This window comes from Acinetobacter portensis (assembly GCF_023158935.1).
GTDB classification, from domain to species: Bacteria; Pseudomonadota; Gammaproteobacteria; order Pseudomonadales; family Moraxellaceae; genus Acinetobacter; species Acinetobacter faecalis.
The window spans coordinates 115,343-346,028 of sequence record NZ_CP096120.1; the positions used below are offsets into that span (position 1 = coordinate 115,343).

At 36.7% G+C, this 230,686-nt stretch carries 211 protein-coding genes, 5 tRNA genes, 7 pseudogenes, 1 riboswitch and 1 other annotated feature (2 of these 225 cut by a window edge); of the genes and pseudogenes, 139 read left to right on the forward strand and 84 right to left on the reverse strand.

Annotated features, from left to right (window positions below; translation table 11 throughout):
- Together MZO21_RS00575 and MZO21_RS00580 are read right to left on the reverse strand one after the other, a co-directional pair.
- Nucleotides 1-303, reverse strand: partial view of an IS1 family transposase gene (locus MZO21_RS00575; RefSeq protein ID WP_152874006.1) — the beginning only. Its footprint begins 399 nt before the window's first position; 303 of the gene's 702 nt are visible here — the first part of the coding sequence; its start codon is at nucleotides 301-303; its stop codon lies off the left edge, out of view.
- A 112-nt stretch (nucleotides 304-415) separates the two neighbouring features.
- Complete coding sequence (locus tag MZO21_RS00580; protein ID WP_248102412.1) at nucleotides 416-613, reverse strand: DUF3565 domain-containing protein; 198 nt, start codon at nucleotides 611-613, stop codon at nucleotides 416-418.
- Between the two features lie 108 nt (nucleotides 614-721).
- Here MZO21_RS00580 and gshB point away from each other — a divergent pair, with 108 nt between their 5' ends.
- Nucleotides 722-1,666 carry a glutathione synthase gene (gshB, locus tag MZO21_RS00585; protein ID WP_248102409.1) on the forward strand — a complete coding sequence of 315 codons (945 nt, stop codon included), beginning with the start codon at nucleotides 722-724 and terminating at the stop codon, nucleotides 1,664-1,666.
- A gap of 40 nt (nucleotides 1,667-1,706) precedes the next feature.
- Here the strand turns inward: gshB and MZO21_RS00590 are convergent, their stop codons facing one another.
- A complete protein-coding gene (locus MZO21_RS00590; RefSeq protein ID WP_248102406.1) occupies nucleotides 1,707-2,903 on the reverse strand; it encodes an MFS transporter in 1,197 nt (398 codons plus the stop codon).
- A gap of 423 nt (nucleotides 2,904-3,326) precedes the next feature.
- Here MZO21_RS00590 and murG point away from each other — a divergent pair, with 423 nt between their 5' ends.
- The 7 genes from murG (at nucleotide 3,327) to lpxC (ending at nucleotide 11,435) form a co-directional block, all read left to right on the forward strand.
- A complete protein-coding gene (gene murG / locus MZO21_RS00595; protein WP_248102403.1) occupies nucleotides 3,327-4,424 on the forward strand; it encodes an undecaprenyldiphospho-muramoylpentapeptide beta-N-acetylglucosaminyltransferase in 1,098 nt (365 codons plus the stop codon).
- Nucleotides 4,425-4,436: 12 nt separating this feature from the next.
- Nucleotides 4,437-5,885, forward strand: a complete 1,449-nt coding sequence (gene murC, locus MZO21_RS00600) for a UDP-N-acetylmuramate--L-alanine ligase (protein ID WP_248102401.1) — start codon at nucleotides 4,437-4,439, stop codon at nucleotides 5,883-5,885.
- 56 nt (nucleotides 5,886-5,941) lie between these two features.
- On the forward strand, nucleotides 5,942-6,871 hold the full coding sequence (locus MZO21_RS00605; protein WP_248102399.1) for a D-alanine--D-alanine ligase: 930 nt from the start codon (nucleotides 5,942-5,944) through the stop codon (nucleotides 6,869-6,871).
- Between the two features lie 3 nt (nucleotides 6,872-6,874).
- Nucleotides 6,875-7,729: a cell division protein FtsQ/DivIB gene (locus MZO21_RS00610; protein WP_248102396.1), complete on the forward strand. Its 855-nt coding sequence runs from the start codon at nucleotides 6,875-6,877 to the stop codon at nucleotides 7,727-7,729.
- Between the two features lie 69 nt (nucleotides 7,730-7,798).
- The gene (ftsA, locus tag MZO21_RS00615) at nucleotides 7,799-9,061 is read left to right on the forward strand and encodes a cell division protein FtsA (RefSeq protein WP_248102394.1); all 1,263 of its coding nucleotides are present in this window, start codon (nucleotides 7,799-7,801) and stop codon (nucleotides 9,059-9,061) included.
- A 158-nt stretch (nucleotides 9,062-9,219) separates the two neighbouring features.
- On the forward strand, nucleotides 9,220-10,407 hold the full coding sequence (ftsZ, locus tag MZO21_RS00620; RefSeq protein ID WP_248102391.1) for a cell division protein FtsZ: 1,188 nt from the start codon (nucleotides 9,220-9,222) through the stop codon (nucleotides 10,405-10,407).
- 125 nt (nucleotides 10,408-10,532) lie between these two features.
- Nucleotides 10,533-11,435, forward strand: coding sequence for a UDP-3-O-acyl-N-acetylglucosamine deacetylase (lpxC, locus tag MZO21_RS00625; RefSeq protein WP_248102388.1), 903 nt, complete (start codon nucleotides 10,533-10,535; stop codon nucleotides 11,433-11,435).
- Between the two features lie 96 nt (nucleotides 11,436-11,531).
- Here the strand turns inward: lpxC and MZO21_RS00630 are convergent, their stop codons facing one another.
- Nucleotides 11,532-11,972: a DUF721 domain-containing protein gene (locus MZO21_RS00630; RefSeq protein ID WP_248102385.1), complete on the reverse strand. Its 441-nt coding sequence runs from the start codon at nucleotides 11,970-11,972 to the stop codon at nucleotides 11,532-11,534.
- A 104-nt stretch (nucleotides 11,973-12,076) separates the two neighbouring features.
- Between MZO21_RS00630 and MZO21_RS00635 the strand changes: the two genes are divergently transcribed.
- The 9 genes from MZO21_RS00635 to recJ all read left to right on the forward strand — a co-directional run bounded on the left by MZO21_RS00635 (nucleotide 12,077) and on the right by recJ (nucleotide 25,232).
- Nucleotides 12,077-12,757, forward strand: coding sequence for a M23 family metallopeptidase (locus tag MZO21_RS00635; protein ID WP_248102382.1), 681 nt, complete (start codon nucleotides 12,077-12,079; stop codon nucleotides 12,755-12,757).
- Between the two features lie 261 nt (nucleotides 12,758-13,018).
- A complete protein-coding gene (gene aceE, locus MZO21_RS00640; RefSeq protein ID WP_248102379.1) occupies nucleotides 13,019-15,721 on the forward strand; it encodes a pyruvate dehydrogenase (acetyl-transferring), homodimeric type in 2,703 nt (900 codons plus the stop codon).
- Nucleotides 15,722-15,723: 2 nt separating this feature from the next.
- A complete protein-coding gene (locus tag MZO21_RS00645; RefSeq protein ID WP_248102377.1) occupies nucleotides 15,724-17,652 on the forward strand; it encodes a 2-oxo acid dehydrogenase subunit E2 in 1,929 nt (642 codons plus the stop codon).
- Between the two features lie 108 nt (nucleotides 17,653-17,760).
- Nucleotides 17,761-17,962: riboswitch (yybP-ykoY riboswitch) on the forward strand.
- A gap of 17 nt (nucleotides 17,963-17,979) precedes the next feature.
- A complete protein-coding gene (locus MZO21_RS00650; protein WP_154772631.1) occupies nucleotides 17,980-18,558 on the forward strand; it encodes a TMEM165/GDT1 family protein in 579 nt (192 codons plus the stop codon).
- A 180-nt stretch (nucleotides 18,559-18,738) separates the two neighbouring features.
- Nucleotides 18,739-19,539 carry an MBL fold metallo-hydrolase gene (locus tag MZO21_RS00655; protein WP_154772630.1) on the forward strand — a complete coding sequence of 267 codons (801 nt, stop codon included), beginning with the start codon at nucleotides 18,739-18,741 and terminating at the stop codon, nucleotides 19,537-19,539.
- Between the two features lie 406 nt (nucleotides 19,540-19,945).
- Nucleotides 19,946-21,412 carry an IMP dehydrogenase gene (gene guaB / locus MZO21_RS00660; protein ID WP_154772629.1) on the forward strand — a complete coding sequence of 489 codons (1,467 nt, stop codon included), beginning with the start codon at nucleotides 19,946-19,948 and terminating at the stop codon, nucleotides 21,410-21,412.
- Between the two features lie 117 nt (nucleotides 21,413-21,529).
- Nucleotides 21,530-22,861, forward strand: coding sequence for a phosphoglucosamine mutase (glmM, locus tag MZO21_RS00665; RefSeq protein ID WP_154772628.1), 1,332 nt, complete (start codon nucleotides 21,530-21,532; stop codon nucleotides 22,859-22,861).
- 10 nt (nucleotides 22,862-22,871) lie between these two features.
- Nucleotides 22,872-23,528: a pyridoxamine 5'-phosphate oxidase gene (pdxH, locus tag MZO21_RS00670; protein WP_154772627.1), complete on the forward strand. Its 657-nt coding sequence runs from the start codon at nucleotides 22,872-22,874 to the stop codon at nucleotides 23,526-23,528.
- Nucleotides 23,529-25,232 (forward strand): single-stranded-DNA-specific exonuclease RecJ, encoded by a 1,704-nt coding sequence (gene recJ, locus MZO21_RS00675; RefSeq protein WP_154772626.1) that lies wholly within the window; start codon nucleotides 23,529-23,531, stop codon nucleotides 25,230-25,232.
- 74 nt (nucleotides 25,233-25,306) lie between these two features.
- Here recJ and MZO21_RS00680 read toward each other — a convergent pair whose 3' ends face one another.
- Entirely contained in the window at nucleotides 25,307-26,083 is a 777-nt protein-coding gene (locus tag MZO21_RS00680; protein ID WP_248102374.1) for a putative porin, read from the reverse strand.
- A gap of 418 nt (nucleotides 26,084-26,501) precedes the next feature.
- On the opposite strand from MZO21_RS00680, the gene prfB reads away from it, so the two are divergent.
- The 5 genes from prfB (at nucleotide 26,502) to MZO21_RS00705 (ending at nucleotide 31,209) form a co-directional block, all read left to right on the forward strand.
- Nucleotides 26,502-27,597 (forward strand): peptide chain release factor 2 gene (gene prfB, locus MZO21_RS00685; RefSeq protein ID WP_171501263.1). Its coding sequence is split into 2 segments (ribosomal slippage): nucleotides 26,502-26,573 and nucleotides 26,575-27,597, totalling 1,095 coding nucleotides; the frame shifts between segments, so codons are not numbered across the junction.
- A 136-nt stretch (nucleotides 27,598-27,733) separates the two neighbouring features.
- Nucleotides 27,734-28,033 (forward strand): ArsR/SmtB family transcription factor, encoded by a 300-nt coding sequence (locus tag MZO21_RS00690; protein WP_154772623.1) that lies wholly within the window; start codon nucleotides 27,734-27,736, stop codon nucleotides 28,031-28,033.
- Between the two features lie 22 nt (nucleotides 28,034-28,055).
- Entirely contained in the window at nucleotides 28,056-29,120 is a 1,065-nt protein-coding gene (locus tag MZO21_RS00695) for an alkene reductase (protein ID WP_154772622.1), read from the forward strand.
- Nucleotides 29,121-29,218: 98 nt separating this feature from the next.
- A complete protein-coding gene (locus MZO21_RS00700; RefSeq protein ID WP_248102371.1) occupies nucleotides 29,219-30,499 on the forward strand; it encodes a 3-deoxy-D-manno-octulosonic acid transferase in 1,281 nt (426 codons plus the stop codon).
- Nucleotides 30,496-31,209 (forward strand): 16S rRNA (uracil(1498)-N(3))-methyltransferase, encoded by a 714-nt coding sequence (locus MZO21_RS00705; RefSeq protein WP_248102368.1) that lies wholly within the window; start codon nucleotides 30,496-30,498, stop codon nucleotides 31,207-31,209. The genes MZO21_RS00700 and MZO21_RS00705 overlap by 4 nt, the downstream gene beginning before the upstream one ends.
- On the opposite strand, the gene MZO21_RS00710 is transcribed toward MZO21_RS00705, so the two are convergent.
- Nucleotides 31,192-32,163, reverse strand: coding sequence for a mechanosensitive ion channel family protein (locus MZO21_RS00710; RefSeq protein WP_171501262.1), 972 nt, complete (start codon nucleotides 32,161-32,163; stop codon nucleotides 31,192-31,194). The two genes, MZO21_RS00705 and MZO21_RS00710, sit on opposite strands and share 18 nt — an antisense overlap.
- Before the next feature lie 110 nt (nucleotides 32,164-32,273).
- Nucleotides 32,274-32,855: a DUF805 domain-containing protein gene (locus tag MZO21_RS00715; RefSeq protein WP_154772619.1), complete on the reverse strand. Its 582-nt coding sequence runs from the start codon at nucleotides 32,853-32,855 to the stop codon at nucleotides 32,274-32,276.
- 280 nt (nucleotides 32,856-33,135) lie between these two features.
- Here MZO21_RS00715 and acs point away from each other — a divergent pair, with 280 nt between their 5' ends.
- On the forward strand, nucleotides 33,136-35,082 hold the full coding sequence (gene acs / locus MZO21_RS00720) for an acetate--CoA ligase (protein ID WP_154772618.1): 1,947 nt from the start codon (nucleotides 33,136-33,138) through the stop codon (nucleotides 35,080-35,082).
- A gap of 138 nt (nucleotides 35,083-35,220) precedes the next feature.
- Nucleotides 35,221-36,399 carry an acyl-CoA dehydrogenase family protein gene (locus MZO21_RS00725; protein WP_248102415.1) on the forward strand — a complete coding sequence of 393 codons (1,179 nt, stop codon included), beginning with the start codon at nucleotides 35,221-35,223 and terminating at the stop codon, nucleotides 36,397-36,399.
- 63 nt (nucleotides 36,400-36,462) lie between these two features.
- Here MZO21_RS00725 and MZO21_RS00730 read toward each other — a convergent pair whose 3' ends face one another.
- From MZO21_RS00730 to msuE, 3 genes are all read right to left on the reverse strand, one after another.
- Complete coding sequence (locus tag MZO21_RS00730; RefSeq protein WP_248102365.1) at nucleotides 36,463-37,077, reverse strand: riboflavin synthase subunit alpha; 615 nt, start codon at nucleotides 37,075-37,077, stop codon at nucleotides 36,463-36,465.
- 175 nt (nucleotides 37,078-37,252) lie between these two features.
- On the reverse strand, nucleotides 37,253-38,362 hold the full coding sequence (gene sfnG / locus MZO21_RS00735; protein ID WP_248102362.1) for a dimethylsulfone monooxygenase SfnG: 1,110 nt from the start codon (nucleotides 38,360-38,362) through the stop codon (nucleotides 37,253-37,255).
- Nucleotides 38,363-38,387: 25 nt separating this feature from the next.
- Nucleotides 38,388-39,119, reverse strand: a complete 732-nt coding sequence (gene msuE, locus MZO21_RS00740) for an FMN reductase (protein WP_154772614.1) — start codon at nucleotides 39,117-39,119, stop codon at nucleotides 38,388-38,390.
- Nucleotides 39,120-39,495: 376 nt separating this feature from the next.
- Here msuE and MZO21_RS00745 point away from each other — a divergent pair, with 376 nt between their 5' ends.
- On the forward strand, nucleotides 39,496-40,146 hold the full coding sequence (locus MZO21_RS00745) for a response regulator (RefSeq protein WP_154772613.1): 651 nt from the start codon (nucleotides 39,496-39,498) through the stop codon (nucleotides 40,144-40,146).
- Between the two features lie 49 nt (nucleotides 40,147-40,195).
- Here the strand turns inward: MZO21_RS00745 and MZO21_RS00750 are convergent, their stop codons facing one another.
- Nucleotides 40,196-43,687, reverse strand: coding sequence for a hybrid sensor histidine kinase/response regulator (locus MZO21_RS00750; RefSeq protein ID WP_248102359.1), 3,492 nt, complete (start codon nucleotides 43,685-43,687; stop codon nucleotides 40,196-40,198).
- 185 nt (nucleotides 43,688-43,872) lie between these two features.
- Here MZO21_RS00750 and MZO21_RS00755 point away from each other — a divergent pair, with 185 nt between their 5' ends.
- The 3 genes from MZO21_RS00755 to MZO21_RS00765 all read left to right on the forward strand — a co-directional run bounded on the left by MZO21_RS00755 (nucleotide 43,873) and on the right by MZO21_RS00765 (nucleotide 48,140).
- Entirely contained in the window at nucleotides 43,873-44,205 is a 333-nt protein-coding gene (locus MZO21_RS00755) for a DUF485 domain-containing protein (RefSeq protein ID WP_154772611.1), read from the forward strand.
- A gap of 1 nt (nucleotide 44,206) precedes the next feature.
- Nucleotides 44,207-45,916, forward strand: a complete 1,710-nt coding sequence (locus MZO21_RS00760) for a cation acetate symporter (RefSeq protein ID WP_248102356.1) — start codon at nucleotides 44,207-44,209, stop codon at nucleotides 45,914-45,916.
- Nucleotides 45,917-46,166: 250 nt separating this feature from the next.
- Entirely contained in the window at nucleotides 46,167-48,140 is a 1,974-nt protein-coding gene (locus MZO21_RS00765; RefSeq protein WP_248102353.1) for a BCCT family transporter, read from the forward strand.
- A 49-nt stretch (nucleotides 48,141-48,189) separates the two neighbouring features.
- On the opposite strand, the gene omp33-36 is transcribed toward MZO21_RS00765, so the two are convergent.
- Nucleotides 48,190-49,095, reverse strand: a complete 906-nt coding sequence (omp33-36, locus tag MZO21_RS00770) for a porin Omp33-36 (RefSeq protein ID WP_321100033.1) — start codon at nucleotides 49,093-49,095, stop codon at nucleotides 48,190-48,192.
- Nucleotides 49,096-50,082: 987 nt separating this feature from the next.
- On the opposite strand from omp33-36, the gene MZO21_RS00775 reads away from it, so the two are divergent.
- Both MZO21_RS00775 and blaOXA read left to right on the forward strand, forming a co-directional pair.
- On the forward strand, nucleotides 50,083-51,789 hold the full coding sequence (locus MZO21_RS00775; protein WP_154772607.1) for a GGDEF domain-containing protein: 1,707 nt from the start codon (nucleotides 50,083-50,085) through the stop codon (nucleotides 51,787-51,789).
- Nucleotides 51,790-51,894: 105 nt separating this feature from the next.
- On the forward strand, nucleotides 51,895-52,734 hold the full coding sequence (gene blaOXA / locus MZO21_RS00780; protein ID WP_248102347.1) for an OXA-1258 family class D beta-lactamase: 840 nt from the start codon (nucleotides 51,895-51,897) through the stop codon (nucleotides 52,732-52,734).
- A 202-nt stretch (nucleotides 52,735-52,936) separates the two neighbouring features.
- On the opposite strand, the gene MZO21_RS00785 is transcribed toward blaOXA, so the two are convergent.
- Complete coding sequence (locus tag MZO21_RS00785; RefSeq protein ID WP_248129644.1) at nucleotides 52,937-53,413, reverse strand: hypothetical protein; 477 nt, start codon at nucleotides 53,411-53,413, stop codon at nucleotides 52,937-52,939.
- A 20-nt stretch (nucleotides 53,414-53,433) separates the two neighbouring features.
- Between MZO21_RS00785 and MZO21_RS00790 the strand changes: the two genes are divergently transcribed.
- On the forward strand, nucleotides 53,434-54,459 hold the full coding sequence (locus MZO21_RS00790) for an IS30-like element ISAba125 family transposase (protein WP_080591907.1): 1,026 nt from the start codon (nucleotides 53,434-53,436) through the stop codon (nucleotides 54,457-54,459).
- A gap of 202 nt (nucleotides 54,460-54,661) precedes the next feature.
- Here MZO21_RS00790 and uvrA read toward each other — a convergent pair whose 3' ends face one another.
- Nucleotides 54,662-57,493, reverse strand: a complete 2,832-nt coding sequence (uvrA, locus tag MZO21_RS00795) for an excinuclease ABC subunit UvrA (protein WP_248104060.1) — start codon at nucleotides 57,491-57,493, stop codon at nucleotides 54,662-54,664.
- Between the two features lie 204 nt (nucleotides 57,494-57,697).
- Here uvrA and MZO21_RS00800 point away from each other — a divergent pair, with 204 nt between their 5' ends.
- The gene (locus MZO21_RS00800; RefSeq protein WP_154772651.1) at nucleotides 57,698-58,054 is read left to right on the forward strand and encodes a DUF1304 domain-containing protein; all 357 of its coding nucleotides are present in this window, start codon (nucleotides 57,698-57,700) and stop codon (nucleotides 58,052-58,054) included.
- Nucleotides 58,055-58,092: 38 nt separating this feature from the next.
- On the opposite strand, the gene MZO21_RS00805 is transcribed toward MZO21_RS00800, so the two are convergent.
- On the reverse strand, nucleotides 58,093-58,473 hold the full coding sequence (locus tag MZO21_RS00805) for a hypothetical protein (protein ID WP_154772603.1): 381 nt from the start codon (nucleotides 58,471-58,473) through the stop codon (nucleotides 58,093-58,095).
- A gap of 792 nt (nucleotides 58,474-59,265) precedes the next feature.
- Between MZO21_RS00805 and MZO21_RS00810 the strand changes: the two genes are divergently transcribed.
- Nucleotides 59,266-59,607, forward strand: coding sequence for a GlpM family protein (locus tag MZO21_RS00810; RefSeq protein WP_154772602.1), 342 nt, complete (start codon nucleotides 59,266-59,268; stop codon nucleotides 59,605-59,607).
- A 254-nt stretch (nucleotides 59,608-59,861) separates the two neighbouring features.
- Here the strand turns inward: MZO21_RS00810 and tenA are convergent, their stop codons facing one another.
- The gene (tenA, locus tag MZO21_RS00815) at nucleotides 59,862-60,533 is read right to left on the reverse strand and encodes a thiaminase II (RefSeq protein WP_154772601.1); all 672 of its coding nucleotides are present in this window, start codon (nucleotides 60,531-60,533) and stop codon (nucleotides 59,862-59,864) included.
- A 320-nt stretch (nucleotides 60,534-60,853) separates the two neighbouring features.
- Here tenA and MZO21_RS00820 point away from each other — a divergent pair, with 320 nt between their 5' ends.
- From MZO21_RS00820 to ssb, 3 genes are all read left to right on the forward strand, one after another.
- Nucleotides 60,854-61,933 (forward strand): DUF475 domain-containing protein, encoded by a 1,080-nt coding sequence (locus MZO21_RS00820; protein WP_154772600.1) that lies wholly within the window; start codon nucleotides 60,854-60,856, stop codon nucleotides 61,931-61,933.
- A gap of 153 nt (nucleotides 61,934-62,086) precedes the next feature.
- On the forward strand, nucleotides 62,087-63,451 hold the full coding sequence (locus MZO21_RS00825; RefSeq protein WP_154772599.1) for an MFS transporter: 1,365 nt from the start codon (nucleotides 62,087-62,089) through the stop codon (nucleotides 63,449-63,451).
- A 51-nt stretch (nucleotides 63,452-63,502) separates the two neighbouring features.
- Nucleotides 63,503-64,093, forward strand: coding sequence for a single-stranded DNA-binding protein (ssb, locus tag MZO21_RS00830; RefSeq protein ID WP_154772598.1), 591 nt, complete (start codon nucleotides 63,503-63,505; stop codon nucleotides 64,091-64,093).
- Nucleotides 64,094-64,400: 307 nt separating this feature from the next.
- Here the strand turns inward: ssb and MZO21_RS00835 are convergent.
- Nucleotides 64,401-65,634, reverse strand: a pseudogene (locus MZO21_RS00835) (IS3 family transposase).
- Nucleotides 65,229-65,345, reverse strand: a sequence feature (AL1L pseudoknot). (Overlaps the previous pseudogene by 117 nt.)
- Between MZO21_RS00835 and MZO21_RS15165 the strand changes: the two are divergent.
- The 4 genes from MZO21_RS15165 (at nucleotide 65,619) to ahpC (ending at nucleotide 67,445) form a co-directional block, all read left to right on the forward strand.
- Nucleotides 65,619-65,855, forward strand: a complete 237-nt coding sequence (locus MZO21_RS15165) for a winged helix-turn-helix transcriptional regulator (RefSeq protein ID WP_432613357.1) — start codon at nucleotides 65,619-65,621, stop codon at nucleotides 65,853-65,855. The pseudogene MZO21_RS00835 and the gene MZO21_RS15165 sit on opposite strands and share 16 nt — an antisense overlap.
- 21 nt (nucleotides 65,856-65,876) lie before the next feature.
- Nucleotides 65,877-66,182: an IS630 transposase-related protein gene (locus tag MZO21_RS00840; RefSeq protein ID WP_087547287.1), complete on the forward strand. Its 306-nt coding sequence runs from the start codon at nucleotides 65,877-65,879 to the stop codon at nucleotides 66,180-66,182.
- 47 nt (nucleotides 66,183-66,229) lie between these two features.
- Nucleotides 66,230-66,715 (forward strand): transposase, encoded by a 486-nt coding sequence (locus tag MZO21_RS00845; RefSeq protein ID WP_227557093.1) that lies wholly within the window; start codon nucleotides 66,230-66,232, stop codon nucleotides 66,713-66,715.
- A 166-nt stretch (nucleotides 66,716-66,881) separates the two neighbouring features.
- Entirely contained in the window at nucleotides 66,882-67,445 is a 564-nt protein-coding gene (gene ahpC / locus MZO21_RS00850; protein ID WP_248103938.1) for an alkyl hydroperoxide reductase subunit C, read from the forward strand.
- 58 nt (nucleotides 67,446-67,503) lie between these two features.
- Here ahpC and MZO21_RS00855 read toward each other — a convergent pair whose 3' ends face one another.
- Together MZO21_RS00855 and ycaC are read right to left on the reverse strand one after the other, a co-directional pair.
- Entirely contained in the window at nucleotides 67,504-68,427 is a 924-nt protein-coding gene (locus MZO21_RS00855) for a LysR substrate-binding domain-containing protein (protein WP_248103940.1), read from the reverse strand.
- Nucleotides 68,428-68,548: 121 nt separating this feature from the next.
- On the reverse strand, nucleotides 68,549-69,175 hold the full coding sequence (gene ycaC / locus MZO21_RS00860) for an isochorismate family cysteine hydrolase YcaC (RefSeq protein ID WP_248103942.1): 627 nt from the start codon (nucleotides 69,173-69,175) through the stop codon (nucleotides 68,549-68,551).
- A gap of 279 nt (nucleotides 69,176-69,454) precedes the next feature.
- Between ycaC and MZO21_RS00865 the strand changes: the two genes are divergently transcribed.
- Nucleotides 69,455-70,330, forward strand: coding sequence for a pirin family protein (locus MZO21_RS00865; protein WP_248103944.1), 876 nt, complete (start codon nucleotides 69,455-69,457; stop codon nucleotides 70,328-70,330).
- Nucleotides 70,331-70,411: 81 nt separating this feature from the next.
- On the opposite strand, the gene MZO21_RS00870 is transcribed toward MZO21_RS00865, so the two are convergent.
- Entirely contained in the window at nucleotides 70,412-71,344 is a 933-nt protein-coding gene (locus MZO21_RS00870) for an IS5 family transposase (protein ID WP_248103946.1), read from the reverse strand.
- Nucleotides 71,345-71,500: 156 nt separating this feature from the next.
- Here MZO21_RS00870 and MZO21_RS00875 point away from each other — a divergent pair, with 156 nt between their 5' ends.
- A complete protein-coding gene (locus tag MZO21_RS00875) occupies nucleotides 71,501-72,799 on the forward strand; it encodes an FAD-dependent oxidoreductase (RefSeq protein ID WP_154773772.1) in 1,299 nt (432 codons plus the stop codon).
- A gap of 2 nt (nucleotides 72,800-72,801) precedes the next feature.
- Nucleotides 72,802-73,635 carry an SAM-dependent methyltransferase gene (locus tag MZO21_RS00880; protein ID WP_154773771.1) on the forward strand — a complete coding sequence of 278 codons (834 nt, stop codon included), beginning with the start codon at nucleotides 72,802-72,804 and terminating at the stop codon, nucleotides 73,633-73,635.
- A 57-nt stretch (nucleotides 73,636-73,692) separates the two neighbouring features.
- Here MZO21_RS00880 and MZO21_RS00885 read toward each other — a convergent pair.
- From MZO21_RS00885 to MZO21_RS00895, 3 genes are all read right to left on the reverse strand, one after another.
- Nucleotides 73,693-73,768 (reverse strand) — tRNA-Thr (locus tag MZO21_RS00885).
- 181 nt (nucleotides 73,769-73,949) lie between these two features.
- Nucleotides 73,950-74,177 (reverse strand): hypothetical protein, encoded by a 228-nt coding sequence (locus MZO21_RS00890; protein WP_154773770.1) that lies wholly within the window; start codon nucleotides 74,175-74,177, stop codon nucleotides 73,950-73,952.
- Between the two features lie 364 nt (nucleotides 74,178-74,541).
- Nucleotides 74,542-74,631 (reverse strand) — tRNA-Ser (locus MZO21_RS00895).
- A 122-nt stretch (nucleotides 74,632-74,753) separates the two neighbouring features.
- Here MZO21_RS00895 and MZO21_RS00900 point away from each other — a divergent pair.
- The gene (locus MZO21_RS00900) at nucleotides 74,754-76,634 is read left to right on the forward strand and encodes a potassium transporter Kup (protein WP_154773769.1); all 1,881 of its coding nucleotides are present in this window, start codon (nucleotides 74,754-74,756) and stop codon (nucleotides 76,632-76,634) included.
- A gap of 86 nt (nucleotides 76,635-76,720) precedes the next feature.
- Here MZO21_RS00900 and MZO21_RS00905 read toward each other — a convergent pair whose 3' ends face one another.
- Nucleotides 76,721-77,056, reverse strand: coding sequence for a hypothetical protein (locus tag MZO21_RS00905; protein WP_228273486.1), 336 nt, complete (start codon nucleotides 77,054-77,056; stop codon nucleotides 76,721-76,723).
- 263 nt (nucleotides 77,057-77,319) lie between these two features.
- On the opposite strand from MZO21_RS00905, the gene MZO21_RS00910 reads away from it, so the two are divergent.
- From MZO21_RS00910 to MZO21_RS00920, 3 genes and pseudogenes are all read left to right on the forward strand, one after another.
- On the forward strand, nucleotides 77,320-78,417 hold the full coding sequence (locus MZO21_RS00910; RefSeq protein ID WP_154773768.1) for a DNA/RNA non-specific endonuclease: 1,098 nt from the start codon (nucleotides 77,320-77,322) through the stop codon (nucleotides 78,415-78,417).
- Nucleotides 78,418-78,489: 72 nt separating this feature from the next.
- On the forward strand, nucleotides 78,490-78,735 hold the full coding sequence (locus MZO21_RS00915) for a hypothetical protein (RefSeq protein ID WP_154773767.1): 246 nt from the start codon (nucleotides 78,490-78,492) through the stop codon (nucleotides 78,733-78,735).
- A 67-nt stretch (nucleotides 78,736-78,802) separates the two neighbouring features.
- Nucleotides 78,803-78,895 (forward strand): annotated as a pseudogene (locus tag MZO21_RS00920) (transposase-like zinc-binding domain-containing protein); the annotation flags it as partial.
- A gap of 17 nt (nucleotides 78,896-78,912) precedes the next feature.
- Here MZO21_RS00920 and MZO21_RS00925 read toward each other — a convergent pair.
- A protein-coding gene (locus MZO21_RS00925) for an IS5 family transposase (RefSeq protein WP_432613351.1) occupies nucleotides 78,913-79,726 on the reverse strand; the annotation gives its coding sequence in 2 pieces (ribosomal slippage) (nucleotides 78,913-79,345 and nucleotides 79,344-79,726; 816 coding nt in all).
- 42 nt (nucleotides 79,727-79,768) lie between these two features.
- Between MZO21_RS00925 and MZO21_RS00930 the strand changes: the two are divergent.
- Nucleotides 79,769-80,377 (forward strand): annotated as a pseudogene (locus tag MZO21_RS00930) (IS1 family transposase); the annotation flags it as partial.
- 257 nt (nucleotides 80,378-80,634) lie between these two features.
- Here the strand turns inward: MZO21_RS00930 and hisF are convergent.
- Nucleotides 80,635-81,393, reverse strand: coding sequence for an imidazole glycerol phosphate synthase subunit HisF (gene hisF / locus MZO21_RS00935; RefSeq protein ID WP_154772270.1), 759 nt, complete (start codon nucleotides 81,391-81,393; stop codon nucleotides 80,635-80,637).
- Between the two features lie 114 nt (nucleotides 81,394-81,507).
- Here hisF and MZO21_RS00940 point away from each other — a divergent pair, with 114 nt between their 5' ends.
- From MZO21_RS00940 to MZO21_RS00950, 3 genes are read left to right on the forward strand one after another with little or no spacing between them, the layout of a single operon-like run.
- Nucleotides 81,508-82,458 (forward strand): homoserine kinase, encoded by a 951-nt coding sequence (locus MZO21_RS00940; protein ID WP_154772269.1) that lies wholly within the window; start codon nucleotides 81,508-81,510, stop codon nucleotides 82,456-82,458.
- A 14-nt stretch (nucleotides 82,459-82,472) separates the two neighbouring features.
- A complete protein-coding gene (locus MZO21_RS00945) occupies nucleotides 82,473-83,102 on the forward strand; it encodes a DUF1294 domain-containing protein (protein ID WP_248101141.1) in 630 nt (209 codons plus the stop codon).
- Between the two features lie 27 nt (nucleotides 83,103-83,129).
- Complete coding sequence (locus MZO21_RS00950) at nucleotides 83,130-83,525, forward strand: DUF4870 family protein (protein ID WP_154772267.1); 396 nt, start codon at nucleotides 83,130-83,132, stop codon at nucleotides 83,523-83,525.
- Nucleotides 83,526-83,575: 50 nt separating this feature from the next.
- Here the strand turns inward: MZO21_RS00950 and MZO21_RS00955 are convergent, their stop codons facing one another.
- The 5 genes from MZO21_RS00955 to hisB all read right to left on the reverse strand — a co-directional run bounded on the left by MZO21_RS00955 (nucleotide 83,576) and on the right by hisB (nucleotide 87,336).
- On the reverse strand, nucleotides 83,576-84,475 hold the full coding sequence (locus MZO21_RS00955; protein WP_154772266.1) for a DMT family transporter: 900 nt from the start codon (nucleotides 84,473-84,475) through the stop codon (nucleotides 83,576-83,578).
- A 77-nt stretch (nucleotides 84,476-84,552) separates the two neighbouring features.
- Entirely contained in the window at nucleotides 84,553-85,278 is a 726-nt protein-coding gene (gene hisA, locus MZO21_RS00960; RefSeq protein WP_154772265.1) for a 1-(5-phosphoribosyl)-5-[(5-phosphoribosylamino)methylideneamino]imidazole-4-carboxamide isomerase, read from the reverse strand.
- A 67-nt stretch (nucleotides 85,279-85,345) separates the two neighbouring features.
- Complete coding sequence (locus MZO21_RS00965; protein WP_154772264.1) at nucleotides 85,346-86,020, reverse strand: 3'-5' exonuclease; 675 nt, start codon at nucleotides 86,018-86,020, stop codon at nucleotides 85,346-85,348.
- Nucleotides 86,021-86,125: 105 nt separating this feature from the next.
- Complete coding sequence (gene hisH, locus MZO21_RS00970; protein ID WP_248101144.1) at nucleotides 86,126-86,743, reverse strand: imidazole glycerol phosphate synthase subunit HisH; 618 nt, start codon at nucleotides 86,741-86,743, stop codon at nucleotides 86,126-86,128.
- On the reverse strand, nucleotides 86,743-87,336 hold the full coding sequence (gene hisB, locus MZO21_RS00975; RefSeq protein ID WP_154772262.1) for an imidazoleglycerol-phosphate dehydratase HisB: 594 nt from the start codon (nucleotides 87,334-87,336) through the stop codon (nucleotides 86,743-86,745). The genes hisH and hisB overlap by 1 nt, the downstream gene beginning before the upstream one ends.
- Before the next feature lie 95 nt (nucleotides 87,337-87,431).
- Between hisB and MZO21_RS00980 the strand changes: the two genes are divergently transcribed.
- From MZO21_RS00980 to MZO21_RS00995, 4 genes are all read left to right on the forward strand, one after another.
- The gene (locus tag MZO21_RS00980; RefSeq protein ID WP_154772261.1) at nucleotides 87,432-87,809 is read left to right on the forward strand and encodes a GNAT family N-acetyltransferase; all 378 of its coding nucleotides are present in this window, start codon (nucleotides 87,432-87,434) and stop codon (nucleotides 87,807-87,809) included.
- Nucleotides 87,810-87,956: 147 nt separating this feature from the next.
- Nucleotides 87,957-88,032: transfer RNA gene (locus MZO21_RS00985), tRNA-Phe, on the forward strand.
- Nucleotides 88,033-88,169: 137 nt separating this feature from the next.
- Nucleotides 88,170-88,245: transfer RNA gene (locus MZO21_RS00990), tRNA-Phe, on the forward strand.
- Between the two features lie 122 nt (nucleotides 88,246-88,367).
- On the forward strand, nucleotides 88,368-89,093 hold the full coding sequence (locus MZO21_RS00995; RefSeq protein WP_154772260.1) for a class I SAM-dependent methyltransferase: 726 nt from the start codon (nucleotides 88,368-88,370) through the stop codon (nucleotides 89,091-89,093).
- Nucleotides 89,094-89,108: 15 nt separating this feature from the next.
- Here the strand turns inward: MZO21_RS00995 and MZO21_RS01000 are convergent, their stop codons facing one another.
- The 4 genes from MZO21_RS01000 to ompR form a co-directional block, all read right to left on the reverse strand.
- The gene (locus MZO21_RS01000; RefSeq protein WP_154772259.1) at nucleotides 89,109-89,528 is read right to left on the reverse strand and encodes a GNAT family acetyltransferase; all 420 of its coding nucleotides are present in this window, start codon (nucleotides 89,526-89,528) and stop codon (nucleotides 89,109-89,111) included.
- A gap of 143 nt (nucleotides 89,529-89,671) precedes the next feature.
- The gene (locus tag MZO21_RS01005; protein WP_154772258.1) at nucleotides 89,672-91,174 is read right to left on the reverse strand and encodes an acetyl-CoA hydrolase/transferase family protein; all 1,503 of its coding nucleotides are present in this window, start codon (nucleotides 91,172-91,174) and stop codon (nucleotides 89,672-89,674) included.
- 204 nt (nucleotides 91,175-91,378) lie between these two features.
- Entirely contained in the window at nucleotides 91,379-92,839 is a 1,461-nt protein-coding gene (locus MZO21_RS01010; RefSeq protein ID WP_248101148.1) for an ATP-binding protein, read from the reverse strand.
- A gap of 234 nt (nucleotides 92,840-93,073) precedes the next feature.
- A complete protein-coding gene (gene ompR / locus MZO21_RS01015; RefSeq protein WP_154772257.1) occupies nucleotides 93,074-93,838 on the reverse strand; it encodes an osmolarity response regulator transcription factor OmpR in 765 nt (254 codons plus the stop codon).
- A gap of 489 nt (nucleotides 93,839-94,327) precedes the next feature.
- Here ompR and MZO21_RS01020 point away from each other — a divergent pair, with 489 nt between their 5' ends.
- Entirely contained in the window at nucleotides 94,328-96,685 is a 2,358-nt protein-coding gene (locus MZO21_RS01020) for a Tex family protein (protein WP_248101151.1), read from the forward strand.
- A gap of 62 nt (nucleotides 96,686-96,747) precedes the next feature.
- Here MZO21_RS01020 and MZO21_RS01025 read toward each other — a convergent pair whose 3' ends face one another.
- The 4 genes from MZO21_RS01025 to MZO21_RS01040 all read right to left on the reverse strand — a co-directional run bounded on the left by MZO21_RS01025 (nucleotide 96,748) and on the right by MZO21_RS01040 (nucleotide 100,022).
- Nucleotides 96,748-97,059, reverse strand: coding sequence for a hypothetical protein (locus tag MZO21_RS01025; protein WP_248101305.1), 312 nt, complete (start codon nucleotides 97,057-97,059; stop codon nucleotides 96,748-96,750).
- A gap of 72 nt (nucleotides 97,060-97,131) precedes the next feature.
- Entirely contained in the window at nucleotides 97,132-97,461 is a 330-nt protein-coding gene (locus tag MZO21_RS01030) for a hypothetical protein (protein WP_248109591.1), read from the reverse strand.
- 114 nt (nucleotides 97,462-97,575) lie between these two features.
- A complete protein-coding gene (locus MZO21_RS01035) occupies nucleotides 97,576-98,463 on the reverse strand; it encodes an SDR family NAD(P)-dependent oxidoreductase (protein WP_248101154.1) in 888 nt (295 codons plus the stop codon).
- Between the two features lie 281 nt (nucleotides 98,464-98,744).
- Nucleotides 98,745-100,022 (reverse strand): O-acetylhomoserine aminocarboxypropyltransferase/cysteine synthase family protein, encoded by a 1,278-nt coding sequence (locus tag MZO21_RS01040; RefSeq protein ID WP_248101157.1) that lies wholly within the window; start codon nucleotides 100,020-100,022, stop codon nucleotides 98,745-98,747.
- Nucleotides 100,023-100,343: 321 nt separating this feature from the next.
- On the opposite strand from MZO21_RS01040, the gene ettA reads away from it, so the two are divergent.
- Nucleotides 100,344-102,005, forward strand: a complete 1,662-nt coding sequence (ettA, locus tag MZO21_RS01045) for an energy-dependent translational throttle protein EttA (RefSeq protein WP_248101160.1) — start codon at nucleotides 100,344-100,346, stop codon at nucleotides 102,003-102,005.
- Nucleotides 102,006-102,160: 155 nt separating this feature from the next.
- Here ettA and MZO21_RS01050 read toward each other — a convergent pair whose 3' ends face one another.
- The 5 genes from MZO21_RS01050 to MZO21_RS01070 all read right to left on the reverse strand — a co-directional run bounded on the left by MZO21_RS01050 (nucleotide 102,161) and on the right by MZO21_RS01070 (nucleotide 105,610).
- Nucleotides 102,161-102,808, reverse strand: a complete 648-nt coding sequence (locus MZO21_RS01050) for a hypothetical protein (RefSeq protein ID WP_248101163.1) — start codon at nucleotides 102,806-102,808, stop codon at nucleotides 102,161-102,163.
- Between the two features lie 202 nt (nucleotides 102,809-103,010).
- Nucleotides 103,011-103,352, reverse strand: a complete 342-nt coding sequence (locus MZO21_RS01055) for a hypothetical protein (protein ID WP_248101166.1) — start codon at nucleotides 103,350-103,352, stop codon at nucleotides 103,011-103,013.
- Between the two features lie 148 nt (nucleotides 103,353-103,500).
- A tRNA-Glu gene (locus tag MZO21_RS01060) sits at nucleotides 103,501-103,576 on the reverse strand.
- Nucleotides 103,577-103,668: 92 nt separating this feature from the next.
- Nucleotides 103,669-105,177, reverse strand: coding sequence for a glutamate--tRNA ligase (gltX, locus tag MZO21_RS01065; protein WP_248101169.1), 1,509 nt, complete (start codon nucleotides 105,175-105,177; stop codon nucleotides 103,669-103,671).
- Between the two features lie 130 nt (nucleotides 105,178-105,307).
- Nucleotides 105,308-105,610, reverse strand: a complete 303-nt coding sequence (locus MZO21_RS01070) for a hypothetical protein (protein WP_248101171.1) — start codon at nucleotides 105,608-105,610, stop codon at nucleotides 105,308-105,310.
- 409 nt (nucleotides 105,611-106,019) lie between these two features.
- Between MZO21_RS01070 and MZO21_RS01075 the strand changes: the two are divergent.
- The 9 genes and pseudogenes from MZO21_RS01075 (at nucleotide 106,020) to MZO21_RS01115 (ending at nucleotide 116,602) form a co-directional block, all read left to right on the forward strand.
- Nucleotides 106,020-107,020 (forward strand): annotated as a pseudogene (locus MZO21_RS01075) (sulfate ABC transporter substrate-binding protein).
- Nucleotides 107,021-107,279: 259 nt separating this feature from the next.
- Nucleotides 107,280-108,296: a sulfate ABC transporter substrate-binding protein gene (locus tag MZO21_RS01080; protein WP_248101173.1), complete on the forward strand. Its 1,017-nt coding sequence runs from the start codon at nucleotides 107,280-107,282 to the stop codon at nucleotides 108,294-108,296.
- Between the two features lie 302 nt (nucleotides 108,297-108,598).
- The gene (gene rsmH / locus MZO21_RS01085) at nucleotides 108,599-109,522 is read left to right on the forward strand and encodes a 16S rRNA (cytosine(1402)-N(4))-methyltransferase RsmH (protein WP_248101175.1); all 924 of its coding nucleotides are present in this window, start codon (nucleotides 108,599-108,601) and stop codon (nucleotides 109,520-109,522) included.
- On the forward strand, nucleotides 109,522-109,854 hold the full coding sequence (gene ftsL, locus MZO21_RS01090) for a cell division protein FtsL (RefSeq protein ID WP_154772248.1): 333 nt from the start codon (nucleotides 109,522-109,524) through the stop codon (nucleotides 109,852-109,854). The genes rsmH and ftsL overlap by 1 nt, the downstream gene beginning before the upstream one ends.
- Before the next feature lie 12 nt (nucleotides 109,855-109,866).
- The gene (gene ftsI, locus MZO21_RS01095; protein WP_248101177.1) at nucleotides 109,867-111,690 is read left to right on the forward strand and encodes a peptidoglycan D,D-transpeptidase FtsI family protein; all 1,824 of its coding nucleotides are present in this window, start codon (nucleotides 109,867-109,869) and stop codon (nucleotides 111,688-111,690) included.
- An 11-nt stretch (nucleotides 111,691-111,701) separates the two neighbouring features.
- Entirely contained in the window at nucleotides 111,702-113,198 is a 1,497-nt protein-coding gene (locus MZO21_RS01100) for a UDP-N-acetylmuramoyl-L-alanyl-D-glutamate--2,6-diaminopimelate ligase (RefSeq protein ID WP_248101179.1), read from the forward strand.
- Nucleotides 113,199-113,206: 8 nt separating this feature from the next.
- A complete protein-coding gene (locus MZO21_RS01105; protein ID WP_248101181.1) occupies nucleotides 113,207-114,616 on the forward strand; it encodes a UDP-N-acetylmuramoyl-tripeptide--D-alanyl-D-alanine ligase in 1,410 nt (469 codons plus the stop codon).
- Nucleotides 114,616-115,734: a phospho-N-acetylmuramoyl-pentapeptide-transferase gene (gene mraY, locus MZO21_RS01110; protein ID WP_248101183.1), complete on the forward strand. Its 1,119-nt coding sequence runs from the start codon at nucleotides 114,616-114,618 to the stop codon at nucleotides 115,732-115,734. The genes MZO21_RS01105 and mraY overlap by 1 nt, the downstream gene beginning before the upstream one ends.
- A 64-nt stretch (nucleotides 115,735-115,798) precedes the next feature.
- Entirely contained in the window at nucleotides 115,799-116,602 is an 804-nt protein-coding gene (locus MZO21_RS01115; RefSeq protein ID WP_248101185.1) for a putative RNA methyltransferase, read from the forward strand.
- Nucleotides 116,603-116,649: 47 nt separating this feature from the next.
- On the opposite strand, the gene ponA is transcribed toward MZO21_RS01115, so the two are convergent.
- Complete coding sequence (ponA, locus tag MZO21_RS01120) at nucleotides 116,650-119,166, reverse strand: penicillin-binding protein 1A (RefSeq protein ID WP_248101187.1); 2,517 nt, start codon at nucleotides 119,164-119,166, stop codon at nucleotides 116,650-116,652.
- Nucleotides 119,167-119,332: 166 nt separating this feature from the next.
- On the opposite strand from ponA, the gene MZO21_RS01125 reads away from it, so the two are divergent.
- From MZO21_RS01125 to MZO21_RS01235, 23 genes are all read left to right on the forward strand, one after another.
- Complete coding sequence (locus MZO21_RS01125) at nucleotides 119,333-120,391, forward strand: pilus assembly protein PilM (protein ID WP_248101189.1); 1,059 nt, start codon at nucleotides 119,333-119,335, stop codon at nucleotides 120,389-120,391.
- Nucleotides 120,391-121,050, forward strand: coding sequence for a PilN domain-containing protein (locus MZO21_RS01130; RefSeq protein WP_248101191.1), 660 nt, complete (start codon nucleotides 120,391-120,393; stop codon nucleotides 121,048-121,050). The genes MZO21_RS01125 and MZO21_RS01130 overlap by 1 nt, the downstream gene beginning before the upstream one ends.
- A complete protein-coding gene (locus MZO21_RS01135) occupies nucleotides 121,047-121,730 on the forward strand; it encodes a type 4a pilus biogenesis protein PilO (protein ID WP_248101193.1) in 684 nt (227 codons plus the stop codon). The genes MZO21_RS01130 and MZO21_RS01135 overlap by 4 nt, the downstream gene beginning before the upstream one ends.
- Nucleotides 121,730-122,257 (forward strand): pilus assembly protein PilP, encoded by a 528-nt coding sequence (locus MZO21_RS01140; RefSeq protein WP_248101195.1) that lies wholly within the window; start codon nucleotides 121,730-121,732, stop codon nucleotides 122,255-122,257. The genes MZO21_RS01135 and MZO21_RS01140 overlap by 1 nt, the downstream gene beginning before the upstream one ends.
- Before the next feature lie 15 nt (nucleotides 122,258-122,272).
- Complete coding sequence (gene pilQ, locus MZO21_RS01145) at nucleotides 122,273-124,381, forward strand: type IV pilus secretin PilQ (RefSeq protein WP_248101197.1); 2,109 nt, start codon at nucleotides 122,273-122,275, stop codon at nucleotides 124,379-124,381.
- 37 nt (nucleotides 124,382-124,418) lie between these two features.
- Nucleotides 124,419-124,961: a shikimate kinase AroK gene (aroK, locus tag MZO21_RS01150; RefSeq protein ID WP_282441518.1), complete on the forward strand. Its 543-nt coding sequence runs from the start codon at nucleotides 124,419-124,421 to the stop codon at nucleotides 124,959-124,961.
- 20 nt (nucleotides 124,962-124,981) lie between these two features.
- A complete protein-coding gene (gene aroB, locus MZO21_RS01155; protein WP_248101201.1) occupies nucleotides 124,982-126,067 on the forward strand; it encodes a 3-dehydroquinate synthase in 1,086 nt (361 codons plus the stop codon).
- 10 nt (nucleotides 126,068-126,077) lie between these two features.
- Nucleotides 126,078-126,884, forward strand: coding sequence for a hypothetical protein (locus MZO21_RS01160; RefSeq protein ID WP_248101203.1), 807 nt, complete (start codon nucleotides 126,078-126,080; stop codon nucleotides 126,882-126,884).
- 469 nt (nucleotides 126,885-127,353) lie between these two features.
- Nucleotides 127,354-131,829, forward strand: coding sequence for a glutamate synthase large subunit (gltB, locus tag MZO21_RS01165; RefSeq protein WP_248101205.1), 4,476 nt, complete (start codon nucleotides 127,354-127,356; stop codon nucleotides 131,827-131,829).
- Nucleotides 131,830-131,899: 70 nt separating this feature from the next.
- Entirely contained in the window at nucleotides 131,900-133,321 is a 1,422-nt protein-coding gene (locus tag MZO21_RS01170) for an FAD-dependent oxidoreductase (RefSeq protein ID WP_248101207.1), read from the forward strand.
- A gap of 187 nt (nucleotides 133,322-133,508) precedes the next feature.
- Nucleotides 133,509-134,099, forward strand: coding sequence for a LemA family protein (locus tag MZO21_RS01175; protein ID WP_248101209.1), 591 nt, complete (start codon nucleotides 133,509-133,511; stop codon nucleotides 134,097-134,099).
- 73 nt (nucleotides 134,100-134,172) lie between these two features.
- Entirely contained in the window at nucleotides 134,173-135,201 is a 1,029-nt protein-coding gene (locus MZO21_RS01180; RefSeq protein WP_432612601.1) for a TPM domain-containing protein, read from the forward strand.
- Entirely contained in the window at nucleotides 135,195-135,755 is a 561-nt protein-coding gene (locus tag MZO21_RS01185; protein WP_248101216.1) for a TPM domain-containing protein, read from the forward strand. Before MZO21_RS01180 ends, MZO21_RS01185 begins: the two co-directional genes overlap by 7 nt.
- A 195-nt stretch (nucleotides 135,756-135,950) precedes the next feature.
- Entirely contained in the window at nucleotides 135,951-136,373 is a 423-nt protein-coding gene (locus MZO21_RS01195; protein ID WP_282441519.1) for a pilin, read from the forward strand.
- 69 nt (nucleotides 136,374-136,442) lie between these two features.
- Nucleotides 136,443-138,383 carry a hypothetical protein gene (locus MZO21_RS01200; protein ID WP_248101221.1) on the forward strand — a complete coding sequence of 647 codons (1,941 nt, stop codon included), beginning with the start codon at nucleotides 136,443-136,445 and terminating at the stop codon, nucleotides 138,381-138,383.
- Entirely contained in the window at nucleotides 138,384-139,232 is an 849-nt protein-coding gene (locus MZO21_RS01205; protein ID WP_248101223.1) for a glycosyltransferase family 2 protein, read from the forward strand.
- Between the two features lie 4 nt (nucleotides 139,233-139,236).
- Nucleotides 139,237-140,952 (forward strand): ABC transporter ATP-binding protein, encoded by a 1,716-nt coding sequence (locus MZO21_RS01210; protein WP_248101226.1) that lies wholly within the window; start codon nucleotides 139,237-139,239, stop codon nucleotides 140,950-140,952.
- 364 nt (nucleotides 140,953-141,316) lie between these two features.
- Nucleotides 141,317-141,442: a hypothetical protein gene (locus MZO21_RS15170; protein ID WP_432612598.1), complete on the forward strand. Its 126-nt coding sequence runs from the start codon at nucleotides 141,317-141,319 to the stop codon at nucleotides 141,440-141,442.
- A 170-nt stretch (nucleotides 141,443-141,612) separates the two neighbouring features.
- Entirely contained in the window at nucleotides 141,613-142,239 is a 627-nt protein-coding gene (locus tag MZO21_RS01215; protein ID WP_248101228.1) for a class I SAM-dependent methyltransferase, read from the forward strand.
- 15 nt (nucleotides 142,240-142,254) lie between these two features.
- The gene (locus MZO21_RS01220) at nucleotides 142,255-142,980 is read left to right on the forward strand and encodes a LicD family protein (protein WP_248101230.1); all 726 of its coding nucleotides are present in this window, start codon (nucleotides 142,255-142,257) and stop codon (nucleotides 142,978-142,980) included.
- Between the two features lie 17 nt (nucleotides 142,981-142,997).
- Nucleotides 142,998-143,777 (forward strand): glycosyltransferase family 25 protein, encoded by a 780-nt coding sequence (locus tag MZO21_RS01225; RefSeq protein ID WP_248101233.1) that lies wholly within the window; start codon nucleotides 142,998-143,000, stop codon nucleotides 143,775-143,777.
- A gap of 32 nt (nucleotides 143,778-143,809) precedes the next feature.
- Nucleotides 143,810-144,598, forward strand: coding sequence for a GT-D fold domain-containing glycosyltransferase (locus MZO21_RS01230; protein WP_248101235.1), 789 nt, complete (start codon nucleotides 143,810-143,812; stop codon nucleotides 144,596-144,598).
- Nucleotides 144,598-145,350 carry a glycosyltransferase family 25 protein gene (locus tag MZO21_RS01235; protein ID WP_248101237.1) on the forward strand — a complete coding sequence of 251 codons (753 nt, stop codon included), beginning with the start codon at nucleotides 144,598-144,600 and terminating at the stop codon, nucleotides 145,348-145,350. Before MZO21_RS01230 ends, MZO21_RS01235 begins: the two co-directional genes overlap by 1 nt.
- Here MZO21_RS01235 and MZO21_RS01240 read toward each other — a convergent pair.
- Both MZO21_RS01240 and MZO21_RS01245 read right to left on the reverse strand, forming a co-directional pair.
- Complete coding sequence (locus MZO21_RS01240; RefSeq protein ID WP_248101239.1) at nucleotides 145,343-146,392, reverse strand: glycosyltransferase; 1,050 nt, start codon at nucleotides 146,390-146,392, stop codon at nucleotides 145,343-145,345. The genes MZO21_RS01235 and MZO21_RS01240 overlap by 8 nt on opposite strands.
- Nucleotides 146,389-147,510: a glycosyltransferase family 4 protein gene (locus MZO21_RS01245; RefSeq protein WP_248101243.1), complete on the reverse strand. Its 1,122-nt coding sequence runs from the start codon at nucleotides 147,508-147,510 to the stop codon at nucleotides 146,389-146,391. Before MZO21_RS01245 ends, MZO21_RS01240 begins: the two co-directional genes overlap by 4 nt.
- 159 nt (nucleotides 147,511-147,669) lie before the next feature.
- Between MZO21_RS01245 and MZO21_RS01250 the strand changes: the two genes are divergently transcribed.
- Complete coding sequence (locus MZO21_RS01250) at nucleotides 147,670-149,295, forward strand: PglL family O-oligosaccharyltransferase (RefSeq protein WP_248101246.1); 1,626 nt, start codon at nucleotides 147,670-147,672, stop codon at nucleotides 149,293-149,295.
- 61 nt (nucleotides 149,296-149,356) lie between these two features.
- Here the strand turns inward: MZO21_RS01250 and bfr are convergent, their stop codons facing one another.
- The 6 genes from bfr to gmk all read right to left on the reverse strand — a co-directional run bounded on the left by bfr (nucleotide 149,357) and on the right by gmk (nucleotide 154,217).
- Nucleotides 149,357-149,821 (reverse strand): heteropolymeric bacterioferritin subunit Bfr, encoded by a 465-nt coding sequence (bfr, locus tag MZO21_RS01255; RefSeq protein WP_154772272.1) that lies wholly within the window; start codon nucleotides 149,819-149,821, stop codon nucleotides 149,357-149,359.
- A gap of 248 nt (nucleotides 149,822-150,069) precedes the next feature.
- Complete coding sequence (locus MZO21_RS01260; RefSeq protein WP_248101249.1) at nucleotides 150,070-150,264, reverse strand: bacterioferritin-associated ferredoxin; 195 nt, start codon at nucleotides 150,262-150,264, stop codon at nucleotides 150,070-150,072.
- A gap of 186 nt (nucleotides 150,265-150,450) precedes the next feature.
- On the reverse strand, nucleotides 150,451-150,834 hold the full coding sequence (locus MZO21_RS01265) for a RidA family protein (protein WP_154772216.1): 384 nt from the start codon (nucleotides 150,832-150,834) through the stop codon (nucleotides 150,451-150,453).
- A gap of 74 nt (nucleotides 150,835-150,908) precedes the next feature.
- Complete coding sequence (locus MZO21_RS01270) at nucleotides 150,909-153,014, reverse strand: RelA/SpoT family protein (protein WP_248101252.1); 2,106 nt, start codon at nucleotides 153,012-153,014, stop codon at nucleotides 150,909-150,911.
- Nucleotides 153,015-153,234: 220 nt separating this feature from the next.
- On the reverse strand, nucleotides 153,235-153,516 hold the full coding sequence (rpoZ, locus tag MZO21_RS01275) for a DNA-directed RNA polymerase subunit omega (RefSeq protein ID WP_004809957.1): 282 nt from the start codon (nucleotides 153,514-153,516) through the stop codon (nucleotides 153,235-153,237).
- A gap of 77 nt (nucleotides 153,517-153,593) precedes the next feature.
- Nucleotides 153,594-154,217 (reverse strand): guanylate kinase, encoded by a 624-nt coding sequence (gene gmk, locus MZO21_RS01280; RefSeq protein ID WP_154772214.1) that lies wholly within the window; start codon nucleotides 154,215-154,217, stop codon nucleotides 153,594-153,596.
- Nucleotides 154,218-154,350: 133 nt separating this feature from the next.
- Here gmk and ispH point away from each other — a divergent pair, with 133 nt between their 5' ends.
- The 17 genes from ispH to MZO21_RS01370 all read left to right on the forward strand — a co-directional run bounded on the left by ispH (nucleotide 154,351) and on the right by MZO21_RS01370 (nucleotide 169,521).
- Entirely contained in the window at nucleotides 154,351-155,301 is a 951-nt protein-coding gene (gene ispH, locus MZO21_RS01285; protein ID WP_248101255.1) for a 4-hydroxy-3-methylbut-2-enyl diphosphate reductase, read from the forward strand.
- Between the two features lie 157 nt (nucleotides 155,302-155,458).
- Nucleotides 155,459-156,391, forward strand: coding sequence for an IS5 family transposase (locus MZO21_RS01290; RefSeq protein WP_248101258.1), 933 nt, complete (start codon nucleotides 155,459-155,461; stop codon nucleotides 156,389-156,391).
- Nucleotides 156,392-156,430: 39 nt separating this feature from the next.
- Nucleotides 156,431-156,655, forward strand: coding sequence for a hypothetical protein (locus MZO21_RS01295; RefSeq protein WP_248101260.1), 225 nt, complete (start codon nucleotides 156,431-156,433; stop codon nucleotides 156,653-156,655).
- 331 nt (nucleotides 156,656-156,986) lie between these two features.
- Nucleotides 156,987-157,466 (forward strand): pilus assembly FimT family protein, encoded by a 480-nt coding sequence (locus MZO21_RS01300; protein WP_432612599.1) that lies wholly within the window; start codon nucleotides 156,987-156,989, stop codon nucleotides 157,464-157,466.
- A gap of 2 nt (nucleotides 157,467-157,468) precedes the next feature.
- Nucleotides 157,469-157,972 (forward strand): type IV pilus modification protein PilV, encoded by a 504-nt coding sequence (gene pilV / locus MZO21_RS01305; RefSeq protein WP_248101265.1) that lies wholly within the window; start codon nucleotides 157,469-157,471, stop codon nucleotides 157,970-157,972.
- On the forward strand, nucleotides 157,973-158,956 hold the full coding sequence (locus MZO21_RS01310) for a PilW family protein (RefSeq protein WP_248101268.1): 984 nt from the start codon (nucleotides 157,973-157,975) through the stop codon (nucleotides 158,954-158,956). It begins immediately after the preceding gene.
- A gap of 1 nt (nucleotide 158,957) precedes the next feature.
- Nucleotides 158,958-159,707: a PilX N-terminal domain-containing pilus assembly protein gene (locus MZO21_RS01315; RefSeq protein WP_248101271.1), complete on the forward strand. Its 750-nt coding sequence runs from the start codon at nucleotides 158,958-158,960 to the stop codon at nucleotides 159,705-159,707.
- Nucleotides 159,708-159,719: 12 nt separating this feature from the next.
- A complete protein-coding gene (locus tag MZO21_RS01320) occupies nucleotides 159,720-163,742 on the forward strand; it encodes a hypothetical protein (protein WP_248101275.1) in 4,023 nt (1,340 codons plus the stop codon).
- A gap of 3 nt (nucleotides 163,743-163,745) precedes the next feature.
- The gene (locus tag MZO21_RS01325; protein ID WP_282441521.1) at nucleotides 163,746-164,330 is read left to right on the forward strand and encodes a type IV pilin protein; all 585 of its coding nucleotides are present in this window, start codon (nucleotides 163,746-163,748) and stop codon (nucleotides 164,328-164,330) included.
- The gene (locus tag MZO21_RS01335) at nucleotides 164,317-164,757 is read left to right on the forward strand and encodes a type IV pilin protein (RefSeq protein WP_282455524.1); all 441 of its coding nucleotides are present in this window, start codon (nucleotides 164,317-164,319) and stop codon (nucleotides 164,755-164,757) included. The genes MZO21_RS01325 and MZO21_RS01335 overlap by 14 nt, the downstream gene beginning before the upstream one ends.
- Before the next feature lie 144 nt (nucleotides 164,758-164,901).
- On the forward strand, nucleotides 164,902-165,159 hold the full coding sequence (gene rpsP, locus MZO21_RS01340; RefSeq protein WP_054580916.1) for a 30S ribosomal protein S16: 258 nt from the start codon (nucleotides 164,902-164,904) through the stop codon (nucleotides 165,157-165,159).
- 25 nt (nucleotides 165,160-165,184) lie between these two features.
- Nucleotides 165,185-165,733, forward strand: coding sequence for a ribosome maturation factor RimM (gene rimM, locus MZO21_RS01345; protein ID WP_248101278.1), 549 nt, complete (start codon nucleotides 165,185-165,187; stop codon nucleotides 165,731-165,733).
- A 27-nt stretch (nucleotides 165,734-165,760) separates the two neighbouring features.
- Nucleotides 165,761-166,507, forward strand: a complete 747-nt coding sequence (gene trmD / locus MZO21_RS01350; protein WP_248101281.1) for a tRNA (guanosine(37)-N1)-methyltransferase TrmD — start codon at nucleotides 165,761-165,763, stop codon at nucleotides 166,505-166,507.
- A 201-nt stretch (nucleotides 166,508-166,708) separates the two neighbouring features.
- Nucleotides 166,709-167,083, forward strand: coding sequence for a 50S ribosomal protein L19 (gene rplS, locus MZO21_RS01355; protein ID WP_086213123.1), 375 nt, complete (start codon nucleotides 166,709-166,711; stop codon nucleotides 167,081-167,083).
- A gap of 141 nt (nucleotides 167,084-167,224) precedes the next feature.
- A complete protein-coding gene (gene truB / locus MZO21_RS01360; protein ID WP_248101284.1) occupies nucleotides 167,225-168,133 on the forward strand; it encodes a tRNA pseudouridine(55) synthase TruB in 909 nt (302 codons plus the stop codon).
- A gap of 31 nt (nucleotides 168,134-168,164) precedes the next feature.
- On the forward strand, nucleotides 168,165-168,935 hold the full coding sequence (locus MZO21_RS01365) for a sulfite exporter TauE/SafE family protein (protein WP_432612600.1): 771 nt from the start codon (nucleotides 168,165-168,167) through the stop codon (nucleotides 168,933-168,935).
- Between the two features lie 127 nt (nucleotides 168,936-169,062).
- A complete protein-coding gene (locus tag MZO21_RS01370; protein ID WP_248101286.1) occupies nucleotides 169,063-169,521 on the forward strand; it encodes a hemerythrin domain-containing protein in 459 nt (152 codons plus the stop codon).
- Nucleotides 169,522-169,570: 49 nt separating this feature from the next.
- On the opposite strand, the gene MZO21_RS01375 is transcribed toward MZO21_RS01370, so the two are convergent.
- The 3 genes from MZO21_RS01375 to serA all read right to left on the reverse strand — a co-directional run bounded on the left by MZO21_RS01375 (nucleotide 169,571) and on the right by serA (nucleotide 172,839).
- Nucleotides 169,571-170,437, reverse strand: a complete 867-nt coding sequence (locus tag MZO21_RS01375) for an EamA family transporter (protein WP_248101289.1) — start codon at nucleotides 170,435-170,437, stop codon at nucleotides 169,571-169,573.
- Between the two features lie 184 nt (nucleotides 170,438-170,621).
- Nucleotides 170,622-171,500: an EamA family transporter gene (locus MZO21_RS01380; RefSeq protein WP_248101292.1), complete on the reverse strand. Its 879-nt coding sequence runs from the start codon at nucleotides 171,498-171,500 to the stop codon at nucleotides 170,622-170,624.
- 106 nt (nucleotides 171,501-171,606) lie between these two features.
- Nucleotides 171,607-172,839 (reverse strand): phosphoglycerate dehydrogenase, encoded by a 1,233-nt coding sequence (serA, locus tag MZO21_RS01385; protein ID WP_248101295.1) that lies wholly within the window; start codon nucleotides 172,837-172,839, stop codon nucleotides 171,607-171,609.
- 359 nt (nucleotides 172,840-173,198) lie between these two features.
- Between serA and MZO21_RS01390 the strand changes: the two genes are divergently transcribed.
- The 7 genes and pseudogenes from MZO21_RS01390 to MZO21_RS01420 all read left to right on the forward strand — a co-directional run bounded on the left by MZO21_RS01390 (nucleotide 173,199) and on the right by MZO21_RS01420 (nucleotide 178,953).
- Nucleotides 173,199-174,608 carry an FAD-binding oxidoreductase gene (locus MZO21_RS01390; RefSeq protein ID WP_248101298.1) on the forward strand — a complete coding sequence of 470 codons (1,410 nt, stop codon included), beginning with the start codon at nucleotides 173,199-173,201 and terminating at the stop codon, nucleotides 174,606-174,608.
- A 109-nt stretch (nucleotides 174,609-174,717) separates the two neighbouring features.
- Nucleotides 174,718-175,086 carry a hypothetical protein gene (locus MZO21_RS01395; RefSeq protein WP_248101318.1) on the forward strand — a complete coding sequence of 123 codons (369 nt, stop codon included), beginning with the start codon at nucleotides 174,718-174,720 and terminating at the stop codon, nucleotides 175,084-175,086.
- A gap of 93 nt (nucleotides 175,087-175,179) precedes the next feature.
- Nucleotides 175,180-176,199, forward strand: a complete 1,020-nt coding sequence (locus tag MZO21_RS01400) for an AbiH family protein (protein WP_248101302.1) — start codon at nucleotides 175,180-175,182, stop codon at nucleotides 176,197-176,199.
- Between the two features lie 72 nt (nucleotides 176,200-176,271).
- Nucleotides 176,272-176,676 (forward strand): transposase family protein, encoded by a 405-nt coding sequence (locus MZO21_RS01405; protein WP_152872730.1) that lies wholly within the window; start codon nucleotides 176,272-176,274, stop codon nucleotides 176,674-176,676.
- 37 nt (nucleotides 176,677-176,713) lie between these two features.
- Nucleotides 176,714-177,124 (forward strand): annotated as a pseudogene (locus tag MZO21_RS01410) (transposase family protein); the annotation flags it as partial.
- 78 nt (nucleotides 177,125-177,202) lie between these two features.
- Entirely contained in the window at nucleotides 177,203-177,481 is a 279-nt protein-coding gene (locus MZO21_RS01415; protein WP_348983669.1) for a hypothetical protein, read from the forward strand.
- Between the two features lie 242 nt (nucleotides 177,482-177,723).
- Nucleotides 177,724-178,953: an MFS transporter gene (locus MZO21_RS01420; RefSeq protein WP_248102874.1), complete on the forward strand. Its 1,230-nt coding sequence runs from the start codon at nucleotides 177,724-177,726 to the stop codon at nucleotides 178,951-178,953.
- 83 nt (nucleotides 178,954-179,036) lie between these two features.
- Here MZO21_RS01420 and MZO21_RS01425 read toward each other — a convergent pair whose 3' ends face one another.
- The 6 genes from MZO21_RS01425 to MZO21_RS01450 all read right to left on the reverse strand — a co-directional run bounded on the left by MZO21_RS01425 (nucleotide 179,037) and on the right by MZO21_RS01450 (nucleotide 184,909).
- The gene (locus MZO21_RS01425) at nucleotides 179,037-179,336 is read right to left on the reverse strand and encodes a DUF3817 domain-containing protein (protein ID WP_248102877.1); all 300 of its coding nucleotides are present in this window, start codon (nucleotides 179,334-179,336) and stop codon (nucleotides 179,037-179,039) included.
- Between the two features lie 124 nt (nucleotides 179,337-179,460).
- A complete protein-coding gene (locus MZO21_RS01430) occupies nucleotides 179,461-179,946 on the reverse strand; it encodes a hypothetical protein (protein WP_248102880.1) in 486 nt (161 codons plus the stop codon).
- Between the two features lie 47 nt (nucleotides 179,947-179,993).
- Nucleotides 179,994-182,144, reverse strand: coding sequence for a YccS family putative transporter (yccS, locus tag MZO21_RS01435; protein WP_248102883.1), 2,151 nt, complete (start codon nucleotides 182,142-182,144; stop codon nucleotides 179,994-179,996).
- Between the two features lie 184 nt (nucleotides 182,145-182,328).
- Nucleotides 182,329-182,874: a superoxide dismutase [Cu-Zn] SodC gene (gene sodC, locus MZO21_RS01440; RefSeq protein WP_248102887.1), complete on the reverse strand. Its 546-nt coding sequence runs from the start codon at nucleotides 182,872-182,874 to the stop codon at nucleotides 182,329-182,331.
- 106 nt (nucleotides 182,875-182,980) lie between these two features.
- Nucleotides 182,981-184,135 (reverse strand): AI-2E family transporter, encoded by a 1,155-nt coding sequence (locus tag MZO21_RS01445; RefSeq protein ID WP_248102890.1) that lies wholly within the window; start codon nucleotides 184,133-184,135, stop codon nucleotides 182,981-182,983.
- A 129-nt stretch (nucleotides 184,136-184,264) separates the two neighbouring features.
- Nucleotides 184,265-184,909: a ParA family protein gene (locus MZO21_RS01450; protein WP_248102893.1), complete on the reverse strand. Its 645-nt coding sequence runs from the start codon at nucleotides 184,907-184,909 to the stop codon at nucleotides 184,265-184,267.
- Nucleotides 184,910-185,042: 133 nt separating this feature from the next.
- On the opposite strand from MZO21_RS01450, the gene MZO21_RS01455 reads away from it, so the two are divergent.
- Nucleotides 185,043-185,510 carry a Holliday junction resolvase-like protein gene (locus tag MZO21_RS01455; protein ID WP_154771820.1) on the forward strand — a complete coding sequence of 156 codons (468 nt, stop codon included), beginning with the start codon at nucleotides 185,043-185,045 and terminating at the stop codon, nucleotides 185,508-185,510.
- A gap of 187 nt (nucleotides 185,511-185,697) precedes the next feature.
- Complete coding sequence (locus MZO21_RS01460) at nucleotides 185,698-186,228, forward strand: hypothetical protein (protein WP_432612605.1); 531 nt, start codon at nucleotides 185,698-185,700, stop codon at nucleotides 186,226-186,228.
- A 77-nt stretch (nucleotides 186,229-186,305) separates the two neighbouring features.
- On the opposite strand, the gene MZO21_RS01465 is transcribed toward MZO21_RS01460, so the two are convergent.
- Entirely contained in the window at nucleotides 186,306-186,638 is a 333-nt protein-coding gene (locus MZO21_RS01465; RefSeq protein WP_248102899.1) for a HopJ type III effector protein, read from the reverse strand.
- A 158-nt stretch (nucleotides 186,639-186,796) separates the two neighbouring features.
- On the opposite strand from MZO21_RS01465, the gene crcB reads away from it, so the two are divergent.
- On the forward strand, nucleotides 186,797-187,177 hold the full coding sequence (crcB, locus tag MZO21_RS01470) for a fluoride efflux transporter CrcB (protein ID WP_248102902.1): 381 nt from the start codon (nucleotides 186,797-186,799) through the stop codon (nucleotides 187,175-187,177).
- Between the two features lie 114 nt (nucleotides 187,178-187,291).
- On the opposite strand, the gene MZO21_RS01475 is transcribed toward crcB, so the two are convergent.
- From MZO21_RS01475 to MZO21_RS01490, 4 genes are all read right to left on the reverse strand, one after another.
- Nucleotides 187,292-187,540, reverse strand: a complete 249-nt coding sequence (locus MZO21_RS01475) for a type B 50S ribosomal protein L31 (protein WP_248102905.1) — start codon at nucleotides 187,538-187,540, stop codon at nucleotides 187,292-187,294.
- A gap of 101 nt (nucleotides 187,541-187,641) precedes the next feature.
- On the reverse strand, nucleotides 187,642-188,940 hold the full coding sequence (locus MZO21_RS01480; protein ID WP_248102908.1) for an ABC1 kinase family protein: 1,299 nt from the start codon (nucleotides 188,938-188,940) through the stop codon (nucleotides 187,642-187,644).
- Nucleotides 188,941-189,106: 166 nt separating this feature from the next.
- Nucleotides 189,107-190,408 (reverse strand): MATE family efflux transporter, encoded by a 1,302-nt coding sequence (locus tag MZO21_RS01485; RefSeq protein ID WP_248102936.1) that lies wholly within the window; start codon nucleotides 190,406-190,408, stop codon nucleotides 189,107-189,109.
- An 87-nt stretch (nucleotides 190,409-190,495) separates the two neighbouring features.
- A complete protein-coding gene (locus MZO21_RS01490; protein WP_248102911.1) occupies nucleotides 190,496-190,957 on the reverse strand; it encodes a DMT family transporter in 462 nt (153 codons plus the stop codon).
- A gap of 118 nt (nucleotides 190,958-191,075) precedes the next feature.
- On the opposite strand from MZO21_RS01490, the gene hemW reads away from it, so the two are divergent.
- A complete protein-coding gene (gene hemW, locus MZO21_RS01495) occupies nucleotides 191,076-192,230 on the forward strand; it encodes a radical SAM family heme chaperone HemW (RefSeq protein ID WP_248102914.1) in 1,155 nt (384 codons plus the stop codon).
- 662 nt (nucleotides 192,231-192,892) lie between these two features.
- Here the strand turns inward: hemW and MZO21_RS01500 are convergent.
- From MZO21_RS01500 to hemF, 4 genes are all read right to left on the reverse strand, one after another.
- The gene (locus tag MZO21_RS01500; RefSeq protein ID WP_248102917.1) at nucleotides 192,893-194,716 is read right to left on the reverse strand and encodes an acyl-CoA dehydrogenase C-terminal domain-containing protein; all 1,824 of its coding nucleotides are present in this window, start codon (nucleotides 194,714-194,716) and stop codon (nucleotides 192,893-192,895) included.
- Nucleotides 194,717-195,159: 443 nt separating this feature from the next.
- On the reverse strand, nucleotides 195,160-195,948 hold the full coding sequence (gene aroE, locus MZO21_RS01505) for a shikimate dehydrogenase (protein WP_248102920.1): 789 nt from the start codon (nucleotides 195,946-195,948) through the stop codon (nucleotides 195,160-195,162).
- Between the two features lie 125 nt (nucleotides 195,949-196,073).
- Entirely contained in the window at nucleotides 196,074-196,283 is a 210-nt protein-coding gene (locus MZO21_RS01510; RefSeq protein ID WP_248102923.1) for a hypothetical protein, read from the reverse strand.
- 215 nt (nucleotides 196,284-196,498) lie between these two features.
- A complete protein-coding gene (gene hemF, locus MZO21_RS01515) occupies nucleotides 196,499-197,443 on the reverse strand; it encodes an oxygen-dependent coproporphyrinogen oxidase (protein WP_248102926.1) in 945 nt (314 codons plus the stop codon).
- A 227-nt stretch (nucleotides 197,444-197,670) separates the two neighbouring features.
- Between hemF and hemN the strand changes: the two genes are divergently transcribed.
- Nucleotides 197,671-199,035: an oxygen-independent coproporphyrinogen III oxidase gene (gene hemN / locus MZO21_RS01520; RefSeq protein ID WP_154771832.1), complete on the forward strand. Its 1,365-nt coding sequence runs from the start codon at nucleotides 197,671-197,673 to the stop codon at nucleotides 199,033-199,035.
- Nucleotides 199,036-199,099: 64 nt separating this feature from the next.
- On the opposite strand, the gene ribA is transcribed toward hemN, so the two are convergent.
- Nucleotides 199,100-199,708, reverse strand: coding sequence for a GTP cyclohydrolase II (gene ribA / locus MZO21_RS01525; RefSeq protein WP_171501177.1), 609 nt, complete (start codon nucleotides 199,706-199,708; stop codon nucleotides 199,100-199,102).
- 309 nt (nucleotides 199,709-200,017) lie between these two features.
- Here ribA and dxs point away from each other — a divergent pair, with 309 nt between their 5' ends.
- The 9 genes from dxs to MZO21_RS01570 all read left to right on the forward strand — a co-directional run bounded on the left by dxs (nucleotide 200,018) and on the right by MZO21_RS01570 (nucleotide 209,563).
- Nucleotides 200,018-201,928 carry a 1-deoxy-D-xylulose-5-phosphate synthase gene (dxs, locus tag MZO21_RS01530; RefSeq protein WP_248102929.1) on the forward strand — a complete coding sequence of 637 codons (1,911 nt, stop codon included), beginning with the start codon at nucleotides 200,018-200,020 and terminating at the stop codon, nucleotides 201,926-201,928.
- A 113-nt stretch (nucleotides 201,929-202,041) separates the two neighbouring features.
- Entirely contained in the window at nucleotides 202,042-202,872 is an 831-nt protein-coding gene (locus MZO21_RS01535) for an inositol monophosphatase family protein (RefSeq protein ID WP_248102933.1), read from the forward strand.
- A gap of 201 nt (nucleotides 202,873-203,073) precedes the next feature.
- Nucleotides 203,074-203,679, forward strand: coding sequence for a MarC family protein (locus MZO21_RS01540; RefSeq protein WP_282441548.1), 606 nt, complete (start codon nucleotides 203,074-203,076; stop codon nucleotides 203,677-203,679).
- Nucleotides 203,680-204,052: 373 nt separating this feature from the next.
- Nucleotides 204,053-205,972: a DEAD/DEAH box helicase gene (locus tag MZO21_RS01545; RefSeq protein ID WP_154771836.1), complete on the forward strand. Its 1,920-nt coding sequence runs from the start codon at nucleotides 204,053-204,055 to the stop codon at nucleotides 205,970-205,972.
- A gap of 362 nt (nucleotides 205,973-206,334) precedes the next feature.
- On the forward strand, nucleotides 206,335-207,153 hold the full coding sequence (locus MZO21_RS01550) for an ABC transporter ATP-binding protein (RefSeq protein ID WP_154771837.1): 819 nt from the start codon (nucleotides 206,335-206,337) through the stop codon (nucleotides 207,151-207,153).
- Nucleotides 207,150-207,929, forward strand: a complete 780-nt coding sequence (mlaE, locus tag MZO21_RS01555) for a lipid asymmetry maintenance ABC transporter permease subunit MlaE (RefSeq protein WP_154771838.1) — start codon at nucleotides 207,150-207,152, stop codon at nucleotides 207,927-207,929. Before MZO21_RS01550 ends, mlaE begins: the two co-directional genes overlap by 4 nt.
- Nucleotides 207,929-208,609 carry an outer membrane lipid asymmetry maintenance protein MlaD gene (locus MZO21_RS01560; protein WP_154771839.1) on the forward strand — a complete coding sequence of 227 codons (681 nt, stop codon included), beginning with the start codon at nucleotides 207,929-207,931 and terminating at the stop codon, nucleotides 208,607-208,609. Before mlaE ends, MZO21_RS01560 begins: the two co-directional genes overlap by 1 nt.
- Nucleotides 208,610-208,629: 20 nt before the next feature.
- Nucleotides 208,630-209,259, forward strand: a complete 630-nt coding sequence (locus tag MZO21_RS01565; RefSeq protein WP_154771840.1) for an MlaC/ttg2D family ABC transporter substrate-binding protein — start codon at nucleotides 208,630-208,632, stop codon at nucleotides 209,257-209,259.
- A 13-nt stretch (nucleotides 209,260-209,272) separates the two neighbouring features.
- On the forward strand, nucleotides 209,273-209,563 hold the full coding sequence (locus MZO21_RS01570; protein ID WP_171501178.1) for an STAS domain-containing protein: 291 nt from the start codon (nucleotides 209,273-209,275) through the stop codon (nucleotides 209,561-209,563).
- 112 nt (nucleotides 209,564-209,675) lie between these two features.
- Here MZO21_RS01570 and MZO21_RS01575 read toward each other — a convergent pair whose 3' ends face one another.
- Nucleotides 209,676-210,689 carry a CorA family divalent cation transporter gene (locus tag MZO21_RS01575; RefSeq protein ID WP_154771841.1) on the reverse strand — a complete coding sequence of 338 codons (1,014 nt, stop codon included), beginning with the start codon at nucleotides 210,687-210,689 and terminating at the stop codon, nucleotides 209,676-209,678.
- A 152-nt stretch (nucleotides 210,690-210,841) separates the two neighbouring features.
- On the opposite strand from MZO21_RS01575, the gene MZO21_RS01580 reads away from it, so the two are divergent.
- Both MZO21_RS01580 and MZO21_RS01585 read left to right on the forward strand, forming a co-directional pair.
- On the forward strand, nucleotides 210,842-211,441 hold the full coding sequence (locus tag MZO21_RS01580; protein WP_154771842.1) for a TIGR00730 family Rossman fold protein: 600 nt from the start codon (nucleotides 210,842-210,844) through the stop codon (nucleotides 211,439-211,441).
- Nucleotides 211,438-211,842, forward strand: a complete 405-nt coding sequence (locus MZO21_RS01585) for an NUDIX hydrolase (protein ID WP_154771843.1) — start codon at nucleotides 211,438-211,440, stop codon at nucleotides 211,840-211,842. Before MZO21_RS01580 ends, MZO21_RS01585 begins: the two co-directional genes overlap by 4 nt.
- Before the next feature lie 71 nt (nucleotides 211,843-211,913).
- Here the strand turns inward: MZO21_RS01585 and MZO21_RS01590 are convergent.
- The 5 genes and pseudogenes from MZO21_RS01590 to recG form a co-directional block, all read right to left on the reverse strand.
- A pseudogene (locus MZO21_RS01590) lies at nucleotides 211,914-212,141 on the reverse strand (ComF family protein); the annotation flags it as partial.
- Between the two features lie 7 nt (nucleotides 212,142-212,148).
- Entirely contained in the window at nucleotides 212,149-212,634 is a 486-nt protein-coding gene (locus tag MZO21_RS01595; protein WP_227557093.1) for a transposase, read from the reverse strand.
- 47 nt (nucleotides 212,635-212,681) lie between these two features.
- Entirely contained in the window at nucleotides 212,682-212,987 is a 306-nt protein-coding gene (locus tag MZO21_RS01600) for an IS630 transposase-related protein (protein ID WP_087547287.1), read from the reverse strand.
- Between the two features lie 27 nt (nucleotides 212,988-213,014).
- Nucleotides 213,015-213,422: pseudogene (locus MZO21_RS01605) on the reverse strand (ComF family protein); the annotation flags it as partial.
- Nucleotides 213,415-215,460: an ATP-dependent DNA helicase RecG gene (gene recG / locus MZO21_RS01610; RefSeq protein ID WP_248101991.1), complete on the reverse strand. Its 2,046-nt coding sequence runs from the start codon at nucleotides 215,458-215,460 to the stop codon at nucleotides 213,415-213,417. The gene recG and the pseudogene MZO21_RS01605, both read right to left, overlap by 8 nt.
- Nucleotides 215,461-215,493: 33 nt before the next feature.
- Here recG and MZO21_RS01615 point away from each other — a divergent pair, with 33 nt between their 5' ends.
- Entirely contained in the window at nucleotides 215,494-216,261 is a 768-nt protein-coding gene (locus MZO21_RS01615) for an NAD(P)H-binding protein (RefSeq protein WP_154771846.1), read from the forward strand.
- 49 nt (nucleotides 216,262-216,310) lie between these two features.
- Here MZO21_RS01615 and plsB read toward each other — a convergent pair whose 3' ends face one another.
- Entirely contained in the window at nucleotides 216,311-218,881 is a 2,571-nt protein-coding gene (gene plsB, locus MZO21_RS01620; RefSeq protein ID WP_154771847.1) for a glycerol-3-phosphate 1-O-acyltransferase PlsB, read from the reverse strand.
- A 286-nt stretch (nucleotides 218,882-219,167) separates the two neighbouring features.
- Between plsB and MZO21_RS01625 the strand changes: the two genes are divergently transcribed.
- Nucleotides 219,168-220,040 (forward strand): acyl-CoA thioesterase, encoded by an 873-nt coding sequence (locus MZO21_RS01625; RefSeq protein WP_154771848.1) that lies wholly within the window; start codon nucleotides 219,168-219,170, stop codon nucleotides 220,038-220,040.
- A 154-nt stretch (nucleotides 220,041-220,194) separates the two neighbouring features.
- On the forward strand, nucleotides 220,195-221,430 hold the full coding sequence (locus tag MZO21_RS01630) for a dicarboxylate/amino acid:cation symporter (protein WP_154771849.1): 1,236 nt from the start codon (nucleotides 220,195-220,197) through the stop codon (nucleotides 221,428-221,430).
- Between the two features lie 76 nt (nucleotides 221,431-221,506).
- On the opposite strand, the gene yihA is transcribed toward MZO21_RS01630, so the two are convergent.
- The 5 genes from yihA to MZO21_RS01655 form a co-directional block, all read right to left on the reverse strand.
- Nucleotides 221,507-222,394, reverse strand: coding sequence for a ribosome biogenesis GTP-binding protein YihA/YsxC (gene yihA, locus MZO21_RS01635; protein ID WP_154771850.1), 888 nt, complete (start codon nucleotides 222,392-222,394; stop codon nucleotides 221,507-221,509).
- Nucleotides 222,395-222,497: 103 nt separating this feature from the next.
- Entirely contained in the window at nucleotides 222,498-222,941 is a 444-nt protein-coding gene (locus MZO21_RS01640) for an RrF2 family transcriptional regulator (RefSeq protein ID WP_248101994.1), read from the reverse strand.
- A 100-nt stretch (nucleotides 222,942-223,041) separates the two neighbouring features.
- Nucleotides 223,042-223,800, reverse strand: coding sequence for a globin domain-containing protein (locus MZO21_RS01645; RefSeq protein WP_154771852.1), 759 nt, complete (start codon nucleotides 223,798-223,800; stop codon nucleotides 223,042-223,044).
- 145 nt (nucleotides 223,801-223,945) lie between these two features.
- Nucleotides 223,946-225,529, reverse strand: a complete 1,584-nt coding sequence (locus MZO21_RS01650) for a helicase HerA-like domain-containing protein (RefSeq protein ID WP_154771853.1) — start codon at nucleotides 225,527-225,529, stop codon at nucleotides 223,946-223,948.
- A gap of 23 nt (nucleotides 225,530-225,552) precedes the next feature.
- Nucleotides 225,553-226,746, reverse strand: coding sequence for a PLP-dependent transferase (locus MZO21_RS01655; protein ID WP_248101998.1), 1,194 nt, complete (start codon nucleotides 226,744-226,746; stop codon nucleotides 225,553-225,555).
- Nucleotides 226,747-226,909: 163 nt separating this feature from the next.
- On the opposite strand from MZO21_RS01655, the gene MZO21_RS01660 reads away from it, so the two are divergent.
- The 6 genes from MZO21_RS01660 to rplB form a co-directional block, all read left to right on the forward strand.
- The gene (locus tag MZO21_RS01660; protein ID WP_248102001.1) at nucleotides 226,910-227,647 is read left to right on the forward strand and encodes a type 1 glutamine amidotransferase; all 738 of its coding nucleotides are present in this window, start codon (nucleotides 226,910-226,912) and stop codon (nucleotides 227,645-227,647) included.
- A 266-nt stretch (nucleotides 227,648-227,913) separates the two neighbouring features.
- Nucleotides 227,914-228,225 carry a 30S ribosomal protein S10 gene (gene rpsJ, locus MZO21_RS01665; protein ID WP_000070912.1) on the forward strand — a complete coding sequence of 104 codons (312 nt, stop codon included), beginning with the start codon at nucleotides 227,914-227,916 and terminating at the stop codon, nucleotides 228,223-228,225.
- Between the two features lie 62 nt (nucleotides 228,226-228,287).
- Nucleotides 228,288-228,926, forward strand: coding sequence for a 50S ribosomal protein L3 (gene rplC, locus MZO21_RS01670; protein WP_154771855.1), 639 nt, complete (start codon nucleotides 228,288-228,290; stop codon nucleotides 228,924-228,926).
- An 11-nt stretch (nucleotides 228,927-228,937) separates the two neighbouring features.
- Nucleotides 228,938-229,540, forward strand: a complete 603-nt coding sequence (rplD, locus tag MZO21_RS01675; RefSeq protein WP_005012993.1) for a 50S ribosomal protein L4 — start codon at nucleotides 228,938-228,940, stop codon at nucleotides 229,538-229,540.
- Nucleotides 229,537-229,857 carry a 50S ribosomal protein L23 gene (rplW, locus tag MZO21_RS01680; RefSeq protein WP_154771857.1) on the forward strand — a complete coding sequence of 107 codons (321 nt, stop codon included), beginning with the start codon at nucleotides 229,537-229,539 and terminating at the stop codon, nucleotides 229,855-229,857. The genes rplD and rplW overlap by 4 nt, the downstream gene beginning before the upstream one ends.
- A gap of 11 nt (nucleotides 229,858-229,868) precedes the next feature.
- A protein-coding gene (gene rplB / locus MZO21_RS01685; RefSeq protein ID WP_154771858.1) for a 50S ribosomal protein L2 crosses the window boundary here: on the forward strand, nucleotides 229,869-230,686 show its 5' portion. 7 nt of this gene lie beyond the right edge of the window; only the first 818 of its 825 coding nucleotides appear in the window; its start codon is at nucleotides 229,869-229,871; its stop codon lies off the right edge, out of view.

Sequence of the window (230,686 nt, forward strand, 5' to 3'; positions counted from 1 at the left end):
TTCATAATAATTTTGCTTAGGGCGAATTTTATAAGTGGATTTACTTAATGTTCGTAAAACCTTACCTATGCTGACACGCTCGGTTTCTGCAATATCTCTTATACCACCCCCTCTAACCATCAGGTGGAGTATTTTATTTGTTATACCAGAATGACAACCTCGGTAACTAAGAGCATGATCCCCAATAAACTGACGCTTGCAGTTTTTACATTGATAGTTTTGCTTACCATTTAGTTTGAAGCCATTTTTCTTTATACTGTCACTTCGACAGGTTGGACATTTGATTTCTAGTGTTATTTGCATCTCACTATTTTATCAAAAGCCAACCTGTTTTTTTTTCAGCATACTTTTTGAAACACCACCTATTTTTGAAAGTAGACTTTTTATAAGTCAATAAAATATAACACTAATATTTTTAATTGTTTAATTTATTGTCACATAACTTACATTCCAACATCACGCCTAATTTTTTCTTGCGACCATCTTCCGTTAATACCCAAGCACGGTTTTGCCAAGGCGGAGTATGGCGAACATGCTGATTATGACCACAAGCAAGCTCTGCAACATAATGTTGCTCATCATCCAAATGAAAACCAATGATGGCTTGTAACATTAAGACACCTTCAACATAAAAGAATAAAAAGGATTACGGAAATTCAGAAAAAGAAATTAAGAATCTCCGTTATACTCTTCAGCAGATCATTTTTAAAAGAGCAGAAATATGCGCGTACTTGTTGTGATGGATCCCATCGAAAATGTAAATCTAAAAAAAGACTCATCTATGGCAATGCTTTGGGCGGCAGCTCGACGTGGTCATGAACTAGGTTATGCATTACAACAAGATTTATATATTGACCAAGGTAAAGCATTTGGTCTTATTTCGCCTTTAAACGTATTTGAAGATTACAACCATTACTATGAGCTGGGTGAAAAACAAAAAGAATCGATTGCTGCGTACGATGTTGTACTTATGCGTAAAGATCCACCATTCGATATGAACTTTGTTTATACCACGTATATTTTAGAACAAGCAGAACGAGAAGGCGCTTGGATTATTAACAAACCACAAAGCCTACGTGACTGTAATGAAAAGCTCTTTGCAACACAGTTCCCAGAGCTTCAAGTACCAACATTAGTTACGTCGCAACAAAGCCTAATTCGTGAATTTATTGCAGAACATAAAGATGTGATTGTAAAACCACTAGATGGCATGGGTGGAACAGGTATTTTTCGTTTAACAATAGATGGTGCAAATACAGGCTCTACGCTTGAAATGCTCACAGAAATGGGACAACAGCCAATTATGGCACAGCGTTATATTCCTGAAATTGTAGATGGTGATAAACGCATTCTTATAGTGAATGGAGAGCCTGTACCTTACTGCCTAGCACGTATTCCACAAAATGGTGAAACACGTGGAAACTTGGCGGCAGGCGGTCGTGGTGAAGCACGACCACTGACTGAAAATGACAAAGCAATTGCGGCAAAAGTAGGGCCTTTCTTAAAAGAAAAAGGCTTGATATTTGTGGGTTTAGATGTCATTGGTAACTATGTGACAGAAATTAATGTAACAAGCCCAACGTGTATTCGTGAAATTGATGCAGCATTTGGTACATCTATTGCCGACGATTTATTTGATGTTTTAGAAGCGGGTTTAATCAAATAATTTTAAGGTAGATTTAAAAAGAGCCTCAAATGGGGCTCTTTTATTTCGCATAGCGTTTAAAAAATAAAGACATCACAAACAAACCTAATAAGCAAAGTAACGATGTCACGATACTCATACTTGCCCATGTGTGTGTTGCTGAAACAAAAGCAGCACTGAAAAGAGGAATAAAAAATTGTGCAGAGGCAGAGCATTGAAGTAGTAGGCCTACACTTGCCGCCGCTGCATTGATATGAGGAGTATAGTGTAGTGTCATTGATAAGATTGTGGTTGGAATTACACCACCAATCATTGAAAATAAAACAGCACTTAAAAACTGTATTTCAAAAGCTAACCAGCTATTTGTTGTGAACGTTAGAATACTGGTAATAAACATACCAATAAATCCAATAATTAATAGTTTTTGTGTTGTCCAACCTTTTTGCAACAGCATGCCTGCACCAAATGTTCCGCCTAAATTGGCTAAAACAACAAGTGATACAAGTAAACCTGCTGTTTTTAAACTCAAACCATTCTCTACATAAATACTTGGTAAAAATCCTGTAACAGCAATCCACTGGCTTGTATAGCATGCAAATGCGATCGCTAAACAAATTATAGGAGGGTGTGTAAGGGTGATACGAATAATTTGCCAAAGACTATCTTGAGCTGCGGGTACAGGAGATTTTATGGTTTGAGGGGAATGATCAATATTTAAAAATAGTTGAATGATGAGCGCAATAACAAAGCAAGAGATACCTAAAATGACCCAAATAGTTTGCCAAGTTAAATATTCTAAAAGTAAGGGAATTGTAAATACTGCGAAACTAATGCCAAGCCCCATATAAGAACTCCAAAGTCCCATTTTGAAACTGATGGTTTCTGGCTTGCTAATGCGCTTTAAAATTGCAGGCGCACAAAGAGAAATAGTTAAAAAACCAATACCTTCGATAAATCTAAAAAAATAAAGTAAAGCAACAGTATCAAGCCAAGGACCTGCAAGGCTACTTAAACCCATAATAATTAAGGCCAAAATCAAACAGCGTTTTAAACCTAATTTTTCGGAAAATGCACCTATACTCAAGGCAAATAACATACCCGCACCTTGAACAATAGATAAAGATAAACCTGCTTGAGTGAGTGTTAAGTTTAAATCCTTTTGCAAAATGGGGAGGACAACCGATAATTTCCCCATATGAATGGCAGCTAAATAGCCAGCTAAAATAACCCATAAATCCCGTATTGATAACTTAGACATGTGCTTCCGATGCATAACTTTAAGTGAGCAAAACTCTGCTAACTCATAAAGTAAATACAAAGAAATAACATAAATAAGATAAAAGACTTATAGCCTTTACGGCTAAGCTTATTGGAAAAATATGCTAATGAAATAATAGACTGAACAGCATGAACTATATGCAAATTTTGAAAATTCGTTGGTTTATATCAGAGCTAAGGGGGGAATCAAATACAAAGAAAAGTGAATGATATTTCACTTAAGTATAAGTAAAAATACAGACCTGATAATAAATCTAGTTTAAACTTCAATAACTGTAGAAAAAAACGATAAACTGCTTGGTGAAAAAAAGTAAATAAACTTTCACGTACTATACGTTTGTGATTACAATTGATAGCTTATAACGAATTTTCATTAGCCCCTATTAAGTTGAAGAATTAGACCGTGACCAACGCACAGAAAAAACAGCCTAAACACGTCATGATGATGGCGGCAGGTACGGGTGGACATGTTTTCCCAGCACTTGCAGTTGCGAAAGAACTTCAGCAGCAAGGTGTGGAAGTTTCTTGGTTGGCAACACCGTCTGGTATGGAAAATAGATTATTAAAAAATCAAGATATTCCAATTTATCAAATTGATATTCAAGGTGTGCGTGGTAATGGCTTACTTCGTAAATTAGCAGCACCATTTAAAATATTAAAAGCCACTTTAAGTGCTATGCGTTATATGAAGCAGCTTAATGTTGAAGCTGTAGCTGGTTTTGGTGGATATGTTGCAGGTCCGGGTGGTTTGGCTGCGCGAGCGTTAGGAATTCCTGTCATTATTCATGAGCAGAACGCCGTAGCAGGTTTTACCAATACACAATTGTCGCGTATTTCAAAAACGGTATGTCAGGCATTTCCAAATACATTTGCTACAAATGAAAAAGTACAAACAACGGGAAATCCTGTTCGTAAAGAAATTACAGAAATTTTAAATCCGTCTTGGCGTTACCAAGAACGTGAAAAAGCAGGCGAGCCATTACGTATTTTAATTGTAGGTGGATCGCTTGGTGCACAAGCTTTAAATGAGCGTGTGCCAGAAGCATTAAAACAGTTAAATGTGCCGTTAAATGTTTATCATCAGTGTGGTCAAAACCATGCTGAAACAACCCTTGCACGTTATGAAGGCAAGTCTGACCAATTGAATGTAGATGTACAACCATTTATTGAAAATATGGCAGAAGCGTACTCCAAAGCAGATTTAATTATTTGCCGTGCAGGTGCATTAACTGTAACTGAAATTGCAACCGCAGGTGTTGCTGCTATTTTTGTACCATTGCCATCTGCTGTAGATGATCACCAGACTGCAAATGCAAAATTCTTAGCAAATAGCGGTGCAGCAAAAATTTGCCCGCAAGCAACATTAACATCAGAAAGTTTAAAAGAAATTTTAGCCCCGTTGATGAATCGCCAATTGTTGTCAGAAATGGCTACAAAAGCACGTCAACAGGCTCAACCAGATGCAACCCAACAAGTGGTTCGTTTAATTCAAGAATTGTAATCCGAGAAAAATATGTCTCCATCTACACCAGCTGATCAAGCTAAAAAGTTAATTAAAGTGCCTGAAATGCGCCGTATTAAACACATTCATTTTGTGGGTATTGGTGGTGCGGGGATGTGTGGTATCGCGGAAGTATTAAAGAACCAAGGTTATAAAATTTCTGGTTCAGATATCAAAGCATCAAAAACAACAGCACAGCTTGAAGAAAACGGTATTAAAGTTTATATCGGTCATGCGGCTGAAAATATTCAAAATGCCAATGTAATTGTTGTTTCAACTGCAATTGATCAGGAAAACCCTGAAATTAAAGCTGCAATTGAGTCACGCATTCCTTTAGTGCGTCGTGCTGAAATGCTTGGCGAACTTATGCGTTACCGTCATGGTATTGCGGTTGCAGGTACACATGGTAAAACTACAACAACAAGTTTAGTGACTTGTATGTTGGCAGAAGAAAACCTAGATCCAACTTACGTGATTGGTGGTTTGCTTAACCGTACGGGTGTAAATGCTGCGTTAGGTGCGAGTCGTTTTATTGTGGCAGAGGCAGATGAGTCAGATGCATCATTCTTGCATTTACAGCCAATGGCAGCCATTGTGACAAACATTGATGCAGACCATATGGACACGTATGGCGGTAGCTTTGATGTATTAAAAGACACGTTTGTGACTTTCTTACAAAGACTTCCATTCTATGGTTTAGCTGTTGTATGCGGTGATGATGCAAATATTCGTGAAATTATGCCGCGTATTGGTCGTCCTGTACTCACTTACGGCTTTAACGAAGACAACGATATTCGTGCGGTAGATGTTGAACAGATTGGTATGCAATCGCACTTTACAGTTTTGCGTAAAGACCGCGAGCCATTACGCGTAACCATTAATATGCCAGGTGCACATAACATCTTAAATTCATTGGCTGCAATTGGTATTGCAACAGATGAAGGCGTTTCTGATGGTGCAATTTGTCGTGCTTTAGAAAGTTTTAGTGGTGTTGGTCGTCGTTTCCAAGTTCAAGGCGAATTTGAGTTAGATGGCGGTAGCGTGAAATTGGTAGATGATTACGGACATCATCCTAAAGAAGTTGAAGCAACCATTAAAGCTGCGCGTGCAAGTCATCCAGACCGTCGTTTGGTAATGATGTTTCAACCGCACCGCTTTAGCCGAACACGTGATTGTTTCGACGACTTTGTAGATGTACTTTCACAAGTCGATCAACTTTTATTATTGGAAGTTTATTCGGCAGGTGAAAAGCCAATTGTAGGAGCAGATAGTCGCTCATTGGCACGCAGTATTCGTTTGCGCGGTGAAGTTGAGCCAACGCTTATTGATCCTGTTGAAGGCAATATTCAAAACGTGATGAAAAATGTACTCAAGCCAGGCGACTTGTTATTAACACAAGGTGCGGGTAATGTTGGTGCAATTTCAATCGAACTTGTACAAAATAACTTATATTTAAAATAATCTCGGAATGAGGTTTAAATTCAATTAAGTCATTTATAAAGTTTAAGGATATAAACGTGTCTAATGCTTCGAAGTTCGGCAAAGTTGCCGTTTTATTAGGTGGGAAATCTGCCGAACGTGAGGTTTCTTTAAACAGTGGTAATGCTGTTCTAGAAGCTTTGCTTCGTTCAGGTGTGAATGCTGAGGGTTTTGACCCTAAAGATCGTAGCGTAACTGAATTAGTAAACTACGATCGCGCGTTTATTGTTTTGCATGGTCGCGGCGGCGAAGATGGTCAAATCCAAGGTGCGCTTGAATGGCTTGGTTTACCTTATACAGGTACAGGTGTTCAAGGTTCAGCAATTGGGATGGATAAAGTAAAGACCAAGCAAATTTGGCAAGGTTCAGAACTTCCAACAGCACCATATCGCATTGTGACTAAAGATTCCGATTTACAAGAAGTTGTAGATTCAATTGGTTTGCCATTTATTATTAAGCCTGTTCATGAAGGCTCAAGTATTGGTATGAGCAAAGTTGAAAAAATTGAAGACTTTGCAGAAGCGATTGAAAAAGCAACAGAACATGATGCAGTTGTTATGGCTGAAAAATGGATTACAGGTCGTGAATTTACCATTGTAATTCTAAATGGTCAGGCACTTCCTGTAATTCGTTTAGAGCCACCTAAAGATGTAGCTTTCTACGATTACGATGCTAAATATAGTCGTGATGATGTTCAATACGGTATTCCTTGTGGCTTAACAGAGTCAGAAGAAAAACAACTTCAAGCATTATGCTTACGTGCATTCCAAGCAGTTGGTGCAAGTGGTTGGGGCCGTATTGATGCAATGCAAGATGAACAAGGTAACTTCTGGCTATTAGAAGTAAATACAGTTCCAGGTATGACAAGTCATTCATTAGTTCCTAAAGCTGCTCAAGCAGTGGGGTATAGCTTTGATGAATTATGTGTTGTTATTCTTGAGCAAACATTGACGGAAGCGACTCACTAAATTATGGCTAAATTACCAGCCTCTATGCGTCGCAAAAAAGCCGCAATTACATCTATACATGACAAGCCTCTTACTGCGAAAGAAAAACTTTCGAATATCGGTGGGTGGCTACTATTGTGTGTGGCTGTTGTTGTTTTGGTGGTTGGTATATTTGGACTTTATAAAGTTATTACAGATGGTCAAGTTGCACGACTAGATGTTGTAGGTACGACATCTAGCGTAGAACAAAAACAAATATTTACCCATGTTTCACCTGTTGTGAAAGATAATTATTTCACATCGGACTTAAAAGAAATTCGAGATAAAACACTTGAGTTATCTTGGGTGGATCGAGTAGTTGTTTCTCGATTATGGCCCAACTCAATTCGAGTTCGTGTAATGCCAAAACAAGCGATTGCACGTTGGGGAACAGGGCGACTACTCAGTGATGGTGGTGATGTATTTACAGAAGTTGTTGTAAAAAATCATCAAAATTTGCCGCTTTTACATGGTCCAACACATCAGTCTAAAATGATGATGCGTCGATATAATGAGATTAATCAATTATTTTTACCAGCAAATATGCGATTAAAAGAATTATACTTAACAGATCGCATGACATGGTTTATGCAGTTTGATTCAGGTTTACGTGTTATTGTTGACCAAGATCAAATGATGAGTAAACTGCAAAGATTAAGCTATTTGGCTCAGAATGATTTAAAGCCAACATGGGATAGAGTTTCTGCTATCGATTTACGCTACAGAAATGGTTTAGCGATTCAATGGAAAAATTCAGTTGCACCTTATATTGCAAATGGACATTTTGTTGTAACGATTAGTGATAAAAGCATTGCAGGCGAAGTCACTGCGAAGCCATAATAATAGGCTTTAAAATATAGGCTTTTTTGCCAAAAATTAAACATTCACAAGTAATGGTAGTAATAAATAATGAATGAAGCTGTTCCCTCGGTTGTTGCGATAGACATTGGGACACACAAAGTTTCAGTTTTGATTGGTAAGGTACATGCGCCGGATAACATCCAAGTTATTGGGATGGCAACCGCTCGTAACCGAGGCATGAATAAAGGGAAAATTGTAAGTCTCGACAAAGTCGTTACAGCAATTAAAAACGCAGTGCAAGAAGCTGAAGATATGGCCGAATGCCGTATTCACTCGGCTTGGATTTCTATTCCAAGTGCCGAATTGAAAAGCTATTATGCTTCTGGTCGTACGCCAATTGATAATCATGACCATACAATTACAACAAGTGAAGTTGTGCGCGCTTTAGACTTAGCAAAAGCAAGCCATTTAACGTCAGATCATTATTTAGTAAGTGCTGTTCCTTTGGGTTTCGATTTAGATGATGCAGGTGAGTGGGTGCAAAATCCAATTCGCATGTCTGCACATAGTATGACAGCGCATTATCAATTAATGATGATGCCTATTAGTGTTATGCAAAATCTTGATCGTGCCTTAAAAGGTGCCAATATTTTTGTAGAAAAAATGGTGGTTTCGAACCTTGCAACTGCAGAAGCATCATTATTAAAAGATGAAAAAGAATATGGTGTTTGCTTGGTTGATATTGGTGCAGGAACCACAAATTTAGCGGTTTATTTAGAAGGTCGTTTGGCATTAGCACACACGTTACAACGTGGTGGTGAAAATGTAACACGTGATATTGCAGCAGTACTGCAAACCTCTACTGAAGAAGCTGAACGTATTAAACTTTTATATGGTTGTGTCGATTTAAGCGTTGTTAAGCCAGATCACATGATTCAAATACAAGGTATTGATGGTCCGCAAACCATTAGCCGTATTGAGCTATCAGAAATTATCATTGCTCGATATGAAGAAATATTTGCACAAATTCGTCATGAACTAGAAAAAAGTGGTGCAATTCATGGTTTATATCATGGAGTTGTACTTGCTGGTGATGCTTGTCAAATTGAAGGTATGGTGAGTTTTGCACGTAGAGTATTAGGTGTTTCTGCTCATTTGGGCAATCCACCACTTGAAGTAAAAGCAGATGATCAACATCAAGCAGCTTTACGTCGTTCACAATACATTACGGCTGCAGGTCTATTAATGTATAGTCAGACATATGCACAAGACACAATTGTTGAGCCTGAAGATACCGGCGAGCTTTCAGTATGGGGACGTGTAGGGCGAGCATGGTCAGGCTTAAATGAGAAGTTAAAATCAATTTTTTAGTTGAGTTTTTAGGGAATATTGTTAGGAAGTTGTATACAAAATAGCGAGCACTTGACAAGCTAAGCATTGAGCAGCATCCTAAAAACAATTTTTATTAAGATCAAGGCAGTATACGGGCTTAAGTCGCTGCCAATTATGAATTAGGAAATCTAAAGATCATGGCATCATTTGAATTTTTTGAAGATGATCAAGCTGATAATAACGGTCAAGCCCGCTTCACTGTGTTTGGTGTGGGTGGCGCTGGTGGTAATGCTGTACAGCATATGCTTGAGTCTGATATCCAAGGCGTAAAATTTGTTTGTGCAAATACAGACAAGCAAGCTTTGGATCGTATGAATTCGCAATTTAAAATTCAACTGGGCGAACAAAGCACACGCGGTTTAGGTGCGGGTGCAAATCCACAAGTTGGTAAAGCCGCAGCGGAAGAAAGCCGAGAGCTTATTCGTCAGCAACTTGAAGGCACCGATATGGTGTTTGTTACTGCTGGTATGGGTGGTGGTACAGGTACAGGTGCTGCACCTGTTGTTGCTGAAATTGCTAAAGAAATGGGTATTTTGACTGTTGGTGTGGTAACTACACCGTTCAACTTTGAAGGTAAACGCCGTCTGCAATCTGCGGAAAAAGGTATTGAAGCTTTAGAGCAACACGTTGATTCTTTAATTATTATTCCAAACCAGCGCTTGCTTAAAGTATTCCGTGATATTTCAATGAAAGATGCTTATAAAAAAGCAGATGATGTATTGTTAAATGCGGTGCGTAGTATTTTCGATTTAGTTGTACGTCCTGGTCATATTAACCTTGACTTCGCCGATTTGAAAACTGCAATGAGCACGCGTGGTTACGCAATGATGGGTGTTGGCTCAGGTCGTGGTGAAACACGTGCGCGTCAAGCTGCTGAACAAGCAATTCGTAGCCCATTACTCGATAACGTAACAATTATGAATGCCAAAGGTATTTTAATTAACGTAACGGGTGGTGACGATGTAACATTTGGTGAAATTGAAGAAATTACCGATGTTGTGAACCAAATTGCCGATCTTGATGAAGGTCAAGTATTCTACGGTACGGTATTTGATCCAGATGCACGTGATGAAATTAGTGTTACTGTTATTGCAACAGGCTTAACACGTAACTCTGCAGATTCGGTAGAACCTGTAAAGCGTTCAGTTGCACAAACACAGGTGTCTTCATCACATATTGCTTCAACAGATGAAGATGATGTGCCTGCAATTCAACGTCAGCACAATGATGCGTCAACTTCTGCCAATACTTCAGGTGCTACGGGTACTGCTCGTCCAACGCCTATGAGTATTCAAGAATATCTTAAAAACCAACAACATAAGTAATATCTAATGCTTGTTGTGTGAAGTGACTTCAACAAAAAGGTAGCTAAACTGCTACCTTTTTGTTTTTTAAAAATGACTAAATATGCTAACGTATAGCTGTTTGATATATAGATGATTAGAGAAACATGTTGAAACAACGTACCTTACAACGTGTCGTGAAAGCGAGCGGTATTGGTTTACATAGTGGGCAAAAAGTATTGATTAATTTCGTGCCTCACCATGCCGATGGAGGTATTGTTTTTCGCCGTGTTGATTTAAATCCACCTGTAGACATTCCTGCTGATGCAATGTTGATTCAGGAAGCTTTCATGTGTTCTAACTTAGTTCAAGAAAATGCCAAAGTGGGCACTATTGAACATGTGATGAGTGCTATTGCAGGCTTAGGTATTGACAACTTAATTATTGAAGTATCTGCGTCTGAAGTTCCTATTATGGACGGTAGTGCGGGTCCATTTATTTACTTGCTCATGCAAGGTGGGTTACAAGAACAAGAATCACCGAAAAAATTTATTAAAATTTTAAAACCTGTAGAAGCTTTAATTGCAGATAAACGTGCAATTTTTAATCCACATGATGGTTTTCAATTAAACTTTACAATTGATTTTGATCATCCCGCATTCAAAAAAGAATATCAGTCTGCGACCATCGACTTTTCTACCGAAACATTTGTATATGAAGTCAGTGGCGCGCGTACGTTTGGCTTTATGAAAGATTTGGACTACTTAAAAGCAAATAATTTGGCTTTAGGTGCAAGTCTTGAAAATGCAATTGGTGTAGATGATGATGGCGTTGTAAATGAAGAGGGCTTACGTTTCTCCGATGAGTTTGTACGCCATAAAATATTAGATGCGGTAGGTGATTTATATTTATTAGGTCACCAAGTCATTGCAAAATTTGATGGTTATAAGTCAGGTCATGCACTTAACAATCAACTTCTTCGCAATGTTCAAAGTGATCCGACAAGCTATGAAATTGTAACATTTAATGACGAAGCTCAATGCCCAATTAAGTATGTAAGTGTGAGCTAATTCATTATATTCTTAGCGAATGTTATAATATATTAAAAATAATGTGATGTATTTATCGAAATATTGATTACAATGATCATGAAATGTTCAAGTTTGTTATTTTTTATTACTTGCCAAACGTAACAATGCTTGGCTAAGCTTAGGATCTGTTACACAGTCAGCTGCACTTTTGAGCATTTCTTGAGTTTCAGTATTAAGAACTTTGGGCATAACTTCATTTTTTTGGGGTTTAAGAGGTTCTACTCTTAGTCGGACATAAATTTTTTGTAAATCATGAAGTCCTTCAAGCTGTGAAAGTTGAGCAATATATTGTTTTTGTAAATATGCCAACTGACTAATCATGGCTTGATTGAGTCCGGTAATTGTTAAAATACCATTTTGGTAACAAGCCACATGCCATTGTTCAGGTTGTGGTAATAAGGGTTGAATTAATTTTGTAAGTTTCTGCCATGCAGATACTTGTTGAGAGAGAAACGTTAAGTTTCCTGTTTTTGAGTGTTTTCTTGTTTGCTGAAAGACGTTTATTGGTTCAGACATACATCATTCCTTCATGATTTTGTCTTATGTTAAGCGTATTTTTCGGTGGATATCAAGGATGAGATCACCAAGAAACTTTGAGTAAAACAGTTTATGAGGTTTTTATGCATTTAAAACGTATTGTATTTGCTATTACGGTAGCTGTTTCGGCTACTTCTTTAGCATTTGCAGATTTGATTCAAGTGAATACAACGCAAAATAATTCACCGGATCGTTTAGAACAACTTACTCGTACGTTGGCTCAAGGTAGCTACACAGAAACTGAGGATGTTGATGTTCCTGCAAATACTCAAATTTCAGTAAAACTTCGTGAAAAATCGGTTGAATTAAACAACGATTCAATCGCTAAGAAATACAACTCAAATGCTACATATTCTTCAACAGCATATTCTTGGTTGGTGACACATCCTTTGCCTGATATGAAGCGTGTAAGCTCGAACTATGGTGGTCGTACCATGGGTGGTCGTGCTGAAAACCACTCAGGTCTAGACTTATCTGCACCAACAGGTACACCAATTTATGCAACAGGCCCAGGTATTGTAACAAAATCGGGCTGGGGCACTGGTTATGGTCAATATGTTGAAATTAACCATGGGAATGGTTATTTAACGCGCTATGCGCATGCTTCACGTTTAATTGCTCGTGTTGGTGAGCGTGTTAAAGCTGGTGAACATATTGCAAATGTAGGTTGTACTGGTCGTTGTACTGGTCCTCATTTACATTATGAAGTAGTAAAAGATGGCCAACGTAAAAATCCATCTACATATTTAGCGATGCTGCCATAAGAAGGATTATGACTGTTTGAATGAGTCCGCATAAACTCACTCATAAGCTGAATATAATTAGGCTATCATTAAATTTTGATAGTTGTGTTTAAAAAACCGCCAATATTGGCGGTTTTTTGTTGTTTTGAGTAAAAAAATGTCAATGGGTATTTATTTATTAAATATTAGACCAAAACCGTATTCATCTAGAGCGATATCTGCGCTAGCCAAAAGTGTGATACATATATGTATATATAATTAGGCATATGGAATAGGTGAATTATGGCGTTTTATGGCGATACAGATGCGCAAGAAACCCAAGAATGGCAAGATGCGTTTGACTCTGTAATACAGCATATGGGTACTGAACGCGGTGCATTTTTGCTCGAAAAATTATACCAACGCGCAATTGCGAAGCATGTTCCCATTCAGCGACTAAATACTCCTTACTTAAATACAGTTTCAGTAGAAGAACAACCTGCAATGCCGGGTGATCAAGATATGGAGCGTCGTATTCGCGCACTTATTCGTTGGAATGCGCTTGCAATGGTTCTTCGTGCAAATAAAACAGGTGATGACTTAGGTGGCCACTTAGCGAGCTTTGCATCATCTGCAACTTTATATGATGTTGGTTTTAACCATTTCTTCCGTGCAAGTAACGATAATTTTGGCGGCGACATGATTTATTACCAAGGACATTGTGCTCCTGGTATTTATGCACGTTCATTCCTTGAAGGTCGTTTAACTGAAGAACATTTAAATAACTTCCGTCGTGAAGTTGATGGTATTGGCTTGCCTTCTTATCCGCATCCATACCTAATGCCTGATTACTGGCAGTTCCCTACAGTATCTATGGGTCTTGGTCCAATCATGTCGATTTACCAAGCACACATCCAAAAATACCTAATGAACCGTGGTTTGATTAAAGAAGAAAACCGTAAGGTATGGGCTTACCTTGGTGATGGTGAAATGGATGAGCCAGAAAGTACTGGTGCTATTTCACTAGCGGGTCGTGAAAAGTTAGACAACCTCATTTGGGTTGTAAACTGTAACTTACAGCGTTTAGATGGTCCTGTTCGTGGTAACGGTAAAATTATTCAAGAACTAGAATCATTATTCCGTGGTGCGGGCTGGCGTGTAATTAAAGTAGTTTGGGGTCGTCATTGGGATCCACTACTTGCTAAAGATGAGACAGGCGCACTTAAAGCTGTAATGGAAGAAACACTTGATGGCGAATATCAGCGTTTACAAGTGAAAGGCGGTGCTTATGCTCGCGAAAAATTCTTTGGTAAATATCCAGAAGCTGCTGAACTTGTAAAAGATTTAAGCGATGAAGATATTGATAATCTAAATCGTGGTGGTCATGACCCGTACAAAGTATTTGCAGCGTATGCAGAAGCATGTACAGCAAAAGGTCAACCAACTGTTATTTTAGCGAAAACAGTGAAAGGTTATGGCTTATCTGATGAAATTGAAGCGGTAAACAAAACGCATCAAATCAAAAAGATGCAAATTGAATCTTTAAAATATGTACGTGATCGCTTCAACTTACCATTTAACGATGAGCAATTAGAAGAAGTGCCTTTCTATCGTCCAAGCGAAAACTCGCCTGAACTTAAATATATGAAAGCACGTCGTGAGGCTTTAGGTGGTTATTTACCTGCACGTCGTAAAGAAAGTGAACAGCTTGCTATTCCTGAGCTTTCTGTATTTGACGCAGTTTTGAAGGGGTCTCAAGGTAAAGAACAATCTACAACCATGGTGATGGTTCGCTTAATTTCAGCATTATTGAAAGAAAAAGCAATTAAAGACCGTGTTGTTCCTATTGTTCCAGATGAAGCGCGTACTTTCGGTTTAGAAGGTATGTTCCGTCAATTAGGTATTTATGCTGCAAATGGTCAGCATTACACACCTGAAGACCAAGAACAGCTTATGCATTACCGTGAAGCGAAAGATGGTCACATGCTTCAAGAAGGTATTAACGAAGCAGGTGCAATGAGCGCTTGGGCAGCATTGGCAACAAGTTATTCAACAAATAACTTACCAATGATTCCAATGTACATGTACTACTCTATGTTTGGTTTCCAACGTATTGGCGACATTGCATGGGCTGCAGGCGATGCACAAGCACAAGGTTTCTTACTAGGTGCAACAGCAGGTCGTACAACGCTAAATGGCGAAGGCTTACAGCATCAAGACGGCCATTCACATATTCTTGCAAATACAATTCCAAACTGTGTGTCTTATGACCCATGTTTTGGTTATGAGCTTGCTGTTATTGTGCATGATGGCTTACAACGCATGTATGTAAACCAAGAGCGTATTTTCTATTACCTAACTGTAATGAACGAAAACTACGAGCATCCTGAAATGCCACAAGGTGCTGAAGAAGGCATTAAACGTGGTATGTATTTACTACAAGAAGATGAAAAAGCAACTGTTCAACTTATGGGTTCAGGTGTAATTCTTCGTGAAGTAATTAAAGCTGCTCAAATTTTACGTGATGAATACCAAATCAATTCAAACGTATTTAGCGTAACAAGTTTCAACGAACTTGCACGTGATGGTATGGCATGTGAAGAATACAATCGCTTACATCCAATGACTGAAGAAGCAAAAGAAGCATGGGTATCTAAACAGCTTCGTGGTACGAAAGGTATCGTTGTTTCTGCAACAGATCATATGCGTGCTTATAGCGAACAAATTCGTGCATATCTTCCAGACAACCGTCCATTCGTAGCATTAGGTACAGATGGTTATGGTCGTTCAGATTCACGCGCTAAATTACGTAGCTACTTTGGTGTAGATGCAGCTCACATTGTTGTTGCAACATTGAAAAAATTGGCTGATGAAGGTGAAGTAGATGCACGCTTAGTTAAAGATGCAATTTCTACATTTGAATTAGATACAGATCGTCCTGTAGCTTGGGCTCCTCAAGCAACTCCATCTGTACAAGCTGTAGCTGACTACAAAGAGGAGAAATAAGTATGCAAATTACAACTCCTGATATTGGTGTAGATAAAGCAACTGTTGCTGAAATTTTAGTAAAAGTTGGCGATACCATTGCTGTTGATGACAGTATTGTTTTGCTTGAATCTGATAAAGCGTCTGTTGAAGTGCCTAGCACTTCGGCAGGTGTTGTTAAAAGTATTTTAGTTAATCTAGGCGATAGTATTGCAGAAGGCGCTGTACTTATCGAGCTAGAGGCTGAAGGTCAAACGGCAGCTCCTGTTGCAGAAGCACCAAAAGCTGAAAAAAAAGCAGCATCAGTTGCAGAAGCTAAAGTTGAAACTACGTCAAAAGCTGTTGCAACTTCATCTCAAGTTGTTGATGTTCAAGTGCCAGATATTGGTGTTGAAAAAGCACTTGTTGGTGAAATTTTAGTTGCAGTTGGCGACACAATTTCTGTTGATGACAGCATTGTGGTTGTTGAGTCAGATAAAGCGACAGTGGAAGTTCCTAGTACTGTTGCGGGTGTTGTTGAAGCGATCACTATTCAAGTGGGCGACAGCGTAAAAGAAGGTGTTGTGATTCTTAAAGTAAAAACTGAAGGATCTGCGCCTGCTGTATCTGCTGAGTCAGTAAAAGTTGAAGCTGCACCTGTTGCTGAAGCACCTGTGGCATCAGCACCAACAGTAACGACAACTGCTTCAGGTCCTGTAGAAATTGCCGTACCAGATTTAGGCGTAGATAAAGCCGCTGTAGCAGAAATTTTAGTTTCTGTTGGCGACAAAGTTGAAAAAGACCAAAGCATTATTGTTGTTGAATCTGACAAAGCAACGGTTGAAGTGCCAAGTACAACAGCAGGGACTATTAAGGCAATTCATGTTGCATTAGGTCAAAACGTTTCTGAAGGTGTTGCTTTGGTTACAATTGAAGCTGAAGGGCAAGTTGTTTCTACGCCAGCACCTGTTGCAAAAACAGAAGCACCTAAAGCTGCTGCTCCAGTTGCAGCACCTGTTGCTACAAACAGTGTAGATAAGCTTACGAAAGAGCAAAATGTAGCAAACTCAAAAGTTTATGCAGGTCCTGCAGTACGTAAGCTTGCACGTGAGTTAGGCGTTGTATTGGCTGATGTTAAAGCATCTGGTCCACATGCACGCTTAATGAAAGAAGACTTATTTGCTTATGTGAAAACACGTTTAACAACGCCTCAAGCGACTCCTACTGCACAAGTTGCAGTATCTGCAGGCTTACCAAAACTCCCAAGTTTTGATGCTTTTGGTGGTGTAGAAGAGAAAGTATTGACACGTTTACAACAAGTGTCAATTCCACAACTTTCTTTAAATAACTACATTCCACAAGTTACACAGTTTGATCTTGCTGATATTACAGAGCTTGAAGCTTGGCGTAATGATCTTAAAGGCAATTTTAAGAAAGAAGGTATTAGCCTAACAATCATGGCATTTATCATCAAAGCGGTTGCGCATTTGTTGAAAGAAGAGCGTGAGTTTGCAGGTCATTTATCTGATGATGGTAAATCTGTTCTATTGCGTAATGAAATCCATATGGGTATTGCGGTTGCAACGCTAGATGGTTTAACAGTTCCTGTATTACGTAATCCAGATCAAAAATCAATTAAAGAAATTGCTGTTGAATTGGGCGTATTGGGTCAAAAAGCACGTGATAAGAAACTTTCTCCGAAAGATCTTCAAGGTGCAAACTTTACAATTTCAAGCCTAGGTGCAATTGGTGGTACAGCATTTACACCACTTGTGAACTGGCCTCAAGTTGCAATTTTGGGGATCTCTCCTGCAACAATGCAACCTGTTTGGAATGGTCAAGGTTTTGATCCGAAGTTAATGCTTCCATTGTCATTGTCTTATGATCACCGTGTAATTAACGGTGCAGATGCAGCACGCTTCACGAATAAATTAACGAAATTGTTAAAAGATATTCGTACTTTATTGATCTAAACCCTCATTGTATTTCTCCCAGAAGGAGAAAGAAATGAGAGGAAAAACCCTGCTATGGCAGGGTTTTTTTATGAGATTTGAAAAGATCTGAAAATTTAAATATAATAGCGTTACTTCATTGGGGAGTAGCCGCTTTTTACGCAATGTAAAAAGGTGATGATCAACATATTTGTTCTAAAACGAACATGGTCATCATAGCAAATAACCAAATGAGCTTATCACTAAGCTTTCTTTTGTTGGCAAGACCTTTGATTTACCACTCTGCACATTGGCTAGCAGGAGGGGTGAGTCATTGGTATATGTTATTGCTAGCCAGAGAAACACATCATGCTTTCAGCTTTTCTGATTTCTTTAGTGGTTGTAGCCCTTTCTGAAATGGGTGATAAAACACAACTTCTTGCATTACTCCTTGCCGCACGTTTTCGTAAACCTATTCCTATTTTAATTGCTATTTTTCTTGCAACTGTAGTGAACCATGGTGTTTCTGCGGTGCTTGGTCAATGGATTACAACCGTATTAAGTCCAACCATACTTTTATGGATTGTATCGCTTGGTTTTATTGGCATGGCAATTTGGATGTTGATTCCAGATGAATTAGATGATGAATCTGAAAGCATCAATAAATGGCAAAAATATGGCGTGTTTGGTGCGACCTTTGTTCTTTTCTTTTTAGCTGAAATTGGTGATAAAACACAAATAGCCACAGTTGCTTTGGCAGCACGTTTCGACAGCATTGGTTGGGTCACTTTAGGTACAACGATTGGTATTATGCTGGTGAATGCACCTGCTGTTTTCATTGGTAATAAGCTTGCCGAAAAACTACCAATTTCTTTGATTCATAAAATTGGTGCTTTGGTCTTTTTAGTTATTGGTATTGCCGCTTTAGTACAACATTATTTCTTTTAAGATTTACTAGTAAACAAATAAAACCAAGTTAATAGCTTGGTTTTATTTGTGATATCGTTCTCAAACTGCTGATATTATTAATAATATTTAAATTATATTCATTGTAAGTTTCACCAATTAAATATATGTTATCCGTACATAGAAATACGCTTTTAAAATTAGAAATTTTGGGGATTCGGCATGGCATTTGACCGTACTACATCGCAAGTATTATTTGATAATGGGTCACATAAATGTATTAGCTTTACCAGTTTGGTTAAAGGTGAGGGGGTACAGGCCAACCAATTCTTGATTATTGATAATGAACGAGCAGCTGTACTCGATCCAGGTGGTGACTTAACTTATGTCCCACTCACAATGGAATTGAATAAATATACGCGCCTTGCAAACTTAGATTTAGTTATGGCATCGCATCAAGATCCAGATATTATTACATCTATGCCGCGTTGGTTGGTATATACAGATGCTAAAGTTGTGGCATCTAAATTATGGGCTCGCTTCTTACCACATTTAAACTCAGCATTTATGAGTGATCGAATGAAAGGTAGCTGGTTAGATCGCTTAATTGAATTGCCAGACCAAGGTCAAAAAATTGCATTGGGTAATACATCAATTATTGCAGTACCTGCACACTTTTTACATTCTGTTGGTAACTTCCAATTTTATGATCCAATCTCGAAAATTTTATTTTCTGGAGATATGGGTGCATCAATGGTTGAAGATGCAGGTATTCCACTAGAAAATTTTGAAGATCATATTCCAAATATGAAAGGCTTCCATCAGCGTTATATGTGTAACAACAAGGTGATTCGTCTTTGGGTACAAATGGTACGCACAATGGATGTTGAAAGTATTGTTCCACAGCACGGCACGCCATTTATTGGTAAAGAGCAAGTGAATCAATTCCTTGATTGGATTGAAACACTTCAATGCGGAACAGATTTAATGGATGAACGTGTATTTACATGTCCTGAACATTAAAAAATAAATATTGAGAGATAAAACAACATTTTTAAAATATGCCATCTAAAACTTATATTTAGATGGTTGAAAATTCAGAAAATGTTGTCTCACTGAGTTATACAGAATTCGTATTTCAAAAATGGCGCTTATTGCGTCTTTTTTGATTTTATTTTGATGATAAAACTCTTATTAAATAAGCTAAATCTTAAAGTTGTATAAACCAACAATAAGGCAGGAGATAAAACTTTTCTTTCTTATTGTTTTAAATGAGATGGCTATACATCAAATTTTATTTAAATAAGTAATTGAGTTTTATTGAAATAAAGTTGAAATAAAACCTGAAAATAAATAATTGATAATAATCAATGAAATTTACATCCAAATTTGTTTATAATAGCGCACGGAAATTACCAGTGAGACTGTTATGCTGACCATCGTTCAAGAAGCGCTAACCTTCGATGATGTCTTGTTACTCCCTGCCTACTCAACTGTCCTCCCAAAAGATGTCTCATTAAAGACACGTTTTACACGCGGAATTAATCTTAATATCCCTCTCGTTTCTGCTGCAATGGATACAGTGACTGAATCACGTATGGCAATTGCTATGGCGCAGAATGGCGGTATTGGTATTCTGCATAAAAACATGGATATTGCACTGCAAGCAGCAGAAGTACGCCGTGTTAAGAAATTTGAAGCAGGTATGGTGAAAGATCCAATCACCGTAACCCCAGAAACATCAGTTCGTGAACTTATTGCGATTACTCAAGCAAATAACATCAGCGGTGTGCCAGTTGTAAAAGATGGCAAAGTTGTTGGTATTGTGACAGGTCGTGATACACGTTTTGAAACCAATCTTGAACAACCAGTAAGCAATATTATGACTGGTCAAGATCGTTTGGTGACAGTTCGTGAGCATGAATCAAAAGAAAACATTCAAGCACTTCTTCAAAAGAATCGCATTGAAAAAGTGATCGTTGTTGGTGAAAACAACGAACTTAAAGGTTTAATTACAGTAACAGATTTCAACAAAGCTGAACTTTATCCAAATAGCTGTAAAGATGAGTTGGGTCGTTTACGTGTTGGTGCTGCTGTAGGTACTGGTGCAGAAACGCCTAGCCGTGTAGAAGCATTAGTAGACGCAGGTGTTGACGCAATTGTTGTAGATACAGCACATGGTCACTCAGCGGGCGTAATTGAACGTGTACGTTGGGTGAAAGCAAATTACCCACAAGTACAAGTAATTGGCGGTAATATCGCGACTGGTGATGCTGCTCTTGCATTATTAGATGCGGGTGCTGATGCTGTTAAAGTAGGTATTGGTCCTGGGTCAATTTGTACAACTCGTATTGTTGCTGGTATTGGTATGCCACAAATCTCTGCGATTGACAGCGTTGCGAATGCACTTAAAGATCAAATTCCATTAATCGCTGATGGTGGTATTCGCTTCTCTGGCGATATGGCTAAAGCGATTGGTGCAGGTGCAAGCACAATTATGGTTGGTTCACTTATGGCAGGTACTGAAGAAGCACCTGGTGAAGTTGAATTCTTCCAAGGTCGTTACTACAAAGCATACCGTGGTATGGGTTCTTTGGGGGCAATGGCGGGTGCAACTGGTTCTGCTGACCGTTATTTCCAAGACTCTAAAGCGGGTGCAGAGAAACTTGTACCAGAAGGTATTGAAGGTCGTGTACCTTACAAAGGCCCAATGGGTAACATCGTTCATCAAATGATGGGTGGTTTACGCTCTTCTATGGGTTACACAGGTTCATCTACTGTTGAAGATCTTCGTCAAAATGCAAAATTTGTGAAAATCACAGCAGCTGGTATGTCTGAATCACACGTACATGACGTAACTATTACAAAAGAAGCACCGAACTATCGCGTTGGTTAACTTTTCGTAGTTTTTACTCGAAAAAGCCGTCAGAGTTATGACGGCTTTTTTGTTTTTGGTGTAAAGTAATTGGCAGAAAGGTGATGATAAATATCACTATTAAGAAGTGAGAAAAACATGAGTTATTTTGGTACCGACGGAATTCGAGGCAAGTTTGGTGAGTTACCTATTACACCTGAATTTGCTTTGAAGTTAGGGTTTGCCGCGGGTAAAGTATTAAAAAATTATAGTAAAAAAAGTAAGCCAATTGTTGTACTGGGGAAAGACACACGTTTATCTGGTTATATTTTAGAAGCTGCATTACAAGCAGGGCTAAATGCAGCGGGTGTTTATGTACATTTACTTGGACCATTGCCAACGCCTGCTATTGCACACTTAACACGTGCTTTACATGCAAGTTTAGGCATCGTGATTTCAGCGTCACACAATCCATATTTTGATAATGGTATTAAGTTTTTCTCAGGTGAAGGCAAAAAGCTTCCTGATGAAATTCAAGAGGCGATTAATAAAGAATTGGAAAACGATATTTTTATTGAAGACACTGCAAATTTAGGTAAAAGCGTACGTGTTAAAGATGCCAATGGTCGTTATATCGAATTTTGTAAATCAACTTTCCCATACCATTTAGATTTAAACGATTTAACGATTGTTGTCGATTGTGCAAACGGTGCGGCGTATAACGTTGGACCTGCTGTATATCGTGAGCTTGGTGCAAAAGTTATTGCTATTCATAATGAACCAAATGGCTTGAACATCAATGAAGGTTGTGGTTCGACGCATCCTGAGAGTCTACAAAAAGCTGTGGTTGCACATAAGGCTGACTTAGGTATTGCTTTTGATGGTGATGCAGACCGTGTAATTTTGGTCGACAAAAATGGTAAGCAGGTTACAGGTGACCATATTCTTTATATTTTAGCGACCCAAGCTAAAAATAAGCCTACAGGCATTGTGGGTACTGTCATGAGTAATATGGCATTAGAAATTGCACTGAATAAAGCTAATGTAGAGTTACATCGCGCGAAAGTTGGCGACCGTTATGTGCTTCAAGGTTTAGAAGATAACAAGTGGGCAATTGGTGGCGAACCATCCGGTCATATTTTAACTTTAGACAAGAGCACAACAGGTGATGCAATTATTGCATCGCTACAAGTATTGACGGTAATGGTTGAGCAGCAAAAAGCACTTCATGAATTAGTTGAAGGCTTTACGCTATTACCAAACGTACTTGTCAATGTTCGCCTTGCACAAATGTTCGACCCGTACTCTGTTCCTGCTTTAGTGAGCGAATTCGATAAAGTAGAAGAAACATTGAAAGGTCGTGGACGTATTTTAATTCGTAAGTCAGGCACTGAACCTGTTATTCGTGTGATGGTTGAAGGTGAAGACTTAGAAGAAGTAACCGCATTGGCTAATCATTTAGCAGATGCTGTTCGTGAAAATGCAGCTTAGGTAATTCATTATGAATGATGTTATTAAAGATTTGAGTGAGCTTCGTTTAAGTTACCAAAAAGGTGAACTACATGAAGGTCAAATTGAGCAACATCCACATGAGCAATTTTTAAATTGGTTTAACCATGCTTTAGAAGCACAGTTACATGAACCGTATGCAATGTCTTTGGCAACGGCAAATGCACAAGGTCGTCCGCATGTTCGTACAGTTTTGTTACGCGGTGCAACAGAAGCAGGTTATGACTTTTATACCAATTACGACAGTCAAAAAGGCATCGATTTAGCAATAAATCCTTATGCTGAATTGTTGTTTTATTGGCAAGAGCAAGAACGTCAAATTCGTGTATCTGGTCGTGTGGTTAAAATTTCTGAAGAAGAATCGACAGATTATTACCACAAGCGCCCACGCGACAGCCAAATTGCAGCGCACATTAGCACACCGCAAAGTGGTGTCATTGCGAACCGTGAAGAGTTACAACAACGTTTCCAAACTTTGCATGATGAAGTTGAGGGCAAAACGGAATTGGCTAAACCTGAATTTTGGGGTGGCTACCGTTTAGAGCCAGATTATTATGAATTCTGGCAAGGTCGTCCAAATCGTTTACATGACCGTATTACTTATGAAAGAATCGATGGTGTATGGAATATTCAACGATTGATGCCTTAAATGTCTAAAACTCTAATTAAACAAAGACCATTCATTACACGCCCTGAAAATTTTCAGGGCGTGCCTACTTTTGTCGCTGAAATTTTGGCGCGTCGTGGTGTCGAATCTGAACAAGAACTTGAGTTAAAACTCAAGCATCTACTTGCACCAACTATGAAAGGTTTAAATCAAGCCATTCAAATTATTGATGAAGCGATTGATCAACAGCAAAAAATTGTAATTGTTGGGGATTATGATGCAGATGGTGCAACAAGTACTGCGCTAATGGTTCTAGCTTTGAAAGAGATGGGGGCAGATGTTCATTATTTAGTGCCAGATCGTTTTAAATATGGTTATGGTTTAACGCCTGCAATTGCAGATTTAGCATTTACAAGCTATACACCAGATTTACTCATCACTGTTGATAATGGTATTTCAAGCCATGCAGGGGTGGAACAATCACAAGCGCATGGCATGAAAGTGGTGATTACAGATCATCATTTAACAACCAAAGAAACGCCTAAAGCGGAAGCTGTGGTGAACCCGAACCAATTAGGCTGTGAGTTTCCAAGTAAAGCTTTGGCAGGTGTTGGGGTTGCATTTTATTTGCTTGCTAACTTGTCTAGCCATCGTGCAAAAAATGGTAAATCTACAGCAAAAATTACCCAATATTTAGATTTGGTGGCATTAGGTACTTATGCCGATGTTGCAAGCTTAGACTACAACAATCGTATTTTAGTTGATGCAGGCTTAAAGCGAATTCAGCAGAATTTATGTAGGTCAGGCATTAGTGCATTACTAGATATTGCAGGACGAGATCCTACTTCATTAAAAGCGCAAGATTTAGGTTTTGTCATTGGTCCACGCATTAATGCGGCGGGGCGTATGGAAACCATGGACATTGGGATTGAATGCCTTCTTGCCGATGATGCCTCAAAAGCTTATGCACTTGCACAACAACTCAATGATTTGAATGTTGAGCGCCGTCAAGTTGAAGGTAAAATTAAACAAGAAGCTTTGGTTGAACTTGAAAAGCTAGAATTCGATCAGCAAAATTTACCTGCGGCTTTGGTAATGTTTGAAGAGCATTGGCACCAAGGGGTTATTGGCATTGTTGCGGGACGCTTAAAAGAACAATTCCATAGACCAGCCATTGTATTTGCTGCTGATGAAGATGGGGTACACATAAAAGGTTCAGCACGTTCTATTGATGGAATTCATATTCGAGATTCGATTGAACTGGTTGCAGAACAGCATCCGCATTTAATTAGTCATTTTGGTGGGCATGCAGCAGCGGCAGGTTTGACTGTAAAAAAAGAACATTTTTTAGAGTTTAAAACAGTTTTTGAAAAACTCATTGCGAGTATGGATGAAGATTTATTTCAAGCTGTTTTATGGACTGATGGTGCATTATCACCAGAAGCAATTCAAATAAATACAGTCGATTTACTTCAGCATTTAACACCTTGGGGGCAAAAATTCCCTCAGCCTATTTTTGAAGGGCAATTTAAACTTGTAGATTTTAGATGGTTGAAAGAGACGCATTTAAAACTGCGCTTAGCTTTAGATAATGGTCAAGTGGTTGAAGCCATTGCTTTTAGTGCGAAGGATAAATATGACTTTAATCCAATGCTTGATCATGTGCATTTGGTTTATGAATTAGAAAAAAATATCTTTAATGGAAATGTGAGTTTGCAACTTCGTGTTGTGCATTTATCTCAATAAATTTTGATTCATTTTCGATATTAAAAAAGCCACTCAATTGAGTGGCTTTTTTGGGGAAGTAAATCTTTCAGGTATTAGAAACGGTATTTACCCGCTAAACCAAAAGATGTGTAATCGTTGTTACCAACATCACGGAAACCTAAACGACCTTCTAAGCTCACTTGTGGCGTAAAGAATTTACGTGCATTGATACCAAATTCTTGGTTATCAGTTAAGTCGTTGCTGTAATAATCTGCACCAACACTGAATGATTTGTCGATGTAGTAATCGGCAGCTAGATTGTATTCATCTAGGTCACCAAATGCAGCACCAGCTTCTAAGTTAAGGTCTTTGCCATTGCTTAGTGTTGTTACGTATTTAGCACGAATAGTTGGATCAACACCGTCTTTACGATCGTTGTCATAACCTTTCGCACCAACAGCAACTAAGAAACCAGGAGCAGGCATGTAACCTACTTCAGCGCTGTATAATGTTGTGTCATCTTTACCATCATGTTTTACTTTTACATCTTGGCGACCAACATTACCACTTAGGTAAAAATCTGAGTTTGGTACGAAGTATTCAACGCCAACGCCGTAGTTATGAGTTTTTGCATCATCTACTTTTCTGTATTGATACTGAGCATTTACGTTGCTTGCACGGTCTAAATATGCAGCTTCTGCAAGCGGAGCGTTACGGGTTTGAACTGGTTTGAAGTAGAAAGTACCATCTACACCATAAGTACCAGCTGTGCTTCCATGATCAGGATCGATCATGCCAGCAGACGCGCCTACTTCAGCTTGGTATGCATTTGCAGTGCCTGTAATTGCTAAAGTAGATAATAATGCTGAGGCAATTGCTAATTTTTTCATGGATTGTACCCCTTTCTCGTTTGCTTGAATTTATACATTTTTTGTTACAAGTTCTAGTCTAGAGAAAAATGTAGAATGATCAATGAAGACTAAGTTACCGCAATGTAAACCACGTAATATTATGTAATCTAAAAAATATCAACTATTTGAAATATAAATAAAAAATATAAAATATGGTTTTAATTTAAAGGAGGATAATTTTAAAAAATAAACATAAATTGATTAATATTTGATCTAATTGTAAAAAATAAGGCAATTTAGAAGAAGTAAAAAATAGAAAATTCATAACTTGTGAAGTAAGCATATTGGTTAAGAATAGTTGTTCTTTTTATTGATGATTGAAGTTTAAAACTGAGCATTTTGTATGTGATATAATTCTAGGCCATTTTTAGCTTTACATTGATTGCGAGTAATTTACGTGGAAATTAATCCTTATCTAAACCAACTAAAAGACTTAAGCGAACGTGGTCAAACACTACGGGGGTATCTTTGACTACGATCTGAAAAAAGAGCGTTTAGAAGAAGTTCTACGTGAATTAGAAGACCCTGCAATTTGGAACGATCAAAGTCGTGCGCAAGCAATGGCGAAAGAAAAAGGCGAGCTTGAAAACGTTATTAATGTTTTAGAAGGTCTTTCAAATCAATTGGAAGATGCGCAAGCAATGCTTGATTTGGCTGTAGAAGCTGAAGAAGAAGAAATGCTAGCCGATGTTCAAGCTGAATTAGATACAGCTGAAGAAGAATTAGCGAAGTTAGAATTCCGTCGTATGTTCAGTAATCCAATGGATCCGAACCCATGTTATGTGGAAATTCAAGCAGGTTCAGGCGGTACAGAAGCGCAAGATTGGGCTTCGATGTTACTTCGTATGTATTTACGTTGGATTGAACGTCATGGCTTTAAAGCTGAGTTAATGGAAGAGTCTGACGGTGATGTTGCAGGGATTAAATCTGCAACGATTCGTGTAGAAGGCGAGTATGCATACGGTTGGTTACGTACGGAATCTGGTGTTCACCGCCTTGTTCGTAAGTCACCATTTGACTCTGGTAACCGTCGCCATACATCTTTCTCTGCTGTTTTCGTTTCTCCTGAAATTGATGACAATATTGAAATTGAAATTAACCCTGCAGATGTACGTACAGATACTTATCGTGCTTCGGGTGCAGGTGGTCAGCATATTAACAAAACAGATTCTGCGGTACGTTTAACGCATGCGCCAACAGGTATTGTGGTGGCTTGTCAGAACCAACGTTCTCAACATGCCAACCGTGACCATGCTTGGAAACAGTTACGTGCAAAATTGTATGAATTGGAAATGAAAAAACGTAGCGATGCTGCTCAAGCTTTAGAAGATACAAAGTCTGATATTGGTTGGGGAAGTCAAATTCGCTCATACGTTTTAGATGATTCACGCATTAAAGACTTACGTACAAGTGTTGAAAGTTCAAACACAGGTGCTGTGCTTGATGGTGATTTAGATAAATTTATTGAGGCTAGCTTAAAGCAAGGTCTATAAATTTTATTAAGTAAAACAAAGCTCAATTGAGTATTTTGCATTAAATCGTAAAATACCGATATAAATATCGTAAAAATACGATATATTGTATGCGAAGATGCTGAATTGAGCTTTATTCATTTAAAGTGTCTGAATTATGGATATAGATTTAATCTTTAAAGCGCTTGCCAATCCTACACGCCGTCAAATTTTAGAATGGTTAAAAACACCTGAAAAATTTTTGTCGAGTGAAGAGTGCGGTGGTTTTAAACGTGGCGTATGTGCAGGTCAAATTGAAAACTTGGGTAAAGTTTCACAATCGACTATGTCTAACCACTTATCTGTATTACAACAGGCAGGTTTAATCAAAGCTGAAAAATATGGTCAATGGTCGTATTTTTCACGTAATGAAGAATTGATTCAGCAATATATCGAACAATTGAAACATTCACTTTAAATACGTGAATAATGAGGCGAATATGGCTGATTTAAGCTCTCCTGTACAGTTTGGTGATTTAAAACTTAAAAACCGTGTAGTTATGGCACCGTTAACACGAAGCCGTGCAACAGATGATCGTGTACCTACAGCAATGATGGCTGAGTACTATGCACAGCGTGCAAGTGCAGGTTTAATTATTTCTGAAGCAACGGTTATTGCAGAAGAAGCAAATGGTTATTTAAATACACCAGGACTTTTTTCCGATGCTCAAGTTGAAGGCTGGAAACATGTGACTTCTGCTGTACATGAAAAAGGTGGCTTAATTGTTGCACAATTATGGCATGTTGGTCGTGTGTCTGACCCTGAGTTATTGAACGGTGAAACACCTGTTTCAGCAAGTGCAGTTCAACAAGCAGGTCAAGTGAGCTTATTACGTCCTAAACGCGATTATGTTGTACCTCGTCCGCTTGAAATTTCAGAAATTCATTCAATTACAGAACAATTTAAACAAGCCGCTATTCGTGCCAAAGAAGCAGGCTTTGATGGCGTAGAACTTCATGCTGCAAATGGTTATTTAATTGACCAATTCCTACAAACTAAAACTAATAAGCGTGAAGATGAATACGGTGGTTCAGTTGAAAGCCGTGCACGTTTTTTATTAGAAGTTGTAGATGCTTTAATTGAAGTTTGGGGTGCAGGTCGAGTTGGTGTGCATTTAGCACCACGTGGTGATGAACACGATATGGGCGATGACGCTCCACGTGAAACCTTTGGTTATGCAATGGAAGAATTAGGTAAGCGAAATATTGCTTTCTTCTTTACCCGTGAATACTTAGCGGAAGACAGTATTTCAGAATATATGAAAGAGCGTTCAGGGAATGTTCCATATGTTGCCAATATGCGTTTAAGCCGTGATGATGCAATCGAATTATTAGCATCAGGTAAAGCAGATGCAGTTTCCTTTGGTAAAGACTATATTTCGAATCCAGATTTATTTGAAAGATTGGTAAATAATTCAACTTTAAATGAATTAAAACTCGAAAATATGATTGGAACAGATGTTCCTGAAGGATATATCGACTATCCAACTTTAGATAAAGCATAAGTCTTTACATAATAAAGTGATTTTAAAGAGCCACATTGATTAACAAGTGAATGTGGCTCTGTTATATTTTTAATTCACCACATTTTAAGGCAATTCATTTGGCTACTCCATTTTGGTATAACGCAGCACTTTCACTTTTAAAACCAGTTTATAAATGGAAAATTAAAAAACGTGCAGACAGTGCCGAGCAGTTACAACAGGAGTTGCTAGAACGTTTGGGACCTTTTCAAAATCCTAAAAATTTAAATGCAATTTGGTTTCATGTGGTTTCTGTAGGTGAAACAAATGCGGCTCAACCTTTAATTGAACACTATTTGAAAAATGGTCATTCCGTATTAGTTACCAATACAACAAAAACAGGGCAGGCTCGCGCTAAATCATTATTTTTAAAAGAACCTTATTTAGATTTATTTCAGGCGGTGTATTTACCTGCCGATCAAAAACAATTAATTGCAGATTTCTTTAAGTTGTATCAGCCGAAATTATTGATCTTGGTTGAAACGGAATTGTGGCCAAATTTAATTGATCAAGCACATGAATTTAATGTGCCGTGTATATTAATTAATGCACGACTTTCAGAAAAATCTGCCAAAGGTTATGGAAAAGTTCCAAGCTTAACCACATCCATGTTAAGTGGTTTAAATGAGTTGTTAGCGCAAGATCAAGCATCTTTAGAGCGCTTTACTGCTTTAGGTGCAAATACTGAAACGAGCCGAGTGGTTGGGAGTATTAAGTTTGATATTTCTGCACCTGAACTTTTTATAGAAAAAGCCCAAAATTTGGTGCAAGAATGGCAATTAGCACAACGTAAAATTATTACTATTGCGAGTACTCATGCACCTGAAGAAAAAGATATTTTGAGGGCTTTAAAGCCATATTTAACTGAATATCCTGAGCTTTTGTGTATTGTTGTACCACGTCACCCTGAACGTTTTAATGAAGTTTTTGAAGCAAGTCAAAGCTTAGATTTAAATATTCAGCGTCGTAGTTTAGGACAAGCGATTGAACAAAATACCCAAGTATATTTAGCAGATAGCATGGGCGAAATGTGGCTTTGGTATGTAATGAGTCAGGCTTGTTTTGTAGGTGGTTCGCTAAATGAACCGGGTGGTGGTCATAATATTTTAGAGCCAATTGCACTGAATGTTCCGACAGTTTTGGGTAAAAACTACTTTAATTTTCAAACGATTGTTGATGAGTTTGTTGAAGCATCTGCGGTTAAAATTGTACAAACTGCGGAAGAAGCTGCAAAAGATTTAGTACAGCTTGTTTATGATCCTGCATTGGTTGAGTATTTGAACCTAAATGCAGCCAATATTATGGAAAAAAACAAAGGCTCTTTAGCAAAACACGTTCAAGTTATTAATCAATATTTATGAATATCGTTTTGCTTGATGAGCGACAAACTCAGTCAGATGTTTGGAAAATTTCATCGAAACGTCAGCTTGAGCATTTACACACTCATGTGGATGTAAAAATAGGAGATACCCTCAAAGTCGGGATTCTTCAAGGCAAACGGTATCTTACAAAAATTGTCGATATCACTGAAACAGCGATTCATGTGCAACCTTTGCATGAAGAAGCTGTGCCTGAAAAATTAGCAGTTACGTTAATTGTGGCTTTACCAAGACCAAAAGTTTTACGTCGTTTAATTATGGACAGTGTGACTTTGGGTGTTGAGAAAATCATTTTATTACATAGTTATCGCGTAGATAAAAGCTACTGGCAAACACCATTTTTACAACAACTTGATCATTATGTGACATTAGGTTTAGAGCAAGCAGGCGACACCATTTCACCTAAAATTGAACTGTATAAACGCTTTAAACCTTTTGTGGAAGATGTTTTACCCACACTTATTTCAGAAGAATGTCCTGCCTATGTAGCACATCCTTATGTCGACCATAAAATGCCATTTGCGATTGAGCAGGGCTGTACGATTGTGATTGGTCCCGAAGGTGGATTTATTCCTTATGAGATTGATTTACTCATAAAAAACGGCTGCCAAGCAGTTAGCTTAGGCAACCGAATTATTCGTACTGAAACAGTCATTCCTTATGTTTTAGGAAGATTATTTAGCGCGAGCTGACTCACCTTCATGACCTTCACCGCGGTATACTTTTACTTCTTGTACAGGGTAAGGAATTGAAATTTCATGCTCAGCAAAAGCTTGTATTACATTCTCTTGAACGTGGCTAATAGATGCTGATGTACTTGTTTCTGTTGTATCTACCCACCAACGAACTGTTAGGTTTACAGAAAAATCTGCAAGTGCAGATACATTCACGCTAAACATAGGCTCACTTAAAATTGTTGGATCGTTATCTAAGATTTTGAAAATCACATCACGTGCTTTTTGAACATCATCTTCATAACCAATACCAACCACAAATTCACAACGACGACGTGTATATGCAGTATTTACAGTCACAGCGCTTGTATAAACTGTTGCATTTGGAATAACGATACGACGACCATCTGGCGAACGTAAATAAGTTGCACGAATTTGAATATCTTCAACCGTACCCTCCATACCAGATACAATAATGTCATCGCCAATTTTGAATGGTTCGCCTAGTAAAATTAAAATACCAGACAGCAAGTTTTGAAAAATATCTTTAAATGCAAAACCAATTGCAACCGAACCAATACCAAGAGCACTCATGAGCTGACCCGGTGTAAAACCAGGAATTGCAATGACCATCGCAATTAAAAAGCCAATGAAAATAATGGCAGAACTACCAACACGGTTTAATACCAAAACTAAGTTTTGTTTAGTGTAAGAACGGTCAGATAATGCTTTACGTACAAAGTATTTGAATACTTTTGAAAGTAAGCAAAAAATAGTAAATACAATAATCGCAATACAAATATAGGGTAAACGTTCCCAAAAACCATCAACAAATTTATCGATGGTAGAGTAGGCATCATTATATTTTGCAGTATGTGCAATAACAGTTTGAGCAGTTTTTTCTGTTGCTTCGTGTAAAAGCTCAGTTGTACCTTGAGTTACATCGCTCAAAGTATTTTGTTGTCCGGCCACAGGCTTTCCAATAGATTCAAATTGACGCTATTTTGCCTGAAATAAATATAAAAATTAATAATTAAAATTTTACTGCATGTATTATTTTGTCAAGTTTTAAGAAGATTTGTTTAAAAATAATCCGTACTTTTTTCAAGGATTTCCGTTGGAGTTTCAAGTTGTCCCGCACCCATCATGTAAGACATTAAACTACCTGTTCCTAATATAGATAAGATGCTTATAACAATCATAAACCAAGCCAAAATCTTTTCCCAAATTGCGCTAATACGCTGAGGACCGTAATGATTTATACCTTGAGTTCCTGAACCTAAAAGTAGGTAGAAAAATACAAAAATATTCACGAGTGGCACAATAAAAAGCAGAATGAACCAGCCTGAACGATTCATATCGTGAAAACGACGCACTTGAATCACAAGATTAAAATAGAAATATAAAACAGAAATAATTAAAAAGCCCAATCCGCCTAGACCCATTAATGTATCTATGAAATGTGAATCTAAGGATTGAGTACTTAAATTAAAAATACCTAAAGCCAAACTCAGGGTAATAACAGCAAAAAATGTAATTAAGTTGAGAAAACCATACCACGCGATATAACTTAAACGCCCAAAACGGCCATTCAAAGATAAAGGATTATCTTGAATTTGCGTTTGCTGACGGGAAAAGAAGTTAGAAGATTGGTTTGGATTCATGGATGTGCTCAAGGCTTTAAAAAGAGAGATATTTAGAATTAAACATTATTTAAATATACGTTCGAATTATAAAGTGAACTGAATATTTCAGATATAAAAATACACAATTCATATAATTTAAATTGTAATGTCACACATTTAGTTGTACAAATATTATACGACCAAAGCAGAATTGTCGTGTGTTAAAAATAGCCTTAATACTGATTGTATGCAGAAATAATAAATGAATAACGGGCATAACATTTCGAGATGAAATGTAAAAAGATCAAGGAAGTACAATATGAAAGAAATATACCCTGTACCAGAAGGATTTAAAAAAACTGCGCGGACAAATGAAGCAGACTATTTTGAACGTTATCAAAAATCTATAGATCATCCTGAAGAATTTTGGGCTGAACAAGCGAATAAATTAGAATGGATTAAGCCTTTTACAAAAGTAAAAGATACAAGTTTTGAAGAAAATAATTTTAAAGTCGAATGGTTTGCAGATGGTCAACTCAATATAAGTGCCAATTGTTTAGACCGTCATTTAAAGGAACATCCATATAAACCTGCCATTATTTGGGAAGGAGATCATCCTTCTAGGCATAAAATTATTTCATTTTCAGAACTGCATGATGAAACTTGCCGATTTGCCAATGTCTTAAAAAAGAATGGCGTGAAAAAAGGCGATCGTGTGGTTTTGTATATGCCAATGGTTTCTGAAGTTGCTATTTCTATGCTTGCATGTGCACGTATTGGTGCAGTGCATTGTGTAGTATTTGGAGGTTTTTCACCAGATTCATTGGCAAGCCGAATTGAAGATTGCCAAGCCAAAGTAGTTATTACGGCTGACTCAGGTATGCGTGGTGGTAAGCCAATTCCACTGAAAGAAAATGTAGATATCGCTTTAAACATTCCCGGAACAGAATGTGTTCAAAATGTCATTGTGGTGCATCGTACGGGCAACCCAATTGATATGAAAGATGGTCGTGATTTGTGGTATCACTCAGAAATTATGACGGTTAATGACATTTGCCCGCCAGAACCAATGAATGCGGAAGATCCATTATTCATTTTATATACTTCGGGTTCTACAGGTAAGCCAAAAGGGGTAATGCACACTACAGGTGGCTATTTAACCTATGCAAATTTTACATTTCGTGAAGTTTTCGATTTAAAACAAGACGATGTATTTTGGTGTACAGCAGATGTAGGTTGGATTACAGGACATTCATACGTTTTGTATGGTCCTCTTTCAAATGGTACAACCACGCTTATGTTTGAAGGGATTCCACAATATCCAACATGGGCACGAACAGGTCATATTGTAGATAAGCACAATGTTACAGTTCTATATACAGCGCCAACAGCAATTCGCGCAATGATGCGAGAAGGCGATTCATTTGTACGTGAAAGTGACCGTAGTAGCTTACGATTACTAGGTTCTGTAGGTGAGCCAATTAATCCTGAAGCTTGGAATTGGTATTACACGGTTGTAGGCGAGGAGCGTTGCCCAATTGTAGATACATGGTGGCAAACGGAAACAGGTGGTTTCATGATTACGCCATTACCTGGTGCAACGGCTTTAAAACCAGGTTCAGCAACACGACCATTTTTTGGTGTGAAACCCGCCATTGTAGATTCAGATGGTGTAGAGCTTTTGGGAGAAGCGGAAGGAAATCTTATTATTACAGATTCTTGGCCGGGACAAATGCGAACGATTTGGGGAGATCATCCTCGATTTATTGAAACGTATTTTTCAACTTATTCGGGAGCCTATTTTACTGGAGATGGTGCACGTAGAGATAAAGACGGATATTACTGGATTACCGGTCGTGTTGATGATGTATTAAATGTGTCTGGGCATAGATTAGGAACAGCAGAAATTGAAAGTGCTTTGGTTGCACATGAACATGTTGCAGAAGCTGCGGTTGTAGGTATGCCACATGATATTAAAGGGCAAGGTGTTGCCGCTTATGTCACTTTACAAGCAGATACACCTGAAACAGAAGAATTAAGACAAGAACTTGTTGCTTGGGTTCGTAAAGTTTTAGGACCTGTTGCGACGCCAGACGCTATTTATTGGGCACCTGCATTACCCAAAACTCGTTCGGGGAAAATCATGCGTCGAATTTTAAGAAAAATTGCAGCAAATGAGCTTGATAGTTTAGGTGATACTTCAACTTTGGCAGATCCTCAAGTGGTAGATCAGCTGATTATTGAAGTGAAATCTCAACATCCTTAAGTTATTGTTAATATAGAAATACCGTTAGTTGTTTTAGCGGTATTTTTATTTTAAAGATAAAGTCTTCATGCATTGAGATAAAGCAAAAGTTCAACCTCTGATAAGCTAAAAAAAGTTATGAAAAATGTCGATAATATTATGAATGCTTCATCTCCTACTCAATTTGATGCGATAAAAATTGCACAGCAACTTGCAGAAAAATTTGCAGAAACAGCAGCGGAAAGAGATAAAACAGGAGGGAACCCAAAAGTTGAACGTGATTTAATTCGTGAAAGTGGACTTTTAGGTTTGTCTATTCCAAATGAGTTTGGTGGGCAGGGTGGGAGTTGGAAAACCATTTTTAAAACCATTCAAACGATTGCTCAAGTTGATAGTTCACTAGCGCATGTATATGGTTTTCATCATTTACTTATTGCTACGGTTCAGCTTTTTTCACAGCCTGAACAATATGAAAAATGGTTCACACAAACGGCAAAAGAAAACTTATTTTGGGGCAATACATTGAACCCATTAGATCAGCGAACAATTGCAACGAAAGTTTCGGAAACAGATTATATTTTCCATGGTGATAAAAGCTTTTGCTCAGGTTCAATCGATTCAGATATTTTGCTTTGTTCGGCTTATAACGAAGCAGGTAAATTATTGATTGGCGTGATTCCAACAGTACGTGAAGGCGTAAGCTTTTTAGGTGATTGGAATAATATGGGGCAACGCCAAACCGATAGTGGCACAAGTCATTTTGAACAAGTGAAAATTCAAGAAAGTGAATTGTTATTAAATCCCGGGCCTTTAAGTACGCCATATTCGAGTTTACGTCCGCTTATTGCTCAACTTATTTTTGTGCATATGTTTTTAGGCGTGGCTGAAGGTGCATTTGAAACAGCAAAAGCAACGGTTCAAAGCCAAAAAGCATGGTCTAAATCTTTAGCTGAAAATGCGGTGAATGATCCTTTTACTCAAAAGCACTTTGCAGAGTTTTATGTTCAGCTAGAAGGTGTACGTTTGCTTGCAAATAAAGCTGTAGAAATATTACAACAAGCTTGGAATATGGGTGAAAACTTAACAGCAGAACAGCGTGGCGAAGTGTCTATTGCAATCGCAACTGCAAAAATTGCATCTACAAATACTTCGTTATATATCACGCAAAATATTTTCCAAGTGATGGGCGCGCGGGCAACGACAGCAAAGTTAAATTTAGATCGTTTTTGGCGTAATGTGCGAACTCAAACTTTGCATGATCCTGTAGATTATAAATATCAAGAAATTGGAGAATGGGTGCTTACAGGAAAAGTTCCTGATCCAAGTTTTTATTCTTAGATTTTTCTTTTAATGAGAAAGAGCCTTAAATACTTCATTGAAAATTTAAGGCTCTTTTTTGCTTTATTTTTGATGAATATTTTCTAAAGTATCGACCATTGTTCGTGTCATTTGATCAATTTCATAATTCACATCATCACCAAGTTTTACATCTTTCCAAGTGGTTAAACGTAAAGTTTCAGGAATTAAATCGACAGAGATTTGTTGCGTATTTCGGTCAACACGATTCACGGTTAAGCTACATCCATTTAATCCTATAAAACCTTTTAAGAAGAAATATTTGATATTCCCTTCAGGAATTTCGATATCTAAATGTAGGGTTTCACCTGTACGAACTAAATTAACAACTTTTGCCGTGCCTTCAATGTGACCATATAAGCTATGTCCGCCATTTTCTGCACCCACTTTAGCAGAGCGTTCAATATTGATTTCTGAACCTGCTTCAAGAAGTTTTAAAGTGGTAAGTTGATTGGTTAAATTTGAGATATCAAAATGAACCGTATTTTGGTCTGAATCGATGTACGTTGCTGTGAGGCAAACACCATTGATTGCAACACTTGCACCTATAAAAACATCTTGGAAAAAGTTATTTGTATTTGAAACAATAATCGTGCTGAATCCATCGCCTTGACGAACTTCAAGAACCTTTTCTAAACCTTGAACAATGCCTGTGTACATATGCGAAATCTTATTTAAATTTTGAAGGTGATTGTAGAGATGAAAGCAAAGAGCGACCAGTAAATTTTATATTTCGGCTATATTTTGTCTGATTGTAAAACATAAAAAAATCCCCCAAGCCGAGTCTTGAGGGGAATTTGAAACATTAGAATTCTATTTAATTATTATTTGAAAATTACGCAGATTTTGCCGTAATTTGATTTTGTTGAGCTGCTTCAAGTTCACGAACCAAAGACAAAACTTTTTCACCAAAATATTCAACTTCTTCAATAAAATGTAAGAAGCCTGAAAGAATTAAATCGACACCTACAGATTTTAATTCGACAATGCGTTCAGCAATTTGCTGAGGCGTACCAATTAAATTTGTGCGGAAGCCATCGTTATATTGAACCAAATCTTCAAAGGTCGATTTTGCCCAGTTACCTTCACCTTCAGCAGTTGCTGCACCGGCTTCCTTCGTTGCATCACCAAAGGCTTTTACCGCTTCTACATTTGCACCATCAATGATTTCTTGAAGAACTGCTTTCGCTTCTTCTTCTGTATCACGAGCAATGATGAAAGCATTTACACCTACTTTAACGTCATGATTATTTGCTTTGGCTTTTTCTCGAATATCATCAATTTGTTTTTTTAGTTCTTCAGGTGTATTTCCGTTGGTGAAGTACCAGTCAGATACACGAGATGCCATATCGCGAGCTGCACGGGAACTGCCACCTTGGAAAATTTCAATATGCGGTTTTTGAATAGGTTTTGGAGATAATGTGTAATCTTTAAATTGATAAAACTTACCATCAAAACTAAAGTTATCTTGTGTCCAAACACCTTTTAAAGCACGAATAAACTCTTCAGAACGTGCATAACGCTGATCATGCTCAGGCCATTCTTCGCCAATCGCATCGAATTCACCACGGAACCAACCGCTCACAACATTAATGGCAATACGTCCATTGGTTAAATGATCAATCGTCGCTAATTGTTTTGCTGCTAAAGCAGGCTTCCAAGGACCTGGCAAAATTGCCGCAATCACTTTGAGCTTTTCGGTCTTTGCCAAAATTCCATGACTAAAACTCACTGATTCATGTTGATTTTCAGCGTTATAGCCTGCAGTGAAGCGAATTTGCGTAAGTGCATATTCAAATCCGCTATTTTCCGCAGTTTGAGCTAATTTTACGTTGTAGTCATAGCTCCAATCGGTGCGTTGCTTAATATTGCTAACAACTAAACCGCCACTTACATTCGGTACCCAGTAGGCAAATTTAATTGCATCATTTTTTACTTGTGTCATGGCAAATTCTCCACAGTATTTATTGTTATGCCACCTGAGATTTAGGCGTTTTCGCATGTAAACGAGATTCTGCTGCATCTAAGCTAGGAACTGCCGCAGATGGAAGAACTTCTTCTTGCTCAATTTGTTTATTAATACCTAAGCTTTGATTTGCAAGTTGGGTTTTTTCTTTCACAACTTCAGCACGTTGACCTTTTGCAGGTGCCCATTCAAGAATTGGTAATGCTCGAGCCACAGCTAGGGTAATACGGTCAATGAGAAATTCGCTATGAATGGTGTATTCAGGCGTGAAATCACGGTCTGTTGCATACACGCCAATCGGTAAAGTTTGTGCTTGGAAAAAGCTAAATAAAGGGCGTAATTGATGTTCAAGAACAAGCGCATGACGATCACTACCACCTGATGCTGCAAGTAAAACAGGAACATCAACAAGAGCTGTTTGCTCAACAAAGTCAAAGAAATGCTTAAATAAACCTGTGAATGATGCACGGTAAACAGGTGTACCTACAATGAGTGCATCGGCAGCTTCAACTGCTGCAAGGTCATCCTGCACACGTTGTGGAAGTTGGTTGCGGTAAATTGCACCACCTAGCAAAGGACCAATTTCACTGAATTTAATGAAATGGACATTAATTGGCGTTGCCTCACCTAATTCGCTCAAAATAGCCTGAACCAAAGCTTCAGTTTTAGATGGATTATTTAAACCACCTGAAACAGCAACAATATTAAGTGGTTTTTGTTGATTAAAATTTGACATGAGAAAAACCTAAAATGTGATTTATTTCGTAATGTCTTTATTAATCAATATGTGCTTATTTCTGTAAAATACTGAAATAAAGATAAGTTATCTTATTTTTAGATATGGCGAATTAGTGCGGTGTTTAAATGCTAAAGATTAAAATAAGTATATGAATAACAATGTTATATTTAATTTAGATAAGCTATTTTAAAGGTGAGATAAAATTTATACGAAAAACTGATTTAGTAAGTAAAAAACTTAAAAATGATAAGAAAAACTAAAATTTAATCAAAAAAGAGATAATTAAATGCAAAATATAGCTATTTTGCATATCTATAAACATCGATGTGTGGTTAGAATAGTCTCACCGTGCACTAGATCTCTCTCGTGATTTATGAATATTTTAATCGTTGATGATCATCCATTATTTCGTCATGCTTTAATTCAAGCTGTTCGTTATAGTCTACCTCAAGCTCAAATTCATGAAACAGCTGCTGTGAATGAGTTTTACGAGCGTTTGGAAAAAGGTCCAGAGCCAGATCTAGTTTTACTTGATTTGAATTTACCTGGCGCTTCAGGTTTTTCTGCATTGGTTCACGTACGCGCACAGTATCCATCTATTCCTATTATTGTCGTTTCTGCACACGAAGAAGTGTCTATTATCCAACGTGCAATTGCACATGGTGCAATGGGTTATATTCCTAAGTCTGCGCATCCAAGTAATATTGGTGAAGCGATTCGTCAAGTATTGGAAGGTGAAATCTGGTTACCACCAAACTTACCTGCAAACTTGAACTTCGACCCACGTGCGGCAGATGAAACTGCATTAGCAGAACGTATTCAATCATTAACACCACAACAATTTCGTGTATTAATGATGGTTGCTGAAGGTTTATTGAATAAGCAAATTGCTTATGAACTTGATGTATCAGAAGCAACGATTAAAGCGCATGTCACTGCTATTTTCCGTAAGTTAGGGGTGCAAAATCGTACACAAGCGGTATTGGCAATTAATGCGTTAAATATCGAAGAAAAAAATATCTAAATGCAAAATAAAAAAGACCTCATTAAGAGGTCTTTTTTTTGTTTCAATTTTAAGATTTGCTAATTTTTAAGCCAGATAACCATGAGCGTAAAGAAGCAGGCTTTAACGGTTTTCTGAGCAAAATAATATTAAGTTCTTTTAACTTTTGAGGAAGTTCAGGATCAGAATCTGCGGTAATAAGCGCAACCGGTGTATTTTCTGGACGATGTTCCAAAATAAAATCTAAACCGACTTTATCGTTATTCAAATGCTGATCGACCAACCAAACCTGAATATTTTCACGTTGAATAATTTCAGCTGCTTGTTCAGGTTCGGTCGCTTTAAAGACCTGATAACCCCATTTGGTGAGTAGTGTTGTCATACCTTCCAAAATTGCTTCATCATTATCTAAACATAAAATTTTATAGGCTTTTGACTGTAAAGGGATTGCCTGAGTTGGTGTGGCAATCACTTTTGGTGGCTCAACAATAGGCACTTCAATCATGAAGCAAGAGCCTTTTCCATAAGTTGAATAAACATGGATAGGATAATTCAGCAGACTTGTCATACGATGCACAATAGCAAGACCTAAGCCTAAACCTTGTTCACCCCATGGCGATGTATGACCACAACGCTCGAACTCTTGGAAAAGTTTAATACGTTGTTCTTCTGCAATGCCGGGTCCTGTATCCCAAACACCAATTCGAATATGATTTGGTCTTTCGGCAGAACGCAAAATTCCAACAACAACACGTCCTTTTGCTGTGTAGCGTAGTGCATTACTTACAAAGTTTTGAATAATACGACGAATCCATTGCGGATCTGTATCTATCCAGAATTGAGCGTCATGTACGCTGAATTTAATATTACGTTGTGCAGCAATTGATTTAAATTGAAGCTCTAAATCACTTAATAAATCATGCAATGGATACGATTGACGTTTCGGTTGAATGGTTCCACCTTCTAAACGTGCTATATCTAATAATGCAGACAACATACTTTCTGCACCATGTAAAGCACGATCAAGCTGTTGTAGTGTTTTCCGATCATCATCACATTGCACGCTTTGCTCTAAAGCTGTACTAAATAAACGTGCTGCATGCATAGGTTGTAATAAGTCGTGACTTGCCGCTGCAATAAATCGGCTTTTCGACATATTGGCTTGGTCTGCTTGTTCTCGTGCAAGTTGTTGCTCGGAAAGAGCATTTGCTAATTGTTGGGTGCGATCTTGTACACGACCTTCAAGCACAGCCTCATTTTCACGGAATGCGGTAATATCTGCGAAGGTTGTAACGAAACCACCACCTTCAATTGGATTGCCACGCATTTGAATTACGCGACCATCTTTACGAATACGTTCAAATTCGTGTGCGCTACCAACACGCATCCAATGCATACGTTTACGTACATGCTCTTCAACTGAACCAGGACCGCATTCACCACGCTCTGCGTTATAACGAATCAGGTCTGAAATAGGGCAACCTACATAAACAATATCTCTTGGATAATCGAATAGTTTTAAATATTGATTATTCCATGCAACCAAACACATATTGGCATCGACCACGCTCACACCTTGAGTCATGTGATCGATCATTGTCATAATTAAATTTTGATTAAAACGTTGCCATTGAGATGCTTGGTCAAGAATATTTGCAACTTGTCCCAAAGCTAAACCATTATTTACCATTGCTGTAGTTAGCAATGTTCGAGCAGAAGCTGCGCCAATTGTTCCTGCTAAATATTGTTCTGTGAAGCGCCACCACATACCATTAGCACTGCTATTTTCATTTAGTTCTAGATTATTTAGTGTACAAAATTGTTCAAATGCCTTGATTGTTGGTTCATCACCGGTAATGCGTTTTGCAAGGGTAATTAAGTCACGAACTTTTAAACGAGCAACATCTTGATGAGAGAAATTAGTTTCGTTATTTGTATTTTGAGATGGTAGTGGTTTGGTTTCATAATAAAAGAAGCTTTCTGCCTGAATTTGTTCTGCAACACTTGGGCGGAAAATTCGAGAGATCCAAATATATAAAATTAAATTTAATCCTAAGGACCAAAGTACACCATGTGTAAGAGGGGCTAAAGATTGGAAACCTAACAATGCTTCTGGACGTAACCAAGTAATTCCTGCAGGTCCATAATTTAAAAAATAATGTGAAAAATCCAGGAAGCTGTCAGGTAAGCTTCTTAAAATAGTAGGGAGTAATAATGTATATGCCCAAATAATAAAGCCTGTAATTAAACCTGCATAAACACCTTGTTTACTGCCTCCACGCCAATAAAGACCACCAATTAAAGCAGGTGCAAATTGTGCTACAGCACTAAATGCCAATAAGCCAAATACTGAAAGTTGGTCGATATCATTAAAGAAATGGAAGAATAAAAAGCCAAGTAACATTACAACTAAAATGCATACGCGACGTGTAAATTTAAGTACTAAAGGTAGACGTTTATCATGACGAGAGAAGATTTTAAAACGCCATAATGCAGGCATAATTAAGTCATTACTGAGCATGATAGATAAGGCTACGGAAGAAACTAGCAACATTCCTGTAGATGCTGAAAACCCACCTAAAAATGCGAGTAATGTGAGCCAATCTTGCTCATAGCTTAACGGTAAAGACAAAACTGCAATATCTGGAATAGCAAGATAATGCGGAGCAGCATGCATTGCCCAACTTGCAATAGGAACAATTGCAATAGTGGTTAAAATTAAATAAACAGCAAACCAACGTCTTGCACCTCGAATATGATTTTCATCTCGAAGTTCAACTACAGCAACGTGGAATTGGCGTGGTAAACAAATAATTGCAAGTGCTGCAAGTAAGGTTTGAACCCAGAAAGTATCGGGCACACCATACATTTTTATTTCACCAAAAGTACGTGAAACATCTCGTGAAATTTGATGAATATTTTCAGGTGAATCAAATATAAAGAAGCATGCAACAGCAAGTAAAGCAAAAAGCTTAACAAAAGATTCGAATGCTACCGCCAACATTAAACCGCCATGTTGTTCTGTGTTGGCAATTTGTCGTGTGCCAAAAATCATAGCCAAAATAGCAAGAACACTAGTAAGGAATAACACGCTATTTGTTGCGCTTGTTACACCTGCTGTAGGCTCTAAAATGACTGCTGCACTAAGTGCAATAGCACGAAGTTGTAGTGCTAAATAGGGAATAACAGCAATAACGGCAAGTATGGTTACAAGTGATGCAAGTGCACCAGTTTTTCCGTAACGAGCTGCAATAAAATCGGCAATAGATGAAATAGCGTGGTGTTGTCTAACTCTGCCTAAACGTCGCCAAATGTCATAACCTAAAGCAACAAAAAGTAAGGGACCTAAGTAAATAGGAAGGAAGAGAATGCCTTCTCTTACGGCTGCACCAGTAGCGCCGTAAAATGTCCAAGATGAACAATAAACGCCTAAAGTTAGACTGAATAGAAACATTCGACCGCGAGTACTTAAACGACTTGCGTGTTTTTCTCCAAAAAATGCACACAAAAAAAGTAATGCGATATAAAGGGCGAGCACCCCAATAATTAGCCAGCTATTCATATTGCTCACAGCAGAAAATCTATAGGCTCATCATACTCTATTCGTGTACTTATCAGTTTAAATTGATCATTTTTTAACGACCAAAGTCTAAATTACAAGCAGTATTAAACATTGTTAAGTTGCATAGTGAAAATTCGAATTAAAAATGTTGTGTCCATGGTTGGGCAATTATAGGAGTTGGTTTAATGGATGATAAACAAGTAGAACGTATTCTACAAAATCCAAAATTTAAAGAAATGGTCAGTAAAAAAAGTACATTAAGTTGGACTTTAACTGCCATTATGTTGTTTGTATATGTAGGCTTCATGTTGTTAGTAGGCTATAACAAAGAATTTCTTCATAGTTCACTTTCTGGTGGTGTTACAACTTGGGGTATTCCTCTAGGTTTAAGCATCATTGTATTGTCATTTTTATTATGTGGTGTTTATTCATATATCGCGAACAATAAATTAGATCAATTAAATGAAGATGCAATGCGTGAAGTTGAAGCAATTGCTCATGAAAAAGGACAAAATTAAGATGAAATGGAATTCACTTAAAGCACTTGTCGCATCAACGGCATTCATGTCTGGAATGGCTTTTGCAGGTCCAGATTTAGGTGCAGCGGAACAGCAAGCAACAAACTGGCCAGCAATTATCATGTTCATGATTTTTGTTGGTGCAACATTATTTATTACTAAGTGGGCTGCAAAGCAAACAACTAATACCAATGACTTCTACACAGCAGGCGGTGGTATCTCTGGTTTCCAAAATGGTTTGGCAATTGCTGGTGACTATATGTCAGCTGCGTCATTCCTTGGTATTTCTGCCATGGTATTTATGTCAGGCTTTGACGGCTTACTCTACTCACTAGGTTTCATGGTGGGTTGGCCAATTGTATTGTTCTTAATTGCAGAACGTTTACGTAACTTAGGTAAATTCAACTTATCTGACGTTGTGTCTTTCCGTTTAGCAGAAAAGCCAGTACGTACTTTAGCTGCAGTAAGCTCATTAGTTGTAGTGGCATTCTACTTAATCGCTCAGATGGTAGGTGCTGGTCAGCTTATTAAGTTACTTTTCGGCTTGAACTATAATATTGCTGTTGTAATTGTGGGTTTACTCATGATGGCATACGTAATGTTTGGTGGTATGTTGGCAACAACTTGGGTGCAAATCATCAAAGCGGTGATGTTGCTTTCAGGCGCAACTTTCATGGCATTTATGGTAATGAAAGGTGTTGGCTTCAGCTTCACTGAAATGTTCACTCAAGCTATTCAAGTATTCTCAAAAGTTCATGATGTGACTTTGGATCAAGCTGGCGCAATTATGGGTCCTGGTAAGCTTGCTGCAAATCCAGTTGATGCAATTTCGTTAGGTCTTGCATTGATGTTTGGTACAGCGGGTCTTCCACACATTCTTATGCGTTTCTTTACAGTAAAAGATGCTAAAGAAGCTCGTAAATCTGTAGTTGTTGCAACTGGCTTTATTGGTTACTTCTATCTATTAACATTCATCATTGGTTTTGGTGCGATTCTTTATGTATCGAACAACCCACAATTCCTTGATGTTGCTAAAATGGCGGTTACAGGCAAGTTAGAACTTGTTGGTGGTAACAACATGGCTGCGGTTCACTTGTCTGATGCATTAGGCGGTGATTTGTTCATGGGCTTCATTTCAGCAGTAGCATTCGCAACAATTCTTGCGGTTGTAGCTGGTTTGACGTTGTCTGGTGCTTCTGCAATTTCACATGACTTGTATGCAAACGTATTCAAAAAAGGTCAAACAACTCCTGAATCTGAACTTCGTATGTCAAAAATTGCGACTTTAGGTCTAGCAATTTTCGCAATGATTCTAGGTATTTTGTTCGAAAAACAAAACGTTGCATTCATGGTAGGTTTAGCATTCTCTGTAGCTGCATGTGCGAACTTCCCAGTTCTAGTACTATCAATGTTCTGGAAAGGTTTAACTACACGCGGTGCCGTAATTGGTGGTGTTGTAGGCTTAGTATTAGCAGTAGTATTAATTGTATTATCTAAAGCAGTTTGGGTAGATACATTGGGTATTTCTGATACCCCTATTAACCCATACAATGGTCCTGCATTGTTCGCTATGCCATTATCATTCTTCTGCTGCTGGTTGTTCTCTGTGACTGATAATTCAGCACAAGCACAAGCAGAACGCAAAGCGTTTGATGCACAGTATGTACGTTCACAAACTGGTGTTGGTATCTCAGGCGCATCTGATCACTAAGATAAGATTGCCTAAATAAAAAGCCCCGAAAGGGGTTTTTTATTGTCTAAAAATTTGTGTTGATCATCCAATAATTAAAAAAAGTTGTGTTAACAATAAATGAACAGTTGTCTAACAGATTTATTTTTAACAGTAATTTATCATTTTATTCTGCTTTAAATATTAAGCATGCGCTTTATTCACTTGTCGTGAATGTCTTTTTGACCCTTAAGGTCTGTCTGTTTTTATAAATAATTAAGATGAGGGGAATATGCCTTCCGAAAAATTAGCATGGTATGAAAATATCAATCCCAATGTTTTTGTTAGCACAGTGGCAATTATTGGATTATTTTTAATTGTCGTTTTGCTCGCTCCAAATTCATTTGATTTGGTCACAAAGCATCTGAATCAGTGGGTCACAGATTCCTTTAGCTGGTTTTATGTTTTATCTGTCGCAATATTTTTGATATTACTCATTTATATTGCCATTTCAGATATGGGTAAAATTAAGCTTGGTTTAGATCATAGCCAACCTACTTATAGTAACAGTTCATGGTTTGCTATGTTATTTACCGCAGGTATGGGTATTGGCTTAATGTTCTTTGGCGTTGCAGAACCTGTTATGCACTATGTATCTCCACCAACAGGAGATGCAGAAACGATTCAAGCTGCACAACAAGCCATGCAAGTGACCTTCTTTCATTGGGGCTTACATGCTTGGGCAATTTATACCATTGTTGGTTTATCGCTTGCTTACTTTGCTTACAGACATAATTTACCTTTAAAAATTCGTTCTGCTCTATATCCATTAATTGGTAAGAAAATTTATGGACCGATAGGAGATGGGGTAGATACCTTTGCCACAATAGGAACAGTCTTTGGTGTGGCGACAACCTTAGGTTTTGGTGTAACCCAAATTAACTCGGGCCTTAATTATTTATTTGGAATAGAGCAGTCATCTACCACACAACTCATCTTAATTATTGTTGTGAGTGCGATGGCATCTTTATCTGTATTTTTAGGATTAGATAAAGGCATTAAGCGCCTTTCAGAATTAAATTTAGTTTTAGCTTTAGTGCTTTTACTTTTTGTTTTCTTCGCAAGTTCGACCATTTATTTATTACAAACAACAATTCAAAACGCAGGACAGTACGTTTCCAATCTATTTAACATGACCTTTAATTTGTATGCCTACCAACCAAATGGATGGATTGGTGGTTGGACAATTATGTATTGGGCATGGTGGATTTCATGGTCGCCATTTGTAGGAATGTTCATTGCACGTGTATCGAAAGGTCGAACTATTCGTGAATTTATTGTGGGCGTACTGTTTATTCCAACAGGCTTCACTTTAATTTGGATGGGCTTTATGGGAAATGCGGCTTTAAACAGCATTTTAAATGAAGCGAATACTACGCTTGTTACAGCAGTTCAAAATGATTCATCTGTAGCGCTATTTGAGTTTTTAAATACATTACCTTTTTCTGGTGTAATGAGTTTAATTGCGACGTTATTGGTGATGCTATTTTTTGTGACTTCAGCCGATTCTGGCGCATTGGTTACAGATTACTTGACCGCGAAATCTGAAAATTCACCAACATGGCAACGTCTATTTTGGACTGTGCTCATGGCATTTTTAGCGATTGTCTTGCTATTAAATGGTGGTTTAAGCGCTTTGCAATCTGCGACTATGTTAAGTGCATTGCCATTTACTTTTATTATGCTGTTTATATGTTGGGGCTTAGTCAAAGCATTACGTTTAGATGCAATTAAAATGCAAGCCTTACAAACTGCTCGTATTACACCTCGTGCCATTCAAAACCCAAGAAGTTGGCAACAACGTTTAGGCTTGATTATGCATTATCCGCATACTCAGCAAGAGGTGGAGGCTTATATTCAAGATGTTGTGAAAAAAGCCTTCTTAAGCGTTCAAAAAGAACTTAAACGCCGTAAATTAGATATCAGCATTAAAGATGTAGACGATGGTTTGCAATTGCGTGTGAATCACCACGATGAAATCAATTTTGTTTATCAAGTTATTTCACGTGAAACATCTACACCAAGCTTTATGGCAGAACCGCAAGCTGAAGACTGTCAAAACTATCAAGCTGAAGTTTTCTTAAGAGAAGGTGGTCAAAATTATGATGTGATGGATTGGACGGTTGAAGATTTAATTCAAGACATTATTGATCAATACGAACGTCACTTACATTTTTTAAGTTTGGTTCGAACCGAACAGCCATAAAAAAAGGACGCTTATGCGTCCTTTTTTTATACTCAGAGTCTAATTTAAATTAGAAACGGAATTTAGCATTTAAGCCAACAGTTTGAGTGTCAAGAACCACTTTATCATCAGCATCTTGTTTATCATCTTTTGCTTTGTAGTCAGCATTTACGTATGTAGCACCAACAGATACAGCAGGAGTGATGAAGTAGTTTACGTTTGCACCCCAAGCATTGCTTGGAGATAAGTCGTAGCTAGATTCCATATAAGAAACACCAACGCTTAACTTGTTATTAAGGTAAAGTGTAGTGCCTAAGTTATAAGCAGAATCTTCGCCATAAACTAAACCAGCATCAAAGCCAATAGACATATTTGTACCGTCGATAGCACCAACGTATTTAGTACGTGCAGTGATAGCATCTTGGTCTTCAGCAATAGTACGAGATTCGATAGCAGCTTTTGCAACACCATTTGAAAGGATGTTGAACGCATCAAATGAAGTTTGATCTGCAACGCTTGTATAACCTACAGCAACTAAGAAATTAGGAGCAAGTACAGCACCAACTTCTAATGCATAGCGGTCACCATTGTCATCTTTACCACCAGTTTTACTATCAGTAATTGTGTGGCTGTAAGACGCGCTTGCATATGCAGGAACAAGTTTAGTTGGAATGTAAGCTTCAGCTTTAGCACCGTAAGTATGGTTTACAGTACGGTCACCCGCTTCTTTGTTTTCGCCATAGTTATAAGCCAAAGAAACATTTGATGCTTGATTCAAGAATGCTGCTTCAGCTAAAGGACCTTTAGTAGTATCAACATTGTTGAAGTAGTAAGTACCTTGAACAGCACCAGTGAAGTCATTGTGGTTAGCAGTATTGTCGATGAATTCTGATTGACCTTGAACTTCGAATTGGTATGCTTGAGCGCCGGTCATTGCTAATAATAATGCAGTGGCTAAACCGAGTTTTTTCATGATAGTTACCAGTTTTATTAAAAAAAGTAAAAGCGGTTGCCATTGTATTGTAACAAATTATGAAGTCAATGAGCTTAAGTAACAGAACGTTATCATTAAATTTAGATATTTAAATTTGTTTGAAAAATAAGCAATTAAATATTTCTTTGTCAACCTCTAAAAAAAATTTGTATTACAACAATCTAAGAGTAATTTTTGTTCAGAAAAAGTTTTTTATTGATGAATATGCTTATTGGAATAATAGATCGATTGGTTATCTTTTATCTAAATATAGGTTAATCAATACACATACTATTTTAATATATTTTTGAATAATATTGAAATTTTATTTAATAAGTATGAAAAATTAGACTATAAATCTACTTTACATATCACATAATATGGTGAATAATAATCATTGAAAACCAACCAAACCAGTTGGCTTTATTGGTTTGTAATTTGAATTGGATTTCAATTAAGTGTGAAAAATTAACTTAATTCTCCACGAATATAGTTTTTATCCGCCCAGCTTTCCCCAAGGTTGGGCTTTTTTTTAATGAGTTAATTAATTGCACCAAAATGGTGCTTAAAAGTGACTTGGAAACATTATTTCCGTAAAAAAGAGCATAAAAAAACCAGTTTCCTAAGAAAACTGGTTTTTTTATCGCCAAAAATTGCGGGAAAACTTATAAATCTGCTGAGGAATTTATTAACTTGCCCTAATGGGGTGCATTATGCACTCAATTGATGCAAGTGTAAATATTCAGTGCATTTTTTATCAATATTGTTTGGTAAATATTATGCAAGTGAATAAAAATTGTTTATTTAAATAGCGAAAAATGAATTAATTTTATACAAAATGTTGAAAATATAATCGGATTAAGCAATTCAGTACATCGAAATTTTAAGGTTAAATAATATATGTTTATTTAGAACAAGTGTATATTATATAGGCTTTATTTTAGGGTTCGTTATTTGACCCTTACGCATACGCACTAAGGGTAAGCTCTAATGAATCAAAAACTGCGTTCGGAGCATATTAGACATAAACTATTTTGGTCGATGAGTGTCATTATTGCTTCATTACTCATTATTTCTGTGCCATTAACAGTAAATAGTTATTTTAGTTATAAAAAATCTGAACTAGCATTGTCTGAAATTTTAGTTTTGCAAAATGTTGCTGAGCTTGCCAATAATGTGTCGAGAGAGCGAGCACCTTCAAATAAGGTGATGTCGAGTACACCAGAAGAATTAGAAGCCAATTTAAAAGAACTTACAGAATATAGAAAAAAAGTTGATCGTCAAATACAGAAGACAGTTTACGTCTTAAATAGTCATGGTTTTCCTGACCAATCTGAAGCGCTATATATCAATTTAATTAAAAGACTTGAAACTGGGCGAAAAGCGGTAGATGAATATGTTGCAACACCTGTTTCAATACGAAGTGCAGAGCAGTTAGATCAGGCAATTAAAAAGATGTTTGTTGCTTGGGATGCTACCCATGTCGTATTAAAAGATGTGGTTTATCATTCTGTTGGTCGTACATCGAGTATTTCAGATAATTATACTTTAGTGCTTTTACTTGCAGATTTAAGAGATCAAGCTGGACGTGTAGCATCTACAATTATGGCAGCAGTTTCCTATCAGCAACCTATAGCTGAAAATAATATTTCTCGCTCGCTACAAAACCAATATCAAGTACATTATTTATGGGATTTAATTAATACTCTGCAACCTGCGGAACAGCGCACTGAAGAATATTTAGATTTACATAAAAAAGTTCAAGCTGAGTTCATTAATAAGGGTATACCTGTTGTTGCAGGATTAGTTCAAGAAAGTCGACAGAATAAACCTTATTCACTTACAGGAACTGAATTAACAAAGGCTATGGTTGAAAAATTCGCAACTGTTGTTGATTTACAAAGCTATATATTAAAGCGCAGCTTATCTTCAGTCGAGCGAAGTTATAAAAAAGAATTTAGAAAGTTTATTTTTACCTTAACTGTTTCAGCAATTTCATTATTTTCAGCATTATTTACTTTAATTTATGCACGGAAAAAAGTATTTACGCCACTGATTGAAGCAAGACAAAAAATTCTAGAGCTTTCGGAATCGCATCAGTCTATTTCTCATAAAATTATGGAAGATAAACGTGAAATTTCATTATTTGAAGCGATTCAAAAATTACAAACAATGTTGCAACAACGAGATATTTTAGAGTTTCAATTACGAAATATTGCCAATACCGATGTTTTGACAGGCGTTTCGAATCGTTTGGCATTAAATGAATATATTCGTTTACTCGAGTTAAGACCTGAACGTTTAACGCAAACAGGTTTAATTATTATAGATATTGATGACTTTAAAATTGTGAACGATCGCTTCGGGCACATTATTGGTGATCAAGTGATTAAGTTTGTCGCTGATACTTTAAAAGAACATTTAACATCGTCTGAGCTTGTTGTACGTTATGGTGGTGATGAATTCTTAATTATTATTGATAATACTAATTTTAAAGATGCATTAATTTTGGCAGAAAATATCCGTCAATCTATTGGTCGATCTGATTGTTATATTAAAGAGCTAAATGAGTTCGTTGGTATTTCTGTGAGTGCAGGTGTTGCTGTTGGAGCAGTTTCGTGGATGGCTTTATTAGAACGTGCAGATAAATCATTATTAAAAGTGAAAACTCAGGGTAAAAATGCTGTTTTGGGATAAGCCGAAACAGCTCTTAATCTCCGTTTATTTATAAATACACGAAAACTCAATGGTATTTTTTCTGCACCTGATTCAATCTAGTTTTATTTATCTTATTTTTTTAATATGAAATTATTTCAATATTGTGCTGTGATGCTTTTCAGCATAGGGCTTATGGCATGTGCGCCATCTCAAATTAATAACCATCAACCTGTCACATCTCATTTCAATGCTGTAAATCCGACATTAAATATTAAGACTTTGTTTAAAGAAGTTCATGCAGATGCTGTTTTTGTGACGTTTGATGGAAAATCATTAAATGAATATGGAACAAATTTAAACCGTGCCGATACTGCTTATATTCCTGCATCAACGTTTAAAATCGTAAATGCGCTTATTGGTTTGCAACATGAAAAAGCTAATACTCAAGAAGTATTTAAATGGGATGGAAAGCCTAAATTTATTAAGTCTTGGGAACGTGACATGACTTTGGCAGAGGCAATGCAAGCATCTGCTGTGCCAGTTTATCAAACTTTGGCGCGTCGAACGGGTTTGCCTTTAATGCAAAAGGAGTTGGAGCGAATTGGTTATGGCAATATGCAAGTGTGTGCACAGGTCGATCAGTTTTGGTTGAAAGGTCCATTAACTATTACCCCAAATGAACAAGTGAAATTTTTATATCAACTTGGTAAAGGGCAGTTGGCGTTTAAACCTGAAGTTCAGCAAAAAGTGAAAGAAATGTTGTATGTAGAGAGCAGAGGGGAGAGTCGTTTATATGCGAAAAGTGGTTGGGGAATGGATGTTGATCCCCAAGTGGGGTGGTATGTGGGTTTTGTTGAAAAGGCAAATGGTCAGGTTGTAAGTTTTGCTTTGAATATGCAAATAAAAGATGGTGATGATGTAAATTTAAGGAAGAAACTTACTTTAGATGCGTTAGATAAGTTGGGTGTTTTTCATTATTTGTAAGAATTAGGCATTTATGTGTTATCTACTTTTGAATATTTATTAAATTATTAATAAATTCATTTCTCATTGTTTAGATATTACCTTACTTTTGATGGGATAAAAGTAACAAAATCCCGTTGTTTGACTGAGGGCACTTCCGTGTTGCCCCAGTCAAACGGGCGACATCCATGTCGCTTTCATGTGATTGGATTTCAATTAAAAATTATTTAGGAATGGCTTTATTTAAACTTTGATAAAGTTGTTTTCTAGTCTCTAATATACTTGCTTTATATTCAGCAGTTTTCTCAATTGAAACAGATTCTTTACGAAAACATGTATAGGAATTAAAAGCACCTACAAGTTCACCGTATCTTCTCAATATTTCTTGTTGATCTTTATAGTCATATAAAAGTAAAAGCCCTTCATTTTTACTTAATAGATTAAAGCCATCAAAAAGGTTTTCTCGCAGAGGAGAGAGTCTGTCGCTAATTACTTCTTTATCTAATACAGGCTTTTTAATTTCAAAATCAAATATAGCCCAGATTTTTAAAATTAAATGATTTATTTCCTCTATATCAGAAGAAATTTTTGTTAAAAGATTACGATTAAACTCTTTGTTTTCCTTATTTTGTTGTGCCTTCAAATTTGCCTTTTGATTGAAATAAGGGCAGAGTAAAACTTGAAGTGCGACATAAACCACCTAATTAATTTAAAGGGTTTATGGAGTATATAAAATTGTCATACCATCATCTTAACTTTGAAGATCGTACTGCATTAATGCTTGAGTCAAGAAAAGAAGGCTTTTCACCCAGAAAATTTGCTGAACTTATTAAAAGACATCCTAGTACGATCTATCGTGAACTTAAAAGAAATAGCATCAATGATGTTTATCAAGCTCAATATGCTTCTGATAACACCTTCGCTAGACGTAGACGTGGTCATAGAAAACTCAAAATCGATTCAATCCTCTGGAAATTTATTGTTGAAGCGATCCGTTGTTTATGGTCTCCTCAGCAAATAGCAAAGCGTTTAAAGAGATTTCCTGATTTGGATCAAACAATGAATGTAAGCCATACAACGATTTATTCAACGATACGAGCATTACCAAAGGGTGAGCTGAAAAAAGACTTACTATCCTGTCTGCGTCATGAAAATAAAAAGCGAAAAGCTAACGGTGAACCTAAAAAAGATTCTATATTACAGGATATTAAAACTATTCATGAGCGCCCAACCGAAGTTCAAGAAAGAAAAATACCGGGTCATTGGGAAGCCGATTTAATTAAAGGTAAAGACAATAAAAGTTCGATAGCAACACTTATTGAACGAAATACACGGCTCTGTATCTTGGCAACATTACCTGATGCAAAGGCAGAATCAGTGCGCAAGGCTTTAACTGAAGCTCTGAAATATTTACCCGCAGAACTGCGTAAAACATTGACCTATGACCGTGGACGTGAGATGTCAGAACATAAAATCCTCGAAGAAGATTTAGGCATAGATGTATATTTCTGTGACCCACATTCGCCATGGCAGAAAGGCACATGCGAAAATATGAATGGTTTAATTAGGCAATATTTACCTAAAGGGATTGATTTAAACCAGGCAGATCAGCATTATTTAAATCAAGTTGCCATGTCACTGAATACTCGCCCTAGAAAAGCGTTAGATTGGCTTACACCATTAGAGAAATTTGCTCAGCTTGTTGATTATCATAAGGCTTTTGAAACTGTCGCACCTCATGTTTGAATTCGCCAAGTAATGATCCCTGTAATGAGCGCACCTAAACCAATTTTAATAGCTGTATCTAATATTTCTAATAAAGTCATAAGAATAAAAAACGGTGAATGAATCACCGTTTTAGCATAATAATTTATTATTTTGAATCCTCCCTACCCTCCTTTGAAAAAGGAGGGAATGCTCCTCTTTTTTAAAAAGAGGCTAGGGGAGATTACTTCAACATCGCCTTTAAGAATCGAGCTGTATGCGAAAGCTTATTTTTCACAACCTCTTCAGGTGTACCCTCGGCAATAATCATACCGCCACCTGCACCACCTTCAGGACCTAAATCCACAATCCAATCGGCAGTTTTAATCACATCCAAATTATGCTCAATCACCACAATGGTATTTCCCTTGTTTCGTAGCTCGTGAAGAATATCGAGTAATTTCGCAATATCGTGGAAATGCAAACCTGTTGTTGGCTCATCTAGCACATATAAGGTTTTGCCCGTATCACGTTTCGTAAGCTCACGTGCCAATTTCACACGTTGCGCTTCACCACCTGAAAGGGTAGTTGCAGATTGACCTAAACGGATATAGCCCAAACCAACTTGGTTCAATGTTTCCAAACGACGGTGAATCACAGGAATCGCATCAAAGAAATGCATTGCATCTTCAACGGTCATCTCCAAAACATCGGAAATGTTTTTGCCTTTATAACCCACTTCTAAAGTTTCACGGTTATAACGCTTGCCATGACACGCATCGCAAGGCACATACATATCGGGTAAGAAGTGCATTGCCACTTTAATCATGCCGTCGCCTTCACAGGCTTCACAGCGACCACCTTTCACGTTGAAAGAGAAACGTCCTGCGGCATAACCACGTGCTTTTGCTTCAGGTGTTTGCGCAAATAATTCACGAATTGGGGTGAATAAACCTGTATAAGTTGCAGGGTTTGAACGCGGTGTACGACCAATCGGACTTTGGTCAATATCTACAACTTTATCGAGGAATTGTAGACCATCAATTGAATCGAATTTTTCCGCAGTGAGCGTTGTTGCACCATTCAATTGCGTTGCAGCAAGCGGTAAAAGTGTACGGTTAATTAATGTAGATTTCCCTGAACCCGAAACACCTGTTACGCACGTCATAATGCCTAAAGGAATAGTTAAATCTACATTTTTAAGGTTATGACCTGCCGCACCCATGAGCTTAATTTGCTCTTCAGGTTTTGGCGGTTGCACACGAACTTTAGGTACTTCAATTTTTAACTTGCCCGATAAATATTGCCCTGTAAGCGATTTCGGGTTGGCAAGAATTTCATCATATGTACCTTCAGCAATCACGTGACCACCATGAATACCTGCACCAGGACCAATATCAATAATATGATCGGCTGCGCGAATGGCATCTTCATCGTGTTCCACCACTAAAACGGTGTTGCCTAAATCACGTAAACGTACAAGGGTTTCTAGCAAACGGTCGTTATCACGTTGATGCAAACCAATAGAAGGTTCATCGAGCACGTACATGACGCCCATTAAGCCTGCACCAATTTGCGAAGCCAAACGAATACGCTGTGCTTCACCACCTGAAAGGGTTTCGGCAGAACGAGAAAGGCTTAAATAGTTCAAACCAACAGACACTAAGAAATGTAAACGTTCACGAATTTCTTTAAAAATCTTATCGGCAATTTCGCCTTTTGCACCTGCTAGGTTTAAATCTTGATAATAGTTTTCAGCATCGCCAATAGACATTTTAGTAATTTGGGCGATGGTTTTATCTAAGATTTTTACATTGCGCGAGATTTCATTTAAACGCGAACCATCACAAACATCACAAGCAGCGTTAGATAAATATTGTGCTAAATCTTCACGAACGTAATTGCTTTCAGTTTCACGGTAACGACGCTCTAAATGTGGCAAAATCCCTTCAAAAGCTTGCACACGTTTATGTGAACGACCACGTTCATCGATATAACTTAAATCGACTTTTTCTTTGCCTGTACCGTATAAAAATTTCTTTTTGGTGTCGGCATCAAGTTCATTCCAAGGGGTATCTACAGAAAAACCAAAATGATCGGCAACTTTTTGAATCATGGTGTAGTAATAAGGACGTTGTCTGTCCCAACCACGAATTGCCCCTTGGCTAATCGAAACTTCTGGATTTGGAATGAGTTTGTCTAAACTAAAATGACTGCGTGTACCTAAGCCGTCACAAGTCGGGCAGGCACCAAATGGATTGTTGAACGAGAACAAACGTGGTTCTAATTCACCAACTGCTCGGTCGCACTCTGGGCATGAATGTTTTGCAGAGAAAGTACGATCTGCTTGTTCGCCTTTCATCCAAGATAAAATGGCAATATCACCACCTAAACGAAGTGCTGTTTCAAAACTTTCTGCAATTCGGTTGCCTAAATCGTCACGGACTTTAAAACGGTCTACAACAACTTCAATGGTATGTTTTTTCTTTTTATCGAGTTCTGGAATTGGGTCAATGTCCATGACTTCGCCATCGACACGGGCACGGACAAAACCTTGGCTTTGTAATTGTTCAAATAAATTGGTGTATTCACCTTTACGATCTCGAACTACAGGTGCAAGCAACATGAGTGCTGTACCTTCCTCAAGTGCTTTTACCGCATCGACCATTTCTGAAATAGTTTGAGCGACCATTGGTAAGTCATGTTCAGGACAATAAGGCGTACCCACACGTGCATATAAAAGACGTAAATAGTCATAAATTTCGGTAATTGTTCCCACGGTTGAGCGTGGGTTATGACTTGTCGATTTTTGTTCAATGGCAATGGCAGGGCTTAAACCTTCAATAGAATCGACTTCAGGTTTTTCCATTTGCGATAAAAACTGACGTGCGTACGCTGAAAGCGATTCAACATAACGGCGTTGACCTTCGGCATATAAAGTGTCAAATGCTAAAGATGATTTTCCTGAGCCTGATAGTCCCGTGATTACCACAAACTTGTCGCGTGGAATATCGAGAGACACATTTTTTAAATTGTGTGTGCGTGCGCCTCGAATACGGATATGACTTTGGCTCATAAATATTTCTCAATTTTTAGGTGCGTTGAAAGGTGTATATGATAGCGCATGAAAATTGTTCAAGTACAAAATAAAGTAATTTAAACGTCAAATTATGACGGTTATAGGAACGCGTTACATACTTTTTTCAATTTCATGTTATTTATAGCGCAGAAGAAATAATAAGTTTGGATTTTATCAAAATAAAACAAGGAAAACACAATGTTGATTGCTAAGTTTCTAATGGTATTTATTGCGTTATTACACATCTATTTTTTGATTTTAGAAATGTTTTTATGGGATAAGCCACTTGGTATGAAAGCTTTTGGAAACAGTTTAGAAAAAGCGAAAATTACAAAGGTTTTGGCACAAAATCAGGGTTTGTATAATGGTTTTTTAGCCCTAGGATTACTTTGGGCAGTTGTTGAAAAGTCGAGTTTTTCTATCCATATAGCGACCTTCTTTTTGAGTTGTATTGTGGTTGCCGGTATTTATGGTGCAATGACTGCAAGCAAGAAAATATTCTTTATTCAGGCTTTACCTGCAATCATTACACTTGGGGTGCTGTATCTATTTAATTAAATTCTAAGTTTATGTTTTATATAAATGTTAGGTGATTATTAGGCAAAACATACAGCGTTATAACTGCGCTCGAAAATAGATTCAATATCTTCAAAAGACTGTGTTTTTTTCTGTTGGGTTTTACCAAATGAATATTGGATGACTAAGCGTTCGAGTTGAGATAGAAACTGTTCGTATTGTTCGGGAAAGTTTTCGATATCTAGAAAATCAAAATTGAGTTTAGCGTTGCAGTTAAATTTCCCAATAAAGTCGAGCATTAATTTTTGAACTTTTCGGTTGGTAAAATAAATGAGGTACGTTGCAGCAGAACCGCAATGTAAACAGCCTTGATTTAAGTAGATTTCGTCATTTTCAAACCAGCACTTTCGCAATGTAATCATGGCACGGATGGCTTCAGTACCTTGTGTTTCAATTGTCATATAGCTAACCCCAAGAATTAAATAAACGATAATGATTATCGTTTATAATATTGGAAGTGAGCATAATTACAAGTTTTAGTAGTGTAATTTTAACGATTGAAATGCCAAATTTTATTCGGTTTAAAGATGCTGGTTTTTATACTTTAGTGTTTTTAATATTTTGAGGATTTAAATTTTTTCTGTTTTTGGGGATTAACGGGAATTATATGAATTCGTGAAATATAAAAATATATAGATCTAGTCGATTAAAATTGGATACTTTGAAATAATTTAAGTATTTGAATTAAGAGCTATAAAGACTTATCTTGAGCAGGTATTATGTTGGTTTTAGAAATATTTAAAAATGAAAAAAATAGAAATTATCTTTTTAATAATTTTAATCCTCGCTATTTTGTGGGGCATACAATGGATGTTTCACGGCTTTCCAGTAGGTAGTTAAAAGAATGGACAATTCTGAACGTTTAATTACAGCATTTTACTATTCTGTAGGTGGGATCATTTTAGGTCTAGGGCTAGCAATGTTTTTCTCTCTATATCTAAGCTCTACAATTAGCTCACCTAAAATTGTAATTTTTACAGTAATTTGCTGTTTCGTTATAGGCTATTTATTTCCTAATGCGGTTGGTAATATCTTTAAATGGTTTTGGAAAATTTTCGTTAATTAAACTTTGTATATTTCTCTATTTAACTAAAATTAAAATCTCAATTCATCTCGTTGTAAAAATTTACTGTCTATTAAAAAAATATGAATTTCGCGATACTATTAAAAAAGGAATTTGTGAATAATAAATTATGTTTGGGTTGTTTCTGAAGTGCGTACTTGGTGCTGCTGTTGTCTTAATTATTGCAGTTTTATCTAAAAGCAAAGCATTCTATATTGCAGGTTTAGTTCCTTTATTCCCTACATTTGCACTTATTGCACATGTCATAGTTTCACAACAACAAGGGGCAGAAGCTCTACAGAAAACTGCACTTTTCGGTTTATGGTCACTTATTCCATACTTTATTTATTTGTTTATGGTCTATGTACTGGCAACTAAAATGTCGATGTGGTCGTGCTTAGGACTTGCGACTTTATGTTGGGTGATTGCTGCAGCAGGTTTAATTTATGGTTGGCAGTTGTATCATCAGTAAATTAAAGTTTTCTTTAAATAAAGATTTTCATTGAGATAGAATCTTTCTATTGAGCTTATGTAAGTGAGGAGCTCAATTGCTACTTTTATAACGGCAAAAGTAGCCAAAACCTTTTGTCATCCACTGAACTCGTCAAAAATAAACATCTTTTAGAATAGTCGCAGAAACGGAATTTTTAAAATACCTGTTTGCCTCGAACAGCAGTGGATGAGTTTGTCACGTATCAAAATGAAGTTTTAGCTTTGTATTAGCAATTAAGCCTCTAAACCGTTCCACTGTCTTTGATGATAAGCACCATCCCAGAACAGCCATTCAAGTTGTGCTGCACGTGTATAAGCCTGATGCATTTTTTCAAGCGTATCGGCATCAGCACGTTCAGCAACCGCATCTACAGTTTCAATGACTTTTTGCACCGCTTCGTGGAAATCATCGCTTGCATAAGTATCAATCCAAGCTTGGTACGGATTATTTTCTACCGATTTATTCACAATATCTTTACCCACTTCAGCATAAATCCAGAAACATGGTAATAGAGATGCTAAAACAACAGGGTAGCTTTCAGACCAAGCCGTTGCTTGTAAGAAAGAAGTGTAATGATGGCAAGCAAGCGTAAGAGGAGTCGATTCAAAATCTTGCGCAGAAATTTTAAATTGATCTAAAAAGTCATTATGCATTTCACGTTCAAAAACAATCGCAAGTTTTGCTGCTTCTGAAAACTGAATAATTTCTTCTGCGCTGAATGCCTTTGCAGCACATACTGCAAGTGAACGACCATACGCCACTAAATAATGCGCATCTTGAATCACATAATGGCAAAACGCATCTTTATTTAAAGTGCCTTGCGCAAGTTCTTGGTTAAAAGGATGCTGAAGTGTTTTTTGATATAAATATAAATTTTGTGACCAAACGTCTTGTGAAAAGCTCATTTCAAATCCTGTTTAGAGCATGTTGATATTGTTGAGCTTAATATAACAATTGTGTGCATGAATGGTGTTGAAGAAGTATTAATAATTACTCGGTTTCAAAAAATAATATGAACTTTTTGGATTAATTTAAAAAAACGTTCATAATTGAACCAAGTTAAATCAGACAACACTTAAACCTGCTTGATTATCTTCCAAGGTAAAATTACACAAAGACAGAAAACTGCAGATATCGGAATATCTAAAACTGAAAATAAAAGTAAATTTTGTGCTGTATAATTTTACCAAATTTTAATATTGAAATTATTTAAGGTCGTTCTGCCATGTTGAAACATTTTGGTTTCTCTATCTTTTTTACGATCGTGTGTTTAGCAATTTCTGCATATTGGGGTTATACCCATGGGCCAGAAGCGGGCATACGTACAATGCTTACAGCGTTAACGGTAACTACCATTTTAGCCATTATGGAAGTGTCTTTATCTTTCGATAATGCAGTTGTAAATGCTTCAGTTTTACGCCATTGGGATCATTTCTGGAAAATGCTGTTTTTAACAGTAGGTATTTTAGTTGCTGTTTTTGGTATGCGCTTAATTTTCCCTGTCGCTATTGTTGCTGTAACAGCAGATATGGGTTTTGTGGAAGTGGTGAAATTGGCACTGAACGATCCTAAAACCTATTCACAACGTTTAATGGATCATCATCCTGAAATTGCGGCATTTGGTGGATCATTCTTGTTATTAGTATTTTTAAACTTCTTCTTAGATGAAGGTAAAGATACGCATTGGTTTAAATGGGTTGAGCGCCGTTTAGCAAGCCTAGCAAATGTACCTGCAATGTCTGTGTTTATTGCCCTTATTGCTTTATTAATTATGGCTGCAAACGTAGATGAAGCGAAACGTTTGGTTGTAACAATGGCGGGTATTTGGGGTATTGTTGTTTATGTTGGTGTTCAAGTTTTAAGTCACTTATTGGGTGGTGAACCTGAAGTAGATGAAGACGGTAACAGTATAGATAAGCAAGGTAATATTGTTCCAGGTGGTGTGGTTAAAGCAGGTATTGGTGGTTTCCTTTACTTAGAAGTATTAGATGCATCGTTTAGTTTTGATGGTGTAATTGGTGCTTTTGCCATTACTTCAGACGTTGTTATCATTATGTTAGGTTTAGCAATTGGCGCAATGTTTGTACGTTCTATGACAATTTATTTAGTCGATAAAGGTACTTTAGATGCATACATTTACCTTGAGCATGGTGCGCATTATGCAATTGGTGCTTTAGCATTTATTATGATTGCGAGTGGTACAGGCTTACATGTTCCAGAAGTTTTAACAGGCTTAATTGGTGTGGCATTTATTGTTTGGGCTGTTATTGCATCTATTCAATATAATAAACGACAAATAACATGATCTATTTGTGATTAAGTTGTTGAGAAGCGTAACGTAAGTTACGCTTTTTTTTTTTTTAGATGGAGATGATCTTTAATTCAAATAAAATATATGCCGAGAATTGCACCAAATGTCCTATAATCTTCCACAGAAATTAACGAGTTTTAACGACCTATGATGAATGCCCTAGAACGTCGCTCAACCTTTGCTTTAAGTAGTATTTTTGCCTTACGCATGTTGGGTTTGTTCATGATCATCCCTGTATTTTCAGTGGCAGGTCAGGCTTATGAAGGGGCAACGCCTGCGCTGATTGGTTTAGCAGTAGGTGTATATGGTTTAACTCAAGCTATTTTACAAATTCCATTTAGTCTTATTGCAGACCGTTACAGTCGTAAACCACTTATTGTATTTGGACTTTTACTTTTTGCTTTAGGTGGTGCAATTGCTGCCATGTCCGACACTATTTATGGCGTGATTATTGGTCGTGCTATTGCAGGTGGTGGCGCAGTTTCTGCGGTGGTTATGGCATTACTGGCAGACGTTACTCGTGAAGAACAGCGTTCTAAAGCAATGGCAATGATGGGCATGAGTATTGGCTTATCTTTTGTTATTGCCTTTAGTTTAGGGCCTTGGTTAACCAGTTTAGTGGGAATTTCAGGTCTATTTTGGGTAACAACTATTATGGGGATGCTTGCCATTTCTATGTTATTGCTTGTACCAAAAGTCACGCGCCATCATAAAAACTTTCAACAAGGCTATTTTGTACAGTTGAAAGAAGTGCTGAAAATGAAAGATTTAAACAGACTTCATGTTTCTGTTTTTTCATTGCACTTACTACTTACAGCCATGTTTATTTATGTGCCTTTACAACTCATTAATTATGCAAAAATCCCACTTTCGAGCCACGGTTTAATCTATTTACCACTTCTCGTTTTAAGCTTGTTTTTTGCATTTCCAAGTATTATTTTGGCTGAAAAATATCGCAAAATGCGAGGCATTTTCCTCACAGCAATTGGTGGAATTATCTTAGGTTTAATCTTTATGATATTTGGATTTGAATCTAAATACATTCTGCTTTTAGGCTTAGGATTATTCTTTATTGCATTTAATGTGATGGAAGCTTTGTTGCCTTCTTGGTTATCTAAAGCTGCGCCAATTCAGTCTAAAGCAACGGCAATGGGTGTAAATGCGAGCGGTCAATTTTTAGGTGCATTTTGTGGTGGTATTTTGGGTGGTCAATTGATCATGCTTAACAACACGGCAATGGGATGGGGCATACTTACGGTAATCGCAATTATTTGGTTAATTATTAGTTTTGGTCTGTCTCAACCTCATTATTTATCATCATTGGTATTAAGATTGCCAGAGACAAAACAAACAGATGAATGGACTTCTCAATTATTGGCAATTCGTGGTATTGAAGAAGTCTTAGTGATGCCTGAACAGCAAGTTGCTTATGTAAAAGTTGATAAATTGCAGATAGATGATACTGCACGACAACATTTAACGCACTTGTTAGGTAAAGAGGTAGTCATTTAATGAGAACTCTTATAAAGTAAAACATAGAATCGAATAGGAAGATAACAGCAAATGCGCGGCGTAAATAAAGTAATCTTAGTTGGTACTTTGGGTAAAGACCCAGAAACAAAAACCTTTCAAAATGGTGGCTCACTTACTCAGTTTTCTATTGCAACAAGTGAATCTTGGACAGATAAAACATCTGGCGAACGTAAAGAACAAACTGAATGGCACCGTATTGTATTGCATAACCGTTTAGGTGAAATTGCTCAGCAATATTTGCGTAAAGGTTCTAAGGTTTATATTGAAGGTTCATTGCGTACACGCCAATGGACTGATCAAAGTGGTCAAGAACGTTACACGACTGAAATTCGTGGCGAACAAATGCAAATGTTAGATTCTGCGAATCGTCAGCAACAAAGTGGCGATCAAGATGGTTTTGCTCAGCCACGTTTTAACAATAATAACCAAGGTGGTGGTAATAACTACGGTAATCAAGGTGGTTATGGTGGTCAGCAAACTGGTGGATATAACAACCAACAGCAAGCACCTCAAGGTAACTATGGCAACAATGTAAATCAAGGTTTCCAAGCGCCTAAGCCACAACCTGCTAAACCAATGGCAACAGCACCTTCAGATTTAGATGATGATTTACCATTTTAGACTATACAATAACTAAATATTGTATTTAAGATAGAGTAAGAATCTGATTTAAATTGGGTTCTTATTTTTTTTTCAATCTAAAAAACTTGTATTTCTTAAAAATAACTTTATATAATATAGAATATTGTATTTATTGTTCTTGAGTATGTCTAACTTACGTCGTAAAAACTTCATAGCTGAAGGTGGTGAGAGATTCGCTGTTCTTTTGAATAGTGATGGTGTTCCTATGACTTATCCAAATTTATATACGATCATTCATTTAAGAAATTGAACCGTACCGGGTTTGTCGGAGAGTTTTTTATTTAAGTTAGGCCACCTGACCTAACGGGTTAATCTTATCATAGTACATTGCTTCAAAATCAAAAGGTGATACATAACCTAGTGCACTATGTACACGCTCTTTATTGAACCAATCTACCCAGTTTAGTGTCGCAAGTTGTACATCTGCTAAACCTTGCCAATCTGCTTTTAGATATTCAATCACCTCTGTTTTGTATAAGCCATTCACCGTTTCAGCCAAAGCATTATCGTATGAATCACCAGTCGTACCGACTGATGCTCGTAAATTTGCTGCTTCTAAACGATTGGTATAGCGAATGGAAAGATATTGCACACCTCTGTCGGAATGATGAATCACATTCTTTGGCATGCCTCGATCATGCAATGCTTGCTCCAATGCATCGAGCACCATATCTGTATTCATCCGTGTCGATACTTTCCATCCAACAATTGCTCGTGAGAACACATCAATAATAAATGCAGTATAAACCCAGCCTGAATTTGTTTGAATATACGTAAAGTCACTCACCCACAGTTGGTCAGGATGATCAGCAGTAAAATTACGTTTCACTAAATCATCTGCTCGTTTTTGGTCATCTCGGCTACGGGTGGTTTGTTTGTTCTTACCACGCCAAACACCTTGTATACCTAGCTTTTGCATTAATCGAGCAACAGTACAGCGCGCAATAATATAGCCTTCACGTTTCAGTTTTTGCCAGACTTTACGTACACCATACCGACCTGAACTTTCCTTCCAAATTTGTTTAATCTCCTCAGCATGATGCAAGTCATGTAAATCTCGCTTTGCTCGATGTTCTGGATTTTCACAGAGATCTAGAGTCCGGTAATAGGTTGAAGGTGCGATCGGTAAAATTCTACAAATCGCCTCGACTCCGTACAGCTCTTTATTATTATGGATAAAATCCACCATTATTTGTGTGGGCGGTCGAGCTCCGCCTGGGCGAAAAAAGCGGCTGCTTTACGTAGAATTTCATTGGCGCGTTGCAGTTCTTTATTTTCGCGTTCCAGTTGTTTGATACGTTCTTGGTCTGAAAGCTGCTGTACTTTAACTGGATTTTGTTTATCTAAATATTTTTGATACCAAACACGTAGTGTTTCAGGAGTACAACCCTTGCGCAGTATACTGCTCAGGGAGCAATAGCGGTGATCGCAGCCCAATTCGATGGATAATCTTTCTCGCATTCAATCAATAATTGAACCGCTCTTTCTCTGATTTCAGGGGTATATTTTACTTTTTTCATCGGGACATTCTCTCAGAAAGCTTGGTCTCCGACAAACCCGGTACGGTTCAGAACTTAAAGAGCTAGAAATTAATGGCATTATTAAAAAGGTCGAAGTCATTGAAAATGGTTTAAGCATTACAAAATATGGCTTAACGGAATCTGGTAAAAATTTAGAAGATGTTATTGTAATGATGGTGAAGTGGGGGAAAGAGCATCGTATATATATAGCCAAATCCTAAAAACTATAGAACAATAGAGATATGGGATATTCAAAAGATTTTAAAGACAAAGTCATAGAAATTATGATTCGAGATGAAATGTCTGTGCGAAAAGCAGCACAGCATTTTAACATCTGTATACAGACAATTCAGAACTGGAAAAAGTCCACTACAAACAAACCTATTCCTGGCCGTCCAGCTAAAATTAGCAGAGAGCAAATATTGAAGGATGTTGAACAATATCCTGATGATTATCAGTATGAGCGAGCTGAACGTTTAGGAGTAAGCACTCATGCGGTATTTAATGCGTTACATGCCGCAGGAATATCGCGTAAAAAAAGACGTTAAAGCATCCTAAAGCAGATCAAAATCAACGTCAGCAATTTCAAAATCTCATAGAGTGTTTAGAAGGGAAATTGCCTCTGATTTACATAGATGAAAGTGGTTTTCAAAGTGAAAGTACCAGAACTCATAGTTATAGCCTTCAAGGAACACGTGCTGAAGGTAAATTTAACTGGCAGTTGAAGAATTGCAGTAATGTGATCGGTGCAATCATTGAAAATAGATTGCTGACAGTTGGTGTGTTTAATTGTTCAGTGAACACAGAAGTATTTGAATGTTGGATTGAACAGGATTTATTACCTAAGTTGAAAGAAAGCAGTGTTTTGATTATGGACAATGCGACCTTTCACAAAGGGAAAAGACTTCAGGAGTTGGTACGTTGTGCGGGCCATTACATTGTGTGGCTTCCTAGATATAGTCCAGATTTAAATCCAATAGAAAATATGTGGTCGCGAGTCAAGGCGATTCGAAATAAGTTTAGAGTTAAAGATATTGATAAATTATTTAAAGATTACTGTAATGATTTATTTAGTATTTAGCTATAGCATGTCATCTTAAAATTTGGTTTAAGAATGAAAGTTTATCTTTTGATTTAAAAAAACGATTAAAATTATAAAAAAGTACTGTTTTACCAATGTTTGATATTTTCGTATTCTAGCTTCACAAGATAAGCACTTATATAAATTGAAGCTAGAGGAATATCTCATGAGTTTAATTAACACCCAAGTAAAACCATTTACAGCCACAGCTTATAAAAATGGTGAATTCATTGAAGTGTCTGATAAAGACATGATTGGAAAATGGTCTGTTGTATTTTTCTATCCTGCAGATTTCACATTTGTATGTCCAACAGAATTAGGCGATTTAGCTGATCATTATGCTGAATTCCAAAAAATGGGTGTTGAAGTTTATTCTGTTTCGACAGATACACATTTCACGCATAAAGCTTGGCATGATTCTTCTGAAGAAATCAAAAAAATTGAATATCCAATGGTAGGTGATCCAACTTGGGCACTTGCTAAAAACTTTGAAGTTCTTATTGAGCAAGATGGTCTAGCAGACCGTGGTACTTTCGTAATTGATCCAAACGGAACAATTCAAATTGTAGAAATTAATGCAGGTGGTATTGGTCGTGATGCATCTGAATTGCTTCGTAAACTAAAAGCAGCTCAATATGTTTATGCTCACCCAGGTGAAGTTTGCCCTGCTAAATGGAAAGAAGGCGATGCAACTTTAGCGCCGTCAATTGACCTAGTTGGTAAAATCTAAGTTTTAGATAAAAGAAAAGCCAGAACATTTGTTCTGGCTTTTTATATGAATTTTAAAATTATATTAAATAGCCTTTGCTCGATTCTGCATAACTTCTAATACCTTCAATTAAATGATCAATTAATTTTTCCATGACAAGACGCTGTCCTTTTCTTGAAGAATAGACAATTTGCACTGTTCCAATGTTAGAACACCATTCAGGTAATATATGGATTAATCGACCTTCTTGAATATCTTTTTCTACAGTTAAAAAAGGTAAATCAGCAATACCTAAACCATCTAAAGCCGAAAAATAAGCGCCAGATAAATCGTTACTTTTCACTCTTGGATCTAAGAGAATATCAATTTCTTCTTTATGCTTTTCATTGTATAAAGACCAACGATAATTGGTTTTTTGTGTACCTAAAACAATGCTTGGATAATTACAAAGCTCAGTCACATGCTCAATGATATGACCATTCAATAATTCAGGACTTGCGACTAAACAATGTGTAGTACGAATCACATCACGTACAATAATGCTTGAATCTTCATTATTTTCAAAATTGGTTCTAATCGCTAAATCAATATCATCATGCAAAATATCAACACGACGGCTAGTAAGTTCCATTTCTACTTTTACTTGTGGGTATTGCTTTAAAAATTGATTGAGTAGTGGACGAATTTGATGTTCCATCATGACAGATGGACAGCTTAATTTGACTAAGCCTTTAGGCTCTAAGGTTTGTTTGGTTAAAATATTTTGAGCAAAATTTGTTTGCGAAATAATTTTTTCACATGCTTCAAAGAATTCTTGTCCTAAGGGTGTAACTTTAAAATGTCGAGTTGATCTTTGAATAAGCGTGACATCAAATTTATTTTCTAAGTCTAAAATTCTACGGCTTAACTTAGATTTTGTAATATTCGTTGCTTCACTGGCTGCACTAAAACCACCATGTTTTACAACAAGGTAAAAGTAATAGTAATCATCAAATGAATGCATATTCGCTCCGTACAAAGTAGGATTTTGAAATTTGAATATTAATCATAAAGGATATTATTCAAATACGAATCTAAAAATAATAAAAGCGATCAAAAGATCGCTTTTATATGAAAACTAAAACTTATTTTTTAGTTGTGTTTTGAATGTAGCTGTTAATTAGGTTGCGATAGTCTGGAATGTGCTGGCTAAATAAAGCACCTAAACCATCAATATCGTTGCGCCAGTCGCGGTGTAATTCACCTGCTGCGCCAAACCAAGTCATTAATTGTGCGCCAGCACTGCTCATACGTTGCCAAGCAGCATCACGAGTTAAGTGGTTAAACGTGCCAGATGCATCAGTAATTACGAATACATCGAAGTCTTCTTCTAGTGCAGATAAAGTAGGGAATGCAACACAAACTTCAGTTACAACACCAGCAATAATAATTTGTTTTTTACCTGTTGCTTTAACAGCTTTAACAAAATCTTCGTTATCCCAAGCATTAATTTGTCCAGGACGTGCAATATAAGGTGCATCTGGGAACATTTCTTTTAATTCTGGAACTAAAGGACCGTTAGGACCTTCTTCAAAGCTCGTTGTTAAAATTGTTGGAAGGTTGAAATATTTTGCAGCAGCTGCAAGAGCTAATACGTTATTTTTAAATTTATCTGGATCGATATCACGAACTAAAGAAAGTAAACCTGTTTGATGATCTACTAATAATACTACTGCATTGTCTTTATCTAAACGAACATATGGCTTACCCATGATGGCATCCTTTAATTTTAATAGAAGTAAATTAGATGACTGAAAGTAAGATCAATCTCTAGTGAATATTCATATTAATAGGATAGTTTTTTTGATATAGCCTGTTTTTCAGGATTTATAATCTTAAAAATGAGATAAAATGACATTTAGTTGAAATATTAATTTATATAGTTATTAATTGTTCTAATTATGAGATGCTGTTTTCTGCCTGAGCCATTGGTTAAAGGCGCTATAAAACATAAAATAATCGCAAGTTAAGTTCGAGCGTAGGAGCTTGAAATGAAAAAAATTATAGGCGTTTATCGCAATGAAAATATGCATTGGGTGGGTGATGGTTTCCCAATGAAAGGTCTATTTTCTTATGATCGTTTAGGTCAGGCGATTAGCCCATTTTTACTTTTAGATTATGCTTCGCCTTACCCATTTGATCCATCTACTGCTCAACGTGGTGTAGGTTCACATCCTCATCGTGGTTTTGAAACAGTGACAATTGCTTACCAATGCGAAGTCACTCATAAAGACTCAGCTGGTGGTGGTGGAACCATTAAAACAGGTGATGTGCAATGGATGACAGCAGGTGCCGGTCTTGTGCATGAGGAATTTCATTCTCCTGAATTTGCAAAAAAAGGTGGATTGTTTCAAATGGCACAATTGTGGGTGAATTTACCTGCTAAAGACAAAATGACAGCACCACGTTATCAAGCAATTGAAGCCAAAGATATTCCAGTACTTCAATTCAAAGATAATGTAGGTCATTTACGTGTGATTGCAGGTGAGTTTGCGAAAACTCAAGGTCCAACATCTACTTTTAGTCCCATTAATGTATGGGATGGTGAATTAACTGTAGGTCACAAAGAGATGATTCAAGTTCCTGTTGGTCATACTGTTTTGTTTGTAGTGCTGGAAGGTGAAATGCTATTAAACGACACACAAAAAGTGTTGGATAGTTCTATTGTTATTTTTAACAAAGATAGCGATACAGATATTCAACTTGAAGCGACCAGCACTGCTAAGTTCTTAGTTCTTACAGGTGAGCCATTAAATGAGCCTATTCAAGGTTATGGTCCATTTGTAATGAATACGAAAGAAGAAATTATTAAAGCATTTGATGATTTTAATAATGGGAAATTTGGAGAAATCCCTGTAATGCATTAATTTAAATAGTGAATTGTATTTTTCTAAATGGCTTTGTTGCATAAAGATTTCAGAGATAAAATTATCCCAAGTATTCCAAATTTAAGAGACAACTTGGGTATGAGGACGACCTAATTCTGTGAATTTATTCAAAACTGCTACGCGTGCGTGGATCTCATTTACCTGACTCGGAAAGCTCCTTGCTGTTAATTTATCGCCTAATAATTTGATGCAATGCATCTTGGTTTCAACCAAACTTCGACGGTGATAACCAGACCACTTTTTCCAAAGCGATCTGCCTAGCCGTTTGACTGTCTTTAATAATTCGTTCCGCTCTATAGACCTCGCTTGCTGATCCTTCCAAGGCTTTGCATTCTTTCTAGGTGGAATGATCGCATGTGCATCTCGATCTAAAATGACTTGTCGGCAGTGCTTTGTATCATAAGCACCATCTGTATAAACAGAATCCATTTGTTCATCTAAGGGAATTTGAGCAAGTAAATCTTCGAGTACTTGTGAGTCGCTGACATTATTTGTAGTGAGCTGTACAGCACGTATTTGAAGGGTTTCAGCATCTATAGCAATATGAAGCTTACGCCATTGGCGACGATATTCAGCCCCATGTTTTTTGCGTTTCCACTCACCTTCACCCATAAACTTTAGACCTGTTGAGTCTACGAGTAGATGCAAGCCATCACTGCTTTTTTGATAGCTAATCACAATATCAATATGTTTTTGTCTTCTGCACAGCGTAGTGTAATCCGGAGCTGTCCAATCTAATCCAGAAAGTTTAATTAGGCTTTGCACAAAACCTGTGACCATGCGTAAAGAGAGTCGGAATAGTGATTTGATCATTAAGCAACATTGAATCGCTGTATCAGAGTAGGTTTGATTTCGACCTTGCTTACCTTGTGATTGTGCATACCACTGAGTCTTTGGATCAAACCAAATGGAAATATTACCTCGGTTAATTAAAGCTCGATTATAGGACGACCAATTGGTTGTACGATAGATTTTAGAGGCAGGCTTATTCATTTTGAAATTATATGGCTGAATAAGTCTTCCATGCTAGGTTTATGCAACAAAGCCGATACGCACAATAAATTAATAATCTGGTAGTTTTTACTAACCGCTTTTTTAAATCTTTAGTTCATAATCTTGATGAGTTAGACAATAAAGACGGATTATATTTTGGATATTGCAGTCATTGGTAGTGGCATGGCGGGTCTCGCTACAGCAAAAATTCTTAAAGATGCAGGGCACAATATAACAATATTTGAAGCTCTATCTGGACGTGGCATGGACAGCCATAGCATGGAGTTTGAAGGTGGTTTAATTGACGCGCCATTGCGCGTAATGAACCCTCATCTTTGGAAGAATACTTTAAGTTTAGCCACTCATCTTGGTATTAGTACATATCCTGTTCGTACTTATATGGCGTGCAGTTGGTTGTTTGAAGATAAAACAGAAACATGGTTAACGACATCTCGTAGTCGTATTGGCAACTTTCCAATTATTAACAACCGCAAAGGTTTGCAACAATATGGCTGGCGTTTAGTTAAAGGTATGTTGCAACTTAAAACTGCAATCGCAAAATTTTTTAAATCTAAAAACCAAGATATTACGCTTGCCGAATTTATTAATAATAACGACATTGAAGAAGTATTTTGGCATGGTGCTGTAATGCCTGTGCTTTATACTATTTGTACTTGCGATCCAAAAACAATTGGCGAATGGCCTGCAAAACCATTGTTGGTATTTTTACGTCAATTAACAGATGGCGATGCATTGCTTCGCTTGCAAGGTGGAACGCCTGCATTTGTAGATAAGCTTGTTCAAGGCATAAATGTAAAAAGTGGTTCGCCAATTAATTGCGTAAAAGAATTAGATGGCAAAGTACTTGTTCAAAATGAAGCTGGTGAAAGTTATCAATTTGATAAAGTTGTTGTTGCAACACCAACTACTAAAATTGAATCTTTCTTAGATGCTGAACAGTTTGCAGATGATATTGCGCTGTTAAAGAAATTTAGATTTGAAGATGGTGAATTGGTTATTCATACAGATCAATCTGCAATGCCACCTAAACGTAAAGATTGGGCTGTATTAAGCTACATGATGGATCGTAAATTTACCCGTCAACAATTTACAGTTTGGTTGAACTCAATTGAGCCATCACTTGTAGGTAAATCACCAATTTTTCAAACATGGCGTCCAGTTGTAGATATCGATCCTAAGAAAGTAATTTCTTCTGTGAAATTAACACGTGCTGTTGTAGATTCAGACACGATCGCATTGAATAAAGAACTGCAAGAACGCCATAAAGCAGCAGATCGTAAAGTTTATTTCTGTGGCTCTTGGTCTTGTGATGGTTTACCAATTTTAGAATCTGCGGTGACTTCAGCAATGAAAATTGCAGAAAACTTTGGCGCACCATTGCCGTTTGTAGGATTAAAACCTAAAGTTGAGGTCGCACCGCAACTTGGTTATTAAGAATGAAATGGCTTCAAGCAATTCGTAATAATGTTCCAAAACATAAATATGCAATTAATGCGCATATATTGGGAGATCATAACGAACTTGCTTGGAGCAATTTGGGATATTGGGAAGATGCAACATCTTCCTATCCTGAAGCTTGTCAGGCTTTAGCAGATCAGCTTGCACAATCATTAGAATTATCATCAGAACATCATTTATTAGATCTTGCTTGCGGGCAGGGTGCTAGTCTTTTGCATTGGCAGAATAATTATCACATTCATAAAATATCTGCTGTAGAGCTTCAAAAAGAATGCGTGCAGAACATTCAAGCAAAATTATTCCCACCTGTAGATATTCATTGCGAATCATTTTTGAATTTAAAAACAATTTCATTTCAGCAAAAATTTAATGTTGTTATCTGTATTGATGCGGCATATCACTGTAATTTGAATTCATTTCTAAAATCGGTAAATTCAGTTTTAAATTCAAATGGAAAATTAGGTTTTCATTACTTAATGTTGTCTGATGAATGGCAAAGTTTGAATTCATTACAAAAGCAAAAATACAAATGGTTGCTTAAAGCAGCGGATGTAAATTTAGAGCATTTAATGATGCAGAAAGAAATGAAGCAGACGATAGAAAAAAATGAATTTAAACATGTTCAAATTCTAGATTTATCTAAACAGGTGTTTGCTGGTTTTGCGAATTATGTAAAAGATGTTTTGAATTTAAATACACAAACGAACAAATTAGATAGTTTTAAAATTGAAATGACAGCAAAGCTATGTTCGAAATTATATGAAGATGGTTTGGTGAAATACGTACAAGTAACAGCTAAAAATAATAATTAGAAGAAAAATGCATGCTGTAAAAACATCAAAGCCTCACTAAAAAGCGAGGCTAAGATATGGTGCCGGCACACGGATTCGAACTGTGGACCTACTGATTACAAGTCAGTTGCTCTACCAACTGAGCTATGCCGGCGTTGTGGAATGCATTCTACAGAAAGTTTGATTGAATGCAAGCCAAAAATTGAGCACTTAATTCTATTTTGAATATTTTTATTAAAATTATTAAAAAAAACTGTTTCGAAATAAGTAAATCGCTTACTTCATATGAACTAAGCGATTTACATACAAATTTAAAATAACAGATTTAGCGTTGGCTATTTACTACGTAATATTCGGTCTAGGTCTTGGGCGCATTCTTCTAAAGTAAATGCGGTGTCTAGTTGAAGTTGGGGTTTTAATTCCATTGCAAGTTTTCTCCATTCATCTATAAGACGTATCGCTTTTTGAATTTTATGTTTATTGATGTCTTTGGCAACGGTAGGGGTATAGCCTCCTCGTTTAGCGTTTTTAATTTGTTTGACATAATTTGTGCTGTTATTCATGTTTACTCCCCGAATAGCAGTTTCTATATGTTGTGTTTCCTGAAATAACGCTTTATATAAATGTGAGGGTTGATGTTGAATCATCAAAAACAGGTATTTTAAATATGTTTTAAACTACTTATATTTTTGTGATATTTCTTTTTTAGCATAGAGTTAGGTTGTTGTCTTTATCGTTTATAAAAGCAATTTGTAATAAAAAGTGTCATAAAATAAGCAATAAAAATGCTGCTCTTGCTATTTATAAAACTAAAATATATAGAAAACGCTGTTATTAATTTTTGTTCTCAACACTGAACTAATGCCTATAGTTTATTTTTAGAAATAAAAAAGACCTAGATTTTTATATCTAAGTCTTTGATAATTATGGCGGTGAGAGAGGGATTCGAACCCTCGATACGCGCAAACGTATACACACTTTCCAGGCGTGCTCCTTAAGCCACTCGGACACCTCACCGTATAGGCGATGGATGATAACTAAAAAAAAATGCTATGCCAAGCTGAAACAATTGATTTAAAGAAAAACTTTCACTGTGGTGATATGATTCGCCAAAATACTGTCTAAAATGAAGACAAAATATGCAAAATACTGCAAAAAAAGTGGCGTTGCCTGTTATTACCTTAGCAGCACTTGGTGTTGTATTTGGTGATATTGGTACAAGTCCGCTTTATGCGCTCCGCCAATGCTTCTTAACGGCTCACTTAGCAATTACAAATGCTACGGTGCTCGGTATTCTCTCCCTCATATTTTGGTGCATGATGCTTAGCATCAGCTTCAAGTACGTCACTATTATTATGCGTGCAGACAACAACGGTGAAGGCGGGATTATGTCTTTACTTGCGTTGAATTTACGAACCAATCGAATTGCGGAAAAAAAGAAAATCTACTTAATTGCACTTGGTTTTATTGGTGCATCACTGTTCTTTGGTGACGGTATTATTACGCCTGCAATTTCAGTTTTATCTGCTATTGAAGGGATTAGTATTGCTACGCCAATGCTGAATCATTGGTTGGAACCACTCTCGATTGGTATTTTGGCAGGACTATTCTTAGTTCAACGTCATGGTACTGCAACAATGGGTAAGTTTTTTGGTCCACTTACCTTACTGTGGTTTTTATCTATTGGTGCATTAGGTGTGTGGAGTATTAGCCAAACCCCATTTGTACTGTCAATGATTAGTCCGCATTGGGCATTTAACTTTGTTGTAGAACAGCCTTATGTTGCATTTTTAACAATGGGTGCTGTTATTTTAACAATGACAGGTGGTGAAGCCATTTATGCAGATATGGGGCATTTTGGCAGATTACCTATCCGATTAGCTTGGTTTATTGTGGTTTTACCTTGTTTGTTATTGAACTATGCAGGGCAAGGCGCATTATTACTACGTAATCCAGATGCGATTGCGAACCCGTTTTACATGCTTGTTCCAGAATGGGCACTTTTCCCAATGATTGGACTTGCGACAGCAGCGGCAGTGATTGCCTCTCAAGCGGTGATTACAGGTGTGTTCTCTATGGTGAATCAGGCGATTCAACTTCGCTATTTACCTCGTTTAACCGTGCGCCATACTTCTGACGTAGAACAAGGACAAATTTACATCCCATTTATTAACTGGGTTCTGTTTATTTCTGTCGTTATTTTAATTTTACTCTTTAAAAATAGCGCAAATCTTGCAAGTGCTTATGGTGTAGCTGTAACCATGACAATGCTTTGCGGTACGATTTTAATTACCGTATTGGCTTATGGGGTATGGCGCTGGCCACTTTGGAAAATCATATTATTTGCAACGCCTTTCCTAATTTTAGATTTTATTTTTGTTGCATCAACATCGCTCAAAATTATATCTGGTGGATGGGTGCCAATTATGATTGGTGCGGTGTTATTTACAATTTTAATGACATGGAAAGATGGACGAGAACTCGTATTCAATCGTTTACAACGAGACTCAATTCCAATCGATTTATTTATTAAAAGCGTAAACTCTGGTTCTGAAACTAAGTTTGTACCGGGTGATGCTATCTTCTTAACAGGAACACCAAATATTGTTCCACATGCGATGTTGCATAACATTAAGCACAATAAAGTGCTGCATGAGCGAAATATTATTGTTACGGTTATTACAAAAGATATTCCGTATGTTGGGCAAGAAGATCGTGTTGCTGTAGAAAAGCTTGATGATCGTTTTTATAGAATAACCATTTATTATGGTTTTAAAGACAAGCCAAGTATTACCCCTGCATTAAAACAGGCGTATGACGAACTTGATTTTGAGTTTGATTTAATGCAAGTCAGCTTCTTTATTTCAAGAGAGCGTATTATTCATACAGTGGGTGATGGTATGGCACCGTGGCGTGAAAAATTATTTATTTCATTGCAACGGAATACAAGCCCAGTGAGTGATTTCTATCAAATTCCAACAAACCGTGTCGTAGAACTTGGAAGTCAGATTGAAATTTAAGTAGATATGGTTTCATTTACTTAATTTTAAGCATAAAAAAACCAGAATTTATTCTGGTTTTTTTATGCTTAAAAGCTTGGCAAATATTATTGCGCAGGAACTTCAGATACAGGCGCTTCTTCAGTCGCTACGACTTCAGATGTAGCAGTTTCGTCAGCAATAGCATCAGATGTAGCTACTTCAGATGCAGGAGCTTCAGTTGCTTGAGCAGAGTCACCTAAAATTTTGATTTTGCCGCTAGCTGCTAATTCTTGTAATGAACCTGGTTGGCCATTTACAGTTGTCGTAATTTTCGCTTGAGATAAGCTTTCTAATGTTTCACCAGGTTGAACAGCAGGTTCAGCAAAAGCCGCAACACTGATAATGCCAGCGATAAGACCTAGACCTAAAATTTTAGAACCTGTAACTTTAGAAGAACGCATAAAATACTCCAAAAAATAATGATTGTGCTTATTCGTATTTTACAGTGCCATATTTTGAAGTTTAGGTTCTACTAAACACACGAAAACTCAAATAGACTACCTAAAAACTCTCTATAAAAAAGACATGTTGTTACAACATAGTATTTCTGTACATTTCCTTTTGCCTATTTGTTGGTCGAACAGATTCTGCGGCATATACAAGCTATGTGGTGCTTGCTAATCTGCTGAAAAATTTGTGTATATGTACAGTACTTGTAGATCTAATGGCGAAGAAAAGAACCAGTTCGAAAAATGTTTTTACTCAACTTTTAGGGCAAAACGGTTTAAAAATTGTTTTAGGCTTAGTTGCATCGGGAAGTTTTGTGATTGCTTTTGGGCAAGAAAAAATTAGCCAGTGGATTTCATTGCCGTCATCATCATCTTCAAGTTCTGTTTGTGCAGAACAATTTTATAAAGATATTCCGCCATTCATCGCCAAAGAAGCGCTGAGTAAAAATACATATCCATTATGTTTTAATGGTTTTAATGTGATGTATTCAGGTGTATCTAAAACACCGCTTTGGGTTGCAGAAGCCCTTACGCCACAGCGTTTAAGCCAAAAAATTCCGCGGAAAGATAGTTTTCATGAAGAGTTAAAAGTTCCTTCAGCGTATCGTGCGACTTTGGCGGACTATAGAGCTTCGGGCTATGACCGTGGACACATGGCGCCTAATGCAGATATGCCAACAAAAGCGGCACAAGCAGATAGTTTTTCTTTAGCGAACATGGTGCCTCAATCACCTAAAAATAATCAGCAAGTTTGGCGAGAGTTAGAAGAGGCGACACGTGCAATTGTAACGAAGCAAAAGCATGATGTTTATGTGGTAACTGGGCCAACGTTTACGGGCAAGAAATTAAAAACGATTGGTGATAATAAGGTTATTGTTCCAACTTCCGTTTTTAAGGCAATTTATATTCCTAAAACAGGTGCAATTGGGGCGTATTACGCGCCAAATGATAATTCTCTAAAGGTAAAAGTAGTCAGCATTTGCTATTTAGAAGAACAGTTGGGTATGAATATTTTCCCTCAATTGACCGAGGAACAAAAACGAAATATCTATAAATTACCTTTAAATGCAAACTCGGTGAAAGTTCATCAAGAAATTCCATATGGAAACTGGGATGCAGAAAGCCAATGTGCTGAGGATGTATCAAAGGATCAATTACTTGCACTTCAAAAGAAATTTAAGACGGATGGTTTATCTCAAAGCTCAAATAATTCTGAATCTAGCCAATCTGGCATGGATCAGAGTACGCTTGATGCGATTGTGAAACAGCTTGTAGAAGCATTATTACAGTATATTTTACAGTTGCTAAGATAAGTTTGAACGCCTATTATTTTGCATGAGATGATTTAAATTTATGCTTATAACAAAAAATAGAGTGAAATAAATATGTTCAAAGCTTTTGAAAATGGCACAGAATCACATGCAATTCATGATCTTACAATTGAAAATGATGTAGATCGTGTGAATATTTATGGCAATTTACAGATTACAAAAGATCAAGCAGGGCTAAAGGCTGCACTTGCTTTACAAGCCGTTATGAATCAACTTGTGCAACAGCTACAAAGTGAAAGTGATTTACCTGAACATATTCAAAATAAAGAGAGTGATGAAATAGAAAACCCATTTTTATAAAGAATTTAGGTGGTGTTTCAAAAAGTATGCTGAAAAAAAACAGGTTGGCTTTTGATAAAATAGTGAGATGCAAATAACACTAGAAATCAAATGTCCAACCTGTCGAAGTGACAGTATAAAGAAAAATGGCTTCAAACTAAATGGTAAGCAAAACTATCAATAGATCTCTTGCGAAAGTTAATTTAAGAGCATCCAATTCACCATTCCAGCAATTAAATTCATTCTTAGACCAAAGCGTTTCCGTCTATTTCTATAGCGTTCTGTTAATATCCGAAAATGTTTAAGTTTGCCGTTGATATGTTCAATTGTGATCCTACGCCGACTGATTTCTTGGTTGATCTGTTTTGCTATTTGGGGTAATGATAAATTCTTAGGTTTCTTGATTGGAATGAGTAACTTACTCTTAATCTGATGAAATCCTTTATAGGCTAAATCTGCCATGATACAAGGATAAATGACCATCTCCTTCAAATACTTACGCGCAATCGTCAGATCGTGTTTTCTGCCATCTTCAATCTGTATACTTACAATTTGCTTTAATTTTGGGTTAAAAATGACCTGTGTTTTTAGCGTATGTTTCTTCTTTTTACCGCTATAGAATTTTCTTTGTTTTTTTGGGACGCTCAATCTGTGACTCAGTGACATCAACGATTACATAATCCTCCTCACTAAACTTTTGACTCCTTTTAGGCAATGCGAAAATCCGTGATTGAATCAGAGCATTTTCAACTTTCTGAATCGTACGATTCACATTACTTTCAGCTAGGTTATAGTCGGCGGATAACTCAATTTGAGTTCTATAACAGCGTAAGTAATTTAAAGTTAACAACAATTGATCCTCTAAACACAACGAATGAGGTCTTCCAGATTTTTTCTTGGCAAGTTCAGCATGTTGTAACACTGATACCATTTTTAAGAATAATGGACGAGGAACTCCAACAAGTCGTTTAAATTCCCCATCATTAAATCTAGTTAAATTTTCATATTTCATGGGACTAGTATAAACAATTTTTTACTTTCGCAAGAGGTCTAATGTAAAAACTGCAAGCGTCAGTTTATTGGGGATCATGCTCTTAGTTACCGAGGTTGTCATTCTGGTATAACAAATAAAATACTCCACCTGATGGTTAGAGGGGGTGGTATAAGAGATATTGCAGAAACCGAGCGTGTCAGCATAGGTAAGGTTTTACGAACATTAAGTAAATCCACTTATAAAATTCGCCCTAAGCAAAATTATTATGAATCTATTGAGGTTGATGAGTTTTGGACTTTTGTAGGAAATAAAAAGAATAAACAATGGCTTATTTACGCATACCATAGAGAAACAGGTGAAATTGTTGCTTATGTTTGGGGTAAACGAGATCTGGCGACAGTCCAACGATTGAAGGCAAAGTTAAAGCAATTAGGTGTTCACTACACCCGAATTTCAAGTGATCACTGGGATAGTTTTGTGACTGCCTTTAAAAACTGTAAGCAAAGTATTGGTAAGTTTTTTACTGTAGGTATTGAAGGAAATAATTGTAAAATAAGGCATCGAATTAGACGTAGTTTTAGGAAAAGTTGTAATTTTTCGAAAAAGCTTGAAAACCATTTTAAAGCCTTCGACTTAACCTTCTTTTATATCAATAATGGCTTCATTTAATTTCAGCATACTTTTGGAAACACCACCCATTTATTTTCTCCAGCAATTTATTTTTATTGCTTTTTAGAGGTTAAAACATTTGTATGTATTTATTGTTGCAAGCGCACTTTAGCCTTTTTTTTGATCATTTTCAAATATATCGCTTATAAAGCCTTTATTTTTAGGTATTTTAGTGCGGTTTAAAGTGATTTATTTTTTAATGTTTAATAAAAAAGAGTGCACTTAAGGCACTCTTTTTTATATTAATAATTTAAATTTTACAGACGCATTTCAATACCTTGTTCTGCAAGATATTTTTTTGCTTCAGGAATGGTATGTTGACCAAAATGGAAGATAGAAGCAGCAAGAACCGCATCTGCACCACCTTTTAAAATACCATCTGCTAAATGTTGTAAGTTACCTACACCACCAGATGCAATAGTCGGAATAGTGACACGGTCATTAATTTGGCGCATTAACTCAAGGTCATATCCTGCTTTTGTACCATCGGCATCCATAGAGGTAACAAGTAATTCACCTGCACCAAATTCAGCCATTTTTACAGCCCAATCAATAGCATCAATTCCAGTTTCTTTGCGTCCGCCATGAGTAAAAATTTCCCACTTATTATCGCCAGTTTTTTTAGCATCAATAGCTACAACAATACATTGTGCACCAAAACGTTGAGATGCTTCTTGAACAAATTCTGGGTTATAAATAGCAGCAGAGTTAATACTTACTTTGTCTGCACCAGCATTTAGAAGTAAGCGAATATCTTCGACCTTACGAACCCCACCACCAACGGTAAGAGGAACGAATACAGATTCAGCCATACGTTCAACTGTTCTGTATGTTGTATCACGACCATTTGAGGTTGCTGTAATGTCTAAAAAGGTAATTTCATCTGCACCTTGTTCGTTATAACGACGTGCAACTTCAACTGGATCACCTGCATCACGAATATCTAAAAATTGAACACCTTTAACAACGCGACCATTATCGACATCTAGGCAAGGGATAATACGTTTAGCAAGCATAATTTTTTCCAATAATTACAGCATATTACGAAACAGACCTACGGTTGGTGCTACACCTTGGTAGATGGACAATGTATTCTATCAAAAATATGTAAGTTTTTTCGCAGGTTTTCTATGTCGGTTTATACCACTTTGACTTTAACGGAAGTTCAGGACTTCTCTTCACCTTATGGATTAGAGGTGATTGATCTGATTCCAATTCAAGGAGGTATTCAAAATACAAACTATTTTTTAGTCACAAAAGATGGATCTCAGTTTGTACTCACAGTGTTTGAAGAAATGGATGAACATGGCGCAGGTGAACTTGTGCCTGTACTTGAGCATTTAGGAAAAGCAGGTTTAGCTGTGCCTGTTCCTTTAAATCACTCAGGAAAGTCTATTCATAGCCTTAAGAATAAACCTGCACAAATTGCTCCACGTATGATGGGAGAACATCCCATGCCATCGACCATTGAGCAAGTAAAACAAATTGCAATTGCACAAGCAAAAATGCATGTTGCTTTAAAAGATTTTCCTTTAGAGCGTGCAGAATATAGAGATCAGGCTTATTGGGCAAAGGTAACGCAAGAGCTAAAACCAAATTTAGATGTTGCCGATAAAATATTATTGGGCGAATTATTAGGTTTATATGAAGCGTTAACAGCAGCTTATCCAAACCGTCCAAAAGGTTTTATTCATTCAGATTTATTCCGTGATAACACCTTATTTGAAGGCGACCAACTTAAAGGTATTTTAGATTTCTATGAACTCAATAAAGATGAATTGTTATTTGATATAGCAATTACTTTAAATGATTTCTGTACAGAATATCCTGATGTGCATTTAAACGAAGATAAAGCAGTTGCGTTCCTAACAGCTTATGAAACAGTTCGCCCTTTAACTGAAGATGAACGTGCTTGTCTTGAAATATATTTGGCAATGGCAGCAGGTCGTTTTTGGATGATGCGTTTGCAAGTGGCACAAAAAAATGCTGCTGAAGGACGTACAGGTGATGATATTTTGCAAAAAAATCCTTTAGAAATGCGTAATATGCTAATCGAAAGATTGAAGTTTGTTACAGCTTAAAAGGAAAAGTAAAAATGCGCGATCAAGGTCGATTAGTTGAATGGTTTGATGATAAAGGTTATGGATTTATTCAACCAAATGATTCAAATAAAGGTCGTGTGTTTTTACACATAAAAGATTTTGCACGGCAAGGCCCACGTCCAATCGTGGGTTGTGCATTAGATTATCAAGTTATTTTAGATGAAAAAGGGCGTTATAAAGCGCAAAAAGTTGTGTATTTAAAAGCAGCTCAAACGGTTAAATCAAAAAAATCATTATCTGCATCTAATGTCGTAAAAATGAATAAAAAGATGCAACCAATGCAAATTCTATGTATCGCATATATTTTGTTATTGGCTTTGTTAACCTTAACAGGTCTTTTGGCTGGACTTTACTTATTATTTATTAGTTTAATGAACGTAGCGACTTATTGGTTTTATATGCAGGACAAAGAAGCAGCACAGTTAAATAAACAACGTATTCCTGAAAATTCATTGCACATTTTAGCTTTTTTAGGTGGTTGGCCAGCAGCATGGCTTGCTCAACAACGCCTGAGACATAAAACACAAAAACAACCATTTAGAACGATTTATTTTTGTACTATAGCATTTAACATTCTTTTAATTTTATGGTTGGTCTCACCTTTAAATAGCCTTTCTATTTAATGAGGCCTAATTTTTAGAGGGTATAAAATGACTTATTCAATAGATAAAGATTCAAACCGTACACTCACTATTGCTTTATATATTCTTTACATTGTCGCGATTTTTTCGGCTGGTATTTTGGCAATTGTTGCTTTAATTATTAATTATATTAAGCGTGATGCAGTTAAAGGCTCGATTTTTGAAAGTCATTTCACATGGCAAATTCGTAGTTTTTGGTGGTATTTGATTTGGAATATTATCGCTTTCATTCCATTTATATTTTTATTTTTTACGGGTGAAAACCCGAATGCATTTGTAGGTGTTGCGTTTGGTGCATCTGCTTTTTGTGTTTCTATTATTGTACTTGCATGGATTTGGATTGTTTATCGTGCAATTCTTGGCTTAATTCGTGTAAACGATAATAAGCCAATGTATCAATCTTAAATTTCAAATTTATGCGTAAAAAAGAGCTTAATTAAGCTCTTTTTTTGTATTTATTTTTTAAGTTTTTTCTTTAAAAAGTCAGGTTTTAATTCACTTAATACAACACCTAATACCACTAATGTACCTCCAATAAGCGCAAGAAATGGAAGTCTTTCACCTGCAATTCGACCAATAAACGCTGCCCAAACAGGTTCGCCTGCATAAATAATTGCAGCTTGAGATGAATCTACAGATTGTTGCGCCCAATTCATAACAAGTTGAATACATGCACTTGCACATCCTAAGCCAACTAAAATAACAACAAGCATCCAATTAAAAGCAGGTAAACCACTCTCACCTAAAATTGGACTGATAATAAAGCAGAATAAAGATGCAAAAATGAGCTGTAAAACGGTCACTCGTCTAACATTTACTTTTCCTGCGAAATATCCAATAAAAATAATTTCTAGCGCAATTGCTATAGAGCCGATAATCGTAATAATTTGCCCGAAATGTAGCTGAATTTGTCCAAAACCATTTCCTGTTAAGAAAACTAATCCGACAAAGGCAAATAGACAGCCAATCCATGTCATTAAATATGGTTTTTTACGAAAGATGAGCCACATAAAAATAGGAACTAAGGGAACATATAACGCTGTAAGAAAGGCAGATTCACTGCTACTAATGGTTTGTAAGCCAATCGTTTGAGTGCCATAACCAATTGCAATAACAGCACCAATGACAGCACCTGCAAATACTTCATGGCTATTGAAATCTTTTAGATATTTCCAAGAAAGTAGGCTTACCGCAATTGCTGCCGCAGCAAAGCGAAGCGCCACAAACATAATGGGGCTACTAAAATTTAAACCGTACTGAACAGTAATAAAACTTCCACCCCAAATGAACGTAATCAAAATGAGTGAAAGTTGTGGTGCTTTAGATTTAATCCAAGCCGGTGATAGTGAAGCCATGAAATTAGGTAAAAATCTTATAATTGATGAAATTAAAAAAAGAGGTCAAAAGACCTCTTTTTTATAAAAAGGGTTAATTACACTTGATCTAAAAGTGCTTGTGCTTCACGAAGATTTAGCGTGTTTTCGTAAATTGCACGACCTGTAATTGCACCTAAAATGCCAGGTTGACCTTTCAAGTTACGAACATCATCTAGGTTTGTTACGCCACCAGAAGCAATTACTGGTAAACCTGAATATGTAGCGAGATTTACAGTTTGTTCAATGTTAACACCTTGCATCATGCCATCACGTGCAATATCTGTATAAACAATGCTAGAAACGCCAGCATCTGCAAAGCGTTTAGCTAAGTCTGTTGCTTTAACATCGGTTACATTTGCCCAGCCGTCAGTTGCAACCATGCCATTCATTGCATCAATACCAACAATGATATGACCTGCGAATTTTTTACATGCTTCTTCAACAAATGATGGGTCTTGAACCGCTTTCGTGCCAATAATCACATAAGATACACCAGCATCTAAATAATGCTCGATTGTTTCTAAAGAACGAATACCACCGCCAATTTGAATTGGAAGTTCAGGTTGAGCTTTACAAATTGCTTCAACAACAGGCTTATGAATAGGCGTACCTGCGAAAGCACCGTTCAGGTCAACTAAATGCAAGCGACGTGCGCCTTCATTTACCCAATGCTGTGCAGTTGCTACTGGATTATCAGAAAATACAGTATCGTCTTCCATACGACCTTGTTTTAAACGGACACATTTGCCATCTTTCAGGTCAATTGCAGGAATGATTAGCATGCTTTCGCTCCAAGCCAAATCTTGATGAATTTAATGGTGACAATCTTAACAAAGTATTGGCAATTCTCTAAGCATCTGATGATGGTTTTATTTTAATCGGGCGTATTCGGAGCTTTAAACTCGTATTTGGAATGTCTTTTGGTAATAAACCTAAACGTAAAAGTTCTTCAAATACTAAAACTGCACCGTAAGCATCTGCTGCTGCATAAGAAATTTGTTGTGGGCTTAATTCTTTTCTTGCCCAATTTGAGGTGCTTATTTTTTTAGATTTTTGAAAATGTAGGTTAAATAGTATCGCAATTGCATTTTTTAGCCCGACTTGATTTTTATATCCAAATGAAGAAAAGCATTTAGATAATTCAATAACGCTATTGAGTTCTATTCCTTTTTTTCTAAATAGATGAGCATCATTTTTTAATCCAAAACCCACTTTAATTTGGTCACGACTGCTAAAAATAGGCGCTAAAAATTCTAAAATTTCATTATTTACTTGGAATAAATAGGCTTTTTCTAATGTGGCTAATTGAATAAGGTGAGGGCCTGTTTGAGTTTCACCTTTGTTAAAAGTGGGTTTAGATTCTGAATCGAAGCCGAATAATGCGGTGCTATAAAGTTCTTCTTGTAATGCTAAACATTGATCGAGTGTTTTTAGCACAATAATTTGATTTGACGATAAGTTTTTAAATAAAGGAAGCTTTGAAATTTCTTCTTTTGATAATAAAGCAGGTTGTTGCACTTCCATATAATTTCAAATTTAAATCAATAATTTTTGAGATTAAAAGATTTTGAATGTTTAAGCAAAAATAAAGCCCACCGAAGTGAGCTTTTTTGAATTCTTTCGAAAAAATTAGATTTTCCATTCCACAAAGTTTTTCAACAGTTGTAAACCTGCTGTATGACTTTTTTCAGGGTGGAATTGCGTTGCAAACAAGTTTTCTTTATGAATAGCAGTGCAGAACTCAAGACCATAATCGCATGTTGCAGCAACAATAGATGTATCTTGTAGTTCTACATAGAAACTATGTACAAAGTAAAAACGCGCATCTTGCTCAATGTCTTTCCACATAGGGTGGCTTGGGTCAGCTTGATGAACTTGGTTCCAACCCATATGCGGTACTTTTAAACCATCAACATCGGGGAAGCGTTTTACTGCACCTTCAAAAATACCGAGTGCATCTGCACCGCCATTTTCTTCAGAATATTGCATTAACGCTTGCATACCTACGCAAATTGCTAATACAGGCTTATTGAATACTGCATTGCGTACAACTTCATCAATACCAGCTTCATGCATACCTTGCATACAGTCACGCATTGCACCCACACCAGGGAAAACAATTTTGTCTGCTTGTGCAATTAACTTTGGATCATTTGTCACATCAACAGTTGCGCCAACATGTTCTAATGCTTTTGCTGCTGAGTGAAGATTCCCCATGCCATAATCAAGAAGGGCAATACGGGTCATTACAAAGTACCTTTAGTTGAAGCAACAGTGTTTTCAGCACGTGGATCTACTTCACATGCCATACGAAGTGCGCGAGCAAATGCTTTAAATACGCTTTCGATTTGGTGATGGCTGTTTTTGCCTTTTAAATTGTCGATGTGAACAGTCATTAAAGAGTGGTTCACAAAGCCAATAAAGAATTCAGAGAATAAATCTACGTCGAAAGTACCAATACGTGCACGTGTAAATGGAACATCCATCCATAAACCCGGACGACCTGATAAATCTACAACAACACGACTTAAAGCTTCATCAAGTGGCGCATAAAAATGACCGTAGCGTTTCAGGCCTTTTTTGTCGCCTAACGCTTGTGCAAATGCTTGACCAAGTGTGATACCACAGTCTTCTACAGTGTGATGATCATCAATTTCAAGATCGCCATCACAATGAATATCGATATCAAATAAGCCATGTCGCTTGATTTGATCGATCATATGATCTAAAAAGGGAACACCTGTATTGAGGGTGCCTTGACCCGTACCATCAAGATTTACACGAACACGAATTTTAGTTTCGTTAGTATTTCTTACTACTTCACTGATACGTTGCGTCATAAACACGTTCCTCAAAAAACGTTGAAATGATTGATATAAAATGTTTTTAGCGGTAACTAAATACCGCATATTAGATTGCTCAGGAGGGTTAATCAATGCCTATTAACGTACATGCCAAAACTTCTATCGAAAATGATGAAGTCCGTACTCAGCTTGAGCGACTGTATGACACTAGCCCAGAGTTTGCAGATGGGAAAGATGCGACAGCACAACTTGAACAAAACTTGCAACAGTATACCTTACTTTACATCGCAGAATTTAATACAAAAATTATTGGAGCGGTTTGGTGTACAGGACAGGCTGAAACTCGAACAATTGAAAATATTGTTATTCATTCTGCAAACCGAGGTCGTGGTGTAGCAGAAAGATTGGTAAGCGAAGTGTGCAGAATGGAAGAAGAGAAAGGTGTGACCACTTTTATTCCGGGATGTGGTGCAATTCGTCGTTGCTTAGAAGGCTTAAATAAGCTTTAAAGCACGAGTTTATGACTCAATAATTGTTTGTAAAACAAGCTAAATTCCAATTATTACGTTAAATATGATTTAAAAGTGAACATTTGATTCAATGTCAGAGAAAGTATCTTGACGTGCTCACCGAGAAACTGTTTAATGTGCGTCATCGGCGTGATAGCTCAGTAGGTAGAGCAACGGATTGAAAATCCGTGTGTCCCCAGTTCGATCCTGGGTCTCGCCACCATATTCAAACGTGAAAACGTTTTAAAAAATCTCTAACAATTGTTGGAGATTTTTTTTGTGCAAAAAAAAAGCATTCAAATAAAAAAGTTAGGAATTATATTGACTATTATCTCGAGATACGGCTTAATACACCGCATCGGCGTGATAGCTCAGTAGGTAGAGCAACGGATTGAAAATCCGTGTGTCCCCAGTTCGATCCTGGGTCTCGCCACCATATTCAAAAAACCCCAAACATTGTTTGGGGTTTTTTATTGCTTAAAATTTATATCAAGCATTGTTTTGCCGTGAAAAGTTGCTAAATTAAAATTTCAAATAACATGAATATTTAAATTAAAAATGAAAGATTTATTTTCAAGCCAAAGTCAGTTGTATCAAAAGGCACGTCCAAATTATCCGCAAAGTGTTATCAATGAAATATTAAAACATGTTGAACATAAAGAGCTTGCTTGGGATTGTGGAGCAGGTTCAGGACAATTTACCCAATTATTAAGTCCATATTTCTCAAATGTGATTGCAACTGATTTAAGTCAACAACAATTAGATCAAGCACCTGTATTAAGCAATGTGCAGTATTTGGCGCAACCTGCTGAAGAAAATGATTTTCCATCTGCATATTTCGATTTAATTACCGTTGCACAAGCTATTCATTGGTTTAACTTTGATATTTTTTATAAAGAAGTAAAGCGTGTTCTAAAACCAAATGGTGTTTTTGCTGTGGTTGGTTATGGATTGTTAGAAATTAAAGATGTGCGAGTTAACGATTTAGTTCAAAAACTGTATTACCAAACTTTAAAAGATTATTGGGATGTTGAACGTAAATCTATCGATGAAGAATATTTAACAATTCCATTTCCTTTTCAAGAAATTGATGCGCCTAAATTAAGCATGGAATATTCTTGGTCGGCAGCGCAATTACTCGATTATTTAAATACATGGTCTGCTATTAAACATTATAAAAAGAAAAATGAAGATGATCCTCTTGCTAGATTAAAAATGGCGCTAACAGAGCAGGACGTATCTTATAAAATAGAGTTTCCTATTTTATTAAGAATAGGGCGTTAAAATTTCTAAAGATATTCAATCTGAAATAAGGCGTTTTCCGAAACAAACAACTTCATCCTCTTCATATCCAAGTTGTTCTGCAAAGCTTTGTATGTCGATATTGTCCTTTCGAACAAGTAATTGTAGTTTTGGGCAACCAAGTGCGATTAAACGCTTTTCTAGCTGCTGTATAAGCGCTGTAGCGATGCCATTGCGCTGAACATGAGGATCAACCGCTAAATAGTTTAACCAGCCTCTATGACCATCGTAACCGCCCATAAGCGTGGCGATAAGTTCGTTATCTTTTACTGCGACTAAAAATAAATCATCCTTTTGAGCAACTTTTCTGAATATATCAATTTCAGGACTATTCCAAGGGCGTGTTAAATCACAAATTTCCCAAAGTGAAATAATATCGTCTAAATCTGTTTCTGCAAATTGTCTGATAATAAACATATTTGTTTAAAAGTGACCGAATAAGGATAGTTTGAGATTAGTTAAAATTGTATGAATAGTAAACAGTACTTATCCAAATTTTAAGAAATAAAAAAACGCCCTAAAGGGCGTTTTTCATATGTTAAAACGAATGTTTTAACAAATTATTTCGCTTCTACAAGCATTTTACCTTGCTCTTCGAAGTTAGAGTGCCAAGATAATGCTTCACGAAGGATGTGAGGAGTTTGACCGCCTTTTTCACATGCACGAGTGAAGTAGTCATTCAATGCATCGCGGTACATTGGGTGAGCACAGTTATCGATAATTGCGCGAGCACGTTCACGAGGCGCTAAACCACGTAAATCTGCAAGACCTTGTTCAGTTACAAGTACATCTACGTCGTGCTCTGCATGGTCAATATGAGATGCGAACGGAACGATAGAAGAAATGTCGCCACCTTTAGCAATAGATTTGGTTACGAAAATCGCCATGTGTGCATTACGTGCGAAGTCGCCTGAACCACCAATACCGTTCATCATTTTAGTACCACAAACGTGAGTAGAGTTTACGTTGCCGTAAATATCGAACTCAAGCGCAGTGTTGATACCAATAATACCTAAACGACGTACAAGTTCAGGGTGGTTAGAAATTTCTTGTGGACGAAGAACAAGTTTGTCTTTGTACGCTTCAATGTTGCCAAATACTTTTTCGCCATACTTTTCAGAAAGCGTAATTGAAGAGCCTGAAGCAAAGATCATTTTACCTGCATCAATTAATTCGAAAGTACAGTCTTGTAGTACTTCAGAATACATGATTAGGTTTTCGAAATTAGAATCTTTAAGACCTGTTAATACTGCGTTTGCAATAGAACCAATACCTGCTTGTAATGGACCTAAGCTTCTTGGAAGACGACCTTCAGAAACTTCTTTTTCAAAGAATGCGATTAAGTGATCTGCAATACCTTGAGTCTCATCATCTGGTTCAGTTACTGTAGATGGAGAGTCATGTAATTCGCTGTTAATTACGATACCAACAATTTTAGAAGGATCCACTTTAATTGCGCTAGTACCAATACGTTGATCTACTTCAGTTAGTGGAATAGCACCACGTGTAGGACGCATAGGTGGAATGTAGATATCGTGTAAGCCTTCAAAAGCAGGGCTTAAGTTGGTGTTGATTTCTACAATAACTTGATCAGCAAATTCAACGAAGCTTGCAGAGTTACCTACAGAAGTTGTTGGAATGATGCCGCCATCTTCAGTAATTGCAACTGCTTCAATAATTGCAAGTTCAGTTTTTTTCAACTGACCATTACGCATTTGCTCAACAGTTTCAGACAAATGCTGATCGATAAACATTACTTCGCCTTTGTTGATGGCTTTACGTAAAGTGTTATCTACTTGGAATGGTAAGCGACGTGCAAGAACGCCAGTTTCAGTTAACTTTTTGTCTAAATCATTACCAAGACTTGCGCCAGTAATTAAAGTGATTTTTAAAGGATTATTTTTTGCTTGTTCTACTAAAGCTAAAGGAACTGCTTTTGCTTCCCCTGCGCGAGTAAAGCCACTCATGCCTACTGTCATACCATCTTTGATAAACTTGGCAGCTTCTTCAGCACTGATTACTTTGTTATGTAGACTTGCTAAACGGATACGATCTAAAGACATGGATTACTCTCGTTAAAATCTTGAACTGATACGGATTGTACCGTTCAAAAAGCCAATTTACATACCTGTTAGGCTAAGGTCTAATTTTTTGAAAAAATGAAGGTATAAAAAAATATGATGGTTTTTATCTTATTGATATTTAATGTTAAAAACATATACGATGAATAGTTGATCAAAACTGTTTGATCAACTATTCATCGCTATTTAGAAATGTTCTGTCAAAGTTTGCTTTAATTTTTCGAAGCGACTCACAGTTGGCATGTCTGTTTTTTCAACTAAATTTATAGGCAAAGATATAATTGCTTCTAGACCACCTTGTTCTCGGTTTTTAATTGTGAGTTCGCCTTGGTGAATATCTACAATACGTTTCACGATAGAAAGACCTAAACCACTTCCTTGAATCGTACGTGCTTCGTTACCACGAACGAAAGGTTGCATAAGTTCTTCAATTTGATCTTTAGGAATACCATCACCATTATCTGCAACATGAATGAAAATATTTTCATTTTCAATGCTTGCTGAAAGCTCAATAGGTTCTGCACCATAGCGTTTTGAGTTGTTAATTAAGTTACCAATCAAGCGTTTAAGTGATAGTGTTCTAGCTTGAATAATAGGTAGGTCTGTTGGTTCAAAACGAATATCTAGCGGTTTAAACTGAATAATTAATTCTTGTAAAACTGCATTTAAATCGGTGTCATGAATTTCTTCATCTGAGCCATCACGCATGTATGAAATGAACTGATTTAAAATCGCATCCATGTCTTCTACGTCATAAATAAAGCCTTCTTTAAGAAAGTCTTCATCGGGCATCATTTCTGCACTTAAGCGAATGCGTGTAAGAGGGGTGCGTAAATCGTGTGAAATACCCGCCAACATAATACGTCGGTCACGCTCTGTTTGTTCTAAGGTATAAATCATTTGGTTAAATGCTTGGTTTACTTGGCGAATTTCAAGTGGACCATGATTTGTTTCTAAATAGGGTGCTGTACCTGTTTTACTAAAACTATTTGCCGCATTTTGTAAGCGTCTTAAAGGTCTATTGAGCTGACGAACAAGCGTTAAAATAATAATGGCTGAAAATAATGGAACGCCGAGTAGCCACATAAGAATAAGTTCAGGGCTATAGTTCGCATAAGTACCTAAAGGCTCACGAACCCAATTGCCATTCATTTCTGGTGTTTGAATCCAAATTTGAGGGCTAGGTTTAAACTGGAAATAAACTGTTGCAGCATCAATATTTAATTCTTTGGCTAAGCTTTCTTCGATTCTACTTGTAAATATTTCTGCAACAATTTTATCTTTAACATTAGGAAATTTTTCAGGGTCGGTAACGTATTCAAGACCTGCACGTGTATTTAGCCATTCATGCGGAGTAATTTCTTTATCTTTATACGTGATTTTAATGTCGTTGCTTCTAAGCAATTCAAGCTCAATTGCTAAATAGCGTGCGTGTTGTTGTATTTCAGGTAAATATAGAGTGCGCCAAAAGAACCACAATGACATGAATAAGCTAAAGAAAACGACAAATACAACTAAAACAGCTGTACGCATTGCGGCTGAGCGAGGCTTAATTTTGTCTAAAAAGCGTTCCCAAGGTGTACGTTTTCTTTCCGAATAAGCTTCATATTCTGTGAAATTTTGTGGATCAATTGGTTCGAGTTTCACACCTGATTCCTTTAGCTATATTTTTTAATGGCAGATGGTTATTCGAGATTTGAAAGTAAATCGATTTGGTATCTTCGAAAGATCCGTACCATTTATTCTGAATGAATCAAAAAAGCCATTCACTTAACTTTTATATGTCATCTAAAACATAGATTTAACAAGATTTTAAAAGTTGAGAATGGCTTTTTAAAGTTTATGTAAGAGATATTTCATCACTTACATAAAGATAAATTTTTATTCAGCACCATCTGGAACAAAGACATAACCTACACCCCAAACCGTTTGAATATAACGTGCGCGAGCAGGGTTTTCTTCAATTAAACGACGTAAGCGTGAAACTTGAACATCAATAGAGCGTTCCATTGCACCCCATTCACGACCACGAGCAAGGTTCATTAACTTGTCGCGTGTAAGTGGTTCACGTGGATGTTGAACAAGTGCTTTAAGAACGGCAAATTCGCCTGTTGTTAAAGTTACAACTTGAGATTCACGCGTTAAAGTACGTGTAGATAAATCTAAAGACCAAGGACCAAAACTTACAACTTCCATTTGTTGGCTAGGTGCGCCAGGCACTTCACGAACTTGACGACGTAATACTGCGCGAATACGAGCTAGTAATTCGTTCGGATTAAATGGCTTTGGTAAGTAGTCATCTGCACCAGCTTCTAAGCCAGCAATACGGTCAGCATCGCTACCGCGTGCAGTGAGCATAATTACAGGTGTGTCGATATTCGATTGACGTAAGCGTCGGCAAATACTTAAACCGTCTTCCACGGGAAGCATAAAGTCTAAAACGATGAGCGAGAAAAGTTCACGTTGCAGTAAGCGATCCATTTGCGCTGCATCGTGCGCAGTTTTTACTACAAAGCCTTTATCTTCTAAAAAGCGTTGGAGTAATGTGCGAAGACGCACATCATCATCGACCACTAAAATGCGTTCGACACGATCAGTTTCGTTATGTACGACATCTGTATTTTCAGCAGGTACAACTAAACTCATGATGCACTCCCTAAATGTTGTAAATTATAAATATTCGTTAATCTCAGTATAATGCCTAAGCTCTTGTTAAGACTATGTATCAATTTGCTCAAAATTACAATTTAAAGGGCTTATTTAAACTAAAAAACAACATCTGAAAATAATTTAGCCTATCTTGTGTTTCTAAATCATAAAAGCATGATATTTCAATTTAAAGTTTTAGGTCTTGTTACATTAATTTTTTGTTTCTATAAAGGTGAAAAATTCACTTTAGTTAATTAATGCAAGGACAAGTTAAATTAACTCGGTGTAAAATTGAGCAGATTGTTTTATTTAAGCGGTCACTTTTAGGCAAAGAACATGAAATTGCTGATTGCACAGAAAAAAATATTGAAAAGTAAGCTTTTATAGTTTTTTTCTTTAGTAATTTTAAAAACAATTGTGGATTTTATGGTCTTGGTCTTTATAATCACTAACCTTTAGTCCTTATCCTTTGTGGAATTAAACACGATGACTGACTTAGTTCAGCAGTTGGCAAATGAGATTGCCGTACGTCCTAATCAAATTGAAGCTGCTATCAAGTTAATTGATGATGGCGCAAGCGTTCCATTTATTGCACGTTACCGTAAAGAAGTAACGCAAGGTTTAGACGATACGCAATTACGTCAGCTTGATACACGTTTATCTTATTTACGCGACTTGTTTGAACGTCGTGAAAAAGTAATTGAGTCATTAACAGAACAAAATAAATTGTCTGATGATTTACTTGCGCGTGTAAATGCTGCTGAAACAAAAAATGCATTAGAAGAAATTTATGCACCGTACCGTCCAAAACGTACGAGCAAATCATTTAAAGCCAAAGAAGCTGGCTTGGGTCCTATTGCGGAAAAAATCTTTAAAGAAGCTGTAGATCCTACAGAAGCTTTAGCTGGTTTTAGCCATGAAGATTATGCAGACACAGAAAGCCAATTAGATGCAATCCAACACATTTTAATTGATGATTGGGCGCAAAATATTGGTTTAACAACAGAATTAAAAGCAACGTTTGCAAAAACAGCAGTTTTAAAAAGCTTGGTTGCAAGTGAAGAGAAAAAAGAAGTTGGTAAAAAATTCCGCGATTACTTCGATTTCTCTGAAAATCTAAATAAAGTGCCATCGCATCGTTTACTTGCAATGTTACGTGGTCGTCAAGAAAACGTACTTGGCTTAAAAGTAGATGGTGAAGATGCTGCGCCATTAGCACGTATTGAAACTGAATACGACTTAGAAACTGCACAGCCACAAAGCCGTCAAGATTTCTTAAAGCAAACGGCAAAATTATTCTGGTTAGGTAAAGTTCGTCCAAGCATCGAACATTCATTACTAACAGAAAAGCGTTTGAATGCAGAAACAGAAGCAATGGATGTATTTGCTGAAAATTTACGTCATTTATTGCTTTCTGCACCTGCTGGCGCGCGTACAACTTTAGGTGTTGACCCTGGTATTCGTACAGGTGTGAAACTTGCAGTTGTAAATGCTTCTGGTGATGTGCTTGTACACAGCACAATTTATCCATTTGCACCAAAAGAAGATAAAGCAGGTTCAATTGCTGAACTTGAGCGTCTTTGCCGTGAGTTTAATGTAGAACTTATTGCGATTGGTAATGGCACTGCAAGCCGTGAAACAGAAGCGGTTGTTGCTGAAATGATGACTGCAAATGCAGACCTTAACTTAACACGTGTTTCTGTTTCAGAAGCGGGTGCATCGGTTTATTCAGCATCTGAATTAGCATCGGCTGAGTTACCTGAACTTGATGTTTCAATTCGTGGTGCGGTTTCTATTGCACGCCGCTTACAAGATCCTTTAGCAGAGCTTGTTAAAATTGATCCTAAATCAATTGGTGTAGGTCAATATCAACATGATGTAAACCAAGCAGGTTTAGCAAAAACGCTTGAAGCTGTCGTTGAAGACTGTGTGAACTCGGTTGGTGTAGATGTAAATACTGCATCTTCAGCAATTTTGGGTTATATCGCAGGTTTGAATAAATCAATTGCACAGCAAATTGTGGATTTCCGTAAAGAAAATGGTCGTTTCGACAACCGTCAAGCTTTAAAAAATGTACCGCGTTTAGGCGAACGTACTTTTGAACAAGCTGCGGGCTTCTTGCGTATTCAAGATGGTTCAGAGCCACTTGATGCTTCTGCGGTTCACCCAGAATCTTATGCATTAGTCAGCAAAATGGTTGAAGCGAAAGCGACAACAGTAAAAGATATTATTGGTAATTCTGAAATTATTCGTCAAATTGATGCTGAAGCATTGGTTGATGATAAGTTTGGTTTGCCTACAATTAAAGATGTTTTAGCTGAACTTGAAAAACCAGGTCGTGACCCACGTCCAGAATTCCGTACAGCTAAATTCCGTGAAGATATTACGGAAGTAAAACAGTTAACTGAAGGCTTACAATTGGAAGGTGTGATTACCAATGTAACGAACTTTGGTGCATTTGTGGATGTTGGTGTTCATCAAGATGGTTTAGTTCATATTTCTGAACTTGCGAATGAATTTGTATCTGATCCGCATAAAGTGGTTAAACCAGGTCAAATTGTTCAAGTACGTGTTTTAAACGTAGATGTTGAGCGTAACCGCGTAAACTTGTCTATGCGTCCTGAAGGTTCTGAAGCGCCTGCTAAAGTACCTCGTCAGCCACGCCGTGAGCAAAATAATGAGCAACGTGCTGAACGTAAGCCACAAGCAAAACGTCCACAAAATGCACGTCCTCAAGGTGATCGCCCTCAAGCGAAGAAACCTCAAAACCAAAAGCCACAAGAGCAAAAAATTGGTGGTTTAGGTGCATTGTTATTACAAGCAGGGATTAAAGGTTCTAAGTAATCTTTAACTGCGAAATAAAAAAACCTCCCAATTGGGAGGTTTTTTTATTTTTTAAATTTGTTTTATATAAGCGGAACAATCCAGCTACAAATAATAAGCATAATGCCTAAGTGCCCAAGTTTACGAGTCACACTAATAAGCTTTGAGGGTGGTTGATCAATTTGTTTTGCATACTGTTCAAGGCTTAAACCACCTTTACTATTGGTGGAGAACAAGAACGTACCCAAGTCGATACAAATTAAAATAGTACCGATATCTGCTACAAGCTCCATAAGCTCATAGTTATTTTGATACAAAGATACGCCAACTTTATAACTAAGATAAAGCGCAAAAGCTACACAAGCAAACTGTAAAACAAAACCAAGTATTCGCATAAAACCAATAAACAAGATGAAAAGCACGATGTTTATATCATGAAATTAGAATTTGATAAAAAGTTAATCGTTTTAAATAGGTTTCAAAATTATTAGTTTTGGCAGATGAATTGTAGACTTAAGCCACAAGAGATTGAGCAACAAGACTAAAACACATAGTAATAATTCCAAGCGTTGAAGCAATAAAATGATAATTTGGGATAGGTGATTTTTTTCTTGGAGCTTTGAATTTTGCATGTCTTTAGCGTGAACTCCAATATCAATGAGTACAACCATAAAGCTGAGCTGCATTAAAATATTGAGATACACAATATTGGCATTATTTATGTCTTTAACCATATGTATTAAGACTAATACTGCTGTTATAAGACAAAAGATTGTAAAAATCATTGATCTGTTCATGAGGTGACTTCCTCGGTTGTTATTATTTTTTATTCTTTATTTCAATCCTTAAAATAATATTAAATTGAGTAAAAAAAGACCCTCATTTTGTCATAAAATTGAGGGTCTTTAGTTTTACCAGTGCTCACCCGGGAATAAGCGAGCATATGCTTTTTGTACCCAATTTAATTTTTGATGCTGTCCTATAGAAGCACTTGAGCTTGGGAATAAGTTATAGCCAATCGACATTAATTTATTATTAATATCTGGTGCAATAGAGTAGGTGATAGAGGCTAAACGACCTAAGTTGGTCGCTACTTTTTTCGGACGTTTAACAATTGCTGTCGCAACTAAATCTGCTGCTTGTTCTGGCGATAATGTCGGAACGTACTTGTAAATTTTAGTTGGTGCAATCATTGGGGTACGCACAAGCGGCATATACACAGAAGTAATGGCGATATTGTGCGAATGTACTTCTGCCGATAAACAACGACTAAACGCATCTAACGCAGCTTTTGAAGCAACATAAGCAGAAAAGCGAGTGGCATTTGCCAATACACCAATTGAACTGATGTTAATAATATGACCATCTCGACGTATCATCATTTGCGGTAAAATATTCATCACCAAACGAATAGCGCCAAAGTAATTGAGCTGCATGGTACGTTCAAAGTCATGGAAACGATCTACAGATTCATGCACTGCTCGACGAATTGAGCGACCTGCATTATTAATTAAAATATCAATATGATCGACAGAACTTAAAATTTGATTTGAAACTTCATCAATAGAATTTAAATCGTTTAAATCGCATGGGAAAACCAAAGCCTGACCGCCTTTAGCTTCAATATCATGCTTCACTTCATTTAAAGTTTCTTCGGTACGTGCAACAAGAAGTACACGTGCGCCAGCATCAGCAAGTTTATGGGCAACAGTTAAACCAATACCACTTGATGCGCCTGTAATGAGGACAGTTTTTCCATTTACTTTTTGCTTAAATGCTTTTTCTAATTTGGTGTTCACAGCTTTATATCCCTGATAAAAATTGACTGAAATATTGAGGACTTCAAGGTTTCAATCGCTTATTAATAATGGCAGTTTAAAGCAATGCATAGGCTTAATGAATATCAAAAAAGCTTGTTTTTATATTCAGTTTGTCATGCTAAAGCTTAAAATGGCTTTGGGTTGGTATTTTTATATTCATTGCTCAATTATTATTCTTAGCATGAAGCTTATGTAAAACCAATATCTTAGATGTGAAAAATCCCTTTTATTTATGCAATAAAAGGGATTTTAGCAGGAACTTAGACTTGAGCGAGTGCTTGTTCTAAGTCTGCAATTAAGTCATCTGCATGCTCAATACCAATAGATAAACGAACCATATCAATACTTACCCCAGCAGTTTTCAACTCTTCTTCATTCAATTGACGATGCGTAGTTGTTGCAGGATGGCAAGCCAAACTTTTTGCATCGCCAATATTTACAAGACGTGTAAATAATTGAAGTGCATCAATAAAGCGAGTTCCGCCTGCTAAACCATCTTGAACACCAAAAGATAAAATTGCAGATGGCTTACCTTTTACATATTTTTGCGCCAATGCATGCTGTGGGTGGTCTTTTAAGCCTGCGTAATTTACCCATTTCACTTTTGGATGTGCTTTTAAATATTCAGCAACTTTTAGCGCATTTTCAGTATGGCGTTCCATACGTAAGCTTAAAGTTTCTAAACCTTGTAAAATTAAGAATACATTTTGCGGGCTAATTGCAGCACCTGTATTACGCAAAGGTACAACGCGCGCTCGTGCGATATATGCTGCTTCACCCAATGCTTCTACATAATTTACACCGTGATAGCTTGGGTCTGGTGTATTTAAAGAAGGGAAGCGCTTGGCATGTTCGCCCCAAGGGAATTTACCGCTATCGACAATAATACCGCCAATAGAATTGCCATGACCGCCAATATATTTCGTTAAGGAATGCACGACAATGTCTGCGCCAAATTCGAAAGATTTTTGCAGAACAGGTGTTGCAACAGTATTATCTACAATGACAGGCACACCATATTCATGCGCAATTTTTGAAATCTCTTCTAAATCAATGATGTTTCCAAGTGGATTACCAATAGATTCTACAAAAACCAATTTGGTTTTTTCATCAATTAAGTTGCGTAAGCTTTCAGGTTTTTGATAATCGAAGAAGCGAACCTCAATACCTTGTTTTGGCAAAGTATGAGCAAAAAGATTGTACGTTCCACCATAAAGTGTAGAAACCGATGCAATGTTGTCGCCTGCTTCAGCAATGGTTTGAATGGCATAAGTAATGGCTGCCATACCAGAAGCTAGTGCTAATGCACCAATACCACCTTCAAGAGCAGCTACACGCTGTTCAAGCACAGCAGTAGTTGGATTCATAATGCGCGTATAAATATTACCTGAAACTTTCAAATCAAATAAATCTGCGCCATGTTGCGTATTATCAAAGGAATATGATGTGGTTTGATAAATAGGCACAGCAACAGCTTTGGTTGTAGGTTCAGGGCTGTAACCTGCATGAATTGCTAAAGTTTCATCTTTATACGTCATTTTTATTTCATCTTCATGTGTTAATTTTGATCGATATTAACATTTCTTTTTATGAAATAAAGCGCTTATTTATTGAAATCTTTATATTTAAAGTGAATAACGCTGAAATGTTTTCAAGTGAAAATGCACGAAATTCAGTATTTAAAAATTTGCTTAATTTATAATCGAAATGTTTTTTGCAACAAAGTGATGAAGTTGACCGAGATGCCTTATTTTTTCAGGACTTTCATCGTATAATGGTCGATTATTTTTTCTGCTCATTTGAGTAAGGGGATAGGTTGTTGATATCTCCAGTTTGGTTTTTCTATTGAGGAGTCCTACGTGGCCCAATATATTTACACGATGAACCGTGTGTCTAAAATGGTTCCGCCTAAGCGCGAAATCTTAAAAGACATCTCTTTATCATTTTTCCCGGGCGCTAAAATTGGTGTTCTTGGTTTAAACGGTGCAGGTAAATCTACCTTGCTTCGTATTATGGCTGGCGTAGATAAAGATTTCTCTGGTGAAGCTCGTGCACAACCGGGTACTAAAATCGGTTATCTAGAGCAAGAGCCGCCTTTAGATGAAACTAAAGACGTTCGTGGTAACGTTGAAGATGGTTTACGTGAACCACTTGATGCTTTAGCTCGTTTAGACGAAGTTTTTGCTGAATATGCAGCTGAAGATGCAGACTTTGATGCACTTGCAAAAGAGCAAGAGAAGTTAGAAGCAATTATTCATGCTTGGGATGCACATAACCTTGGCAACCAAATGGATCAAGCTGCTGCTGCGTTAAACCTTCCAGCTTGGGATGCAGACGTTAAGTTGCTTTCAGGTGGTGAACGCCGTCGTGTTGCACTTTGCCGTTTATTGCTTTCTAAACCTGACATGTTACTTCTAGATGAACCGACGAACCATTTAGATGCATCTTCTGTATCTTGGTTAGAACGTTTCTTGAAAGACTTCCCAGGTACTATTGTTGCAATTACGCATGACCGTTATTTCTTAGATAACGTTGCTGAATGGATTCTTGAGCTTGATCGTGGCATGGGCATTCCATACCAAGGTAACTACTCTTCTTGGTTAGAGCAGAAAAATGCTCGTTTAGAACAAGAGAACAAGCAAGAAGAATCTTTTGCTAAAGCATTGAAAAAAGAACTTGAATGGGTTCGTTCTAATGCGAAAGGTCAGCAAAAGAAAAATAAAGCACGTATGGAACGTTTCGAAGAGCTTAACTCTCGTGAATTCCAACAACGTAACGAAACTTCAGAAATCTACATTCCACCTGGTCCACGTTTAGGTAACAAGGTTGTAGAAGTTGAAGGCATCAGCAAATCGTTTGGTGATCGTACGCTTTATAAAGATTTAACTTTCACAGTACCACCATGTGCCATTGTTGGTATCGTGGGTGAGAACGGTGCAGGTAAAACAACTTTATTCCGCATGATGACTGGCGAACAACAACCAGATACAGGTTCTGTAGTTCTTGGTGAGTCTGTTAAAGTTGCTTATGTTGGTCAGATTCGTGACACATTAGATAATGACAAAACTGTTTGGGAAGAAGTTTCTGGCGGTTTAGATATCTTGAAGATTGGCGATTACGAAATTGCATCTCGTGCATATATCGGTCGTTTTAACTTTAAAGGTCAAGATCAGCAAAAACGTGTAGGTCAATTGTCAGGTGGTGAGCGTAACCGTTTACAACTTGCTAAAATTCTACAAATGGGTGCAAACGTAATCTTACTCGATGAACCGTCAAACGACTTGGACATTGAAACTTTACGTGCGCTTGAGGATGCAATTCTTGTATTCCCAGGTACTGTAATGGTGATTTCGCATGACCGTTGGTTCCTAGACCGTATTGCAACGCACATCTTGTCATTTGAAGGTCAAACACCTGAATTCTTTACAGGTAACTATGCTGAATTCGAAGCATACCGTCAAAAACGTGATGGCGATGATTTAGTTGCTAAGCGTCAAAAATATCGCAAAATTGGTAACTAAGTTTTAGTTCTAATTAAAAAAAACCAGCCTTAGGGCTGGTTTTTTTAATTAGATTGCTTATGGGTTTACTTTATATCTAATGGATAATTAAATTTAGACATAATTATTAATTTTAAGAAAAACTATCCATATTTATACATTAAAAAAAGAACTCCTCAAACAGGAGATGTAATTATATCAAAAGTAAGAGCGACAGGAGTTAGTATGATGGTTTTTCCAATATTTCCTACATTTGTTTTAGTCGTATCTATTTCTTGTGTAAGGATTATAGGGTATGGTTTTGAGAATTGATGTTGAAGTTTATTAGGGTTTGTTGATTCAAAGAGTTGCCCTTTATAGTCAAAAGAACGATATAAATGCTTTTCAATGGGATAATCTTTTATTTCAAATCCCAATGCTTGAAGTTCTGCTAATTTTTCTTTAGAAATTTGACTAACTGGATCTATATACCTAAAGCGAATATTCCCTTTGAAATTTGATTTATCGGTGAATTCGAGTTGAAGGGGAGGGGATTGTAAACTAAGTTTTTCAGCGGGAACTGATTTTAACAAAGTATGAAATGGTTCACCGCCCTCGTTAACTAAGTAAGTATATTTTTGTCCAGCAAAAACAAGACCAGAATTTTTGCCATCATTAACAGATTGACCTATTGCGATCATAGTATCTTGAGCTAAAGTTTTTGTATAAGTTATTCTAGATGTTGGATTGAAATCGTCAGCTAACCATATGCTTGCACATCCACTAAGACCAATAGAGCATGTGAGTAATAAACTAATGAATGTTCTTTTTAATATCTTATTCATATGAAAGTCCTGTATTGTTGAATAATTTTTTAATTTATTGATAAAATTGAATTTTATAGAGTTCTATTTTTTAAATATTTATTTTAGCACTATTTAAAACTTAAACAGATTTAGGGTATTTTTCTTGTGTTACTTGAAAATTATATTTATAAAATAGTTGAAATACTCACATCAACATTAGTGTTGATGTGAGTAAGTTATTTTAGCTTTCCCACTCATGATTGCAGTCGCGGCATTTCCATCTTTTTTGCGATTGCATGAATGCTTGCATCGAAAGTTTAAAGTCTGGTAGGTCGCGGTAGAACAAGAAGCCTGCAATAACACATGCAAAGAACATTACAATTGTTGCAAGTTGTAATGTTTCACCTGCACCATTACCAAATGCCCACATCGCAATGCTAATTGAAACTAAAAGCAATAAAATTAAAATTGCAGGAATAAGAAAAACTAAACTTTTAGGCACAACAGGGCGTGCAGTTGTTTGACCAGGTTGTGTAACGGGTAAAAGTTTTGCACTTTGGCATTTTGGGCAACGGTATTGCATTACAACTCCAAATTTTAATTTATAGGTTATTTTAATCAGAATAGCGTAGAAAGCAAAAAAGCAATTACATTAAATTTTAGGCAATAAAAAACCCAAGTCATAATGCTTGGGTTTTTTACTAAGACCACTACAAGAATGATCTTGAATATGGCGTCCCTACGGGGATTCGAACCCCGGTTACCGCCGTGAAAGGGCGATGTCCTAGGCCTCTAGACGATAGGGACAAGTGAGGCATCCAGATTCAGTGTTTAACACTGTGTCTCTGTATGGGCGCTATATTATGGATATAGCGCGTCTACGTCAACTAAAAAATCAATTAAGCTTCATCAACTGCGTCATTTTTCGGCAATTTTAAGCTTTCATTGAGTTTTTCCCATATTTTTGCTTCTTTTTTGCTTGGTCCACCTACAATTTCAAGTGCATGGCGTAAACGAGCGAAGGTTAAATCTGGGCCAATTGTTACCATAGACTGCATAACTGGCGTAGAAGATGTTGAACCTGCAATTGCATTAAAGAAGGTTGGCATGAAGTCACGCAGCTTAATTTCCATTTGGTTCGCTAAATCCATAAGCGTTTGGCTTACAGTATCGTTGTTCCACGTGAATAAGCTTTCTAAGCGCCAAATCGCAAATTGTAAGCTTTGACGAACTTGCTCTTCAGTCAATTTCTTACTTTCAAATTGTTCTTTAGTCAGGGTAGGGAATTGGTTGAAGTAAAAACCTGCCCAATTTACAGCTTCAGAAAGTAAATTAATACGTGGCTGAATCGCTGCGGCAATTTCTTCTAAAGTTTTACGATCTGTTTTCCAAGCAAGCAAAGTGTCAAGCAACTCAGAAGGAGTTAAGCCTTTAATCCATTGACCGTTTAACCAATTTAATTTTTCAACATCAAAAATTGGACCACCTAAAGACACGCGTTTAATGTCAAAGTGTTCAATCATTTCCGCCAAAGTGAATTTTTCACTTTCATCAGGCATAGACCAACCCATGCGACCTAAATAGTTCAATAGGGCTTCAGGTAATACGCCAATGTCTTTGTAGTAGTTAATTGATGTTGGGTTTTTACGTTTAGATAATTTAGATTTATCTGGGTTACGTAAAAGTGGCATGTGGCAAAGCACAGGCATATCCCAACCAAAATATTGATAAAGCAACTGATGCTTAGGTGCAGATGGAATCCATTCTTCACCACGAATAACGTGTGTAATTTCCATTAAATGGTCATCTACAACGTTTGCTAAATGGTAAGTTGGCAGGCCATCAGTTTTAAGGAGAATTTGCATATCAACTTGTGCCCATGGAATTTCAACTTCGCCACGGAGTAAGTCATTAAATTTACAAATACCTTCTTCTGGTACTTTCATACGAATAACATGGGGTTCGCCAGCAGCTAAACGACGCTCAACTTCTTCAGCTGTGTGTTTTAAGCCACGACCATCATAACGAGGAGATTCGCCACGCGCTTGTTGTTCAATACGCATTTGATCTAATTCTTCGCTTGTTGCGAAGCAGTAGAAAGCATGACCTTTTTCAACAAGTTCTAATGCATATTGTTTATAAATACCCATACGCTCAGATTGGCGGTATGGTGCATGTGGACCGCCAATATCAGGGCCTTCAGACCAATTTAGACCTAACCAACGTAGCGAATCTAAAATCATTTTTTCAGATTCAGGCGTAGAGCGAAGTTGGTCTGTATCTTCAATACGAAGAATAAATTCACCGCCATGCTGTTTTGCAAAACATAGGTTAAACAACGCAATATAAGCAGTACCTACGTGAGGAAAGCCTGTCGGAGATGGAGCAATACGAGTACGAACTGTCATAACTAGATATTATTCAGAATGCAAATTGGAACTATTATAACGAAAAAGCCTAACTACTTTTATGTTTAATTTGGCATAAAGTAATTAGGCTTTTATTTGTCACTTAACAGGGGATGTTAAGTGACAAAGATTATGAATTGTCTTGAGTGAATATAGATTGAATGAAACGTGAAAAGCGTTCATTTTGAGAAGCAAGGAAACTCTGAGAAGGCGCTGAATTAATTTGTGCGAGTACTTTTAAATCGACTTCAGAATTAAATTTACGGTCATTTTTTTGTTGTTTCAATGCTTTTTCAATAGGTGACATTTTACTAACAACATTAGCTGTTGTTTTTGTGTCTGTTGTGCTTTTAATTGTGGTTGCAAAACTTACTTGAGAAAAAGCAATTAATCCTATGCTTAAGCAAAAAGCTTTAAATAAATTTTTGATCATTTCCAAATATCCCCTATTTTGGTTTTGAACAATCTAAATGAACTGTTATAAACATCGTGTTTTTTGTATTTCAGGTGTTTATTTAATCATATCTTGTATGATAAATGTAGACCTGTGTCACAATTGTTACAAAAAAGATATATTTCATTTGAAATTTACTGGTTTAAGTAATTCTATCTAGCAAAAAACACTTAACGTTTTATCAAATGACCATGTAGAGAACATGAAGATTTTAGTTATAGCATTCCATTTGTTTGTTTTTAAATCTAAAAAAATGAAAAATATATAAAGTTATTGGATATCTTTAAAGCTGAATAGTAATTAAAAACATTATATAACTATATGATTGTTTGATTCTTTTTTGAAACTTATGATGTTTTTGATAATTAAACCTTTAAATGAGTCGAAAATGAAAAAAATAATCGCATCGAGTGTATTGGCAATATTAAGTGGCTTTGCTACGCATCATGTTGCTGCAAAAGATTTCCTTAATGTTTCTTATGATCCTACACGTGAATTTTACCAAGAATATAATAAAGAATTTGGTGAATATTGGAAGAAACAAACCAATCAAACTGTTAATTTTAAGCAGTCACAAGGTGGTTCTGGTAAACAAGCTAGATCTGTTATTGAAGGCTTGCAAGCAGATGTTGTGACCTTGGCTTTGGCAAATGATATTGAGGAAATTGTAAATGCAGGTCTAATTAAGAAGGATTGGCAAAAACAATTTCCAAATAATTCAGCACCGTATACATCGACCATTGTCTTTTTGGTTAGAAAAGGAAATCCGAAAGGAATTAAGGATTGGAATGATTTAACTAAATCGGGCGTAGAAATTATTACTCCAAACCCTAAAACAGGCGGTGCGCCACGGTGGATTTATTTGTCTGCTTGGGGATATGCACTTAAACAGCCAAATGGTAATGATGCAAAAGCAAAAGAATTGGTTAAAAAGCTTTACAAAATGTGAAAGTTTTAGATTCTGGAGCGCGTGGTTCATTAACTACTTTTGCTGAACGAGGTATAGGTGATGTTTTACTTTCTTGGGAAAATGAAGCCTTACTTGCAACTCAAGGACCAGATAAAGATAAATACCAAATTGTTTATCCATCTATTTCAATTTTGGCGGAACCTTCTGTTGCGATTGTAGATAAAAATGTAGATAGAAGTGGTAATAGAAACTTAGCAAAAGGCTATTTAAATTATTTATATTCACCTAAAGGGCAAGAATTGGCAGCAAAAAATAACTTCCGTCCGCGTAATGCTCAAGTTGCTGCAAAATACGCAAATAAGTTTCCAAAAGTACAAACTTTTACCATTGGAAATGTTTTTGGTGGATGGGAAAAAGCACAAAAAACACATTTTGTGAATGGTGCAATCTTTGACCAAATTTATACAGATAAAAAATAATTTTAATTTTTAAGATGCTTTAAATTTATATTGAAACGAAAAAGCGGATAAGACTCTTATTCGTTTTTTTGCATAAGAAATGCATAAAATTATATAAAACTGGAATATAGATGCTGTTTATGTTCTTTTTAAATTAAAAACAATGAATTAAGTAAAAGATTGGAAAGGTGATAAGCAAATGAAAGAAATTATCTGAATTGCGATTTATGAAATTACTTCATATAGTTAGCATCATTATAGATAACTATGTTTTTGTATTATGAAAACTCAATTTAAAGCATTGTTTAGTGCTGCGCTTATTGCGGTGGGTGTGGCTTCAACATCGGTAGCTCAAGCGGCAGACAAAGAATTTTTAAATGTTTCATATGATGCGACTCGTGAATTTTATACAGAATTCAATCAGTCATATGGTGCATATTGGAAATCTAGAACTGGTCAAACTGTAAACTTCAAACAGTCTCACGGTGGTTCTGGTAAACAAGCGCGTTCTGTTGTAGATGGGTTGCAAGCAGATGTTGTGACTTTAGCCTTGGCAAATGACATTGAAGAAATTGTGAAGTCAGGTCAAATTAAAGCAAATTGGCAAAAAGAATTCCCACATAACTCTGCACCATATACATCTACAATTGTATTTATGGTTCGAAAAGGCAATCCTAAAGGCATTAAAGACTGGAAAGACTTAACTAGGTCAGGTGTTGAAATTATTACACCAAACCCTAAAACAGGCGGTTTACCTCGTTGGGTTTATTTGTCTGCTTGGGGTTATGTACTTAAACAACCAGGTGGTAATGAAGCTCAAGCGAAAGATTTCGTGGGCAAAATGTACCACAATGTGAAAGTAATGGATTCTGCTGCTCGCGCATCTATGACGACATTTGCTGAACGTGGTATTGGTGATGTGCTTTTAACTTGGGAAAATGAAGCTTTAATTACGCAAAAAACTTTGGGTAATAATAAGTTTGATATCATTTATCCATCTATTTCAATTTTGACTGAGCCTTCAGTTGCTGTTGTGAACAGAAATGCAGATAAAAATGGTAATAAATGGTTAGCAAAAGGTTATATCAACTACTTGTATTCACCAATTGGTCAAAAAATGGCGGCGAAACATTTTTATCGCCCACGTAATGTAGAAGTGTTAGCGAAATACAAAACACAATTCCCAACTTTAAAAACATTCACAATTGATGAGGTTTTTGGTGGTTGGTCTAAAGCGCAACAAACACACTTTGTAAATGGTGGTGTGTTCGATCAAATTTATAATTCAAAACGCTAATTTTAATTTTAAATGAAGCAAAAGAAAAACCCGCATTATTGTGGGTTTTCTTTTATGTAGTCTTCGTAAAACTTAAATTTTGTTGTTTAACTTTAAATATAGAAATAAATATCTGAATGATATTGATATGAGGTTCATATCATTTTAAAAGCCTAAAAAAATTATAATTTATTACGAATTATTAAATTTAAAACGGTTTTCTCTATGGAAAGTAATATTTAAGTACAAAAAGTCGTTTGGAGCTTTACCAAAACAAGGTAATAATGTGAAGTTATATTTTTAGCAATTTCATTTGAATAATTATGTCGCATATTTCTGTATTACTTCACGAAACTATTGATGCTTTGCTCGCTGAACGCAATACAGGTATTTATATTGATGGGACCTTTGGACGAGGTGGACATACTCGTTTATTACTTTCAAAGTTAGATGAAAATGCACGAGTTTATGCATTTGATAAAGATCCTCAAGCACTTGCTGTTGCAGCAGAATTAGAAAAAGAAGATCCTCGATTTAAAATTATTCATGCAAGTTTTGCAGATTTAAAACAAGAGTTAGAGCAGCGTGAAATTGGTTTGGTTGATGGTGTAATGGCCGATTTGGGCGTGTCTTCTCCGCAACTTGACCAAGCGGAACGTGGCTTTAGTTTCATGAAAGATGGTCCACTCGATATGCGTATGGATAACTCTCAAGGACCAACTGCGGCAGAATGGTTGGTGAATATTGAAGAAGAAGCATTGGCAAATGTAATTTTTCAATATGGTGAAGAGCGTTATAGTCGTCGTATTGCTAAAGCAATTAAAAATGCAGGCTATATTGATACAACAGCAGAACTTGCTGAAATTGTAAAAGTTGCACATCCTAAATGGGAAAAAAATAAGCATGCTGCAACACGCACTTTCCAAGCCATACGTATTGCTATTAATAAAGAATTAGAAGATATTGAGGTTTTCTTGCCTCAAGCGATTGATGTCTTAAAAGAGAATGGGCGTTTGGCTGTAATTAGCTTCCATTCATTAGAAGACCGAATTATTAAACAGTTTATTCAAAAAGAATCGAGTTTAGCGGAAGATACGGGATGGGGTTATCCACAAGAACGAGAAGACACCCGTAAATTAAAGAAAATTTCACGTATTCGTGCAAGTGAAGAAGAGGTAAAAGCAAACCCTCGTTCACGCAGTGCTTGGCTACGTGTTGCAGAAAAATTAGCTTTAAAAGGCGAATAATGAAAACTGAAGTTGTTGAAGAAAAGAGTGAAAACTTAGGCTTAAAACGTACAATTGCCTATGCTGTTTTACTGCTATTAGTGATGGGTAGTGCCATAATGGTGGTGCTACAGGTATTTCAATATCGTCATGATTACCGTGAATTAAGCTCTTTTTACCGTGAACGTGATGATTTGAATGCAGAGTGGGGGCGTTTGTTGATTGAGCAACAAACCTTTGGCGCGACTGCACAAATTGGAACACGTGCGGTAACACAACTTCGTATGTATTCTCCGCCTGCAGCACAAACTGTTGTGATTTCTATACCGACTTCGACTGAAAATAAAAAATAGGACTGGCTTTAAATGGTAGATCCACGAAAAAGACAAACAGGTAAAAAACAACAATCTATTACCAGTCGAAATTCAGTAAGTATTGAAATGTGGCGCTTTTATTTAATGTGGGGCGTGGTTTTACTTTGCTTTGTTGCGCTTATAGGTCGCGCATTTTACGTACAAATTGTAAATCATGATTTTTTGCAAAATAAAGCAAATGCTAAAATTTTAAGAACAGAATCTATTAAAGCTATGCGTGGCGTGATTTACGACCGCCATGGTGTGCCTCTTGCAATTAGTACACCTGTAATGAAAATCGTAATAGATCCGCGTGATTATTTTGAAGCAAAAAAATTATACGAAGATATTTCAGCAGAACTTATTAAAGATCCAACAAACAGAAAGCTTAAGCGTCAATTGCCAGATAGCAATTTAAATTTAGATGAACTAGCTGATGCTGTTGGAATGGATCGTGCTGAATTACGTAAAAAAATGAATGATCGTTCACGTTCACGTTATTTGGTACTCAAAAAAGAAGTACCACCGCAACAAGCAGACGTGATTTTAAAACGTGAATTTCAGGGCGTTTATACCGAGAAAAACTACAAGCGCTACTATCCACAACCTCAGCCAAATGCGCAAATTATTGGTTTAACCAATAGTGAGGGTATGGGTATTGAAGGTTTAGAAATGCAACTAAATACACGTTTAGCAGGTGTAGATGGTGAGCAACAAGTTATACGTGATAAGCGTGGTAATCGTGTAAAAGATCCTGAAATTATTAAAGAAGTTGAGGCGGGCGAAAATATTACTCTGAGTATCGATTCGCGTTTGCAATATATTATGTATCGTGAATTAACCGCGTCAGGTGTAGCCAATAATGCTCGTTCTGCAACGGCTATTACGGTAGATGTAAAAACGGGTGAAATTTTGGCAATGGCAAGTTGGCCATCTTATAACCCGAATGATAAAAATGGCTTAAATAATAAAGATGCGATGCGAAACCGTGGTGCTGTCGATTCATTTGAACCAGGTTCAACCATGAAGCCTCTAACCGTAGCAATGGCATTAGAAAGTGGTAAATTTACAACAAATTCTGTCATTAATACTGCGCCAGGAACAATGCGTGTAGGTAATCATACTATTCGAGATACGCATGATTATGGCTCGTTGACTTTAGGTGGCATTATCCAAAAGTCATCGAACGTGGGCGTTGCAAAAATTGCGCTATCTTTACCCTATTCAACATTGCCAACTTTCTATAAGCGAGTAGGTTTTGGTGAACGCTCTGCTGTTAAGTTTCCGGGCGAAAGTGCAGGTTTAATTTTACCTAAAAATAAATGGAACGTATCTGAAGTTGCGACTATGGCTTATGGCTATAGTTTGAATGCTACAGTTCTTCAACTTGCAGATGCTTATGCGATGATCGCAAATAAAGGGAAAAAAATGCCTTTGAGTTTATATAAACTTGAAGAGTTGCCGAAAGGTGAGCAAATGATTGACCCTAAAATTGCAGATCAAGTTTTACTGATGATGGAAGCTGTAACTTTGCCGGGTGGTACAGCACGTCAGGCAGATATTCCAGGCTATCGTGTAGCAGGTAAAACAGGTACAGCACATAAGTTACGTGCAGATCGTAAAGGCTACTCTCAGTCAGATTATCGTGCATTATTTGCGGGTGTTGCACCTGTGAGTGATCCACGTTTAGCGATGATTGTAGTCGTAGAAAATCCGAAAGGACAATATTATGGTGGCTTGGTTGCTGCTCCGGTTTTTGCACGCGTAATGCAAGAATCTTTACGTTTAATGAACGTACCTTTAGATAAACCCCTAGATGCTCCCAAAGTTCAGTAAACAGGTGATGAATGTCGATTACATTTCAAGAATTATATAGCGTAGACCAACCCACTGAATGGATGACGCAACAATTTCAGGGTTTTAATCTCGATAGTCGCAAAGTGACAACAGGGCAAATATTCATTGCCCTGACTTCATTTTCACAGCCAGAAAAAACCATAGAGTTTGCGCAAAAAGCATTAAAGAATGGTGCGCTTGCTGTTATTTCTGAAACAGATTTAGGTTTAGAAAATGCCGTTGTTGTACCCAATGTACGTCACTTAATGGGGCAGTGGCAAAAGCAATATTTACTTGCAACTCAACCCGTTTCATTGGCTAAAATTCTTGCGGTGACAGGTACAAATGGTAAAACAACCATTTCACGGTTAATTGCTGAATTATTGATGTTGCAAGGAAAAAAATGCGCAGTGATGGGCACAACGGGGAATGGTATTTTACCAAATCTTGAAGCCTCATCTCATACCACATTAGATGCCTTGCATTTGCAAACCGCATTACATGAATATGCACAACAAGGTGCAGAATTTGCTGCAATTGAAGCAAGTTCACATGGTTTAGAGCAAGGTCGTTTAAACGGCTGTGATATTGAAATTGCTGCGTACAGTAATTTAAGTCGTGATCATTTGGATTATCACGGTACGCTTGAAGCTTATGCAGAGGCAAAGTCACGCTTATTTAAGTTTGAATCGCTTAAAGTTGCGATTATTAATATTGATGATGAATTTGCACCAATTATGTTAGATGCTGCAAAATCTAACAAAGCACAACCGAAAATTTTAACCTACTCCACAAAGCAATTTGCTGATTATCAAGTTCAAGATATCCAATACAGTTTAAGTGGTGCAAACTTTAAACTTGTTACAGCACAAGGCACATTTGACGTAAAAAGTCCGTTATTGGGACATTTTAATGTTGAAAACATTGTTGCGAGCTTAATTGCGGCAGAGCAAGCAGGTTTTGCATTGGCAGATTTAATTGCAGTTGCACCGCAGTTAAAAGGTGCTCCGGGTCGTATGCAAGTTATTCGTGATAATGATCGTTTATTTGTTGTGGATTATGCACATACACCTGATGCTTTAATTCAAGTATTACAAACCCTTAAGCGCCATGTGTCAGCTCAGCTTTGGGCTGTATTTGGTTGCGGTGGTGATCGAGATCGTGGTAAGCGTCCACTTATGACTCAAGCTGCTCTCGATCATGCAGATGTTGTTTTAGTTACCTCAGACAACCCACGTACTGAAAATCCTGAACAGATTTTTGCCGATATGAAAGCAGGAATTCAGTTTGATCAACACATTGTTCATGAAATTCATGACCGCCGTGAAGCCATTAAATTTGCTGTAAAAAATGCAAAAGATGGCGATATTGTGGTGATTGCAGGTAAAGGACACGAAAATTATCAAGAAATTGATGGGGTTCGTCATTGGTTTGATGATGTTGTTGAAGTTCAATCTGCAATTGATGCGCAACACCATAATTCAGATTCAGCATATCCAGCGCAATAGGAAAGATTATGCATACATCGACAACGAGTACTGTACCTTTAGAGCCGTGGACAGCACAACAGTTAGAAGAAGCGACTCAAGGTCATTGGCATAACGATAAAGTACCGCAAGGTGAAATTAAACGTGTACTCACAGATTCACGTGATGCTGAAAAAGGTGATGCCTTTTTAGCATTAAAAGGTGAGCGTTTTGATGCGCACGATTTTGTTACCAAAGTTGCAGAACAAGGCTGTGAAATTGCGATAGTAAGCCATCCTATAGATGCAGATATTTGCCAACTTGTAGTTGCAGATACACGTTTAGCGCTTGGTCATTTAGGTGCTTATCGTCGTGCTCAAAATTCGCAATTAAAAGTTATTGCTTTAACAGGTAGTAGCGGGAAAACCACGACAAAAGAAATGTTGGGTAGTATTTTATCTCGTATCGCACCGACTTTAATTACACGCGGAAACTTAAATAATGATTTGGGTGTTTCCATGATGTTATTGGAGCTTCGTGCGGAACATCAATATGCAGTGATGGAATTGGGTGCAAGCCATCAAGGCGAAATTGATTACACATCGAATTTAGTTCAGCCTCATGTTGCAGGTATTATTAATATTGGTACTGCACATTTAGGTGAATTTGGCGGACGAGATGGTATTTGTCGTGCCAAGTCCGAAATTTATGCGCATATCGCTCAAGACGGAACATCTATTATTCCTGCGGCAGATGATTTTGCAGATGATATTCGTAAAGCAGTACAAACAAAAAATACGCTAAGTTTTGGTTTGGGCGGTGATATTTTTGCAACAGATATCCAACTACAAGCGCAATCATCGACCTTTACTTTAAATACCCCTCAAGGTAATAGAACAATTCATTTGCCATTTGCAGGTGAGCATAATGTGCAAAATGCCACGGCTGCTACAACGTTTGCATTGTCTATTGGCATTACTTTAGAAGATATTGTAATTGGGTTAGAACAAGCGACTGGAGCAAAAGGTCGTTTAAACTTTATTCAACATAAACAGCATTTATTCATTGATGATACTTACAATGCAAATCCGACCTCTATGCGCGCTGCTGCTGAAGTGCTAGCACAGCAAGAAGGCGTAAGAGTGATGGTGGTTGGGGATATTGGTGAATTAGGTGCAACTGCGGCACAGCAGCATTACATGTTGGGGCGCGATTTAGCATCTACAAAAGGCGTTAACTTTGTGGTGGCTGTAGGTGAGTTTGCTCCTGCTTCACAAGAGGGTGCGCGTAGTACACAATATGGTAAAAAATTTCAGGCATTCTTGACTCAAGCGCAAGCATTGCCATTTTTAATTGGTTTAGTCGAAACACATCAGCCTCAGTCCATGAGTTTCCTGTTTAAGGGCTCTCGTTATACCCACATGGAAACGTTGATGGCTGACTTGATGGAGAAACTCTAATGCTGTTATGGCTATTTGAACAGCTTGCGGGCTACCACAGCTCATTCCAAGTTGTACGATATTTAACGTTACGTTCATTACTGAGCGTATTAACTGCGCTTACAATTGGACTTGTGCTTGGCCCAATCATGATTCGGAAGCTTCAAGCTTTGAAATATGGTCAAGCAGTGAGTTCATTTGCTCCAGAAAACCATGCGAAAAAAATGGGTACACCAACAATGGGTGGTGTACTAATTTTACTTTCTATCGGCATTTCAACTTTACTTTGGGCAGATTTATCTAACCCATATGTATGGATTGTGCTTGCTGTAATGGTGATTTTTGGTGCTGTTGGCTGGGCAGATGACTGGATTAAAATTCGTTATAAAGACAATGCTGGTTTACCTGCGAAAAAGAAATTCTTTTGGACTTCAGTGGGTTCAATTGGTGCTGGTATTGCATTATATGTGATTGCAAAACAGCAAGCAGATCCGAATGTTTCAGCCGATATGCTGGACATTTTGATTCCTTTCTTTAAAGAAATTAGCATTCCACTTTCACTGATTCCATTTGGTATTGGCTTTATTGTTTTCACTTACTTTGTGATTAACGGTGCATCAAATGCGGTGAACTTAACAGACGGTTTAGATGGTCTTGCGATCATGCCAATCGTGCTTGTTGCTGCTGGTTTAGGCGTGTTTGCATATTTATCTGGCGACGTTCGTTTTGCCAACTATCTGCATATTCCATATGTGAAATACACATCTGAACTTGTTGTTATTTGTGCAGCAATGATTGGTGCAGGCTTGGCATTTTTATGGTTTAACGCACATCCTGCTCAAATATTTATGGGTGATGTAGGTGCATTATCTTTAGGTGCGATGCTAGGTACAATTGCTGTAATGGTTCGTCAGGAACTCGTATTTGCTATTATGGCAGGTGTGTTTTTGGTAGAAGCAATTTCAGTATTCTTGCAAATTGGCTCATTAAGAATGCGGAATAAACGTGTATTTCTTATGGCACCATTGCATCACCATTATGAGAAAAAAGGATGGCGTGAAACACAAGTTGTTATTCGCTTCTGGATTATTACAATTATGCTAGTAGTTTTGGGCTTAATGACCTTAAAATTGCGTTAAGCAAATTGCATAGAAAAGGTCGGCAATTGCCGGCTTTTTTATTGTGAAATTTTTGGAGAAAATGATGAATCTACTAATGTGTCCTGTATGTCGAAAGGCGCTGAAGCTTACTGACAGAACTTGGCGCTGTGAGAGTAATCATAGTTATGATATGGCCAAGCAAGGCTATGTGAATTTACATGTTGTACAACATAAACATAGTAAAAATCCGGGCGATACACCTGAGTCTGTACAAGCGCGTCGTGCATTTTTAAGTGCAGGTTTTTATGCACCATTACAGCAAGCTGTAGTTAAAAAAATTCAAGAATTAGGTGCAGAGAATCTTCTTGATATTGGTTGTGGTGAAGGTTATTACACCAACGCAATGCAAGCTGAAGTGATACGATGTGTAGGCGTAGATATTGCAAAAAATGCAGTGCAAGTTGCAGCAAAGCTCAATAAAGATGTCGCCTGGATTGTAGGAACAGGCGCAACTTTACCTGTACTCGATGAATCTATCGACTTATGTACAAGTTTATTTAGCCCTATTCCAAAAGAAGAAATTCTGCGTGTTCTTAGACCGAATGCATATTTAATGGTGGTAACACCTGCAACAGAGCATTTATATGCAATGCGTGAGGCACTTTTTGAAGAAGTTAAACCACATGAATCGCATAAGTTTGTAGAGCAATTAGCGGATAGTTTTGAGCTTGTTGAAGAAACAGTGGTTGATGCACCTTTTGTACTTGCTCAGCAAGATTTAAAAAATCTTATTGCGATGACGCCATATGCATATAAGGCGAAACCTGAACGTCGTCAGGCATTAGAACAATTAGAACAATTAGAACTTAAAGCTCAATTCCAAATATATGTATTTAAAAAGAAGTAACTTAAACTATAAAAAAGCCCTCAAATGAGGGCTTTTTTAATTGAAGCTTATTGAACCTGGTTAATTAAATCTTCCAAAGCATCTTTTTTCTGATTTGATGGTTTAGCTTCAGACTTATTTTGCATAGGTGGTGGTGCTTTTTGAACAGGTGTAAGTACCGTATCTGGCAAGTCTGAGAAGTCATTGTCTGTCGTTGATGGTGACGTAGCAGGTGTAGGGTTATGAGCAGATTGTGCTAATGGAGGTGTTGAGCGATCTATAGGTTTCGTTGGTTTGTCTAGTTTTTCATGCACGGTAGTTGCATTTTTATTATCTAAACGCACCCAAGACTCAGGTGTTCCCTCTAAGGCTTTGGCCATAAAGTTTGTCCAAATAGGCAAAGCTGCAACCCCGCCATATTCACGACGACCTAATGTTGTCGGTTGGTCGAAACCAACCCATGTAATTGTTACTAGTTTTCCATTAAAGCCTGCAAACCATGCATCTTTAGCATCATTAGTTGTACCGGTTTTGCCACCTAAGTCATTACGACCAATACTTAAAGCAGCGCGACCTGTACCGTGAACAATTACATCTTGTAGAATATTTGCCATGTCATAAGCAGAGCTAGATTTTAAAATACGCTGAGCTTGTCTATATTGATCAGTATTTTTGGCCTCTACTTTTGTAGGCGAATTTTTAATATCGGCAATAATTTCATCATCAGGTGTTACTGCATCGGCTGAGTCTTGAACTTGAGTTTCATCTTCACTAATACACGGAATGCATGCATATTCTGGATTGGCTTGATAAATCACTTTACCGTAAGCATCTTCAATTCTATTAATGAAATGCGGTTGAATGCGATAGCCGCCATTTGCAAATGTGGCATAACCTGTTGCCATTTGAACCGGCAATACTTGTGGTGTACCTAAAGCAATTGTGTAGTTGCTAGGAATGTGATCTTCTTGCAGACCAAAATCCATAAGTAATTGGCGCGCACGGCTAATTCCAACTTGTTGAAGTAGTCTTACAGAAACTGTATTTCGAGATAAATATAATGCGCGACGTAAAGGAATTGTCCCTAAGTAACGACCATCCGAGTTTCTTGGAGACCACTTACCAATGGTAATAGGGGCATCATCAACCATGGTGTAAGGTGTCATGCCTTTTTCTAATGCTAAGGCATAGATAAATGGCTTAATGGTTGAACCTGGTTGGCGCCAACCTTGAATTGCACGGTTAAATGATGATTGATAAAAATTATAACCACCCACAATTGCTTCAATTGCGCCATTGTTTGGATTAAGTGCAATTAGTTGTCCTTGTACGCGAGGGATTTGTACAAGCGACCAAGCTGTTTTATTTCCATTTGGTCGAAGGCGAACAATATCATTTACTTTAACAATTTGAGATGCCTTACTTGGGGCTGCACCAACACTATTTGCACTACGGTAATGATGTGCCCAAGACATACCAGACCAGTTCACAGTCACGGTACTGCCATCTTGCATAAGTACATCAAAGCTTGAGTTGTGAACTGCAATAACTTTAGATGGATAGGTGTTTGCAAACGCTGAGAAATTCTTTAATGGCTTGTCATGTGCCTCAGCACCACGCCAACCATGGCGACGGTCGTAAGCTTCTAAACCATCTTGTACAGATTTTTCAGCGTAAGTTTGGCGTTTGCTATCAATTGTTGAGTAAATTTTGTAACCTGAATCAATTGCTTGTTCACCAAATTTTTCAACTAATTCTGAACGAATCATTTCCCCAACATAGGGAAATCGATTGCTTACTCCACGATCGGGCATATTTAAGTTAATCGGTTCAGCTATAGATGCTTGGTATTCTTGCTGATTGATATAACCTAATTGTAGCATTCTACCCAAAATCCAGTTTCGACGTTCTAAAGCTCTTTCTGGATTTGCGACAGGATTATACTTTGATGGTGCTTTTGGTAAGCCTGCAATCATTGCCATTTGGGCAATTGTGAGTTCGTTTAGATTTTTGTTGTAATAAATTTTAGCTGCAGCAGCAATACCATAAGCATTTTTACCTAGAAAAATTTTATTTACATATAGCGTTAAAATTTCTTCTTTAGTCAGGTTTTGTTCAATTTTTCGAGCTAAAAAAACTTCAGTGAGTTTTCTTTTTATTGTTCTTTCTGGACTTAAATAATAGTTTTTTGCCACTTGCATGGTGATTGTAGAGCCACCTGTTTGCACATTTGATCCTGTTACTGCTTCACTAACAGCTCGCCCTAAGCCTTTGAAGCTAATACCACTATGTTCAAAGAAAGATGAGTCTTCTGCTGCAAGAAAAGCATACGTAAATTTTTTAGGAATTTGTTCGTATTCCATAGGGATAGAAAGCTTGCCACCATATTCTGCAATTAATTCATTATCTGCGCTGTAAACCTGTAAGGGCTTAAGTAAAGGCGCTTTTTGTAAGCTAGACATTTCTGGAAGTGAGGGAGCAATAAATAGATACATACCGTAAAATCCCATAGGGATTACGGCTAAAAAAATTGTAATTAACAAAAAAAATGGATGAACACGACCCGAACAAGATAGCTTTTTCATAATAAGTGAGTTTTAATATGGGCTAATGGCAAACTAATTGATAGTCAGTATATCCTCTAAGGATGTCGATTGTTAGATGAGTTATTGTATACGTTAATAATAATAGACCATCATCAATTAGTAAGTTATTTTTTTGGGGAAAGAAAAATAATAGGAATTCACTATAGTGCGCAGTCTATATAGTAAACAGAGTAAGGGGTTAATAGGTGTAGATATTAGTTCTACTTCTGTTAAATTGTTGGAGCTTTCTGTAAAAAATGGTCGGTATTGGGTGGAAAATTACGCCTTAGTTCCGTTACCAGAGGGAAGTGTTGTTGAAAAAAACATTCTCAACCCTGAAGCGGTTGGCGATGCGATTGAAAAAGCACTAAGCCTTTCTAATATTCGTACTGATAATGCTGCTCTAGCAATTCCTACATCTATGGTAATCACTAAAGTGATTGAAATGGATGCTGATATGACGAGTGATGAACGTGAAGTTCAAATTCGTATGGATGCTGAGCAATATATTCCATTCCCATTAGATGAAGTAAGTTTGGACTTCGAAGTTCTACCAGATCGCTTATCTAATTCAAATCGTGTCAATGTATTACTTGTGGCAACACGTGTTGAAAATGTCGAGATGCGCTGTGAAGCAATCGAGCTAGGTGGTTTAACACCTAAAATTGCAGACGTTGAAAACTTTGCTATTGAAAATGCATTTAAAGTTTTTGCTGATACTTTGCCAATGGGCGCAAATACAATTGGTATTTTAGATATTGGTCATACCATGACGACCCTATCTGTACTTCAAGACAATAAAATTATTTATAACCGCGAACAAGTATTCGGTGGTAAGCAATTAACGCAAGAAATTCAAAATCGTTATGGCTTATCTTATGAAGAGGCGGGTCGAGCTAAAAAGACGCGTACTTTACCCGATGATTATGATGCAGAAGTTTTAGAGCCATTCTTAGATGCTGTTATTCAACAGGCTGCTCGCTCATTACAATTTTTCTTTTCATCTTCTCAATTCAATGAGATTGATCATATTTTGTTGGCGGGTGGAAATGCAAATATCCCAGGTCTTGCTAAGGTTTTACAACAAAAACTTGGCTACCGTGTGACAACAGCAAATCCATTTTTACAAATGGGTTTCTCTCCTCAAATTGATATTAAAAAAATTGAAAGTGATGCGCCATCTTTATTAGTCGCATGCGGATTAGCAATGAGGAGTTTTGATTAATGGCAAAGATTAATTTACTCCCTTGGCGCGAAGAGCTAAGAGAAAAGAGAAAGAAGCAATTTATTGCTACAAGTGCAGGTATTGCATTATTGGGTGTTTTGCTTGTTGGATTGATATGGTTTTTTTATGATCAAAAATTAAATGATCAAGAACAAGCAAACCAGCTTATTTTGAGTACTAATCAGAATTTAGATCATCAGTTAAAATCTTTAGATGGTTTGCAAGAAAAGCGTAATCAGATTATTGAGCGTATGAAGTTGATTCAAGGCTTGCAAAGTCAAAGACCTATTGCAGTTCGCTTGGTTGATGAGTTGGCGCGAGTTACGCCTGAAAATATTTACATTACTCGTTTCGCGCGTTCAGGTAATAAATTTACTTTTGAAGGTAAAGCTGAAAGCCCAAATGCAGTTGCAGAATTTCTACGTAATTTAGAATCATCGTCATGGTATAGAAATGCGTTTATGAACTCATTCCTTGCAGGCGCTGAACAGCCTCAAGGTCAAACCTCTCTAGTTCCACGCCCAGAAGCGGGTTATGGCACTTTTGTGGTGACAGCAGATTTAGATGAGCCATCAATTGAGGCTGTTGTAGCAGAACAACCAGCAGTGACTACAGAAGAACAAGTTATTGAGGTTTCAGCATCGGAGGTCGCGCAATGAGTTTAAATGACTTAGATGATATGGTTGAAGAAAAACCTGTTGCGAAAAAGAAAAAAATTAACGTAGAAAAATTCTTTCAGCAATGGAATACCTTAGATACAAATAATTATGGTGGTTGGCCATTTTCCGTTAAGTTGACTATTTGGATATTTGTTCTAGCGGGGATTATGTTCTTGGGTTATATGCTGTTGTTAAAGCCCAAAATGAATGATATTTCAAATGCAAATGCGCAAGAGCAAAATTTGTTGAATGAGTTTCGGGCTAAAGATTCAAAACTCAGAAACTTACAGGCATATCAGCGCCAATTGCAAGAAATGGAAGCTAATTTTAATCAACAATTAGAGCAGCTTCCAAAAGAAACAGAAATTCCAGGTTTGGTTGAAGATATTAACGTGACTGGGGTGAATTCAGGACTTAAATTTAAAAACATTCGTCTTGAAGCTGAAGTTAAACAAGAGTTTTTTATCGAACAGCCAATTTCTATGGAAGCTGTAGGTGATTATCATTCTTTTGGCGCATTTATGAGTGGTATTGCAGCATTACCGCGTATTGTGACTTTACATGATTTTACTTTGACTGCTGGAAAAAATACTGAAAAGAAAACGGACATTCCGCAAATTACATATAACGTAAAAGCTAAAACTTATCGTTATATAGGTAATACGGAAGGAGCAAAATAATGAATATTAAAACATTAACGCTTCTTTGTTTTGCAACAGCGACATTTGTAGGCTGTGACTCTCGTATAGACGCGGTTAATTTACAAATGGCTGAAATTCGTAGTCAAGCACCACTACCTATTGAGCCAACACCGAGTTTTGATCCAGCACCTGTTTTTAACTATTCAGCGCTTCAGCAACGTAGCCCATTTATACAGAGTTCACTTGCTGCAGAATTGAAACTTATGGCGGGTAAGCGTGTATATCCTAATTTGTCACGTCCATTGCAGCCATTAGAAAGCTACACGCTTGAATCTTTGAGCATGAAGGGTAGCTTTAAAAATGGTACAGGGAAAATTCTTGCTTTAATTCAAACACCTGATGGTGAGGTTGAACGTGTACAAGTTGGTAGCTACATGGGAACAAGCTATGGACGTATCGTGAAAATCACACCAACGCAAATTGATTTAATTGAAATTATTCCAGATGGCAGAGATGGATATGTTGAACGTCCAAGAAGTCTAATTTTAATTGGGCTTGCGCCATAAGTTGAAGGAATAAAAATGAATAATAGTACAAGAGATTTTATATTTGGGGATGGTAATACAATGAACAGTTTGTTCCGTCAATTTTCTATGGGTGCAATTGCATTTGCAGTAGTACAAACGGCAAATGCTCAAGTGAGTATTACTAATATTGTTCCTATGGAAGTTCCTGGTCAAGGAACTGAAATTCGTGTGATGTTTAATGGTATTCCGCCACAACCAGCGGCTTATCAGCTTGAGCAGCCATCGCGTCTTGTTTTAGATTTTGAAAAAGCACAGCAAAAATTACAACAAAAAGTTGTTCCTGTTGCCACGAAAGAAGCAAACTCTGTTGATGTAAGCTCAGATGATCAGCGTTCACGTCTAACAGTTAATTTAGCAAATTCAGGTGCATTTACCACACGTGTTGAAGGTAATACCTTTATTCTTAAAATTAATTCAGCGGAAACTGCTGTGAAAGCGAAAAATGTACCTGTGCAGCAACAACTTGCGAAGGGTGTTTCAAATATTGGCTTTCAGCGCGGTATGGATGGTGAAGGTCAAATTGTTATTGATTTGCTAGGAAAAGATACACCTGTTGATGTACAGCAAAGTGGTAGCAAAATTATTGTGCGCACGATTGGTAATAAAATACCGACACATTTAGCACGTCGTTTAAATGTTAATGACTTTGCAACACCTGTTTCAACAATTGATTCACATAATGATGGCGCAAATGGTGTAATCACTATTCAGGCAACTGGTGGCTATGAATACATGGCTTACCAAGCTGAAAATAAATTAACGATTAGTTTGAAGCGACCTGCTGATCAAAATGCTGCGAAGCCTCGTTCGGCAACAAGCTATACAGGTCAAAAACTTTCATTAGATTTTCAAGATATTGAAGTACGTCGTGTATTACAGCTTTTAGCAGATTTTACTAATATCAATATTGTTGCTGCTGACAATGTTGGTGGAAGTATTTCTTTGCGTTTAAAGGATGTTCCTTGGGATCAAGCATTAGACATTATTTTAAAAGCTAAAAACTTAGATATGCGTCGCACAGGTAATGTAATTTGGGTTGCACCTGTCGAAGAATTAATTAAATTTGAAGATAATCAAGCAAAAGCAATTGCACAAAGCATTAAGCTTGCTCCAATTCAAACAGAATATATAGTACTTCATTATGCCAAAGCTGCTGATATTCTTAAATTAATTGAAGATTCTAGAGATGGGAAAGGCGCTGCATCGAATGGAACATCGGGAGATAGCTCTTTAGCTTTAGAGAGCCTTTTAAGTAATCGTGGTAGTGCTGTTTCAGATTCAAGAACCAATACATTAATTGTGAATGATACAGCAGTTAATATTGATAAAATCCGTAAAATGATTGGTTTGCTTGATGTTGCAGTCAAGCAAGTTATGGTTGAAGCAAGAGTTGTAACAGCCGATACAACTTTCGCTCATGAGTTGGGAATTAATTGGAACCTTCAGCGAGACAATCCATCATTCTTAGGTGGTTCTAATGGGTCCAATGTGTGGGGAGGAGATTTTTCGCCTAAATTTGATTTAGGTGTTGATTTGGGTACCGCAACAGCAGGTAATTTTAGTTTTGGATTATTAAAAATCTCTGATTACATGTTGAATCTTGAATTAACAGCAATGCAATCAGATGGACATGGTGAAGTGCTTTCTGCGCCAAAAGTTTTGACGGGTGATAAGCAAAAAGCTTATATCCTCCGTGGTGATCAGATTCCATATCAAACTTGGAGTGCAGAGTCTGGTGTAACCACAACTTTTGTTGATGCTAACTTGAAGCTAGAAGTAACACCAAGCATTACACCAGATGGCAAAGTTCAAATGGCCTTGAAAATTGAAAAAGACACTTTGGGTGAGTTAACGCTTGCAGGTTATGCTATTAAGACCAATGAACTAGAAACCAATGTTTTGGTTGGTGATGGTGAAACTGTTGTGCTTGGTGGTATTTTTGATGATGCAAAAAGTAATACTTACAGAAAAGTACCATTCTTAGGTGATATTCCTGTTGTTGGGAACTTATTTAAGAGTAATGTGAAAACAAATCTTCAATCTGAGCTATTGATTTTTGTTACACCGCGAATTGTTAATGACAGTGTTTCAAGAAATCATTAATATATTTTCAATTTAAACAAAATTAAAAGGTGACTCCTTGCTAAGCAAAGAGTTTGAGTCTCTACCAAATATTTATTTGGTAGGGCCTATGGGGGCTGGAAAAACAACTGTTGGGCGACATCTTGCAGAATTGTTAGGGCGTGAATTTCTAGATAGTGATCATGAAATTGAGCGAAAAACAGGAGCGACGATTCCTTGGATCTTTGAAAAAGAAGGTGAAGTAGGATTTAGATGTCGAGAAACAAGTGTAATAGATGAGTTAACAAACCGAACTAACCTTGTGCTTGCAACAGGTGGTGGTGCTGTTACTCAGGCCCCTAATCGTGAGTTTTTAAAACAACGAGGAATTGTTGTTTATCTATATACGCCTGTCGAAATTCAACTTCAACGTACATATCGCGATAAGAATCGTCCTTTATTGCAAGTAGAAAATCCTGAACGTAAGTTACGAGATTTGCTTGCGATTCGTGATCCGTTGTATAGAGATGTTGCTCATTACATTATTGAAACAAATCAGGGTGCAGCGCGAGATTTAGCGCATAGTATCTTAGATTTAGTTGTATCTAACGAATTACCTTAAGCTGTTAAGCGGTCTATTTCATGCAAACTTTACATGTTGAACTCGGCGATCGCCGTTATCCTATTTTTATTGGTAGTGATTTAAATCCACAAGAATTACTTGAGCCTTATATTAAGGGGCGTCAGGTGATGATTGTGACCAATACAACAGTTGCGCCTTTGTATTTAGATCGTTATGTGCGTGCAGTTGAAGCATTAGGAAAAACAGTTGAAACATGTATTTTGCCTGATGGTGAAAAATACAAAAATATAGAGCATTTAACACACATTTTTGATGCTTTATTGAAGGTAGGTTTCAACCGAGATTGTACGGTACTTGCTTTAGGTGGTGGTGTAATTGGCGATATGGCTGGATTTGCATCTGCAAGTTTTCAGCGAGGCGTTTATTTTGTCCAAGTTCCAACTACATTGCTTTCACAAGTCGATTCTAGCGTAGGTGGAAAAACAGGGATTAATCATCCCTTAGGTAAAAATATGATTGGTGCATTTCAGCAGCCTCAAGTTGTGCTTGCAGATATGTCTCAATTAAAAACACTGCCTCCACGTGAATTATCAGCAGGTTTGGCTGAAGTAATTAAATATGCTCTTTTAGGAGACATTGAATTCTTAGCTTGGCTTGAAGAGCATATGGATGGTCTTGTTGCAGGTGATGAAAAATTACTTGCAGAAGCTGTTTATAAATCTTGTGCACATAAAGCACGTATTGTTGCCAATGATGAAAAAGAGCAAGGTGAACGTGCCTTATTAAATCTTGGACATACTTTTGGTCATGCAATTGAATCGTACTTGGGTTATGGCGAATGGTTGCATGGTGAAGCTGTAGCAACAGGTATGGTGATGGCTACCGATTTATCTCATAGAATGGGGTGGGTGAGCGAAGCCGATTTAGAGCGTACAAAAAATATCATTTCTCGTGCGCAATTACCGATTATTTGTCCTAAAATTCCATTAGATGATTTTCTTGGTTTCATGTCACACGACAAAAAAGTTCTTAACGGACAATTGCGTCTTGTATTGATGAAGCAATTAGGTCAAGCAATTATTACAAAAGAGTTCGATGTAGAGTTGATGAAACAAGCAATTTTAGCGAATCAAGACATCGTATAAGGTATTTTTTATGGCAACATTCCGCACATATTGGGAACGTATTCAAAGTTCAGTTTGGCTTATGTGCGGTGTGTTGTGCCTATTTTCTGCTTTGGTTTTTTGGGCAGTTTTAGATAAACAAGAAGAAGATGTTATTGAGCTTGTAAAAGAACCTGAAACAGAAGTGGAAATTCAAATACAGCCTGAAAAAGTTGCTGCAACTACGCATTTGGGCGCACTTCTTGATGAAGTAAAGCCTTTAGAAAATACAACAAGATTAACTGCATCGGGTAATCATGATGCAGAGTTTCGTGGAACAAAATTTATTATAGATCAAGCTAAAAATTTGACTATAGAATTATTTCGAGCAAAAGAAGAAAGTGTAGTTAAAGGTTTTATTCAAAAACAAAAAGATCGCTCACAACTTATTTATATTCGTTTAAGCGGCGAAAACCAACAAGAACAATATGTCGTTCTATATGGCAATTATAGCAATTCAAATACTGCTAAATCTGCTTTAGCAAATTTACCTATTAAATTGCCTACAACACTTAAGCCAAGCATTCATCCATTCTCTGATTATGAAGGTTTGGTCAATGACTTAGGTTCAGATGATTTAGGTATTACAGGTAAATTACACGAAGTTAGATTATTACCAGCAGCTATTCCAAAAGTTGTTGCTCCGCCTGTGAAAAATAATGCTGTAAGTGAAGCTCAAGTTCCTGAAAATGTTACAACATCTACAACGGTTACCCGTCGTGATGAAAGTGGAAATGTAGTTGATATTAAAAAAACACATAGCGAAGTGCCAGTTGCACCAGCCACGACTTCAGAATAATTGGAAAAATGAGTGAAAATGGGTCAAAAGGTTGTTCTAAAATAGCGCAACCATTTTTATTTAAGTTTCAATAACGCACATCAATAGTGCATAAATTATATAAAGAAACCAATTTAGCTCCTGCACTTTATAAATACCCTTTAAAAATAAAAGTTCTAAATACTCGATAAAAAGTTGGCATTCTTTTTGCTTTTATTGGTGCATGAATAAAACAAACGTCACTATTTTGGCGCAAAAATATTCAATTATTGTGCGGTCCTGTCAAATTTGCTTACTTAATTTAAGTGTGTACAAGCATAGATTTGTTCTTCATCGCCTTACGATGCGCTATAACTTAAGAAATAGTGTAAATGTAATTAGAACAAATTTTGTGAATATTCATAATTTGAGTAAGTCAGACTAATCGTAAAGAAATTAGATTTATTTAATACTCGAAAGAGTATGCTGAAAAGAAGGGTACGCTATGCACATGCCATCGCCTAATACTGTAGCTCCCGCTCAAGGTTTATACCAACCGGATGAGTTTAAAGATAACTGTGGTTTCGGTTTAATTGCCCATATGAAGGGTGATGCAAGCCATGATTTAGTCAAGACCGCAATTCATAGTTTAAGTTGTATGACCCACCGTGGTGGTATTGCCGCAGATGGCAAAACTGGGGATGGTTGTGGTCTTCTTTTGGCTATGCCTAAAGCATTTTTCCGCGAAGAAGCAAAAAAAATTAGTGATGTTACATTAAGTGAAATTTTTGCTGCGGGAACTGTATTCCTAAATTTAGATCCTGCTTTAGCTGCACATTCTAAAAAAATCTTAGCCAAAGAAATTGAAGTAGAAGGCTGTAAAGTTCTAGGTTGGCGTGTCATTCCAACCAATAATGATGCCTTGGGTTCTATTGCAATGCAGTCATTGCCTGCATTTGAGCAAATTATTGTGAACTGCCCAATGGGCGTAACAGAAGTCGAATTTAACCGTAAATTGTTTATGGCGCGTCGTCGTGCAGAACAACAATTAACAAATGATTCGTATTTTTATGTAACTACTTTATGCTCAACAGTCATCACATATAAAGGATTGATGATGCCTGCATATATTGCAGACTTCTATACAGACTTAGCCGATGAACGCCTAGCATCACATATTGTAGTATTCCATCAGCGTTTTTCTACGAATACATTACCACGTTGGCCATTAGCACAACCATTCCGCTATTTAGCGCACAACGGTGAAATCAATACAATTACAGCAAACCGTAATTGGGCTGTGGCACGTACACCTAAATTTGAAAATGAATTTTTACCAGGTTTAACAGAGTTAAATCCTATTGTGAACCGTACAGGCTCAGATTCTTCAAGTATGGATAACATGCTTGAAATATTAGTTGGTGGCGGTATGGATTTATTCCGTGCGCTTCGTATGCTTGTTCCACCTGCATGGCAAAATGTTGAAACTTTAGATGCAGATTTGCGTGCATTTTATGAGTTTAACTCTAAGCACATGGAAGCATGGGATGGTCCTGCGGGGCTTGTAATTCAAGATGGTCGTCATGCGATTTGTATGCTTGACCGTAATGGTTTACGTCCTGCACGTTGGGTTATTACAAAGAATGGTTACATCACACTGGCATCAGAAATTGGTGTTTGGGGTTACCAACCTGAAGATGTGATTTCTAAAGGTCGTGTAGGACCGGGGCAAATTCTTGTGATTGATACTTTTACAGGTAAAATGCTCGATACAAATGATGTAAGCAATCATTTGAAACGTATGCGTCCGTATCGTGAATGGTTACGTGAGAATTCAGTACGTATTCAGGGAAGCCCAGAGTTAGAAGAATACTTATGTGATCAAGGCTTGAAAGGCGATGATCTAAAAGCATCTCAAAAAATGTTTATGGTGACATTTGAAGAGCGTGATCAATTACTTCGTCCAATTGCTGAAAGTGGTCAAGAAGCTGTAGGCTCAATGGGTGATGATACGCCAATGGCTGTATTGTCTCGTCAAGTTCGTCATGTATCCGATTACTTCCGTCAGCAGTTTGCGCAAGTGACAAATCCACCAATTGATCCATTGCGTGAATCAATTGTTATGTCATTGGAAACTTGTTTTGGTCGTGAGCAAAATGTATTTGAACAAAGTCCAGAACATGCAGATCGCTTAATTATTTCAAGTCCTGTGCTTTCAAATTCGAAAATGCATCAAATTCGTACTTGTGGTCGTAAAGGCTATGAAATTGCGGATATCGATTTGAACTATGCAGAAGCAGAAGGTTTGGAAGCAGCAATTTCACGTATTTGTGAAGAGTCTGCGCAAGCGATTCGCAATGGTAAAACTTTACTTGTTATTTCAGATAAGAAAATTCGTGAAGGCTACTTACCTGCAAATGCTGTGATGGTTACAGGTGCAATTCATCACTTCTTAATGAATTCTGGTTTACGCACAGATGCTAACATTATTGTAGAAACAGCATTGGCACGTGATGCACATCAATTTGCGGTTATTTTAGGTTTTGGTGCAACTGCAATTTATCCATATCTTGCTTATGATGTTATTAATGACTTAATTGCAAAAGGCGAGTTATTGGGCGATCCAATTCACGCACAAGCAAACTTCCGTAAAGGTATTGAAAAAGGCTTACTCAAAGTTCTTTCAAAAATGGGTATTTCAACGGTTGCTTCTTACCGTGGCGGTCAATTGTTTGAAGCAGTTGGTCTATCTGATGAAGTGGTTTCGAAATGCTTTACAGGCGTTCCAAGTCGTATTAAAGGTGCAACATTTGTTGACCTTGAAAATGATTTGAAAAAATTAGCAGATTTGGCATGGAAATCACGTAAGCCAATAGATCAAGGTGGTTTGCTGAAATTCGTATTCGATAAGGAATATCATGCATTTAACCCTGATGTAATTAATGCTTTGCATAAAGCTGTTCGTTCGGGTAACTATGCAGACTTTAAAGAATATGCAGAGCTTGTAAATACACGTCCAATTGCAACAATTCGTGATTTATTCAAACTTAAAACAGACAACTCAATTGCATTAGATGAAGTGGAATCTGTAAAAGATATTCTTCCTCGTTTTGACTCTGCAGGTATGTCTTTAGGTGCGTTATCTCCTGAAGCACATGAAGCAATTGCGATTGCAATGAATACTATTGGCGGACGTTCAAACTCGGGTGAGGGTGGTGAAGACCCTTCACGTTACGGCACAATTCGTAACTCGAAAATCAAACAAATTGCATCGGGTCGTTTTGGTGTTACTCCTGCATATTTAACTTCTGCAGAAGTGCTTCAAATTAAAGTGGCTCAAGGTGCAAAACCAGGTGAAGGTGGTCAGTTGCCGGGTGGTAAAGTGAACGGATTAATTGCCCGTTTACGCTACTCTGTACCAGGTGTGACGCTAATTTCTCCTCCTCCGCATCATGACATCTACTCAATTGAAGATTTATCTCAATTAATTTTCGACTTGAAGCAAGTTAACCCACAGGCGATGGTGTCAGTTAAGCTTGTTTCTGAGCCGGGTGTAGGTACGATTGCTGCGGGCGTTGCAAAAGCCTATGCCGATTTCATTACCATTTCAGGTTATGACGGTGGTACAGCGGCTTCTCCACTTTCTTCAATTCACCATGCAGGTTCACCGTGGGAATTAGGTTTAGCTGAAGCGCACCAAGCACTTCGTGTGAACGACCTACGTGGCAAAGTACGTGTACAAACTGATGGTGGTTTGAAAACAGGTTTAGATGTTGTAAAAGCAGCAATTTTAGGTGCAGAAAGCTTCGGTTTTGGTTCTACACCAATGATTGCTTTAGGTTGTAAATATCTACGTATTTGCCATTTAAATAACTGTGCAACTGGTGTTGCGACTCAACAGGATCATTTACGTCAGGAACACTATATTGGTGAACCTGAAATGTTGATTAATTTCTTCACATTTATTGCAGAAGAAACACGTGAATGGTTAGCCGCTTTAGGCGTTTCAAGCTTAAAAGATTTGATTGGTCGTACAGACTTACTCGACGTTTTACCAGGTGAAACAGACAAACATGGTCATCTTGATTTAAGTCCTTTACTACAATCGCATCCTGCTGCTGAAGGTAAAGCGCAATATTGCCAAGTTGAAGGTAATGCACCATTCGATAAAGGCTTACTTGCTGAGAAAATGGTTGCAGAAATTTTGCCTGCAATTGAAGCGGAAAAAGGTGGTGAATACCACTTCACAATTGGTAACTGTGACCGTTCTATTGGTGCGCGTCTATCGGGTGAAATTGCAAAACGCTATGGCAACCTAGGTATGGAAGATCATCCTGTTAAGGTGAATTTAACAGGTACAGCAGGTCAGTCGCTAGGTGTTTGGAACGCAGGTGGTTTGCACATTAGTCTTGAAGGCGATGCAAATGACTATGTAGGTAAAGGTATGGCGGGTGGACGACTCTCTATTTTCCCACCAAAAGGTTCGCCATTCCAAAGCCAAGAAACAGCCATTATTGGTAATACATGTTTATATGGTGCAACAAATGGTAAGTTGTTTGCAGCAGGTACGGCAGGTGAGCGCTTCGCAGTACGTAACTCTGGTGCATTTGCTGTTATTGAAGGTGCTGGCGATCATTGCTGTGAATACATGACAGGCGGTATTGTGACTGTATTGGGTAAAGTTGGTCATAACTTTGGTGCAGGTATGACAGGTGGTTTTGCTTATGTACTCGATTTAGATAATGACTTTGTTGACCATTACAACCATGAACTGATCGAGTTAAATCGTATTTCAACTGAAGCAATGGAAGAACATCAATCATTCTTACTGCGCATTTTAGATGAACATATTAAAGAAACAGGTAGTGCTTGGGCGTACAAGATCCGCCATGAGTTTGATTTCTACAGCCGTAAATTCTGGCTAGTGAAACCAAAAGCTGCAAACTTGCAGACTTTGTTAAAAACAACTCAAGCAGATCCACAATAATTCCACTACTTGCTGAAAGATAGGCAGGTGTAGCAGATAAAACTGACTACACCTACCCACGGAGAGAGACATGGCAGAGCGCCTAAATAATGACTTTCAATTCCTGGATGTAGCACGCCAAGATCCAGAGAAAAAAGATCTAAATATCCGCAAAGCAGAATTTGTGGAAATTTATAAACCGTTTACAGCGGAAGTTGCGGCAAACCAAACACATCGTTGTTTAGGTTGTGGTAACCCATATTGTGAATGGAAATGTCCAGTTCATAACTACATTCCAAACTGGCTAAAACTGATTGCAGAAGGGCGTATTTTCCAAGCGGCAGAACTTTGCCATCAAACTAATACTTTGCCTGAGGTATGTGGTCGTGTTTGCCCACAAGACCGTTTATGTGAAGGTGCTTGTACACTAAATGATGGTTTTGGTGCCGTAACCATTGGTAATGCGGAAAAATATATTAACGATACTGCTTTTGCACTTGGCTGGCGTCCAGACATGTCACATGTAACATGGACAGACAAAAAAGTTGCCATTATTGGTGCAGGTCCTGCGGGTTTAGGTTGTGCAGATATTTTAGTGCGTAATGGTGTGAAACCTGTTGTATTCGACAAGCGTCCTGAAATTGGTGGTCTTTTAACGTTTGGTATTCCTGAATTTAAAATGGAAAAAGACGTAATGAAACGCCGCCGTGAAATTTTCACAGGCATGGGCGTAGAATTTCGTCTAAATGTTGAAATTGGCACAGATATTACTATTGATCAATTGCTTGCAGATTACGATGCTGTGTTCATGGGTATGGGAACATACACTTACATGAAAGGTGGCTTTGCAGGTGAAGACTTAGATGGTGTTGTCGATGCTTTAGATTTCTTAATTGCTAACGTAAACCGTACGCAAGGTTGGGAAAAAGATCCATCAGAATACATTTCAGTTGAAGGTAAAAAAGTCATTGTTCTTGGCGGTGGCGATACTGCAATGGACTGTAACCGTACTTCAATTCGTCAAGGTGCGGAATCTGTAACATGTGCGTATCGTCGTGATGAAGAAAACATGCCAGGTTCACGTCGTGAAGTTAAAAATGCACGCGAAGAAGGTGTGAACTTTGCCTTTAACCGTCAGCCTATCGAAATTGTGGGTGAAAATGGCAAAGTAACAGGTGTTAAAGTCGTGACTACACAATTGGGTGAGCCTGATAGTCGTGGTCGTCGCAGTCCTGAACCAATTCCAGGTTCTGAAGAAATTCTACCTGCCGATGCTGTGCTTCTTGCATTTGGTTTCCGTACAAGCCCTGCAGAGTGGTTTGGTGGTGTAAATATCAGTTTAGATGGTTCAGGTCGTGTAATTGCAGCTGAGAAGCAAGAGTTTAAGTTCCAAACATCTAACCCGAAAATTTTTGCGGGCGGAGATATGGTGCGTGGTTCTGATTTGGTTGTAACCGCAATTCATGAAGGTCGCCAAGCAGCAGAAGGTATTCTTGATTATTTAGATGTGTAATCTGTTAAGTACCTAAATATTTTATCTTTGTATTATAAAAACTCGCTTCGGCGGGTTTTTTTATTTGTAAAGTTTGTTTGAAATTGATGTTTAATTTTAAGTAAAGAAAATACACAATAAAGATAAAAAATCGAGTTAGAATCGAATGAACATCATAAATATAACGAAGTCATTGAGGTTTATAGAAATGAATTATATGAAGAAAAGTGTTTTAGCAGCTGCATTGGCAAGTACATTAATGCTAACGGGTTGCGGTTATAACACACTACAAGTAAAAGATGAGTCTGTTGCTGCAACATGGTCAGAAGTGCAAAACCAATATCAACGCCGTGCAGATTTAGTGCCTAATCTTGTTAATGTTGTAAAAGGTTATGCAAAGCATGAAGAGCAAGTATTAACTGAAGTGACTCAAGCACGTGCCAATGTTGCTGGCTTAAAAGTAGATAAAGAAGTTTTAGAAGATCCTGCATTATTTGAAAAATATCAGCAAGCTCAAGCGCAAATGACTAGTGCATTGTCACGCTTAATAGCGGTTTCAGAAAACTACCCAGACTTAAAAGCAAATGAACAATTCAGGGAACTTCAAGTTCAATTAGAAGGAACAGAAAACCGTATTGCTGTGGCGCGTAACCGTTATATTACAAGCGTGCAAGACTTTAACTCATATTCACGTCAGTTCCCGCAAGTGATGACAGCAAAAGTCATTGGTATGAAAACTAAAGAAAATTTCAAAGCAGATCAAAGTGCACAAACAGCACCAAAAGTGTCATTTGAATAATTAAATTGCTCAAAACACGGTAGGAATGGTGCGAATGATTGATTTTGAAAAAAGCTTTCCAATAGCAAAATTCATGCAGCTTATGGTTTTAAGTTGCATGATGCTTTTTAGTTTTTCTGCTTGGAGTGAAACTGCGACTGCAGCTGATGAAAGTGCAGACGTTATTGTTGCAGGAAAAATTATTCAGAATCAGCAAAAAGTATCAAATTCACAGCAAGTTGAGCAAGAAAAGGTTCAATCTCTTCAAGTCGAAAGTGATTTAGCAGATGGCGAATCTATTCGAACACTGCCAACGTTAAATGAACCTGTTATTGATCAAGCCAATATTTTATCTGCAAGTGAAAAACAACAAATAAGCGCACGCATTTTAAAATTAAATGAACAAGCCAAAGCACAAATAGGTGTAGTGATTGTTCCAACAACTGGTCAGGAAGATATTTTTGATTTCACAATGCGTGTTGCAGAGCAATGGAAACTTGGCTCGGAAAAACAAGATAATGGTTTGTTAATGGCAATTGCAATTAATGATCGACGTATTCAAATTGCGACAGGTTATGGCTTAGAAGGGATTTTACCCGATATTGTTGCAAGTCGAATTATTCGAAATAATATTACGCCTTACTTTAAGCAAAATCAGTTTGCACAAGGCATTGATGCGGGTCTAGCTGAAATAGAAAATATTTTAAATATGGATCCTGAAATTGCAGCGCAAGCAGCTTTGGAGCTTAAAGAACGTCAAGCTCAAGCTTTACATGAACAACAAGCAAAAGAGAAAACCTTTAATACAGCATTATTTATTTTAATTGCAGGAATTATTGGGTCATTTGTAGTTGGTAAGCGTTTAAGTGCATCTACCGCAGCTGTTGCAGGAACTGTGGCAGGATTAGTAAACGGTGCAGGATTACTCACAAGTTTATTAATTGGTGGTGGTATTTTCTTCTTACTTATTACAACTATTGCACAAGTATTATTTCAAGCCATCTTATCGGGTGGTAGTGGTAGAGGGGGCGGCTCGGGCGGTGGTTTTGGTGGGGGAAGCAGTGGTGGATATCGCGGTGGTGGCGGTGGTTTTGGTGGGGGAGGAGCATCAGGCTCATGGTAAAAAATACGGAAACGACAAAAATTGTCACGCAACCTAAACTAAATGAAGTAGAAACACCAAGTTTTAAACGATGGTTAAAGCATTTCTTTTTTATGCCTGCAACAAAGCGTTATTTTAATCAGCAGGATCAGCATGCTATTGCAGAAGCTGTAAAAGTAGCAGAACAAGGGCATGTAGGGGAAATTCAAGTTGTTATAGAAGCTTACATTCCTGCAGCCAATGCGTTTTATCAAGATACACATGCAAGAGCAAAACAGTTATTTGCGGAAGTGGGTGTGTGGGATACAGAGTTTAATAGCGGCGTGTTGTTATATATAAATTTATGTGACAAAAAAGTAGAAATATTGATAGATAGAGGAATTAAAAAAGCCACAACACAAGATGTATGGAATGATATTTGTGAAACAATAATTCAAAGCATAAAACAGCAAGAATATAGAAAAGCTGTTGTGAATGGTGTTGGGGAAATAGGAAAAGTTTTAGATAGATATTATGCAGGTAGAACAATAAATATTGAGAACGAGTTATCAAATGTTCCAATTATTATTGGATGAATAATGATTAAGTGACATTTTTGGTCACTTTTTTACACAAAAAAACAATATATCACTGCGGTTCTAAAAATATTTTTTGTAAGGCTCTGTTTCTAATTGAAAAATAACTATAATAAAGGTTGGCATATAAAATGCTAAGTACAAAATAGCTTATCAAGCTTATAAAAACTTAACAAAACATTTGTGGAGAATGTTATGAAATCAGTACAAAAGGGTTTTACTCTTATTGAATTGATGATCGTTGTAGCGATTATCGGTATTCTTGCAGCAATCGCGATTCCTGCATACCAAAACTATACTAAACGTGCTCACGTTTCAGAAGGCTTGAGCCTTGCTGGTGGTGCTAAAGCTGCTGTATCTGAATACTTTTCAGCAAATGGTCAGTGGCCATCTAATAATACCTCAGCAGCGCTTCCAGCTGCTGTTAGTATCTCAGGAAATGCTGTGAGTTCTGTAAGCATCAATGAGTCTTTAATTACAGTAACATATAAAACAAAAGTTCAGTCAGGTGCTACATTACTTCTTCAAGGTGCATCAACAAGTGGCGGTATTACTTGGACTTGTGAAGCTGGTCCTACTATGAAAACAGAATTCTTGCCTGCAAACTGCCGTCAATAATTTAATTTAAAAAAGAAGCATCTTAATGATGCTTCTTTTTTTTTGCTGTTATAAGCAATAGAGAGAAGAATGAAAAATTTTAAATTTAATAGTGTCTTATTTTTAATTCTTGGAATTACTTCATTACTTTATTGGAATGGTTTGTATGGAGACTATGTTTTTGATGATAGCGCTAATATTTTAGAAAACAACAAATTAGCAATGACTGAATTTACGTATGAAGCATTAAATGCTGCATATGGCTCGGGAGATGCCGGCCCATTGGGTAGACCAATAAGCATGCTTTCCTTTGCGTTAAATCACTATTTTACAGGGTTTGATCCTTTTTATTTTAAATTAACGAATCTTTTTATCCACTTGTTGAATGGTGTATTAATCTGTTTTTTATCTTTATCTATTTTACACTGGATAAATAACGATAAAAAACTGAGCGATCAAGCGATCGCAATAACTGCTCTAGCGGTGACAGCAGTTTGGTTATTTCATCCTTTAAATTTAACTAGTGTGTTGTATGTTGTACAGCGTATGACGAGTTTGTCCACATTATTTGGTTTGTTTGCTTTAGTTTTATATTGCCAATGGCGGTGCGGGAAACATTCAAAAATTAGAAGTATTCTACTTTTATGTGGCGTGGTTATTTCATTTACATGTGCAGCACTGAGCAAAGAATCAGGCTTATTATTTATTCCCTTACTATATCTTATTGAGTTAACAATTTTTCAAGCTCAGAATCAATTGGGTCATCCTTATCGAATTTATCAACTAAGTCTTATTAAAATTTTGTGGGTTACAGGTTTTATAGGTCTAGTTATATTATTTTATTTAATACAGCCTCACTTACATTCTGGTGCATTTGTGAGACGCGATTTTAATTTAGAAGAGCGCTTATTAACAGAAGCACGAGTGATTTTTTTCTACATTAAGATGTTCATTTATCCACAATTAAATGAACTAAGTTTATATCATGATGATTTTATTATTTCTAAAGTACTTTTGAATCCAATCTCAACGTTATATTCTGTAGTTGCGATTGGTATAATTACAATTAGTAGTTTGCTGTTAGTAAAAAAATATCCTTTGGTACTATTCGCTTGGGGCTGGTTTGTAATAAGTCATTTAATGGAATCTACTATATTTTCATTAGAGCTTGTGCATGAACATCGAAATTATTTTGCATTCTTTGGTTTTATCTTAGTTATTGGTTATTATTTGGCACAAATAAAGAATGAAAAATTAAAGCCATTTATTTATCTATTTGTATTCATTTTTATTTTAAATTTAGCATTCACAACATGGCAGCGATCTACTATTTGGTCAAATTTAGTAGATCATGCTGTATATGAAGCAACAATGAGTCCACAATCTGATCGTGCAAATTATCAAGCTGCTAGGATTTATATGAAACTCATGCAAAATGAGAGTAATGAACAGAAGAAAAAACAATATATTGAGCAGGCTTATTATTATTTAAACCTTTCTAAGCAAAGCTATTTACCAGCAAATGGTGCATGGTTTGCAGAAATTCACTTAGATTCGTACTTAGATAAGCAAGTAAGTGATGCAACCATTAATGAACTTATTGATCGCTTAAAGAATAGACCATTACAGAATAGTAATGTGAGCTTTTTAAGCTCCTTTACTAATTGTCAAATTGAGTCTTTTTGTAAGCTGAGTTCTGTACAGGTTATTCAAATTTTAACAGCAGCTTTGGAAAATCCAACAGCGAATGCGAGTCTTAATTCTGAGATTTATAAATTGCTTGCTCAATATTATATTGCAAGTTTTAATGATTTTATAAAAGGCGAAGAGTTTTTACAGACAGCAAATAAATTGAATACGAGTGTAAATGGTTATTTATTGTTATCACAAGCTTATCGATTACAAGGTAAACTTGAGCTTGCAAAGAATCAAATCCATATTGCAGAATCGTTAGATTCGAATGGGGTTTGGTTTAAAGAAATTAGTATTGAAAAACGAAATATTAAGAAAGCTTTAACTTTGGGGAAATAAATGAGAGTCAGCGTAGTTCTGCCTGCAAAGAATGAATCTGGAGCTATAGAGCAAACAATTTCTAAAATTTTGAATTTGAAATTGGTAGATGAGGTTTTAGTAGTTAATGATGGTTCAACAGATAATACTGCTGAACTTGCAGAAAGAGCTGGGGCTAAAGTAGTGAGCCACCCTTATTCTAAAGGTAATGGTGCTGCTATTAAAACAGGTGCTCGAAATGCATTGGGAGACATTATTGTATTTATGGATGCCGATGGTCAGCATGACCCTGCAGATATTCCAAAATTATTGGAAAAGATTAATTCTGGTTATGACTTAGTTGTAGGTGCACGTCAAAAGGGGTCACAAGCAAGTTTAGGGCGCGGGATAGCAAATAAGCTTTATAATAATCTAGCAAGTTACATGACAGAACATAAAGTTGAAGATTTAACTTCGGGTTTTAGGGCGGCTAGAGCAGATAAATTTAGAGAATTTATATATTTATTACCCAACGGCTTTTCTTACCCAACAACAAGTACAATGGCCTTTTTTAGAGCTGGGTATTCTATATGTTATATACCAATTCACGCGCGTCAACGTATTGGAAAAAGCCATATTCAACCTTTAAGAGACGGCATACGTTTCTTCCTAATTATTTTTAAAATTGCGACATTATACTCACCACTTAAAATGTTTTTACCATTAGCAGTATTACTATTTTTAATGGGGAGTGGTTGGTACGGTTATACACTTTATGAATATCACCGTTTTACAAATATGAGTGCTTTATTTTATACAGGCAGTATTACGATTTTTTTAATGGGATTAATTTCTGAACAAATTACTGCTTTAATGTATAAAGAGAGCTAGTTCGATGTTGGAAAGTTTAAAACAACTATGGAAAATATTAACTCCGTTAGATAAGCGTAAAGTTGTTTATGTACTTATTTTAGTGATGGGGATGGCATTGGTTGAGTCGGCTGGTGTTATCTCGATCATGCCTTTTCTAGCTGTACTATCTAATTCAGCTGCTATAGAAACTACTCCCATTCTACAAAAAATATATGTTTATTTAGCGGTAGATGATGCAAAACAATTTATTGTTTATTTAGGGCTATTTTCATTTTTTATTGTTGTTTTTTCAGCAATATTAAAAATAGTTACTCAATATGCTGTTAACCGATTTTCAAATTTACAGCGACATTACTTCTCTGAAAGATTATTAAAAATTTATTTAAATCAAAAGTATGAATTTTATATTCAAAGAAATAGTTCAGAGTTAATTAAAAACGTACTTTCAGAAGTAGATCAATTAATTTTAACTATGATTTTGCCTGCTTTAACAATGCTGTCATACGGTGTTGTATTACTAGCAATGATTGGTATTTTATTGGTATATGATCCAATAATGGCAATAGCTACAGCCTGTATCCTTACTGGTTTTTATTTGGCTATTTATATGTCAGTCAAAGCAAGATTAAAAAAGATAGGTAAAGAATATACTCAGGCGAATAAAGAGCGATATCAAAACTGTCAGGAAGCATTGGCAGGCATAAAAGATGTCATTATAAATAATGCAAAACAAAGCTATATAGAGCAGTTTGAGAAATCATCTAGAGTATTTGCAAGGCATTTTGCAACGAGAGATACTTTGGGTCAAATCCCACTTAATATAATAGAAACTGTGGGTTATGGTTTATTAATAGCTGTTGCAATTTTCTTGGTTCAATCTGGTAAAGATGTTTCACATATATTGCCTATACTGGGGCTCTATGGTTTTGCTGCATATCGAATGTTGCCTGCTGCACAAAATATTTATAGGTCAATGTCTCAACTTAAGTTTTCAGAACAAGTGTTGAAAGTATTAACACCTGAATTTGAGTTGGAAAAGAAATCTGAAGAACTAGATAGTTGTGTAAGTGGTGTTGCAATAAAGTTAGAAAAAATAATTCGTATAGAAAATATTCATTTTTCATATCCAAGCCGTTTAGATAAGCCTGTTTTAAAAAATTTTAGTATCGAAATACCTAAAAATAGCAGTTTAGGAATTATGGGGAAAAGTGGTTCAGGCAAAAGTACTCTTATGGACATTATGTTAGGGCTACTAATACCGACCCATGGGAAAATTTATATTGATGATATAGAGTTGTCTGAAGGTAATGTTAGAAATTGGAGAAGCATAGTTGGCTATGTTCCACAATTTATTTACTTAGCAGATAAGTCTATTGCGGAAAATATTGCATTTGGAATACCGAAGAATCAAATTGATTTAGAACAAGTCAAAAAAGTAGCAAAGCTAGCTCAGATAGATAGTTTTATTACACAAGATTTAAAGAATGGTTATGCTGAAGTAGTTGGTGAAAAAGGTGTAATGTTATCTGGAGGTCAACGACAGCGTATTGGTATTGCTCGTGCCTTATATAAGAATCCTAAAGTTCTATTTATGGATGAAGCAACAAGTGCGTTAGATACTGAAACTGAAAAAGCAGTTAATGCATCTATTCGAAACTTAAATGGAAAAATTACGATGGTAATTATTGCACATAGATGGAGTGCTATAGAAAGCTGTAATCAAATTTTAGAATTATAGTAATAGGTCAGTGATGATAAATATAATTGATAAAATAATTCTGTGGAAAAATATTTAAATAAATATAACTGTAGTAAAGAGAAACTAATAGTTTGGAAATTATGGCTGCAAGGATGGAGTTTAATTCCCAATATTGCTCAAAATAAGTTGATTATTATTGTTCAGAACATGAGGTTATTAGAGTTCGTGAAAATAACTTACATGAATATATAGATTTATCCAAATATAGGCAGAGAAAAGACGTGCAGGAGTGATTTCTAATGTAAATTTTTAGATATTGTTAGGATTTACTTATTAAGCAAGTATGGTGGGGATCGGTAGATGCAACAGTTTTACTTACTGACTATATACCAGAAAAAACTCTATGGAATATTATTGGAATAATGAAAATAAGTTAGTTGATTATTTTGTTTTTCATATAATGTTTCAAAATAATATTGAAGTGGATAGCTACTTTAATATTAAGGGAAATAAGAGAGATTGCATTTAATGATTAATCATCGGAGCTACAATTTTATTTAAATAAAGATTTTTCAGAGGATTAAGTAGAAATACTGATACAACAAACCTTTATTCATAAAATGACGTATAATTTAAAATATTTAGATAATTTTTTGTATTTTTAGAAATATCTACAACTAGTGTTTATCGGGGGGGAATATGAAAGAGAGTAAATATTGGGACGGATTCTATAAAGGTCAGGAGACAGTGAAACATGAGTTATTGCCATCACAGTTTGCTGTATTTTTTTTGAATGAAATTGGCCGCGATAAATTAAATATTATTGATATTGGTTGTGGTAATGGCCGCGATAGTTTTATGTTTTCGAACTTTAATCATAATGTTATCGGTATTGATGGTTCAACAGAAGCAATTAATTTTTGTAAAAGTAGAAAAGCGAATGGTACGCAGTTTATTGCGTCTTCCATAGATGATTTAAAATTAATAGATCAAATTAAGAGTTGTTTAAAAGAAAATAGTACAGTTATTTATTCAAGATTTTTTTTACATGCAATTAATGAAAAATCTCAAAGTAGCTTTTTTGAAACATCAAGAAAACTATTGAAGGAAGGCGAATGTTTATTTGTTGAATTTAGAACAAATAAAGATAAGTACCAAAAAAAAATGACACAAGAGCATTATAGAAGATTTATTAACCCAATTGAATTTATTGAGAGTGCATTAGGCTTCGGTTTTAGAGTTATATATTTTGTAGAGGGTTATGGTCTTGCAAAATATAAAGATGATGATGCACATGTAGCAAGATTTATTTTGGAAGCTATTTAAATTCTGGAGATGATTTTGCTTAATTTATTTAATATAAAGTATTACTCTTATTTGGTTCATCCTTTTAATAAGAAAAAAAGAGAAGCTTTAACAAAAAGAATATTACATGAACGATTTAAGAGGTTGGCTCCAGATGCATTGCGGGATATATCGAAAGTACTTTCGTCTTACAAACCAAATGTAAAAGTTTGGTTAGCTTTTGGTACCTTATTAGGGGCATATCGAGAGAAAAAAATTATAGATTATGATTATGACTTAGATTTCGGAATAATGGATTTTGATATGACGGAAGATTTTATACAATCTATGAAAGCCAATGGATTTATTCCTTATAAATATTTTAGTATAAAAAGTGATGAAGATTTATTAAATAATTTTATTTCTGAATATACTTTTATATATAAGGGGTTTGTGTTAATAGATTTTTTTGTCTGCAAAGAAGTAAATAATCAAATATCAGCTTTTTTATTTGATGCAGAAGATGGATTGACTTGGAATGAAACATTAAAAAAATATAATAATGGATTAAGAACAGTAAAACGTAGTTTTTCTAAATTTAATTATAAAAATATCTCTTTTTATGGTTCTGAATTTTTAATTCCTGAGGATACTGAATTATATTTAAGGGAAGCTTATGGGAGAGATTTTATGACTCCAAAACAATATTCATATTCTGAAAGACCAAAAACTAACGAATGTATATTAGATGCTTCGACTGTAGGGATAGAAGTAAAAATGTGAATTAGTGGTTAATATTTATGAAAATTTATTGTATATCTCTTGATGTTGATTATAGCCGACGTGAGTGTTTGTCGAAAAAATTTAAGACTAAGTATTCTGAATTTTATATAGTTTCAGCAGTCAATGGTAATGAGTTGACTGCCAAAAATTATTTTGGATATACGCAATCGTACTTTCATAAATATAAATACTTATTAACACCAAGTGAAATTGGTTGTAGTTTAAGTCATGTTGCAGCACTTAAAAGCTTTCTTAAGACTGATGAAAAATATGCTTTAATTTTAGAAGATGATGTTATTGGTTCGGATGTAGATATAGAGCGAATTAAAAAAATTGTTGATAGGTTAGATTTTACAGGTGTTGTAATGTGTGGCGGTCAAGAGGGATTGCCGCTGGATTGGAATGATTATAGGTATGGGAAATCAACAGAAATTGATCCAAACCTTTATAAGGTAAATAAGTACTCAATTAAATTTTTTTCTAGAACAGTCTGTTATGTTGTCGATAGAGATTTTGCCTCACATTATGTAGATATGAATGATAATTTCATTCACTTAGCTGATGATTGGGTTAAATATTTTGATAATACTAATTATTCATTTTATTATAAGAATATAATGAAGCATCCAATTGATTTATCGGGAAGTCATATTGAGAGTCAGCGTAAGTTGACTCAAAAGGCTCAATATAAGATAAATTTTTTACAAACTATATTTTGGTATAAGTGTTATAGGAAATTGATTAATTTAGGATATTTATTAATTTCAATCTTAAGTAAGGATGAAAAAATTAAATAATTTTTTTATGTAGATATGTTTAAGGGGGATGTTTGAATAAAATATTAAAAAAAATATTGAATATTATTGATTATATTAATGTTGGATCATTTATTTTTATCTCAGAAGAAATTTCTACTTTTGAGAAGAATAAAATTTATGATTTAAAACAAACATTAGATTTAGTTTATGAAAATGAGTTAAGTTTAGTCCGTTTTGGAGATGGAGAAATAAATCACTGTCTTTATTCGCATATATCAAGTGATTGGCAGGAGGGTTCTGCTGCCCTGTCAGATGAGTTATCGTCTATTTTAATTGGTACTAATGATAAAATATTAGTTTGTATTCCTGCTGCTAATTTATATAGCCGTTGGTGGAAAAGATATTGGATAAATAATTGGTATCCGTTTAAGCAGAAAATAAGCCTAACAAAAAAATACGGTAATTCATTTATTACCCGGCCAGAGTTTTTTTTGGCATATAAGTATGATGGTGTTGGTTTCTGGCAACGTATTTGGGAAGATAAAGAAGTTGTATTTATAACAGGAGAGGGAAGTCGATTTAATTATAATCATGAACTTTTTTCTAATATAAAATCATATGAAACATTGTTATCTAGAAGTAAGAATGCTTATTCTGATTTAAATAGATTAGTTAATTTGGTCAATATGGAATGTAATAAAGAAAAGTTATTCATTATTGCTTTAGGTCAATCTGGTACTGTTTTAGCGTATAGATTGCAGTTGTTAGGGTACCGGGCATTAGATATAGGTCATATAGATAGATCTTATGATTATGTCTTTAAAAATGGACAGCTTCCAGAAGATGTTAGTTATAAGTAATGAAAATTTATGTTATTTCCTTAATTTCAGATGATTTACGAAGAGAGAACTTAAGAAAATGTTTTCCTCTAATGTATTGCCATTTTAACTTTATAAATGCTGTTAACAAAACACAAATATATTCTTTTATAGAACCAAAAAATATAAGACAGACCAAAGTACAGATTTCTAATGTTGAAATTGCATGTGCATTAAGTCATGGTTTAATTTATAAAAAAATGATTTCAGAAAATTTAGAAAGTTGTATCGTATTCGAGGATGATGTTTTAGGATGTGATCAAGATATTCATAGGTTAGTTGATATTTATACTAGACTTCCTAAAAGTAGTATTTTATTGGCTGGTGGAATGGACGGCATGAAATCTAGAAAATATTTATACGGAAAAGCTGTTTTTCCTAATGTTTATCGGATTGATCCCGCCTACTATAAATTTTTAGTCAGAGCATGCTGCTATGTTGTACCTAAAAGTATTGCTGAAAAAATATTAAACATTCAAAAAAATAGTCTTATTCGAGCCGATGAATGGGGGGAGTTTTTAAAAAATGAGAAAAATGTTTATTTCTCTCCGATTTTTCATCATCCATTAGATCTAGCTCCTAGTCATATTGAGTTTGCTCGTAGACAGGAATTAAATGGTTTCTTTAAAAGGTTGTTAAGGGAAGGTCTCTTCTTTACTTTTTATAAGGTAGTAGATCGTTATGTTTTAAAAAAAATTGCTAAATTAAAAGGGCTTGATTCTATATTTAAATAATATTTTTTGAAATATCATTCCATGTGGAAAATAGAATATTAAATTTATGTTTTTCTAATAAGATGATTTTTATTGCCTTAGCTAAATCATTTGGATTGTGATTTTTTGAAATGTAGTTCAAGTCGTGATCTTTAAATTTATAGTTGTTCAATACATGATTTGAGTTAGTCATTACGATTGGAATATTCATAGCAGCATACTCACCAATTTTACAAGATGAAGCATGATCTAAGAATGCTGAATTTCTATATGGGAGTGTTAGTAAGTCACAACATGCCATAGCAATTGGTACATCTGTAAAAGGAACATTTCCTAAAAAATGTATAAACTCATATTCTAAATTTAAATCATCACGTTTCTTTCCACCAAGTAATATATAAATTTTACTATTTTCTTCGTGTAGTAATTTTACAGCTGAAATCAAATCATCAATACCACGTTCTATCTCCATACTTCCAAAATAGCCGACATAAATTATATTTTGATCTAAATTTAAAAATGATCTAGATTGATTTTTATTTCTGGGATAGAAGAGATTAGTATCAATTCCATTTGGAACTAAGAGTGATTTTTTGCACAATAATTCACTCTCATGCTGTAACTTTTTACTAGCGAATAGGCATGTATCTGCATGTTTTAAGAGAAACTGAAATAAATTTTTAAAGCCTAAATTTTTGTATCCTGTAAAAGCATCATATTTATCGTAAACATCAAATATAAATTTTGCTCTGCATATTTTAGCTAGAATAAATGAAAATAAACCGATATAACAATCACCACTTGCAACTATAGTTTTAGGTCTATCTACGAATAATGTTTTTATTACATGAATAATAAAGATAAAGCTAAAAATAGGTGTGGATGTGATTTTTAATGCCTCATGCTGATCTTTAATTTTTTCTTTACTGTGATAATCCACTAACCATAAATCTGTTTTAGTTTCTTTAGACCAATAGTAGGGTAATTGATAAATACGTCCAAACTTTTCTGTATAAGCATCTCGATTGGTATAGAAGCGTTTTCCAATAAATAATATGCTCATTGAAAGCTCTCAATTATATTATTGAACTTAGATTTTAATTTTATCCAAGAAAAATTATTGGCAAAATTGTAGCAGTCTTCAGAAGTTACATGGGATTGTTTTTGAAGGATTTCTATTGTTAATTTTGAAAAGTTTTCATAATCATCATTATTAATTAAAAAACCAGTCTTTTTATCTTCAATAGCATCCACAATTCCACCTGTTTTAAATGCAATGGTTGGTGTTCCATGTGCTGCTGCTTCAATAGCAACCATGCCAAATCCTTCTGGATCATCTGGAATATGTTTTACGGGAAAGATGTGTAAATCTGCAAGATAAAACCATGATGAAAGAAGCCTGTCATTTGAAATATTACCAATAAATATGATGTGATTTTCAATATTATGTTGTTTGGCGATATGTAGAATTTCTTCTTTGCTTTGAAAATTCTTATTTAATGATTGTGATGGTGTATCACCAATAATAACTAATTTTGTATTTGGTGCTTTCGCAATAATTGAGGGTAAAGATAAGTCTACAAATTCTTTAAGTGCTTTCCTTTTCGTTAAGCGCCCAACAGATATAAGAGTCTTTGAGTTTTCTAAATTGTAGTCTTGTTTTAATTTATCAATAAGAAGTAAATTTTTATCTAATGGGGGATAAGTAACGCCAGGGTGAATAATATTGATTTTATTGTTAGGGATTTTCTTACTTTTGCAAATTTCTAGCGTTGGTGTACTATTTGCAATAATTTGATCTGCATTTCGGATAAAAGGTACCCATATATAATTATATATAGGGTGGTTTGTCGCAATGTCTAACCCATGTATATAAATAATACTCTTTTTTCTAAATATTTTTGACCAAAAAACAACAATAGGTGCTGTAAGACCACTACCTGCAAACAAAATATCAGGCTTTTGTTTTAAGCAAATGAGCAACGTTTTAAAAAAAGCGAAAATTAAAAAAATAGGTAAAGGATTAAGTGGGATTCCCATAAAGTCACAATTTTTAGGTGCTAGTTTTTTTGCATCATGATGGCTTAAAAGAATAATTTTATGGTCATTACTCAATTCATCAGCAATATGCCAATTCAAACGCTCCATACCGCCAATGAGAGGTGGAAGATTTCGAGTCACGATTAAAATTCTTTTGTTACTCATAGTCACATGAAAGTTAGAGTTATTTTTGTATTATAGGGCGTTTGCTTATTATTGCTATGTTAATTATAAGAAGCATTTATTTTTTTTATAGGTATTTTTCTTTATCATATCTAAAATTTTAGTATTTGCTTAAATATGAACTTCCTTTTGGTTTTATTGGCGAGTGTATTTATTTCGCTCGCTTGGCTTATTCCTATCCATTACCACCCGTGGGTAACCTATACAGGCGAGCTTTACGCATTTTTTGCGTTAATTACACTTGCTGCTTTACTTGTAAAAGAGAAAGTTCATATACCTAAGCTCACTTTAGGTTTAGTGGCATTAGCCATTGTTCCTTTAGGGCAGTTTTTGTTTGGAAAAGTATTTTTCTTTAGTAATGCTTTAATGAGTTCTATTTATATTTTAGGTCTTTGGTTTGCAATTATATTTGGCTATAACCTCAGCATGGGTAAATTTAATAGAGAGCAAACTTTTACTACTTTAAGTTATGTATTTTTATTATCTGGCGTTTTAACCGCATTTATTGCAATTTGCCAATGGCTGAATTTAGATGAAATACTTCCTGGAATTACACGCCTAGTCAATGCACGCCCGTATGCAAACTTTGCACAGCCAAATAATATGGCAACATTCTTGCTCATGGCTTTGCTTGCTTGTTTATATTTATTCGAAAAACAAAAAATAAAAGCATCTGTATTAGTAAGTTGTACATTTGTCATGCTTATTAGTCTTGCACTTAGTCAATCTAGAACATCTTGGGTTGCTTGTGCGTGTATTCTTGCTTATTTGGGATATCAGCAGTTTAAAGGTCAAATTATAATTAAATGGTATACCTTAACTGCTTGGTTAGCTGTATTTGTTGGGCTTATCTTCTTATTTCCTGTTTTGGGTGCATATCTGAGTCAATTTTCAGATGCACAAATTAAGTCTGTAGATATTGCACGACGTGCAACAGGTGATATGTCGCGTTTAGCAATTTGGAAGCAGATGCTACATGCTGTCGAACATCAGCCGTGGTTTGGTTATGGTTGGTTTCAATCGAGCACTGCATACACAACCATTAGTGAATACTTCCAAGGGCCTGTATGGGTACGTAGCGCGCATAATTTCATACTCGATTTTATTCTTTGGAATGGTGCAATTATTGGTGTGCCATTTTTAGCCTATTTCAGCTATTGGGGATACCAACTTCAAAAGCATGTGAAATCTACAGAATCAATTATTGGTATTTTAATGGTTGGGGTCTTCATTGTTCATGCGATGCTAGAATTCCCGCAAAATTATGCATATTTCTTACTTCCTGTTGGTTTTATTATTGGTGTTATTCAAGCACAACGCGTGTTAAATACAGATATCGTTGTATCACCAGTTTTTATGAAATTAAGTTTTGTTGCAGGTATTATTTTATTGGCTGTTATCTATCGAGATTATGATGTTGCTTCAACTCGATTAAGTCAGGCAATGAAATATGAAAAAACACCTGAAAAAATAACCAATTATCAACCTGTACTTTTGCTTACAGAGTTTAAACACAGAATTGAATGGGTGAAGATGGATCCTTATAGCAAAGTGTCACCTCAGCAAATTGAAGATATCTCACACATCGTTTTACTTTATCCAACAAGCTATAACATGGTGAAATTTGCAAGATTGCTTGCATTTAATGGCTATGAAGCAGAGGCTAAACATCAATTGAAAATGATTAAAATTATTCGTAAGGCAGATATTCCTTATGAAAATATTTTAAAGTCTGAATTTTAAATACGAATCTAAGAAAATAAAAAAGCCAGCAAGATGCTGGCTTTTTTATGATAGAAATATTTTAAAGCTGACTTTGAATGTAATTTTCAGTGCCAACTGTTTCTACTAAATCTAATTGAGTCGTTGTCCAATCTAGATATTCTTCTTCTTTTTCAAGAATCTCTTGAACGATGTCACGCGTAACATAATCAAGTTCTTGTTCAGCTAAAACGACAGCTTTCTGAAGTGCTTCAATATTTTCTTTAACTTTGCGAACATCACAGTTTAGAACTTCAACTGTATGCTGACCAATATAAAGCTTACCTAAGTGTTGTAAATTTGGTAAACCTTCCAAGAATAAAACACGCTCAATAATTTTATCTGCATGTTTCATTTGGCGAATAGATTCTTTGTATTCAGCAGAACCTAATTTTTCAATTCCCCAATCATTAAACATGCGTGAATGCAAGAAATATTGGTTAATTGCCGTTAAATGATGATAAAGCACCTGATTTAGCTGGTTAATCACATCACGATTGCCTTTCATTAAACTACTCCATCCATTATTCAATGCTTGTTCATCAAGCGGCACTTTTAATTATATTAACCAACAGAAGCACTATTGGCGAGAGATTTATAGAACAGCAAATGAAAATCGCAATCAAAATCAAAAGTACACATCGAGAATTATATAAACGTAAGGCAATAAAAACCCGCTAGAGTCAGAAGCGGGGGAGGAATAATGATCTTTAGATCATTGGTTTTATAATTATGCTTATTTGTTTGAAAACTGAGTTAGGCTGCAATTGCTAATCGAGAAGCAATCATTGAAATTTCATCGCTAATAATTGAACGAGCTTCTGGTGCACAACGACCACAGCATGTGCCAAGATCTAATAAATCACGTACGTCTCTATAGCTATCTGCGCCATTTGCAATAGCATCTTTAATGTCTTGATCTGTAATACCACGGCACAAACAAACGTACATTGATACAACCATAAAAGAATAAATAAGATAAGTGATATTATTGATAATTATTATCGTTTGTCAATAAAAATCATTTAAATTGTCTTTTATTGTTATTGAGTTTTTGAATAAAAAAATGCCACCTGAGCGAGAATTTGAGTGTTGCTCAAATTTTAGCGCAAGTGGCATTTATAATTAAATTTTAAGTTATTGATTAATAACAACAATACCATCCATTTCAACCAGAGCACCTTTAGGTAAGCTAGCAACGCCTAGTGCTGCACGAGCAGGATAAGGTTGAGCAAAATATTCGCCCATAATTTGGTTTACAAGTTGGAAATGAGATAAATCTGTTAAGAAGATATTTAATTTAGCGATATCTGCCAAAGAGCCACCAGCAGCTTCACATACTGCTTTTACGTTATCAAACACACGTCGAATTTGTGCTTCAATACCTTCAACAAGTTCCATGCTATATGGGTCTAAACCAATTTGACCAGAAAGATATAGGGTATTACCCACTAAAATAGCTTGAGAATAAGTACCGATAGCAGCAGGTGCATTTTCAGTATGAATCACTTGGCGGGACATCTATTTCTCCTTTGGTCATTTTCAACTCATCATAAGCTATAGAACTGCTTCATAGAAGCCTTTCTTACTAAATTCTAGCTCGCAATTGATGATTCAGGCATATTAACAGGTAAAGATAAACGGGTAATACGTGGGAAACCAAAGAGCATGCGTAAATCACGAATAATTTTAGCAATTTGATTTCGGTCGTTTACAACAACATTAACGTAGGTTTTTGCTTCGTAAGCACGAACCATTTCTACCCCTACTTTTGCTTTACGGCATTGATAAATGAGTTCAGAGATTTGCTCATCATTCATGTCCATATCAATAGATAAATAAGCATTGAAGCTCACATCATCTACATCTTCAGATGTCCAATGAAGTGGCATAATATTTTCAGGATGTAACTGCTGTTCATGTAGTAAATTATGACAGCGAATACGATGCACAATTAAACCACGACGGGACAAATGCCCCATAATTGGGTCATCTAAAACAGGGTTACAGCAGTGCGCATATTTAACATCTACGCCTTCTGTACCTTGAATTAAACGATTTGATGTATGTTCTTCAATTATTTGGTCTTGAACGAATAAATGGTTTGCAACCAATTGAGGTAATAAATCGCCCACTGCAATTTGTTCGTATAAATGCTCTTTAGACTCTGCATGACGCCAAGTGAGTAAATCATTCCAGTCGTTATCTGTTAGGTCTTTAATAGAGCGATTAAACAGTTTTAAAGCACGATTTAAAGCTTGTTCGCCAACCAAACGTTGTTCATCAATATCTTGTTCACGCAAAATATTTTGTAAAGCACGGCGTGCTTTTTGTGTATTAATGAAACTCAACCAATCTGGATTAGGTGTCGCCAATACATCGGTAATAATTTCAATTACTTGACCATTAAGTAATGGTGTAGATAAAGGTTTTGCTTCACCGTTAATTTTTGATCCGACTGCATGGTTGCCTAAAAATAAACTTGCCGAATAAGCAAAATCTACAGCAGTTGCGCCTTGTGGCAGTTCATGTAAATGACCTTGTGGGGTGTAAACCCAAATTTTTTCTTGGTGTAAATAATCTAAGAAATCATTAAATGTTGTTTTGGCACAGCTTCCATCTACAAGGAAGTTTAAGTTTTGCATGGATGCTTGAATTGCAGAACGACAAGCTTGAGGCGCATTTTCACCAAGTACTACGCCAAAACGTGCCGCTTTACGCATAAGCTCGGTTTGAATAGTAAGAGATAAGGTCGTATTTTCGCCTTTTAATCGCATCATTAAAGATTGGTTACCGCCAGGAAGTGGGCGACGAATATGATCGACGTAATGAAGGACTTTAAAGTTTTCTCTTAAAATATCTGCAAGACGGTCACAGTCTGCAATGCTTTGTAAAATAATTTCAAAGGCGTGGCTGTGTGTGAGTTCTTGTAGATTGATATCATTTTTAACGAAGTGTCTGAGTAGTTCAATATTGTTATTTTTCTTTTTAATTCGACCTTCAATATCATGATTTTTTAATAGGTCGTTTAGATTTTTTTCCCAAATAGATTGGTATTCACAGCGTTTTGGTTTTGTTTGTCGTAGTGCTTCTTGAATGTTATCGAACATATCTAAATCTAGATTTTGATAACACAGATGTTCTAAGTTGTCTGCCATTTCATTCATACCAACAATACGTGCCATTGGTACAAAAATATCGATGGTTTCTTGGGCAATACGTGCGCGCTTATCTGGACGTAATGCTTCAAGAGTCGTCATGTTGTGATAGCGGTCTGCAAGCTTAATAATAATAACGCGAGGGTCTTGTAAGGTGGCTTGTAGAATTTTTCGGAAGGATGCTGCTTTATTATATTCTTTATCGCTTGAGTGGCTAAGTTTAGTAACGCCATCTACTAGTTCAGCAACTGTTTTTCCAAATTTCTCGGTAATATCTTCTTTACTAAATTCTGTATCTTCAATAACGTCATGCAATAGCGCAGACATAAGAGTTTCAGCATCTAATCGCATATGAGCAAGAATACAACTGACTGCAATAGGGTGAAGGATATAAGGCTCACCACTTTTACGTGTTACACCATCATGTGCAATGTCTGCGTAATCACAAGCCGTAAGTACTCTATCGACATCGCTTTCACTTAAATAAGCGTCGATAATTACTTTAAGTTGTTGTTTGGCTTGGCTGACTTCTGCACCTGGCATAAACCACCTTTCATTTAAAGTTATAAAGTAATAGGAGATAGAAACTACTAATGAAAAGCATATTGAGAAGTATGTCAATTATTTTTTCATTTTGGGAGTTAGTAGTATCAATTTAAAGAAAAATCTTTATCTCTTATTTATAACTGTTATTTAAAAAATATTAAAGTTCTAAAATAAAAAAAGCCTAGTTTTAAACTAGGCCTTTTTTGAGAGTTAATTCTTATTGAAAAGAAAAACCATCTAAATTTAAATTGTTTGCAGAAAGTGCAAGGTCAAGACTAGATGTTTGATAGTCTTGATCGCGTTGTTTCAAGATGTCTTTAGACACATGACCTTCAGCAATTTCACGTAAAGCGACAACAGTCGGTTTGTCATTGTCCCACTCAACAGTAGGTTCAATGCCTTGACGTGCCAATTGACGCGCGCGCTTGCTTGCCACTAGTACAAGCTCAAAGCGGTTGTCTACATGGTCTAAACAATCTTCAACGGTTACGCGTGCCATAAGAATTCTCGTTTGAATTAATAAATTTTAACAGACTGAACAGTATAAGGCTCTTTGTCCTTAGACTCAAGTTTTAATCACTTTGTTGTTGGAGTAATTAACTTCATAATAAGTTCTTGATGTCTGTTTGCTTGCTGAGAAAGTGTTAAGCGATTTGCAATAATAACCGCTTCTAAATCATGCAAAGCTTTATTAAAGTCATCATTAATAATGACATAGTCAAAGTTTGAATATTGTTGCATGTCTTCAACAGCACAACCTAATCGATGTTCAATTACTTCAACAGAGTCTGTGCCACGGTTAGATAAACGTTGACGTAAATCGAACTGGCTTGGTGGCAAAATGAAAATTTGTTTAGATTCAGGAAAAAGTTTACGAACTTGTTCAGCACCTTGCCAATCAATTTCAAGTAAAACATCATGACCTTTTGAAAGTTGTTCTTTTACTGTTGCTTGCGCTGTGCCGTAGTAATTGCCAAAAACTTCTGCATATTCTACAAAACCGCCTTGCTCTACAAGCTCAAGAAAAGCTTCTTTTTGTGCAAAATGATAATGAACGCCATCTAATTCGCCAGGGCGTTGTCCACGTGTCGTATGAGAAACAGAAACGTGTAGGTTGTTAACACGCTCAAGTAGGGCTTTAACTAAAGATGTTTTGCCTGTTCCTGAAGCAGCAGAAACGACAAACAAGAGACCCGACATGATATTTTTCCTGATATGATAAAATATCTTCTCTATTTTAGAGTAGAGCATGCCTAAACAAAATAGCTAAGCGTCGTTTTGTTTGTATTATTTTTCATTTCTTCTGTAAATTGACTTGAACATCGAGGGTTCTATGGAAATTGTATTGGCCAATCCACGTGGTTTTTGTGCAGGTGTAGACCGTGCAATTGCGATCGTAAATCGCGCTCTTGAGTGTTTTAACCCACCAATTTATGTGCGTCATGAAGTTGTACATAATAAATTTGTTGTTGATGATTTACGTCAACGTGGCGCTATTTTTGTCGATGAATTAGACGAAGTTCCTGATGATAATATTGTTATTTTTAGCGCACATGGTGTATCTAAAGCTGTTCAGCAAGAAGCAGCACGTCGCGGTTTAAAAGTATTTGATGCGACTTGTCCATTGGTGACTAAAGTTCATATTGAAGTTGCCAAATATGCACGCGAAGGTGTTGAAGCTATTTTAATTGGTCATGAAGGTCATCCAGAAGTAGAAGGTACGATGGGGCAATATGATAAAAAAAATGGTGGTGATATTTATTTAGTAGAAGATGAAGAAGATGTTGAAAAACTAATAGTTAATCATCCAAATAAAGTTGCTTTTGTAACACAAACAACGCTTTCAATTGATGATACTGCGAAAGTGATTGATGCTTTACGTCAGAAATTTCCAGAAATTCAAGGTCCACGCAAAGACGATATTTGTTATGCAACGCAAAACCGCCAAGATGCAGTACGTGATTTAGCAACGCAATGTGATGTTGTATTGGTGGTTGGTTCACCAAACTCTTCAAACTCAAATCGTTTACGTGAACTTGCGGAGCGTATGGGTAAACATGCGTATTTGGTCGATAATGCAGAGCAGTTAGATAAATCGTGGTTTATAGAGAATTCGAAAATTGGTGTAACTGCGGGTGCATCGGCTCCAGAAATTTTAATTAAACAAGTCATTCAGCGTTTACAGGATTGGGGTGCACAAGTGCCTGAAGAGCTAGCAGGTCGTGAAGAAAATATTACATTTAGTTTGCCAAAAGAGCTTCGTATTCAGGTGACGCAAGCATAATTCACTTTTGGTGAATTAGGTCTCAAAAACAGGTGATCATTGTGTGGTGATCATCTGTTTTTTATACCATTTATCAAATGTTAGTATGTTTTTTATTTAAAAGGGCTTTGTTGCATAAACCTAGTCTAGAAGGTCTATTCAATCCTATAATTTCAAAATGAATAAACCTGCCCCTAAAACCTATCGTACAACCAATTGGTCATCCTATAACCGAGCTTTAATTAACCGAGGTAATATTTCCATTTGGTTTGATCCAAAGATTCAGTGGTATGCACAATCACAAGGTAAGCAAGGTCGAAATCAAACCTACTCCGATACAGCGATTCAATGCTGTTTAATGATCAAGTCACTATTTCGACTCTCTTTACGTATGGTGACAGGTTTTGTCCAAAGTCTGATTAAGCTTTGTAGCTTAGATTGGACAGCTCCAGATTACACTACACTTTGTAGAAGACAAAAGCATATTGATATTGCGATTAGCTATCAAAAAAGTAGTGATGGTCTCCATCTACTCGTGGACTCTACTGGTTTGAAGTTTCTAGGTGAAGGTGAATGGAAGTGTAAGAAACATGGGGCTGAATATCGTCGCCAATGGCGTAAGCTTCATATTGCTATAGATGCTAAAACCCTTCAAATACGCGCTATTCAGCTTACAACCAATAATGTCAGTGATTCACAGGTACTTGAAGATTTACTTTCTCAAATTCCATTGGATGAGCAAATTGATTCTGTTTATACAGATGGTGCTTATGACACAAAGCATTGCCGACAAGTCATTTCAGATCGGCAAGCGCATGCGGTGATTCCGCCAAGAAAAAATGCGAAACCATGGAAAGATACAAAGAGTAGCTCGCTAGAGCGAAATGAATTACTTCGAACAGTTAAACATTTAGGTAGGACACTATGGAAAAAATGGTCAGGCTATCATCGTCGAAGTTTGGTTGAAACCAAGATGCATTGCATCAAATTATTAGGCGATAAATTAACAGCAAGGAGTTTTCCTAGTCAGGTGAATGAGATTCATGCACGCACAGCTGTCTTGAACAAATTCACAGAATTAGGTCGCCCTCATACCCAAGTTGTCACTTAAATTTGAGTAACTTAGGAAAGCTCTATCTTTAAAGTCTTTATGCAACAAAGCCGTCTGTATGACAGTAGTGATGTAACAGGGGAAAAATTATTAAGTTCAGATGGTGGTTTAGGTCAAAAATGGGCAATTATTGCTTTCAGCGAAAGTGAAAAAACCTATAGTTTTTTATTCACAAGTACAGGACTTCGTTGTAAAAACAAAACCAAAGCTAACATTAATCTTACAAGTTGTGGTGCTGTAAATACGGGCATGGAAACTTGGTAAATTCATTTAAATTTAAAACTTATAAAAGAGCAAGTGGCTAAAATCACTTGCTCTTTTTTTATTACATCTAAATCAATTTATGTACCTTGTATTATGTGTTTTGAAGATTTATTAATGCTCATTTTTTTTTTGCCTTAGGTGTTTATGTATTTTTATCGTAATAATTCACCTTTCATCTTGTTTGTTATTGTGTGAAATGTTGTGTAAGTGTTATTTTGCGTAATGATGATTTAGATGCTCAAAAAATTTAATTTGATGAGTTCTGAAAATACAAATTTAATTAAAAAAGTTATTTAAAAAGCTATGCTTTGCAGGGGTTGTTCCAGTGGGAATGAAAAATAAAGTGTATCTAGGTTTACAGGGTATAAGGGGATTTACCTTGGTTGAACTGATGATTACGATCGGAGTTCTTGCGATTATAGCAACTATGGCAATTCCATCATTTTCTAATCTTGTTGCTAAACAAAGGTTAGATGCTTCTGCACGAGCAATAGCGCAAGTATTTGGTGATGCCAGAGCGCAAGCAGCGACTTTAAGAAGAGTTGTTACGGTTACTCCTACAATAGGAACAAATACTGAGGTTGTTTTTCATTGGTCTCCTAAATATGAAGATATTGAACTTATTAATGGAACTCAACCAGTACTGTTTAATGAAAATGGTCTAGCTCGAAGAGTTAATGTTGTTGCAGGTATTGAAACAGAAATTCCTTTAAATTTTCAACTTTGTAGTGCGAGTTTGAATCAGTCTAAAACAGTGGTTTTATCTAGAACAGGTGTTGTTGAAGCAATTAGAGATTCGGGGGCTTGTTAGTTATGTATAAAAAAAATCAGACAGGCGTAGGGATGTTTGAAGTTTTAGTTGCATTATTCGTTTTAGCAATAGGTGTGCTTGGATTTTCTGCGCTTCAATTACGTGCTGTAGATGCTACGATAGAAGCAAATGATAAGACTTTAGCAATGAATGTAGCTCGAGATTTAGCTGAAAGAATTAGAATAAATAGATTGTCATTAGATAGTTATGTCGATGCTATTAATACTCAGACTTTTAATACGACATGTTTAATAGCTACTCCAGCCACAAATTCAAGACCAGCCTGTAATGGGGCTACATTGGCTCAATATGATGCCGGAGAAATTGTACAAATTGCTCAAAATCAGGGGCAGCAAATTGTAATGGCAGATTGCCATGAAAGTACTCGAACATGCATCTATGTTGCATGGGGGCATACAAATATTGCAGATGATGATGTTGCTAGTTGTATGGTTGATGGTAGCTATGTTGCGAATGCCAAATGCATTGTATTGGAGGCCTTTTAAATGAAATTATTTAATCAGAAAGGTTTCACAATAGTTGAATTAATGGTGTCTTTGGTATTGGGGCTGATTATTTCTGCTGCCGCTATTCAGTTATTTTATACAGGCCAGAAAAGTGCAATGATGCAACAAGGTAGTTCTAATCTTTTGAATAGTGGCTATTTTGGGCTTGATTATATGGTTAATGACTTAAGACTTGCCAATTTAGATGCTAACGAAGCTTTAGTTGATAACCAAGTTTTACATGGTGGGTTAGTTTTAGATAGACGCAATCTTTCTACAACTCCAACATTCGAAATGACAGGTTCAGATGCTGACAATGATTATTTAACAGGCGCAAATATTGGTCCTACAAATTTAAATATTGCCAATATTGGAAGTGACCAGTTAGTTATTCAATATAGAAATACAATTGCAAACAGATTTGATTGTGAGGGTAATGCTATTCCCGTAAATAGTTATATTGTACAGCGTTACTTTGTAAGACCTGTGGTTTTACCAGATGAAAATAGCGATCCTAACGAGCCAAATCAAGCACTTGCCTTAGCGTGTGTGGCTGCAAATTATAATGCTGATAATTTAGTTTCACTTAATTTAAGTGGAGATGGTCGCATTGTTATTCCTCGTGTAGATCATTTTCATGTGCTTTTGGGGGTTGCTGATGATACCCAAAATACTAGTGTTACACCTGCTGTGGCTGGACAAGATGGTGTGTTAGATCGGTTTGCATATATGACAATTGCTGGATATCAGCAGTTAAATCCTGCTGCACCTGCTAGAAAGCCTCAAATTGTGTCTATTAAAATAGCTGTTTTAGTGAGATCTCCAAATAGTGTGGGTAGTTCAGATTTATTTAATCCTGCACGTAATTATCAGTTATTTAATGTAAATGGACCACTTATAGCTCATGCAAATAACAATTTATATTTACGTAATGTTTTATCGCAAACAGTTGCCTTAAGAAATGGCTTTGGCTTGGAGAAGTAATATGAATTATTCAAAAAGCCTCTCTAGCCAAAAAGGTGCAACATTAATCATTGTTCTAATTATGCTCCTACTTATTACTATAATTGGAACTTGGGCAATTCGCGGAAGTATCACAAGTTTGAATATTGCAACGAATACTCAAGCGCAGGCTTTATTAAAACAAAGTTCTGATGCTGTCTTTTTTAAATTAGAAAATGATACATCGAACGATTTAACTTTAGCGAATATGCAAATAGGTGATGGAATTTTGGCTTATCTAATGCGAGCTGAAAACAAAGGTAAAGAGCTAGTTTTTTGTATTAGAGGAAATGTTGCTAATAACTGGGAGGGTGCTAGAAATGGCAGTATTGTGTATTGGCAGGGCTCTGCTATTAATAATAGAGAGTTAGGTGCGAATGGTTTTTGTCAAGCAACTCGTTCTGCAGATTTTACCAGTGGTCGTCAAGCTGTTCTAACACGTGTAGCAATTCGCGTAGCACCAACGAGTAGTGATTTTGGGCATATGGTGGATGGTGATGACAAAGAAGGTAAAGGTACAGATATTTCAACAGTTATTGTGAATGCTACATCACTATTACCCAACCTAAGTACGGCAACAGATGCACAAGTGAATGCATGTATTTCAAACTTCACGACATTTGTTGATGGAAGTTTAAATAATAGTACGGTAATGGATTGTCTTTCGGATTTTCGGATTCCTTATAGTTCGCAAGAAATGGTATATACCTTGCGTGCAGTGAAAAGTAGTTAAGGGGAGAATAAAATGAAAAAAGCAAATAATTTAAGTCAAATGAGAAAGTATTTCCCCAAAGATATAGTTGTGAAAAAAATAAATGTCACAGCTTTATCTGCAATAATTACAACAGGCATTTGTTTAGCAAGTTATCCTACATACGCAAGTGATATCGAAATATATAAAGTACCTGAAGAAAGTATAGGTTCAACAACATTGATGTTCATGCTTGACGTATCGGGGAGTATGAATACAAAAGATTCGGGGCAGTCACTGACTAGGCTACAGCTGTTAAGAAAAGGGATGGAGGATGTTTTACTAGGAAGTAGTGGTATTACCCCAATTGAAGATAAAATAATTATTGGTTTGGCTGATTTTGATGCTTCGAATGGTCGAATCCGTGTACCAGCAAGAGCGTTAAATACAGTACTAACTGGTACATTTTCAATTAAGAATCATAAGTATTTATATTCTAAAACAGGCTCAACGACGACATACCGTGAATGTGTAGAGTGGAATCCAAGTAAAACTTGTAAAACTTGGTCTACTTCAGTTTTACCTACGACACCTTCCACCAGGGGTTATGCGGGTGAAAGTTGTAATTATAGCGGTGTGAATAACTGTTATGTTTATTATAAAAGTGAAAATGTTGCGAAGACCCAGCGGTATGCATTAGTTGAAGCAGCACGTAATTTGACAGCTTATAATGGTGCTACACCAACAGCTTATGCTTATGCTGAAGTTGCTTCTTATTTAATGGGAACAGCAACATTAGACGGTATTTATGAGCAAATAGGTAATGCGAAAGCAGATGGTACTGATTTTTGGAAATGTAATACTTTAAGAACAGATTATCGAGTCTTAGAAGGTCAAGTAGGTACTGATGACGAAGGGAAAGTCATTAATGTTCGTTGGTGTAATTCTGAAACAGCAACAAATGCATCTGTCCCAACAGATATACAAAATAATGAAAATAATGGTGTGTTTTATTATACAGGTGGTCGAAAAGTTTATTACCGTTTAGTACCGACAAGTTTGACTACATCTGGACATTCTGGGTGGACAAGCTCTGTTGATGATGCAAAAGATGGCTTGAATTATGCAATGCCACAATCTATTCGTGATCAGTTAACTGATCGTGACAAACGAGAGTGTAGTGGTCAGGGTATTTACTTTTTGACCGATGGCGAGCCTAACCATGGTGGTACGAATACGGGAAGTAATGGTGTTTCAGGTACTGCTTATCAATTGATGAAATCCTCATTAACAACGAAAGCGAGCATTTTTTCATGTGCTAATAGTGATTTAGGAGGAAGTAATAATTATAGATATAATATGACACACTGGAAATGTATTGGTAATTATGCAACAACCTTGTTGGATAATACTAAAAATCCTGCTGGGTTGAGATTTAAAACCGCAGTAGTTGGTTTTGGTAATGGATTTAATGGCGCTTCAAATGATCCAGATGTTAATGACGCTAAAACTTGGGGTGTGCTTGGCGGTGGCGGTTGGTACTCTGGTAGTGACTCAGCAGCTGTCGTTAATAGTGTGAATAAGTTTATTCAGGAACTTGTTAAAGATATTCCAAGCTTGAGTACAGGTTCTTCAGTTATTCCTGTCGATGCACTTAATCCTGCAACTATTCAGAGTTATGCATATTTCCCGCAATTTGAACCAAAGGTTAACCCAGCTGATACACAGCAAGTATGGTTTGGTAATCTGAAAAAATATTATGTGGTAAATAATGGTGTTTATGCGAGTAAAGATGCATCCGATAATAATCTAGTTGTAAAAAATGGTGCTTTACAAGATTTGCCTGATATTTGGAGGTCTTCGCTGAACTATACAGATGTAGATCCTGTATATGCAAAACATGGTGTTATGGGGCAACTTGGTTTGGGGCGTGAGGCAGATGCTACGAAACGACTATTATTGACAGATTATAAGTTCGCTAATGGTAATAGATCTAAAGACCACGGTTTAGTGCAAATTAAGCATACATATACAGTTGATTCGACAACAAAGGATGACAATACGTATTCACGTCAATTTATGAGCTTATTGGGATATGACATTACTAACGCAATGGCAACGAATAGCGAGCTTGTCAATTTTGATGTGAGTGATCTGGCTGCAACCTTACGTCAAATGGGGGCTCCTCTGCACTCAGAACCTGTTTTACTCACACAATCTGGAAAGATTACAGTACAAAAAAATGCAACGAATCAAGTAGAGACGGTCACAACTGGTCGTAAAGATTATATTCTATTCGGTACTACACAAGGTTTAGTTCAAGTTGTAGATGCAGAGACGGGTAAAGAAAAATTTGCTTTTGTTCCTAAGGAAATTATTGAAAATCAATCAGAAACCTTTAGAAATAAAGGTGGGAATTTAGTTAATGGTAAAGGTGCACTGTATTACGGTATAGATGGTGAATGGACAGCATTTACTTCTTATGTGACTGATGACAACGGAGCATTAACTGTTGGTAAGGTGGAGCGTAAAGTGTATGGAAGTACCACTAATTCTGAACAAGTATCTGGTAAGCAATGGGTGTACGGTGGTATGCGCATGGGGGGGCGTAGTTTTTATGCTCTAGATTTATCAGATATTGATAAGCCTTACTTAAAATTACATATTGAACCGAATACAGGGAATATTTATTCCTATGATCCTGTTTCTAAAAATATGACAACTAAATCGTTCGAAGATATTGAGCAAATGGGGCAAAGTTGGTCTAAACCTGTGCTTGGATATGTAAATTGGAAAGGTCAGCGTAAGTTAGTAATGATCGTTGGTGGGGGGTACGATGCAGGTGGTCCTAATGGCGATGGTATCTACGAAAACAATATCCGTACAGGTTATGCTGGTTATGAAAAATATGATTATAAGCAGACTAACGGTATTGGTTCCGGTGTATACATGTTTGATGCGGAAAATGGTGATTTGTTATGGAAAGCAAGCTCAACTAATAAGAACGATAGTAAAGTTACCTACGTATCGCATAATGATTTGAAATATAGTGTAGTTAGTCAAATTCAAACTGTTGATCGAAATAATGATGGTTTAATTGATCATTTATATTTCGGTGATTTAGCAGGTCAAGCTTTCCGTGTGGATTTTGCAAATGATGCAAGAGAGTCTGCAAATAATGACAGTACTTCTGCATTTAAATCACAAGTGAATAAAATTCTTAATGTAAATAAGACTACAGGTCTCAGTCCAAGATTTTACTTACCACCTACGTTTACGGCACATAGTAATGCAGGTAAGCCAAATGGGGCAAATATCGTCATGGCTATTTTTGCCTCTGGTGATAAGAGTTCACCTTTGTTGGGAACGATTGATTCACCATCTAAGCAAAATCCAGTAGGTCTAGAATATAATGGTGTTTACGCCATTTATGATTACGATGCCTACAACAATAATAGTGGTAAGTACCCTTACTTTAATACTTCAAGTGATTTAATCGAAGCAAGAGAGATTACAACTGAAAATGAAAATCCATCTAAAACCACACTGAAAAGTATGAATGGCAGAACTCAAGGTGCAGACCCAACTATGGGGGCAGCTGTTGGTGCGTGGGGTGGGTGGTATTATTTATTCAAACGCAAAATGGGTGAGCCTGATGTAGGTCAAGGTGTTACTGATACTGGTGCTGGTATTATCAAGGCATTACGTCCATTAATTGCAATGGAGAATAACCTATATGTAAGTCAGTTCGATCCAACAGATAATGGTACAACAACGAGTTGTGGTGCTGGTGTAAAAGGACATACTTTTGCGGTTCGTTTGTGTTTACCACAAGGTGTATGTGTTGATGGTGCGAAGTATTCTTATAATTTAGGTTCAGGAGATGTGAAGCTTAATGTAGGACCAGGCAAAACGTCGGGAACACGAGAATTAGTTGTGCTAGACCCAACTCTTGTTAATGATCAAATACCAAACTGTGAAGGACCCAATTGCAAATTTATTCCAGCAGGGGGACCAATTAAGTTTATTCCGAATAAATGGTATGAAAAATATTCACGCACAGGTAATGGTGGATAAATCATGCGATCAAAAGGTTTTACATTAATAGAGCTAATGATTGTAGTTGTTGTGGTGGCAGTTTTATCTGCCATCGCACTACCAATGTATAATGAGTATATACGTCGTGCTACAGCTACGAATTCATTGCAGGAAATACAAAAAATAGCAGATCAGTTAGAGCGACATAAGTCTAAAAATTTTAGTTATAAAAACTTTAATGCAAATTTTTTATATCAAAATGGTGCGAACGTTGTATCGGCCTCATTTTCAAATGCTGATCAGACATTAACCTTGCCACTGAATGCGACAGGAAGTGCAATAACATATACATTGCATATTCGAGATGGTCGTAATCCAACTCTAATGTTGACAGATGCCGCAGCAACTGGGAAGAGTTGGGTTATTTTAGCGGAAGCTAATTCAAGATTAAATAATGGAGAAGCATGCACTACGTGTAATTCTCTGCAACAACAAAATAGTAGTTTTTTAATGTCAAGTTCAGGCGTGCAATGTAAAACAAAGTTAGCTCTGAAAGCAGCAGATACATTAACTCCGACAAATTTAACTTCAACTCAACCATGTGGAGCAAAAGGTGAAAATTGGTAACGTAAAAGGTTTAACCCTGGTTGAGTTGCTTATTGTTATGGTGATCATTGGCATTATTTCGGCAATTGCATACCCTGCTTATCAAAATAACAAGGTAGAAGTTCAAAGAAATGATGCAAAAGCAGAAATGCTCTATATTGTTCAACGAATACAGACTTATAAATCTGTTAATGGTACATATTTAGGGGCAACCGTTAATCAGCTTTATGGTGCATCGACAATCCCTAAAAGTGGAAATGCATTTTATAATGTAGCATTTGCTAATGCTCCAACAGCAGGTGGTTGGATATTAATAGCAACTCCGATAAACGGCACACCACAACAAGGTAATGGAGTTCTTTGTATAAATGAGCGAAATCAAAAGTTTTGGGCTAAAGGAGCTGCTAACTGCAATTTGTCGAATGTGTCGAATTGGGATGGCAAATAAACCAAATTCAAAACTGTGGATAAATCATTATTTAACCTTTCACTTTTCCAGAATTTAAAGTAAAATACTGCCCTCTATGAAAGGGGTTTGAAATGTGTCGATGGTCGATGCACGGATAATCCGTAAAAACTATAAGGTTCTATCATGGTTGTTATTCGTCTTGCACGCGGTGGTGCTAAAAAACGTCCGTTCTATCAAATCATTGTGACTGATAGCCGTAATGCACGTGACGGTCGTTTCATCGAACGTATTGGTTTCTTCAACCCTACAGCTCAAGGTAAAGCAGAAAAACTTCGTTTAGATGCTGACCGTTTTGCTCATTGGGTTTCTCAAGGCGCTCAACCGTCTGATCGTGTTGCTTCTTTGGCTGCTCAAGCTAAAAAAGCTGCAGCTGCTGCATAATTCTGAATTAAGTAGTAGATAGCCCATGACACCAACACAGAATGTTCCAGAAGATCGTATTCAGATTGGACAGCTACGTTCAGCATATGGATTAAATGGGTGGCTCTGGGTTTATTCCAATACAGAACCTATGAGCAACATCTTTGACTATCTTCCTTGGTACATTGAGACTAAGGAAGGTTGGCAAACAGTAGATGTAAAACGCTGGAAACCACATGGTAAAGGCTTAGTTGTGAGTTTAAAAGGTGTGATTGATCGCACTGCTGCTGATGGCTTAGTAGGTACTAATGTTTGGATTTCAAAAGCGCAACTTCCGAAAGCAGGAATGGATGAGTTTTACTGGTCTGATTTAAAAGGTCTAACAGTGTTAGGACTTGGCGATGACGAACAAGAAGTAAATCTTGGTAAAATCCATGAAATGTTTGAGACAGGTGCCAACGATGTGATGGTGGTTCACGCAACACCAGATAGCGTTGATGCTGAAGAGCGCATGATTCCATGGCATAAAGATGTGGTACAGCAAGTTGATCTTGAAGCTGGTCGTATTTACGTGAATTGGGGCGTAGATTACTAATATTTTTTGGAAATAAGGGAGTCTGCGATGTTTTTTGCAGTCATTACGCTTTTTCCTGAAATGTTTGAAGCGATTACAGCCTACGGAATTAGCGGGCGTGCAGCAAAACGCGAAATAGTACAAGTCACTTGTATTAATCCTCGTGATTATGCTGAGGGTAACTACAAAAGAGTGGATGAACGTCCATTTGGTGGTGGTCCAGGTATGGTAATGATGGCTGAGCCTTTGTCTCAGGCAATCAAACATGCCAAAGAGCTTGCAGCGCAAGCAGGAGCAGTTCAGGTTCCAGTGGTGTATATGTCACCACAAGGGAAAACTTTAAACGAACCTGCGGTACAACAATTTGTCGAATATGATGGGTTAATTGTACTGTGTGGGCGTTACGAAGGTGTCGATGAACGTTTGATCCAGCAATATGTTGATCAGGAATGGTCAATTGGAGATTACGTATTATCTGGCGGTGAATTACCTGCGATGGTTTTATTAGATAGTATTATTCGGAGACTTCCGAATGCGATGTCTGATGAACAATCACACGTTCAAGACTCATTTGTGGATGGTCTTCTAGACTGCCCACAATATACTAAGCCAGATCATTTTGAAGGTTTGGATGTGCCTGAGGTGTTAAAATCTGGGCATCATGCAAATATTGAAAAATGGCGGTTTTTGCAGCGATATCAGCGTACACTTGAACGCCGTCCAGAGTTGGTCGAACAAGTAAAACTGACAAAGCAGCAGAAAAAATGGCTAAAAGATTCGCAAAATAAGTCGTAATTTTTTATCTCTTATTTTGTAAAAGTCCGAAGTTTTACTTAGGATTCCGTACTTAATTTTAAAATTAAGTATTCTTTAATAGGCTCATTATGCATTGAAGTGGTCAAGCATAAAGAGAAAGATAATCGGGTGTATGCGCCTTAGCCTCTATACCCCGCGATAATCAGACCTCTTCTGACTCGCATTTATTGGAGATACCCCATGAGCGGTAAGCATCCTTTAGTACAAGCTGTTGAAAACGCACAATTAAGAACTGATCTTCCTGCATTTGCACCAGGTGATACAGTAATTGTTTCTGTAAAAGTTAAAGAGGGCGACCGTGAGCGTCTTCAGGCTTTTGAAGGTGTTGTAATTGCGATTAAAAACCGTGGTTTAAACTCTGCATTCACAGTTCGTAAAATTTCTAGCGGTGTTGGTGTTGAACGTGTTTTCCAAACACATTCTCCAATCGTTGCTAAAGTTGAAGTTAAACGTCGTGGTGATGTTCGTCGCGCGAAACTTTACTACCTACGCGAATTGTCTGGTAAAGCTGCACGTATCCGTGAAAAATTACCAGCTCGTAAAGTTAAAGCTTAATTTTAAGTTTTACACGAGTTCGAAAAATGCGCCTTTAGGCGCATTTTTTTATACTTAAAATTTAAATAAGGCGAACTAACATTGATAACAACACCTACAGATTGTTACCATGAGGCAGTTTATAAATAGCCTAATTTTTATATGAAAAAGCCTTCTCCTAAAATTCAACGTCGTCATATTAGTGGTGTATTTCTTTTAAATAAGCCTTTGGGCATTAGTTCTAATGGTGCATTACAAAAAGTACGTTGGTTGTTCCGTGCTCAAAAAGCAGGGCATACAGGAGCTTTAGATCCTTTAGCTTCTGGCTTACTTCCTATTTGCTTAGGAGAAGCAACAAAGTTTTCACATTATTTATTAGACTCAACTAAACGCTATCAAACAACAATTAAGTTAGGCAATAGCACAACAACTGGCGATGTAGAAGGCGAAGTTTTTCTTGAAAAAGAAGTACCTGAATTAACTGAAGAAAAAATAAAAGAAGCGCTAGATAAATTTATTGGTGATATTCAACAAGTACCGCCTATGTATTCTGCTCTAAAAAAAGATGGTCGTCCTTTATATGAGTTGGCACGTCAAGGCATTGAAATTGAACGCGAAGCACGTCCAATACATATCTTTGCAATAGAACTACTGTCTTATACCAACGACAGTATTACGCTCGATATCACTTGTTCTAAAGGTACATATATTCGGGTATTGGGTGAAGATATTGCACAAGCGTTGAATACATATGGTCATTTGACCTATCTGCACCGTATTCAAACAGGGCAATTTGAACTTATTCCAACATATACCATTGAATATTTAGAAAGTTTGACTGAAATGGAGCGCGAAGCATTATTACTTCCTGTTTATGCACCTATTGATCATTTTCCAAAAATTCAGGCACCTGAAGGTCGTGCTGAATATTTTAGCCGTGGTATGGAAAGTAATATTGATCATGAAGCAGCAGAGCAGGTTGTGGTCTTTGATGGCGATAAATGTTTAGGTTTAGCTGAAATTACAGATAAGAAAAGATTAGTGCCGAAACGCGTACTAAACTTGTTATAAAGTTTAAATAAAAAAGCAAAGGGAGATATTTGTGGATATTGAGATTATTCTCAGTTTGATTTTTTTTGCTTTTTTTGCAGGAGCAATTGATGCAGCTGTTGGTGGTGGTGGCTTAATTCAAATTCCTGCCATTATGGGGGCAATGCCTCAACTTAGTCCTGCAACTGTTTTTGGTACCAATAAACTTGCATCAATTTGTGGTACTGCATCGGCCGCTTATAGTTTTGTTCGCAAAGTTAAACTGAAATGGAAACTATTGGCTGTTATTGGAATATGTGCATTTATTAGTTCCTTTGCGGGTGCTGCATGTGTTTCGATGATTCCAAAAGAAGTATTACGACCATTTGTCTTGGTCATGCTTATTGTGATTGCGATATATACCTTTGCTAAAAAAGAATTTGGTCAGGTTCATGTAAGCCAAGAACTCAGCACTAAGGTTCTAATATTGGCTGCTGTAGGTAGCTTGCTGATTGGATTTTATGACGGAATTTTTGGGCCAGGTACGGGCAGTTTTTTCATTTTCTTCTTCATTCGTTTTTTACAAACAGACTTTTTACATGCTTCGGCGCTGTCTAAAATTGCTAACTTTATGACGAACTTTGCTGCGTTAAGCTTCTTTATTCCAACAGGTCATGTACTTTTTGGTGTTGGTCTTATGATGGCTGTTGCTAATGTTTGTGGTTCATTGGTTGGTGTTAAGATGGCATTAAAATATGGTAGCGGTTTCATTCGAATTTTATTCTTGATATTAGTTTCAGTATTAATTGTTCGCTTGGGATATCAAACCTTTTTTGCTGCTTAAAAAACCAACAACAAAAATAAACATACATCTCTGTAAAGTTATTGCATAAATAGGTGAGTGTAGATTTCACTTACTTATTTGTGTGAATTTGAATGGATCATATAGCTAAAAGCCAGAGGTCATAATAATGAATATATTTGAAGCATTACGTGAAAGTCATAATAAACAAAGAGACATAGCAGAAAAATTAATACAAACATCAGGAGATACAGAAGAAAGAAGAGCTTTGTTTGATCAATTTAAAAATGAACTATTTGCACATGCTGTAGCAGAGGATCGTTATTTTTATATTCCATTAATGATGACCGATTCAGGATTAAATATAACTCGTCACGCACTTGCAGAACATCATGAAATGGATGAATTGCTTGAGCAATTAACTGAAATAGATTTTAGTAATACGGGTTGGTTGGCGATAGCGAAAAAATTGTCTGAAACTGTGCTTCATCATTTAGAAGAAGAGGAACATAGCTTTTTTCAGCAAGCAGGAAAAATTTTGGATGATAAGCAAAAGGAAACTTTAGCAAAGAAGTATTTGACTGAATATAAAAAGTATTTGAAAGCGGACAAAGATAGTCTTACTTAAATTTATGAACCTAAAAAGTAAAAGGGATGTTGATACATCCCTTTTTTATTCAAGCTGTTTTTACTTTATTGGATTTAAAAGTCACACCAATAGATGCAAGCATGACGAAAGACAGTGCAATCCATTGTAAGAATCCGATTTTTTCCCCCAATAAAAATAACCCTGCTAATGCTGCAAGTGCTGGTGAAAGGCTAAGTAAAGTTCCATAGCTTAAACGGCTTAAATGTCTTAAGGCTTTTAAATCTAAAGCGTATGGAATGGCTGTTGCTAAAATAGCGATAGCGAGCGCTTGTCCCCAATATTGTGTATTTAGAAGTGCATCAGCATTGTTATATAAACCAATGGGCAACAAGCTAATAGCAGATAAAGTGATTGCGATAGTGAGGGCGTGCATGCCTATATTTTGATGAGCAACCCTTTGTCCAAAAAAGATATATCCTGCCCAACATAAGCCCGCACCTAAAGCACAAAGCGCACCAAAAATAGAGAAGTTATCTGTATTGGCTTGTCCCCAAGGCACCATAAGTGCTACACCTAAAATGGCGAAAAGTACCCAAATAAAATCGCTACGTTGCTTAATGGAAAGTAAGGCTAAACCTAAAGGCCCAATAAATTCTAAACCGACTGCAATACCTTGCGGAAGCTTGCCTAAAGACATATAGAACAAGACATTCATGAAGCATAAAGCTGCGCTATAACACAATAAATCTCGCCATTTTAAAAATGGTAATCGTTTTAAAATTTGCCAAGAACGAAACATCAAACAGACAATAATTGCTGCAAAACAGAGGCGCAAAATAGTCACAGAAAGTGGGTCTATTTGGCTAAAAAGTTGTTTAGCAAATGAAGCGCTTATTTGATATGAAATCATGGCAAGAACCATGTACAAAATAGCGAGAAGTTGTGATTTTGGCATTTTTATATCACTACACCCAAAAGGTGTGAGCATTAAAGTCGAAGATTGAGTATATCAATTCTGCTTTTATTTTGATGTTTGAAATATAGCCAAAATGTAAATTCAAAGTTTTGAATTCAAAAAATGCACATCATTATTTTTTAGTACTTATTATGTGAAAATTTGAATTCAAAATATTTTAAATTCAAATTACAGATTTTTTCTTTGCTTGTTGCGTGGTGTAAGTACAACCAATAGATGCGGTAATAATGGTGGCTAAAGCGAGCCATTGATTCCATGCAAGCTGCTCACCTAAAAAAATAAATCCTGAGAATGCTGCAATAGCAGGTTCAACACTCATTAAAGTACCAAAGCTTAATGCTGTTAAATTTCGAAGAGCAATCATTTCTAAAGTAAAAGGCAAGGCACTTGCAAGTGCTGCTAGCGCAATAAAATACATTAAATTTGAAGGTTGAAAAACGTTACTCGACATACCTGAAAAAAGTGCAATTGGCATTAAACACAGCATGCCAATAAACATGCCTAAGCAAACGGTGTGATTACCTGAAACGCCTGAAGGCTTTTGTCCTGCAACAATATAAAGTGCCCAACACGCACCTGCACCCAATGCAAAGCCAATTCCAATTAAATCTAAACTTTGTGAAGCTTGCTGAAAAGGGAATAATAAAATTAAGCCAATAATGGCGAGTCCAACCCAAATAAAATCAAATTTTTGTCTTGCATAATAAAGTGCAACACTTAAAGGTCCAATAAATTCAAAGGAAACTGCAATGCCTAAAGGTAGTCTTTGAATAGATAGGTAGAACAGGGCATTCATACCTGCAAGAGCAATACCATAGCTAATAATGGCAGACCATTTCACTTGTTTGAAATTGATTTTCCATGCCTGAAAAATAATTGCCAAAATCAGTGCGCCAAGCATTAAGCGCATAGCCGAAATGGTCAAAACAGGAAATTGGGTAAAAAGTGATTTTGCGAGCGCACCACTACTTTGCATACTCACCATAGCAATAAGTAATAAGAACAAAGATTGAATATGTGGTGCATTTTTTAAATTGGGCATGAACTAAATTCGTTTTGTTTTCATAGGTAGCGGAAAATGAAAAACATAAAATAAGGCAATAAAAAAACCACAGCACGAATGCTGTGGTTTTTAATATAAACGAATATTAGAACAATACACGTACGCGAATTGTACCTTCAACTTCGTGAAGCGTATCTAGTGCTTCTTGAGATGCAGTAGCATCTACGTCCATTACTAGGTAACCAACGTCACCTTTAGTCATTAAAGATTGACCAGAGATGTTGATGCCGTGTTCAGCAAACAAGTTGTTTATTTTAGAAAGAACGCCAGGAATGTTTTTATGAATGTGAAGTAAACGATGTTTACCTTCAGTCAATGGAAGCGCGATTTCTGGGAAGTTCACAGCAGATAAAGTCATACCTTTATCTGAGTAAGCAACAAATTTCTCACCAACTTCTAAACCAATGTTTGCTTGCGCTTCGATAGTAGAACCACCTACGTGCGGAGTCAAAATTACGTTTGGAATGTTACGAAGTGGAGAAATGAATTCTTCACCGTTCGCTTTTGGCTCTTTCGGGAATACGTCAACCGCAGCACCTGCAATATGACCCGATTTAAGCGCATCAGCCAAGTCTTCAATTACAACACATGTACCACGTGCAGCATTGATGAAGATTGCACCTTCTTTCATTTGTGCAAATTTTTCTTTTGTCATGAAGTTACGTGTAGACGGAACATCAGGAACATGAAGAGATACAACATCAGCATTTGCCAATAGCTCATCTAGGCTACCAACTTGACGTGCATTACCTAAAGGTAATTTAGTCACTGTGTCGAAGTAGATCACTTTCATACCCAAGCTTTCTGCAAGTACAGAAAGTTGAGAACCGATAGAGCCGTAACCAACGATACCTAATGTCTTACCACGTGTTTCATACGAACCTACAGCAGATTTGTTCCAACCGCCTGCATGTGTATCTGTAGATTTTTCAGGTACACGACGAAGAAGGAGAATCGCTTCAGCAAGAACAAGTTCAGCAACTGAACGAGTGTTTGAATACGGTGCGTTAAATACAGGAATACCACGACGCATTGCTGCATCTAAGTTCACTTGGTTCGTACCAATACAGAAACAACCAACAGCAATAAGCTTGTTCGCAGCTTCGAATACTTCTTCAGTAAGTTGAGTACGAGAACGAATACCAATGAAGTGAGCATCTTTTATCGCTTCTTTCAGCGCTTCACCTTCAAGCGCAGTTTTACGATAATCGATATTGGTGTATCCAGCAGCATTTAAAGTGTCGACTGCGTTTTGGTGAACGCCTTCTAACAACAAGAAACGAATTTTATCTTTAGGCAAAGAAAGATGTTGGCTCATTACGGCTCCGCTACAAAGGCCAAATTTAGTGGCGATATAATAGCATAGGAAATAAGCCTATATACATTTCCTTTATGGCTTTGAAGATAGGTATTTTTCTAAAATATGTGACAAGGTTTGTCGAAATTGGTCTAATTAACTGTGTAATTTCAAAGGTGACATTCGAAAAATACGATTTTCTGCGGGATTTAATAAAAATGGCTTATAATACTGCCTCGTGAAATTACCACGCATATTCAGTGTTGGTTTTATATTCATGAGTGGTCTAAGAAACGTGCATTTGAACATGAAAAATATTGTTTAAAAACAGTATTCTTAAGCCCTAACTACTTGTTTACTTCTTGCAAGGTCTGAAAACGATGAACGCTCCAGTCGCTTTAACCCCAGAGTTATTGACCCAATTAACTGCAATTGTTGGTGAAAACCGCATTAAAACAGATGCGGATAGCCTCCAAAATTGGGGACGTGACCATACTAAGCACTTCGATCCAAATCCATCGGTTATCGTTTTTCCATCCACCACTGAACAAGTTCAAGAAATTGTAAAACTTGCGAACCAATTTAATGTTGCGGTTACACCAAGCGGTGGTCGTACTGGTTTATCTGCGGGTGCTGTAGCTGCTAATGGTGAAATTGTTGTTAGCATGGACAAAATGAACCAAATTCTTGAATTTTTCCCAGCAGACCGTATGGTTCGTGTTCAAGCAGGTGTGGTGACTGAACAACTTCAAAACTACGCAGAAGAACAGGGCATGTACTACCCAGTAGATTTTGCATCTGCGGGTTCATCGCAAATTGGCGGTAACATTGGTACAAATGCTGGCGGTATTAAAGTAATTAAATACGGCATGACACGTAACTGGGTTTTAGGTTTAACCGTTGTTACGGGTAAAGGCGACATCCTTCGTTTAAACAAAGGCATGATTAAAAACGCAACAGGTTATGCGCTTCAACACTTATTTATTGGTGGTGAAGGAACTTTAGGTTTAGTAACAGAAGCTGAAATTAAACTTGAACGTCAACCACACGATTTACAAGTGATGGTATTGGGCGTTCCAGATTTTGACGCAATTATGCCTGTACTTCATGCATTCCAAAAGAAAATTGACTTAACTGCATTTGAGTTCTTTGGTGAGCTTGCGATGCAAAAAGTACTTGATCATGGTCATGTTCAACGTCCGTTTGAAACAGAATGTCCATTTTATGTATTGCTAGAATTTGAAGCGCCGTATGAACCAATTATGGATGCTTCAATGGAAATTTTTGAGCATTGCATGGAAGAAGGTTGGGTACTTGATGGTGTAATGAGCCAAAGCTTAGATCAAGTAGAAAGCTTATGGCGTTTACGTGAAGATATTTCAGAATCTATTTCACCATTTACACCATACAAAAATGACATTTCTGTGTTAATTACGCACGTTCCTGCGTTTATTAAAGAAATTGATGCAATTGTGTCTGAAAATTATCCAGACTTTGAAATTTGCTGGTTTGGTCATATTGGCGACGGTAACTTGCACTTAAATATTTTAAAACCTGAAAACTTAAGCAAAGACGAATTCTTTGCAAAATGTCAGGTGGTAAATAAATATGTGTTTGATACTGTGAAAAAATATGACGGTTCTATTTCTGCGGAACACGGTGTTGGTATGACGAAAAAGCCATACTTAGAATACACACGTACAGCAGAAGAAATTGAATACATGAAAGCGTTGAAACAAGTTTTTGACCCGAACGGTATTATGAACCCTGGTAAGTTATTCGACCTTTAATAGGTTTGAATTTCGGAATTTATACTTAGTTACAGAGTAACTATCGTGTAATTTTAAAAGGCATAGCATTATTGTGTTATGCCTTTTTTATATTGAGTATTAAAAAATGATGAAAAAATTATTCGTAATGGCAACATGTGTGGGGCTTTTGGCAGGTTGTGCAACAACTAAAGATTTGGTTTCTAAAGTGGGGATTTCTCATACACCGCTTGAGCAAGTTTTAAAAGCTCATCCAGATTTAAAAACTGAGTTAAATACAGTTGAAATTCGTCAGGTGTTTAACCGTGTGGAATCGCCAAATGTGGCGCAAGTAATGGTATTGCAAGCAGGTTTAATGGATGATTCTGTGAGTGCAATTCGTACGACTTATAGTTTTAAATTACAGGATAAAGACTGGAAAGTTGTAAATAAGAAAGAAGAGTTTAAGTGTGCACGTGGTAAAAATACCAAGACTTTCCAAACGGCACTTTGTTCTTAATATTTGATTAAAAAATGATTGAAATTTAATGTGCAGACCTCATAAAAAGCGTATCGATTGATGCGCTTTTTTATTTGGGGAAATATAAAAACAATGAATATTTTAATTATCGGAAATGGTTTCGATTTGTCGCATTATTTACCGACGAAGTATGAGCACTTTATGTTGGTTATGCAGGCTATTGAGAAAAAAGATATAACAAAACCAGTCAGTAATGCTTATTATTATCCCTCTAATAACCTTCTAAATGGAATGATCAAAGCTTATATGGTTTATAAAGTATTTGATAACCAATCTTATCAAATGAATTTTGATGCACTTTTTTCTAAATTCACAAAATCTCAAGATAAAATATTTATTGTAAATACAAAGCAACATTATGATACATCAAAGATTTTTTTAGAATTTAATCAGATTTTTGATATTCAAAGTAAATTAAAAAAGAATAGTTGGTATGAGTATTTTAAAAACCACATTAAAGAAATTGATACTTGGATTGATTTTGAAACAAAGATTGAAGATTTATTAGTGGTTCTTGCGCAATGTATTACAAAAATAAATTTGGCTGAAGTTGATCATAATGAGTTATCAGGGTTGGCTGAGGTTGTAAGTTCGAAAGAGATAAAGGTGTTAAGCTTTTTTGATTTGTTTAATGAATATAGCGGTCGGGTAAAAATAAACGATAAGTATGTGATGACCCCTACAAGCCTAAGTATTAACGCAAAATTTTGTTATGGTAAAAGTAGTGAAAATGAATTTAATCCAAATGAATTTTTAAGAATTATACAAAAACAGTTAGATGAATTTATTCAGATATTTAATTTATATTTAGAACTGATCGTAGATAAACTAGAACCTAATACACAATTTAAAATTGAATCTAAAGACTGGGTGCAACCTGATCATATTTTTTCATTCAATTATACAAATACCTTTCGAAAACTCTATGAGAGTAAAGTCAAAGCAGAGTTTTTGCATGGGCGTTTTGGAGAAGAACAAAATATTGTTTTAGGTGTTTCAGATTTAGAAGATGAATCATTAAGAAAACTGAAAGCTTATGGTTTTACGAAATATCATCAAAAGCTATTTAAAGATACTAGACTTCCGTCATAAATCAAAAAACGTACAATTTATTTGATCTTAAATTAATCAGCAAAATTATTTAATCCAAGGGATAATCCTTGGATGAAATTCAAAGATATTCAAAAATTATCAGACGTTAAGTTTCGTAGGCTTACCGGTGTTAGTTGGGCTACATTTAACCTCATGTTGGCCGAGCTAAATAAGGAGTTACCTTGTCATATTGGTAAAGGACGACCACATAAATTACCGTTGGAAGATCGTTTGCTCTTATGTATAGAATATTGGAGAGAATATCGAACATTTTTCCATCTTGGTATGAGTTACGGTGTATCTGAAACGAGTGCAATTCGTATCACACGCGTTATTGAAGATACCTTAATCCGTTCTGGAAAATTTAACTTGCCAAAACAACTTCCTAATCGAGATGAAGTGGATTGGGAAGTTGTTGTGATTGATGCAACTGAAATATTAGTTCAACGTCCAAAAAAAACAGAAGAAATGGTATAGCGGTAAAAAAAAGCGACATACCTTTAAATTTCAGCTATCTATGCACTATACAACAGGTGAAATACTGAGTGTATGTGGAAGTCATGGAAGCATGCATGATTTTAAAATATTTAAAAAAAGCATGAGGAAATTAAAATTTAAGCCCTTTTTTATCGTTGATAAGGGGTATTTAGGGATAAAGAAATTGGGTTTTGGATGCCTCATGCCATCTAAAGCAAAGAAAACTGAAAAACTAGATTCTGAATTAAAAAAGTTAAATAAAGAGATTGGTCGTAGACGAATTCAAGTAGAGCATGTATTTGGAAGGATGAAATGTTTTAAGATTTTATCTTGTGTATATAGAAATCGTCGTAAACGATTAAACCTGCGGTTTAATTTACTTGCTGGCATATACAATTTAGATTGGGTGAAAGATAAACAATTAAATTGGTTGAAAAATGATTTATGAAGGAAGTCTACTGATTACTTATTTTTAGATGATTGTTCTCAAGTAAAGAAAAGGATATTAGGCTCAAAGCCTAGTGCAATGGGAAAAGGTACGAAGTTTATAATTTGGGGGCACTCATTAGATCAATCTGATCAAGAATATATAAAAGAAATTTTTAAATTAAATGATGAAAGAGATATTGGGGTTAGAGTGATAGTTTATTATTTTGATGATAATGCAAAGTTTATTCTGCTAAACAACCTATTAGATATTTTGAAAAAAGACAAAGTTGAAAAGTGGATGAAAAATAAATGGCTTATTTTTGAAAAAAATCCTGAAGTTAAATTAGTGGAAACCATTCCTAAACAAACGGTATAAAGACAACAAAATTTCGCTCTGCTACAATACACCTACTCATCCCAAGGTGTATTGGCATGAGCAAAATCTCACAGCAAAAACCAACGAAATAAACATCTCGTGAATACGATGTTAATCTAAGCCTAAAAATAGGCAACAACCCAAAACTTAAAACCAATATACAGTGTTTGTCATTGGGCGGAAGCTTATCTCCCTGAAAATAGATGTGGTCCAGACAAGCCAATAACCACACGTAGAAATAAATGCAAAATATACAAACCGTAAAACTAAACCGTGCCACGTTTATGTTTCCTTTGGCATTGGTGCTTTTTGAATTTTCAGTCTATATCGGCAACGACTTAGTCCAACCTGCCATGCTTGCCATTACCAAAGACTTTGGCGTAAGCAGTGCGTGGGCACCATCATCCATGTCATTTTACCTATTGGGTGGGGCATTTGTTGCATGGCTACTCGGGCCACTTTCAGACCGTTTAGGACGCAAAAAAGTATTGCTTGGTGGCGTACTATTTTTCGCTATAACTTGTTTACTTATCTTATTAACCAAAAATATCGAAAGCTTTTTAGCACTGCGCTTTTTACAAGGTTTTGGCTTATCGGTTATTACCGCGGTGGGCTATGCAGCCATACAAGAAACTTTCGATGAACGAGATGCCATTAAAGTCATGGCGCTTATGGCAAATGTATCTTTACTTGCACCACTTTTAGGCCCTGTACTTGGCGCATTTATGATTGATCATGTGTCTTGGCATTGGGGCTTTATTGGTATTGCAGCCATCACATTGGTAAGTTGGTTTGGTTTAAAAGCCAAAATGCCAGATGTAAAAGTCAGCAGAACCAAAAAGCCATTCAGCTATATTATAGATGACTTTAAACAAGTCTTTAAAAACAAATGCTTTGTTGCGCTCACATTGGCTTTACCGCTTGTGAGTATGCCACTTATGTTATGGATTGCACTTTCACCTGTAATGCTTGTGGAATATATGGGCTTAAGCAGTATGCAGTACGGACTTGCACAATTTCCTGTATTGGGCGGTTTAATTGCAGGGAACTTAGTTCTACTTAAAATTATAGATAAATTTGCCTTAGGTAAAACTGTGCTTATGGGCTTACCGTTGATGCTTGCAGGCGCAATAATTTTAGTGCTTGGTGCAATTTGGCAAGAATACTTTATCCATAGCTTAATTTTGGGTATGACGCTTATTAGCTTTGGTGAAGGTATTAGTTTTTCAGTACTTTATCGTTTTGCATTAATGTCATCTGAAGTATCTAAAGGAACTGTAGCTGCTGCGGTATCTGTATTAATGATGCTGAGTTTCTTTATATTTTTAGAGCTTGGTCGTGTGTTGTACGAAAGCTTCCATATTTGGGCGTACAGCTTAATCTGTTTAGCATTCATTGCTTTTTGGTTTACATTGCCACGCACTCATTTGAAAAAAGTAATGCAAGATCGTGTTGAAAATGGACAGTTTTAAGTTGTTCAATTTTAAATTATTCAATTTATAAATCTTAGAATAAAAAAACCTCCAAATTTGGAGGTTTTTTTTAAGCTTTTAAATTAAGCCTGACTTTCTGGTTGCTCTAGTTTTTTCAATTTTTTATCGAAAACAAAAGGCCCAAAAGGCAAAATAGATGCAACTAAGCCTAAAATGAACATTTTAATAGACCATTTTTGCTTTTCACACACAATGAATAACACTGCAAGAAAAGCAACAAAGAGTACGCCGTGCCCCATACCAACGTATTTTACAAGAATTGGATTACCCAACATATATTTCACTGGCATAGCAATGAAAAGAAGAAGCAAGAAGGAAAGACCTTCCAATAAACCCACAAAACGTAAAGTTTTAATATTCATGGTCACTATTAAGTCAATGAGAATGAACTTGGAGTGTATAGTAGAAAGATGAAATGTTGAACGATAAATACAAGAAAATCTTGAAATACTTAAAGGGAAATATCATTCCCTTTAATTTGAAATTCTATTGTTCAAATCTAGCTCTTTTTTCTACTTCATCATGATCAAATTGAAAATTACAACCAATAGCAATATCGTCTAAACCAATCATAATTATTTTTTTGTGTACAGTGATTTTGTATTTAGTTTCTTTTTGAGAATTTATAAGTTTTTCACCTACAAAGAATTGTGTGCTTTCAAGTTTTGGGTCGTTAGAAATATTCAACAATTGAGATAATGGCTGTGTTTCTTCTTTAGGGAAATATGCGACTATGCCACCGCCAAGGATACCTATTTTTTGAGTTGATTTATTAAATATTTCTATTGGTTTTATATGCTCATAAGTGTAAATAGTAATGCTGTCAGGATCAGATGTATCTGTCCACCCTAATTTTTTTAAAATTGTTTTATGATTATCCCAAACTTCTTCATAAGTATCATAATCTGATTTACATTCAATAATTTTTTGAAGTTCATTTTCTGTAACTGCAAAAGTTTGTTGGCTAAACATGAGCGATTTAAGACAGAATATAAATATTAAAACAGGTGAAATTCGCATTATTTAATCTCTAGTTTGAGTAACTTATTTTTCAATTTTAGTAATTCGGGTAAAGTTTCGAGCAACAAGCTTATTTGTTTTAAAACCAACAGTAAATCATCAGATAAATCTGCTTGGCTATTGAGTTGTGAAATTTCATTTAATTTAAGCTGAATATTCTGTTCAGGAATATCTTGCTGATTTAGTAAAACAGCTTCTAGCGTATTTTGTGTCCACTGCATTAAATTTAGAATCTGTTCATCTTTAACATATTCTCTATGACTACCTAAAGCAGACACATAACTCAGTTGGCTGTGGCTATAAACCAAATAGCGAAATGCATGATGAATAAGTTCAGGGTTAGGATTGGGTTCTGTACTCAAACTTGAAATCATGGTGGAAAGTTCAGTTTGTGCATTATGTGCAGAACGCCGTGCTTTTCGATATTCAATACTATTATTTTTTCCAAAGCGATATTGTTCTACCACAGCATTTAAATAATCAAAAGTGGCTTTGCTACTTTTTTTAATGGTGTTGGAAATATTGCGAAAATCCCAATCTGGCCAAATTGTACTTACTGCAAACCACGCAATAAAACAGCCAATAAGCGTGTCTATAATACGCGGTAAAATAATGGCGTAGCCTGCACCTTTTAAGTTGAAAATTAGTAAAACCATTAAGGTCGCCATAAGCGTTGCCATGGCATATTTTTTGGCACTTAAATAGAAAAAGCACACGCCAAAAATAATAGTTAAAAGTAATTGTCCTTCAATACTGGGTACAAAATACAAAATTGGAATGCCAATAAGAACGCCTAAAAGCGTGCCCAAAGTTCGCATTTTTAAGCGACTTTTGGTGGCAAAGTAACGCATTTGGCAAACAAATAAACTGGTTAATAAAATCCAATATCCATTTTTTGCAAAAGGTAAAAGTGAAATGGAATATCCCACAGCAAAAACAAAGGCAATGCGTACAGCGTGACGAAATAGTGCAGATTGAGGCGTTAAATGTTGTTTTAGTTTGAGCCATAAATCTTGTAGGTCATGTATATCATCATCTAGTAAATTTAAATTATCTACATGTTGTTGATAGCGAGTTTCTTGTTGCGCTTGTAAATTTTTAAGCCCTGTAAAACGCTCTAAAAAGTTTTCTAAATTGGTTTGTATGAGCTGTAAATTTTTAACATCTATATTTTGTGGATTGTTTTGAATCCAATCTTGCATAGAACTTTTTAAATAGTACAGGGCTTGTATACGCTCGAAGCTTGGCTCATAGGTTGTATTGTGCAAAATACATTGTGCAAGTTCTTGGCAACTAATGGCATGCAAACGAATATTTTTTTGAATACGGAAAATTAAATCTGTACGGCTAAAATTCTTGTGAATATGTTCATAATGCAAATAATTCGAGCTTGCTTGTTCATGAATATCTTGCGCTAAGAAATATAAATTGAGCCAATAAATTGTATTGTGATTTGCGCGAGAAGCTTTTAAACGAGTAAGTAATGATGCTTTTGTTTTATTCAGCGCTTGTACAACTTCACTATTTTTGAGTGAAAGTTCATACAGTAATTGCTCAACATTTTCCGTATTGTCTGGGTCAAAAAGTTTAGCTTTTGCAAAAAGTAATTCGGCTATTTTTTCGAAGTTTTTGCTTAAATTATCTTGTACAGCAAGTGTCGGTTTTATGAGATAAAACGCAATAGCGGTAAGTCCATACCATAAAGCACCCAATACAAAACAGGTTGGTTGAAAATACCATTCTGAATATTCACCCAAGCCAAACATGGTGTAAATAGACAGTAAAATAGTACCAAAAGTGATGGCAGCATAACGCTGTCCTAAGGCACTTAATAAAATAAGAACAGCGCTAGAAAGTGATAAAAATAAAATGAAAAAGAATTTATAAGGATGCAAAAAATCTAAAATACTACTTACGCTAAAAAATAAAACACAGACATAAAGTAAATTACGTAAGCGAATACTTAAACGATCATCGAAGTCTGTAAGTGCAGTTGCAATTGCGCCAAGGGTAACAGGTACAATAAATTCCTGATAACCCAAGTAAAAAAGACCAAGCGTTGTACCACTTAAAACAATACAAATTTGTAGGCAATACACCAAAATTGCATTCGATTTAAATGATTGAAACCACAGACTAAAGCTATTCACGTTTGTGTTATTTGAGCTGTTTTTTAGAGTGAATTTTACACTGAACTTTTTTGAGTGAGCTGTCAATTTAAAATAGGTTAAATAAGTAGAGGGGGATTGAAATGTAAAAAGGGAAAAGTAGCTTAAACATTCCACTTTTCCCATCAATATTATAATGTGTATAAGTTAAATTTTATCCACAGTTTTATTGTATAACGCCACAAGCAATACGATCACCTCCACCACCTAATGGTTTAGGATCGTCAGAATAATTATCACTACCTGCATGAATCATTACGGCTAAACCTTGAATATCCTGAAGTTTTAAACGAGGCGCAAGAAGTGATACTTTTGCAGTTCCGTCATTTTCTACATTTAATAATGGTAAATCACCCATATGCCCTGTAAGTGGATTGCCGTGATTTCCTACTTTAAGCGGATTGTAATGACCACCTGCGCTAAGTGCCGCACCAAGCTTTCCATCTTTTTCAGCAGGTTCACATGAGCCATTTTCATGAATATGGAAACCGTGTGGACCAGATGGAAGGTTGTTTAAATTAGTTTTAATGACTAAGCCAGCAGCACTATCTTGTAATTCAATAGAACCGATTTTGGCATCAATGCCATTTGCAGAGACCGCATTTATGGTAACTGTTTTTTTATTTTCAATTTGAGATGGCGTAGAAACACAGCCTGTAAATAAAAATGAGCCTGTCAAAGCCAGTAGGCTCAGTTTAAACATAGATGACATGCACTCTATTCCTTTGATGATTTTGATGATATCGTTTTTTTATTCAAACAAAGGAATAGGGAGAATTTGTGGATATTTAAGTGCTTTAATGTATAACACTTTTCACTTATTTTTTTTGTGTATCGATATGATCTTGAGTAGAGTTTTGCAACTCATCTTCTAAGTCATAAACCAAAGTGCCTTTAGGCATAAGAATAGGTTCAGGCTGCGCTTCGTGTAACCATTCACGCCAAATTGCTAGCAATACCGCAAGTATTACAGGACCAATAAATAAGCCAACCATACCAAAACTTGCTAAACCACCTAATACACCAAACATAATAAGTAAGAATGGAATTTGTGTTGCACCTGAAATAACTAAAGGACGAATCACGTTATCTGCGGTACTAACCACACAAACACCCCATGCCATTACGCCAATTGCTTCAATAGTTTGTCCTTGCGAGAACAACCATAAAGAAATAGATGTGTAGGCAATAGGAGGGCCGAAAGGAATAAGTGCAAATAAGAAGGTCACAATGGTAAGTACCATTGGGTTAGGCACGCCTGCAACAAAGTAACTAATACCTGCTAAAAGTGCTTGAGCAACAGCAGTTAAACCAACACCATAAACAACAGCACGAGTTGTATCTGAAATTGTAGAAATATAGTGGTGAATTTGCGGCCCCACGACTTTTTCAAATGCTTTACGCACTTGGTTTAAAATGGTTTGACCATCTCTGTAAAAAAAGAATAAAGACATTACAGCAAAACAAAGTTTGAAAATATTTTTACTGACTTCATTCAGTACAGCTTTACCATAATTTAAATGCCCCTGAATCCAAGCTGAAATATTTTGAATAATGCTATTCGGGTCTTGATTAATGTCATTAAGCGTACGAGAAATTTCTTTGCCAACGACAGGAAGTTCACGAATAAAATCTGGCACATTTAAATGCCCAGAAAATACTTGCTTTTGAAGAGAGAAATAGAGGTTTCGACCTTCATGTTGTAATAGGAATATTGCACAAATAACAGGAACACCAATAACGAGCACCACCAAAAGAATCATGATGGTTGCACTTAAAGTTGGTCTTTTTTTACCACAAAAATTAAGAATTTTTTGATAGAGTGGCCATGTCATATAAGCAATAATTGCCGCCCAAAGAACAGGCACAATGAAGTATTTTAGAACATCAAAGCCTAAATAAAGCAGAATGAAAAAAAGACCAAATAACAAAAATTTTTGTATTGTTGGTGCGTATTTTTGTACTGAATTCACTGAGTTATTCCTTAATTCATAAGCCATATTAACTCAAAAAAAATCATCCGCAAATGAATGCTTAGTAAGTAATGGTGAATAACTTTTTATATGTATGTTTGGTTTAACTCAAGTGATTTCTACTTCAGTTTAAAACCACTCGCTTGGGTCTTCAATAACGGCTTGTAGCACGGGTTGCCATTGCTTTTGAATTTCGACAAAGTTCTTTTGGGTTTTATCAAAAATACTTAAACCTTGCATAGCCAGTTGACCATAAGCGCTACGTTCTGAAATCCAAGCAACAGGTGCTTGTTCTACTTTGGAAAAAAAATCCTGCATCTCTTTAGAATTAATACCGTTAGGTTTTACGCGGTTTGCAAGTAATAGAATTTGAACTTTTCCTTTTCTAATTCGCTTAATATCTTGCAAATGCTTTAAGAAACGACGAGTACTGTCTATATCAAAGAAAGAGGGTTGTAAGGGCGTAATAATGGCATGTGCTTCACTTACAAGTTGTTCAGCATGTTCGCCTGAAAGTGCACCGGGCGCATCAATAATTAAATATTCGATATTTTTAGGTGCATCACCAATCGATTTTTCATGTCGCCAATCTAGGCTTGCAATAGGCGCAGCAGTTTGAGGGCGTTGTTTGAGCCAGTGCATTGAGGATTTTTGATTGTCCGCATCGGCAAGTGCAACACGGTAACCCTTTTGTGCTAAAGCAGATGCTAAACTAATCGCTGTAAGTGTTTTCCCACAGCCGCCTTTTTGATTTGCAACAAGTATCGTTTTCATAACCCAACTAATAAAGAAAGATATAATTCTGCTCGCAGCTAGCATATCATTGTTTTTTGACTGAAATATGACACAACACAAAAGTCGTATGCTGTGTTACTTATTTGTTTATTAAAAAATTTAGGAAGGTACGATGTCCATATGGATGGCAATGTTGATTGGTGCGTGTATTGGTATTGTGCTAACAACACTTATTTTAAGCGGTTCACGCAATGGACGTATTAAGGCTGAATATGAACAATATATTGCCGAACTAGAATTGGAACATCAGCAAGCATTAATTCATGCTCAAAAACGCAGTGTAAATACAAGTCGTGCAGTTTTAAAAGGCAAGATGGCAGAGCAACTTGCACCTATTATGCCAGAGTTTCAATACTTACCAAGCGATGCAAAATTTTTAGGCGATCCTGTAGATTATGTCATTTTTGATGGATATACAGATTTTCGAGATGGTGATGGTTCTGCCGAAGATATAGAAGTGGTACTTATTGATATTAAAAGTGGCGGTGCAAGATTAACCAAAGGTCAGCAGGCAATTGAACAAGCTATTAAAGATGGACGTGTGCGCTTTGAAACTATTCGCATAGATTTTCAAGATTAGATTCATCATTAAAAATAGACGAAAGATTCTTATTGTTACGAAAAATATAAAATTTCTTCTTAATGTAGGTTTAAGATGAAAATGCTATAAATTTAAAGACAATAAAATGAACATGTTTAAGAAGTTCATATTGTGTTGTAAAAATGAAAACGGTGAGGTGTTTATAATGAAACGTTTATTGTTGAGTATGTTGCTTGTAGGCTCAATGCTACAAATGACAACCCATGCATCTACGGCATATAACATCGCCAAAGGTTTAGAACCTGTAGAAAGTACGCAATCTATTGCACCACTTAAAGATTTTAAAGGTGACTTTCGCATTTTAGGTTCAAAAATTTATACAGACGATGAACAAGCAAAGTTTTCACCAATCGATTATGCGGTGAGTTGGGGACTGTTTGCACATCCTGAAATTGCGAGCCAAATTTACGTAAGGCAATACGACCGCTTTTTAAATTGGAAAATGGATAAAATTCCAGTTCCTAAAGAGTTAGCAGTACAAATGGTGTCGAATATGCACATTATTCCTGCGAACCCCGAAATTGCTAAAGAAATTAAGCAAGTTAAACGTGGCGATTTAGTGCGTTTAAAAGGTGAATTGGTTGAAATTAAAGATAAAGATTTGGTATGGACATCATCTTTAAGTCCTACAGATACAGGTGATGGTGCATGTGAAGTTTTCCGTGTAAGTTCAATTCAGTGGATTGAAAAAGCTTAATCATCAATATTAATAAGTTTGTTTTAAAACAAAAAAAACCGCTTATTTTTAAGCGGTTTTTATTATTTAATTTTCAATTATTTTGCTATTAAAGCTCTACCTTCAAAAGATACGCCATCCCAGCCATGAATCATAAATTGACGAATATTTTGGTGATCTGTTGCTTCAGGTGTTGCAAGTACAGAAGCATAATGTTCTGCAAACAAACTTAAGGTTTGTTCTTGGTTTAAACTGTTTATTTGAGCAAAAGAAAATACTTTAGCGCTACCTTGGTTTTCTGTAGCCACATTGGCTTGAGCACCATTTTTAAACGCAGTTGGTGTATGCGTATAACGTGCTTCAATAAATGCAATTACATCAGAAAATTTTGCGGTACTTGCATTAAGTTGCGCCAATAATTCTTGTGCCATTTTTCTCTTTATCCTTTAAAAACATTTTGAAACTGTGCCGACTATAGCAATTTTTTCACTAAATTTAATCATTCAAATTTAGTTTTAATGTTATAAATAAATTCAAATAATAAGTCATTGTACGTAGCATTTAACATGCAACATAAACTGGATTTTTCATGAATTGGTTGTTGGTCGCGCTTGGTGGTGCTATTGGTGCAACTCTTCGTTATGGCGCAGGTGTATGGTTTGCAAAACCTATGGGGCTATTTCCATGGACAACGTGGTCAGTCAATTTGATTGGTTGTTTTCTTGCGGGTGTATTTTTTGCATTTAGTCAGAAGTTTTTAATTTTACAAAATGAAGCACGCTTACTTTTAATGGTGGGCATTTTAGGTGGATTCACCACATTCTCAAGTTTTGGTTTAGAAACCTTTCAGCTCATTAAACAAGGGCAATTTCCACTTGCTTTGGCCTATGCGTTAAGTAGCTTAATTTTGGGTGTGATTGTACTTGCGATAGGTTTCTATATATTTCAATTTATTCTAGAAAGTAAATAATAAGACTATAAAGATCAATCAATAAATAAAAAAAGCCTAAGTACTGGAGTATTACTTAGGCTGGGGAATGGAAGTACTTTATCTTTGTTTTCTTAAAATTATCTGAACAGCTTGTTAGCGTTTGAAACGAGCAAAACGTTTATTGAAGCTTGCAACACGTCCTTCATTTGAAGTTTGACGTTGTTCACCTGTATAAAATGGATGAGATGCACTTGAAATATCTAAAGTGACATAAGGATAGGTTTTACCTTCATGCTCTTTTGTTTGAGATGTTTGCAAAGTACTGCCAATTACAAAAAATGCATTTGCATTTGTATCGTGAAAAAGAACTTCTCTATATTCTGGATGGATATCTGGACGCATAAATTCTCTGCCATTACTTTATAATTGAAATGTTATAATATAACATTTTGTGCGGCAAATAAATATGCGTTGCAAATTGTAAAGATATTTATATCTTTAAATTAACGGCGTGGAGGCACTAGCTCATCAAACACGTCAGTTAAATTATCATTCACTTTTAAGTGAATAAGATTCCAATACTGACCTGAAATGGTACGGTTCACCATTAAAGTATCTGGAGACGGTTTAAATACATCCCAATATTTTAAAGAACGTTTTACTAATTCCACACCATCATGATGCGCAGAATTTTCCGCAAAATCATATTGTGTTGTCAGTGGGCGCATTAATACTTCAAGCCATTCTTGGTATAAATTTTCTGGGAATTTTCCAAGTTCGGTTAAAGAATGAAGATCATCTAACCTTTGTTCTATTTCATTAAGATTACTTTCACGTGCAGCATTAACCAATTCTTTAAAGTGACCAATGACCTCTGTAGAAAGTGTTTTTACACCGCCGTAGTCATAAACAATAACCGAACCATCTTCTCTAAATGCGAAGTTGCCCGGGTGAGGATCGCAGTGGAAACGTTTTAAATAGAAAATTTCTTGTCCAATGGCTTTGAATAAGCGGCGTCCTAATTCATTGCGCGTTTCTTGTGACCAAGTACTTGCGGTTTCAATATTTTCACCTTGTTCCAAACTTAAAGTGAGAATATGTCGAGATGAAAAGTCTTTGAATACACGTGGAATAATAATTTTACTGTCTAAAGACTCATGGAAAATTCGGGCAACTTCTAAGTTTTGTGCTTCAATTTGATAGTTTAGTTCGTTATCTAAACTTTCTTGAATTTCTTTAAATAATTGATCTTGAAGTTTACGGTCAATTTTCAAAACACCCATTAAACGAAGTGCCAAACGAACTTGTTTTAAGTCACTTTCACAAGCTTCATCTACACCTGGATATTGTACTTTTACAACAACTTGCTCTCCATTTGGCAAAGTTGCTTTATGAACTTGTCCAATTGAAGCTGCGGCAAAAGGTGTTTCATCGAAGCTTTTAAAAATTTGATTGAGTGGTTTTCCTAGTTCTTTTTCTATTTGCGCTTTAATTTCGGCAAAAGGCATAGCTGGTGCTTGTCTTTGTAATTTTGAAATAGCACGTGCAACTTCGGGTGGGAAAATATCTTTATATTGAGATGCAATTTGACCAACTTTCATGACCGCACCTTTCATTTCCCCTAAAGTGTCGGCAATTTGAATTCCAATTTCTTGGAACATTTGGCTTCTAGATGCATTCTTTTGATCTTCATCTGCGGTGAGATTTTTAATCGAGTTGGATACAGTTTTAGTCGCAATACTTGCAGTCATACTTGCAAGCTTCATAAAGCGACGACCGGGCGTGCTAGCCGATTTAGCCATTCGATTTTCCTTCAGATCATTTTTATATGATGACTTTGATAATAAGTGTAGAACAGCAAATTGCCTACTGTATTTTGTTAAGATGATGGAGAATTTATGAATCTTTTAGTAGAAGAATAAAATAAAGCCGAAACAATGTTCGGCTTTAATTGAAGCATTATTAAATTTAAGAAAACTTTTGAGCAAGTCGTTTATTGTTGAAATACAACCTACTTAACAATAAAACACAGGCAACGCTTAATCCAACAATAAGACCAATCCATACACCTGCTGCACCCATTTCAGTGAAGCGTGCTAAGTAAATACCTACCGGGAATGCAATAACCCAATAGGCAAGCATGGTAATCCACATAGGACCTTTGGTATCTTGCATGCCACGCAAACAGCCTGCGGCACTCACTTGCCAAGAATCCATTAGTTGGTAAGCAATCGCAAATAGCACAAGAAAAACAGCAATATGCGTTACGTCATAATCACTTGTGTAAAATGACACAATCTCAGAACGGAAAAACCAAAGTAAGATCATAGAAACAAGCGCAAGTACGGTGCCTGTTGCTAACCCTAATAATTGAACTCTACGCATTGCGAGTAGATTTTTTTCACCATAATAGGTGCCAATACGAATGGTCAGCGCAATCGCCAGTGACATTGGAATCATAAATAATTGTGAAGTAATAGAAATAGCAATTTGATGTGCTGCAACGGTTACTTCTCCTAATGGACTGAGTACAATTGCGGCAGTGCTGAAAATACTTACTTCAAAGAAAATAGCTAAACCAATAGGGAAACCGAGAGCCATAATTCGTTTAACCCAATACCAATCTACTTTTTCGAAAAAGGCAAAAGGTTGAGATTTTTGGTAAGCCTGTGCTTTGAAAATATAAAGTGCTAATGCAAAGAACATTAACCATTGCAAAATAGATGTAGCAAACCCACAACCTGCCGAGCCTAAAGCAGGAATAGGTCCTAAGCCATACATAAATATAAGGTTTAACGGAATAAGTACAACAAGTGCAACTAAGCTAATTACGGTTACAGGGCGAGGATGACCTAAAGCCTCTGAATAACCGCGTAAAGCTGCATACATAGTTACCGCAGGCATTCCTAAACCAATAGCATGTAAGAACAAACTTGCTTTGGGTAATAATGCTTCAGGTACGCCAAATAACGGAAGTAAAAAAGGCATAGTCTGTAAAATTAAGCCTGCAATAATTCCTAAAATAAGCGCAACCCATAAAGATTGACGGGCAATAGTAGCAATTTTTTCAGGCGTACGCGCACCTTGAGCTTCAGCAACTAAAGGCGTAGTTGCAATCATAATGCCGCTAAAAAGTAGCATGATGGGAATCCATAAACCTACACCAACAGCAATAGCAGCCAAATCATTTGCAGAAAGATGTCCTGCCATAATGGTATCAATTAGACCAAAACCTGCTTGGGCAAATTGAGTGATCAAAATGGGGATCATTAATTTAAATAGTTGTTTTAACTCGTAACCTGTACTTATAACTTTAGACACTAAAAAACTCTTAAATTGGTGCTTAGTACTTAAAAATTAGCGTTGTAAAGTGAGAAGCACACCAATGAAAATCACTACACCACCTAAAAAGCGTTGCCAGTTAATTGGTGTTTTTTCGACACCGAATAAACCAAATTGATCAAAAATCATAGATGTTAAGATTTGACCAAAAATAATTAAGCCTGAAAGTGTAAGCAAACCCAATTTAGGTGCGGCAAAAAGGCTCATGCTAATTGCATAAACACCTAGACATCCGCCAAACCATAAATACCAAGGCATAGCGATAATATCGCCAAAATTTGGTTTCGTTGAATTTTGAACAAACACTAAAAAGCAAAGCAGTATTGTACCAATCAAAAATGAGAAAAGGGCAGCTTGTAAAGGAGATTGTACATAATCGCGAAGTTGGGTATTAATTGCGGTTTGAAAGGTCAAGGCAATACCAATACCCATTGCAAGTGGTAGTAACAACATAAGCTGACTTGATATTTTTATCATTTTGATCTGTCTATTTTTTGTGTAATTTTCATCAGTTTAAAGTAAATACCAATATATTTCATGAGCAATAGAATCTCTCATGTTAAAATTTGCAAAGTTTTATTCTTGAGTGATTTCCTTGTCTGAGTTAAATCCTGCAAATGTACCGTTGTCTTTATATATTCATATGCCTTGGTGTGTGCGTAAATGCCCATACTGCGACTTTAATTCGCATGCAGTTCCCGATGGGAAACTGTCTTTAGATTTAGAACAAGAATATTTACAAGCGTTGGTTGCAGATTTTAAAACTCAAATAGACTTTGCCCAAGGACGTAAAATTCACAGTGTATTTATTGGTGGTGGCACGCCATCGCTCATTTCTGCAAAGGGTTATGACTGGTTATTTACAGAATTAAAAGCATTACTGCCTTTTGAAGATGGTTGCGAAATTACTTTAGAAGCAAACCCTGGAACAGTCGAGCATGATCCTTTTGCAGGTTATTTAAGTGCAGGAATTAACAGACTTTCGATTGGCGTACAAAGCTTCAATACAGACCATTTGCAGAAATTAGGTCGTATTCACTCAAATGATGATGCAATTTCTGCAATTAAAAATGCAAAAGAAGCAGGTTTTGAGCGGGTAAATGTAGACTTAATGCATGGCTTGCCTGAACAAACTTTAGAACAAGCCTTGTTAGATTTACAGCTTGCCGTTGAAAGTGGCGCAACGCATGTGTCTTGGTATCAACTGACGATTGAACCGAATACAGTTTTCTTTAGAACACAGCCCATTTTACCTGTAGATGATGTTTTGGAAGGTATTCAAGAACGGGGTGAGACGTATTTAAAAGCACAAGGTTTTGTTAATTATGAAGTTTCGGCTTGGCGCAAAGAAAAGCCTTCTGCACATAATTTAAATTACTGGAAGTTTGGCGATTATTTAGCAATTGGTGCGGGTGCACACGGTAAAGTCACGCAAAAAGATGGTGTGTATCGTTTTCAAAAAACACGCTTGCCGAAAGATTATTTAGCTAAAGTTCCTGCAGAAAATTTGCAATATAAGCGAATTGAAAAAGAAGACATGCCTTTTGAATTTATGATGAATGCACTTCGGTTGAATCATGGGGTGGATGCGAAACTTTATGCCGAGCGTACTGGCTATAGTTTGGATGATTTGTCTGAATTATTAGCATCATTACGTAAGCGTAAATTGATGGTAGATGACGAAAACTGCATTTCATGTACAGAACAAGGACATGTGTTTTTAAATTCGGTGTTGGAAGAGTTTTTGTGATTTTTAATATAAAAATCACCTCTTATTTGAAATGAATGAGGTGATTGTAATGGGGTTGGGATTTTAAAGGATAAGAAAAATATGTCTGAAGTATGTACTTGGGATTGGGAGTTAATTTATAAATTTTTTCAAACTACACTTGCAGTAGCTCTATTATTTACAGCATATTTTTTATGGCATAGACAAAAGAAAAAGAAATTATAGCCAGTGAAGCCAAAGATGCTGTTAAAGATTTATTGGAGTTGTTAGTAGTCAATAGAAGCATTAGATATGAAAACTCCAAGAGTAAAAGTGAGCTTGAGTTAAAACTTATTAAATTTAAGGAATTATCAACAAAGGCTCATAGGTCTTTATTGTTTCTTAATAGAAGTAAGCAAAATGAAAAATTGAATAAACATTTAGAGATTTTTTATATTAGGAAAGAAACGATTTATCACTCAATAAATAATGTGGTAAACAACTCAGATGTTTTTGTGATTATAGATTTTTTACAAAGTGATTTTTGTACATCTGAAATTCTGCGACTTGAAGAGTGTATGGAAAGCTTAATTAATATTATTCATCCATATTCCTTATTCAAGAACATATAGTTGCAAATTAATATTTATTGGTATTAATCACAAAAAAGACCGCTTAAGCGGTCTTTTTTACGAACTTATAAATTAATAATCGAAACTAAAATGTTCAGGTGCAAGAGAAGTCAGTGTTTTTGATGGATTAATCATAGATTCTGCATGACCTTGCGTACGTGGTAATAAACGTTCGAAGTAGAAATCTGCAACTTTAATTTTTGCTTTATAGAATTCAGGAACTTCTGCACCATTGCCATCTGCAAGTTTTTCAGAAGCTGCTGCAGCCTGTTGAGCCCAGAAATAAGCCATCATCACATAGCCAGAGAACATTAAGAAATCTACAGAAGCCGAAGATACAGCATCACGATCTTTACGTGCAGCAAGCATCAAACGAACAGTTAAGGCATTCCATTGAGCGCAAAGTTTTGTTAAATCCCATGCAAAACGACGCATGTATTTGTTTGTTGCATGTTGACCACAGAATTTTAAAATTTCTGCTGTGTAATCACGAATTACCTTACCTTTAGAAGAGAGTAAAACTTTACGACCAATTAAGTCTAAAGCTTGAATACCCGTTGTCCCTTCATAAAGCGTAGAAATACGAGAATCACGAACAATTTGTTCCATACCCCATTCTTTAATATAGCCATGACCGCCATAAACTTGCATGCCATGGTTCGCAGCTTCAAAACCTAATTCAGTTAAGAAACCTTTTAAAATTGGTGTATAGAAACCTAAATGCTCATCGTGTTCTTTGAATGCAGCCTCATCGCCACGAAGTAAAGCATCGTTCATTTTATCTGCAAGCTGTGCAGCATAATAAATCATTGAACGACCGCCTTCGGCAATGGCTTTTTGAGTAAGTAACATACGACGAACATCTGCATGATGAATAATTGCATCTGCTACTTTTTCAGGGTCTTTTTTACCTGAAAGTGCGCGCATAGACATACGGTCTTTGGCATAAGGTAAAGCACCTTGGAATGCAAGTTCTGCATGTGCAACGCCTTGAATAGCTGTACCAATACGTGCAGTGTTCATGAATGTGAACATTGCATGTAAACCTTTATTAGGCTCGCCAATTAAGTAACCTGTTGCGCCATCAAAGTTAAGAACAGCGGTTGCAGAAGCACGAATCCCCATTTTGTGTTCTAAAGAACCACAAGTCACAGGATTGCGTTCGCCAATGCCACCATCTGTACTTGGTAAGAATTTAGGTACAATAAATAATGAAATACCTTTTGTACCAGCAGGCGCATCAGGAAGACGTGCGAGAACAATATGAATAATGTTTTCTGTTAGGTCGTGTTCGCCGGCAGAAATAAAGATTTTTGTACCTGAAATAGCATAAGTACCATCTGCATTAGCTTCAGCTTTAGTTTTAACTTGTCCTAGATCTGTACCGCAATGAGGCTCTGTTAAGCACATTGTGCCCGCCCAAGTGCCCGCAACTAAATGAGGTAAATAGGTATTTTTTTGCTCATCTGTACCAAATTGCATAATGGTGTTGATACAGCCAACACTTAAACCAGGATACATTTGGAACGACCAGTTTGCCGTACCCATCATTTCAGATTTAATTAAATTTAAAGATTGCGGTAAGTTTTGACCACCGAATTCTTCAGGGTAAGATAAACCTTGCCATCCACCTTGTACAAATTGGTCATATGCTTCTTTAAAGCCTTTTGGTGTTTTTACTTCACCATTTTCAAAATGACAACCTTCTTCATCGCCAGATTGATTTAAAGGAGATAGAACATTTTCACAGAAATCTGCTGCGCCTTCCAAAATCATATTTACAGTTTCGGAATCTGCATATTCACCGTTGGAAAGTGTTTTGTAATGTGACGAAAAGTCAAAAACTTCATTCATTAAAAAGCGAATGTCGTGTAAAGGTGCTTTATACGCTGGCATATGTTTAATCCTAATATATAAATTGTTTTGGATTATCTAAGTCGATGTTTTGATTATTCACATCTACAGTAAAATTACATTGATTATTGAAGCTATTAAAAATGTCAGAAAAGCTAATTTGGTCGATGGTATAGGAAAAAACTATCCTGTTTTTCTACCTTATTTATGCATCATTTAATTCAATATTACAATGAGCAAACAACAAAGAATAGATGGTTTTCTAGGAAAATAGAATTTTATATATCTAATTTTATGCAGGATTGTTCAGCATGAATTATGTCGGGCGCAAAAGTCATAATTTGTAATTTGACTTAATGGTGTCAGCCTGAATTGTATATGCTAAATAATTTACCGATATTTAAAATCTAATTTATTTTTAGGTGCGAATATAAAAAAAGAACCTCAATAGAGATTCTTTTTTATGTTTAATTTTTAAATGATTTTTAGATAAAGTCTTTTAAGTCAGGTTTTACGCCATTCCAAATTGAAAAAGCTTCAATTGCTTGTCCAATCAGCATGCCAAAACCTTCTGAAGTGGGTACGCCACGTTCTTTTGCTTGGTCTAAAAATGAAGATGGTTTGCCATAAGCCATTTCATAAGCATGTTTAAATTGAAGTGTTTCAGGTAGGAGTAGGGCATCACCGCTTAAACTTGCAGATGTCGCATTAATTGCAATATCAAAATCACCTGCTAAATCTGTCAATGCAATCGCTTGAAGTTGTGCTTCAGGAACGGCATTTTTTAAGTCAGCTACAAGTTGTTCTGCACGCGCTAAAGTTCGGTTTGCAATCACAATTTTTTTCACACCTGCTTTTACAAGTGGATAAATCACACCGCGCGTTGCACCACCTGCACCAATAATTAAAATTTCAGTATTTTTTAAATTCCAATCTAGCGCATGAATCGCATCGACTAAACCTTGACCATCAGTATTATCGCCATGAAGTTTGCCGTCTTGCATCCAAAGTGTATTTACGGCTTTCGCAATTTTGGCACGCTCTGTGATGACAGCACATTGTGTAAAGGCCTGTTCTTTAAAAGGAACAGTGACATTCATGCCTATACCGCCAGAATCAAAAAACTCATTGATATTGGCTTCAAAGCCATCTAATGGTGCTAGGCGTTTAGTGTAGTTAAGTGAAATGCCAGTTTTTTCTGCAAAAGCATGATGAAGTTCTGGAGAACGTGATTGTTCAATTGGATTACCAATCACTGCAAATTGTTTGCTCACTGTGCATTATCCTTGTGCTGAAATGGCAATCAATATACGTGAAAATGGAAGAAGTAAAAAGTCGGAAAAACAATGCAATTTATCACAGATTTTTATAGGTTTAATATCATTAGAATAGAGCTAAATTATTGACTTGGATTGCAAATATCCAAGATAGCTTCGAACAACATAACAGCAGCAATACAGAATAAAGAAATAGCTGAAAGTACGCTGACAGTAATAGAAAGACCATCTGATAAATTGCTGTCAAATGACAAAGTAATGATGAATGAACAGATTAATAGCGCAGACATTCCAAGGAATGAAATTGTATTTTTATTGATTGTTATATTCACAGTGTATTTCCTTTGATAACTTAGATGTAACTTGCCATCCAAGTGTGTCAATAAGATGAATAGCTGTAACGAATCTGAATAGATTAACTTCATTAAACAGGATTTAAGTGCAATACGATAGTTAAAAGATGTATGTAAATATATTTGGTGTGTAATTTACCACCCTTTTCTCATAAAAAAGCCACCAAATAGGTGGCTTTTAACTTGTTGAGCAATTATTTTTTTAGCTCATTTAACCAATTTTGAGGTTTTAAATAAAAATCAGTTAGGCGTTTTTCAGCAGAGTTTTCATCCCATTCAGGTCTATATGACCAAGCTGCAAGTGGTGGCATACTTACCAAAATAGATTCAATACGTCCGCCAGTTTGTAAGCCAAATAAAGTGCCACGGTCATAAACCAAGTTATATTCAACATAACGACCACGGCGGTATAGCTGGAAGTCGCGCTGTGCTTCGGTATATGGTTTGTCTTGGTTGCGCTCAAAAATAGGTACAATTGCTTCTAAATAACCATTACCTACCGCTTGCATGTATTCAAAGCACGTTTCGAAATCCCATTGATTTAAATCATCAAAGAATAAACCACCAACACCACGTTGTTCATCTCGATGCTTTAGATAGAAATAATCATCACACCATTTTTTGTGTTCTTCATAAATTTCATCACCAAATGGTGCACATAGGTCGTGTGCTGTTTGGTGCCAAGACAAAACATCTTCATCATTTGGATAAAATGGGGTTAAGTCGAAGCCACCACCAAACCACCAAATTGGATCTTGTCCTTCTTTTTCAGCTACAAATAAGCGTACATTGGCATGTGAAGTTGGAACATTTGGGTTTTTAGGATGAATTACCAATGAAACGCCCATCGCTTGGGCTTTTGCACCTGCAATATTGGGGTGACGTTCTGTAGCAGAAGTAGGTAATTTTGAAATATTGATGTGGGAGAACATCACACCACCTTTTTCAATAACTGTACCATCTTGTAAAACACGTGAACGACCACCACCACCTTCAGGGCGTTCCCAATCATCAATTTTAAATTCTGCCGAACCACCGCCAATTTTTTCTTGTTGTTCTAAACGGGCACAAATACGCGCTTGCAAGTCTGTTAAATAATCACGAACACGTTGAATATCAGCTGAAGTAGGATTCTGCATCACGACCATCATAGGGAGTTATTAATTGCGTACATCAAAACATAAAATCTTAGAAAATTTAAGGGGTTTTTATCGATGTTGATGATTGGTTATTTAAAAAGCCCTAAAAATACTAAGGCTTTTACGTTGTGTTGTTGAAATATTTGATTAAGCCCATCACAATGTATGAAATTGCGGTATAAATTATTTAAGTTGTGGTCACAACGTAGCCGAAAAAGTGGGTAAATATGGGTACTTCTTTAGTTCAAAAATATAATGTTCCTGGACCACGCTATACCAGTTATCCAACGGTTCCTTATTGGGATAACACGACTTTTTCTCTTGAGCTTTGGAAGCAAAGTTTAAAAAAATCTTTTGAGGAATCTAATCAATCAGAAGGTATAAGTCTTTATATTCACTTACCATTTTGTGAAAGCCTATGTACATTTTGTGGTTGTCATAAACGTGTGACCAAGCGCCATGAAGTTGAACAACCTTATATTCAAGCTGTATTAAAAGAATGGGACTTATACTGTGAATTATTGGTAGAAAAGCCTGTTATTAAAGAAATTCATTTGGGTGGTGGAACACCAACGTTCTTCTCAGTTGACCATATTCAACAACTTATTCAAGGAATTTTAGATAAATCTGAAATTGCAGATGCACACGAATTTAGCTTTGAAGGGCATCCGAACAACACTACAAAAGAACACCTGCAAGCCTTATATAACTTAGGTTTTCGCCGTGTGAGTTATGGTGTTCAGGACTATAATGAGAACGTTCAAAAAGCTATTCATCGTATTCAGCCCTTTGAAAATGTTGAGCGTGTAACGCAGTGGGCACGTGAAATTGGTTATGAATCTATTTCACATGATTTAGTTTTTGGTTTGCCATTTCAAAATTTAGAAGATGTTTTAAATACCATTGAACAGACCAATAAATTAACGCCAGATCGTTTGGCATTTTATAGCTATGCGCATGTGCCTTGGATTAAAGGCAATGGTCAACGTGGTTTTAAAGATGCAGATGTACCAAAAGATGATTTAAAACGTCAATGTTATGAAGAGGGCAAAAAGAAACTGCTTGAAAATGGCTATCACGAAATTGGGATGGATCATTTTGCTTTAGAAAAAGATGGTATGTATCAATCTTTCCAAGAAGGCACATTGCATCGTAACTTTATGGGTTATACCGCATCTAAAACACAATTGATGATTGGTTTGGGCGTATCTTCCATTGCAGACAGTTGGTACAGCTTTGCGCAAAATGAAAAGGTATTGGAAGATTATTATGCTCGTTTAGAAAATAATGAAATTCCAGTATTTCGTGGGCATGTTTTAAGTCATGAAGATTTAATTATTAGAAAACATATTCTAAATATGATGTGCACTTTCAAAACATCTTGGGCAGATGCTTCTATGTATTTCCCAGAAGTGGATGAGGTAATTTCACAACTTGACGAAATGCAGAAAGATGGCTTACTAGAAATATATGAAAATGGATTGTCTATTACAGAAAAGGGAAAACCCTTTGTGCGTAATATTTGTATGGCATTCGATTTGCGTATGAAGCGTAAAGTGCCAAATACACAAATTTTCTCAATGACGATTTAAATGAAAAGCTCCCTAAAATATTGAACTGTTCAGTCAAATTTAGGGAGCTTTAGATTATATTTATTTAAATTTGAAAATCATCGGTTTTGTACATGTGCGACATGCGCTCATGTTTGGTTTTTAAATATTCTTCATTATGCGGGTTTAAACCAACTGTAAGTGGAACACGGTCTACAACTTGAATACCTAAATCTGTAAGGGCTTTCATTTTAAGTGGGTTGTTTGTGATCAATTGAACTTCTTTAATTTCTAAATGATCAAGCATGATATTACACATATCATAACGTCGAGCATCGGCAGGTAAGTTCAACATTAAGTTTGCATCTACCGTATCGTGCCCTTGATCTTGTAGAGCATAAGCGCGAATTTTATTGGTTAAACCAATACCACGGCCTTCCTGACGAAGGTACAAAATCACGCCTTGACCAGCTTCATTAATAAGCTTTTGAGTGGCTTGTAATTGTGGTCCACAATCGCACTTTAAAGAAGCAAAAGCATCGCCTGTTAAGCATTCTGAATGAATACGTACAAGTACTGGACCTGTTGGCGGAGTATCTAAGCCCTTAGACAGTGCAACATGCTCTTCGCCTGTTTGGGGATCTTGAAAAACCGTAATTTTAAATTCACCGAAAGCGGTTGGGAGTTTTGAGGTTGCAACAAATTTTATAGGCACAGCTTAACCCGTTAAATCGTTTAATAATTGAATAAAGTATAGCGTAATGCTCAGACATTAGTAGAATTGGCAGCGATAATTTATGTATAAGATTTTCTTTTTTGTATAAACAAGAGAATAATGGTTGATAATGAGTAGGATTATTCAGGATAATCTACGCACCAAATACGCGCCAAACTGAAAATCATAGCTCAAAACTACATTGCTAGAAGTGTTGCTGATTGAAGGTGATACCATTCGATTATATGATCGATTAATTCCCATTGACCTAGCTTAGTATTTGCCAGGCTTTAGAAGGCTTTGCCATATATGTTGTATACCGAAATACCAACTCTTCGCCCTGTAACACCATTGCTCGATGGCATAGACCATCCACAGCAACTACGTTTACTCGAGCAAAGCCAATTAGAAAAGTTGGCAGATGAGTTACGTCAATACATTTTATACGCAGCAGGTCAAAGTGGCGGGCACTTTGGTGCAAACTTAGGTGTGGTCGAGCTTTCAGTGGCTTTGCATTATTGCTTTAACACACCTAAAGATCGCTTAGTTTGGGATGTGGGTCATCAAGCTTATCCGCATAAAGCACTTACAGGTCGTCGTGAAGAGCTTACAACTATTCGCTCTAAAGATGGTTTAGCTGCATTTCCTGCACGTGAAGAATCTGTATTTGACACATTTGGTGTAGGACATTCATCTACTGCTATTTCAGCAGGTTTAGGTATGTCTTTGGCACGTCGTTACCAAAAAGACCCTTGCGAAGTGGTTGCTATTATTGGTGATGGAGCAATGACAGCAGGCATGGCTTTTGAAGCGATGAACGATGCTGTTGCACATAATGCAGACTTAATGATTGTTTTAAATGACAACGATATGTCTATTTCATGCAGTACAGGTGGTTTTGCTAAACATTTAGCTGCAATTTGGGAACGTGGTGAATCAGTAAATATTACTGAAGATGGTGAAGCTTTCGTACAGTCACATCCTGAATGGACGTACAATTCACGGTTGCATGAATCTGCAACAGATGTAGCAGACAACTTATTTAAAGCCATTGGTTTTGATTACTTTGGTCCTTTTGATGGGCATGATGTAAACCAATTGGTTCACGTTTTTAATGCATTAAAGAAGCGTAAAGGTCCACGTTTAATTCATATTTATACCGTGAAAGGTAAAGGTTTTGCACCAGCAGAATCAGATCAAATTAAATATCACGCAATTTCTAAATTAAATGCTAAAGCATCTACAAATAAAGTGCCAAAATATTCAGATGTGTTTGGTCAATGGTTGTGTGATGAAGCAAAACAAGATGAGCGCTTACTCGCAATTACCCCAGCGATGTGTGAAGGCTCGGGTATGGTTCAATTTGCCAAAGAGTTTCCAGAACGTTTTTTTGATGTTGCAATTGCAGAACAACATGCGGTGACGTTAGCAGCGGGTATGGCTTGTGAAGGGCTAAAACCTGTTGTGGCAATTTACTCTACATTCTTGCAACGTGGATATGATCAACTTATTCATGATGTTGCTTTACAGAATTTAGATGTGACTTTTGGTATAGATCGTGCAGGTTTGGTGGGTGAAGATGGCCCAACACATGCAGGTGCATACGATTATGCATTTATGCGTACTGTTCCAAACATTGTCATTATGGCACCTAAAGATGAAAACGAATGTCGCCAAATGTTACATACAGCCTATCTACATAAAGGCCCCGCAGCTGTTCGTTACCCACGTGGTGCAGGCTTAGGTGTCGACATTCAAGAAAAAATGACAGCTTTAGAAATTGGTAAAGCTGAAATTGTTGCGAAATTTAATGAACAATACGACGAGTATATTTCAGTACTTGCTTTTGGTAGTCGTGTTCAAGCAGCAGCTGAAGCGGCTCAAGCATTTGCACAAAAAAATGAAATGGCAGTTCGTGTTGTGAACATGCGTTTTGTAAAACCTCTGGATGAGCAAATGATTTCAGCTATTGCAGATAACACAGCATTATTTGTAACAGTTGAAGAGCATGCCATTATGGGCGGTGCAGGTAGTGCAGTGAATGAATACCTTGCAAAAGCAGGCATTGTTAAGCCAATTTTAAACTTAGGTTTAGAAGATAACTTCATGAATCAGGCGACACATGAACAGATGTTACAACAAGCTGGATTAGATGAAAAAGGCATAGAAGCCTCTATTCAACAGGCTTTGCTTCGAATTACAAATGCTGTTTCATCGTAATATTTAAAATTTAACAACATTTTTTTAACATAAAAGCGCTTATATTTGTTAAGATATACGCGCTTTTATGCATTATTCTTTATCAGTATCTTCAAATTTGTAGTGGGTGTTCAATGGAACCTATGGTGGTTATGGCTGCGCGTGCGGCTCAATTAGTTGGTCAAGAGCTTTTAAAAGCGCATCAAAATCGTCATAAACTCGATCTACAAGTCGAAGAAAAAGGGATTGATGGTCCTGTAACGCGTGTAGACCGTTACTTGGAACAGTTGGCTATCGATACTCTACGTAAAAGCTATAAAAACCACAGCTTCCTTGGTGAAGAGTTTGGTTATCAAGAAGGTAAAGGTCACGATGCTGAATGGTGTTGGGTAATTGATCCACTTGATGGCACATTAAACTTCATTAACGGCGTACCTCATTTCTGTATTTCAATTGCAGTTCAACATAAAGGTATAACTCAACACGGTGTTATTTATGACCCAGTGAAAGATGAGCTATTCTCTGCAAGCCGCGGTCGCGGTGCAATGTTGAACCAACGCCGTATTCGCGTAAATGTGAAAGATAGCCTGAACAACACATTCTTATCTGTTGGTCATGCGTTCCGTAAAATTCGTAACGGTGAAGTTGTTTCATACGCAAAAAATCACTTCGATGCATTATTAAATGTAACTGAGTCTGGCGCACAATTCCGTCGTACAGGTTCTGCTGCATTAGATCTTGCATACGTTGCGGCTGGTCGTTTCGATGGTTACTTCGAACTTGGTTTAAAACCATGGGACATCGCAGCAGGTGAGTTAATTGTTAAAGAAGCTGGTGGTACTGTAGTCGATGCACGTGGTGGTAGCGAATCTATGGAAAATGGCCAAGTACTTGCTTGTTCTATGAAAATGCTTAAACCACTTATGCAGGCTGTTGTACCAGCTTGGGGTGATGCAGCTAAGTAATATAAGACTTAGTCATAGAACTTAGATTTTGAGTTTTTGAAGATTTTTAAAAAGCCCTCTTTATTAAGAGGGCTTTTTATTTAGAGTTTATGTGTTTTGTAGTCGTTGCTTTAAGCTTAAAGAAAACAGCATTAGAATTAAAAATATTGGAAACCAAAATAACGTCGACGCGATGTTGATATCGTTTAAAAGGAATTAAAATTGACAGACTATATTCACTCCTTTGCACTTTTTTTTACTTTGCTGAATCCATTTATGATGAGTATTTATATGCTTGGACTCATCAAAAATTTAAGTGCACCCATTTTTAATAAAGCTCTTATTCAGGGTTCAATTATTTCTTATGTGGTATTTGTTCTATTCGCATGGGGTGGGGAAGCTATTTTTTCTCAATACCTACAAGTACGTTTTGAGGCATTTCAAATTTTCGGCGGTATTATCTTTTTAGTTATTGGTTATCGCTTTGTTTTTGAAGGTGCAGATACCATTGGTAATATTCGAGGTGGTAATGCAGCAGGTATGATCGCAATGCCATTTATGATTGGCCCGGGAACGGTTAGTGCATCAGTCATTACAGGTTCTAAAATTTCAGTATTAGGTTCGGCAGCTGTCATTGGTGCGACTTTGGTTATTACATGTAGCTTATTAATTCTCATGAAATTCGCACATGATAATTTAAAAGTGAGTCATGCCGATTATGTTGACCGCTATGTTGATATTGTTGGTCGAATTGCCGCGCTATTGGTTGGTACTATTGCAATTGATATGATTGTTAATGGTGTGGTTGGGCTGATTGTAGACTTTTAAACAGTATATTTCTTGTTATACATCAGTCTTATTTATCATTAAAATTAGTTTAGCTGACTAAAATAGGTGACTTTTAAAAAAACTCTGTTATACTCTGCCCACGCACTTATATTTTAGTTCATTACCTGAACATTTCTCTTCAAATCATTGTGTATGCGCGTGCGGTCCAACTAGAGGACGATATCTCGCGCCCCAATCGCTTTAGCGATTCCTTCAGGTTAATAAGCCGTTATCAAACGTGCGTTATATTACATCGACGTTACTCGGATCGCCGCTGAATCTAAATTGTCAGCGATTATTGCTGTGCCGCTTTTTGCCGATGTCCATCTGACTTATTTTTAATGGAGCACCCCATTTCCGGGTGAAATACTCTATGAGCAAAACTTTTGCTGATTTTCCTTTACATGAATCGTTACAACAGGGTTTACAAGCATTAGGCTTTACTACGCCTACACCTGTTCAAGAACAAGCGATTCCTGCTGCTTTAGAAGGTAAAGACCTTCTTGTATCAAGCCAAACTGGTTCTGGTAAAACTGCTGCGTTTCTTCTCCCTACATTAAACGCACTTACGTCTGAAGATGCTTTGGTTCCTTTCAAGGACCGCATGAAAGCAGTAACTCAACCAAATATTTTGGTTCTTTGCCCAACACGTGAATTGGCTCAACAAGTTAGCCAAGATGCGATTGCACTTGTACGTCACATGAAAGGTGTTCGTATTGCTGCAATTATGGGCGGTATGCCTTTTGGTAAACAAATCCAACAATTAAAAGGCGCGCAAGTTGTTGTTGCAACTCCAGGTCGTTTACTTGACTTGGTAAATCGTCGTCAAATTAAATTAGACAAAGTTGACGCGTTAATCGTTGATGAAGCTGACCGTATGCTTGACCTAGGTTTCTCTGAAGACCTAGAAGCAATTAGTGATTTTGCTGCTAACCGCAAACAAACATTAATGTTCTCTGCAACTTTTGCTGGTCGTATTATCAGCCTTGCAGAACGCATGATGAATGACCCACAACGTATTTCGATCGAAACTGGTCACTCTACAAACACTGACATCACTCAAACATTGCATTGGACTGATGGCTTTGAACACAAGAAAAAATTACTTACGCATTGGTTAAGCGCTGAAGACGTTGATCAAGCTGTAGTATTTGCTTCTACTCAAGAAGATACAGATATGCTAGCTGAAGAACTTGCTGAAGCAGGTTTATCAGTTGTAGCGCTTCACGGTGCTATGCCACAAACTGTACGTAACCGTCGTTTACGTAGCATTCGTGAAGGTCGTGCTAAGATTTTAGTTGCGACAGACGTTGCTGCTCGTGGTCTTGACGTACCAACAATTTCACACGTAATTAACTTTGGTCTTCCTATGAAGAACGAAGATTATGTACACCGTATTGGTCGTACAGGTCGTGCTGGTCGTACAGGTAAAGCAATTACACTTGCAACTTACCGTGAACGCGGCAAGATTCGTGCTTTGGAAGATTTCTTAGATGCTCGTCTAAACGTATCTGAAATTGAAGGTCTTGAGCCATCTCCACCTCCTGCACGCGGTAGCCGTGATGGCGGTGGTCGTGGTCGTGATGGCGGTGGTCGTGGTCGTGGTGGTTTCGGCGGTGGTCGTGGTCGTGATGGCGGTGGTCGTAGCCGTTTTGAAGGCGAAAGCAACTTCAAACGTCGTGAAGGCGGTGAAGATCGTCCACGTCGTAGCTACGATGACAAACCACGTGGCGAACGTCCTGCTTTTGGCGGTGAAGATCGTCCACGTCGTGATTTTGGTGATCGTCCAGCTCCACGTCGTGAAGGCGGTTTTGGTGATCGTCCACAACGTTCATTTGAAGATCGTCCACCACGTCGTGAAGGCGGTTTTGGTGATCGTCCACAGCGTTCATTTGAAGATCGTCCACCACGTCGCGAAGGTGGTTTCGGTGATCGCCCACGTCGTGAAGGTGGTTTTAATGACCGTCCTCGTTCAAATGATGACAACCGTGGTAATCGTGTAGATTACAAACCTCGTGAAGGTGGTTTCGGTGATCGTCCAAAACGTGATTTTGGTGATCGTCCAGCTCCACGTCGTGAAGGCGGTTTCGGTGACCGTCCAAAACGTGATTTTGGTGATCGTCCAGCTCCACGTCGTGAAGGTGGTTTCGGTGACCGTCCACAACGTTCATTTGATGATCGTCCAAAACGTACATTTGGTGGTGAAGACCGTCCACGTCGTAGTTTTGATGATAAACCACGTGGTGAGCGTACATTTGGTGAAGATCGTCCACGTCGTAAATTTAACGACTAATACGAATTTAAGAAAAAAGCCGATGGTCATCCATCGGTTTTTTTGTTTAAATTTTGCATAACAATAATAATAATGTATAATTAATCACATAATAATTCATTTTTGATAATAATGATTGGTAATAATTTGAAAACTGCAAACTATAAAGCTGTACAAGAGGTGCTTATGCCATATATCGGTTTAGCTCTAGTTCTCTGCAATGTGCTTTTTTTTCTATATACATACATCTCGTAAATTCAATTATTAAAAATAATACTTAGAAAAAATATAAACTAGATCTTAAAACATTCAGAGGTAACAATTTTATCTCTAATCATTTATATTATACGCGCTGAAAATACTTATTCGGGACAAGCTCGGCTATGAATAATCAAGAATCCCTAGAAGCTCATCCGCTTATTCAAGTTAAGAATTTGAGCTTTAAACGAGGGGAGCGTGTTATCTACGATAATATTGATATGAATATTCGTCGTGGCCAAATTACCGCAATTATGGGGCCTTCGGGTACGGGTAAAACAACATTATTACGCCTAATAGGTGGTCAGCTTACGCCAGATTCTGGTGAAATATTATTAGATAACAAGAATATTGCAGATATGTCTCGTTCAGAGTTATTTGCTGCACGTGCTCGTATGGGTATGCTTTTCCAAAGTGGCGCGCTTTTTACAGATATGACGGTTTATGAAAATGTCGCTTTTCCAATACGTGCACATACAAAATTATCTGAGCATTTAATTGCTGAACTTGTTGCTTTAAAGCTTGAATCTGTAGGCTTAAGAGGCGCAGAGCAACTTATGCCATCTGAATTATCTGGTGGTATGAATAGACGTGTTGCTTTGGCGCGTGCAATTGCGCTTGATCCTGAATTAATCATGTACGATGAGCCATTTGCAGGACAAGATCCAATTGTAATGGGTGTGCTTACTCGTTTAATTCGTTCACTACGTGAAGCTTTAGATTTAACAACAATTATTGTGTCGCATGATGTTGCCGAAACTTTATCTATTGCAGATTACATTTATGTTGTAGCTGAAGGGAAGGTGCAGGGTGAGGGTACACCTGAGGAATTAAAAGTACATTCATCTCCTTTTGTTCAGCAATTTTTGACAGGTTCCATTGATGGTCCTGTCGATTATCAGTTTAGTCATCAAGCATATTTAAGCAATGAGGTTGGTTCATGAATGCTATTGCCTTATTAGGTAGACGCGTTATTGAGCGTATTCGCGGAATTGGTGTTGCTACGCTTATGCTTTTACAGATTTTAACATCACTACCTACATGGCAAGGTGTCAAGCTTTTCATCTACCAAATGTACCGTGTTGGTGTGATGTCGTTGCTTATTATTGTTGTATCTGGCTTGTTTATTGGTGCTGTTTTAGGCTTGCAGATGTACAGCATTTTAGTGACTTTTGGTAGTGAGGCAATGCTGGGTACAGCAGTTGCTTTAACATTACTAAGAGAGCTTGCTCCTGTTGTTGCCGCTTTATTATTTGCAGGTCGTGCAGGTTCTGCACTGACGGCTGAAATTGGCTTAATGAAAGCGACAGAACAACTCTCAAGTATGGAAATGATAGGTGTCGACCCACTTAAACGTGTGATTTCACCGCGTTTATGGGCAGGTATCTTTAGTTTGCCAATGCTTTCTGTCATTTTTGCTGCCGTAGGTATTATGGGGGGTAAAATGGTAGGGGTAGATTTCTTAGGTGCGGATGAAGGTTCTTATTGGAGTGGCATGGAAAGTAGCGTGCAATTCTATAAAGATGTCTTTAATGGCACAATTATTAAAAGTTTTGTTTTTGCATTAATTTGTACTTGGATTGCGGTTTATCAAGGTTATGCCTGTGAGCCAACATCTGAAGGTATTGCAACTTCAACAACGCGCACAGTGGTGTATTCATCTCTTTGTGTTTTAGGTTTTGATTTCGTGTTGACTGCGGTCATGTTCGGAGGTGTTTAATGAAATCACGTACTAGTGAGCTGGCAGTCGGCATATTTGTAATTCTTTTTGGTATTGCATTATTTTTCTTAGCAATGCGCGTGAGTGGTTTAGTTGGAACAAATATTAGTGACAGCTATGAAATGTCTGCAACATTTGACAATGTAAACGGTATTAAACCACGTGCAAAAGTAGCGTTAAGCGGTGTTAAAGTGGGGCAGGTAGATGAAATTACTCTAGATCCTGTAACACGTTTAGCAACTGTTCATATGACTTTGGATGGTACTTTAACGTCATTTAATGCAAAGCAATTAGAACAAGTTCAAAGTGAAGCATTAGAAGAGTTACGTTATAGCTCAGACTATGAAGCTGCTTCTAAAGTAGAACAAAAAGAAATGGAAAAGCAACTTATTGCTAACATGAAATCCATCACAAATATTGATGAAGATGCTTATATTATGGTTGCAACCAACGGTCTTTTAGGTGAGAAATACCTGAAAATTGTACCAGGTGGTGGCTTGAGCTATTTAAAACGTGGTGATGAAATTTCTAACACTCAAAGCACAATGGAAATTGAAGATTTAATTTCTAAATTTGTAACGGGTGGAGCTGGTGAAAGTAAAGCTAAAGACAGTGGTGATGCAGGCGAGACTCAAACCTCATCAGATACAGCCAGTGCTGAACCATCTTTTGTTGAATAAATAATTTTGGAATATAGAAAATGAATATTTTATTAAAACAGACATTAACCGCTAGCATTCTTTCTACAATGATTGCGAGCACAGCTTTTGCTGCTCCTGCTGAAGCACCTCCTGCATTTGTTAAAAAAGTAGCAGATGGTTTAATTGCACGCTTAAAAGCGGATAGTTCTAAGTTGCAGTCAAATCCTGCTTTAGTAAAAACGATTGTTCGTCAAAACTTAGATCCGTATATCGACTCACAAGCATTTACGCGTATTGTGATGGGAACTTATGCGACTAATCAATATAGCTCTGCCGCGCAGCGTGCTCAATTTGAAAAGAATTTTCGTGAAACTTTAATTGAAAATTATGGCTCTGCTTTTGCTAAATTCTCAAATCAAACGTATACATTGCGTCCTTATAAAGCGACTAACAGCAAGAATCCTGTTGTGACAATTGACTTTAATAATAAGGGTGAAAAAATTCCTGTATCTTTCCAGTTGGTTGATAAAGGGAATCAGTGGAAGGTACGTAATATCAATGTTTCTGGTATTGATTTGGGCTTACAGTTCCGTAATCAATTTGCTGCGACTGTAAAGCGTAATGGCGGTAATATCGACAAAGCAATTGCGAACTTTAAACCAGATGCTGAAGCTGCTGTAAATAAATAATAGTAGGTGATCAGTGATTGAATTTAAAAATCAGCAGTTGGTCGTTTCGGGTAAAATTGATTACGATAATGCTGAAGAATATTATCAGGAAGGATTGGCAATTCTTCAGACCAAAATTGAATTACCAGCAGTTGTAGATTTATCTCAACTTGAACATGGTAGTACTTTAGCTTTGGCTGTATTGGTGCGTTTGTTGCGTCAAACCCCCAATTCAAATGGGCTGAAGTTTAAGTCTGTGCCAGCTAAAATGATGAATATTATTCAAGCCTGTCATTTAGAAAGTGATTTGCAATTGCTAGATTAAGCAAAGTTTAAATCTAAAAAAGCACCGAAAGGTGCTTTTTTATTGTTGGGTATATTTTTGCTTGTTTACCTCTCCCTAACCCTCTCCTAGAAAGAGAGGGAAATTGAAATACTCAAATCCATTTTTTCCAGCGGAAGTAAATCATTGGGCCAACAAAGAAGGCTAACAAAATTGCACTCACAACAATAAAACTTGTTGTGCCATGGGCAAAGGGTAAGACTTCTGTATTCATGCCATAAACACTTGCAACAAGCATAGGTGGAGCAAGCATACTTGGTAAAATAGAGAATCGACGAATCGTGTCATTCTGTTCAGTATTGATGAATCCAGATGTTGTATCAAGTAAGAATCGAACTTTTTGGAATAAGAAAGCATCGTGTTCTACAAGTGAACGAACATCTTCACTTAACTCACGAATGTCAGCATCATAAATATGACTACCTAAAGCACGAGGACGAGCTAAAAAGGTGAGTACACGACGTAAATCGATTAAGCATAGTTGCGCTTTTCCAAGCGTATCTTCTAACTGTGCAAGGCGTGTAATCATGTCATCTAAATCTAGCATCTGTTCACGATGACGGTTATTTAGAACTTCTGTTGAGTACTTTTCTAAGTCTTTGTGGATATCTTCCAAAATATCCGCAAGTTCATCGAGCTTTGCTTCTAATAAACCTAAAAGTACCCATGTTGGGTCTTTATAATCGATTTCGTAATCATTACGACGCGCTCGAGCACGGAAGGCACGAAAAGCCACGAGCTTTTCACCACGTAAGGTAAATAAGCGATCTTTATGTAAAATGAATGCAACGGTTTGAACAGTTGAAAGAATGCTTGAATTCTCTTCAGGTTCGCCATCAAGTTGGAAGTTTTTATTTTTCGTTAAAAAGTACGTACTAATATGTAAAATACCGTCATCATCACGGTAGAATCGAGCTGAAGATGAAATGTCTTCTAATGATTTTAAAGTGGGTAGGTTTTGGTCATAAGCATCTAACACCCATTGTTGTTCTTCTTGGGAAGGTGCAATAAGGTCAATCCAAACCAAATCTTGATGTAAATCGAAGCCACCATTGATGGTTGCATCTTCTAAACTACCGCGCTCGGTAGAGTGAAAGGCTTCAAGCATTCGTCTTTTCTCCTTTGCGCAGTATCCATATTTGTAATGCGTGTATTTTAGACAAGGTTTTAATGAAAAGCACGATCCATATCATTATTTTAGTTAAAAAAAGTACTTGAACGTAATAGTAGTGTATCTAAACACAATAACATGGTGAAAAAATGACAAATTCTATTGCTGTATTTTGTGGCTCTGCATTTGGTACAGATGAAATCTTTAATCAAACTGCACAAGATGTTGGTCGAGCAATAGCAGAGCAAGGCAAAACATTGGTTTACGGTGGCGGTAAATCTGGCTTAATGGGTGTTGTTGCAGATAGTGCTTTACAAGCCGGTGGGCGCGTTATTGGCGTGATTCCAGAAGTACTTGTAAATAAAGAGTTGGCGCATCCTCATTTAACCGAATTACATGTTGTAAAAGATATGCATGAGCGCAAGACAAAAATGTCTGAATTATCTGATGCATTTATTGCAATGCCAGGTGGTGTTGGAACGTTAGAAGAAATTTTTGAACAATGGACTTGGGCGCAATTGGGTATTCACTTAAAGCCTTGTGCATTTTTAAATGTAGATGGTTTCTATGATGAGTTAATTAAGTTTATTGAGGTAACAACCCAAAAGGGTTTCACGCATGAGCGATTTACCAATACTTTAATTTCGTCATCTTCTATTCAAGATGTTTTAAGTCAGTTCGAAAAATTTGTTGCACCTGAACCGAAATGGGGAATGGTTGAACGTTCAACAGTAGTGGAAAATACATGAAATTAATAACAGTTGCTGCGGCAATTATCTTAAATAATCAGCAGCAACTTCTTGTGGTACGTAAGAAAAATACAGAATTTTTCATGCAAGTGGGTGGAAAGTTAGAACCAAATGAATTACCTGAAGTGACAATGCTTCGTGAAATTCAGGAAGAAATTGGCTGTGAAGCTCGTATTGAAAAATTTATTGGTCGCTTTGAAACGCTTGCAGCAAATGAGCCTGATTATCAACTTGTAAGTTATGTATATTTTATTGAACTCAATGAACAGCCACATATTGATGCTGAAATTGCAGAAATGAAATGGATTGATTTAGACGATGTAGATACGCGTTTAGCACCGTTAACTACGGAAGTCGCTATTCCTTGGGTGAAAAAGTATTTAGCAGAAGTTGTGGTTTAATTCCCACTATTTAATAAATTTAGACACTTAATAAAAAGGAAAGACATGTTCTTTCCTTTTTTATGATGTTTTTAATTGTCTGCGTAGGCGAGACAAGTTGCATAGATTTTTTGGCAACCTAACTCTTCTAATTTAAGTTTCAATGCGTGAATTGAACTTCCTGTTGTCACAACATCATCCAAAATAAGTACACGACGATATTTGATTTTTGATAGTTCATTGATTTCAAATTGGGTATCAATATTTTCAAGGCGTTCTAAGCGGTTTAAGCCTTTTTGTGAATATTGATTTGAGCGTGATATATAGCTAAATACTAAATAAATCATTACAGTAATCTTTAAATAATTTATCAATATCTTTAACTCTAAACTTATTTCGAATCGCCTTGACTCGCGACCACATATTTTCTATTGGATTTAAATCTGGACTATATCTAGGAAGCCACACAATGTAATGGCCCGCACAACGTACCAACTCCTGAAGTCTTTTCCCTTTGTGAAAGGTCGCATTGTCCATAATCAAAACACTGCTTTCTTTCAACTTAGGTAATAAATCCTGTTCAATCCAACATTCAAATACTTCTGTGTTCACTGAACAATTAAACACACCAACTGTCAGCAATCTATTTTCAATGATTGCACCGATCACATTACTGCAATTCTTCAACTGCCAGTTAAATTTACCTTCAGCACGTGTTCCTTGAAGGCTATAACTATGAGTTCTGGTACTTTCACTTTGAAAACCACTTTCATCTATGTAAATCAGAGGCAATTTCCCTTCTAAACACTCTATGAGATTTTGAAATTGCTGACGTTGATTTTGATCTGCTTTAGGATGCTTTAACGTCTTTTTTTACGCGATATTCCTGCGGCATGTAACGCATTAAATACCGCATGAGTGCTTACTCCTAAACGTTCAGCTCGCTCATACTGATAATCATCAGGATATTGTTCAACATCCTTCAATATTTGCTCTCTGCTAATTTTAGCTGGACGGCCAGGAATAGGTTTGTTTGTAGTGGACTTTTTCCAGTTCTGAATTGTCTGTATACAGATGTTAAAATGCTGTGCTGCTTTTCGCACAGACATTTCATCTCGAATCATAATTTCTATGACTTTGTCTTTAAAATCTTTTGAATATCCCATATCTCTATTGTTCTATAGTTTTTAGGATTTGGCTATAGGTTGCCAAACAGGAATGTTTAAATCTTTCGTTAATATTTGTGCCAATACCAAGGCTTGGTTGAAACCACGCTCTACTAGGCGTTCATTTGAAATTGGCATAGGCACAATGGCTTGTACTTTAGGAATACGAACTTCTTTTAAAACGCCAGCCAATAACGTTTGATAATGAAGCTGTTGTTCATATTTAAACTTTTGAATAATTCGATCTATAGGATAGGCATAGTAACAAGCGACAGAAATATCTATTTCTTGGCGTTGTATATTTTGTTTATACCAAGGTAAATTATTCCAGCAGTCTTGGCAAATAGAATGCATTGCTTGGGCATCTACACCGCAAAGTTGGCAAGTGTCCAATGTGCTTAATTGTGAAGTAGCACTTTTTATTAAATTAAACATAAGCGTACCTTGGTGCTTCAGGTAGCCAGCGTTTTAATAAAGCATCGGCATGAGTAGGATAGTCTTTTAAAATTTGATGTGCGACATAATGTGCTTGACTTAGAAGATGATCATCACGTTCTAATTTAGCCACACGAAAGCCCATATCACCTGTTTGTTTTGTTCCTAATAGTTCACCAGGACCACGAATTTCTAAGTCTTTTTCAGCAATTAAAAAGCCATCATTGGTTTCACGCATAATGCGTAAGCGTTCTTGCCCATTTTGAGAAAGTGGGTTTTTATAAAGTAAGGCGCAGAAACTTGCCTTTGCACCACGACCAACTCGACCACGTAATTGGTGTAATTGTGAAAGTCCTAAACGCTCCGCATTTTCAATGACCATAATGGAAGCGTTTGGAACATCGACACCCACTTCAATCACAGTGGTGGCAATAAGAAGCTGTAATTCATTATCTTTGAATTGTTGCATTACAGATTGCTTTTCGTCTGCTTTCATTTTGCCGTGAACTAAGCCAACTTTTAAATGTGGGAAACGCTCACGAATTTCTTGATAAGTTGCTTCGGCAGCTTGTGCATCTAAAGTTTCAGATTGCTCGACAAGGGTACAGACCCAATAAGCTTGTTTGTCTTCGGCACAATTGGTCGCAATTCTATTTAATACTTCTTCACGTCTATCTAGCGGAATAGTCACGGTTTGAATTGGTGTTCGACCCGGTGGTAGTTCATCAATGACTGAAGTATCCAAGTCACCATAAGCAGACATAGCCAGAGTACGAGGAATAGGGGTAGCAGTCATCACCAATTGATGTGGTGTCATACCATCTAAGCCTTTATTACGTAAAGCTAGACGTTGATCTACACCAAAGCGATGTTGTTCATCAATAATGACTAAGCCAAGCTTGGCAAATTCAACATTTTCCTGAAATAGCGCATGTGTTCCAACAATTAAATGAGCTGAACCATCTTTAATAATTTGCTCTGCTGCTGCGCGAGCTTTGCCTTTTTGTTTGCCTGAAAGCCAAGATACAGACAGACCTAAAGGCTCAAACCATTTCTTGAAATTTAAGTAATGTTGTTCTGCTAAAATTTCTGTAGGTGCCATTAAAGCAACTTGCCAGCCTTCTTCTAAAGCATGGCAAGCAGCCACACCCGCAACTAATGTTTTGCCTGCACCTACATCACCCTGAATTAAGCGAAGCATAGGTTTATTGAGTTTCAAATCATCTTCAATTTCTTTGGAAACACGCTTTTGTGCGCCTGTCATTTCAAAAGGTAGTGCACTTAATAATGCTTTTGTATACTTTTTACTTGGTGAAAATGAAGGTGCTTCAATTTGCTGAATATAGGCACGTCGCGTGAGTAAGCTGACTTGATGTGCAACAAGCTCTTCAAAAATTAAACGTTGTTGCGCAGGATGTGAGCCTTGCGACAACTGAACCATATTGGCATCTACAGGTGGATGGTGAATATAATCCAACGCTTCTTTTAATGCATATCCATTGGTGAATTTTTTAGGTAATAATTCAGGTAAATCATCGCTATGTTGTTGTAGCGCTTGCTTCACATATTCACGAATCTTAGGTTGCGTTAACCCTTCTGTGCTTGGGTAAATTGCCGTAAGCTGAGTTTGCGGAAGAGGTGTGTGTTCACTAATAACTTGTATTTCAGGATGATAAAGCTCTAAACCACGAGCGCCTACACGAACTTCACCAAATATTCTTAAACGGTTGCCAACTTTTGCCCGATCTGTAATGCCTTTATAAACATGATAAAAACGTAAAGTGACTTTGCCAAAATCATCATCGAGTAATACCGCCATAGACTTACGTTTGCCCGGTGGAAAATCGACACCTTTTACAATACCTTCAAGCAAATAGCTTCTGCCTACGACCAATTGGTTCATAGGAATGATCGTGCTACGATCTTCATAGTCACGTGGAAGATGAAACAGCAAATCATCTGTGTTAAAGATATTTAGCTTTTCTAGTAAAGCAGCAGAGGCATTTCCTACGCCTTGCAATTGGTGGACTGCGGCCATGTCCCCTCAACTTAGTCTGTGATTTGGTGCTAAATGCATATTTTATTTATAGGTTATGGTAAAACATCTCAGCGCGTTGCTAAACAACTATTTGCGCTCGATCATCAAATTACCACAATTAGTTCAAGTCCGAAAACAGATGAATATGCAACGCATCTTATTCAAGATATTCATCATCTTAATTTAAGCCAAATTAAACCTGTAGATTGTGTTTATATTTTACTGTCTCCGAAACAAAGCAATGTAGATGGATACAGGGAAACTTATTTGAATTCTGCATATTCAATTATTCAGGCTTTAATAGATCATCCTGTAAAGCGTGTAATTGTGGTGTCTTCTACGCGGGTATATGGTGAAAATGCAGGGGAGCGAGTGGATGATGAAACTTCAATTTCGCCTAAAGATGAACAAGGGCAAATTTTGGCAGAAATGGAGCAGGTTTATTTAAAAGCTTATGCTGAAAGATGCGCCATTATTCGTCCTGCAGGTATTTATGATGGTTTATCTGAACGTATGATTCGTCTTGCAGAAAACACAAAAACGTATCCTAATATTCATTGGTCTAACCGTATTCATATAGATGATTTATCTTGTTTCTTAGCGCATCTACTTCACGTGGAACATCCTAAGAAAAGTTATATTGTGACCAATAATTTACCTGAACCTTTACATGAAAAGATTTTAAAAATTCAAAAGGAAAAGGGTTTTCCTGAGTTGGTTTTGGAAAGTCAGAATGAAACCGGAAAGCGAATTTTTGCAATGCGAATGAATGAAACAGGATTTAAACTTATTCAGCATTAAGCTTTGCATAGATATAAAAAAGCCTCTCAATTGAGAGGCTTTTCTTTGCTTATTTCTTTTTACGCTTTTGGCGTTTTTTAGCTTGTTGGGCAGCTAAGGCATCTAAAGCTTCTTTCAATTCTTCATCGGTAAATGAAGTAATGTGATGAAGCATTTGCAATTTATCTTCATCTAAAACAAGGTTGGCGTACTGGGTAATATTTTGGAATGGCGCATCAAATACTATCGAATTATCTTCATTTGTACTGATGTAACCTTTTTGCGTGAGCATTTTAATGAAGCTTTGGAAAAGTGCTTTATCAAAAAATTCAGGAGAATTAAACTCATAAAGTACAGATAAGCGCTGACCCACTAAATGACTAAGTTCTTCAACTTGGCGCATTGAAATATTGCCTGAACCGCGCTGAGTAATGAGTGAAAGCGTAATGTAGTAACGCTCAAGGCTTTGCATGACAGGTGTTGCAAGCACTACAAGCTGATTATGATCTTCAGTATTTGGTGCAGGTGCAACTAAATTGCCTTCAGCATCTTTAGAGATGAGTTTTGCATTCAATAAAGCATTAATATACGCTTCAGTTGGGGCTTGAATATCATCTTCATTCCACTTTAAGAACAATTCTGCTTTTAAGAATGGATATAAAGTTTTAATAACATTGCATAAATCTTTTGGAGCAATTGAACCATTGTGGTTTACAAGTGCAGCAATTAAAGATGGTAAAACAAAGGCATGTAAGATGTTATTGCGGAAGTAAGTAAGAAGAACTGCTTGACCTTCTTCAATCGCAATAATATCACCTAAAACATGGTTCACGCGTTTAATTAGTTTAAGCTTTAAACCATAAGCAATAATTTCTTTGCCAGATAAAGGCGTTACTTGAATGCGTTCATCATAAGGTAAAGATGCAAGCAAATTACGGTAAGTATCAATTTGCTTCACGCAAATTTCTTCATCTAACGTATGTTTTGGTGTTGCAAGAAGAATAAGTGAAAGCAATGAAACAGGGTTAATAACTGCAGCACGGTTAATGTTTTCCAAAATTGCATTTGCAGAGCTATTTACTGCTTGTGATACTTCTTCAGGAATTGCATCATCATTTTTAGCAACAGTTACATTTTCTGCATTATGCTGTTTCAGCATGTCATCTAAGAAAACTGGCTCACCAAAGTTCACATGAACTTTACCAAAGACTTTTTCAATTTTACGTAGGGTTTTAATAATACCCATAATTGATTCAGACTCTTTCGCCTTACCATTCATTTCGCCTACATAAGTTGAACCTTCCATTAAGCGTTCATAACCAATATAAGTTGGAATAAATACGATAGGCTTAGAGCGACCACGTAAATGACTATGAACAGTCATAGCAAGCATGCCCGTTTTAGGCGGTAAGATACGACCTGTACGTGAACGACCACCTTCAATGAAGTATTCAAGCGGTGTGTTGCGTGACAAAATGCTATATAAATATTCTTTAAATACCGTGGTGTATAAACCACTTCCGCGGAATGAACGGCGAATAAAGAATGCGCCACCGCCACGTAAAATTTGCCCTACAAAAGGCATATTTAAGTTATCGCCTGCGGCAATGTACGGTACCATCAAACCACGTTGATAAATCACATAAGACAATAATAAATAGTCGATATGGCTACGATGACATGGCGTATAAATAATCTCGTAGTCTTTGGCTAATTCACGAACCGTACTAAAGTTGTGAACATCTACACCATCATAAAGTTGTGTCCATAAGCGTGTAAGCGCCATAGAGGCAAAACGTACAGTCGAGTGTGAATAGTCCGAAACAATTTCGTTCACGCAACCTATAGCGCGGCGTTCTGCTTCAAGCAAACTAATTTTACTACGAATGCTCTCGCGACGAATTGCATCTTGAACATCGGGAGACTTAATAAGCGAATGCATGACATTGCGTCGGTCAGACAAATCTGGCCCTAAAACAATTTCACGTTGATTATCTAGGTAATTATTTAAGGTATTTAAAATATATGTTGCAGGCGAAATATTTGGATGTGTCTCTTTCGCAAATTCAATAAGCTTACGTAAAGATTGTGGCTCATGGAATTCTAAATAAGATTGACGTCCATGCATGCCAATATTTATAAGCTGTTTCACTGTGCCAGGTGTAGACCATGTATCGGTCATTAAAACCTTAAGCAATGAATTTTCTTTATCTGGCGCACGTCCCCAAAGTAGGGTAACAGGCACAAGATCTACATCTGCATCTGGGTGTTTTTCTAGTAATTCAACCAAGCTAAGTAAGCGTGGCGGAAGCTTATGTGCAGATGGATTTAAAATATTATTTTCATCTGAATGTTGTAAGAAAAGAACAGATACTTTCTCTTTATGGTCTTTAATAGTAAGCGGGTCTAATGCAGGTGCTAATTTTAAACGTCGAGTTTCACCATCAACAACTAATGCATTGCTGCGAGAATGATTTTGTAAAACATAACAAACCACTTTAGGTTTGTTTAGCGCATCACCTTGTTTTTCTGCAGTTTGAGATGCTACAGGAACTTCGCCAAGAACTTGAGGTGTTACCACGAGGTCAAGCAGCTTGCTAGAAAGCTTGCGATAAATTTGACCGAAGCCACTCTTGGACATAAGAACTCCTACTTAAAAGACCGTTACTACAGAGATGTTGCGGGATATTATTTTGAGCAATTGTAATTCAACACAATATGCCATTTTCTAACAATATTCGTAAGTGCGGGTAATTTTACAGTTAAAGAGCATACTTTTAGAAGCTATATTCAAAAAATCATATGACAAACGAGTCAGTAAAACTTTATTGCTTTGGTTGGTTTTATGGCAAAATAGCCTTCTTTTTAGTTGTAATACACAATTAAAGCCTCATTTCATAGTGATCGAATCGATATAGGTTGCCCCCATGAATGCATTAACTCAGGAATTGGTTGATTTACTTAGCCTTGAAAAACTTGAAGAAAATATCTTCCGTGGACAAAGTCGGAACTTGGTGGGTAAGCGTGTTTTTGGTGGGCAAGTTTTAGGCCAAGCATTACGTGCAGCTTCATACACAACAGATCGACCAGCACATTCTTTACATGCATATTTCTTATTTGGTGGTGATGTAAATGCGCCAATTATTTATGAAGTAGATCGTATTCGAGATGGGCGTAGTTTTATTAGCCGTCAGGTGCGTGCAATTCAGCATGGTAAAACTATTTTTATGTGCATGGTTTCATTTGCAGAGCAAGAGGAAGGCTTAAATTATCAAACAGCCGAGCCAGATTATCCTGCACCTGAAAACTTAAAAAATGAAGCTGAATTAAAACAGCAGATGGTTGAATTTGTACCTGAAAATGTACGTGCAAGCTTTATGCGTGATCGTCATGTTGAGCTTCGTCCTGTGATGCCAATTAATCCATTTGCACCACAACCTGAAGCACCAAACTATGCACATTACATTCGTACGCACGATAAAATTGCTGCGGAAGTTGATGAAATTTCATTGCATCAAGCAATTGCTGCGTTCTATTCAGATTTCACTTTAATGACGACAGCGCTTCGCCCACATGGCTTAAGTTATCTTTCACCAAGTTTGCAATGTGCAAGCATCGATCATGCAATGTATTTCCATAAACCATTCCGTGCAGATGAATTCATGCTTTACGACATGGATGCAACAATTAGCGCAAGTTCGCGTGGTTTGAATTTTGGTAGAATGTGGCAAAACGGTCAGTTGGTGTGTAGCACAACACAAGAAGGCCTAATCCGCTTACGAGAAATTGAATCTCAATAATTTAAAAATTGAAACTAAAAAGCCGAATGATGATTCGGCTTTTTTTTATGAAATATACCTAAGATAGGTATAACCTTATGACAAAATAACGCTCGATAATAAAAAATATGCATGGCATATTGTCAGCTAAATTAATTCAAAAAAGCATTCTAGGATGAACTTAAATTCACAAATTCTAATTGCAGCCATAGTGGGTGTGATTTTTGGTTTTATTCTAAACCTATTTCCAAACACTCAGTTTTTTGATGCAAGTATTTACGGGCTAAGTATTGTCAGTAGTGTCTTTATTGGCTTGCTGAAAATGCTGTTAATTCCATTAATTTTCAGCTCTATTGTAGTTGGTGTTTCTAATTTACAAGCTACAGGGCAACTCAGTCGAACTTGGAAAATTACCTTAATGTGTTGTGTAACCACAACAACATTGGCGCTTATTTTAGGTTTAGCTTGTGCGCACTTATTTAATGTAGGTAAAGGTGTAGACATTGTCATGTTCCAAGATGCAATGAACTCGCATCAAACACCTGACACATTAACGCCAACCTCTTTTTTCACCAACTTTATTCAAAATACCTTAATTAATCCATTTAAAGCATTTGCAGAAGGTAATGTTTTAGCCGTTGTGGTTTTTGCATTATTTGTGGGTGTGGCTTTGGTTAAAGGTGGAGAAAACTTCCGAACAGTACGTAAACTTAGTCATCAGTTTTTTGACATTATGATGTTGATGATTGGTTGGGTAATGAAGCTTGCACCATTCGGTATTTTGTCATTATTGGCAAAGCTGATAGCAACAGAAGATATTACTGTTTTAAGTCGTTTGGCTGAATTTGCCGCCGTGGTAACAGGAACAACAATTTTCCATGGGGTGGTGGTGTTGCCACTTCTTTTATGGATTTTTGGCAAGATGAATCCGTTAACCTTTTTTAAAGGAACACGTGCCGCATTAATTACTGCATTTGCCACAAGCTCAAGTTCTGCAACAATGCCACTTTCAATGAAATGTGCGCAGGAAAACTTAGGCGTACGTCCACAAACGGCAGGTTTTGTGATTCCTTTAGGAACACAATTAAATATGGATGGAACTGCGCTTTATGAAGCAGCAGCAGCCTTATTTATTGCAAATTTAATGGGCTTAGATTTAACCATTGGTCAGCAACTTATTGTTTGTGCAACAGCCATGATCGCTTCGCTTGGTGCGCCAGGTATTCCAAGTGCAGGTATGGTCACCATGATTATGGTTTTACAATCTGTTGGTTTGCCTGCAGAAGCGATTGCAATTTTATTACCTATTGATCGTTTGCTAGATACGGTTCGAACAGTTGTAAATGTTCAGGGTGATATGATGATTAGTGTTGTGGTAGACCGTCATACTAAAGAAGAAAATACAGCTTAGTATTTGATTTTGAACTAAGGTTTGAGAAATAAAAAAGGTCGGATATTCCGACCTTTTTTATTTGCTTGAAAAAAGATTAATCTTCTTTTTTTGCAGCATCTACTTTAGCAACTGTTTCATCTTCAACATCAAGTTGATCTTCAAATTCGGCATCATCATAAATGCCTTCTTCCATTTCAAATTCACCTTCTTCAAAATCATTTTCAGAAGCTTCTGGAATACTGTCTAAATCAAACGAACTTGCTTGTTCAAGTGTAAAGTTCAAACGACCTGCCATGACGCTAGCAAGTTCTTCTAAACCTTGTTTGTTCATTGAAGAGAAAAGTTGAATTGAGAAGTTTAACTTCATCTTTTTCAACTGTGCCTGAACTTCTTGCAATACTTTAGAAGCAGGGCCACGGTTGAGTTTGTCAGACTTTGTTAAAAGTACATGAACAAATAATTTACGTGAATAAGCCCATTCCAACATCATAATGTCGAAATGTTGTAATGGATGGCGAATATCCATGAGTAAAACTAAGCCTTGTAAGCTTTGGCGATGAATCAGGTAATTTTCTAACTCTTTTTGCCAAACAATTTTCATTGCTTCAGGAACGGCAGCATAGCCATAACCAGGCAAATCGACTAAACGTTGGTCTGGATTTCCTAAGCTAAAAAAGTTGATCATTTGAGTACGACCAGGCTTTTTAGATGCGCGAGCCAATTGCTTTTGGTTGGTTAAAGCATTAATTGCACTTGATTTACCCGCATTTGAACGACCTGCAAATGCAACTTCATAACCTGTATCTTCAACACAAAGATTAAGCTTAGGCGCACTCATTAAGAATTCAGCTTTTCGTAACCAATTTAATGAGCGAACAGAGTACTCAGTAATGGCAGAATCAACTTTTTTCACATAGCTGATCTTTTGCTTAGGCGCATTTGCTATCTTACTGTTTTTAGACTTTCCTCTGCTGTGGTGCATAGCTTAACTTCAATCAATAATCTACAAACGACCATTATAAAGGAAGTCGAACATTCAAGCGACCTTTGTAAATTTTAAAGCGCAGGAAATTTGCCAAAGAGTTTTATAAATGAATAAGAGGAATAGCAGATAAAGTAGAATATTTAGCTTGAGGGGATGTATTGAGAACATCATTGAGGGTGTATTGATTTAAGCTGATATAGAACTGTTCAAGTGCTTGATCTAAGATACCTTTTAGACCGCATTTGCTACGTAAAACGCAGGGCGGGGTATTACATTCAACAATTTGATGATCACCTTGTAAAATTCTAACAATTTCACTAAGTTGTGAATTTAATGCTTGAGGATTTAAGCGAATTCCACCACCTTTACCGCGCGTGGTAATAATCCAATCATGTTGCCCCATAAAATGAACAATTTTAACTAAATGATTTTTAGAAACATGTAAATCTTCCGCAATTTCGGCAATGGTATAGGGCATATCTCTCGGTTGAGCGATATACAATAAAATACGCAGTGCATAATCGGTAAATTTGTTTAGTTGCATGTGTCTATAAAAATATTGGGAACCTTTCTAGTGTAGCGTGAAAGTCCCTCTAAAGGAACTTTCAACACAGAATCATCTATTTAGAACAAGGTAATATTGCTTATAGTGGAGCAGTTACTTGTACTGTATCGCCAACGTTGTAGTTTTCTAACAAGATGTTCGCAACAGAGAATTCAGTACCATTTTCTTCAGCTTTAACTGCAAATTTAAATTCGTTATTTGCTTGAGCATCTGCAAACTTAAATTGTTGAGGTTGTTGAAGTTCATGATTTGGAACTTTAACTTTTACTGAAACGTATTGACCTGCATCAGCACCTACCACATCGTTGCCATCGGTTGCTTTAATTGTAAATGTTTTACCATTTTCATTGCTTTCAATTGCAGTGATATCAAATGAACGCCAGCCACTCCATCCGCCTTGTTTCGCAGCAAGGTTATCGAATTTTTGTTTTTCAGAATTAATTAAAATTTCAGCAAGTTGAAGATATGCTTCTTTCCATGCAGCAATTAAGTCTGAATCCATTGGTACGTCTAAAACTTCACTAATTGAATGAAGCAAGTTTTCACCCACAATTGAATATTGATCTGGCTGAATGTCTAAGCTTACGTGCTTAGTTGAAATGTGTTCAATTGCTTTAGCTAATACGCTTGGGTTCTCAATATTTTCTGCATAAGCTAAAACAGCAGCAGCAAGCGCACGTGGCTGACGACCAGTACTTTGATGATCTAAGTTAAATGTATTTTTTAACTCAGGATTATTGGTCAACATGCGATTGTAGAAATAACTTGTAAGTGCAACACCGTTTTCACGTAGCACAGGAACAGTTGATTTTACGAGTTCGATATATTGTGGATTCATGGCTTTACTTCTAGAGAGAGTTATAAGATATATTTAAAATACATCTTATAAAATGTATTTACAATACATCTTTAAGAAAACCATACAAAAAATATGGGATATAAAGATATCCCATAATAAGTGAAAAATTGATCGGTTTATTTGATTATTTTTTACCAAATAAAGAACCAAGTAATCCGCGAATAATTTTCTGTCCTGTAGATCCACCTAAGCTACGTGCAGCGCTTTTCGCAAAAGTACCTACGGTATCTTGAATGATTTTTTCACGTTGTTTTGCTGCACGTTCAGCTTCTTTTTGCTGTTCACGTGCAATACGCTCTTGTTCTTTGGCTTGCTGTTTAGCAAAAGCTTCAGCTTCTTTCGCTTGTTGTTTCTCTTGTGCTTCTCTTTCTTTTGCTGCAATTTTTTCCTGTTCTGCTTGGACGGCCTGTTGTTGCATTTCTGCGACTTTGTTTTGTAGGCGTTCAAATGCACTTTCACGATCAATTTCTTGTTCATAAATGCCAGCAACAACACTTTGGCTGATTAAATTTTTACGTTCATCTGTGCTAATTGGGCTAAAAGAGGAGTGTGGTGGCATAATCCAAGCACGTTCCACCATTTGTGGAATCCCTTTTTCATCTAAACAACTTACCAGTGCTTCACCAACACCAAGTTCTGTAATCGCTTGATCTACTTTAAATTCAGGATTGGTACGGAAAGTATCGGCAGCAGTTTTAACGGCTTTTTGATCTTTAGGTGTGAATGCACGTAATGCATGTTGAATACGATTACCTAATTGACCTAAAACGCTCTCGGGTAAGTCGAGTGGGTTTTGTGTTACAAAGTAAATGCCTACGCCTTTAGAGCGAATCAAGCGCACAACTTGTTCAATTTTGTCTTGTAAGGCTTGGCTTGCGTTATCAAAAAGTAAATGTGCTTCATCGAAGAAGAAAACAAGTTTTGGCTTGTCCATATCGCCAACTTCAGGAAGTTGTTCGAATAATTCGGAAAGCATCCAAAGTAGGAATGTTGCATAAAGTTTTGGTGTGTTCATTAATCTATCGGCAGCCAATAAGTTAATATTTCCTCGTCCTTGGCTATCTGTTTGAATGAAATCTAAAATATTTAAGCTCGGCTCACCAAAGAATTTATCACCGCCCTGATCAGCTAAAGCAAGTAAATTGCGTTGAATTGCCCCTAAGCTTGCAGGAGATAAATTGCCATATTCTGCTTGATAACTTGCTGCATTTTCACTGACATGGCTAATCATTGCTTTTAGATCTTTAAAATCTAAAAGAAGTAAACCTTGATCATCTGCAATTCTAAAAACAGCTGAAAGCACACCTTCTTGTGTGTCATTCAAATTCAACATGCGTGCAAGTAATAAAGGACCAATTTCCGAAACGGTAGTTCGAATAGGATGTCCTTGCTCACCAAATAAATCCCAAAAAACTACAGGGGATGCTGCAAAATCAACAGATTCAATATTTAAGGTTTTTAAGCGCTCATCAAATTTAGCATTACTTTCGCCCGCTTTAGCAAGGCTTGAAACATCACCTTTTGCATCGGCTAAAAATACAGGTACACCCAGACGTGAAAAGCTTTCTGCAAGTACCTTTAAGGTCACAGTTTTACCTGTACCTGTAGCGCCTGCAATTAAACCGTGTCTATTGGCAAATTGAGAGTGTAAAACAACATCTTGTGTAGTATCCGATGTTTTCTTTGCAACAATAATTGGTGTACCCATATTTATTCCTATTTCATTGTAATTTATGGCTTATTTAAAGTTTTAATTGCATTTTCTATATCTTGTATTAAATCTTCAGAATGTTCTAGTCCTATACAAAAACGAACGAGAAATCCTTGTTTTAAATGAGTGTGTTCTAAGCTACGCATCTCATTTAAATTGTATAGCATTACAAGGCTTACAGGACCGCCCCAGCTAAAACCAAGCTTAAATAATGTAAGCGCATCACAAAATTTACGAACATCTTCAAGCGTATATTTAGGGTCTAAAATAACACTCACTAAACCTGCGCTATGACCTTCTTTACACACTTCTTTCCAGTATGTGTGACCTGCGGAAGCTTCATCACTTGGATGTAATACTTGCACAAATTCTTTTTGCTGTTTTAGCCAATTTAATAGCTTAATTGCACTTTGTGATTGATGCTCATAACGAAGTTGCATAGAAGATAAACTACGTTGAATTTGAGAAACATCATCACCAGAAATACTAATACCTTGAATTGCATGCATACGGAATAGTTGATGATGTAACTTTTGATTACGAGTGACGATAGAGCCCATTAAAATATCACCGCCACCACTTGGATATTTTGTGAGTGCATGAACTGTAATATCTACACTTAGGTGTTCATTGCTAAAATCGAAAGCATTAAAGGCTAAGCCTGCGCCCCAAGTATTATCTAGCGCTGTAAGAATATTAAGTTGCTTTGCTTTTTTAACAAGATTTACTAAATCTGGAAATTCTAAAGTGACAGAACCTGCGGCTTCTAACCATAAAAATTTTGCTTTTTCCGTAGGCTGAAAAGTTGAAGCATCAATAGGGTTGTAAACTTTTACAGAAATGCCATAACGAGATTTCAGGTTTTGTAAATGCTCCATATTTGGACCGTAAATATTATCTGCAACCCAAACTTCATCTCCTTGAGATAAAAAACAAGAGTTCACTAAATTAATAGCGGATAAGCCACTTGGCGCAAGAAGAGCGTATTTTCCACCTTCAATTTGGGCAATGTTATCGCCTAATGTAAAGGTTGTGGGTGTTCCATGCGTACCATAGCTATAGTCATATTCATCAGTCCAATGGCGGTTAAACAAAGCATCGGTGTTATCAAAAATAATAGTAGATGCACGATATAGGGGAGGTTGAATTGTATTTATGAGTTGAGGGGCTTGTCTTGGTGCATGAATAAGTTTTGTTTGTTGATTCTTTTTCACAAGTAAATCTCTTGGTATGTATTTAATGCATCTAGCTTAAGAGAAATTTAGCGTTTTATGCTACAGAATTACGCAATTCTGTTAAAAACAGACAAATAAGTAAAAGTTGGCTTCGTTCTTGCAAAATTAAATAAATAGAGCAACAACAATTAGGATTTAGCGCATGAAGTCGCATTTAAAAGTACATTATTTTCAGCATATTGCTGGCGAAGGTTTTGGAAGTTGTTATGAATACTTAAAACAACTCAATGCACAAATAACAGCAACAGAATTTTTTGCCTTACCTTTGGATCGTCCGTTAGATATTGAGGCATTACCTACAGTAGAGGAGGTTGATCTATTGATTATTATGGGGGGGACAATGAGCGTAAATGATGAGGCTAATTTTCCTTGGCTAACTGTAGAAAAAAGATGGTTAAGAAGATACTTATCATTAGGTAAGCCGGCTCTGGGACTGTGTTTGGGAGGTCAACTCATTGCAAATGCTTTGGGTGCGGCAGTGAGTCGGAATTCAGAACAAGAGCTTGGATGGAGTGTTGTAAATAAAGTTAAAAATATATCTACTGAGTGTTTTGAGTTGCCCCACACGATAAATGTAATGCAATGGCATAGTGAAACCTTTGAAATACCTAAAGGAGCAATACATTTGGCAGAAAATGATGTATGTCGAAACCAGATGTACCAAATAGGAAAAAATGTACTTGGTTTTCAATTTCACCCAGAAATTACACCAGAAACTTTGTCTTTATTCTTAAAAGATGAAGATGAATTATCAAAGTTTGCGGGACAATATGTTCAGACAGAGTTAAGTTTGAGAAAAACGCCAAAGGAAAAATTTCAAGAAGGGAATAAGTTGTTAAAAGAAGCAATAGAATATGTATTAAGAAGATCAGCGTATTAGAGAAACGTTTACAAAATAAACAGACAGCAAGCTTGAATAAAGCAGATAAAAGGTAAAATAGATTTGCTTATGCAATAAACAATAGTTATAATGAGCGACCCTTTATTGAAAGGGGTTAGCTACAAATAAGTTAGCTAACATCGTGACAGTCATGGCATCGATCATGACCTTAGTGATTTTCACTGCCTTTGACACTTGCCTTACATTTGTGGGGGGAGATGCGTCAAGGGTGATTCTTTATATATTTTGGCTTGGAGTTAACTGGTATGTCTAACCAGAGAATTCGTATCCGTCTTAAGTCTTTTGATCACCGTTTAATTGATCAATCAGCTCAAGAAATCGTAGAAACAGCAAAACGTACTGGTGCACAAGTTTGTGGTCCAATTCCAATGCCTACACGCATTGAACGTTTTAACGTTTTAACATCACCACACGTAAACAAAGATGCGCGTGACCAGTACGAAATTCGTACTTACAAGCGTCTGATCGACATCGTTCAACCTACAGACAAAACTGTAGATGCGTTGATGAAGTTAGATCTTGCAGCTGGTGTTGATGTTCAGATCGCATTGGGTTAAGGCTTTCGGGTTAATTAACGTTCTATAAGTTAATTAGGCCGCTTTTTTAGAGGTTTATGCACATGGCTATTGGTTTAGTCGGTCGCAAGTGCGGTATGACACGTATCTTTACAGATGCTGGTGTTTCTGTACCTGTAACAGTGATTGAGGTTGATCCTAACCGCATCACACAAATCAAAACGCTTGAAACTGATGGTTATCAAGCGATTCAAATCACTACTGGTGAACGTCGCGAATCTCGCGTAACTAACGCTCAGAAAGGTCACTTTGCGAAAGCTGGTGTTGCTGCTGGTCGTCTAGTTCAAGAATTCCGTGCTACAGAAGCTGATCTTGAAGGTCGTGAAGTTGGTGGTACGCTTACAGTTGAATTGTTCACAGTTGGTCAAATCGTTGACGTAACTGGTCAATCTAAAGGTAAGGGTTTCCAAGGTGGTGTTAAGCGTTGGAACTTCCGTACGCAAGATGCTACTCATGGTAACTCTGTATCTCACCGTGTTTTAGGTTCTACTGGTCAAAACCAGACACCTGGTCGCGTATTCAAAGGCAAAAAAATGGCTGGCCATTTAGGTGCTGAACGCGTAACTACACAGGGTCTTGAAATCGTTGCTATCGACGTTGAACGTTCAGTTCTTGTTGTTAAGGGTGCGGTTCCTGGTGCTACCGGTGGTGACGTAACTGTACGTCCTACGATCAAGGCCTGAGGGGAAATAACGTGAATTTAAATACTGTTTCCGGCTCTGCTGTTGAATTATCTGAAGTTGCTTTCGGTCGTGAATTTAACGAAGCACTTGTACACCAGGTTGTTACAGCTTACTTAGCTGGTGGTCGTCAAGGTTCGAAAGCTCAGAAATCACGTGGCGATGTATCTGGCGGTGGTAAAAAACCATTCCGTCAAAAAGGTACTGGCCGTGCGCGTGCTGGTTCTATCCGTAGCCCAATCTGGGTTGGTGGTGGTAAAACTTTTGCTGCTCGTCCACAAGATTGGTCTCAAAAAGTTAACCGTAAAATGTACCGCGGTGCTATGCAATGCATCCTAGCTGAACTTGTTCGTCAAGATCGCTTGGTATTGGTTGAAGAGTTTGCTGTTGCAGCTCCGAAAACTAAAGAATTGCTTGCAAAACTTAACGACTTGAATGCTACTCGTGCATTAATCGTTACTGATGCTGTTGATGAAAACTTGTATCTTGCTGCTCGCAACATTCCACATGTAGATGTGGTTGATGCTGCAGCAATTGATCCTGTTAGCTTGATTGCGTTCGATAAAGTTGTTATGTCTGTTGCTGCTGCTAAGAAAATTGAGGTAGAACTAGGATGAACAACGAACGTTTATATCAAGTCCTACAAGGACCTGTATTTTCAGAAAAAGCACAAGTTTTAGGTGAAACTGCTGGTGTTCAAGTTTTTAAAGTTGCTTTAGGCGCTAACAAACTTGAAATCAAAAAAGCAGTAGAACAATTGTTTGGTGTGGAAGTTGTTAAAGTTAACACGACTATCACTAAAGGTAAGACTAAACGCTTTGGTAAAACATTAGGACGTCGTTCTGATGTTAAAAAAGCATACGTCACCCTGAAAGCTGGCCAAGATGTTGAAATGGCTGACTTGGGCGATACCGCTGAAAGCGCAGCGGAATAAGGACGAGAATTATGCCTATTCAAAAATGTAAGCCAACGTCACCAGGACGCCGCTTTGTAGAGAAGGTTGTTCACAGCCATCTACATAAAGGTGCTCCTTACTCTCCGTTGGTTGAAGCTAAAAAACGTACTGGTGGTCGTAACAATAACGGTCACATTACGACTCGTCACGTTGGTGGCGGTCATAAACAGCACTACCGTCTTGTTGACTTTAAACGTAACAAAGATGGCATTCCTGCTGTAGTTGAACGTATTGAATACGATCCTAACCGTACTGCACACATTGCACTTGTATTGTATGCTGACGGTGAGCGTCGTTATATTATTGCACCTAAAGGCCTTCGCGCTGGTGATCAAGTACAATCTGGTAACGATGCTCCAATTCGTCCAGGTAACTGCTTACCACTTCGCAACATGCCAATCGGTTCTACTCTTCACAACATCGAGCTTAAAATCGGTAAGGGCGCACAATTAGTACGTTCTGCTGGTACATCTGCTCAGTTGTTGGGTCGTGACGGTTCTTACGCAATTATTCGTCTACGTTCAGGCGAAATGCGTAAAGTACACGTTGAATGTCGTGCGGTTCTTGGTGAAGTTTCTAACCAAGAAAGCAACTTACGTTCACTAGGTAAAGCTGGTGCATCACGCTGGCGTGGTGTTCGTCCTACCGTTCGTGGTATGGCGATGAACCCAGTTGACCATCCACATGGTGGTGGTGAAGGGCGTAACAAAGGTATTCAACCTGTAAGCCCATGGGGTCAAAAAGCTAAAGGGTACAAAACACGTACCAATAAGCGTACGACTAAGATGATCATTCGCGACCGTCGCGT

Coding starts and splice junctions, on each gene's coding strand:
- MZO21_RS00580 (WP_248102412.1), bottom strand. CDS start 613: ATGTTACAAGCCATCATTGGTTTTCATTTGGATGATGAGCAACATTAT.
- gshB (WP_248102409.1), top strand. CDS start 722: ATGCGCGTACTTGTTGTGATGGATCCCATCGAAAATGTAAATCTAAAA.
- MZO21_RS00590 (WP_248102406.1), bottom strand. CDS start 2,903: ATGTCTAAGTTATCAATACGGGATTTATGGGTTATTTTAGCTGGCTAT.
- murC (WP_248102401.1), top strand. CDS start 4,437: ATGTCTCCATCTACACCAGCTGATCAAGCTAAAAAGTTAATTAAAGTG.
- MZO21_RS00610 (WP_248102396.1), top strand. CDS start 6,875: ATGGCTAAATTACCAGCCTCTATGCGTCGCAAAAAAGCCGCAATTACA.
- ftsA (WP_248102394.1), top strand. CDS start 7,799: ATGAATGAAGCTGTTCCCTCGGTTGTTGCGATAGACATTGGGACACAC.
- ftsZ (WP_248102391.1), top strand. CDS start 9,220: ATGGCATCATTTGAATTTTTTGAAGATGATCAAGCTGATAATAACGGT.
- lpxC (WP_248102388.1), top strand. CDS start 10,533: ATGTTGAAACAACGTACCTTACAACGTGTCGTGAAAGCGAGCGGTATT.
- MZO21_RS00630 (WP_248102385.1), bottom strand. CDS start 11,972: ATGTCTGAACCAATAAACGTCTTTCAGCAAACAAGAAAACACTCAAAA.
- MZO21_RS00635 (WP_248102382.1), top strand. CDS start 12,077: ATGCATTTAAAACGTATTGTATTTGCTATTACGGTAGCTGTTTCGGCT.
- aceE (WP_248102379.1), top strand. CDS start 13,019: ATGGCGTTTTATGGCGATACAGATGCGCAAGAAACCCAAGAATGGCAA.
- MZO21_RS00645 (WP_248102377.1), top strand. CDS start 15,724: ATGCAAATTACAACTCCTGATATTGGTGTAGATAAAGCAACTGTTGCT.
- MZO21_RS00650 (WP_154772631.1), top strand. CDS start 17,980: ATGCTTTCAGCTTTTCTGATTTCTTTAGTGGTTGTAGCCCTTTCTGAA.
- MZO21_RS00655 (WP_154772630.1), top strand. CDS start 18,739: ATGGCATTTGACCGTACTACATCGCAAGTATTATTTGATAATGGGTCA.
- guaB (WP_154772629.1), top strand. CDS start 19,946: ATGCTGACCATCGTTCAAGAAGCGCTAACCTTCGATGATGTCTTGTTA.
- glmM (WP_154772628.1), top strand. CDS start 21,530: ATGAGTTATTTTGGTACCGACGGAATTCGAGGCAAGTTTGGTGAGTTA.
- pdxH (WP_154772627.1), top strand. CDS start 22,872: ATGAATGATGTTATTAAAGATTTGAGTGAGCTTCGTTTAAGTTACCAA.
- recJ (WP_154772626.1), top strand. CDS start 23,529: ATGTCTAAAACTCTAATTAAACAAAGACCATTCATTACACGCCCTGAA.
- MZO21_RS00680 (WP_248102374.1), bottom strand. CDS start 26,083: ATGAAAAAATTAGCAATTGCCTCAGCATTATTATCTACTTTAGCAATT.
- MZO21_RS00690 (WP_154772623.1), top strand. CDS start 27,734: ATGGATATAGATTTAATCTTTAAAGCGCTTGCCAATCCTACACGCCGT.
- MZO21_RS00695 (WP_154772622.1), top strand. CDS start 28,056: ATGGCTGATTTAAGCTCTCCTGTACAGTTTGGTGATTTAAAACTTAAA.
- MZO21_RS00705 (WP_248102368.1), top strand. CDS start 30,496: ATGAATATCGTTTTGCTTGATGAGCGACAAACTCAGTCAGATGTTTGG.
- MZO21_RS00715 (WP_154772619.1), bottom strand. CDS start 32,855: ATGAATCCAAACCAATCTTCTAACTTCTTTTCCCGTCAGCAAACGCAA.
- acs (WP_154772618.1), top strand. CDS start 33,136: ATGAAAGAAATATACCCTGTACCAGAAGGATTTAAAAAAACTGCGCGG.
- MZO21_RS00725 (WP_248102415.1), top strand. CDS start 35,221: ATGAATGCTTCATCTCCTACTCAATTTGATGCGATAAAAATTGCACAG.
- MZO21_RS00730 (WP_248102365.1), bottom strand. CDS start 37,077: ATGTACACAGGCATTGTTCAAGGTTTAGAAAAGGTTCTTGAAGTTCGT.
- sfnG (WP_248102362.1), bottom strand. CDS start 38,362: ATGACACAAGTAAAAAATGATGCAATTAAATTTGCCTACTGGGTACCG.
- msuE (WP_154772614.1), bottom strand. CDS start 39,119: ATGTCAAATTTTAATCAACAAAAACCACTTAATATTGTTGCTGTTTCA.
- MZO21_RS00745 (WP_154772613.1), top strand. CDS start 39,496: ATGAATATTTTAATCGTTGATGATCATCCATTATTTCGTCATGCTTTA.
- MZO21_RS00750 (WP_248102359.1), bottom strand. CDS start 43,687: ATGAATAGCTGGCTAATTATTGGGGTGCTCGCCCTTTATATCGCATTA.
- MZO21_RS00755 (WP_154772611.1), top strand. CDS start 43,873: ATGGATGATAAACAAGTAGAACGTATTCTACAAAATCCAAAATTTAAA.
- MZO21_RS00760 (WP_248102356.1), top strand. CDS start 44,207: ATGAAATGGAATTCACTTAAAGCACTTGTCGCATCAACGGCATTCATG.
- MZO21_RS00765 (WP_248102353.1), top strand. CDS start 46,167: ATGCCTTCCGAAAAATTAGCATGGTATGAAAATATCAATCCCAATGTT.
- MZO21_RS00775 (WP_154772607.1), top strand. CDS start 50,083: ATGAATCAAAAACTGCGTTCGGAGCATATTAGACATAAACTATTTTGG.
- blaOXA (WP_248102347.1), top strand. CDS start 51,895: ATGAAATTATTTCAATATTGTGCTGTGATGCTTTTCAGCATAGGGCTT.
- MZO21_RS00790 (WP_080591907.1), top strand. CDS start 53,434: ATGGAGTATATAAAATTGTCATACCATCATCTTAACTTTGAAGATCGT.
- uvrA (WP_248104060.1), bottom strand. CDS start 57,493: ATGAGCCAAAGTCATATCCGTATTCGAGGCGCACGCACACACAATTTA.
- MZO21_RS00805 (WP_154772603.1), bottom strand. CDS start 58,473: ATGACAATTGAAACACAAGGTACTGAAGCCATCCGTGCCATGATTACA.
- MZO21_RS00810 (WP_154772602.1), top strand. CDS start 59,266: ATGTTTGGGTTGTTTCTGAAGTGCGTACTTGGTGCTGCTGTTGTCTTA.
- tenA (WP_154772601.1), bottom strand. CDS start 60,533: ATGAGCTTTTCACAAGACGTTTGGTCACAAAATTTATATTTATATCAA.
- MZO21_RS00820 (WP_154772600.1), top strand. CDS start 60,854: ATGTTGAAACATTTTGGTTTCTCTATCTTTTTTACGATCGTGTGTTTA.
- MZO21_RS00825 (WP_154772599.1), top strand. CDS start 62,087: ATGATGAATGCCCTAGAACGTCGCTCAACCTTTGCTTTAAGTAGTATT.
- ssb (WP_154772598.1), top strand. CDS start 63,503: ATGCGCGGCGTAAATAAAGTAATCTTAGTTGGTACTTTGGGTAAAGAC.
- MZO21_RS00840 (WP_087547287.1), top strand. CDS start 65,877: ATGGGATATTCAAAAGATTTTAAAGACAAAGTCATAGAAATTATGATT.
- ahpC (WP_248103938.1), top strand. CDS start 66,882: ATGAGTTTAATTAACACCCAAGTAAAACCATTTACAGCCACAGCTTAT.
- MZO21_RS00855 (WP_248103940.1), bottom strand. CDS start 68,427: ATGCATTCATTTGATGATTACTATTACTTTTACCTTGTTGTAAAACAT.
- ycaC (WP_248103942.1), bottom strand. CDS start 69,175: ATGGGTAAGCCATATGTTCGTTTAGATAAAGACAATGCAGTAGTATTA.
- MZO21_RS00865 (WP_248103944.1), top strand. CDS start 69,455: ATGAAAAAAATTATAGGCGTTTATCGCAATGAAAATATGCATTGGGTG.
- MZO21_RS00870 (WP_248103946.1), bottom strand. CDS start 71,344: ATGAATAAGCCTGCCTCTAAAATCTATCGTACAACCAATTGGTCGTCC.
- MZO21_RS00880 (WP_154773771.1), top strand. CDS start 72,802: ATGAAATGGCTTCAAGCAATTCGTAATAATGTTCCAAAACATAAATAT.
- MZO21_RS00890 (WP_154773770.1), bottom strand. CDS start 74,177: ATGAATAACAGCACAAATTATGTCAAACAAATTAAAAACGCTAAACGA.
- MZO21_RS00900 (WP_154773769.1), top strand. CDS start 74,754: ATGCAAAATACTGCAAAAAAAGTGGCGTTGCCTGTTATTACCTTAGCA.
- MZO21_RS00905 (WP_228273486.1), bottom strand. CDS start 77,056: ATGCGTTCTTCTAAAGTTACAGGTTCTAAAATTTTAGGTCTAGGTCTT.
- MZO21_RS00910 (WP_154773768.1), top strand. CDS start 77,320: ATGGCGAAGAAAAGAACCAGTTCGAAAAATGTTTTTACTCAACTTTTA.
- MZO21_RS00915 (WP_154773767.1), top strand. CDS start 78,490: ATGTTCAAAGCTTTTGAAAATGGCACAGAATCACATGCAATTCATGAT.
- hisF (WP_154772270.1), bottom strand. CDS start 81,393: ATGCTTGCTAAACGTATTATCCCTTGCCTAGATGTCGATAATGGTCGC.
- MZO21_RS00940 (WP_154772269.1), top strand. CDS start 81,508: ATGTCGGTTTATACCACTTTGACTTTAACGGAAGTTCAGGACTTCTCT.
- MZO21_RS00945 (WP_248101141.1), top strand. CDS start 82,473: ATGCGCGATCAAGGTCGATTAGTTGAATGGTTTGATGATAAAGGTTAT.
- MZO21_RS00950 (WP_154772267.1), top strand. CDS start 83,130: ATGACTTATTCAATAGATAAAGATTCAAACCGTACACTCACTATTGCT.
- MZO21_RS00955 (WP_154772266.1), bottom strand. CDS start 84,475: ATGGCTTCACTATCACCGGCTTGGATTAAATCTAAAGCACCACAACTT.
- hisA (WP_154772265.1), bottom strand. CDS start 85,278: ATGCTAATCATTCCTGCAATTGACCTGAAAGATGGCAAATGTGTCCGT.
- MZO21_RS00965 (WP_154772264.1), bottom strand. CDS start 86,020: ATGGAAGTGCAACAACCTGCTTTATTATCAAAAGAAGAAATTTCAAAG.
- hisH (WP_248101144.1), bottom strand. CDS start 86,743: ATGACCCGTATTGCCCTTCTTGATTATGGCATGGGGAATCTTCACTCA.
- hisB (WP_154772262.1), bottom strand. CDS start 87,336: ATGACGCAACGTATCAGTGAAGTAGTAAGAAATACTAACGAAACTAAA.
- MZO21_RS00980 (WP_154772261.1), top strand. CDS start 87,432: ATGCCTATTAACGTACATGCCAAAACTTCTATCGAAAATGATGAAGTC.
- MZO21_RS00995 (WP_154772260.1), top strand. CDS start 88,368: ATGAAAGATTTATTTTCAAGCCAAAGTCAGTTGTATCAAAAGGCACGT.
- MZO21_RS01000 (WP_154772259.1), bottom strand. CDS start 89,528: ATGTTTATTATCAGACAATTTGCAGAAACAGATTTAGACGATATTATT.
- MZO21_RS01005 (WP_154772258.1), bottom strand. CDS start 91,174: ATGTCTTTAGATCGTATCCGTTTAGCAAGTCTACATAACAAAGTAATC.
- ompR (WP_154772257.1), bottom strand. CDS start 93,838: ATGAGTTTAGTTGTACCTGCTGAAAATACAGATGTCGTACATAACGAA.
- MZO21_RS01020 (WP_248101151.1), top strand. CDS start 94,328: ATGACTGACTTAGTTCAGCAGTTGGCAAATGAGATTGCCGTACGTCCT.
- MZO21_RS01025 (WP_248101305.1), bottom strand. CDS start 97,059: ATGCGAATACTTGGTTTTGTTTTACAGTTTGCTTGTGTAGCTTTTGCG.
- MZO21_RS01030 (WP_248109591.1), bottom strand. CDS start 97,461: ATGAACAGATCAATGATTTTTACAATCTTTTGTCTTATAACAGCAGTA.
- MZO21_RS01040 (WP_248101157.1), bottom strand. CDS start 100,022: ATGACGTATAAAGATGAAACTTTAGCAATTCATGCAGGTTACAGCCCT.
- MZO21_RS01050 (WP_248101163.1), bottom strand. CDS start 102,808: ATGAATAAGATATTAAAAAGAACATTCATTAGTTTATTACTCACATGC.
- MZO21_RS01055 (WP_248101166.1), bottom strand. CDS start 103,352: ATGCAATACCGTTGCCCAAAATGCCAAAGTGCAAAACTTTTACCCGTT.
- gltX (WP_248101169.1), bottom strand. CDS start 105,177: ATGACAGTTCGTACTCGTATTGCTCCATCTCCGACAGGCTTTCCTCAC.
- MZO21_RS01070 (WP_248101171.1), bottom strand. CDS start 105,610: ATGATCAAAAATTTATTTAAAGCTTTTTGCTTAAGCATAGGATTAATT.
- MZO21_RS01080 (WP_248101173.1), top strand. CDS start 107,280: ATGAAAACTCAATTTAAAGCATTGTTTAGTGCTGCGCTTATTGCGGTG.
- rsmH (WP_248101175.1), top strand. CDS start 108,599: ATGTCGCATATTTCTGTATTACTTCACGAAACTATTGATGCTTTGCTC.
- ftsL (WP_154772248.1), top strand. CDS start 109,522: ATGAAAACTGAAGTTGTTGAAGAAAAGAGTGAAAACTTAGGCTTAAAA.
- ftsI (WP_248101177.1), top strand. CDS start 109,867: ATGGTAGATCCACGAAAAAGACAAACAGGTAAAAAACAACAATCTATT.
- MZO21_RS01100 (WP_248101179.1), top strand. CDS start 111,702: ATGTCGATTACATTTCAAGAATTATATAGCGTAGACCAACCCACTGAA.
- MZO21_RS01105 (WP_248101181.1), top strand. CDS start 113,207: ATGCATACATCGACAACGAGTACTGTACCTTTAGAGCCGTGGACAGCA.
- mraY (WP_248101183.1), top strand. CDS start 114,616: ATGCTGTTATGGCTATTTGAACAGCTTGCGGGCTACCACAGCTCATTC.
- MZO21_RS01115 (WP_248101185.1), top strand. CDS start 115,799: ATGAATCTACTAATGTGTCCTGTATGTCGAAAGGCGCTGAAGCTTACT.
- ponA (WP_248101187.1), bottom strand. CDS start 119,166: ATGAAAAAGCTATCTTGTTCGGGTCGTGTTCATCCATTTTTTTTGTTA.
- MZO21_RS01130 (WP_248101191.1), top strand. CDS start 120,391: ATGGCAAAGATTAATTTACTCCCTTGGCGCGAAGAGCTAAGAGAAAAG.
- MZO21_RS01135 (WP_248101193.1), top strand. CDS start 121,047: ATGAGTTTAAATGACTTAGATGATATGGTTGAAGAAAAACCTGTTGCG.
- MZO21_RS01140 (WP_248101195.1), top strand. CDS start 121,730: ATGAATATTAAAACATTAACGCTTCTTTGTTTTGCAACAGCGACATTT.
- pilQ (WP_248101197.1), top strand. CDS start 122,273: ATGAATAATAGTACAAGAGATTTTATATTTGGGGATGGTAATACAATG.
- aroB (WP_248101201.1), top strand. CDS start 124,982: ATGCAAACTTTACATGTTGAACTCGGCGATCGCCGTTATCCTATTTTT.
- MZO21_RS01160 (WP_248101203.1), top strand. CDS start 126,078: ATGGCAACATTCCGCACATATTGGGAACGTATTCAAAGTTCAGTTTGG.
- gltB (WP_248101205.1), top strand. CDS start 127,354: ATGCCATCGCCTAATACTGTAGCTCCCGCTCAAGGTTTATACCAACCG.
- MZO21_RS01170 (WP_248101207.1), top strand. CDS start 131,900: ATGGCAGAGCGCCTAAATAATGACTTTCAATTCCTGGATGTAGCACGC.
- MZO21_RS01175 (WP_248101209.1), top strand. CDS start 133,509: ATGAATTATATGAAGAAAAGTGTTTTAGCAGCTGCATTGGCAAGTACA.
- MZO21_RS01180 (WP_432612601.1), top strand. CDS start 134,173: ATGCAGCTTATGGTTTTAAGTTGCATGATGCTTTTTAGTTTTTCTGCT.
- MZO21_RS01185 (WP_248101216.1), top strand. CDS start 135,195: ATGGTAAAAAATACGGAAACGACAAAAATTGTCACGCAACCTAAACTA.
- MZO21_RS01195 (WP_282441519.1), top strand. CDS start 135,951: ATGAAATCAGTACAAAAGGGTTTTACTCTTATTGAATTGATGATCGTT.
- MZO21_RS01200 (WP_248101221.1), top strand. CDS start 136,443: ATGAAAAATTTTAAATTTAATAGTGTCTTATTTTTAATTCTTGGAATT.
- MZO21_RS01205 (WP_248101223.1), top strand. CDS start 138,384: ATGAGAGTCAGCGTAGTTCTGCCTGCAAAGAATGAATCTGGAGCTATA.
- MZO21_RS01210 (WP_248101226.1), top strand. CDS start 139,237: ATGTTGGAAAGTTTAAAACAACTATGGAAAATATTAACTCCGTTAGAT.
- MZO21_RS15170 (WP_432612598.1), top strand. CDS start 141,317: ATGGAATATTATTGGAATAATGAAAATAAGTTAGTTGATTATTTTGTT.
- MZO21_RS01215 (WP_248101228.1), top strand. CDS start 141,613: ATGAAAGAGAGTAAATATTGGGACGGATTCTATAAAGGTCAGGAGACA.
- MZO21_RS01225 (WP_248101233.1), top strand. CDS start 142,998: ATGAAAATTTATTGTATATCTCTTGATGTTGATTATAGCCGACGTGAG.
- MZO21_RS01235 (WP_248101237.1), top strand. CDS start 144,598: ATGAAAATTTATGTTATTTCCTTAATTTCAGATGATTTACGAAGAGAG.
- MZO21_RS01240 (WP_248101239.1), bottom strand. CDS start 146,392: ATGAGCATATTATTTATTGGAAAACGCTTCTATACCAATCGAGATGCT.
- MZO21_RS01250 (WP_248101246.1), top strand. CDS start 147,670: ATGAACTTCCTTTTGGTTTTATTGGCGAGTGTATTTATTTCGCTCGCT.
- bfr (WP_154772272.1), bottom strand. CDS start 149,821: ATGAAAGGCAATCGTGATGTGATTAACCAGCTAAATCAGGTGCTTTAT.
- MZO21_RS01260 (WP_248101249.1), bottom strand. CDS start 150,264: ATGTACGTTTGTTTGTGCCGTGGTATTACAGATCAAGACATTAAAGAT.
- MZO21_RS01265 (WP_154772216.1), bottom strand. CDS start 150,834: ATGTCCCGCCAAGTGATTCATACTGAAAATGCACCTGCTGCTATCGGT.
- MZO21_RS01270 (WP_248101252.1), bottom strand. CDS start 153,014: ATGCCAGGTGCAGAAGTCAGCCAAGCCAAACAACAACTTAAAGTAATT.
- rpoZ (WP_004809957.1), bottom strand. CDS start 153,516: ATGGCACGCGTAACCGTTGAAGATTGTTTAGACCATGTAGACAACCGC.
- gmk (WP_154772214.1), bottom strand. CDS start 154,217: ATGTCGGGTCTCTTGTTTGTCGTTTCTGCTGCTTCAGGAACAGGCAAA.
- ispH (WP_248101255.1), top strand. CDS start 154,351: ATGGAAATTGTATTGGCCAATCCACGTGGTTTTTGTGCAGGTGTAGAC.
- MZO21_RS01290 (WP_248101258.1), top strand. CDS start 155,459: ATGAATAAACCTGCCCCTAAAACCTATCGTACAACCAATTGGTCATCC.
- MZO21_RS01295 (WP_248101260.1), top strand. CDS start 156,431: ATGCAACAAAGCCGTCTGTATGACAGTAGTGATGTAACAGGGGAAAAA.
- MZO21_RS01300 (WP_432612599.1), top strand. CDS start 156,987: ATGAAAAATAAAGTGTATCTAGGTTTACAGGGTATAAGGGGATTTACC.
- pilV (WP_248101265.1), top strand. CDS start 157,469: ATGTATAAAAAAAATCAGACAGGCGTAGGGATGTTTGAAGTTTTAGTT.
- MZO21_RS01310 (WP_248101268.1), top strand. CDS start 157,973: ATGAAATTATTTAATCAGAAAGGTTTCACAATAGTTGAATTAATGGTG.
- MZO21_RS01315 (WP_248101271.1), top strand. CDS start 158,958: ATGAATTATTCAAAAAGCCTCTCTAGCCAAAAAGGTGCAACATTAATC.
- MZO21_RS01320 (WP_248101275.1), top strand. CDS start 159,720: ATGAAAAAAGCAAATAATTTAAGTCAAATGAGAAAGTATTTCCCCAAA.
- MZO21_RS01325 (WP_282441521.1), top strand. CDS start 163,746: ATGCGATCAAAAGGTTTTACATTAATAGAGCTAATGATTGTAGTTGTT.
- rpsP (WP_054580916.1), top strand. CDS start 164,902: ATGGTTGTTATTCGTCTTGCACGCGGTGGTGCTAAAAAACGTCCGTTC.
- rimM (WP_248101278.1), top strand. CDS start 165,185: ATGACACCAACACAGAATGTTCCAGAAGATCGTATTCAGATTGGACAG.
- trmD (WP_248101281.1), top strand. CDS start 165,761: ATGTTTTTTGCAGTCATTACGCTTTTTCCTGAAATGTTTGAAGCGATT.
- rplS (WP_086213123.1), top strand. CDS start 166,709: ATGAGCGGTAAGCATCCTTTAGTACAAGCTGTTGAAAACGCACAATTA.
- truB (WP_248101284.1), top strand. CDS start 167,225: ATGAAAAAGCCTTCTCCTAAAATTCAACGTCGTCATATTAGTGGTGTA.
- MZO21_RS01370 (WP_248101286.1), top strand. CDS start 169,063: ATGAATATATTTGAAGCATTACGTGAAAGTCATAATAAACAAAGAGAC.
- MZO21_RS01375 (WP_248101289.1), bottom strand. CDS start 170,437: ATGCCAAAATCACAACTTCTCGCTATTTTGTACATGGTTCTTGCCATG.
- MZO21_RS01380 (WP_248101292.1), bottom strand. CDS start 171,500: ATGCCCAATTTAAAAAATGCACCACATATTCAATCTTTGTTCTTATTA.
- serA (WP_248101295.1), bottom strand. CDS start 172,839: ATGAGCCAACATCTTTCTTTGCCTAAAGATAAAATTCGTTTCTTGTTG.
- MZO21_RS01390 (WP_248101298.1), top strand. CDS start 173,199: ATGAACGCTCCAGTCGCTTTAACCCCAGAGTTATTGACCCAATTAACT.
- MZO21_RS01395 (WP_248101318.1), top strand. CDS start 174,718: ATGAAAAAATTATTCGTAATGGCAACATGTGTGGGGCTTTTGGCAGGT.
- MZO21_RS01400 (WP_248101302.1), top strand. CDS start 175,180: ATGAATATTTTAATTATCGGAAATGGTTTCGATTTGTCGCATTATTTA.
- MZO21_RS01405 (WP_152872730.1), top strand. CDS start 176,272: ATGAAATTCAAAGATATTCAAAAATTATCAGACGTTAAGTTTCGTAGG.
- MZO21_RS01415 (WP_348983669.1), top strand. CDS start 177,203: ATGGGAAAAGGTACGAAGTTTATAATTTGGGGGCACTCATTAGATCAA.
- MZO21_RS01420 (WP_248102874.1), top strand. CDS start 177,724: ATGCAAAATATACAAACCGTAAAACTAAACCGTGCCACGTTTATGTTT.
- MZO21_RS01425 (WP_248102877.1), bottom strand. CDS start 179,336: ATGAATATTAAAACTTTACGTTTTGTGGGTTTATTGGAAGGTCTTTCC.
- MZO21_RS01430 (WP_248102880.1), bottom strand. CDS start 179,946: ATGTTTAGCCAACAAACTTTTGCAGTTACAGAAAATGAACTTCAAAAA.
- sodC (WP_248102887.1), bottom strand. CDS start 182,874: ATGTCATCTATGTTTAAACTGAGCCTACTGGCTTTGACAGGCTCATTT.
- MZO21_RS01450 (WP_248102893.1), bottom strand. CDS start 184,909: ATGAAAACGATACTTGTTGCAAATCAAAAAGGCGGCTGTGGGAAAACA.
- MZO21_RS01455 (WP_154771820.1), top strand. CDS start 185,043: ATGTCCATATGGATGGCAATGTTGATTGGTGCGTGTATTGGTATTGTG.
- MZO21_RS01460 (WP_432612605.1), top strand. CDS start 185,698: ATGTTGCTTGTAGGCTCAATGCTACAAATGACAACCCATGCATCTACG.
- MZO21_RS01465 (WP_248102899.1), bottom strand. CDS start 186,638: ATGGCACAAGAATTATTGGCGCAACTTAATGCAAGTACCGCAAAATTT.
- crcB (WP_248102902.1), top strand. CDS start 186,797: ATGAATTGGTTGTTGGTCGCGCTTGGTGGTGCTATTGGTGCAACTCTT.
- MZO21_RS01475 (WP_248102905.1), bottom strand. CDS start 187,540: ATGCGTCCAGATATCCATCCAGAATATAGAGAAGTTCTTTTTCACGAT.
- MZO21_RS01480 (WP_248102908.1), bottom strand. CDS start 188,940: ATGGCTAAATCGGCTAGCACGCCCGGTCGTCGCTTTATGAAGCTTGCA.
- MZO21_RS01485 (WP_248102936.1), bottom strand. CDS start 190,408: ATGATCCCCATTTTGATCACTCAATTTGCCCAAGCAGGTTTTGGTCTA.
- MZO21_RS01490 (WP_248102911.1), bottom strand. CDS start 190,957: ATGATAAAAATATCAAGTCAGCTTATGTTGTTACTACCACTTGCAATG.
- MZO21_RS01500 (WP_248102917.1), bottom strand. CDS start 194,716: ATGCCAGCGTATAAAGCACCTTTACACGACATTCGCTTTTTAATGAAT.
- hemF (WP_248102926.1), bottom strand. CDS start 197,443: ATGCAGAATCCTACTTCAGCTGATATTCAACGTGTTCGTGATTATTTA.
- hemN (WP_154771832.1), top strand. CDS start 197,671: ATGGGTACTTCTTTAGTTCAAAAATATAATGTTCCTGGACCACGCTAT.
- dxs (WP_248102929.1), top strand. CDS start 200,018: ATGTTGTATACCGAAATACCAACTCTTCGCCCTGTAACACCATTGCTC.
- MZO21_RS01535 (WP_248102933.1), top strand. CDS start 202,042: ATGGAACCTATGGTGGTTATGGCTGCGCGTGCGGCTCAATTAGTTGGT.
- MZO21_RS01545 (WP_154771836.1), top strand. CDS start 204,053: ATGAGCAAAACTTTTGCTGATTTTCCTTTACATGAATCGTTACAACAG.
- MZO21_RS01550 (WP_154771837.1), top strand. CDS start 206,335: ATGAATAATCAAGAATCCCTAGAAGCTCATCCGCTTATTCAAGTTAAG.
- mlaE (WP_154771838.1), top strand. CDS start 207,150: ATGAATGCTATTGCCTTATTAGGTAGACGCGTTATTGAGCGTATTCGC.
- MZO21_RS01560 (WP_154771839.1), top strand. CDS start 207,929: ATGAAATCACGTACTAGTGAGCTGGCAGTCGGCATATTTGTAATTCTT.
- MZO21_RS01565 (WP_154771840.1), top strand. CDS start 208,630: ATGAATATTTTATTAAAACAGACATTAACCGCTAGCATTCTTTCTACA.
- MZO21_RS01575 (WP_154771841.1), bottom strand. CDS start 210,689: ATGCTTGAAGCCTTTCACTCTACCGAGCGCGGTAGTTTAGAAGATGCA.
- MZO21_RS01580 (WP_154771842.1), top strand. CDS start 210,842: ATGACAAATTCTATTGCTGTATTTTGTGGCTCTGCATTTGGTACAGAT.
- MZO21_RS01585 (WP_154771843.1), top strand. CDS start 211,438: ATGAAATTAATAACAGTTGCTGCGGCAATTATCTTAAATAATCAGCAG.
- MZO21_RS01600 (WP_087547287.1), bottom strand. CDS start 212,987: ATGGGATATTCAAAAGATTTTAAAGACAAAGTCATAGAAATTATGATT.
- recG (WP_248101991.1), bottom strand. CDS start 215,460: ATGGCCGCAGTCCACCAATTGCAAGGCGTAGGAAATGCCTCTGCTGCT.
- MZO21_RS01615 (WP_154771846.1), top strand. CDS start 215,494: ATGCATATTTTATTTATAGGTTATGGTAAAACATCTCAGCGCGTTGCT.
- plsB (WP_154771847.1), bottom strand. CDS start 218,881: ATGTCCAAGAGTGGCTTCGGTCAAATTTATCGCAAGCTTTCTAGCAAG.
- MZO21_RS01625 (WP_154771848.1), top strand. CDS start 219,168: ATGAATGCATTAACTCAGGAATTGGTTGATTTACTTAGCCTTGAAAAA.
- MZO21_RS01630 (WP_154771849.1), top strand. CDS start 220,195: ATGAACTTAAATTCACAAATTCTAATTGCAGCCATAGTGGGTGTGATT.
- yihA (WP_154771850.1), bottom strand. CDS start 222,394: ATGCACCACAGCAGAGGAAAGTCTAAAAACAGTAAGATAGCAAATGCG.
- MZO21_RS01640 (WP_248101994.1), bottom strand. CDS start 222,941: ATGCAACTAAACAAATTTACCGATTATGCACTGCGTATTTTATTGTAT.
- MZO21_RS01645 (WP_154771852.1), bottom strand. CDS start 223,800: ATGAATCCACAATATATCGAACTCGTAAAATCAACTGTTCCTGTGCTA.
- MZO21_RS01650 (WP_154771853.1), bottom strand. CDS start 225,529: ATGGGTACACCAATTATTGTTGCAAAGAAAACATCGGATACTACACAA.
- MZO21_RS01660 (WP_248102001.1), top strand. CDS start 226,910: ATGAAGTCGCATTTAAAAGTACATTATTTTCAGCATATTGCTGGCGAA.
- rpsJ (WP_000070912.1), top strand. CDS start 227,914: ATGTCTAACCAGAGAATTCGTATCCGTCTTAAGTCTTTTGATCACCGT.
- rplC (WP_154771855.1), top strand. CDS start 228,288: ATGGCTATTGGTTTAGTCGGTCGCAAGTGCGGTATGACACGTATCTTT.
- rplW (WP_154771857.1), top strand. CDS start 229,537: ATGAACAACGAACGTTTATATCAAGTCCTACAAGGACCTGTATTTTCA.